This window comes from Pseudomonas fungipugnans (assembly GCF_029955235.1).
In the GTDB taxonomy this organism is placed as follows: domain Bacteria; phylum Pseudomonadota; class Gammaproteobacteria; order Pseudomonadales; family Pseudomonadaceae; genus Aquipseudomonas; species Aquipseudomonas fungipugnans.
Genome location: NZ_JARBWL010000002.1, coordinates 1775608 through 1996248 on the forward strand (window position 1 = coordinate 1775608; position 220641 = coordinate 1996248).

The following is a 220641-nucleotide window of genomic DNA, read 5'->3' on the forward strand; positions in this document are numbered from 1 at the left end:
TTGCCGGTGGCTTTCAACGCCTTGATCAGTTCGCGCTGACTGGCGGGGATGTTCAGGTCGGTGCGGCTCGACGATTCGTGGGACATGCCACGGGATTCGCCTACCGCTGCGACTACCACGTCAGCCTGCTTCGCCGCTTTCACGGCTTCGTCGATCATCTCCTGGGCTGAACGGGCATCGTCCACCACTTCCGGGGCATCGAAGTTGAGGAAGTTGAGGTAGTCCACGACCTTCTTGTCGCTGGTGATGTTGGCACCACGGGCGTAGATCAGCGTCGATTTGTCGCCGAGTGCGCGGCTCATGCCGTCGAACAGCGTCACCGACTGCGCCGGTTTGCCGGCTGCCGCCCAACTGCCCATCATGTCGATTGGCGCCTTGGCCAGCGGGCCGACCAGGGCGATCTTCGCGGTTTTGTTCAGCGGCAGGGTTTCGTTCTGGTTTTTCAGCAGCACCAGGCTGCGGCGCGCGACGTCGCGGGCTTCGGTGCGGTGCAGACGGCTTTCGGCATAAGTGTCGGCCGGATCATCCTCGGCCTTGCCGATGCGCAGGTACGGGTCCTTGAACAGGCCCATGTCGTACTTGGCGGCCAGCACTTCACGCACGGCGTTGTCGATGTCTTTCTGCTCGATCTCGCCGGCCTTCAACAGCCCTGGCAGCTCTTTGCCGTACAGGGTGTCGTTCATGCTCATGTCGATGCCGGCCTTGATCGCCAGCTTCGCGGCTTGGCGACCGTCAGCGGCAACGCCGTGCTTGATCAGCTCGACAATTGCCCCGTGGTCGCTGACCGCCAGGCCCTTGAAGCCCCAGTCCTTGCGCAGCAGGTCGTTCATCAGCCAGGTGTTGGCGGTGGCCGGCACCCCGTTGATCGAGTTCAGGGCAACCATCACCCCGCCGGCGCCGGCATCAATGGCGGCGCGGTACGGTGGCAGGTAGTCCTGGTACATCTTGACCGGGCTCATGTCGACGACGTTGTAGTCGCGACCGCCTTCGACTGCGCCGTACAAGGCGAAATGCTTGACGCTGGCCATGATGCTGTCAGCGGCGTTGGCACCCGAACCCTGAAAGGCCCGGACCATCACCCCAGCGATGCGCGACACAAGGTAGGTGTCTTCGCCAAAGCCTTCGGAGGTGCGGCCCCAGCGCGGGTCGCGGGAAATGTCGACCATCGGCGCGAAGGTGAGGTCGAGGCTGTCGGAAGCGGCTTCCCGGGCAGCGATGCGCCCGGACAGGCCGATAGCGTCCATGTCCCAGCTCGACGCCAGGGCCAGCGGGATCGGGAATATGGTGCGGTGGCCGTGGATCACGTCATAGGCGAAGAACATCGGGATCTTCAACCGGCTGCGCATGGCCGCATCCTGCATCGGACGGTTTTCCGGACGCGTGATGGAGTTGAACGTGCCACCGATGTTGCCGGCGGCGATTTCCTTGCGGATCATCTCGCGGGGCATTTCCGGGCCGATGCTGATCAGGCGCAGCTGGCCGATCTTTTCATCGAGGGTCATTTGCTTCATCAGGTTGCTGATGAAGGCGTCCTTGTTTTCCAGAGGTGCGGGGGTCGTGGCGGCCAATACGGTTTGACTGGCCAGGCTGACGAACAGACCCAGCAAACACAGCTTCTTCATGAATGGTTTTCTCTAAAGCCTAAACGGCCGTGAATACGCGCCGGTCAGCCAAAATGTAGGGAGCGACTATTGTTGTTCGGGTGTTGTACTACTTATTGCAGCACCTTCTTGTGGGCTACGGTGTCACAACCGAATATTGCTGGGCATCTTTTAGCCCATTGGCACGCTGCAATCCAGTGGCGGCGGCAGATTTTGCCTCGTAAGCCCGGTTCACGGGGACTCGGCAGTTTTTCAACGTAATGGGCAAAGGGAGCGTCAACCAGATGAATGTACGACACCACTATCGGTCAGGCCTGCGGGTTGCAGTCCTGATGTTGCTGACCACGCTGATGGCCGGCTGCGGCATCAACACAATTCCGACCCTCGACGAACAAGCCAAGGCCGCGTGGGCCCAGGTGCAGAACCAGTACCAGCGCCGCGCCGACCTCATCCCCAACCTGGTGGAAACCGTCAAGGGCTATGCCAAGCATGAAGAGGACACCCTGACGGCGGTGGTCGAGGCGCGTGCCAAGGCCACGTCCATCCAGGTCGATGCCAGCACGCTGGATAACCCGGAAAAACTCAAACAGTTCCAGCAGGCCCAGGATCAACTGACCGGTGCCCTGAGTCGCCTGATGGTGGTCTCCGAGCGTTACCCGGACCTCAAGGCCAACCAGAATTTCCTGGCGTTGCAATCGCAACTGGAAGGCACCGAGAACCGTATTGCCGTGGCGCGCCGGGATTTCATCCTCGCCGTGCAGAAGTACAACACCGAAATCCGCACGTTTCCGGGGCGTCTGTGGCACAGCGTGATGTACAGCAATCTGCCGATTCGTGAAACCTTCGAGGCGACCACGCCCGATGCCGAAAAAGCACCGCAAGTGAAGTTCTGAACGCCTGCGAGCGTCACCACGGATGAGGTTGCCAATGCGTGTGTTGAAGATGGGCCTGGTGTGTCTGCTCTGGGTGTTTGCCGTCACGGCCCAGGCCGAGTTGAAGTTCCCGGCGCTGACCGGGCGGGTGGTGGACAACGCCCAGATGATCGAGCCGGCGGTGCGCGAGCAGCTGTCGCAACAGCTCCAGGCCCATGAAGCCGCTACCGGCGAGCAACTGGTGGTGGTGACAGTGCCCGACCTGCAAGGCGCCGACATCGCCGACTTCGGTTATCAGCTCGGTCGCGCCTGGGGCATCGGCCAGAAGGACAAGAACAACGGCGCGCTGCTGATCGTCGCCCGTGACGAGCGCAAGCTGCGGATCGAAGTCGGTTATGGTTTGGAGGACCGCCTGACCGATGCCCAGAGTTCGGTGATCATCAATCAGGTGATCACGCCGGCGTTCAAGACTGGCAATTTCAGCAAGGGCATCAGCGACGGGGTCGCGGCGATGCTGGTGGTGCTGGGCGGCAATGCGCTGGACGAGCCGTCAACGGTTTATGAGTCGCGGGGCGATCCGCAGGACGACTTCGTCTCGCGTCACCCTGGCGTCTTCATCTTTTTGGTGATGCTGTTCATCCTGATCGTGTTCATCTGCCAGATGCTCGGTATCCTGCCCACCGGCCGGGGCGGCTCCGGGGGCGGTGGTTTCGGCGGGGGCGGTTTTGGTGGCGGCGGTGGCGGCGGGGGCTTCAGCGGCGGCGGGGGCGGTTTCGGCGGCGGCGGGTCGTCGGGCGGCTGGTAATCGCGCGGTGGCTCATAACAATAAACAGCAGGCATTCATAACCATGGCATTACTCACTGAACACGAACAACGCAAAGTCGCCGAGGCGATTGCCCGGGTCGAGCGCGACACCGACGCCGAACTGGTCACCGTACTCGCGGCCCGTGCCGACGACTATGCCTACATCCCGCTGCTGTGGGCCAGTCTGCTGGCGCTGGTGGTGCCGGGTGTCGTGCATTACCTCACCGGTATCTTGACCATGCACAGCCTGCTGCTGGTGCAGTGGGCCAGCTTCATCGTGTTGTGCCTGGTGTTCCGTATTCCGCAAGTCACTACCCATCTGATCCCGCGTTCGGTGCGCCACTGGCGGGCGTCAAACCTGGCGCGGCGGCAGTTTCTGGAGCAGAACCTGCACCACACCGTCGGCGGCACCGGCCTGCTGATTTTTGTTTGCGAGGCCGAGCGTTATGTGGAGATTCTGGTGGATGAGGGGATATCCAGGCACGTGGACGGACAGTGTTGGGATCCGATTGTCGCGACGTTCACCCGCCAGGTGAAGCAGGGGCAGACGTTGCAGGGTTTTGTAACGTGCATCGAGGCCTGCGGCGAGTTGCTCAAGGTGCATGTGCCGGTGACGCAGGTGCGTAACGAGTTGCCGAATCGGTTGGTGGTGCTGGGCTAGCGCTGATTATGTAAGGCGCCTGTTTACAACCCCCGCGCGTTGTCTGGCCCAAGGCTTGTCTTCAAGATCTTTCTCTATTAGCGAGCGCCCTGTGACGGGCGTTTTGACATAGAGGGAGTGCTTGTCATGTCAATGCATCAACCGCTCGGCCCGTTGGTTTGTGCGTCGGCCAGTGAGGAGGGGAATATCCCACCGGCCCAGCTGACCAATAAGGAAATACAAACCCTGATGTGGTTTTTTCAGGGAAAAACATCCTGGGAAATCGCCAGGATCCAGAATTGCTCCGAAGCCACGATCAATTTTCACTTCGCCAATATTCGCCGCAAATTCGCTGTCAGTTCCCGCAGCGCCGCATTGCTCAAGGCGATTGAGTTGGGCGTCATTCCCGTCGGAAAAAACGATCAGCGAGGCGCCCATGAGCCTGACTGATTCAGCCTACAACAGTATCGGTGCGATGTTGTTGGGAGTAGGCGTCGCAACTCTGCCCGTGATCGACGGGGAGGTGCTGTTCGGTGCGGCGCTCGGGGCATGGCTTGTCACCACCACGCGTAGCAACTTCAAGGCCTGGCAACGTATCGGCTCCTGGTTGCTGTCGGCGGGTGTCGGCTATCTTTTTACCCCCGTGGCGTTGCCGCTGGTGCCGTTTCTGACCGGGGGCGTGACCGCATTTTTCTGTGCGCTGGTGGTTATTCCCGTCAGCATCAAGCTCATGCAATGGATCGACGGTGCCGGGATCGGCGAAATCATTCGGCACCTCAGGGGGCGTGGGTGATGGGCGATACGATGGTTGTACTGGTGCTTGTGACGGGGGTGGCTCATTTGCTGAGCGCCTTCAGGCTGGCCTGTTACCAGCGTGACGAAGCGCGTCATCGTTGGCGCGAGGCACTGGTGATCAGTTTGTGCGGAGGGATGTTTTGTCTCGCCGGTATCGATGTACTTCTGGACTTCGCGTCAGTGAGCCCATGGCATGCCATTGTGAGTGTTTTGTCGTGCGCACTGATTCTTCGCTGCGGTGGCAACATCGCTCTGTTGTGGCGGGTCTTGAAGTACCGGAATGTCGAATAATTCAGGGGTTACGAATCGATGGAGTGTTGAAGTGCGGTCAGGATAGCGGTCATTTCTGAAAGTTTGAGTTCCATGTCGCGCAGACGTTTCTTTTCCTCCATTGCACTTTGTATGGCGCAACGCTCATCTTCATCGAGCATCCGCCATAGGCCAAGAATATTGTCCTCACGCTTTGTATTTTCTTGACCGGTTTGGGCGGGAGCGGCGGGTGCATGCCGCAACATCGGCCCCTCACCCAGTAACAACCAGTCAAGAGAGATGCCTCGCGTTTGTGCTATTTCTACGCATAATGAGTACGGCGTGCTATCGCGGCCTTTCCAGCTGCTAAGCGTTTGAGGACTGATCTGCAGCGCAGAAGACAGAGAAACGTCAGTTTTTGTGCCGGTAACGTGCTTCAGTCGCGCCAGGACAGCTTGAGATTTTTTGCTACGCAATTTGAGCCTCTTCCTTTTGACATATGCTTTTTGAGTGCATAAATTATGCGCAATGAGTATTTTTGCATGAGTAAGCAAGCAATCGTCAACTATGAATCAGAAGAATGCGATGTCGAAACTTCCTAATGGTATCAGAGCAAATTTCCTACAAACCGGTCTGTGCGAATTACTTGGCTGCCCGTTGCACTTCCTTGTGTCTGACAGATGTTATTCGCGAGTCCGGGCTGGAGCGATCAATGCTTCAAGCAGTATTGCTTTTGATCAAGTCGATTACCACCAAATGACTGTCGGGAATCAAGTATGAGTACCTACAAAATGGTGTGTCCGCACTGCCTGAGCCGGATGCGCATTCGCACCAGCGAAGGCCGTCATATTTTCCTGCGGGTGGCGTATCTGCAATGTACATCGGAAGCTTGCGGCTGGTCGGTGCGGGCCGAGTTCGAAATGACTCATGAGCTGTCGCCCAGTGGCATGCCCAACCCGGATGTGCATTTGCCTTGCGCCGGGCCGGACCTGCGTCGTGCCGCGCGGCCTGTTGCACCGCCCCCCCCGCCGATGGAAGCGATACTGGAGGCTTGAGCATGAAAGAGGTCGATGAGAGTCCGCAACTGAATGAGGAGTTACTGGCGATCGCCCAGGCATTTCTTGCCCGTCATGAAGGCGATGTATTGATCGATGATCAGGTGCTGTTCTGTCGTGCCGTGAAGCACTTGCAGAGTGTTGATGTGCCGATGCACATGGCGGAAAGACTGGTCAGTCATGCCTATGGAATTCTCAAATCCAGCAACGATCGTCGGCGACTGGATATTGCCGCCAGCTCCGAGACGGTGGCCGTGGTCACGGACCCCGCCAACGGTCTGACCTGGGCGGTGCCGGTGGGGCTGATTGTCAAATACGTCATCAACGCGCCGACCAATCGCAAGCTTCGGCTGGTGGAGCCCTGAGGTTTCAGTGAGTGTTATTCAGGTCTTGGTCGGCGTGACCGGGACCTGGAGCAAAATAACCCCGTGCCCTGAAGCGTCATCCCCCCTAAAATACCGGTCACTCCCCGATTCGCACCGCCGAGGCGATTTTTACATGTCCGTTACCGCTACTCCCACCAGCCTCGCGCCGGATCACCATGCGCAGTTCGTCGACCTGCTGCAGACCAGTCTTGACCACAACGCCTTCATCAAACTGGTGCTGGCCAAGTATGTCGGCACTGAGGCGGACTTGCAGCGACTGATCATCAAGCAACTGACGGTCAAGGATCAGCCTTGTCTGTCCTTTGTCTATCGCTACAAGACCCGCGACATCACCAAGAATTTTCCGCTGGCCGAAGGCGTGGCGACCATTGCCGCTTTGCTGCCGGTGTCGTTTAAAAATGCGCATTTGCTGACGCTCACTGACGAAGCCCAGCTCGAATACAGCAAAAAGGGCAAGAGTTCGCTGTTCAAGAGCAAACCCCAGCAATTGCGTGAAGTGCCGTCCGCCGAACACAACCGCGAGAAAAACCGCTTCCTCGACCTGAGCCGGCCGTTCCTCAAGGACCTGGGCGTGACCAACGGGCAGCACGAACTGATTCCGGCCATGTCGCGCAAATGGAAGCAGATCAACAAGTTCATTGAAGTATTCAGCCATGCGCTGACGTCTTCGCCTCTGGCGCTGGACAAGCCGGTTCGGGTGGCGGACTTCGGTTCAGGCAAGGGCTATCTGACCTTCGCTATTCACGACTATCTGCGCAACACCCTGAACGCCGAAGGCGAAGTCACCGGTGTCGAGTTGCGCGAAGAGATGGTCAACCTGTGCAATACCGCTGCCGCAAAGCTGGAGCATCCGGGGCTGGTGTTCAAGTGCGGCGATGTCCGCAGCGTGGCGCCCAGCGAGCTGGACGTGATGATCGCCCTGCATGCCTGCGACATTGCCACCGATTACGCGATTCACACCGGCATTCGTTCCGGCGCCTCGATCATCATGTGCTCACCGTGCTGCCACAAGCAGATCCGCCTGCAAATCCAGAGCCCGGCGTTGCTCAAGCCGATGCTGCAATACGGGCTGCATCTGGGTCAGCAGGCGGAAATGGTCACCGACAGCCTGCGTGCGTTGTTCCTCGAAGCCTGCGGTTACGAGACCAAGGTGTTCGAGTTCATCTCACTGGACCACACCAACAAGAACAAGATGATTCTGGCGGTCAAACGCGCCGAGCCGGTGGATCCGGCCCAGTTGCTGGTGAAGATTCAGGCGCTGAAGGATTTCTATCACATCAGCGAGCATTGCCTGGAGACGCTGCTGCGGGCCGACGGCTACCTCTAACCCTGTGGGAGCGGGCAAGCCCGCTCCCACAGGTCATGCGTTTGCCACGCGTGCAGGACTTATCGTGGTCTTGCGCCCCAGCATCACCGTCACGATCACTCCGGCCGCAAACAGCCAAGTGATCGGCTCGACGTGTTCACCAAAGAACAGCGTCGAAAACGCAATCGTGAAGAATATTTGCAACAGCTGAATCTGACTGACCCGCGCAATACCGCCCATCGCCAGCCCCGCGTACCAGGCGAAAAAGCCGATGAACTGCGAGAACAACGACACGTAGCCAAAGGCCCACCAGGTTCTGGCCGAAATCGCGCCCTGATGTTGCAGCGCCAGGTACAGCACCGGTCCGATCAGAAGAGGTGTGGACAACACCAGCGCCCAGCAGATCACCTGCCAGCCGCCCATCTCTTTGGCCAGTCGGCCACCCTCGGCATAGCCCAGGCCGCCCACCGCAATCGCACCCAGCATCAACAAATCCCCGGCCTGGATACTGCCGGCACCGCTGATCAGCGCATAACCGAGTACCAGTGCGCTGCCCAAGGCGGCACAGGCCCAAAAGGCTTTTGATGGGCGTTCGTGAGACAGCCAGGCGGCATACAGTGCGACGCACAACGGTTGCAGGCCGTTGACCAGTGCACCGTGGGACGCCGGCAAGGTTTGCATGGCCCACGCCGACAGCACCGGAAAGCCAAGAATGACCCCGGCGATCACCAGCGTCAGGCCTTTGACCTGCGCCCAGGTCGGCCATTTCTCCCGCCGCCACAGCAACAGCAACGCTGCCGGCACCGCCGCAAACAACGCCCGGCCCAGGCCGTTGAGCAGTGGATGAATTTCCTGCACGACGATGCGTGTAAAGGGCAGGGTGAGGCTGAAAATCACAACGCCGAGCAGGCCCAGGGCCATGCCGGTGTTTTCGCGTGAGGACATGATGGCAACCAGAATCGAGAGTGGCGGGAAGGTCTTCATCTAGCCACAAAGTCGTTGGGTTTCGCGCTTACAGCTGTGCACGGAAATATCCGTACAGTTGCCGCGATACCTGTGGTCAGAGCGCCTGCTCCCTCGCCACAAAGGCTGAATCCGGAACGGGTGGCCCGTAGTAGCTGGGTATTACCCGACCTGACGGATAAGGGCTACCTTGAATACTCCTGCAAGCCCACGCTTTTCCCCGAGGAGTTCATCCCATGGCTGCGAAAAAAATACTGATGCTGGTCGGCGACTACGTCGAAGACTATGAAGTGATGGTGCCGTTTCAGGCGCTGCTGATGATTGGCCACACCGTGCACGCCGTGTGCCCGGAAAAAACCGCCGGCCAGACCGTGCGCACAGCGATTCACGACTTCGAAGGTGATCAGACCTACAGCGAAAAACCCGGTCACCTGTTTGCCCTGAACTTCGATTTCGCCAAGGTCGATGCCGCCGATTACGACGCGCTGCTGGTGCCCGGCGGTCGTGCGCCGGAGTACTTGCGCCTGAATGAGAAAGTCCTGGACCTGGTGCGCGCGTTCGACCAGGCCGGCAAGCCGATTGCTGCTGTTTGCCACGGCGCGCAGTTGCTGGCGGCGGCGGGGATTCTTGAAGGCCGTGAGTGCAGTGCCTACCCGGCTTGCGCCCCTGAAGTACGCCTGGCCGGTGGTACGTTTATCGACATTGCCGTGACCGAAGGCCACGTTCAAGGCAATCTGGCCACTGCTCCGGCCTGGCCGGCACACCCGAACTGGCTTGCCGGTTTCCTCGGTTTGCTGGGCACCAAAATCACGCTGTAACGAGGGCCCCACGCATGTGCGAGCTGTATGTCAAAGCCGACCCGATTCTCTACGAATCGCGCTCCCGCTCGTTACGCATCTGCGGGGTGGTGACCACGCTGCGCCTGGAGAATCAGTTCTGGGACATCCTCAGCGAGATTGCCGAAGCGGATGGCATGACCACCAATCAACTGATCGCCAAGCTGTATGAAGAGGTGATGGATTATCGCGGCGAGGTAGTGAATTTCGCTTCGTTCCTGCGGGTGAGTTGCATGCGCTATTTGAGTCAGCGACGGGTGGTTGGGGCGGGGTTGGCGGTGGTTCGTACGGCAGTGAAGTAGCCGAGCCTGTGACAATGATTGCCTGATATGGGCGGTGGCTAAACTGGGTAGACGGTCTTTAATGGAAGGCGACTTTCACGGGATCAATCGACAGGAGCAGCACCATGTCCGGATGGTACGAAGTGAGTAAGACCAGCAGCGGTCAGTTTCGGTTTGTGCTGAAAGCGGCCAACGCCGAAACCATTCTCGTCGGCGAGCAATACACCAGCCGCGGCGGTGCCGACAACGGCATTGCCGCCGTGCAGAACAACAGCCCGCTGGACGAACGCTACGAAAAAAAGACCACCAAGGACGGTCATCCGTATTTCAACCTCAAGGCCGCCAATCACGAAATCATTGGCAGCAGCGAAGCCTATTCATCGGAAGCAGCGCGGGAAAAAGGCATCGCCAGCGTCAAGGCCAACGGGCCGACGAAAGTGATCAAGGACAAGACGTTGCCAGTACTTTGATCACAATCTTCAGACCCGGCGCACCCCCCCTGTGAGAGAAAGCCCGCTTCCACAGGGGGAGTTTTGTGTGTGCTGAACGATCAGCGCAATGCGGTCAACAAGCCTTGCAGTTGACTGTGTCCCGCGTCACCCAGCGGGAAAACCGGCAGCCGCGGATTGCCGGCTTCGAGGCCGGTCATGCTCAGGCCGGCCTTGATGGTGGCCGGCAAGCCGCCCTTGAGGATGAAGTCCAGCAGCGGCAGCTGACGATAGAACAGCGCTCGCGCCGTGTTCAGGTCGTTGGCCAAGACCGCCTCATACAACGCCAGATTGAGCTGCGGGATCAGGTTTGGTGCTGCCGTGCACCAGCCTTTGGCCCCGGCCGCAAACGCTTCCAGTGCCAGCGGGTTGCAACCGTTGTAGAACGGCACCTGACCGTCGCCCAGCAGCTGCAGTTTGTGCATGCGCTGAATGTCGCCGGTGCTTTCCTTGACCATGGTCACGCTGTCCACGGTATTGAAAATCCGCAGGATCAACTCCACCGACATGTCAGTGCCGCTGGTGGCCGGGTTGTTGTAGAGCATGATTGGCACACCGACGCTGTCACCGATGGCGCGGTAGTGGGCGAGGATTTCCGCCTCGGTCAGTTTCCAGTACGAAGCTGGCAGCACCATGACCACGTCGGCCCCGTGAGCCTCGGCGAAACGAGCGCGGCGTACGGCTTTGGCAGTGGTCAGGTCGGATACGCTGACGATGGTCGGTACCCGTTTGGCCACGTGCTTGATGCTGAATTCACTGACCTGATCCCACTCCGCATCGCTCAGGTAAGCACCTTCGCCGGTGCTGCCCAGCGGCGCGATGGCGTGGACGCCGCTGTCGATCAGACGGTCGATGGAGCGCCCGAGGGCGGCCAGGTCGACCTGCTCGCCGTTGGCGCTGAACGGGGTGATGGTGTAGCCGATGATGCCGTGAATGTTGGGGGTCGACATGGTGTCGCTCCTTCAAAAATGAGTGGGTTCAGTTCAGGCAATCGGCGTGTTGACGCAGGTTCTGCCGGGCGTAGTAGTTGAACGCGGCGCCGTGGCGTTTCGGTCTGGAAATCCAGTCATGGGCCTCGCGACCCAGCGCTGGCAAGATCGGTCTGATCTCGCCGGCCGCCATGGCCAACAGCTGCAACTTTGCGGCGCGCTCGATCAATTGCGCGATGACACAGGCTTCTTCGATGCTGGTGCCGGTGGACAATTGGCCATGATGGGAAAGCAGAATCGCCCGCTTGTCGCCCAAGGCACCGGCAATCAGTTCGCCTTCTTCATTGCCCACCGGCACACCCGGCCAGCCTTCCAGAAACGCGCAATCGTCGTAGAGCGGGCAGAGGTCCATGTGGGAAATCTGCAGCGGTACTTCAAGCATCGACAGCGCGGCAATGTGGGTCGGATGAGTGTGGATAATGCAGTTCACATCCGGCCGGGCACGATAAACCCAGCTGTGAAAACGGTTCGCCGGGTTGGGCATGCCATGGCCTTCGAGTACCTCCAGGTCTTCGTTGACCAGCAGCAGATTGCTTGCGGTGATTTCGTCGAAACCCAGACCCAATTGTTGGGTGTAATAGGTGCCAGGCTGCGGGCCGCGGGCAGTGATCTGCCCGGCCAGGCCGGAGTCATGCCCGTTCTCGAACAGGATGCGGCAGGTGAGGGCCAGCTTTTGTCGGTCGGTCCACGTATTATCCGCCAGGGTGTTTTGCATCTGGCTCAGTGCCTGCTTGACCAGTTGGTCTTTGGGGAGTGCTAATGTCTTGGCCATATCGTGTCCTTTGGGTGGTTCAATGGACGTCGGTTTACGGTTCACCGGTTCCTCGCAAAGTCGTCGGTGACTGCAAATGACACTAAAGAGGCTATATGACACATTGTGTCATTGGCAAGGACAAATCGTTGCCTCCTTGATGGATTAATCGCTCTACATGTCTATCCGTTTGAAATTACTGAGAAAAAAACTTGGCGTGACACTGGAGTCGCTGGCCGAAAAGTCCGGCATGACCAAGAGTTATCTGTCCAAGGTCGAGCGCGGGTTGAACACGCCGTCGATTGCCGCCGCGTTGAAGCTGGCCAAGGCGCTGAATGTGAACGTCGAGGAATTGTTCTCCGAAGACCGCGTCAGCCTCGACAGCTATAGCCTGGTGCGCAGTGATGAGCGCCAGTCATTGGCGGCCAATGACCAGAGTCCGGGTTATGCGGTGCTGGCTCATCAGGTCAGTGAGCGCAGCCTGCTGCCGTTCATCATCTATCCGCCGGCGCAGTTCACCGACAAGACCTTCAAGGAACACCTTGGGGAGGAGTTTCTGTTTGTCCACGAAGGGCAGGTGGAAGTGGACTTCGTGAGCGAGCGGGTGCTGCTCAACCGCGGGGATGCGCTGCATTTCAACGCGCAGAAGCCGCATCGGATTCGGTCGGTGGGGGAGGTTCAGGCGCAGTTGCTGGTGGTGGTTCACAGCGCGGAAGAATGAGTTGCCTGTCCTGGCGCCTTCGCGAGCAAGCCCGCTCCCACAGGGAAATGCATTCCAAATGTGGGAGCGAGCCTGCTCGCGAAAGCGGTAGATCTGTCGCCATTAAGCCTCGACCGGCACCGACAGCTTCGAACTGCCCAATCCATGCGTCTTCGAATCAAAAAACCGCAACTCAACCCCGGTCCCTTCGAACACCTTCGCGTAATGCCGCTTCTGGTGCTGGATGAACGCCTTGCTGCGCGGATTGATCGAGATCGCCACCACCTTCGGTTTGGCCTGACGCAAGGCATGCACGATGTGGCTGTCCTGCTCACCCAATGCATGCCCGAAAATGCACAACCCGTCACCGTGCCTCAGTAACTGGTCGTAGCAAAACGACAGGTAATCCGAGCTGCGAATGGTCTTGAGCTTGTCCTGCGCCGGTCCTTCGTTGACGAACAGCGGCACGTCGTCCAGCGTCTTGATCGTATTGTTGATCGCGAAACTGCCCAGCAGCGTGCCTTCGGTGGAGGTCAGCTTGCGCGCCGTGCCGTCCTGATTGCGCACCAGGTGCAGGCCACCGTGCAGGTACAGCAAACGCGGTTTGTCGGCGGCGCTGGCGCTCAGGTCGAAGCTCGCCTCGGCGCCGTGAAACAGGTCGGTGATCGCGTCTGGCTGTTGCTGAATCGCCCAGTAGTTGAGCAAGTCATAGTTGGTGGTAAACACCGTCTTGTAGCGGCTCAGCTCCTGATTGATCGTTGTCAGGGTCGAGGCTTGTACCAGCCGCCACGGGATGTGCACGGCGTGTACGGTGTTGATCAGCGCTTCCTTGATCGCGTAGTAGCGATTGCGTGGCGCGGCGGAGCTGACGGCCAGGGCCTTGTTCACCCGGCTGGTGGCTTTCAGCGCACTCAGCACCTGTTCGAAGCTGCGGGTTTGAAGCGCCTCGAACACGCTCAGTTCGGACTGGCTCAGGGGTTTTTCTTCGACGGTGCGGGCGTTCTCGAACAGCGAGTCGTAGCCGAAGTCGTCCCACACCGCACGGCTGGCGCCATTACCCACCAACAGGCCGCCAAACGAGGCGCTGGCACGCAGGGCGCTCCAGTCTTCAAGTTGGGCATCCACATCCTGGAAATCGGTCATTGCGTTCGTCGTCTCAAAGCAAAAGGTCTGATGGGCGGCGACTTTATCACGAGCCGGCGTTGAGCCAGATCAACATGCGCGGTGACTGATCGGTCGATGCTGCGGGTATCCGCCAGATCGGAGCTGTCGATCCGGCCCAACGCCAAGGAGATTTGCCCATGAGCAGCACCTTTTTTATTCCCGCCGTGAACATCATGGGCATCGGTTGCCTGGACGAGGCGATGGACGCAATCCGCAAATACGGTTTTCGCAAGGCCATGATCGTCACCGATGTCGGGCTGGCCAAGGCCGGTGTGGCAAGCATGATTGCCGAAAAACTGGCGATGCAGGACATCGATTCGGTGATTTTCGACGGCGCCAAACCGAACCCGAGTATCGCCAATGTCGAGAGCGGTCTGGGCCTGCTCAAGGAGAGCCATTGCGATTTCATCGTGTCCCTGGGCGGTGGTTCGCCCCACGATTGCGCCAAGGGCATCGCGCTGTGTGCCACCAACGGCGGGCAGATTCGCGACTACGAAGGCGTAGATCAATCCGACAAGCCGCAGTTGCCGCTGATCGCCATCAACACCACCGCCGGCACCGCCAGTGAAATGACCCGGTTCTGCATCATCACCGATGAGTCCCGGCACGTGAAAATGGCCATCGTCGACCGCAACGTCACGCCGCTGTTGTCGGTCAATGACCCGGCGCTGATGGTGGCCATGCCCAAGGGCCTGACGGCCGCCACCGGCATGGACGCGCTGACCCACGCGATTGAAGCCTATGTGTCCACCGCCGCCAACCCGATCACCGATGCCTGCGCGCTGAAGGCGATGACGCTGATCAGTAACAACCTGCGCTTGGCCGTGCGCGATGGCACTGACCTGGCTGCCCGGGAAAACATGGCGTACGCGCAGTTCCTGGCGGGCATGGCATTCAACAATGCGTCGCTGGGTTTTGTGCACGCCATGGCGCATCAGTTGGGCGGTTTCTACGACTTGCCTCACGGGGTGTGCAACGCGGTTTTGCTGCCCCATGTGCAGAGTTTCAATGCGCTGGTGTGTGCTGGTCGCCTCACCGACGTGGCGCACGCCATGGGCGCGGACATTCGCGGGTTCAGTCCGGAGGAGGGCGCACAGGCGGCCATTACGGCGATTCGCAGCCTGGCCAGAGACGTGCAGATTCCCGGCGGTTTGCGTGACCTTGGCGCCAAGCTCACCGACATCCCGATTCTGGCCACCAACGCCTTGAAAGATGCCTGTGGCCTGACCAATCCGCGAGCAGCGGATCAGCGGCAGATCGAGGAGATTTTCCGCAGCGCGTTCTAAACGGTCTTGGCGCCCGGCGCGAGCTTCACACAGAGCATCGCGCCCAGGGCCAGCAACACGCATAACAGTGATAGAGGCCATGCATGATGAGTGGCGATCAGGCTGGCGATGCCGCCGATATCGGCGGCCATCAACTGGTGGATGAAACCGCTCAAGGCCATCGCATAGGCACCGCTGGCCGGCGCCCCGTCGTTGGCCAGGGCCAGGCTGATCGGGTAATTCAATGACTGGCCGAACACGGCCACGCAGTAGGGCAGCCACAGCAATAAGGCGATGGACGTCCCGGCCATGCTGGCCAGCAACATGCTTGTGCTGCCAGCGAGCACCAACCCCACACCGAGGGTCATCAGCCACTGTTGGCCGGTGCGTAATACAAACCGATTGACCCCCAGCGCGCCAAGAAAATACGCCGCACTGATGGGCCAGCCCAATAGCCCGTATTCCACTGCCGACCAGTTGAATGGCCCTTGCAGGATCAATGGCGCAGCGGTGTTGAACGCGATGATCACCCCATAACCGAGGCCGCCGGCGAGGGTTGGCAGTACAAAGCCGCGATCACGCAAGATGCGCCAGTAGCTTGGCCACGCCGACGCCTGAGTCCTGTCTTCGGAGCGCAACGCAAACGCGACGCGAGCCAAGATCATCGCCATTGTCAGACTCACCGCACCCAGCAGGTAAAAGATCGCCGGCCAGCCGAGTGCGACCTGAATCAGCGAGCCCAGGTATTGGCCGATCCCCAATGCAATCACAAAGGAAACCGACAGCCATGACAGCGCCTTGGCCAGCAGCTCGCCGCGAAAACTGTCGCGGATCAGCACCCGCGCCATCACCGAAATGCCACTGGCGCCAATGCCCTGCAGCAGTCGCAGGGCAAGGAACGCTTCGAGCGTCGACCCAAGGGGCAGGGCCAGATTGCTCAGGCCATAAATGACCAGTGCCGCCAACAACACCGGTTTGCGCCCGATGCGTTGGGCCAGGCTGCCCCAGAACAGCATCGGCAGCGCTATGCCGATCAGGTACACAGCCAACCCCCAGGACACTTGCGAGGCATCGGCGGACAGTGACAGGGCCATGTCCGGCAAGGCTGGCAAGTAGATGCTCATGCCCAACTGCGCCACAAATACGGTGCAGCAGGTGATGTGGAGGGTGGTGCTGTTCTTCATCGCGTCTTCCCTGGGTTCACTTCAGCAGCCGACGTTCCGGTCATGGACGCGCAATAGATCGGTGACCAGGTCACAGAAGTCCCTGATCAGCGTCGGCGTCATGTCTGCTCGCAGGGTGATTCTGATGGCGGCCTTGTCTCGTGCCACCACCGGGAAAAACACCGCGCAGGTAAAAAAGCCATGATTGGCCAACGCGACAGCCACAGTGTTGGCCCGTGCGGCGTCACCGCAGCGGATCAGGCGGATGGCCATGTTGCTGCCTTGTTGTTCGGTGCGTATGAGGCTGTCGAAGTGTCGGATATTAACCTGAAGTTTTTTCTGTAACCCGGCAAATTCTGCGGTCCGGTGCAACTTGATCGAGGCCCTGCCGGCACCGATGGCGCAACTGTTCAAACTTTGCGACCAGTTGCTGGGGCCGCCGTAACGGGTGATGAGTTTTTTCTGCCGTTCGTTGCCCAGCATCACCAGGCCACCACTGGCGCCAAACGACTTGGCCAGTGAGGCTACGATCAACACGTCGTCCTCAAGTGCTTGTAGCCTCGGTCTTGCCAGACCGGCACCGAACGCTCCGACAGCGGACAACGCATGGGAGTCGTCGAGATAGAGAAACAGGCCGTAGCGATCCTTGAGGTACAGCAGACTGTCCATGTCTGCGACCCCGCCCATGCTGTAGGCACTGTCGGCGATATAGGCAACTGTGGCGTTTCTTTGGCACAGGGTTTCGAGGAAATCCATGTCGTTGTGCGGGCACGTCACGACGTTGGTTTCATCGGCACAGGCGGCTTTCAGGTGATTCATCGAGTAGTGCGCCATGCGATCGAACGCCATGACTGGCGGCCGATTTTCCGTGAATACGCCGCTGGCCAAAAGTGGCAGGACCCCGGCACTCGCGGCACTGCATGACAAGGTGCTCAGGCAGGGGGTGCCGAACAGCTCGGACAGCTCGTTTTCATACTGTTCCAGAATCGCCAGTTTGCAGCGGTTCTTCGAATTGGGAACACGCAGGGTGCCCACTTTAAGCAATGCGGAAATGGCACCGTCAATCAGTGCCGGATGACGGTCAAGGCCCAGATAAGACGTCGTGCAGAAGTGATGCAGCATTCTCCCGTGTTGATCGAGCATCTGGTTGTCTTTTTTGATCTCGACGTTGAGGCCGGAGATTTTGCCGGCTTCGGCGGTTTCCCAATCGTGATCGGCCAGCGAGATGACTTTACGGTAGTTGGTGAAGGTATTGGCGGCGTGGGTTATTTGATTCATGGGTGGGGCAGTCCTTGGGTGAAGCGATCCGTGGGTTTGTTGCAATATGTTTGTGTTTCCGGACTTTACAGAGTGTTCCCACGGACTTTGAATCGGCCGTTTCTGACGGTGTTGCGGGCTTTTAGAGAGTTGTTTGTAGGACGCTGCCTGAAAGGGTGTCAGCCAGTAAATCGGTGTTCACACATCCAGTGTGGGAGCGAGCCTGCTCGCGAAAATGGCCTCCTGTTCAGCACAGCATGTCGGCTGCGCCATCAACTCGCCGTTACCACACTCCTGGCTGGCGACCCGCTGAACTGAATCAACACCACCCCGGCCACCAGGAACAGGGCGCCCAACACCCTGGGCAAAGTCATCTGCCGTTCCATCAGGCCAAACAAGCCAAAGTGATCCAGCACCAGCGACGCCGCAACCTGACCCGCCAACGCCAACGCGATGAACCCGCTAGCGCCGAGCTTGGGCAGCAACATCAGCGCCAGCGAAATAAAGCACACGCCAAACGCACCGCCCGCCCACATCCACAGTGGCGCCTTGCGGATGAACGCCAGCGACGGCAGGGGCAGGCGCAGTGCCAGGATAATCGGCAACAATACCAATATGCTCACCAGTAACGACGCGAGCGTCGCCCACAACGGATGACCCAGACCGCGCCCGAGATTGGCGTTGATGACGCTCTGAAACGGCACAACGGCCCCGGCGATAACGGCCAGCACCAACAGGGCGGCCCAATGCAAACTGCTCATGATCACGCTCCAACAGGTTTTGCTGGACTCTAGAGTATTCATCACGCAGATTTAAATTCCGTTTTGCTATTCAGAACATGCACCAAATGAATGATCTGCGCCGAGTCGACCTCAATCTGTTGGTGATTCTTGATGCCTTGCTCAGCGAGCAACATGTGACCCGCGCCGCCGAACGACTGCACCTGAGCCAGCCAGCGGTCAGTCATGCCCTGGCGCGACTGCGGGATTTGCTCGGCGACCCTTTGCTGGTGCGCGCTGGCGCCCATCTCGTTGCCACTGCGCGAGCTTTGGAACTGATGGCGCCACTGGCTGAAGCCCTGGCCCAGGTGCAGTCGTTGCTGGTACCGGATGCATTTGACCCCGCCGCCGCCAAGCGCACGTTTCGTCTGGCAATGTCCGACTACGGTGCCGCCATCATCCTGCCCGGGCTGATCCGCAAGCTGCGCCGTGAGGCGCCGGGCATCGATCTGCAAATCAGTCACGCCAGCCGCGAGGGCATGCTCGACGGCGTACTCAATGGCGACATCGACGTGGCGGCTGGCGTGTTCCCGGAGTTGCCCAACGAGGTGCACAGCGTTCCGCTGTTCGAAGAGCACTACGTCTGCCTGGTTGATCGTCATAGTCTGCCCGGGGACGGCACGCTTGACCTTGCCACGTACCTGGCCCGCCCCCACGTGCTGCTGGAAATGCGCGGCAGCGGCACCCCGGAAATCGAACGTGCGCTGACCGGCATCCGCGAACGTCGTCATGTGGCGATCAGCCTGCCGCACTGGAGCGTCGCCCCGGGTGTTATCAGCGGCACCGATCTGATTCTTACGGTCGCCGCTCGTGGTTTGCGTAATATCGATCAGGCATCGCTGACCGTCGTCCCGCCACCGTTCGAGATTCCGTCGTTCAGTTTTGTATTGGCGTGGCACAAGCGTCGGGGTGGGGATCAGGCGTTGAAGTGGTTGATGGGGCGGATTGAGGAGGGGATAGTGCGCGCCTGAAATCGTCTGGGTTTCAAATACACAAGGAACAGGGAATGACATTGAAGTCTGGATTGATGAGTTGTGCGGCGTTGTGTGCGGTGGTGATGACGACACCAGTGTTCGCGGCGTGTGAGAAGCCGTTTCTGGCGGGGGATTTCGGTTATTCGGTCTGCAAGGACTGGCCGGCTTACCCGGGGCTTGCGATTACCGCATTGTCGCAGTTCGAGTCGGGGCCTTCGGCAAGCGATTACGGCCCTGAGGGTAAATATGATCTTGATCTCGCCGTTTTCTCGGCCGGCGAATCGAAACCGTTGGCGATGTATCACAAGGCATCCGCTTTTGAATCGGACGCCATTGAGTTTGAAGACCTGCAAATCGATACCGCCCGTTACCAGCTCACGCCGGACTTGCGCGCCTTTGGTGTGCGCGCCACGTTCAATGGCTCGTCACGGGTCAATCCGGTGAATGAAAAGCTGCTCTCGCTTTATGTGAGAGAGGGCGACACGTTACGGCCGGTCCTGGATAAGCTCATCACGTATGAGTACGGGGGTGAATGGGACGGTACTTGCGCAGGTGAGCTATACCAACACACCCGAACCCTCGAAATCGGCAAAACCAGTTCACATGGATACGCCGATTTGATCGTCAAGACGGTGACGACCAGCGAAGTCGGGAAGGGCGAAGGGGACGCGTGTGAATCCAGTTCCACCACCGCCAAACCGGTACTGACGACGCTTCGATATGACGGCAGCACCTACGTGTTGCCGCAAGGGTTCAAAGGCTACTGAGATCATGCTAACCAGCCTCAACCACCTCACCCTCGCCGTCACCGACCTGAACCGCAGCGTGGCGTTCTACCAGGCGCTGCTGCAATTGCGCCTCGACGCAAGCTGGGACGGCGGCGCCTATCTCTCGCTGCCGGGCCTCTGGTTGTGCCTCTCTCTCGATCCGTTGCGCGAGTCCGAACCTGGCGCCGACTACACCCATTACGCGTTCAGCATCAGCGCTGCCGACTTCCCGTTGTTTGTCGAACGCATGCGGGCGGCTGGGGTACGGGAGTGGCGTGATAACCGCAGCGAAGGTGCGTCGTTCTATTTTCTCGACCCCGATAGCCATAAGCTCGAAGCCCATGTCGGTGATCTGGCATCGCGATTGGCGGCGTGCCGGCAGCGGCCCTATGTGGGCATGAAGTTCTTCGATCAACCGTGATTCGACTGCTGGACTGCCGGGATAGACTGGCGACCACTGATGAAAACGCACCAACAGGAGCCCCCATGACCCCATCGCTGCTAATGGCCGTACTCGCCTCCGGCTTCATTTATGGCATCACGCCGGGGCCGGGCGTGCTGGCGGTGTTCGGGATTGGCGCGGCCCGCGGGCGGCGAGCGGGGGCGGGGTTTCTGTGCGGGCATTTGCTGGGTGACGTGATCTGGTGCAGTACGGCGTTGATCGCAATTGTCGGCGCCCGGGAAATCGGCAGCACCGCGTTTGACGTGTTGGGCGTGCTGAGCGGGCTTTACCTGTTCTGGCTGGGGCTGCGTGCGGTGCGGGCTCGTCGTGGCTGCGGTGGCGAGGCGAGCCAAGGGCCGGTTCGGCAGCCGTTCTGGCACGGCATCGTGTTTGGCCTGACCAATCCGAAGGCCTATCCGGTGGCGGTGGCGACGTTTACCGCGCTGCTGTCCAGTCGCGCCGAGTTGCTCCATTGGTCGATGCTGCCCTGGCTGATTGCCCTGAGTTTCGTCGGCGGCCTGCTGGCCTACGTCATTCTGATCGGCATCGTCGGCGCGCGTCAGGTGCGCGCCGTGTATCAGCGTCATGAACTGTTGATCACCCGCCTGTGCGGGGTAATGTTCATCGGTTTCGCCGTCAACGCGCTGCTGCATGCGCTGCCGGGACTGGTGAACGGCAAGGCTTGAACGGCTGAACCGTTCGTCGCGGCACAGGTAGTTTTTCTAAACCTTTGGGGCAAGTGGAATTCAGAACCTATGCGGGCTGTTGCTCGCCACGATCAATACCAAGAGGAAGAGAATCATGCCTACTTCAAGAAACTCGAACTCGGGAAACTTCGCCAACGATCGAACGAAGGCGTCTGAAGCCGGTCGCAAGGGTGGGAAAACCACCACCACGACTGTCGATAAAGACCCTGCGAAAACCGACATGGGCCGCAAAGGTGGTCAGAAATCTCGGTAGTTGTTGAAGGTTGTTTTGATTAAGAGACGGGGGCGAAAGCCCCCGTTTGAATTTCTTCTTGAGGAGGGCGCGACCATGAACCGGATGGCCACCCGATTACGTAACGCCAGTTTTATCACGCTGCTGGGCCTGTGTGCCGGCAGTGCCTTTGCCCAGTCCCCCGCCGAATTCATCAACGACGCCTCGGCCAAGGGCATGGCCGATATCGAGGCCAGCCGGCTGGCCCATCAGAAAACCGACTCCAAAGAGGTCAAGGATTACACCATTGTGGTGATCAATGACCGCACCACGGCCAATCAGCACCTGGCGAAAATCGCCAAGCAACTGGACTTGCCGGTCGCCCCCCGGGAAGAAGTGGTCGACAAGGCCAACACCTTGATGCCAAAAGTGAAGGAGGGCACAACCTTCGATCAGGCGTATGCCGCCAGCCAGGTGCAAACCACGCAAGAGGCCATCGCGCAGCTTGAGCAGGAAGCCCAGACCACCGACGTGCCTGAAATCAAAGCCTTCGCCGAAGAGACCCTGCCGAAGTTGCAAAAACATCTGCAAATGGCCAGGGCGTTGCAGGCCAGCCGCTAGAAATGTCGCGAGTGGCTGACGCCACTCGCGAACTGCCCTTCAGCAATGATTGAAATCAGGCTTTTGCTTGTCGCCCGCGGCCGCTTCGTCAAGATTCAGCGTTTCGTTTTCACCTATCGAGCGGTACTGCTTTCTCAGCGCCTCTAACTCTTTGAGACTCTTGCCGTCCAGGCCCAGCATGGCGTTCTGCGCGTCGGTGGTGGCCCGTAACAGCTCGTCAATTTTCAAATGCAGAATGTCGTTGTCGCGGTTTTGCGTGTTCTGAATCAGGAACACCATGAGGAAGGTAATGATCGTCGTCGACGTGTTGATGATCAGCTGCCAGGTATCGTTGTAATGAAATGCCGGCCCTGTCATCGCCCAAATGATGATCAACGCCACCGCCACCATGAACGTCTTTGGACTGCCTGCCCACATGGAGAGAGTCTGGGAGATTTTCGAGAATTTCATTACCGTTTTCCTTATAAGGGATGCGCCTGAATGTTCAGACAGCAACGGTTTGCTGAAATTTCTTTTTACAAATTTACAGGTATTTATGCTGTGCTCGGTGATCAGGCTGACGGTCCTGCCGCGCAAATGGAAGGTTTTTCCATTGTCGGCGGTCAGTGTCGGTTTGCTGCCATTGTTAACTGCTTTTTTTCAAAATGCCTGGTCTATGGCTCGACGAACGGTCGGTTTTGTTATGAGTAACGACCATTTGGCGATAAAAAACGGACCCTGATCGCGATGCAATTTGTGCCCCGAGTTCAGGTAAGCGACAGACAGAACCTGTTACAAGGTCTGTGAGCCAGGCAGGAGCATGGTGGTAACAGGGGGCATTTTTTTGCTGGTTTACTCAATTTGGCGGTCAAGCCTGAGGAGGCAGCATGTTGTTACGTTATATGGCGTTATTGGCGCTGGTGGTGGCAGCTTCGGGCTGCGTCGAGGAGCGGGTCGTTCACGATCGGCGCCCGGTGCAGCGCGAATACGTTGAAGTCATCGCGCCGCAGGCACCGCCGGAGCGGGTGATCGAGGTCGAGCCGGCAGGGCGCGCGGGTTACGTCTGGTCCCGAGGTTATTGGCGCTGGGAAGGCGGGCGTTATGTGGCCGTTCACGGTCACTGGGTGGCAGAGCGGCCCGGTTATCGGTACGTGCATCCCCATTGGGAGCAGCGTGGCGATGGCTGGCATTGGCAAGGTGGCGGTTGGGCAAACTGACGGCCGTCTCCATAAGTCGAATTGGGCTGGCACTCCGGGCGATGTATCTTGGTGCACCGGTTGTCAGCCCAAGTCCTGACGACGCTTCGACAGGAGAACGCAATGAGTTGGTCCGCCAAGCAATACGTCGCTTTTGAAGATGAACGCACTCGCCCGGCCCGTGATTTACTCGCGGCCATCCCGACCATGGATGCACGCTCGGCGGTCGACATTGGTTGTGGTCCCGGCAACTCCACCGAATTGCTGGTGGAGCGCTTCCCAAACGCCAGGGTGCAGGGGCTGGACAGTTCCACCGACATGCTCGATTCTGCCCGCAAGCGCTTGCCGCTGGTGCATTTCGACACGGTTGATATCGCCACCTGGAGCGATCAGGGCCCCTTCGACGTGATTTTCGCCAATGCCGTGTTGCAATGGCTGCCGGATCACGCCCGATTGCTGCCGTCACTGGCGGCCAGGCTTGCTCCCGGTGGCAGCCTGGCGATTCAGATGCCCGATAACCTCAACGAGCCGTCCCACCGTTTGATGCGCGAAGTGGCCGCTGATGGGCCATGGGCCGATAAATTGGCCGGCGCTGCCGGGCAACGAACCGACATGGCAGATGCCAGCACCTATTATTCGATCCTGCGCCCGCACTGCGCGCGAGTCGATGTGTGGCGCACGACCTATCATCACCCGCTCGCGGAGGGTGCCTCGGGCGTGGTGGAATGGTTCAAGGGCAGCGGTTTGCGGCCGTTTCTCGAACCGCTGGATGAGACTGAGAAGGTGCAGTTCCTCAAGCAGTATCTGGCGGCTGTCGAGCAGGCTTATCCGACGCTTGAAGATGGCTCGGTATTGCTGCCGTTTCCACGCCTGTTCATCGTAGCCACCCGATAAAGTCCTGTACCGCGAGGCTCATATATTCATGAGCCTCGCAACATTCAGCGCATCACCCCCACCAGCATCATCATGGGCCGTTCGCGCTCTTCAGCCAGTGCGGGCTGTGCTGCGACCTCCTCGTCACTCGGTCCCCATTCATTGACGTGCTGAATGCTGAATCCCGCGCCAAGCAAAGTATTGAGTAGCGTGCCGACGGTGCGGTGCTGCTTGATCACGCCTTCGGCAAGCCAGTGGGTGACTCGCTCGCCTTCGTGCTGGTAGCTGTCCAGCGGCCAGCGCTTGCGGCCTTCGCCATCGATCAGCCATCCCGGATTACGTGGGGCCATGAAGATCGGATGTTCGATGGAGAACACGAAGCGGGAACCGGGTTTGAGGGCCGCGTGGATATTGCTGAAAAGCCCCGGCAGGTCCTTGATGTAATGCAAGGCCAGCGAGCTGTAGGCCAGGTCGAAACTGGCGGCTGGCAGGTCGAGGTGTTCCAGGTCGGCGCGTTCGTAGCGGATGCTGGACGCGGATGTCGTGTTGCGGGCTTGCTCCAGCATCTTTTCCGACACATCCAGGCCCAACACGTTGTCGGCGCCTTGCTCGGCGGCCCAGCGGCTGAACCAGCCATAACCGCAGCCGAGGTCCACCACCTTGAGCCCGTTCATGGGCGGCAACATGGAACGAAGCGCGGGCCATTCAGGTGCCGCATCCAGGCCGCCAATTGAGCGGCCCATTTGGGCATAACCCTGAAAGAACTCGGGGTCGTCGTAGATATTTTGGGTCATGAGCGAGTGGCTCCAATCAATTCGTTTGCAGTTGATACGCTTTCTTTCCGTGCGGAATCAGGTCTGCTGCAACACCTTCAGCGCCGCCGAGGCCAGGAAACCGGATCGACTTTTTTCTTCTGGATGATGCAGCACATATTCGTCGATCCGAGTCAGCAGGTAACCCGGCAAGGTGATGTTCAACTTCTGCGCTTTGCCCAGGTATTTGGTCACATCAATGTCCACCAAGGCCCAGGTACAGCCCGCGTATCGCGGATTGGCCGCATGCAGGGTGACTTTACTGGCTGGCGGAATCGGTGCGCCGTCCTCGGCCAGTATCTCGAAATGACCTTCGATGGCTTCGCGCGCCATGGCCATGGCATCGTCGAGGTCGTCACCGGCAGAGAAGCAACCTGGAATGTCCGGTACTTCCACGCCCCACGCGTGTTCGTTGTCGCCTGTTGAAATCGCTATCGGGTAAAGCATGTTATTTGTCCTCCGCGGACGCCGTACAGCGGGGCTGTCAGAGCAATGCCCGCTGCAGAATACTGATGGCCGTTTTCCTGAGTAGATCCTTTTTCGGGTGGGGGACGGTCACCAGGCCTGGCTTGGTCGGATGCTTGAAGTGATGATGGCTACCCCTGATCCGCACCAGATACCAACCGTCTGCCACGATTTGGCTAATCAAGAATCGCCTATTCACATCACCTCCATGTGGTGTGCGTAGGTGGTTACTATACCTACTGAAAAAACGTAATCAACACTATAACCACCGAGTGGCTTGCCGTATCGGCGTGAACCCAGTCTAGAGGCGAGTACGGAGCGGGGTGGTCAGCGTCTCCCGATGAGCTTGTTTTCTGTATTTCGAGGTTTTTCGGGGCACAAAAAAACCGGTCATTGGACCGGTTTGATTGGCAACCCCTCAAGGTTGATTATTCCTTCGCCACTGCCGAAATAGTTGCAACTGCTGGTTCGCGCGCTGGCTCTTCAACACTGCCCGGTTCCAGCATCGCAAGCTTGCGCCGGGCAATCTCTGCACCGCGACGGCGCAAGGGCTGCTCAACGTAGCGGTAATTCAGTTCGGCGCAAACAAGCATGATCAGCGCCGACGTCAACAGCAGCTCGAGCGTGTATTCGCGGCCCAGTGTCGTTCCTTGTTCAGCGGCAACCCGCGTCCATATCTCCGTACTCAGGTGATAGGCAAACAAGTGGATGACATACAGCGCATAGGATCGTGAGCCCAACCATAACAACGGCCCTGACAGTAGCGGTGGCGAGAAAATGTAGCCTTTCTGATAGCTGGCAAGCCACACGATCAGCAGCGAGACCAGCGCGATCAGCCCGAAGGCGATGGGGGTGGCGATCATCTGCGCCGCGATGGCGCCCAGCATGTACAGCAGGAACAACGTGACGCCCAGACGCTTGAGGCCACTCGTTCCCAGAGACACCGGTTCAATCTGTTTATACACGCTGGTACGGGTAAACAGGCATAACACAATCCCCCACATCATGGCGTCAAGGCGCAATGAGTACAGCATCCCGCCGGGAGGCGGGGCAAACATGTTGCGATCAAGGCCGAACTGCACGGCAATCAATAACAGCAGCACAATCACCCGCCAGCGAGTCGAGGTGATCAGCAGCAGGAACAACGGGAAGATGAAGTAGAACTGCTCTTCCAGTGCCAGGCTCCAGTAGACCGAATTCGGCCCCAGCAGCAACCCGTACTGGTTGGCCAGGTTACCGCTGAACGTCGCGACAGCGGTGAAGCTGCGAAGGTTGTTGAACCAGGAATCAAAGGCATTGGACTGATTGAAGAAGATCGAAAACGCCAACGGGATCAAGACCCACAACCATGCCGTCGGCAACAGTCGATAAGCCCGGCGAAGCCAGAATGAAAACGCGGCAATGCCGAACTGGCCCTGGGCTTTGTACGTGTCGAAGTAGTCGAGATAAGCCTTGCTGACCACAAACCCCGAGATGCAGAAAAACAGGTCGACACCGGACAGTGGCGAGAAGATGTTGAGCACCTTGCCGAAGAGTTCATGATGAAACGGCAGCAGGACTTGAAGATGGGTGGCGAGGGTCATGACGATGGCCGCCGCGCGCAGGTATTCGATTTCCAGGTTTTTGCGATGACTCATCGGGCGCTCTTTTATTTATTGGGGGGCTGGCGCCGTCACGCGCGATCCTTGAAGCGTGGGGCACTATATCCGCGTGGTCCCGACGGTCGCAATAAAACCCGGGCACAAAAAAACCGGCCACTGAGGACCGGTTTTTTGTGTTGCTGCCTCTCTCGTCAAAAACATCCTGACGCGAGACTGAAATTGATTGGAGCGGGTGAAGGGAATCGAACCCTCGTTATCAGCTTGGGAAGCTTGGGCGGATAGTGTTTCATACAGACACGGGATGTATGCTTACGCCCCGCAGAGCCCGCAGGAACGGGGCTTTGCGTAGAGTCGGTCATTTCATGCTGTTTCATCGGCAAACCCCTTATTTCAGGCCAACGGCCCCCAGTAACGGCCCCCAAATGCTCACAGAGAAACAAATCAAGGCAATGAAGCCTGCGGAGAAGGAATACACAGTCTCGGATGGCCGTAGCGCCAGAGGCGAGGGCGTATTGATACTGAGGGTCCGTCCGAATGGCACAAAAGAGTTCTATTTCCAACGGCGGGTGAATGGATCGAAGCCAAAAAGCAAACTCGGCACCTGGCCGACACTCGGCTTATCTGCTGCTCGTGATCTGTGCCGTGTAGAGAAGGAAATTGCGGTGTCGGCCGGCACCTTCCAGAACCTGCTGGACGCTTATACAGCCAAGCTGGCAGGGGAGGGGGCAGCCTCTGCTGATGATGTGAAGTGGTCACTCAAGCATTACGTGTCTGATTCGTTCCCTGACCTGGTCAAGCGGCCAGTGTCTCTGATCGGGCCAGGCGAGATCCGCGACATCATCACCAAGATGATCGGCAACGGTGTGACCACCTACTGCAACCGGGTCCGCTCGCAGTTGCATGCTGCCTTCCAGATGGGCCTGGAGCAGGAGTTCAACCCCCGTAGTTATCAGAAAACGGATCTGAAGTTCGGGCTCAAGAGTAATCCGGTGGCCAGCGTTCCAGTGCAGGCTGATTGGGAGCAACCTGGTGATCGGGCGTTGTCGACCGAAGAGCTGGCCCGCCTGTGGCAGTTGTTGCCCGAGCAACTGAGTGTGGTCACTGCGGAGCTGATCAAGTTCCTGATTGCCTCCGGTGGCCAGCGCCCCGAGCAGCTGCTGGCGACTGAACGCCGGCAATACCTCAAAGACCACCTGATCATCCGTAATAAGAAAGGAAAAGGCGCCGAGGGCGAGCGGTCCCTGCATGTCGTGCCCTATAACAAGCTGATGCGCGCGAGCCTGAAGGCGATGGACGAAATTAGTTCGACCAGTGCCTATCCGTTTGAAGGCAAAGTCGAGGGCAGCGCACTACATGCCAACTCACTGTCACGCGCTGTCACCAAGCTCTACGGTCGGCACGCTGACAAGTTCAACGGTCCGTTTACGCTGAGAGACATCAGGCGCACCTGCAAAACATTGATGGGCGTGGCAAAAATCAGCAAAGAGTTGAAGGACCGTATCCAGGGCCATGCCTTCGGTGATGTGGCCTCGAAGCACTATGACCGCTATGACTATTTTGATGAAAAGAAAACAGGGCTTCAGCGCTGGGCGACCTGGTTACAAAAGAACGTCATAACGGCGAAGGTGGAATAAGTGAAGCCGCTTACGCGGCCTCACTGGAGATTTAGAAGGTAGGTCGGATCATACTCAGGACAGGCCTACGTAGGCTCCGATTGCCTTTGCGACGCCCGCAGCGGCTGCCTCTATTCCCACCCCCGATGCTCCTTCAAACGCTTTCATGGTTAAACGACTGATCCACGAACTTGCCTTGGTTGATTTTTCCTTGTCGTCGTTCGTTGCCTTGGCTTGGTCGAGATCATCTTGCATTGCTTCAAAATCAGCCGGCTTCAAGCCTAGCGAAGTCAATTGCGCTGTTAACGAGTCCCAATTGCCAAGTTGAGTGGACGCGTTTTGCGTAAAGTTTTCCCCTGAATTAGAAATATTGCCGACATTGCCGTTGATGGTGTTATTGAATATTTGCGTCATCTTTTCGTTACTCAAAGGGGGGTGGCTACCAATCGGGGTCTCTCCAGCGTTGGGGGCTTCTCGGTCTAGATCAATCACGTAGTCAAGGATTCGCGTTTTGACGGAGTCCAACAACCTGACTACGGCGCCGATTGGAATTTCTTTCCACGCGGCCACGCACTGCATGCCGGGTGTGAGCGTAGAAGCATATTGAATAGCCAGCTCCAACGGCCACTGCTCTGTAACTCTGCCAGTTTTATCGCCTACCAGTAATGCGGCATAGCCGCTGATGCTGGAGGTCATGTGAGCGTGTCGGAACTGCTCTTGTAGCTTTTCAGGGAGGATCCCCACCGGTATTTGCAGACGATTGGCCTGCCTGAGCCCACCGTGGAATGATCCATAGGAATCGACTCGCACCACTCGATAGTCTGGTAGTGACTTAATGTCGGGATATCCGTTGAGTTCTCTGTCCACCCATTCATTGAGTAGGGGATGGGAAATGCGAGCTGCAAGCAACTTACACATCCGCAACAGCGTTGGGACATCCGTTGTCTGGGAGATGGCTGCGGCTTGAATATCTTGAATGAGCGACATTGCTGAAACCTGCATAGACCGAGAAGGCCTACATAGTAGCTGCAGTTGATATGGCACAAATAGATGAAGCCGCTTACGCGGCTTCGGTTTTGGCACTGGTCTGCCAGTTTGCGGGATTGTTCTGCCAGGCCTCGATCGCTGATTCTCGCCAACCAACCCGGCCGGCCGAAATCACCACCGACTTGGGAAAATTCCCCCGTTTGATCTCGCGCCAGAGTGTGGTTCGGGAGAAGGAGGTAACGCCCAATACTTCCTTCTCCCGCATGAAACGATCCAGCTTACTCACGGCGGCCCCCAGCGTTTTCTAAAGCTTGTTGTGTAATGTACTTCATGATTCAGATCCCTTCATTCAGACTTGGCGGCACGCGAAGTTCGGTCGCTCCGCCGGGTGCTTAGCTAGCAGCCGAGCAACCACGGCTAGGTCAGTTGCACTCAGCTCCCCAAGGTTCTGCGCCATGGTGGTCAGGCTCTCAAGTCGTATACGGTCATCAGGCGTTTTATGTACCTGATAGCCGATCATCGCGGCGCCAATAATGGCGGTGGCCACCAGGTGTCGTGCCGGTGTGGTAGCCTTCACATCGCTGCTGCTTTGGTGCTGTGCTTGCATGGTGATGCTCCTCAGTAGTGGTTGGTGTCGGGGAGGGCCAACTCCTCGTCACCGCTCTTCAAATCCGGTTAGTCCTGGCGTGCCAGGTGAATAATCAGGTCGTCAAAATTCGGGTCATCCTCAGCGCTTGACCGCCACTCCAAAACTTTCAGAACCTGCAAGCGGCTGCAGTCGTCCACCAGGATCTCTCGCTGACCACCTGCAGCTCGAACTTCCAAAATCTGCAGTAACCCGTCTTCGCCATATGCTCCGGCTTGAATGATTAGGGTGTTTTGCCCCGTCGCGATCAGCCGGTCTTGGATCTCCTGCAGCTTGCTGGTCTGGCCGTCGCCAGCGTTGCCTATAAACACTTGAACTTGCATCTGCGCTTCCTCCCTCGGTGATATCAGGCAGCCTGGAAAATCCAGCACCGCACTGTTTTTGGTTTATTGGCAGCGTCAACGTCCCAGGACGAACACACGTTCCTGTTCGTCTCCACGAATTTCGGGCATTTGCTGGTTTTCAGGTGGCGTTTGAGTTCAGTCAGATCCGGCACTTTCTGCCGCTTCTCTGCCGCCTCTTTGGCGAAGTCATTGAGGTTTACCGCGATCAGGCCGTCATTGCGGGAGTGGTTCAGGCCACCTGCCGCGCTGTTCAGGTACTCGTACAGCTCCCAGAACTCGACAACGATCGGGTGATCAGCATTGATGGCCAGCTGGCGATCCTTGGCCATGCTTTGGATCTCGGCATGGGCTGCTTCCACCTGGTGCTTTTTCAGCGGGACGACGTGCACTAGGGCGTCGACCAGGGCATGCAACTGGGCATGATTAGTCGCAATCCGGACGGTGCGGATCTCTGGCAGGGCCAGCAGCTGCTGTTCGTATACGGGCACCTTTTCGCGCACGGTTTGCATCACCACGTTTTCTTTCATGGTGGCCTTGAGCAGGAATCCACTCACGCGGTCGACCCGCATACGCTCCAGCTTTTCCACCAACAACTTTGTCTGCGGCGTGTGGCCATCCTTCGTCATGGCGATGTGCACGATGCGCTGCAAGATTGGCTCGGAAGCATTCACCGGATGGTTCTGGCCGAAGACGAACGCAGCACGAAATGGGGGCTCCCGAGTATCGTTACCGTTGTTCTTCACACCGGTGGAGCGGACGCTACGGCCGTTGTAGGCGGTTTTGAGTTCGTCCCAGTCATACTGTTTGGTCGCTCCGCCGTCGGTCTTTTCACGCTCCGACTCGATTAGCACTACGGGTAGATTCGCCACCTGGGCAAAGTTCCGGGCACGAGCCACAGGGGTGCCCTTCGTAGGATCGAAGCCCTCATAATCGATGCGACCGTACAGCTTCCACAGGAACTCGATGAGCGTTGACTTGCCTGCGCCTGGCTCCCCGATAATCTCCATGAAGGAGTAACTCTTCTGGTGCTGGCGGATCTGCTCGGCAAAAAGTGCTCCGAACCAGAAGGCAAGGGCCACAAGGCCTTTAGCGCCGAAGCATTGCCAGATTAGATCCAGCCATTCGGTATCAAACATTTCTAGGTCGGTGTTCAGGTTCAGGGTTACGGACTGGCTGAGAGTCTTGATGCTCAGCCGATCCATATCGAAGAAGTCTTCTTCGTTCAGCTTGAACACTTTGCCGTCGCGAACCGCCACGTCGCCATAGACATAGGCGCCGTGCTCACGGGTATACCCGGTGAAGTCGATCGTCTGAACGGTCTTGAGGGCGTCGGTCTGTTCCTCAATGAAGGCGTCGAGTTGCTGGGTGGTGCCGGTGAACATTCCGCCCGGGGCGATACCGAGCAGACGCTTCTTGAACTCTGCAGATGAGGCGATTTGCGAGCTGGTGAAGGTGTTCTTGATCGGGGCCGCATCGTGGGCAAACGTAATCCGGAAGTAGTACCAGGACTCGTCGGTAAGTTTGTTTTCCTGGTAGTACAGAGCCTTCGGATTACAGGTGGCGATACGCTGTAGTGCGCCGCACTGTTGCATGGCCTTGGCCCGCATCTGCTTATTGTTCAGTTGCTGATCGTCGTGGTGTTCGCTGTCTTCCAGCTCCTGGATCGCCTTGTTGTATTTCTCCAGATCGAGCTTGAACCAGTACAGGCGGTTGCCGAACTCCAGGTGGAATTCGCTGCGGCGCTTCCAGTCGAACATCACCAGCGCCTTTTCCGTGGCGCTCTCAGCGATCAGCAGGGCACCGTGGTGGCGTGCAATGGTGAGATCTTTGTCGACTTGGCTATCTCGCTTCTCGCCTTCGTCCAGGAACTGCCAACGCTGGTGAAGATCGTTCCAATCGACTTTCTTCTTGTCGCGCTGAGGGATCTGGGCTGCTTCGCAGGTGAAACCCAGCTCACGGGCCATACGGACCCAGCGTTTGATGTAAGTGTGTGCACCTGGTTCATTGTCCAGTGCCCACACCAGCTTCGGCAAATTCCCGGGCCGTGCCGCTACAAGGGCCTGTAATGAGTCTGAAGGGAACGCATTAGAGGACATGGCAGACACGGCGGAAATGTTGTGATGTACCAGAGCGATGGCATCGAAGATCCCTTCGACAACCCAGATTTCCTTCGCATCGAGCACGTCGACGCAGGGCGGACACCACCACACGCCTTTGTATGATTCTCCGGGCTGAAAACGGGCCTTCATTTTTCCGAAGCGTGCTGGCTTATCGATCAGCCTTTCCCAGTAGCCGCCTTTCTCCAATGCGAACCGTACCGTCGCACTACCCGCTTCATGTTGTGTGGAGTAGTAGGTGTCCTGGGTAAACCACCCAGAAATGAGATCCATGCGGAAGCCGCGACTGAACTCCAAATATGCTCGAGCCGTCGCTGTGGGTGCGTTCTCCGTTGCTGGTACTCGCTTGCTCCAGTCCTCAAACAGATCGTCGTAGATCTCTTTTACATGCACCGTGTGGCCGCATTTTTCCTGACGGCCACAAATCAGCTGCCACGGGCTATCGAAACGTGTGTACAGCTCTTTCTTGTTGCACTTGGGGCAGGTGCCACCGCGCATGTATTTGGTGGGCTCGCGGTGCTTCAGGCCGAATTCAGATTCGATGCGCTGCAGTACGTCGTGACGGAGATCGTCTCTCATGGTTATTTCACTGCTTTGAGGCTGAGGGTGAGGGCGCCGATCAGATGCTTCTGAGCGGCCATCACAGGGCTGTTGGCTAGGATCGATCCATGGCGTAAGCCATCGGGAATCAGGCGGTACTGGTCTGCGTACCAAAGTTCATTGAGGCTGAGACGGTATTGCTCGCGCAGGTTCGCCAAGAGCGCTTGAGCCTCGACGGGCGTCAGTTTTGCGTTGATGTTCATGGCGGTTTTCATCTTCAAACCTCAATTTCGGGCGTAGCTCACCCAAACCCACGGCGGTGGGACAGGCGATTTATTGGGTGGTATTACGAAGCGGTGACGCGGAAGCGCCCGTTGTCCGGTGCGATGAGAATACGTTCGTAGATCAGACTGACCGGGATTGCCCAGGCGTTGCCGGTAGCTGTGTCGATGATGATGGTGTGCGTGGACGTGCTGCTGACAATGTCCAACCGCTGCCGATTGCTCACCGCTGACAGTTCGCTACTGGCCAGATGCACCAACTTTTCGGCGGTCTGAGTCAGTACGTCGTAATCGGCAACCAGGTACTGCACTGTGCGGTCGAACAATTGCTGATCGTCACCCAGGTGTTCGCACCGGTGCCGCTCAAGGAACACGAGAGCCGCGGCTTTGAGCATGTCCTGATATTCCTGTACTGCGGGCAGATTGTTCATTGGCCATTCCCCGGTTTGGCGCGGTACAGGTCGATGGCTGCCAGCACTTCGGCGTGTCGTGCGGCCATGTGGAGGTTGTGAGCGTTGAGGATGATTTCGGCTTCCTCTGAGTTGATTGAGCCATCTTCCAATGCCTGGGCAATCGCTTGGTCAACGCAACCGCGCTTCGCTGAAACCTGAACTGATCGAGCATACAGCTCGACGTTATCCAGCGTTTCGGGGTCGGCGACCGGTACAAACAATCCGCCATACATTTGCGCTACATAATTCGGAAAGTGGTTGGTGCCGCTGGATTGTTCCAGCATGTAAACCTGAGCATCACTCAGCGGACTGCAGCCCGCGCTTTCATAGGCGTGGTTGTCGAACTTTTTGACCTTCATGTCTAGCCGAGCTGCTGCACCTTTACGTCCATCGGGGTAGCTGCGAATGATCTCGCGCATCGCTTCCTTGCGCGTCTCTAGAACGGGGCTTTTCATCTTCTACTGTTCCCTGTTGGTCAGTGCCGTTACTGTTCGATAACGCCGTCTTTGATGTTGAGCAGTACGGCGGCGCGATGTGCCTCCCCACGGCGACCTTTGATCCGACCGTTCAACAGGTCGCTGACTAAATTTTTGTTCAGTCCGTGCTTTCGGCTGAACTCCGCAATACTCATACCTTTGCGATCCAACGCCTCTCGGGCTTGCTCGGGTGTAACGGTGGCGGGCATAGTGCGCACTCTGTTCGGTTGTGTTTACTTGTGTTTGTCTGTGGTGATTCTTGGTCAAAAAAATGATCAAGTCAATGTCGGTGACTAAAAAAATGCTCATAGCGGATCGAGTAGGTGAACGCCTGAGGGAAGAGCGCGAGCGCTTAGGGCTGAATCAAACAGAGTTTGGAGTGCTTCTAGGAGTCAGTCGGGGGACACAAAAGAACTATGAGCTGGGAGCGAATTCGCTCGACCTTCGTTATGTTGCCGCGCTTGAAGAACACGGCGCTGACGCGGCTTTCATACTGACTGGCCGTCGTTCCACACCACTTGGTCAGCTGTTTACAGCGGCCGAAGAGGAATTGATAAATCAGTTCAGGAGCATTTCGGGTGATGATCAAAAAGCAATTCGTCGCTTTCTCAAAGCCATGGCCGACGATGCTGCCAAAGGATCGAATTAACTTGTAACAATGCATGTTGGGCATTCGCCATCTGTCCGTTCTAAAGCCATCACCCACCCCCCAAAACGTCGATTCAGCAATGCACTTTATGGAGTAGTAAGCATGTTGGATCGCACGAACAACGAGCGCGCCTGCGTTGGATTAACCGAGTCCGAATGGCTTGGACTGACCAAATTTGAACGCCGCCTTGTCGGTCTTTACCGACGGTTGAGTGAACAGGAGCAACTTCAACTCCGACGGCTTTCCGAGGTTCTGGCCACCAATCCAGAAGAGACAGCCAGTCGCTGATTTCCCTTCGTCGTTGAGCCTCAGAAGACTCATACGATGCAACCGATCGCCGGCGTTGAGCCGGCGGTTTGCGTTTCACGCCACCGCCTGTGTCCCAAGCTGCTCAAACAGCTCTCGCTGTTTCGCCCTGGGCATCTCCTTCAATCGATCAAGCAACATCCTTTCGAACGACTGAGCCGACGGGCTCAGCGTGTGCGAAAACGTCAATTCCGCAACCCAGGTATGCCCGCACTTTGCGTCGAGGCACTGGCAGTACAACTTCACGAAATCCACGGAAAACTTTTCTCGTGAAGCGATCCGTCCTCTGTGTCCGCACTTGCATTCAACTCGCATTGTGTCCCTCCCCAGGGCATTCAATTGCCACCATGTTGCCATAATATGTAGTGGTAATCTCTTAGCTAAGAAGCTTATGCAGCGTTATCAACTGCATCTGTTTGTCTTTTCCAGTTGAATCGCCTGTCTTGTCTTAGGGTGTCGTTGAGCTGAGTAAATAGCTGACAAATCGGTCTGATCTCGTTGCTGGTGTACACCCGATCGATCTTTTCAATGTCCCCAAATCCGCCACTGTTCTCGGGAATGATCCCGGCAAGAGCTGGGTTCATGCGCCAGGCCGCAATCACGTCATTGCGGGTGATGTTCTTCACCTTCTCCAGCTCGTCTTTGGCCTGGAAGTCACCCACGGGGATGATCTGGATCGCGTTTTCCTTGCCGTTGGGGATGTTGACGAACATCGAGCGGAAGTTACCCACGCCTTTGCTGGCGCTGATCTGTGCGCGCAGGTTCTCTTCGTCTTCCTCGGTTAGGTCCGGGTCGTTGGTGTAGAAGATGTAACCCGCGTGCGCGCCGTTGCTGTAGTAGCGTCGGCGGAAGAGGGTCGCTGCTTCGTTGAGCAACAGCGCCTGCAGACCGCCCAGGTAGTCGGGCACGCCGTAGATATTCTGTTCCACGTCGTAGTCCAGAACGTGTTCGATTTCGTCCTGGTCGAAGTCCATGTACTTGCTGTCTGGCAGCAGCATCCTGAATCCGCCGTCCACCTTCACCCGCATGTTGATGGCGGGCAGGTGCTGCATCTCCAACACCTCGCCGAAGGCGTTGGTATCGCGATAGAAATAGGCTTCGCCGAACACCATGTAATCCAGGCTCGCTCGCCCCATGGTCTGCGTGCTGCAGCCCTCGGACGGGATGAATTCACGCAACAGCAGGTTGCGTTTGAACTTGGGAATGGCGCCGTGGTGCGCGTTGGCGCGTAGCAGCTTGGCCAGGCCCGCCCGCGACACTGGCGGCTTGTAAATCTCGCCGTCGTCGCTGAGAAATACCCCCAGGTACTCGCCGATGTTGCCGGACAGCACCTGTTCCGGTTCCCCGAAAGTGAACGCCCGCATGGGCTGTGGCTGCTGTACCTGCTGGCTGGCTTGGGGCTTTCTGTGTCGTGGCTTGGGCATTGGTTCCGCTCGTGACGTAGCGGCTGCGGCGCCGCTTGTTGTGGTTTAGGGGCTCATTGGCCAGGGCGTGCATAACCGCCCAGGCGATATCGGCGTGGCCGGTGGCGTCGGTGCGCGAAGCGCTGTAGGTCACCTGGCCGCTGGTGGTGGTGCCGCGCTTGATGGTCAGGAATGCCTGGGCGATGTCGGTCCAACCGGCGTCCCACTCGATGCGACTGCCCTGGATCGTGTCCTGGGCCTTGAGTACCAGCGTGTTTTTGGTTTCAAGGCTGTAATGAATCGGCGTGGCCTTCGCATAGAAGTCGCGCACCAGGTCGAACACGCCATAGCCCACACCGGTGATGTCGATGCCGATGTGTTGCACGTTGAAACGCTCGGTAAGTTTTTTGACCTGGGCGGCTTGGAAGGTGAACGAGTGCCCCCGCCAGCTGTGCTTTTCCAGGATGCGGAATTTCGCCCCAGGTTCCAGTGGCGGGGCGACCACCACGCACGTGGCGTCGTCGCGGGTACGGCTCGGATCGTAACCAAGCCACACGGGGCTGTTGCCGAAGGGCCGATCCAGCTCCGGGTTGTAGTCCTCCCACAACGACAGGTCGGAGTAGCAGCGCTCCAGATCCTTGAGCCCGAACGCGCTCTGGCTGCTGTCGATGAACTTGCAGTAGAACAGCTGTTGGAATTTGTCTTCGTCGTACTCCAGCTGCAGCTGTTCCAGATCGAACAGATCGCAGCCGCCGGCGATGGCGTCGTCCAGGGTGATGGTCTTGCGCCATTGGCCATCGGGGCACAGCGCGCCTTGTGTGTAGGACGCCTCGGTGGGCCAGGTGCCACCGATCTTCTTGCCCCGTTTGCTGTTGCGGAATTCCTCCCCCGACCAAAACGGGTACGCCTGGTGGGACACTGCGCTGGGTGTCGAGAAGTAGGTTTTTCGCCACTTCTTGTGGGTGCCCATCGCGCTGGCCACGGTGCTGAGTTTTTCGAAGTCGCGAATCCAAAAATACTCATCGACGTAGACGTGGCCATGGTAGCCCTGAGCGGTGCTGCTGTTGGTGCTGAGGAAGCGCAGCTCGGCGCCGTTGCTCAGTGTGATGGGGTTGCCCGTCAGCTCGATGTCGAACCACTGCTTGGCAAATTGAATGATGTAGCTGCGGAAAATTTCCGACTGCGAGCGACTGGCCGACAGGAACACCTGGTTGTCGCCAGTCAATACCGCATCCATGAACGCTTCGCCGGCGAAGTAGTACGTCAGGCCCACTTGGCGGCTTTTCAGGATGTTGCGGATTCGGCACGTCAGCGGGTTTTGCTTCGCCGCGAACAGCTCCTGCTGATAGCGGTACATCTTGCTGATGAACTTATCCAGGAAGTCGACTTCGGTCAGCTCGCTGATGTCGTTCTTCGCTTTCTTTTCGCGTTTCTTGCCTCCGCTATCCCCACGACCCGAACGTTCCCCACGCGTGCCCTGGCGGCGTTCTTGGGGCTCGCTGGCGGATTCTCCGATCGGCGCCGGCGCTGGTTTGACCGCTTGTTTTAACAGGCGCTCGCGCACGGTGGTTAGCCGGTCCAGCTCGTTCAGTTCGTCCTTGGTCAGACTGCTGGCTTTGTCCAGGAGCAGGGTGATTCGCCGGCCGACGGCGGTCAGCGGCTCTTCGTCCGACAGCATGTCTTCCCACCCGCCCTGGCGAATCCAGTAATAGACGATGCGGATGTTGGGCAGGTTGAGCTGCGCCTGAATTTCCTTGGCCTTACAGCGGCGCAGAAACAGGCGTTTGGCGGCTTCTTTAACTTCGGTTGAGTAGTACATGGGCCGCAGTCTATGCGGCGAAAACGTTGGAAACGCGCGGTTAAATTCCGTGTTTCACCTATATCGCGAATATAGGAGAAACGCGCATTTGAACCGTTTGTTTGAGGCTTTGCGGCTCCCTATCGTGGCGGCTCATTCAGCGATTGAGCGCAGTTAAACCCATGCCCCGTTCCCTTGTTTCGTTCTGGAAACGTGTCGCCACCAGCGGAGCCACCGTTGATGGGCGCGTGATCCTTCCCCAGGAACTGCGCGACATCGCTGAAACCTACAAGCCGTCCTTTTACACGGCTGTGATCTGGTGCGATCACGAGCGCTGGCCAGGTTCCCACGGCACCGTCTACGCCGTGCGCCTGGTGGAAGAAGCCGAAGACCTGGAACCGGGTGAAGTGGCGCTGGAGGCGCAATTGAAGCCGAACGACCGCTTGTTGTACCTGAATGACCAGGGCCAGAAGCTGTTCACCAGTATTGAGATCACCCCGGACTTCCGTGGCAAGGGCAAAGCCTACCTGACCGGCATGGGCGTTACCGACCAGCCCGCCAGCGTCGGCACTCAGGAACTCTACTTCTCCCACCAGAACACCCGCGCTTCCTACTACGCCGCTTCGGTCGAACTTGGCCGCCTGCAGGACGACAGCCCAAACACCACTGAAACCGGACTGATCAACGCCCTGACAGGCTTTTTCAAGCGTCTCGCCGCTGATGTGCTGCCTACCGAAACCACTCCACCCCAAACAGAGAGTAAACCCCCAATGGATGAAGCTACAGCAACGGCTTTGACAGCCCTGGTGGCGCAGCTGCTGGTTGTCGCTGCCGGCCTTCAAGCCGTCATTGAGCCTGCCGCCGCAGATGCCCCCGAACCGGACCAAGAACTGATTGATGATGTCAGTACGGCCGTGGACGACATCGTTACCACCGCCGAGGAAGAGCGCGAATTCCGCCGCAAGGGTGGAGCGTCGAACAAGGCCGTTTTGGCCAGCCTGAAAAAGCTGGAGCAGCAATTCAGCGCGCTGCAAAACACCTCGGCCGGTCGCCATCTGCCACGCAACAGCGGCCCAGTAGCCCCTGGCAAGAAGCGGGTGCTCTGACATGGCCCATTCACTGAGCGCCTACGGCGCCAAAATGTACGCCGAACTGCAACTGGCCATCGCCGAAAGCTATGGCGTGGAGCTGGCCAGCAAGCACTTTAGCGTCGATCCGACCATTGCCCAGGAACTGAATGACGCAATCACCGCGAAGTCCGACTTCCTGGAGCGGATCAACGTTATTCCGGTCAGCGAGATCAAGGGCCAGAAAGTCTTCATCGGCGTGTCGGGGCCAGTCACTGGCCGCACCAACACCAAGACCACCGACCGCGAAGCCAAGGACGCTTCGGCGCTGGATCAGACGACCTACGAACTGTCGTCTACCGAATCCGACGTGGGCATGCCATACGCCAAGATCGACGCCTGGGCCAAGTTCCCGGACTTCCATCAGCGCTATTCGGCTGCAGTACAGAAGCAGATCGCCCTGGATCGCATCATGGTGGGTTTCCACGGCACCCATGCTGCCACGCAGACCGACATCACCAAGTACCCAATGCTGCAGGACGTGAACAAGGGCTGGCTGCAACAGGCCCGCGAGCAGATCCCGCACCAGGTACTGAGTGAAGGCAAAACCGCCGGCAAGGTAATGCTTGGCGCCGGTGGCGACTACGCGAACCTTGATGCCCTGGTGCATGACACCAAGCAATTGGTGGACGAGCGCCTGCGTGATGGGGGCGATCTGATCGCGATCATTGGCACCGACCTCCTGGCTGCTGACAAAGCGAAGCTGTACGCCAAGCAAGGCGACGTGCCGACCGAGAAAGAGCGTATCGAAGATGCCCAAGTAATCGCGACCTACGGCGGTCTGCCGGCGTTCAGCGTGCCTTTCTTCCCGGTCAACGGCGTGGTGGTTACCAGCTTCGACAACCTGTCGATCTACTACCAGGACTCCAGCTGGCGCAAACAGACCATCGACAACCCGAAACGCTCCCGCGTCGAGGATTACAACAGCCGCAACGAAGGCTACGTGATCGAGCAGTTGGAAAAGTTCGCCATGACCGAAAACGTGGAGCTTGTAGCGTGAGCCTGGCCCTCGCGCACAAGCGCAGAACCTTGGCGCTGGGTGGTGCGGCGGTAGTGGCGGCGGCATCTGCCGCAGCGCTTCCGTACTCCCCGGCCGAGGCCCTGAGCAGCCCTGCCAATGCGCGCAAGCACTTGCTGTTGCAGGAAGCGGCGTTGGACCAGGACTTGGAGCGTATCAGCGCCATTAACGGCCTGGCTGGACGTCAGGCGCTCAAGCGGGAAGAGCTGCTGCCCAAGTACCAGGAATACGTCCAGCGCTACTGCGAATCGGGGCTGAATTTCCCCAATCGTGTTGCGGTGCAGGTGTTGATCTGGCTGTTCGATACAGCCCAGTTCGATGACGCCCTGGAACTGGCGGATTTCCTGATCGAGCAGGGCCAGGAAATGCCGGAGCGATTTAAGCGCCGGGATATCCAGACCTTTGTTGCCGACGCCGTGTGTGAATGGGCCTACGCCGAATACACCGCCAAACGCAGCCCGGAGCCTTACCTGTCTGACCTGCTGCCGCTTGTTGATGGCGAATGGAACCTGACGGAGCAGATCCCCAGCAAGTACCACAAGTTGATCGGCATGCGCGCGATGGAGGCGAAGCAATGGGAAGTCGCCCTTAAACACTTGGAGCGCTCGACCGAGCTGTACGCCCAGGCCGGTAACAACACACGCATCAAAGAGGTCCGCAGGGCCTTGGAAAAACAAGCGGCCGCTACCCCGGCCACCGAATAACCGACTACCCCCCCCCAGCGGGGACCTGTGGAAGTGAGCCGCCCATTTATGGACCGTCCCACTGAAAACAGGCTCCCCGCCCTATTTGAGTGACCAGCAATGACCTTTTCCGGGAAACCCACCACCTTTGTGGAACAGCAGATCGAGAACGACGGCTTTTGGCCGGACCTCTCCGTGAGCGAGTTCCAGAAGGGCTACCGCCTGCCGGCGGAGTACCTGGTGGAGTTGCTGGTCACTGATCTGACCACGGCGATGGTCGAGGTCAATCGCGACCTGGCCAAGTGCAAAGGCAAATGGCAGGCCGCTGGCATCACCAGCGTGAAATCTGCCGACCCTATGGTGCTGCCCGAGCGCACATTTCACACAGCGACGTACAAGCGCGCCGTGTATTGCCGGGCCAAGGCCAGCCTGTTGACTCAGTTCGCCACGATCACCCGCCGCGAACTGGCAGAAAACACCGGTAAGGAGGCGCCCGAGCGTGCGGAAACCTTTCTGGCATTCAGCCAACAGGCTGTGCGCTCGCTGCAAGGTCGTGGCCGCATCACGGCGCAGTTGCTGTGATCAAGCTGCAAGCACTGACCACCTATCTGTTGGAACGCCAACTGGTAGCCGCCGAGCAACTGGATAGCTGGACCGAACAGGTCACGCTGGAACTGGTGTGGAAGCCCGATGTGGGCGGTATGCACATGGCCAACATGCGTTACCGCGCCGCGATCATGCTGGAGCGCTTCGCCGATCATCCGGCGCGACTGATGGCGCTCGTCGGCAGTTGGCTGGAGAACCACGACCCTGACCGCGATCGGCACGAATTGCCGGCGCCACTGTTCGACGTCGAGATGTTGGACAGCGACCTGGCCGACGTGGACATCACGCTGGAATTCGTCGAGCCGCAGTACCTGGCCGAAGATCCTGCCGGCGAAATCGAGGCGTTCGGCAAGACCTGGGCGTTCGTGCCGTTCGATCTGTGGGTAGCCGAGCAGGGCGAGGTGGGCCGCGGTGGCCGCTAGTCCGCTTGCCCTCGATATCCGGGGTTTGCTCAACGTCGACGCACAGTTGGCGTTGCTTGAGCTGCGGCCCCAGTTGCGCCGGCGACTGCTGAACAACGTCACCAAGCGCGTGCGGACCATGAGCCGCAAGCGGGTACGTGAGCAAAAGAACCTGGACGGCTCGCCCTTCGCCGAACGCAAGGGTTCGGCCAAGGGCAAAAAGAAGATGGAAGCCGGCCTGGCCAAGCTGCTGCAGGTCACGCGAGTCAGTGCGGACGAAGCGGAACTGGGCTGGAAAAACGCACTGACTCGTTGGGTCGCCTCACAGCAACACAACGGCGTCAGCGAGCGCCGCACCGCCGCGCAGATGAAGCGCTGGAACAAAGTCCCGCCAGGTATCGCCTGCACCGATAAGCAAGCCAAGCGCCTGCGCCGGTTGGGATTCCGTACCCGGCAGAAGGGCAAAAAGACGCTGACCAGGCCGTCGGTGGCGTGGATTCAAGAACACGTGAACTACGCCAAGGCCGGTCTGCTGATCCGCATTTTGAACGATGAGAAAACCGAGACATCAGGCGCGCAAAGCTGGGACATCACCCTCCCAAAACGACAGTTCCTCGGCGTTGAAACCGGGAGCGAAACCCGTGAGCTGATTAACCAGGTCTTTCAACAAATCCTAAATTCACCCCGCTAACGAGGCACAGCATGGCACTTGGCAAAGTCAGCGTTAACAATCTCAATCTGGGCCAAGGCGCCGTGACTGAGATCGAACGCTATTTCCTGTTCATCGGACCTGGTCCGAAAACCAGCCCGAAAAACATCGGCAAACTGATCACGCTCAACACTGACAGCGATCTGGACGCAGCCCTGGGCGTTGGGGTCAGTGACCTGAAAACCCAGATCACTGCAGCGCGCCTGAACGGCGGTGATCGCTGGGCGTGCGTAGCGGCGCCGATCGGCGCGGAAGGCGACTGGCAGACAGCGCTGGAAAAATCCCAGCAGCAAGGCTTCTCCGTTGAAGCGGTAGTGATCACCCAGCCCGTGGTCAAAGGTGACGAGCTGTCCGCCATGCACGACGCTGCCGTGTCGTTGAGCAACGTCTACGGGCGCCGGGTGTTCGTCATGGCGGCGACAGCCAGTCCTACGCCGCTGCAGACCTGGGCGGAATACCTGCTGGACCAGAAGGCAATCACCGCCGACCTGGCAGCACCCCGCGTGCTGGCTGTTCCGCAGTTGCACGGCAATGACCTGGGCGTGTTGGCCGGTCGCCTGGCCAACGCCGCCGTGAGCATTGCCGACAGTCCGATGCGCGTGGCCACCGGTGCCGTTCTTGGCCTGGGCAGCGTGCCTGTGGACAAGGACAGTATCCCGCTGCCGTCCTCGATCCGCGCCGAGCTGGATAAGGCGCGCCTGTCCGTCTCGCAGACCTACCCCGATTACCCGGGCGTGTACTGGGGCGACGGCAACCTGCTGGACACCCCGGCCAGTGATTACCAGGTGATCGAATACCTGCGTCTTGCGGACAAGGCGGCGCGCCTGGTGCGTCCACTGCTGATCCGCCGCGTGGCCGATCGCCGCTTGAACAACACCCCCAACAGCATGGCCGTGAACATCAACGCGCTGATGGCGCCACTGCGCCGTATGGCCAAGTCGGTGAAGTTCGCCGGCGAGGTGTTCCCGGGCGAAATCGAGTCACCCAAGGACGGCGACATCGTCCTGGTCTGGAAGAGCAAAACCGCCGTCGAGGCGTACATAAAGCTCAAGCCCCACAACTGCCCGAAAGACCTCACGGCGAACATCGCCCTGGACCTTTCCAACGACGATTCGGAGTAACCCTGCATGTCACGTATTGGCGGCAAAAACTTCGACGTGAACCTGGGCGACCTGCTGATTCACGTCGAAAGCTGCACCCTGGACATCACCGACAACAGCGCCACCGCACAAACCCGGGGCGTGCCTGATGGCTACGTTGACGGCGACGTGGCGGCGGCTGGTGAACTGGAGCTGGATTCGACCAACTTCAATCTGCTGATCGAAGCGGCGCGCACAGCCGGCAGCTTTCGCAAGCTAGAACCCTTCGACTCGGTGTTTTTTGCCAAGGCCGGTGATGAAGAACTGCGCATTGAGGCCTTCGGCTGCAAGTTGAAGGTATCCAGCTTGCTCAGCATCGACCCCAAGGGCGGCGAAAAGACCAAGCACAAGGTGCCGTTCGACGTCACCAGTCCGGACTTTATCCGCATCAACGGCGTGCCGTACCTGGATGCCAGCGAAATCGAGGGCCTGAGCTGATGACGGATTGGTTTGAACAGGCCTCGGCGCTGGAACAGCGGGAGCGTGAACACGCGATCAAAGCGCAACGGGCACGACCGCGCCCGTTAGGGCCGAGTCGCATCCACTGCCTGGACTGTGAAAAGCCAATCCCTGAGCTACGCCGCGCCCAGGGCGGGATTTTGCGCTGCACACCGTGCCAATCCATTACCGAGCGGAGTAACCGCCGATGAGCGATCAACAGCCTATCGAACCGTTGACCGACGCTGCACGCCTTGGATGGCTTGAGCGAAAAGTCGCGGTGATCGAGCACCGTTTAGGTGACATCGAGGAGCGCCACGGAACTGTCCCTACACGTGTGACCAAGCTGGAACAGCAGTTCGAACACATGGCGGGCCAGCTCTCGGAACTCAACATCGGCCAACGAGCGCTGACCGTGGCGGTGAACGTGATCGGCTCCAAGGTGGGCCGGCTGCTGACCATCCTGACGTTGGTCGGCTCCGCGCTGCAAATGATCGTGCCGGCTCTGCTGCGGGTGTGGTTCCCATGAGCCTGCGAGGAAAGATCCAAGCCGGCGTCATTGCGCTGGCTAGCGCTTCGCTGGTGGCGTTCCTGGGCACCTGGGAAGGTCAGGGCCAGAACGTCGTCTATGCGGACAAGTTGGCCCGTGGGCTACCGACTGTTTGTTTGGGCATCACCCGTCACACCAGCCCGTTCCCCGTCGTGGTTGGTGACTACTGGTCCGCCGCTCGATGCGACCAGGTCGAGCAACTGGTGATTCAGAAAGGGCAATTGCAGCTCGCTGACTGCATCACCAATCAACAGGTGGGCCAGAACACGTTCGACGCCCTGAGCAGCCATTCGCACAACGTCGGTGTGCCCAGCACCTGCGCCAGTCGTGCGGTGGGCCTGATCAACGCCGGTCGCATCGCGGACGGCTGTCAGGCATTGGCCTGGGCCGCTGATGGGAAAACCCCGGTCTGGGCCTTTGTCACCAACGCCCAAGGCAAAAAGGAATTTGTCCGAGGTTTGCATGCGCGGCGTCTGGCCGAAGCGGACCTGTGCCGGGAGGGCTTGTGATGCTGCGTGACGCCTGGTTTCCGGTGGTGCTGTGCTTGGTGGCCTGGTTTGGCTTCGACCTCCTGGAAGGTCAGCGCGATACCGCCCGCCGCGAGCGCGACAGCGCCTTATCCGAAGCGACCGGCCTACGCGAAGCGGCCCGTATCAGCGGCGAGATGCTTGCAGCCCGTGACGCTATCGACCTTCAACATACCCAGGAACTGAACGATGTCCGCACTGAAAACGACGGCCTGCGCCGCGATGTTGATGCTGGCCATAAGCGGTTGCCAGTCAAGGCCACCTGCAGCGCCCCAGCACCCGGCAAGACCGGCACCAGCGGCCTGGCTGATGCAGGAACCGCCGAACTCGCAACAGACGCTCGACCGGATTATTTCACCCTCAGAAATCAACTCGCCCTCAGTCGGCAAATGATTCTGGGCCTGCAAGACCACGTGCGCCGGGTTTGCCTGCGCTGATTCAACCCACTTTTAAAACCTGAACGGAGCAACACCCATGACCGATAAACGCGATATCACCCTGGAAGTTGGCGACAAGGAATTCACCTTTGAGCTGACCCCGCAGGACGTGACCAAGTACTTCAACGCCGTCACCCAGAACAACAAGGTTTCGCCGGCCAACAACCTGTTGGTGACCACCGTGAAACAAGAACAACGCGCCGCCCTCAAGACCCAGTTGGGCAACCCGGTGTTGGTCATGCAACTGGCCGGCGCCCTGTTGGAAGAGTACGGCCCCGACGTTGAAATCACCGTAAAAAAGCCCTTGCTCACGCCGAACGACTGACCGAAAACGGCCTGGGCCAGTTGGTGGCCCTGGCCAGCCGCTGGCTACCAGGCGCCGAACCCACCACCGAGGTGATGGGCACGGCCAAATGGCTGGAAGACGAATATTGGCGGCGGTTTGAAATCTCCGTGGCCAACGGCATCGCCTACGCACTGAACGGATAAACACAGATGGCTGACCGCAGCGCCCGCCTGGCCTTTATTTTGAGCCTGACCGACAAGGTCACCGCGCCCTTGGGCAAGGTGAAAGTGGGCTTTTCCGACCTGGCTGAACAGAGCGAAAAGAACATCAAGACGATGGGTCTTGGGCTGGGCGGGATGCTGGGCGCTGGCGTGGCCATCACTAAATCACTGGAACCGGCCCTGGAGATGAACCGCGCCCTGGGCGAGGTTCGTTCGCTGGGCGTGGCCGAAGACGCACTGGATGCGCTGAATCTCAAATCCCTGGAATTCTCGGTGGCCTACGGCGAGAACGCCCGGGATTTTGTCGCCTCGGCGACCACCATCGAAGGTGCCATTAAAGGGCTGATGGGCAACCAGTTGGCCCTGTTCACCAATGCGTCGGATGTGCTGGCCAAGGCCACTCGGTCCGATGCCGAAACCATGGGGCAATACGTCGGCACCATGTACAACCTGTTCAAGGGGCAGGCCGACGCCATGGGCAAAACCGAGTGGGTGGAAAAGATGGCCGGCCAGACGGCGCTGGCGGTCCAGCTGTTTCGCACCGATGGCGCCCAGCTGAAAGATGCGTTCAAGGAAGTCGGGGCGATCGCCACCGCCGGCGGCGTGGACATCGCCGAGCAGTTCGCCGTGATCGGTTCACTCAGCAGCACCATGGAAGGCGGCGACGCCGGCGGACGCTACAAGGCGTTCTTTGAAAACCTCGGCGCAGCGTCCGAAAAAATGGGGCTCAAGTTCACCGACCAGGAGGGCAAGGTGCTGCCGATGCTGCAGATCCTGGACAAGCTGCAAGGCAAGCTGGGCGATCTGACCAGCGCGTCAGCGGGCACCAAACTGATGGAGGCTTTCGGCGGCGAAGGCGCCCAGGTGATCGGCGCACTGGCCAAGGACACCGACCGGCTGCGCAACGGCATGGAACAGCTGGGTAATGTGCGCGGGCTGGAGAATGCCGAGCGCATGGCCAAGGATATGGTGGACCCGTGGCAGCAGTTCGGCGCCGCTGTGCAGGCGTTGCGTATTGCCTTCGGCCAGTCGTTGATCCCGATCCTGGCGCCGCTGATGGATCGACTGGTCGCCATTGCCAGCACACTGACCCGCTGGAGCCAGTTGTTCCCGAACATCACCCGCGTAATCGGCATCGCCACCTTGACGGTGTTTGGCATTGTGGCCGCCCTGTCATTGCTCACGTTAACCGTGGGGGTGTCAAAAATGGTCTGGCTGGGCCTGGTCGTGGTGTGGAACGTCCTAACCTGGAGCGGCTATCGCAGTATCGCCATGTTCCTTTATCACACCGTCATGGTGGTGGCGTTCGTCGCCGGCCTGGTGCTGATGTACACATGGATGGCCTTGGCCAAGGGCGCCATGCTGCTGTGGCAAGGCGCGATCTGGTTGGTCAACGCTGCACTGTTGGCCAACCCCGTGCTGTGGGTCGTCATTGGCATTGTTGCCCTGGTCGCGGCGGTGGCGGCGGCGATCGTCTACTGGGACGAGTGGACCAGTGCACTGCTCAACAGCGAGGCGTTCCAGTGGGTCAGCGCGCAACTGACGGCGCTGTCGGACTGGTTCAACTCGATGGGCGGCTGGTCGGGCATGGCCCGTGCGGCGTGGGACGGCATCGTCAATATCTTTAAACAGGCCATCAATGGCTTGATCGAGATGCTGAACAAAATCCCCGGTGTGCAGATTGACGCCGCCTTTGGCGACATGCCGGCGGCGCCGGAGCTGCCCAACATCACTGCCCCGCAGGTCGACGGGCCATTGCTGCCGCAGCTGGTGAACCCACCCCAACCACCGGTCCAGGCGCCGCCCTTGGTGATGGCGGCCACACCGCAGGCTGCGGCGCCGGTCATGCCGATGTTGAACACCATGGCGCCCCAGACACAGCCGCTGGCGCCGATCGCACAACCCCTGACTGTTGCGCCGTCACCGCGTACAGCGCCGGCCCTGGTGGCCGCGCCGCCGTTGCAGACACCAGTGCCGATCGGGCCGCAGCTCAAGGTCCCGGAGCCACCGCGACAGCCGCCGGCCTTGGTCCTGGCTCCAGCACCGACCGAGAAGGCCGAGCAAAGCCAGCAACGCATCAACGGGGCGGTGGCCAGCCTGTCACCGACGCGGCCTAACGCCGTGCCCCGGGGCGGCTTGCTGAGCAGCATTCAGAACAACAACCAAACCCAGAACAAGGGCACCCATGTGGAGACTGTGAACATTCACACCGGCAAGCAAATGAACGCACTGGAGCTGGAAGGCATGTTGGCCATGGCGGTGGGGGGATGAGCGAGTACATCGACCTGTTGATCATCGACAACGACCTGGTGCTGGACCCCTCCCGTCAGCCGCTGCTGATCGAGGACCGGGCCAGCATCGCCCAGGACATCGCACACATGATCCGTGAAAGCGGGCTGCTGGTGACGTTGGTCGCTGAGCGCAGCACGTTGCGTCAGCGCGACTGCATTCAGCAACTGGAACTGCTGGTGGAGGCCGACGAGCGCCTGGTGCCGGGCACCGCGCTGATTAACCAGGTGCAATCGGGCCAGTACCTGGTCACCGCCAAAACCCTGAAATTCGGCGACATTGAGGTGACGCTGTGAGCGACATAGATTTTAAACAGGCGCTGGCCGACGCCGGCATTCCTATCACCGAGGACGGGTTGCGCAAGGCCTGGGAAAAGGAAGTCGCCGCCCAGGGTAGCAAGATGAGCAACACCAGCGCCTATTCACCGTTCTGGCGCGTGATCACCGCGCTGGTGACCAAGCCAGTGATGTGGCTGCTGAGCTTTCTCAGTGACACGATCCTGCCCAACTTCTTTGTGAAAACCGCTCGGGACAAGTGGCTCGATCTGCTGGCCTGGGCTGTCGACATCGAGCGTAAAGGGGCGACCAAGGCCCAGGGCATGTTGCTGTTTACCCGCGACATTGCCGGCGGCGTGCTGCAGCTGCCGGCCGGCATTCAGGTGCAGTCCGCGCCCATCAATGGCCACGTTTACCAACTGGTCACCACCCAGGCCGTGACCTTTGCCGACGGTGTGCTGCAGTTGGAAGTCCCGGCGCAGGCGCAAGACGTTGGCAGTGGCTACAACCTAGCCCCGGGTTACTACGCAATTTTGCCGGTGCCCATCCCTGGCATTGTCCAGGTGGTGAACGACGACGGTTGGTTGATCGCACCAGGTGCTGATCCTGAGCCCGACGATCAGCTGCGTTTACGGGTGCGCAACCAGTTCTCGGCGGTCAACCAGTGGCACACCGACGCGGTGTATCGCGCCATGATTTCCGCCTTCCCGGGCGTGCGGCCTGATGGCGTGTATTTCCTGCACGGCGCGCCCCGGGGCCCAGGCAGTGCCAATGCGTATGTGCTGTTCGAAGCGGACGTGCCGGCGGCGACTTACCTGGAGCAAATCAACGCGCATATCCGCGACCAGGGCAACCATGGTCACGGCGATGATTTGCTGGTGATGGTGATGCCGCACACCCAGCACGCACTACATCTGACGCTGTGGCCACGTTCGGTATTGAGTACTGAACAACGCGCCAAGCTGCAGGACGAGGTCGCGTTGTTCATCCGTGCAGCTTTCCGTGAAAGCGGCACTGGCGACTACCAGCCGACGCTGACTTATCCACAGTCGCGATTCTCGTTTAGCCGTCTGGGTGAAGAACTCCACCAGCAGTTTGCCGGCATCGACTCACTGCACTTCGACAATACCGACATCGTGTCAGAGCTGACGATTCCTCGGATCAGCAGCCTGCAGGTGGTGTTGCCATGATCAAGCTCAAGTTGCCGTTCTGGCTGGACGGTCCGCAGCTGACCAAGTTGAAAGCGGCCAGCCAGTCCTGGTGGGAGACAGTTGAAGGCTGGTTGCAATGGCCATTGCTGCAGATGGACGCCGACACCTGCCACCTGACCGTCCTCGATCTGCTGGCTTGGCAGCGGGACATCAGCCGCTTCAAGGACGAGCCAGAAAGTCTGTACCGCCTGCGGGTCAAGTTCGCCTTTATCAATGCGGTAGACGCCGGCAGCACGGCGGGCCTCAAGCGCATTTTGCAGCGCCTGGGCGTGGGCTACGTCGAGATTGACGAGCGTATGCCCGATCGGGATTGGGACGTGGTGTTGCTGCGTCTTTCCGACTCCCAGCTGTCGCAGAACCCGGAACTGATGCGCGTACTGATTCAACAGTACGGCCGCACCTGCCGGCGTTACGACTTTGTGACCATCACCCCCGTATCGCTGCGCATCGTCGCGGTGGACTTTAACGACGATCAACAAACGCTGATCGCCCGCCTGTAGGAGCCCCCATGGGAGCCAGCATTACCCTTGCAGGTGAAAGCCTGATCGCCCAGAAACTGGGTTCACAACAACGCCTCGATATCGTGCGTTTCGTTTTTGCCAATGTACCGGGCCTGGACCCGAACGCACCGGTTAACCGCGCTGCAGCGAAGCCACCAGCGGCGCAAATTGTTCACAGCTACACCATCCCCCAGCAGAACATTGGTTTTGTGAATCCCAACCAGGTGGTGTACAGCGCCATGTTGGGCAGCGATGTCGGGGACTTTGACTGGAATTGGATCGGCCTAGAAAGCGCCGAGAACGTGTTGCTGGCCGTGGCTTACATGCCGCTGCAGCAGAAGCGCAAAAACATCCCGCCGCTGCAGCTGGGCAACAACGTCACCCGCAACATCCTGGTGATGTTCGACGGCGCCCAGGCGCTGACCGGCATCACCATTGATGCCAAGACTTGGCAGCATGACTTCACCGTGCGTTTGAAAGGGATCGACGAGCGCGAGCGCTTGAGCAATCGCGACATTTTTGGTCGTGCCTGCTTTTTGGGGAACGCGTTTCAGCTTGAAAAGGTGGGAACCGCGTTCCAACTCAAACCGGGCGTGGCGTATGTCGAAGGCATCCGCATTGAGCTGGCCAGCGCCCTGGTGGTCGTCCCAACCAACATGCCCACACAAGCGTGGCTCCAGGTTGCATTGCGGCGCGAATTGAACGACGTGGTCGCCGCCTGGAAAGTGGTGTTTGAGCCCGACCTGACCGACCAGGTGGACACCAACGGCGTGTGGGCCTACCGCGTGGCCCTGGCGGACCTGACGGCGGCGAGCATCACGGACCGCCGGACTGTCGAACCTATCAATGGCCCGTTGATTCAGCACTTTGCCGCACGCAATGGCGACTATTCGTTGCTGCGCGCCAGGGCGACGACTAAGGGTGATGTGGGGCTGGGCAACTTGCCCAACGCGCTCAGTGACGACGACAGCACCGACAGCAGCGTCATTCTCGCGACGACCAAGGCCGTCGCCACAGTTCGCAAAGTCATCCAACAAGCCGTTGATAAGCTGATCAACGGCACCACCCCAGCCGGCAAGGCCAAGCAGCTGGAAACGGCCCGTCAGCTATCGGTCAGCGGCGCCGCCACCGGGGCGGTCATGTTCGACGGCACCGCGAATGCCGACATTGCACTGACCCTGGCTAACACCGGAGTTGTAGCCGGCAGCTATGCCAAAGTCGTGATCAATGCCCAAGGCTTGGTGATCGGCAGCGAGCAGCAGACACAGAATGATATTCCGAATCTGGATTGGTCAAAGATCACCAGCGGAAAGCCCAGGACCTTGGATGGCTACGGCATCACCGATGCGATCAAAGTAGGTGACTACGGGCTGGGGGCAAACACTGCACCGTACTCAAGCATCGATACGATTGGTCTTCCGGGCGGCTTTCACTACTGCGCAGAAGGTCCAACGAGTTTTGCGCCACATGTGGGGCTGATCAATGTGCCTTACGGCAACGCCGGGTATGCCGGCCAAATTGGGTTCCAACAGGGCACCCCCGAGCCCCGTTTGTTACTACGTTCTGTCAATAGCGATGGAGTCTGGACACATACCCGTGAGGCATTCCACACCGGAAACTTTGATCCTGATGAGATCGTGCCGGCGGGGGCCATCTTTGCCTTTGTCATGGCGGTCACCCCAAAGGGCTACCTAAAAGCCAACGGCGCGGCGGTATCACGAACAGTCTTTGCTCGGCTCTTTCAGCAGATCGGCACCTCCTACGGCGCCGGGGACGGCTCTACCACCTTCCATTTGCCCGACCTGCGTGGTCGGTTCATCCGTGGCTTGGATGAGGGGGCGGCCTTGGACCCTGGTCGAACACTCGGTTCACGCCAAGACAGTCAAAACGCTTGGCATGCCCATACAGCATCCTCGGCGGCTGCCGGGTCACACAACCACCCCGGCAGTGCGACCTTTCCAGGCGGGGGACATGGGCATACCGGTAGCACGACGTCCAACGGCGCTCACCAGCATGGCTTGACGATGGGCTACACCAACCTTGACGTGGGCAATTTTGGTGGGGGGAACGTGGCTTATGGCACCCAGTACACGAATCCGGCCGGCGACCATACCCACGGACTGAATATCAATGCGGCACCGGATCACTCCCACACCATCGGGGTTTCCTACGATGGTGCACACGCGCACACCATCACCGTCGATCCATCCGGTGGTACCGAGTCGCGTCCGGTGAACATCGCGCTTATCTATTGCATCAAATACTGAGCCCTCAAATGACAACTAAAACTGTGTTTCAAACCAGTCCGCTGGGGCTTTTTACGGGGACTGCGGAGGCTGAAGAGTCGCCCCTTGAACCGGGTGTTTTCCTGATCCCGGGTGGGTGCGTAGAGACTCCACCGCCGGCCATTCCGGACAACAAAGCGGCCTGTTGGAGTAACAATAAGTGGGTGCTGGTCGATTATTTCAACGGTTTGATTCTTTACAGCATGGCCACCGGCGAGCCGTTGACCATCAATGGTATTGGCCCCATTCCCAGCGGTTACACGGTGAAAAAGCCAGGGCCGGATCAGGTCTGGAAAAACGGTGAATGGGTGGACGATATCGCCGCCATTCTGGCGGCGTTGTATGAGCAAAAACTGCTGGAGGTCAACGACGCCTGCAACGGTCATATTGAAGGTGGCTTCAATTCCAGCGCCCTGGGCGAAACCCATCGCTACAGCAGCCAGATGGACGATCAAATCAACCTCACCGGCATGGTGCTGAGCGGCCTGGACGCCAGCTTTCCATGTTATGACGCCAACCAGGTGAAAGGCTTCCGTCCCCATACAGCCGCCCAGTTGCACCGGGTCAGCCAGGACCTGGTGCGTTTCAAACAGGCTGCGCTGCAGCACGCCGACAACCTCAAACAAGACTTGGCCAACGCACTCAAAGACAAAAAGCTCAAGGTGATGAAGTCCATCAAATGGACGGCGCCGGCATGACCTGGAGCCCAGTTACGATGCGCTGGCCAGAACAGGCGACCCAATGGATGGGCCAGCTGTCAGCCGCCCAACACCTGGCCGGCGGCGAGTTGGCCAGCACGGCCAAACGCCTGGCCGACCTCAACGGTAAGACCACGACCAACCCGGGGCCGGTCGGTGCCGCCGCCCAGGGCGCGATCGTTGCCGGTCGTGCAGCACTCGCCAATCAGATGGGCGAGGCGCCCGCGTGCCTGGTGGTGACGCCGTTTCAAAGCGGTGTTGGCCAAGGGCGCGGCTACCAGCGTTTTCTGTCGGCGCCGAACTTGCTGCAGCACCTGGCGGGCAAGCTGGTGGACGTGAGCGACACCGGCCGTCCCGATACCCAGCAGCACGCGCTGTGCCTGCTGTTCCTGGCCACGCGCTTTGATCAGTTGGCCGATGGCCTGGCGCGCTTTAACGCTTTGTTGCCGATGCCGGACCTGGTGCGCACCGAGCGCCGAGCGCGGCACCTGTCCAAACTGGAGACGGAAAAGTGGGAGATTCCCACCGCCGGCACATTGCCGCGATGGCAGGCGCTGCCCCTGGAGCGCTGCACGGTGGTCAAAGCGGCCAAGCAGTCCATGGCCGGCCAACTGGCGGTGCTGGAAAGCTACGCCGCTGACAGCTCGCCGTTGGGCAACCTGGCCGCACTGGCGTCCCGCAAAGCGGCCCAGCAACAGGGGCGCGACCAGCAGCTAACCGATCTGAAAGCTCTGCTGGCCGGTGGCAACCCTGACAGCAGCATGCGCGCGCGCCTGGTGGGTCCAGGCAACGCCACCGAGTTGCGGCGTGCGCTGCTGAAGGGCGATCCCCCGGGGCACGAATGGGTGTTGTGTGCCGGCGCGCTGCTGGTGGGATCTGAGCAGGGTTTGAGCTTTGTACGCGAGTTGGTCGGCCTATGACGCTGCTACTTGATGGCCACAAGGTCCAGGGCAAGAACCTGAAGGTCACCGCTAACCTGCGCATCGAAAGCGGCGACATGTCGGGGCAGACCAGCAACACCGACAAGGCCCACAAGGGTTTCAAGCCCAAGACGTTGACGGTTTCGCTGATGATCCCCTTTGTCGATCGCACCCAAATGACCGACCTGATGCGCTTGGCCGAATCCACCGCCGGCGGAGGTCAGTTGCACCTGTACCGCGTCGTCAACGACACGGCAGCCGCTTTCGGCGTGCGCCAGGTCGAGTTCTCGGAGGGGATCAGTGCCCGTGAGGACGACTCACTGCGCGCCTGGCTGGTCCAGTTCACTTTGAGCGAGCGCGAGTCGAACCCGGAGAAGGTCGAAGGCCGGCGCGCTGGCAACAAGGTCAACGCCCAGGGCGGCCCTGGCAGCGCGGTCGGCGAGGGCGGTGATGGAAGCGGAAGCGGCGGCGGATCAACTGGTGACCCGGCACTGAGCGGGTTCGAAAAGGTGCTGGGCCGTGTGGACAAGTGGCTCGGCGGGAGTGAGCAGTCGTGAAGCTGCATAAAGTGCTGGCAATCAATGGCGCGCCGATCGCTCTGGTCAAAGAGGATGTTCGGCTGGATTCGATCAGTCCTGGCCGGGCGACTTTCACCGTCCAATCCGCGGTGCCGGTGAAAGGCCTGGTCACGCTGGACATCGGTTACAACGACGGCACGCTGCAGCGCCACTTCATCGGCTACGTCGAACGTTGCACCGCTGCCAATGCCATCGAGCAGGTGCTGTTCTGCCGCGAGCTCGCCGCCGTGCTGGCCAACCCGTTGCCCTTGAACCTGCGTCATGTCGATCTGCGCGCCGTGCTGGCCGAGGTCAGCGAACAGACCGGGCTGCGTTTCCGCATTCCTGATCGGCCCTACGCCAATGTCAAAGCGCCGTTCTTTTACAGCCTGGCCGCCGGCTACCAGGCCATGGACAGCTTGGCGCGGGTCTTCAACATCCCCGACTTCACCTGGCACCAACTGGGCAACGGCGAAGTGTTTGCCGGCAGCTGGGCGGATAGTTTTTTCGGCGAACGATCGCCGCTGCAAATCCCTCCTGAGCTGTTCGACGGCTACCAGGGCAACCAAAGCGCGATGGTCGCGGCCCTTCCCGGGTTACGACCAGGTGCAACAATCAACCACGGCGAGCGCATCACCAGTGTGGCCCTTGCCAATGACCAGATGGCCATCCGATGGAAGACGCAATCCGCCGCGCTGTAGAGCGCCAATTCCCTGAACTGACCGGTGGCTACCACCTGCCGCGCTTTGCCCGGGTTATCGCCGTGGCCGATGCGCCGAGCGGGGCCGGGATCTGCGACGACTTCCGACCGCGCTACGCCGTGGACATTGAACTGTTGGGGCCGGATGGTGAAGTCGATCCGCAGTTGCCGCAGCTCGCCGGCGTTCCCCTGCCACTGCCCACCGGCGGCGAAGAGATGGGCATGTATGCCTTTCCGGAGGAGGGCACCCAAGTGGTGGTGTGCTTCGCTTACGGCCTGCCGAACAAGCCCTATATACAGACGATCCTGCCGCACGGTCTGAGCATGCCCAAAGTGCCGAAGGGTGACCAGGTGTGGCAGCACAGCGAAGCCGCCCAGCAGCGGGTCGACGCCGATGGCAACTGGTTGCGCCAGACCGATGGCAAGATCCAGGACAAGGCGATCGAGCGCGAGGTGGAAGCCATGGACAACCGCGAGCAGTTTCAGAGCCACACCCAAGCAGTCGACGATCATTCGACCGAGACGGTGGGAGGGGTGAAGACGATTGAGGCGCTGGGTGCACTCAAGCTGCTGTCGGGTGGGTCCGCCAGCCTGGCGGCGGTGGACGATCTGCACCAGGCGACTGGGCGGGATTTGAACCTGGTGGTGGGACAGAAGCACAACGCCACGGTGGGTGGCGATATGCAGGAACGGATTCAGGGGCTACGCCAGAGTGTGGCCAAAGTCAGTCAACGGCTGGAGGCGCCGAAGACCTGGATCGGATCGAGCGGAGTGAATGTGTTGCAGGTGCTATGTGATCTGATCGACCTGGTGGAGCAGATGAACAGCCAGCTGGCAGGCCACAAACATGGAGCGACACCACCGCCGGACAACGCGGGGGAGTTCACGGGCAATACCGCCAGTGCACTGTTGTTGAGCAGGAAGTTAAAGCCCATCACCGGATAGCAAAAGCCCGCCAATTGGCGGGCTAAATTCGTGATTACTTACCAGCTTCCGTAGGGGATTCCGTACTTTTCAACGTATTGCTTGGACGCATCTGTTTGGGGGTAGTAACGTCCGCCTGACTTCCCAAGGTATGGACCTAGGGGCTCTTTATCCACTTTTCCATTCGCAACCTTCACCGGACGCATACACTCATTAAGCACCCAAATTTGCACAATTCCTCCGGGTGCAAGTCCAAGTCGTACAGAGGCGATCTTTGGGAGTGCATTCGCTTCGGGGGCAGTTGGACAGTTTTTTGTCAAAGCATCCCGCATAACTTGCCTCGCGCTTTCGGGAACTTCAATCCAGCCTTGATAGGTTTGCGGCTCAACAATTGATTGCCAGCGGGCGTAGATACGGACAGGGAGCTTTGCATCTTTAACATCCTTCTCACTCCCCCCACCTCCTTTCTTCCCCCAGCCACGAGCCACGTCCGCGCCTTTCTTTTCTCCGCCGGCGGCCCCACCGCTACCAATGTGTCGATACAGAACGCCGTCAACATCAACCATTGCACTGTCTTCAACCCAGACTTCCATAAAATAAGGCTGGGTAAAACCTATTGCCCATGGTCCCGAGTCTGGGTCCGATCGGCCCCAGGAGAGCCCTGATACCTGGCAACCAATCAGCAATGAAGCCCCCCAGAGAATCCATAACGCTCGCATATTCATGACTCCTAGTCGGGTACATTGGGGTGTTGCTCGCGGAGCCCGTCCGCATTAGGTGAGTTGAAATATAGTAACCCCGCGCTGGTGCGCGGCGTTGAGCCTTGCAGAAAGGTCGGGGGATTCCAGTTGGCTGAGACGTGTATGTACTTAAGCCTCAATATTTGCTCTTCGGCTGAGGTCGTACTGTAGTCCCCGGTAACAAAGCGATCACAAAGTGTCTGAAGCTCTGACGGTATGGCATAGCGCGGATCAGTATCGTCGATATCCTTGAATCGTACCCCTTGCTGCTTTGCCCGTGCGTACATTACACGCAGGTAAACTCGCGACAATTCACCCCGTACCGTTCGCTTGAGCTGCAACGCCGCGTAGACACGCTTGTAAGGGGTAAAACGATCCTGCTCTGCAGTTGGTAAGCCCCGGGCCTGTGGTGTGACAATTTCCAGCATCTCTGCCGGCCAACCTTTGGCCTCCCACTGAGCCTTCACTTGTTGGGCATCACGATAGATTGAGGTGTATTTCACATCAGTCGTCGGTGAAACATCTAATGCTTGCATCGGGCTGATTAGCAGGCGTTCATCACCCTCGGGAAAGTAACCGCCCCCTATGTCTGAATGTGCACCAGGTAACGTGAACTCCGGGTGGTCTGCTTTAACGCGGGTCAAGGGGAAGTTGGAGCGGAACTCATCCCGGGCGGCCAACTGGACGACGTTAGGGAACAGACTGCGGGGCAAATAGAGTTTGAGTCCTGGTGCTTTTTGGCTGCGAACATAGCCTAGGTTCGCTAGGCCACCGACCGATGCAACCGTATCAAACAGTCCAATAAAGCCCATCTGAATATCGTGTTGGTACTCCCCTGTGTAAGAGGGATGGAACGCGCCACGGAACATTTTGATGGTTTGCCCCAGCATACCGTTTTTGCCCAACGCCACTTCATTGGCGAAGTGGCGCGCAGCTGCTGCGCCCCTGCTGAAACCGAAAGCGTCAAACGTTACGTTGATGATTTTCTCCGCCGAGTTCTCCTGGGAAAAATTAAAAATAATTCGACTTATTTTGCTAAATGCCTCATCGACCTTAGCGCTTACTCCGAGCGCACCACGTCCCATCCCTGCGCCCAACATTTTATCTGCCTGCCCAGATGACGTGCCTATACCCTCAACATAAAGAGCCTGGAAATAAATCTGTTGCTCTCCGGCATCTGGAATCACATCAGAGAAAACATACAAGTCGCTCAGCTTCTTGATGTTCGTCTCGTCAACGGCATAGCTGCTGTCTGGGTCGGCCATATAAGGTCTACAGGCTGCATCAAGGTCCTCGGGCTTAATGGCATGAGTAGCACCACACAACTGCCCTAACGCCGTGTTATTGGCATTGTTCAACGTGCCATCGAAGAACACACCGATGCGCAGGGTGATACCCAGGCTTTCTTGTTCGTCCAGTTCCTCTTCTTCTTCCTCTTCTTCTAAAACCGCGTCGTCAGCCGGTGCCGCAGTGGCAGGTGCTGGCGTAGATGCAGTTGCCGCACCAAGGGGAAGGGAGGGAGGCGGTGTGACCAGATGCTCGGGCATCGCGGCGACAGGAGATACGGGCGCGGGCGTAAAGCTATTGCCGATGATGATGCTCGATGACCCGCCCGTGATGGTGTCGCCATGCGCACCTTGAGAGCCAGTGACCAGCGCGGCCTGACCGTTGATCTGCACCGAGGACATAGCACCCATGGTCAAGACACTGCCGCAGGTGGTGCAGTCCGTTACACGCGCTGCGGGTAGACCATCAAAAAACACATTGGGTGAACCGGACTCGATGGCCGTTCCGCCGCAACGAGGGCAGCTAACGGTATCGGTTTTGCGAGCAGCGGGTTTGCCGGACATTGCCGACCTCCATGTCAGTGTTTATAGAGGCAGCACCATGCTGACGCTCTTTGTAAAAAACAATCAGACATTTCCCAAAGTACCAACCAGGTACAAAGCTCGTATCCAAGTGGGTGAGAACACTTGGGCCAGCAAAGTTCCTCAGTCAATAAAAAAACATCGGAAAAAAGCACTTATCCCCCTCCCGCCGACGGGCTTTGCGTGCGTTTTTTGTGCAAGTCCGTATGTAGTGCAAACGAACCTTCGGCCCAGGCGGGCCGTGGTCGCCTGCGGGTGATTGGCAATTTCACAGAGTGCAAAGTTTTGAAAGGAAATGCAGCGCGGTTGCGCAGCGGTGCAAGGGGTGGTCACTGAGGGGGTATCGCTGAGGCGCCCGGTTTCATTGAGTGTAAATCCAAAAAAACGCAAATAATGCGCATTTTGAGATTCTGAACTGCTCGTATCTCGACCGTATTCAGGCAGCTCCCAAAATACCTATCAATCCGCTGGAGGTCAGCTTCTACGGGGCCTTGGGGCGATCGCACTTATTTCAACATTTTACTAAGTGCGATCTTCGACTGACGAGCGCCAAGGTGAGATGGCCCTGTCACATGGAATAGGAAGGTTAGTTGAGCCAACTCCTAGGACTTATGCGCTGCCACCACTTGGATTTATTCTCGGGGGCAGATATGAAGCCTGATAACCATTTTTCGTAATCTTCGTCCTTCGGTAGCAATCCATCTTGACGTGCTATTTCAAAGTTGACTGTTGAAATGCGTGGCGGTTTTCCCTTCAATCGAGACTTGTAGCGCTTTTTGAGTATCTCGCCGTGATCTCGCAAGTCCTCGCACAGCTTCATCGAAAAGAAAATCACGTCATCCGTATAGAGTGAAACGGCCTCAACGGATCCCCCGTACTCTTGATTTGTGTGTCTTTCTCCATAGGGTAAGCCTAGGTACATGTGCTCGAAGGAAGCACCTTCCGGAAACTGTTTGTTCTTAAAAACATCAAGAAGCAAGTTGCGCTTGACTAAAGCTCCGTTCAGGTTGGCCACGGCACCAGCAAGCGCGGTTACAGCGGAAATTGCCCGTCCGACGGTAGATAGACGGGTCAAGACCATCTCTTGGATAGTTGTAATCGGCGGAGATATTTCCTGTAAATAGAGCAGATTGGGCCTCAGTTCCAAGGGGGTATCTGCCGCAATCTGACCTGTATGGATTTTTTCTTTATGCGTCTCAACACTCTTCTGATCTTCATCGTAGGAGTTCTTCAATGCCTTGATGTGCTGCTTTTTTAACGCAAGTGCGACACACGCCGCCGCTGTTGCAAGCGATATGGCAGCATTCGTGTGATGAAACTCTTTTACTAATTCCTCTCGGAATTTTCCTTTTTCCACAATTCGTTGCGCGGCTATCGCACCGGCAAATGCCCCTGCCAGAGAGGTGGTAAAGGAAGAGTTCGCAACACTTTTGACGCTTTCCCACAGCGGGAGCACGAGAGGGGAAATCTCTGCGTATACGGAGGCAATGTCAGACACGTAAGAAGATCTCACTCGATGTAGGTTGTCGGGACAGCAGTTCGAACGGTCCAGTGTAGGCACACTCTTCGAGCGCCACACGTTCAAGCTCCTGAAAATCATCTTTTTTTTTGAGATTGATTCTCAAGGGGAGGGTGGTCGTTCCAAAAAGAGCGATATCAGCTATACGGGGGGAATACGGGGTCTGGATGCCCCAGTTTTACTGGGCTTTGTGTATTACAAATGAAAGTAATATGAAGCGATATGCAAAGTAATATTTCCAGCAAACCCCCGGATTCATTGGGTTTTAAAGAATGGAAATATAGCTTTATAAAAAGGTAATACTATCGCCTTCCTATCGCTTGAATATCGCCTTTCTCACAAATCGCTGTAGACCTTGATCTATAAGGGCTACGGCTGATTTTCGGTAGGGATATTACTAATATTACTATTTTTTCGAACCCCCACAGATTTTAGGATTGGCACCTATACGGGGGTTGGGATGCGGCCTTGCGGTTCGTTGCGCTAACTTGCATCAAACGGCCCCCAATACGGCCCCCAGTGGGATGCGGTAAAGGATGAACCGAGCTGCAGGCCTTGAAAATAGTGGAGCGGGTGAAGGGAATCGAACCCTCGTTATCAGCTTGGGAAGCTGGAGTAATGCCATTATACGACACCCGCTCAGAGCGGCTGACTTTGTACCAGATGTGGGCGCGGATTTGAAGTTTTTCTTTATACGCGATGGGTTTAGCGCACGCGGGAGGCTAAAAGAGCACTGCCTTGTGGCCTATCGCGGGCAAGCCTTGCTCCTACGGACGGGGTGAGTCTATAGAAACAGGCTTGCTCGCGATGACTCGGTTTCAGATTGCCAGTGCATGGTGGTCCTGGACGTAGTGATAACGCGGTCGGCTTTCATGTTTTATCGGTTGCAGAAAGCTCAGCAGGGCATTGCGGCTGTCGTTGCAGGCGGCTTTGTGTTCCATGTCGAGGAAGTGACCGGTAGCCTGCAGTGTGCTGAAGGTGCTGTGCTGGACGTGGTTGGCGAACAGTTGAGCATCGACTGCGGCGGTGTATTCATCCCATTCGCCGTTCATGAACAGCACCGGCACGTTGATTTTTTTCGCCGAGTTCAGATAGCAGTGCCGGTCGCTAGTGAGCAGGTCGCTGATGTGGAAATGCATCTGCCCGTACTCATGTTCGGCCAAGGTGCTGACGTGGCGATAGTTGAAGCGCTTGAACAGTGATGGCAAATGCTTGCCGATGGTGCTGTTCACCAGATTGCCGACCCGATCGCCATCCCGGCTGCCGAGGTAGTCGACGCCGCGTTCCAGGTAATCGCGCATGTGCACGTTGATGACCGGCGAAAATGAGCTGATCACGGCTTTTTCGATGCGTCGTGGCCGTTGGGCCAGGGCAACCAGTGTCGCGGCGCCGCCCCAGGAAAACGACAGTACATGCTCGGCGGCGAAGTGTTCGATCAGCTCCAGGAGGATCTGTCCTTCGACTTCCTTTGTCAGCATTTTCTCATGCAGGTTGTGGGCTTTGGACTTGCCCGCGTAGGGCTGGTCGTAGCAAACCACGTTGAACTGCGGGTAGAGGTTTTTAACGGTCTGTGCAAACGACGCAGTCGTGGCCATCGAGCCGTTGACCAGAATAATGGTCTTTTCTGCGGCGTCTGCGCGATAGAACTCCGTGTAAACCCGATACTGACCCTGTATATCCAGCACAGCGATTTCTGGCCTCATGTCATAAGACTCCTGGCAAGCGGGTATGCGCGCAATCGAGATTGCACGAGCTTTGTGACAGGTAGGCATACGCCTGGAATTTGGAGCCCATGTCGATCCGGTAAGGCAGGTCGACGGGTATTGTTATTGGCGGGCAGTTTGCCGGGGGAAGGCGGAACCTGAGGGTTCTCTGCCGGCAAAAAGTTTCTTGGAAGTATGTTGTGACTCATCGGTCACATTTTGGCCGACGTCCTGATTCAAGCAGGCGAGACTGCATCGCGCAAGTGCCGTTGGTAAATTGTTCGACAACTTCTGCTCAGCGGTAGGCGGCTTAGATCAATTGGATCTCTGCGGCGCTCAAAGGGCGGTACTCACCGGGCTCAAGCGTGCTGTCGAGCACCAGCGGCCCCATGCGTTCGCGATGCAGGCGCAGGACTTTATTGTCGAAGTGACCGAACATGCGTTTCACCTGATGATAACGACCTTCGACAATGCTCAATCGCGCCGCTTTCGGGCCCAGCACCTGAAGCCCGGCGGGTAGGGTGGTCAGGTCTTCGAAGGCGAAGTACAGCCCCTCGGCAAACTTGAGCGCGTACTCCGGGCCGATGTCCTGCTCGGTTTCGACGTAGTAGATTTTCGGCAGTCTGGTCTTTGGTTGAGTCAGGCGTCGCGACCAACTGCCGTCATTGGTGATGATCATCAGGCCGGTGGTGTTGAAGTCCAGGCGGCCGGCAATGTGCAGGTCGTGCTTGTCCGGCTCATGGATAAGCTCAAGGACGGTCGGGTGTTGCGGATCGCGCGTGGCGCTGACGCAACCCCGGGGTTTGTGCAGCATGAAGTAGCGTGCCGGTTTGCCGGCTTGCAGCACTTCATCGTCGACCTCGACCCGGCTGAACTCCAACACGTCGGCATGCGGATCGCTGACGATTTTTCCGTCAATGCGCACGCGTTTTTCGACCAGCAACAGACGCACCTGCTTACGGTTGAAGCGCGGCAGGTTGCTGAGAAAACGGTCAACGCGCATGGCGGCAGATCAGTCGGGAAAGGGGCGCGAATGTTACTTGATCGGTCGAGCCGCTGCTTGCAACTGTGCCTCGACCTGAGCGCAACGCGGGCACAGGCAGGCGATGTCGCGCAATTCGGCTGGCAGCGCTTCAAGCACCGCCGGGTCGATGCTGACGCCATAACACCAGCAGGCGCGGTCGGCGGTTCGTGGGTCGGCCAGGCTGCAGTCGTTGGGGGCGCCACAGGCGGGGCAGCTTTCAGGCTTGGTCATGCAGGAGTATCCCGAGGGTATTGATGCAGTTGCCAGCATTCTAATTGCACGGTGAGGGAATGACGCGCGGTATCGGGGCGTGAAATAACTTTCATCCGCACGGGCCGGCACTTTCGCAGTCTAAACAGGTATCAGCCGCCCTGTGTCGGCTGGTGTCGCTGGTCTCCAGGAGGCCGTCATGCGCTATCGAGTGCTACGCCCAATACTGCTCAGTGCTTTGCTCGGTCTGGGATTGTCCGGGTGTTATTACTACGACGGCCCCGCCGACGTATATGCCGCACCTTACTACTATCCCGGCTATTACTCGCCTTACTTCTATGGCGGGGCCTACTACTACGGCGGCTACTATGGACCGCGTTATTACGGTGGCTATCGCTACACGTATTACAACGGCCATTATTACCGCGGGGGTTATCACTACGGTGGAAGAGGTGGCGCAGGTGGCGGCTACCGTGGCGGTCACCGCTAATCAATGCATGAATGAAGCGGCGCATCCAGCCAATGGGTGCGCCGCTTTTGTCTGGGGGTCATGAAAAACCTTTCACCGAGGACTTGTTTCAAGGTGTTTCGCAGGCGCACCAGATTCCGAAATCGAGGTCTGATCTTCCGACAGTCGCCAAACAATTGATTGTCGCCTGCCAGCGTCGCTGGTGTGGCTCACTCGCGGTCCAGGAGGCCGCCATGTATCGCCGAATTCTTCTGCTTGTCGTGTTGGGTTTGTCCCTTGGTGCGTGCGTACCCTATTCCTATGGAGACGGAGGATCCAGCTACTACAGTTCCCAGGTTTACACCGCGCCTGCGCCGGCTTACTACTCGGGCGGCGGCACTTACTACTCAGGTGGCACCTATTACTCGGCGCCGCGTTATTACCAACCTGCGCCTCGTTACTACCAGCCGGCACCACGCTATTATCAGCCGCAGCCACGCTACTATCAGTCCTACCAGTACAGGGGTTGGCAAGGGCATGACCGGGGTGGTTGGGACAACCGTAATCGCGGGGGCTGGAACAACAACTACCGCGGGCACGATGGTGGACGGGACCACGGCCATCGCGGCGGCGATCACGATGGCCGAGGCGGTCACCGTTAGGCAGTTGTTAAAAAGCGGCGCATCAATCGCCGCTTTTTTTTGCCCGGAGTTCAGTATTCCGAGAGATCAGCCAACGGGTGCCGCCCCTCCCAGGCCTTGTGAAAGTGTGCGTCCACCACCGCATCCGGCACGCTGTTGATATCCGGCCAGTGCCAGTGGGGCTTCTGGTCCTTGTCGATCAACCGCGCCCGCACGCCTTCGCTGAACTCCGGATGACGACAGCAATTGAGGCTCAGGGTGTATTCCATCTGGAAGACCTCAGCCAGCGACAGATGCCGGGCGCGGGCAATCTGTTCCCACACCAGGTGCGCCGTCAGCGGGCAGCCTTCTGTCATGTTTTTCGCGGCACGTCCGAGCAGTGCATCCGTGTGATCGCGCAGCAGGCTGATGGCCTTCCAGGCGCACTGCACGTCGCTGACATCCAACAGTTCGTCGATCTGCCGGCGTCGTGGCAACCACTGGGCTTCGGGCATTTGCCCCAGTGCTTCCTGCTGCAAGGCTTTTAGCAGGCTGTTGAGCTGCATAGCGGTCTGCTCCTGCCAGTTCAATTGCAGCAGGCCTTCGATCAGCGCTTCCTGTTGTTCATCGAGCAGGAAGCGGTCCGCCAAACCCAGATCGATCGCATCGCGACCGTTGATGTGGGCACCGGTCAGGCCGAGGAACAACCCGAGCTTGCCGGGCAGTCGCGACAGAAACCAACTGGCGCCGACATCCGGGTACAGGCCGATGCTGATTTCGGGCATCGCCAGGCGGCTGCTCGGTGTCACGATCCGGATGTTCGCGCCTTGCAGCAGCCCCATGCCGCCGCCGAGCACGTAGCCATGGCCCCAGCAAATCAGCGGTTTGGGGTAGGTGTGCAGGTTGAAGTCCAGGCGATATTCCGCCGCAAAGAACTGCGCGGCCAGCGGCGGCACTTCCCCCGGATGGTTGCGACAGGCCTCCACCAAACTGCGTACCTCGCCACCGGCGCAAAAGGCCTTGGCGCCATTGCCACGCAGGAGCACGCAGACGATTTGCGGCTCCTTGGCCCAGATGTCCAGTTGATCACGCAGGGCGTTGATCATCGGCAGGGACAGGGCGTTAAGGGTTTTTTCGGCATCCAGGCTGGCGATGCCGATGCGCGCGCCGTCGGTGCCGGTGAGTTCTTCGAAGTGCAGATTCATCGTGACCTCGCTCAGGAATTTGTGCGTTCAGTATGAGCGCAATGCAGGAAAGTGCCGGATCTGCATCAGATCAATTGACAAGGCTGACGGGGTTTCCTAGGGTTCGCCCCATTGTTTTTGCCGGATGTAACCATGACAGCTGATGACCGTATCAAACTCGAACCGAGCTGGAAGGAGGCACTGCGTGCCGAATTCGACCAGCCGTACATGGCAGAGTTGCGCACTTTTCTGCAACAGGAGCGTGCGGCAGGCAAAGAGATCTATCCGCCCGGCCCGATGATCTTCAATGCCCTCAACTCCACGCCGCTGGACAAGGTCAAGGTGGTCATCCTCGGTCAGGACCCGTATCACGGCCCCGGTCAGGCCCACGGTCTGTGTTTCTCGGTGCAACCGGGCGTGCCGGCGCCACCGTCGCTGGTGAACATCTATAAAGAGTTGAAGCGCGACCTGAACATCGATATCCCGAGCCACGGCTGCCTGCAAAGCTGGGCGGATCAGGGGGTGCTGATGATCAACACCACCATGACCGTCGAGCGGGCCAACGCCAACGCCCACGCGGGCAAGGGCTGGCAGTTCTTTACCGACCGGATCATCGAAGTGGTCAGCGAACATCAGCCGCATCTGGTGTTCCTGCTATGGGGCGCGCATGCCCAGGGCAAGCAGAAACTGATCGATGCCACCAAGCACCTGGTGCTGACCTCGGTGCACCCGTCGCCGCTGTCGGCCTACCGTGGCTTCCTTGGTTGTGGGCATTTTAGTCGGACCAACAAGTTTCTCGAGCAGAATGGCGAGACGCCGATCGAGTGGCGGCTGCCGCCACTCTAAGGGCGAGAGGTTTTTGTGGCTAGGGAGCTTGCTCCCGCCGGGCTGCGCAGCCCTGAATTCTGCCAACTGATTTCTTCTGACACATCGCGTTGCATGGGGGCGACTGCTGCGCAGCCGAGCGGGAGCAAGCTCCCTCGCCACAGGGTCAGGGCTGCTCTGGCACTCGGTTCCAATACTTGAACAACGGCTCCGCCAGAAACAACACAAACAGCAATCGCATTACCTGCATCGCCGTCACCAGCGGCACCGACAGTTGCAGCGTCTCGGCCGTCAGGCTCATTTCGGCAATCCCGCCGGGCATCATGCCCAGTGTCAGTGAGCGCAGATCCAGATGGGTCAGCGCACTCAACCCCAGTGCCGCCAGCGTGGCGATCAGCATGGTCAACACCGTGCCGATCAAGGTTCGCCCCATGAACAACGGTGCGCGCCGGAAGAACTGCCGATTGAAGTGGCAGCCCAGCCCGCTGCCGATCAGCCATTGGCCGATCTGGCTGCCGCCGTTGGGCAAACCGATGTGCAAATCCCAGCCGATACTCACCGCCGCACTCACCAGCAACGGCCCGAACAGCCACGGATTGGGCTGGCGCAAACGCTGCCAGAGCCAGGCGAGCAGGGCACCTGCCGGAAACAGAATCGCCAGCCAGCGCCAGTCCACCGCTGTTGACTGGGCAATCGGTGCGCCGTCACCCAACAAATACTTGAAGGCGGCCGGCACACACAGCACCACCACCAGCACCCGCAAGCTTTGCCCTGCCGCCACGCGACTGAGGACCGCGCCATTGCGGGCGCCGAGGTTGACCATCTCGCCGGAACCGCCGGGCATGCTGGAAAAGAACGCTGTGGCGCGGTCTTCGCCGGCGCGGCGCATCAACCAGACCCCGACCACGCTGGACAGGCTGGTGACCAGTGCACCAAAAAAAATCAGGCCGAAATGGCTCAGCACCTGCTCCATCACCACCGGCGTGAAATGCAGGCCGATACCGATGCCGACGACCCACTGGCCGCACTTGCGCCCACCCGGGATTTCCGCCAATTGCCAGGGTGTCAGGCAGCGCACCAGGATAATCGCCAGCAACGAGCCGACCATCCACGGCAGCGGCCAGCCGACCTGGCTGGCGAGATAACCGCCAAGCAGGCCGACCAGCGGTGTTCCCCACCAGGTTTTGAAGGGCCGATCAGACATCGGCAATAGCGCGCCGGGCGACCGAACGCTTGCGCCAGATCCGCAGGATCGGCATCAGCAGCATGATGGCGGTCAGCACCCAGACACCGAAGGTGATTGGGCTCGACCAGAGGATTTCCAGCGCGCCGTTGGAGATCGACAGGGCGCGACGCAGGTTCTGTTCCATCAGGCCGCCGAGGATGAAGCCCAGCAGCACCGGTGACAGCGGGAAGTCCAGCTTGCGCAGGATGTAGCCGAAAATGCCGATGCCGACCATCAGGAACAGGTCGAACGTGGTGGCGTGCACCGCATAGACGCCGATCCCGGTAATGATCGCGATCACCGGCACCAGCGCCCAGTTCGGCACGGCGAGGATGCGGGTGAAGATTCGGATCATCGGGATGTTGAGGATCACCAGCATGATGTTGGCGATGAACAACGAGGCGATCAGCCCCCAGACGATGTCCGGTTGTTGCTGGAACAGCAGCGGACCGGGGGTGATGTTGTACAGCGACAGCGCGCCGATCATCACCGCTGTCGTACCGGAACCCGGCACGCCGAGGGTCAGCATCGGCACCAGGGCGCCACAGGCGGAGGCACCAATGGCGGTTTCCGGCGCCGCGAGGCCGCGCATGTCGCCTTGGCCGAACGTGCCCTTGGCACCGGCGATGCGTTTTTCGGTCATGTAGGCCACGGCACTGGCGAGCGTCGCGCCGGCACCCGGCAACACGCCCATGATGAAGCCCAACAGACCGCAACGGATATTCACCACGAACACCGAAGACGCTTCCTTGAAGTTGAACATCATGCGCCCGGTGGCTTTCACCGCTTCCTGGCCACGGTGGGTTTTTTCCAGCAGCAACAGGATTTCACTGATGGAAAACAGCCCCAGCACCAGCACGACAAACTGAATGCCGTCGGTCAGGTGAATGTTGTCCCCGGTGAAACGGTAGACGCCGCTGTTGGCATCGATGCCGACGCTCGACAGAAACAGGCCGATCAGTGCTGCAATGAATGTCTTGAGCGGTCGATCACCGGCCATGCCGCCGAGGCAGACAATTGCAAACACCATCAGCACAAAATATTCAGCGGGACCGAAGGCAATCGCCCATTTCGCCAGCAACGGGGCGAACAGCACCATGCCGCAGGTTGCAATGAACGCCCCGATGAACGAACTCCATGCCGACAGTGACAGCGCAACACCTGCCAGGCCTTTGCGGGCCATTGGATAACCATCAAGGGTGGTCATCACGGTCGAGGCTTCGCCCGGGATATTCAGCAGGATCGAGCTGATCCGGCCACCGTATTCACAGCCCAGGTACACCGCCGCCAGCAGGATCAATGCTGATTCCGGTGGCAGCCCGAGGGCGAACGCAATCGGGATCAGCAGCGCCACGCCGTTGATCGGGCCCAGGCCCGGCAACAGGCCGACCACAGTGCCAATCAGGGTGCCGCACAGGGCGGTTACCAGGTTGTACGGGCTCAGCGCGACGCCGAAACCCTGGCCCAAATAGCCAAAAGTATCCATTTCAGTTCTCCAGAACGTCGAGCAGACCCAGGGGCAGCGGCACGTCCATCATCTTGTCGAACAGCAGGTAGAGACCAATGCTCATCAGCGTGGTGACGACGATGCTCGGCACCCAGCGACCGCCATACAGGCGCGCCATCGGAATGCCGATCAGGATGCTGCTGAGGATGAAGCCCAACGGTTCGAACAGCCCGGCGAAGATCAGCAGCAGAACGATGCAGAGGCCGATCTTGTTCAGGGTTTCGCGGTCCAGTTTCGGGTCGTCTTCGCTGTGCACGATGGGTGCAGGACGAAACACCATGTACACCAGCGCCAGGCCCATCAGACCCAGCATCAACAAAGGAAAGGCCCGGGGTCCTACAGGTTCGTAGGAAAAAGCTGCCTGATACGGCCACGCCATCAGCGCCAGGCCGACACAGGCCAGCAACAGCACCGAAGCAAAAATGCGTTGTAAGAGCATGAGGAACTCCTCGGCCATGACCCTGACAGACAGGGCCGCAGCCGCTAGAAAGAGGCGGTTACTGGATCAGGCCGAACTCTTTGGCCAGCACTTTGTAGTCCGCGACTTGCTTCTTTACATAGGTGTCCAGCTCGGGGCCGGTCATGGCGAATGGAAAGAGTTGACGCTGATCGCGCAGCTTGGCGAAGTCCTCGGAAGCCAGCAGTGTGTCGAAGGCGTTTCTCCACCAGGCGTAGTCTTCGTCGCTGACTTTTGGCCCAAGGTAGAAGCCGCGCACCACCGGCCAGACGATGTCATAGCCTTGCTCGCGGGCGGTCGGGATGTTCTTCATTTCCGGCTCGTCCAGACGCTGTTCGGCAAACACTGCGAGCAGGCGCATGTCGCCGCTCTGGATATGCGGCATGGAGTCGGAAATGTCGGTGCTGCCGACCTGGATGTGACCACCGAGCAGTGCCGTGGCGATTTCGCCGCCGCCTTCGAGGGCGACATAACGCAGGTCACGCGGGTTGATCCCGGCGGCCTTGGCGATCAGCGCGGTTTGCATCCAGTCCTGGCTGCCGACGGTGCCCCCGGAACCGATCACCACTTTGCTCGGGTCTTTCTTCAACGCTTGAACGAGATCGTCCAGTGTCTTGTAGGGCGAATCGCTTTTCACCGCGATGGCGCCGTAGCTGGTGCCGACCGCTGCCAGCCAGCGCACATTGGTTTCATCGAAACGACCGAACTTGCCTTGCGCCAGGTTCAACAGCGAGCCGCTGGACCAGGCCACCAGCGTACCGGCGTCGGCGGGGCGCTGAGCGACCACCGCGTTGTACGCCACTGCACCGACGCCGCCGGGCATGTAGGTCACACGCATCGGCTTGCTCAGCAGTTTTTCGTTCACCAGCGCGCTTTGCGCGAGTTTACAGGTCAGGTCGAAACCACCGCCGGGGGAGGCCGGGGCGATGCATTCCGGGCGTTTGGGTTCCGCCATCAGAGGGCCGGTGAACAGCAGGACGCTGGCAGCCAGAGCAATCTTACTCAGTGACAATTTCATTGGATTCTCCACGGTTTTTTTTGTTGTATGGATGTGCAGGAGCTGCCGAAGGCTGCGATCTTTTTCAGTTTCGGCATTTCAATCAATTACCAAAGGGCAACGCTATAGCTCACCAGAAGACGCACTTCATCGGCATCGCGAGCGGAGTAGTTGGAACGGTAAGTGGCATTGCGCAGGCGCACGGCGACATCCTTGAGCGCGCCGGTTTGTACTACATATTTGATCTCGGTGTTGCGTTCCCACTCTTTGCCTTCATCGCCATTCTTGAGCTTGATGTTGTCGCCGTTGAGGTAACGGCTCATGAAACTCAAGCCGGGAACGCCGACCGCGGCGAAGTCGAAGTCATAGCGGGCTTGCCAGGAGCGCTCTTGTGCACCGGCAAAGTCGTTGATCTGCACGAAGTTGACCAGGTACGGATCGGCGCCATCGACATAAGGGAAGGCACTGTCACCGGACATGTGCTGATAGCCGGCGGTGAATTTATGTCCGCTCAGGGCATAACTAACCAAACCGTTGAGTGACTTGTTGTCGATCCGGCCGCCACGGGCTTCCCCCTGGTCGTCACTGATGGCAAACCGCAGGTCGGTCGCGAAAGTGCCTGGGCCGACTTTTTGCGACGCCACCACCCCGAGAAAGTGCTGGTTGTAGACGTCAGCGAGTTGCGCGAAGTGGTAACTGCCGGTGATCTTGTCGGTGAACCTGTAGTCCACGCCGCCAAAGTCGAAATGCTTGCCGGAAACGGTCCCGGTAAAGCGACCGTTCTTGTTGTTGAGGGCAATGTCCTCGAAATCGGTGCTGTCGCGGTCCTTGGCCTTGTCCAGGCGGCCACCGGTGAAGGTCAGGTTCTTGATTTCTTTGGAGGTCAGCAGACCGCCTTCAAAGGTCTGCGGCAGGATGCGGCCGTCGTTGGGCTTGAGGATCGGCAGCTCCGGAATCAGGCTGCCGATTTTCAGTTCCGTTGCAGAGATTTTCACTTTGCCGGTCAGGCCCAGTTTCGAGTACTCGTTGGCGGCGCGGCCATCGTCGTGGGTTGGCAGCAAGCCGGTGCCGGTGCGGTCAGGGCTCGAATCGAGCTTGATCCCCAGCATGCCCAGCGCATCGACACCAAAGCCCACGGTGCCGTCGGTATAACCCGATTGCAGATTGAGCATGAAGCCCTGGGCCCATTCGTCGCGTTTCGATTGCTGGGCGCTGGTGCCGTCGCGAAAGTCGCGGTTGAAATACATGTTGCGGGTTTCGAGGGTGCCCGTACTGTCTTCGAAGAAGGCAGCCTGGCTCAACGGCGAAAAGCCGGCGAAGGCGGCGGCACTGGCTAGGGCGGTGTGACTGAGGCGGGAAAAACGAGCAGGCGGGCAAGCCTGTGGCTGCGTGGACAGCATCGTGAAGTACTCCGTTATTGTTCTTATTGGCGAAAACGCTTCAAGGCGTTTTTCGTGCAGCAAGGTGCTCAAGCAACGGCAGTCGAGACTGTCCGTGGAGGGACTCTAGCGGGCCAACCTTTCGCTAACCTTTCAGTTGCCTTTCACGGTTTTGTGGCTTCACAGCGGCGCCGGCGGCTGTAAACTCCGCGCCAAAGAATGGCGCCGACCATCCCTGAATGAGGTAAAGACCCATGCGTGTCCTGCTCGTCGAAGACCATCTGCAGCTTGCTGAAAGTGTCGCCCAGGCGCTCAAGAGCACAGGTCTGACCGTGGATGTGTTGCACGATGGCGTGGCCGCCGACCTGGCCCTGAGCAGCGAGGAGTACGCCATGGCGATTCTCGATGTCGGCCTGCCGCGCATGGATGGTTTTGAAGTGCTGGCGCGCCTGCGTGCTCGCGGGAAAAACCTGCCGGTGTTGATGCTGACGGCGCGCAGCGACGTCAAGGACCGGGTCCATGGCCTCAATCTGGGCGCCGACGATTACCTGGCCAAGCCCTTCGAACTGACCGAACTGGAAGCGCGGGTCAAAGCCCTGTTGCGGCGCAGTGTGCTGGGCGGTGAACGACAGCAACGCTGCGGTGTGCTGGCGTATGACCTGGACACGCGGCGCTTCAGCCTCGGCGAAGAATTGCTGACCCTGACCTCCCGCGAGCAGGCAGTGCTTGAGGCGCTGATCGCCCGTCCCGGCCGGGTGATGAGCAAGGAACAACTGGCCGCCCAGGTGTTCGGCCTGGACGAAGAAGCCAGCCCCGACGCTATCGAAATCTACGTCCATCGCCTGCGCAAGAAACTTGACGGCCATCCGGTGGCCATCGTGACGTTCCGCGGTCTCGGTTATTTGCTGGAAAGCCGCGATGCATAAGCCCAGCAGCCTGCGCTGGCGGTTGCTGTGGAACCTGGCGTTGTTGCTGGTGGTGTTGATGCTGGCCAGTGGCTTGAGCGCTTACTGGAACGGGCGCGAAGCGGCGGACACGGCGTATGACCGGACCCTGCTGGCCTCGGCACGCACCATCGCCGCCGGCCTGTCCCAGCGCGATGGCAGCCTCAGCGCCGATGTGCCGTACGTGGCCCTCGATACCTTTGCCTACGACAGCGCCGGGCGGATTTATTACCAGGTCAACGACATTCACCAGAAGTTGATTTCCGGTTATGAAAACCTGCCCGGCCCGCCACCGGGAACGCCGCGTACCGACGATTATCCGGCTCTCGCACGTTTCTATAACGCCACTTATCAGGGCCAGAACGTGCGGGTGGTGAGCCTGCTCAAGGCGGTGATCGAGCCGAACATGAACGGCATGGCGGAAATTCGCGTGGCCGAAACCGACGAGGCCCGAGTGCGCATGGCTCGCAGTCTGGCGGCAGACACCTTGCTGCGCCTGGGTATGTTGGCGGTCGGTGCGTTGCTGCTGGTGTGGTTTGCGGTGAGTGCCGCGTTGCGCCCTCTGGAGCGCCTGCGCACGGCGGTTGAGGAGCGTCAGTCGGACGACCTGCGGCCGCTGCCGCTGGTCGAAGTGCAGCGTGAGTTGTGGCCGTTGGTGAGAGCCCTCAACCACTTCACCGAACGCCTGCGCGGGCAGTTCGAGCGCCAGGCGCAGTTCATCGCCGATGCCGCTCATGAACTGCGCACACCGCTGGCAGCGCTCAAGGCGCGGCTGGAACTGGGCTTGCGTGCCAGCGAGCCGCCAATCTGGCGCAGTACGCTGGAAACCGCCGCGCAAAACACTGACCGGCTGACTCATCTGGCCAATCAATTGCTGTCACTGGCACGGGTCGAAAACGGCGCCAGGGCGATCGCCGAGGGCGGTGCGCAATTACTTGATCTGAGCCAATTGGCCCGTGAACTGGGCATGGCCATGGCGCCGCTGGCCCACGCCCGGGGTGTCGCGCTGGCACTGGAGGCGGACGAGCCGGTGTGGTTGCGCGGTGAGCCGACGCTGTTGAACGAATTGCTGAGCAATCTGGTGGATAACGCGCTGGCCCACACACCGCCGGGCGGCAATGTGATTTTGCGGGTGAGCGCGCCAGCGGTGCTGGAAGTCGAGGACGACGGACCGGGAATTCCGCTGGACGAGCGGGATCGGGTGTTTGAGCGATTTTATCGACGCAATCAACAGGTGGCCGGATCAGGGCTGGGCTTGGCGATTGTCGGCGAGATCTGCCGCGCACACTTGGCGCAGATCAGTTTGCATGATGGTGAAAGGGCGGGCTTGATGGTTCGGGTGAGCTTTATTGCTGGGGAGTGATGATTATCGCTTTTGTGGCGAGGGAGCTTGCTCCCGCTGGGCGGCGAAGCGGCCCAAAACCATACGCGCACATTCAGTTAACACGCGTTTTTCCGATTTACGACGGCTGCGCAGCCGAGCGGGAGCAAGCTCCCTCGCTACAGTTGATCAAGTTCTTGGTCAGTAAAACATCGACCGCGACTCTTCCAGGTCCCGACACATCGAGTCGTTCTCCGGGTCGATCCCCAGTTTCTTGAACGCCGGCACATTGAACGCGTCAATGCCGGCAAATTATTGCTGGGGAGTGATGATTATCGCTTTTGTGGCGAGGGAGCTTGCTCCCGCTGGGCGGCGAAGCGGCCCCAAACCATACGTGCATATTCAGTTAACACGCGTTTTTCCGATTTACGACTGCTGCGCAGCCGAGCGGGAGCAAGCTCCCTCGCCACAGTTGCTCAAGTTCTTGGTCAGTAAAACATCGACCGCGACTCTTCCAGGTCCCGGCACATCGACTGGTTCTCCGGGTCGATCCCCAGTTTCTTGAACGCCGGCACATTGAACGCGTCAATGCGGGCAAATTATTGCTGGGGAGTGATGATTATCGCTTTTGTGGCGAGGGAGCTTGCTCCCCCTGGGCGGCGAAGCGGCCCCAAACCATACGCGCACATTCAGTTAACACGCGTTGTTCCGATTTACGACTGCTGCGCAGCCGAGCGGGAGCACGCTCCCTCGCCACAGTTGCTCAAGTTCTTGGTCAGTAAAACATCGACCGCGACTCTTCCAGGTCCCGGCACATCGACTCGTTCTCCGGGTCGATCCCCAGTTTCTTGAACGCCGGCACATTGAACGCGTCAATGCGGGCAAATTATTGCTGGGGAGTGATGATTATCGCTTTTGTGGCGAGGGAGCTTGCTCCCGCTGGGCGGCGAAGCGGCCCCAAACCATACGCGCATATTCAGTTAACACGCGTTTTTCCGATTTACGACTGCTGCGCAGCCGAGCGGGAGCAAGCTTCTTCGCCACAGTTGCTCAAGTTCTTGGTCAGTAAAACATCGACCGCGACTCTTCCAGGTCCCGACACATCGACTGGTTCTCCGGGTCGATCCCCAGTTTCTTGAACGCCGGCACATTGAACGCGTCAATGCGGGCAAATTATTGCTGGGGAGTGATGATTATCGCTTTTGTGGCGAGGAAGGTTGCTCCCGCTGGGCGGCGAAGCGGCCCCAAACCATACGCGCACATTCAGTTAACACGCGTTTTTCCGATTTACGACTGCTGCGCAGCCGAGCGGGAGCAAGCTCCCTCGCCACAGTTGCTCAAGTTCTTGGTCAGTAAAACATCGACCGCGACTCTTCCAGGTCCCGGCACATCGACTCGTTCTCCGGGTCGATCCCCAGTTTCTTGAACGCCGGCACATTGAACGCGTCAATGCGGGCAAATTATTGCTGGGGAGTGATGATTATCGCTTTTGTGGCGAGGGAGCTTGCTCCCGCTGGGCGGCGAAGCGGCCCCAAACCATACGCGCACATTCAGTTAACACGCGTTGTTCCGATTTACGACTGCTGCGCAGCCGAGCGGGAGCACGCTCCCTCGCCACAGTTGCTCAAGTTCTTGGTCAGTAAAACATCGACCGCGACTCTTCCAGGTCCCGGCACATCGACTCGTTCTCCGGGTCGATCCCCAGTTTCTTGAACGCCGGCACATTGAACGCGTCAATGCGGGCAAATTATTGCTGGGGAGTGATGATTATCGCTTTTGTGGCGAGGGAGCTTGCTCCCGCTGGGCGGCGAAGCGGCCCCAAACCATACGCGCACATTCAGTTAACACGCGTTGTTCCGATTTACGACTGCTGCGCAGCCGAGCGGGAGCACGCTCCCTCGCCACAGTTGCTCAAGTTCTTGGTCAGTAAAACATCGACCGCGACTCTTCCAGGTCCCGGCACATCGACTCGTTCTCCGGGTCGATCCCCAGTTTCTTGAACGCCGGCACATTGAACGCGTCAATGCGGGCAAATGGGTGGTCGGTATCTTTGTGGCAATACAGGCTGGCCACCTGCACCAGGTCGACGTAATCGACTTTTGCGGAGTCTCGCTTGAAGTCCTGATACAGCCCCGGCAACTTCACCAGCATTTCCGGAAACTCCCAGACGGTGAGCAGCTTGTCGCCTAGCAGCGGGTGAATGTGGTCGATCACATGGTTGAGGCTGACCGGGTCCGACAGCAGTTCATAGTGATCCTCGGCATACGTCAGGATCGGCAGCACGCCAATCTGATGCACCAATCCGCCGAGCGCCGCCTGATCGGGTTTGAGCTGGGTGTAACTGCGGCACAGGGCGTAACTGATCCCGGCAATTTCCAGGCTTTTGCGCCATACGTCGCGCATCTTCTGCTCCACCACGTCGGAGCGGGCATGGAAAATCTGCTCCATCACCAGACCGATGGCCAGATTGCTGCTGTAGTTGACGCCCAGCCGGGTGATTGCGGTATGCAGGTCAGTGACTTCCTGAGCCGCCCGCAGCAACGGGCTGTTGACCACTTTGATCAGGCGCGCCGACAGCGCGGTATCGCGACCGATCACTTTGCTCAGGGTGCTGACGCTGATTTCCGGATCTTCAGCGGCTTTGCGAATCTGCATGGCCACTTCCGGTAACGTTGGCAGAACCAGGTCATCGTTATCGATGGCCTCAACCAAATCCTGTTGGACCTTTTCCGCCAGCTTGCTCATTTCGTTTCTCTAGGGTATTGCGACAGGTGCTGCAATTAACGCTGGATTTCGCGATCGCGATCCAGTGGGTAAGGCAGGTCGAGCAGGTGCAGGGCAGGCCCTTCGAGGCTGCCCAGGTGGATATCGCCAGCTTCTGCAGCTTCGGCTTGCAATACCGCCAGGAGTTCAATGTTCTGTTCGGCGTTGGCAGCAATCACCACTTCGCCGATTGAGCTGCCGTGGGTTGGCGAAAACAAAGGCGTGCCGGGTTCAGGCAATTGGCTGGCATCCAGCGTCAGGCGATAGAGGCGGCGCTTGAGTTTGCCCAGGTACTGCATGCGCGCCACGATTTCCTGGCCGGTGTAGCAACCTTTCTTGAAACTTACGCCGCCGACGGCCTGCAGGTTGAGCATCTGCGGGATGAACAGTTCGCGGGTGGCCGGCATGACCTGGCCGATCCCTGCGCGGATCTGGCCCAGCAGCCATTGGTTCAGCGTGCCTTCGGTCAGCGAGGTGGCCAGTTTGCTTTTAATGATGTCGGCCTGATCGGCAGGGGCCCACAACTCGGCGCGCTCCGGCGAAACGCGAATGGCAATCAAGTCATCATGGCGCACTACGCTGTCGGTCTCTGCCGGCAGCTCAAGGCCCAGGTTGCTCAGTGCAGCATCGCCTTGCCCGACGCCGAAGCGGACCCAGGCCGCGCTTTCATCGGTCAGTTTCGACTTGGAAAACACGGCGTATTTTTTCAGGTCCGCCAGTTGCGGCTCCAGCAATTCGCTGGCCATGGCCATGAGCACGCCGTCACCTTGCAGCAGAATGCGGAAGCTCGACTGCATCCGGCCTTTCTGCGTGCAGCGGGCGCCCAGGCTGGCCTGAGTATCGCTCAGGTAATTGAGGTTGCAGGTCAATTGGCCTTGCAGGAATTTGCCGGCATCCGCGCCGCGTACCGCGAGAACGCCTTCGTGAGACAGGGTGCAGAAAAAAGCAGAATCGGCCATGGGTCTTCGCAGGGTAAAAAGTCTGGGGGACATCATAAGGCGACGCCCCTGAAATGGGTAGTTCACAAAGGATGGGTGGTGACCGACCAAAGCCGAGTGTTCGACCAGTCCGGGGCCTGTATACTTGCCGCCTATTTGAGGAGCGCTCCATGGTCGAAGATGTTGAACTGAATCGCCTCTACTGGCACAGCCGCCGCGGCATGCTTGAGCTTGACGTGTTGCTGGTGCCGTTCGTGAGAGAGGTCTACCCGCACCTCAACCAGGTTGATCGCGATTGCTATGTCAGGTTGCTCGAGTGCGAGGATCAGGACATGTTCGGCTGGTTCATGGAGCGCGCCGAATCCGAAGATCCGGAGCTGCAGCGCATGGTTCGCATGATCCTGGATCGTGTCCAGCCCAAGTAACGCGTTCGAATGCCGCTGGCACGCCTCACGGCAGTTGCTGGCGGCCTATGTATTTGCCCAGCTGTTCGCGCTGGGTTCGTTGTTTCTTCTATCTATACCGGTCTGGGCCAGCTTGCTCGGCGCCTTGTTGTGCCTGGCGCACGGACTTTGGGCATTGCCGCGTCAGATACGGCTGACACACCCGCAGGCGTTGCGCGGTTTACGCCGGGACGCCGATGGCTGGCAGTTGTGGAGTCAGGCGCGGGGCTGGCAGGCCGTGCAACTGCGACCGGACAGCCTGGCGCTGCCGCTGATCGTGGTGCTGCGGTTTCGTTTGCAGGGCGAGCGACGCGTCAGAACGATTTGTGTCCCGCGGGACTCGCAGGCGGCGGACTTGCACCGACGCCTGCGAGTTCGTCTGACCTTCAGTCGACGTAGGTGGGCGGCACCAGAATAGTGTCCAGTGCAACGGGCAGCATATTCGGGTAGTCGAGGGTGTAATGCAGGCCGCGACTTTCCTTGCGCTCCATGGCTGAGCGGATCATCAGTTCAGCCACCTGGGCCAGGTTGCGCAGCTCGATCAAATCCCGGCTGACTTTATAGTTGCTGTAGAACTCGTCGATTTCATCAAGCAACAAACGCACACGGTGCTGTGCCCGTTGCAGGCGCTTGTTGGTGCGCACGATGCCGACGTAGTCCCACATGAACCGGCGCAACTCATCCCAGTTGTGCGCAATGATCACGTCTTCGTCGGAGTCGGTCACCTGGCTCGCATCCCAGGCGGGCAGGGCGATGGGGATCGAGATCTGCGGCAACTGCTCAAGAATGTCCGCCGCCGCCGAGCGTGCATAAACGAAGCACTCCAGCAACGAGTTGCTGGCCATGCGGTTGGCGCCGTGCAGGCCGGTGAAACTGGTTTCGCCGATGGCATACAGGCCCGGGACATCGGTGCGGCCCTGCTGATCGACCATCACGCCACCGCAGGTGTAGTGCGCCGCCGGCACTACCGGGATCGGTTGTTGGGTGATGTCGATGGAGAATTCGAGGCAGCGCTCATACACCGTCGGGAAGTGCGTCTTGATGAACGCTTCCGGCTTGTGGCTGATGTCCAGATAGACGCAATCGATGCCCAGTCGCTTCATTTCATGGTCGATGGCCCGGGCGACGATGTCCCGTGGCGCCAATTCGGCGCGTGGGTCGAAGCGGTGCATGAACCGCTCGCCATTGGGCAGTTTCAAGTGTGCGCCTTCACCGCGCAGGGCTTCGGTGATCAGGAAACTCTTGGCCTGTGGGTGATACAGGCAAGTGGGGTGGAACTGGTTGAACTCCAGATTCGCCACCCGGCAGCCCGAACGCCAGGCCATGGCAATGCCATCACCGCATGCGCCGTCGGGGTTGCTGGTATAGAGGTAGACCTTGGCCGCGCCGCCGGAGGCGAGGATCACGAAGCGCGCGCCATAGGTATCGACTTCGCCAGTGCCGCGGTTGAGTACGTAGGCGCCCAGGCAGCGATCACCCTCAAGCCCCAGGCGTTTCTCGGTGATCAGGTCAACGGCGACCCGCTGCTCCAGCAGTTCGATGTTGGGGCGTTTTTTTGCCTGGTCGAGCAGGGTTCTGAAAATGGCGGCGCCAGTGGCATCGGCGGCATGGATGATCCGCCGATGACTGTGCCCACCTTCACGCGTCAGGTGGAACTCGAAACCACCGTCCTCGGTGCCAGACTGTTCGTCGCGGGTGAATGGCACGCCCTGGTCGATCAGCCACTGGATGGCTTCTTTACTGTGTTCGACGGTAAACCGTACGGCGTCTTCATGGCACAGGCCGCCGCCAGCGTTGAGGGTGTCGTCGACATGGGATTCAACCGTATCGGTGTCATCCAGCACGGCAGCGACGCCACCCTGGGCCCAGAATGTCGAGCCGTTGGCCAGATTGCCCTTGCTCAGCACGGCGATGCGCAGGTGACCCGGCAGGGTCAATGCAAGACTCAAACCGGCAGCACCGCTGCCAATGACCAGAACATCGTGTTGAAACTGTTGGCTCATTTCAGGATTCCGCTCAAAGCGACCCGGGAGGGGGTTGGCGCAAGACACCTGGATCGGCGAGTCCGGCAGCCACACAGCCCACTAGTATATAGAGGGGGGGATCGGCACAATAGCCGGGCCCACATGGCATTGTGAAACTACTGTGACGGCAATGAGTGGACGCTTCGTCGGACGGTTTTTTCGCCGAATCGGCGACAAGTCGACTGTATCGAAGATTTAACAGTCTTTTTCTCGTCACGGTTGCACAATGTCGGGTTCAGCCAGCTATAAATATTTGGAACTTTTGCCAAGCGCCCAAGATCAATAGACGGTTGCCTGAATCAAGGGACAGTGTCGGCTTCAGAGCGGGACCTGTGGTTGGGGTCACGCTGGCGAATCCGGTGACAAGATTATTCGCGCAGCCGGGCCATCCCGAGCTGCGCTTTTCGTGCGTGCCAAATCAGAGCCCGCAGGAAACTTGCTTGAAGGGGGAGAACTTTTGCGAAAAGCCCGAGTCTATGTTTGCAAGTCTGGTCGTTTAGTTATGCAAGCCTCCTTCGAGCTTATCGAGGAGTGTTCATGCTAACCCAGGAAGAGGATCAGCAGCTGGTTGAGCGCGTTCAACGCGGTGACAAGCGTGCATTCGATCTGCTAGTGCTGAAATACCAGCACAAAATTCTCGGGTTGATCGTGCGTTTTGTGCACGACACCCATGAAGCCCAGGATGTTGCACAGGAAGCCTTTATCAAGGCCTACCGTGCACTTGGCAACTTCCGCGGAGACAGCGCGTTTTATACGTGGCTTTACCGCATCGCCATTAATACGGCGAAGAACTACCTGGTTTCTCGCGGCCGCCGGCCGCCTGATAGCGATGTCAGTTCCGAAGATGCAGAGTTCTACGATGGCGATCATGGCCTCAAGGATCTCGAGTCTCCAGAACGTGCATTGCTGCGCGATGAGATCGAAGGCACCGTCCATCGAACCATCCAGCAACTGCCAGAAGATTTGCGTACAGCGTTAACTTTACGTGAATTCGATGGTCTGAGTTACGAGGACATTGCAGCCGTCATGCAGTGTCCGGTGGGTACCGTACGCTCCCGGATTTTCCGGGCCCGGGAAGCCATCGATAAAGCCCTGCAGCCGTTGTTGCAGGAAAACTGAGACAGCGGCGACAGCCAAGAGAGGAACGCCATGAGTCGTGAAGCCCTGCAGGAATCGCTGTCCGCAGTGATGGACAACGAAGCGGACGAGCTTGAATTACGTCGGGTATTGAATGCCTTTGACGATGTAGAAACCCGTGAAACCTGGGCTCGTTACCAGATCGCTCGGGCCGTCATGCACAAGGACTTGCTGCTTCCTCGTCTGGACATCGCTGCGGCAGTTTCTGCTGCGCTGCAAGATGAAGCCGTCCCGGCCAAAGCCGCTCGCGGTCCATGGCGCAGCCTGGGTCGCCTGGCTGTTGCCGCTTCGGTGACTGTTGCCGTGCTGGCAGGTGTTCGTCTTTACAATCAGGACGAAATCGCCGGTGTCGAACTGGCCCAGCAGTCCAATCAGCCCGCCCTGGCCGTTCCTCAGGTCAAAGGCCCGGCAGTATTGGCTGGCTACAAAGAAAGTTCGGAAGCCACTGGCCCTATGGCCAACGGCGTGCTGCAAGGTCAGCCAGGCTGGCATGATCAGCGTCTGCCGGGCTACTTGCGCCAGCACGCTCAAGAGGCTGCACTTAAAGGCACCGAAAGCGCCCTGCCTTACGCTCGTGCAGCAAGCCTGGAAAACCGTTAAGGAGGATCATGCGCGCCATACCTCTACTTACGCTGCTGCTCGCGGGCTGGTTTGTTGTTCCAGCCCATGCCGATGAAGCCCAGGACTGGTTGATCCGTCTGGGCCAGGCCGAGCAACAGCAAAGCTTCCAAGGTACATTTGTCTACGAACGCAACGGTAGTTTTTCTACCCACAACATCTGGCATCGCGTCCAGGATGGCAAAGTCCGCGAGCGTTTGCTGCAGCTCGACGGTTCGGCCCAGGAAGTCGTCCGCATTGACGGTAACACGCAATGCGTCAGCGGCACTCTGGTTGCGGGGCTTGGTGGTTCACCCAGCTCTGGCGCTCATGCACTCGACCCCCAAAAGCTCAAGAATTGGTACGACCTTGCCGTCATCGGCAAGTCGCGCGTGGCTGGCCGTGCGGCAGTGATCGTTTCGCTGACGCCTCGTGACCAGCACCGTTACGGTTTCGAGTTGCACCTGGACAAGGAGACCGGCCTGCCCCTCAAGTCGTTGCTGCTCAATGACAAGGGGCAACTGCTCGAACGATTCCAGTTCACTCGACTGGATACCGCCAATACGCCTTCCGACAGCGATTTGAAACCGGGTGCCGACTGCAAAGCCGTTGCATACAGCACTGATACCGCGTCGGCGATCAAGACTGCCCAGGTCTGGCATTCGGACTGGTTACCCCCTGGATTCGAGCTGACCAGCAGTTCTTCGCACAAGGACCCCGAGACCAAAACCCAGGTCAGCAGTCTGATGTATGACGATGGTCTGGCGCGTTTCTCGGTATTCCTGGAGCCGCTGAACGGCGCTACCGTGACCGATACCCGCACCCAGCTGGGGCCGACAGTCGCCGTTTCACGGCGCTTGACCACCCCTGAAGGTGAGATGATGGTGACCGTGGTCGGTGAGATCCCGATCGGCACAGCCGAACGTATTGCTCTGTCGATGCGTAACGGCAACACTGCGGCCAAGCAGTGAGCTGACCCCCGTGATGCTCATCCACCGGCGGTTTGATTGTGTGAGAGGTCAGTGATGCCCATTCCACTGTTGAGATGCCGAAATGTTTGGTGAGCATTTCAATTTGCAAATACCTCAAAACTTTTCTATAGGTCAGAGCCCCTCGGCTCTGGCCTTGTTTGTTGTTCCCGGAACAAAAATACCGGCGTATCGTTCCCGGTGTTCCTTGATCCATATCGCTTAACCATGCTCGTCGTAACGGGAGCCGTATGTCGATACCACGCTTGAAGTCTTATCTTTCCATTTTTGCCACCGTGCTGGTGCTCGGTCAGGCGGTCTCTGCTCAAGCGGCGGAGTTGCCTGATTTCACGCAACTGGTCGAACAGGCTTCGCCTGCGGTGGTAAACATCAGTACCACCCAGAAGCTGCCGGACCGCAAAGTCTCTAACCAGCAGATGCCGGACCTTGAAGGCTTGCCGCCGATGCTGCGCGAGTTCTTCGAACGCGGCATGCCGCAGCCACGCTCGCCTCGCGGTGATCGCCAGCGCGAAGCCCAGTCCCTGGGCTCGGGTTTCATCATCTCGCCTGACGGCTACATCCTCACCAACAACCATGTGATTGCCGACGCCGACGAGATTCTCGTGCGCCTGGCTGATCGCAGTGAGTTGAAAGCCAAGCTGATCGGCACCGATCCACGCTCTGACGTGGCCCTGCTGAAAATCGATGGCAAGGATCTGCCGGTGCTCAAGCTCGGCAAGTCCCAGGATCTGAAGGCCGGCCAGTGGGTAGTTGCCATCGGTTCGCCGTTCGGCTTTGACCACACCGTGACCCAAGGCATCGTCAGTGCCATCGGTCGCAGCCTGCCAAACGAAAACTATGTACCGTTCATCCAGACCGACGTGCCCATCAACCCGGGTAACTCCGGTGGCCCGTTGTTCAACCTGAACGGTGAAGTGGTCGGCATCAACTCGCAGATCTACACCCGTTCCGGCGGCTTCATGGGCGTGTCGTTCGCCATCCCGATCGACGTGGCAATGGATGTGTCCAATCAGCTGAAAAGCGGTGGCAAGGTCAGCCGTGGCTGGTTAGGCGTGGTCATCCAGGAAGTGAACAAGGACCTGGCTGAATCGTTCGGTCTGGAGAAACCGGCCGGTGCGCTGGTGGCTCAGATCCAGGACGACGGCCCGGCTGCCAAAGGTGGCTTGCAAGTGGGCGACGTGATTCTCAGCATGAACGGCCAGCCGATCGTCATGTCTGCTGATCTGCCGCACCTGGTGGGCGCGCTCAAGGCTGGCGCCAAGGCCAATCTTGAAGTGATCCGCGACGGCAAACGCAAGAATGTCGAACTGACTGTTGGCGCGATTCCGGAAGAAGGCAAAGAGCTTGCTGCGCTGCCTAAATCCAATGTCGAAGGCAACAGCAACCGGCTGGGCGTTTCGGTCGTCGAGTTGACCGACGAGCAGAAAAAATCCTTCGACCTGAAGGGCGGCGTGGTGATCAAGGAAGTCCAGGAGGGGCCTGCCGCCCTGATCGGCTTGCAGCCAGGCGATGTCATCACTCACCTGAACAACCAGGCGATCGACAGCACCAAGGAGTTCACCCAGATTGCCAAGGAACTGCCAAAGAACCGCTCGGTGTCGATGCGGGTCCTGCGTCAGGGTCGTGCCAGCTTCATCACCTTCAAACTGGCTGAATAAACCGGTTGTTGGCTGAATAAAAAACCGCCTCGAAAGAGGCGGTTTTTTTGTGCCTGATTTTTAAAAAGATCAGCCCATCATGTCCTTGATCATCCGTTCCTGCTCCATCAGCTCGCGCTGGCGTGCGTCGATGCGCGATGACAGCGGGAAATTGCCGCTGGCCTTGCGCTTGGCAAAGTCCAGTTGCTGGATGGCCTGCCGATAGTCGCCCACCAGGGCGAAGTACTCGGCGCGGGCCTGATGCAGGCCAATGATGTTGCCAGAAAGACCGCGGGTTTCGGCCACCATGTACCAGACGTCAGGATCATCGGGGCGAGACTTGAGCAGGCTTTCCAGGGCTTTTTCCGCATCGGCTGCCCGGTTCTGCTTCAACAGCAGGTCGACCCGTACCTGATTCAGCGGATAGTTGCCCGGGTACTGCGTCAACATTCGCTCGACCCGGGACTGCGCGTCTGGCAGGCGACTGTTGGCGATGTCCAGATCGACCTGGGCCAGGTTGTAGATGATTTCATTCGGCGACGAGGCCAGCAGCAGCTTGAGATTTTCCCGTGCATCGTTGAACTGGCTGCCTTTGATCTGGGCAATGGCCAGACCGTAGCGAGCGACGTCGTTTTTCGGGTTTTCATCAAGCTGGGCGCGGAAGCGTTTGGCACCCAGGCCGGGCGTCTCTTCGTACATCAATTGCACCCGCGCACGAATCAGCTGATAACGCATGCTGTCTTCGATGCCGCCGGGCTTGGACTGTTCGGCGCGGTTGCGGGTGTCGGCGATGCGCGATTCGGTGACCGGGTGAGTCAGCAGGAATTCCGGCGGCTTGGCGTCGAAACGGTACTGGCGCATCAAGCGCTCGAACATGTTCGGCATCGAGCGCGGGTCATAGCCGGCCTTTTCCAGATTGAGAATGCCGATACGGTCGGCTTCCTGTTCGTTCTGGCGCGAGAAGCGGCGCTGTTCCTGAATCGCCGCCGCCTGCGTACCTGCAATGGTCGCGATCCCCGCGTCGCCGGCACCGGCAGCGGCAATCACGATCCCGGCCAGCAGCGCGGCCATCATCGGCACCTGCATGCGCTGCGAGGCTTCAACGCCGCGGGCGAAGTGCCGTTGCGACAAGTGAGCCAGTTCGTGCGCCAGGACCGAGGCGTATTCGCCCTCGGTCTGGGCATTGAGGAACAAGCCGCCGTTGACCCCGATAATGCCGCCAGGTGCGGCAAATGCGTTGAGCTGCGGGCTGTTGATCAGGATGAATTCCAGGCGCCGGTCAGTGACCTGGCTGGTCTCCACCAGCTTATAGACGCTGGTTTCGACGTAGTCCTTGAGCTGCGGATCGTTGAGCTGTGAAACCTGGCTGCGCAACATCGCCAGCCACGCGCGGCCCAACTGGTATTCCTGTTGCGGCGAGACAATGGCAGAACTGGCGTCACCGAGTGACGGCAGGTCGTCGGCGAAGCCCGGTGAGGCAAGCAGGCAGGCGAGCGTCAGCAGGGTAGGGCGCAAAAAAGTCATGCACAAAGCCTTAGTCGACAAAGACCTTACTGTAGCCGGACACCGGGCTTCGGACCAGATATTCTAAGCGGCTAGACGACCCGCCCCGGAGTAACCCGATGACCGACGCTGTAGCCCACGATATTGAGCTGGACGCCAGCGGCCTGAATTGCCCGTTGCCGCTGCTCAAGGCCAAACTTGAGCTCAACCGGATGCCCAGCGGCGCGGTACTCAAGGTGATCGCCACCGATGCGGGCTCCCAGCGCGACTTTCGCACCTTTGCCCGATTGGCCGGTCATACGCTGCTGCTCGAAGAAGACGAGGCGGGGGTGTACCGCTACTGGTTGAAAAAAGCCTGAAACCTGTTGGGTTCGTTGTTAAGGATTATTGATGTTCAAAGTGTTACGCGACTGGATTCAGCGCTACTTCTCCGATGAAGAAGCCGTGGTGCTGGCGGTGCTGCTGTTTCTGGCATTTACCGCCGTGCTCACGCTGGGCGGTATGCTCGCGCCGGTGCTGGCGGGGATGGTATTGGCGTATCTGATGCAGGGGCTGGTGGTCACCCTGGAACGCCTGCGCTTGCCCGGTGCGGCGGCGGTGGGGCTGGTGTTTGCGCTGTTCATGGGCCTGTTGCTGGTGTTTATCGTGATCGTGGTGCCGCTGCTCTGGCATCAGTTGATCACGCTGTTCAACGAGTTGCCCGGCATGCTCGCCAAGTGGCAATCGCTGCTGTTGCTGTTGCCCGAGCGCTACCCGCATCTGGTCTCTGACGAGCAAGTCCTGCTGGCCATCGACGCGGCGCGAGGCGAAATCGGCAAATTCGGTCAGTGGGCGCTGACGTTTTCGCTGTCGAGCCTGCCGCTGGTGGTCAACATCATGATCTACCTGGTCCTGGTGCCGATCCTGGTGTTCTTCTTTCTCAAGGACCGGGAAATGATCGGTCGCTGGGTGAGTGGTTATCTGCCGCGAGAACGCGCATTGATCACCCGTGTGGCGGAAGAAATGAACCGGCAGATCGCTAACTACATTCGCGGCAAAGTCATCGAAATCATTATTTGCGGCGGCGTGACCTACATCGCTTTCGTCGCCCTCGGGCTCAACTACGCGGCGTTGTTGGCGCTGCTGGTGGGAATTTCGGTGGTGGTGCCGTACGTCGGCGCCGTGGTGGTGACGGTGCCGGTGCTGCTGATAGCGCTGTTCCAGTGGGGCTGGAGCGATCAGTTCATCTATTTGATGGCGGTCTACGGGGTTATTCAGACGCTGGATGGCAACGTGCTGGTGCCGCTGCTGTTTTCGGAGGCGGTCAACCTGCACCCGGTGGCGATCATCTGCGCGGTGCTGCTGTTTGGCGGGCTGTGGGGGTTCTGGGGCGTTTTCTTTGCGATTCCGTTGGCGACCCTGTTCAAGGCGGTGCTGGATGCGTGGCCGCGCAAGGAGCCGGTGGTGGCGCCGCTGCTTTAACGGTCCGATCTGTTTTCATTGAATTCAAGGGCCTCTTCGCGAGCAAGCCCGCTCCCGCATTGAACCGCGTCCATCCAGACAACTCGGTCAACTGTGGGAGCGGGCTTGCCCGCGAAGGCGTCAGGACAGACGCCGCAACAATCAGGCCTTGTTCAGTGCCTGAGCCGCCGCCAAAACGGCATCCACATGCCCCGGCACCTTCACGCCGCGCCATTCCTGACGCAGCACACCGTCCTTGTCGATCAGGAAGGTACTGCGATCGACGCCCATGTATTCCTTGCCATACAGCTTTTTCAGCTTGATCACATCAAACAGCTGGCAGAGCGCTTCTTCCTTGTCGCTGATCAGCTCGAAGGTGAATGCCTGCTTGGCTTTGAAATTCTCGTGGGATTTCAGGCTGTCGCGGGATACGCCGAACACTTCGGTGTTGGCCGCTTTAAAGGCCTCCAACTGATCGCGAAAGCCCTGGCCCTGAGTCGTGCAGCCTGGCGTGCTGTCCTTCGGGTAGAAGTAGATCACCACCTGCTTGCCCTTGAGGCTCGCGAGGCTGACGGTCTGCCCGCTGGTGGCGGGAGCTTCGAAGTCGGTAACCGGTTGGTCGATAGCAACGGCCATGAAAGCTTCCTTACATTGGGTTTTGTGGGCGCCACGGTTCGATCAGGGCATCCAGGTTCAGCGCGTCGGCAAAATCCAGGAACTGATCGCGCAGCCAACTGATCTGCACACCGGCCGGCAGCGTCACGGTAAACGTGGCGTTGAGCATGGTGCCGCCGGTTTGCGGCGCCTGATACGTGTCGCAGGTCAGGTTTTCCAGCTCGACGTTGTGGTCCATGAAGAACTGGCACAACTCGTTGACGATGTCCGAGCGATAAGCCGAGCTGACATAGGCGACGTACGGCAGGGCCTGTGGACGGTTCTCCAGCGCCGCGCTGCGCACCACGTTGACCGTGAACGCGTGTTTCTTGGCGAGGGTCGGCAGGCTGCCTTCCAGGCGCGCCAGGGCGTCCCAGCTGCCAGAGACCTCAAGGATCAAGGCACTGCACTCGCCATGACGGGTCAGGCGGGAAGTGACCACGGCGCAGCGATTTTCATGGCTGGCGCGGCACAGGACGTTAGTCAGCTCCATGGGGTTGGCGCCAAGGGCACTGATAACAAGGAATTGTTCGCGAACTGTGGGGGTGGACATGCAGCATTCCTAAAGCGATGAGCGGTCGGTACTTTCTACGGGCTTTTATTACCGGGGGCGAGCCTGCGGATACGAATTCAGAAAACCCGGCCGAAGGTTGCAACGTGCTCCAGAGTGGCGGGAGCGAGGGCTGGCAACGCTGGATCGGGGCTTGTGATGCCGAAAATGGAGGCTGGAACCCGGCGTACGAGCTTGTCAGTACCGATCAAAGTCTGAAGGGTAGCGAAAAGCAGCGCCAAGGGGAATGGCAGCAGCGCAGTACTTCGCTTGTACAAGCATCTTGGCGCCAGTACCATTACCGCTCTCTTTTTCCGGCAGGAGCGGTTGCATGATTGCGGGCAGTATGGTGGCACTGGTCACACCCATGGATGCACAGGGTCGTCTCGACTGGGACAGCCTGAGCAAACTGGTGGACTTTCACCTGCAAAACGGCACCCACGCCATCGTGGCGGTCGGCACTACAGGTGAATCGGCCACCCTAGACGTGAACGAGCACATCGAAGTGATTCGTTACGTGGTGAAGCAGGTGGCCGGGCGCATCCCGGTGATCGCCGGTACGGGCGCCAACTCGACGCGCGAAGCCATCGAGCTGACCACCAACGCGAAGATCGCCGGCGCCGATGCCTGCCTGTTGGTTACGCCGTACTACAACAAGCCGACCCAGGAAGGGCTGTACCAGCACTTCAAGGCCATTGCCGAAGCCGTCGACATCCCACAGATCCTTTACAACGTGCCGGGCCGCACCGCTTGCGACATGCTGGCTGACACCGTGATCCGCCTGTCGACCGTGAAAAACATCATCGGTATCAAGGAAGCCACCGGCGACCTGAGCCGCGCCAAGGCCATCATCGATGGCGTGAGCGAAGATTTCCTGGTGATCTCCGGTGATGATGCCACCGCAGTCGAGCTGATCCTGCTCGGCGGCAAAGGCAATATCTCGGTAACCGCCAACGTTGCCCCACGTGACATGGCTGACCTGTGCAATGCCGCTCTGAAAGGTGACGCCGCGACTGCCCGCGCGATCCATGAAAAGCTGATGCCGCTCAATAAAACCCTGTTTATCGAATCCAACCCTATCCCCGTGAAGTTCGCACTGCATGAAATGGGCTTGATGCCGGACGGTATCCGTCTGCCGCTCACCTGGCTCAGCACTGCCTGTCACGAACCGCTGCGGCAGGCCATGCGCCAGTCCGGCGTCCTGGTTTAATTGAGGAAGCATTACGCATGAAGCGATTGGCCGGACTTTCCGCACTTGCCTTGATTATCTCCAGCACCAGTGGCTGTGGATGGATCTGGGGCCCGGAAGGTTACTTCCGCGACCGTGGTAGCGATTACCTGGAAGCGCAACAGACAGCACCGATGCAACTGCCACCGGATGTCCACACCTCCAAACGTCTGGATCCGCTGTTGCCGATCCCGCGTAACGTGGCTGACGACACCACCAAGGGTGAATACATCGTTCCGCGCCCACAGCCGCTGTCGGCCATTGCCGATGCCAGCGACTACACCCTGCAAAAGAGCGGCGACTCGCGCTGGGTCATGGGTCAGCACCAGCCGGCCGAAGTCTGGCCTGTGGCTGTGCAGTTCTTCCAGGACAACGGTTTCCATCTGGATGAACAACGCCCGCAAACCGGCGAGTTCACCACCACCTGGCAGCATTCCGACGAACTGTCCGCCGCCATGGCCAAGCGCCTGAGCGCTGCCGGTATCGGCGCCGACAGCGAAACCCGCGTGCGGGTCCGCATCGAGCCAGGCGTGCAGCGCAATACCAGTGAAATCTACGTGGTCAGTGCCCAGCGTCCTGCCGGCAGCACCGCCAACGTTGATTTCACCAACCGTTCGGTCAATACGGGCCTGGACGCTGCGCTGGTCGACGACATGCTCGCGAGCATGAGCCGTATCTCCGAGAAGGGCGGTTCGGTCTCGATGCTGGCGTCCCAGGATGGCGACAAGCCTAACCGCGTCAGCCTGAGCGAAGACGGCAGCGGCAACCCGGTCCTGAACGTCGGTCCTGACCTGGACCGTGCCTGGTCGAGCGTCGGTCGTGCACTGGATCAAGGCGAATGGCGTGTTGAAGACATCAACCGCAGCCTGGGCCTCTACTACATCAACCTGGCCGAAAAAGCCGAGAAGAAAGACGAGAAGCCTGGTTTCTTCAGCAGCCTGTTCGGCAGCGCGCCGACCAAGGAAGAAGTTGAAGCTCGCGCCGACCGTTATCAGGTTCGCCTGAGCAAGGTGGGTGAGAACGTCCAGGTCACCGTCGAGAAAAACATCAATACCGTGGCGCCGGCTGACGTGGCGCGCAAAGTGTTGAGCGTGATTCAGGACAACCTGGGCTGATCACATGCGTTTTGCCGTTCTCGGCAGCGGTAGCCAAGGGAACGGCACGCTGATCGCCAGCGATGACACGTATGTGCTGGTTGATTGTGGTTTCTCCCTGCGGGAAACCGAAAAACGCCTGCTGCGCCTGGGTGTGAACCCGGCGCAGTTGAGCGCGATACTCGTGACCCACGAACATGCCGACCACGTGCATGGCGTGGGTTTGCTGTCTCGGCGCTACAATCTGCCTGTCTACCTGAGTCGCGGCACCCTGCGCGGGATGCGCAAACCGATTGAACCGGCGGGCCTGCTGGCCGGCGGCGAGCAATTGCAAATCGGCGCCCTGAACATCGAAGTCATTGCCGTGGCCCACGATGCACAGGAGCCGACGCAGTACGTCTTCAGCGACGGTGAGCGGCGTTTTGGCCTGCTGACCGACCTGGGCTCGTATTGCAACAAGGTACTGGACGGCTATCGGGACCTCGATGCGTTGATGATCGAGTCCAACCATTGCCGTGACATGCTGGCTCGCGGTCACTATCCATACTTTCTCAAGCAGCGGGTAGGCGGTGAGCTGGGGCATTTGAACAACCATCAGGCGGCATTCCTGGTGGCCGAGTTGGGCTGGCAAGGCCTGCAACACCTGGTCCTGGCCCATCTGAGCAGCAAGAACAACCTGCCGCAGCTGGCCCGGCAATGTTTTGTCGACACCCTCGGGTGCGACCCGGACTGGCTGCAACTGGCCGATCAAGATTCAGGGCTCGACTGGCGACACATCGCCTAGCCCATCTACTTAGCAAGCGGAGCCCATCATGGAAAAACGTGAAGAACTCTACCGCGGCAAAGCCAAGTCGGTTTACAAGACCGACGACGCTAACCGTTTGATCCTGCTGTTTCGCAACGACACCTCGGCGTTCGACGGCAAGCGCATCGAACAGCTCGACCGCAAAGGCATGGTGAACAACAAGTTCAACGCCTTCATCATGCAGAAACTCGAAGCAGCCGGCGTGCCGACTCAATTCGACAAACTGCTGGGCGACAACGAGTGCCTGGTGAAGAAGCTCGACATGATTCCGGTCGAGTGCGTCGTGCGTAACTACGCCGCCGGCAGCCTGGTCAAGCGTCTGGGCGTCGAGGAGGGCATGAAGCTCAATCCTTACACTTTCGAACTGTTCCTGAAGGACGACGCCAAGGGCGACCCGTTCATCAACGAATCCCACGTCGTGGCATTCGGTTGGGGCACCGCCGAGCAACTGGTTCGCATGAAAGAGCTGTCGCTCAAGGTCAACGAAGTGCTGACCAAGCTGTTCGACGACGCCGGCCTGCTGCTGGTGGACTTCAAGCTCGAATTCGGCGTGTTCCACGACGGCTCCATCGTCCTGGGCGACGAATTCAGCCCGGACGGCTGCCGCCTGTGGGACAAGGCCACCGGCAAGAAAATGGACAAGGACCGCTTCCGCCAGGGCCTCGGTGACGTCATCGAAGCCTATGAAGAAGTCGCCAATCGCCTCGGCGTACCGCTTTAATCGACGCAAGCATCTGATAGCACGGAAAAAAATCGAAAAAGGGGTTCGCATCCCGCGATAGTGCTGTTATGATGCGCGCCGTTGGAGAGATGCCAGAGTGGCCGAATGGGACGGATTCGAAATCCGTTGTACCTTCACCGGTACCTAGGGTTCGAATCCCTATCTCTCCGCCATTACATAGAAAAAGCCCCGTAGCTGAAAAGTTACGGGGCTTTTTCGTTTCTGCTGGTTCAGAATCATGCTACTTCAATCAGGCACTTACGGTTGTGAGTGGCCCAGATTTCTTTTGATCAGGTCTTACACGTCCTTGTGGGAAGCGGGCAGCATCACACCTTGGCTTGCGAAATAGGCCCAGACGATCACAGCCCGGACAGTCCCTGCACAAGCGGTTCGATTAACCGCATCAGCCCTTCGGCCAACGGGATAATCAAACCGCCGACGTGAGTCGTTTTCGTATCAACACATACACAGACGACGGGTCAGATCATTCAAAAGCCATCGGCCTGCTTTCCCTAAAGAGCGATTTTGCATGTGCGCTGCGTAGATCGTAAGTGTGTCGGGTGTGCGCTGAAGTTCGGCAGTTAACTCAAGCGGTAGGAGGCGTCCTGAAGCCAGATGATCCGCAATCAGGTGCTCTGGCATTCGGCACCAACCGAACCCGGCGAGCAAGAAATCCAGCCGCCGTGCCAAATCTACAAACCGCCACTGGTGACTGCTTGTCACCCCATAGCTGGGGCCGTCGGGAGAAACCGGATCGGAAAGTATCAGTTGCACATAAGGCTTGAGGTCAGCACTGGTTGCCCGACGGCCTAACATGGCCAAGGGATGCCCGCTGGCGACGACTGGCTTCAAGTCGACGCTGAGCAGCGGCAGTGCAGTGACATCGTCGGGCACTGTCGGAATCAATGTGCAAAGCGCCAGTGCTGCATCGCCGTTGCGCAATCGACGCTCTGCGCCGCCCAAGCCTTCTGTAGAGAAACTCACGGCCAGATGCGGAAAAGCCTCACGGAGCGCGCGCAGGCTTTCGATGAGCGGTGCGCTAGGAACTAAAGGGTCGATGGCGAGCGCCAACTCCGGCTCAACCCCTGCTGCCGTACTTGCGGCCATGGCTTCAAACTGGGCAGCGCTTGCCAGCACTGCGCGCGCTTGAACCACGAGGACTCGACCTACCTCAGTGAGCGTTGGACGATGGCCGCTGCGATCAAACAGCCTCACACCTTGAACTGACTCAAGTGTGGCAATCGACTGGCTAATGGCAGATTGAGCACGCCGCAGGTGACGTCCCGTTGCCGAGAAACTGCCTGTATCAGCAATGGTTACAAGGATCCGCAACTGATCCAGGCTGAGATTTCCGATCATGCCCCATCACTTAAACAGATGGACTCAATCATATTTACATCACTCCTGCGTAGAGATCGCATTGGGTAGAGTGTGTAGCACATCGTCTAAAGCGACAACGCAAAACATACCGCGCGTCACCGCGCAGGAGTTACTTTCATGTCCAGGCTTCTCACCATTGAAACCAGCCCACGGGGGGATGCGTCAATCTCCCGGCAGCTCACTCGCCGATTTATGGCCGAGTGGGAAGTTGCACACCCTGGGGGCGTCATCAAAATACGGGATCTAACGGACACTGCGCTTACCTTCGTGACGGCCCCATGGTTGCAGGCTTACTTCACCCCGCAAATCCAACATTCGCCAGAAATGAAAGCCGTGTTGCGGCTATCCGATGAGCTTGTGGCCGAGTTGCTGGAAACCGATCACGTGGTTATTTCAACGCCGGTCTACAACTATAACGTCCCTGCGGCGCTCAAGGCCTGGGTGGATCACGTGGTACGTAAAGGCTTGACCTTGGGCTTTGATGGTAAAGGGCTGGTGACGGGTAAAAAGGCAACGGTGCTGCTCGCCTCGGGAGGTGTATACACCAGCGACTCCCCGATTAGAGACCGTGACATTGCGACCCAATATTTGAAACTGATCCTGAACGTCCTGGGTATCACAGATGTCACCTTTATTGCGGCCGGCGGCGCTAAAGCTGTAGATCTCGGAGAAATCAGCATGCACGACTTTCTAGCTACATTTGATCATCACATTCAAAAGTCGCTGGTTTAGACAGCATTTCTCCTGCTCCATACCATTGTGCTTTATCGACTTCGCGTGGTTAAGCGGGCATCCAGTTATGAATAACAAAGGGGGCAGATTTATTTCGGCGCCTTCATAGTGCTTGCGTTTCGGGCTGCAGAGCATTTAGCAGAGTGTCCATATCTCTGCGCTATTACACAGAAAAAGCCCCATAACTGAAAAGTTACGGGGCTTTTTCGTTTCTGCTCTTTCAGAGCCGTACCACTTCAACCAGGCACTTACGGTTGCGAGTGGCCCAGTTTTCTTTTGATCAGGTCGTACACGTCCTTGTGGGTGGCGTTGTGCAGGGATTTATCCTTGCAGGCCGAGGCGAGGAACGTTTTGACCTCTTCCTTTGCATGAGGGTAGAGGCCCGCGACGTAGTCGGCTTCGTGAGTCTGAGTGCAGTTGAAGTGTTTGTCGTCTTTCGCTTTATCTCTAGCCATTGCGAAGCTCCTTTTGAGTGCGATTGATTTTCGGTGGCCAAGGCTTTTTTGCCCCAAGCGTTGCTGAGCTTAAGGGCAAAATTACTTCCTGCCAGGCGAGCCAGAAAATCAGGAGCGGGATGTCAGACGATGCCAGTGTTCGTCTTTTCGTTAAACGTAAAGTGTTGTTCGATACTCGCAGGCACTGTTATTGCCAAGAGAGCCCTTTGAGGTCGGCCAAAACTGTTCAGCGCATTTGAACAAGCCTGGAGGCAGTCGGTTTTTTTAGCCATCGAGCATGTGTTGCGAATGATTTGAGGGCATTTCCTACACCTACTTACGTCTGAAAAAATGGCCAAAACCGCCGCCTTTTCGCCCTTGCATCACCTCTCTTGCTCCTGCTTAATACGACTCGGCTCATGGCGCTGAGAAACGCTTCGGCGACTGAAGATTGTTGCAAAATCACTATAAGAAAGAGCAATCAATTGACTCATCAGCACGGAACGCAACTGGCCGGGCATGTGGCGCTTTCGCTCGTGGTCCCGGTGTTCAATGAAGCGGCGACCATTGATTTGTTCATCGCGCGGATTACTGACGTTTTCAGGGACGAGGCCTTGGTGGGGCTGGAGATGGTGTTCGTCAATGACGGCAGCACCGACGCCACGCTGGACCTGCTTCTGGAGCGCCAAAAGGCCGATCCGCGGGTGCGTATCGTCGATCTGAGCCGCAATTTCGGCAAGGAAGCGGCGTTGACCGCTGGCTTGCAGACGGCCACCGGCCAGGTGGTGGTGCCGATCGATGTCGATTTGCAGGACCCGCCGGAAGTCATTCTTCAGATGATCGCGCGCTGGCGTGAGGGCTATGAGGTGGTGCTGGGTCATCGTGTGAGTCGGCGCAGCGATTCCTGGGCCAAGCAAACGTCGGCCAACTGGTTTTATCGCCTGCACAACAAAATCTCTGATCAACCGTTGCCCAAGGATGTCGGGGATTTCCGCCTGATGGATCGCTGCGTGGTGGATGCCTTGCAGTCCTTGCCCGAGTCTCGGCGTTTCATGAAAGGCCTGTTCGCCTGGGTCGGGTTTCGCACCACCCATGTCGATTACGAACGTCCGGAGCGGGTAGCGGGGGAGAGCAAATTCAATGGCTGGCGCTTGTGGAATTTCGCGCTGGAAGGCATCACCAGTTTCAGCACCGACCCACTGAAGGTCTGGACTTATCTGGGGCTGTTCGTTTCTCTGGTTTCTTTTGCATTCGCCATTTTCATCGTGGTGCGCACGCTGTTCACCGGAATTGATGTGCCGGGCTACGCCTCGCTGATGGTCGCCGTGACGTTTCTCGGTGGTTTGCAGCTGATCGGCATCGGTGTACTGGGTGAATACCTGGGCCGAACCTATATCGAATCGAAACGCCGACCGGTTTATCTGGTGCGTCGTGTCTATGACCCCAAGGGCTGAACCATGGATCTCAAGGAAACCGACATCCTCGGTTCAAGCATTGACCAGCATTGGTATTACGCCTCAAAAGCGGCAGCTACCCGGCGTTTGCTCGGCGATACGCCAATCAGCAAAATGCTCGACGTCGGGGCGGGCTCGGGTTTTTTTACCCATCATTTGCTGAAACATTCTGCCGCCACCGAAGCCTGGTGCGTGGACATCAGTTACGAGGCCGACTCCGACGCCACGACCGCGGGCAAACCGGTGCATTACCGTCGCGACATCGAGGCGGTGGACGCTGATCTGGTGCTGCTGATGGACGTGCTGGAGCATGTCGATGACGACGTCGGATTACTCAAGATGTACGTCGACAAAGTCCCCTCCGGCAGCCGTTTTCTGATGACGGTGCCGGCGTTTCAGTTTCTCTGGAGCGGGCACGATGACTTTCTCGAACACAAACGCCGCTACACCCTGGCGCAATTCGAAGCCGTGGCTCGGGATGCCGGTTTGACGGTGAAGCAGGGCGTCTATTACTTCGGTGCGATTTTCCCGATTGCCGCGAGCTTGCGGCTGTTGCCCAAAGGCGCACAACCGTCGCCGCCGCGTTCGCAGCTCAAGCAGCATCACCCGTTGGTCAACTCGGTGTTGAAGGCCCTGTGCACGGTCGAGCTGCCGTTCATGGGCGTGAACCGGTGGGCGGGGTTGACCGTATTCGTATTGGCGCAGAAGCCGTGACCTCAGCCGAAAAGTCAGCGCTGATCAAGCGTGGCCTGCGTTTTGCCGTGACGGGGGTGTTCGTCACGGGCCTGCATGCATTGGTGGCGATACTGTTTTTCAACTTCGTGTCGCCTCAACCTCCACTGGCCAACGGCGTGGCGTTTGCCGTGGCGACGGTGGTGTCTTATCTGATCAACACCACCTGGAGTTTCTCTGCCCAACTGCATGGCCGCACGCTGCTGCGTTTCATGACGGTCTCGGGTGTGGGCTTCTTGCTGGCAATGTTGGTGGCCTGGGTCGCACAGATGGCCGGGCTCAACTATTTGCTGGGGATCGGCGCGGTGGCGGTGACCATCCCGGTCTTCACCTTTGTGATGCATAACTTCTGGACGTATCGATGAAGGCTTTGGGCAAGCATTGGGCGGTTTCGTTGCTGCCGTTGTTGATGGGGATTGTGGCGTTTTTCATGGTGATCGGGCCGCGTGCGCTGGACCCGCAAAACATTGCCTGGCTCGACAGCGGCGATCCGGCGACCCATTACCTGGGCTGGGTATTTTTCCGACATTCGCCATGGACATTTCCCATTGGTCTCAATCCGTCTTACGGGCTGGAATTGGGCAATGCGATCATCTTTTCCGACTCCAATCCACTATTGGCGTTGCTGTTCAAACCCTTCAACTCAATCCTTCCGGAGACGTTTCAGTATTTCGGTTTCTGGCTGCTGGCCTGTTTTGTCCTGCAAGCCTGGTTTGCCTGGAAGATAGTCGGCCTGGCGACGCCCAATGCGGTACTCAGATTGCTGGGTGCAGGGCTGTTTGTGTTTTCGCCGCCGATGTTCTTGCGCATGGGCGGGCATTTGTCGCTGGCGGGGCATTTTCTGATTCTGGCGGCGCTGTACCTGGCGCTGCATCCCGGCGTGCAAAAGCGTCGGTTGGCCTGGGGCACGCTGCTGGCGGTAACGGCGCTGGTTCATGCTTATCTGTTGGCGATGGTGGCGCTGATCTGGATCGCCGACCTGGCCGGCAAAACCCTTAGACAGCAACTGACGCGCCGCACGGCCATCATCGAGTTGATCGCGCTGTTTTTGCTGGTGAGTCTGTGCTGTTGGCAGGCGGGTTATTTCAGTGTCGGCGACGGCACGGTGTCCGGTGGTTTTGGCCTGTACCGCATGAATCTGCTGGCACCGATTGACTCGAACGGTTGGTCGCTGATATTGCCGGACCTGCCCGAGGGCAGTGGTGACTATGAAGGCTTCAACTACCTGGGATCAGGCACGTTGCTGTTGGCGATCTGCGCTGGCGTCGTGCTGCTGAGGCGTAAAGTCGATATGCGCAGGGTTGTGGGGCGTCTGCCGATATTGCTATTGGCGTTGATCGGCTTGCTGCTGTTTGCGCTGTCGAACGAGATCGGCATCGGTCTGTTCAATCTGCATTACCCGTTGCCGCAAAAAATAATCAAGTGGGCGAACACTTTTCGGGCGTCGGGGCGGATGTTCTGGCCGGTGTTCTACGTCATTGTGTTTGTTGTCATTTACCTGGTGGTGCGCGGCAACCGTCCGCGTACGGCCGGATGTTTGCTGGCGGTGGCACTGTGTGTTCAGGTGGTGGACACCCACAGCGGCTGGGTCGGGGTGCGAGAAGCCCGCATGATGACGCCCGCTGCCCAGTGGCCCACCACGTTGCATGACCCGTTCTGGGCCAGCGCCGCTACGCACTACAGGAATATTCGTTCATTGGCGCCGCAGAACCAGTCGGACACCTGGCAGCCCCTGGCCAGTTATGCGTCCACTCACGGGCTGAACACCGATGCGGTTTATCTCGGGCGCATGGGCAGCCAGGCGCTTGAACGCGCTCAACAAAAAGCGCAACAGATGCTGGCGACCGGGCAGTACGACGCGGACTCGCTGTATATCCTCGACGAGAAATCCATGCTGGAGGCGGTAAAGACCGTCAACAGCGATAGCGACCTGCTGGCCCGCGTGGATGGGCTGGTGGTGTTGGCGCCGGGCTGGAAACATTGCGCCCAATGCCTGTCGATGGAAGACGAAGGCCGGTCCATGCAGGTAGTCCCCATGATCAAGCTGGGGCAACAGCAAGTGTTCAATCACAAGACGTATCACCTGGCCCAAGGCTGGTCACCCCCTGAAGCCTGGGGCACCTGGTCGCAAGGAAAGAATGCCGAGATTCTGTTGCGAGTGCCGCCTCAAGCTCAGCGCCTTGTGATCGAGGCGCTGGCCTTCGTACAACCGACACACCTTGAACAGAACGTGGTGTTTAGCATCAACGGCATTCACGCCTTGTCTACCCGTCTGACACAGCTTCAAGGCAATCGCATTGAAATTGCGCTGACCCCGGCCATTCAGCAAGCCGTCGCCAGCGACACCATGATGCGCATTGAGGTGCAGTTACCCGACGCCATCAGCCCGAAACAACTGGGGCTCGGCGGCGACGAGCGGGTGATGGGCCTTGGCATGAAGTCGCTGACAGTGCAGTGAAAACGCTGATGGACGCCATCCCCCGGCCTTTCTACACTGGCCCGGAGTCTTGGGGACGGGGGTAATGGATGAATCGTAACGAATTGCGCAAGGCCGACATCAATCTGATGGTGGTGTTCGAGACCTTGATGCTCGAACGCAACGTCACCCGGGTGGCCGAAAAACTGTTTCTCGGCCAGCCCACCATCAGTGCCGCACTCAATCGCTTGCGGGCGATGTTCAACGATCCACTGTTCATCCGCGTCGGCCACCGCATGGAGCCGACCGCTCGGGCCGAAGAGTTGATTCAATACTTGTCGCCCGCTCTGGATTCGCTGTCGGTGGCCCTGAGCCTGACCCACCATTTCGACCCGGCTACCAGCACCATGACCTTCCGCATCGGCCTGTCGGACGATGTCGAGTTCGGCCTGCTGCCACCCTTGCTGCGGGCCTTGCGTCAGGAAGCGCCGAAAGTGGTGTTTGTGGTGCAGCATGTTGATTACTGGCGCATTCCCGACCTGCTGGCCTCCGGTGACATCACCGTCGGCATCAGCCAGACCCGCGGCCTGCCGGCCAATGCCAAGCGCAAGTTGTTGCGGCACATCCAGCCCAGTGTGTTACGGGCGGACAAATCCGACACGCCGCTGACCCTGGACGAATATTGTGCCCGGCCCCATGTGCTGGTGTCTCACACCGCCAACGTCGCCGGGTTCGCCGATGAATGGCTGTCGGAAATGGGGCGTTCACGTCACGTCGTGTTGTCCGTGCCGCAATACAGTGCCTTGCCGGCGCTGCTGGCCGGGACCGATCTGATCGCCAGCCTGCCCGACTACACGGCCGCGGCGATGGCTGCGTCCGGACAATTGTTCAAGGAGCCGTTTCCGTTCAAGACACCGACCCTGGACCTGTCCATGGTCTGGCTCAGCCATGTCGACGCCGACCCCGCCGAACGCTGGTTACGCTCGCGCCTGGAGGCGTTCATGAGCGAACACGGCCTGAGCGACGCGCCCGATCCTTAATTCCAACAAGCCGGAGGCCTCCCCATGACCCCATCCCGTTCGTTGTTGCGTGGGCGCGGCAGCCAAGACAGCGGCAAGGTCGGCATGGTCGAGTTGTTTTTCGACCTGGTGTTCGTGTTCGCCGTGACCCAACTCTCGCATTCCTTGCTTGCGCATTTGTCCATGACCGGCGCGGTGCAGGTGGCGTTGTTGATGGTCGCGGTGTGGTGGGTGTGGATTTTCACCTCATGGATCACCAATTGGCTCGACCCGGAAAAACTGCCGGTGCGCCTCGGCCTGTTCGGCTTGATGATTGCCGGTCTGTTGCTGTCTTCATCGATTCCCAAGGCATTTACTGATCACGGGCTGTTGTTCGCCGGCGCGTTTGTGTTCATGCAGGTGGGACGCACGTTGTTCGCGATCTGGGCGGTGCGCGGCGAAGCGTTGAACATGACCCGCAATTTCCAGCGGATCCTCGCCTGGCTGGTGCTGTCCGGGGTGTTCTGGATCGCTGGCGCGTCGGTCGAGGGTGAGCAACGTCTGGCGTTGTGGGCGGTGGCGCTGCTGATCGAACTGATCTCGCCGTCGCTGTATTTCTGGGTGCCGGGGCTGGGCCGTTCGACGCTCACCGACTGGAACGTCGAAGGCAATCACATGGCCGAGCGCTGCGGTCTGTTCGTGATCATTGCGCTCGGTGAATCGCTGCTGGTAACCGGCGCGACCTTTGCCGAACTGGCGTTGAGCCTGCAAGGCGTGGCGGCTTTTCTGGTGGCCGTACTCGGCAGCATCGCAATGTGGTGGGTGTATTTCGACAGCGGCGCCGAACGCGCTCATCACCGCATCGTTCATTCGGCAGACCCCGGCCGGCAGGCGCGAATCGCCTACACCTACTTGCATGTACTGATCGTCGCCGGGGTGATCGTCAGCGCCGTGGCTGATGAACTGGTGCTGGTGCACCCGGATCACGCCAGTGATGCGGGCATCATCGCGATCATTGCCGGGCCGTGGCTGTTCTTGTTGGGTAATGCGTTGTTCAAGTGGGTGATGGCGGATCGGCTGCTACCGCCGTTGTCCCATCTGGTCGGCCTGGGGCTGCTGATCGTGTTGTTGCCGCTGGCGTTGAACCAGTTGTTTTCGGTATGGGTACTCGGGGCGCTGACCACGGCCGTGGTGATGTTGGTGGCCGCTTGGGAAACCCTGGCGCTGCGTCAGTCGCTGCCAGCATCCGGCCACTGAACGGTGGCCCTGATACCGGGCAGCGCTGTGGTATATACGTACGATCTTTCTGCCAATCCGCTGGAGCACCTTCATGCCTCACCTGCACATGGAATATACCGCCAACCTGCCGGAGCTGAACGCTGATGTGGCGTTGATCCGGCTCAACAATACATTGGTGGCTTCCGGTCAGTTTGCCGCGGAGTTCGACATCAAGAGCCGTGCGGTCAAGGTCCAGACCTTCAAGGTCGGTACGGCGTTGGGTGAACGGGGTTTCGTGCATGTGAAACTGGCGCTGCTCAGCGGCCGCTCAGCGCAGATCAAGAAGCAGTTGTCCGACAGCTTGCTGGCGGTGGTGCACGATCTGTGTGAGTGGCCAGCAGGTGTTGAAGTCCAGTTGTGTGTGGAAATCCTCGATATTGATCGTGATTCCTACAGCAAGACCGCCATTGGCCACTGAGTTTCAGGCCGCTTGCTGCTCGGCGCAGGCCTTGATCACTTGTTCACGCAGCCAGACGTTGGCACTGTCCTGATCCAGGCTTTGGCACCATTGCATGTCCAGCGTAAAACCCGGCAAACCATTGGGCGCTTCGCAGTGTTTGAATACGGCCTCGCTGGCCAGTAAACGCTGGATGCGCCGGGGCAAGGTGACGATGAAATCGGTGCCGGTGATCAGCTTCAGTGCCGCGCTGTAACTGTTCGAGCGTGCCACGATCTGCCGTTTCTGTGCCTGGCGCGCCAGCCAGCCATCGACCATGTTGGTGGTGGAGGTCCAGGGCGTGGGGAAGACATGCCGGCGTTCGGTGAATGCCTTGAGGCTCAGGCGCGACTCCATCGGTGTGGCGCGTTTGTCGAAGACGCAGACAAGGTCGTCTTCAAGCAGCATGCGCGATTTGAAATCGGTGTGATTACGATGAAAGTTCGGGCCGAAACAGACCACCAGGTCGAGGCTGCCGTCGCGCAGCTCCTCGGCCGGCACGTCGGTTTCGAACTTGTGCATGTTGACCATCACTGGCAGGTCGGCGAAATCAAAAGTCTTGAGCAGGCGTGGCAGAATCAACTGCTCGAAGTATTCCGGTGCGCAGATATTGAAGGTGACGGGCTGGCGGGTCGGGTCGAACGCCTGGGCGCCTGCGTGACACAGGTTGATGCTTTCGAGGATTTTCAACACATGGCCATACATGGTGCTGGCCTTGTAGGTGGGGCGCATGCCGGTGCGAGTATTGATGAACAACTCGTCTTCGAAACTGGTGCGCAGTTTTTTCAGGCAGTAACTGACGGTGGACTGGCTGACGAAGAGGGCCTCAGACACACCGGTGACGCTGCTTTGCTCATACACGGCGACAAACACCATGAGATCTTGCATATCGAGCTTTCTAAGCAAGTTACTGTTCAGCATCCGTTCTGTCTCGCTCTGCTCCTTGCGCTGACTGTGCGCAAACGTGTGCGAATGATCCTAACGGAACGATGGTGCCAGGAGAATGCCCTGTAAGACCTTTCACGTTCAGTTGTGGGACAGAAAATGTTATGAACACGACCTGTTAATTTTCACCCATGCAAATATGGCCAGAGGCCTCTAGCCTCTGCACCAAGTCGGGGCGACTGATTCGTGGTTAACGCATGTGTTTGGCGTAGTGCCGAGGGTCGAAGCGCAGCACCATTGCAATCATCACCACCATCACAGCGGTCAGCGACCACCAGGCCCATTCGAAGCTGCCGAGCTGGTCGCGGATCATCCCGGCAATCAGCGGTGATAGGCCGGCGATCAGGTAGCCGATGCCTTGTACGAAAGCCGTCAGGCCGCCGGCCCTTTGCGGGTTGTCCAGGTGGTCCAGCGACACGATCAGGCTCATCGGGAACAAGCCGCCAATACCCAGTCCCAGCAGGCACGGCCACAACAGGCTCAGGTGCTGCGGGATGAGAATCAGGCCGACGAAGCCAGCGATGATCAGCCCCAGCAGCGCCACCAGCACCAGGCGCCGATCACGGCTACGGTTGGCGATGGCCGGGGTCAGCAGACCGGACACCACTTCCATCGCGGTCAAAAAGCCCAGCAGCAAACCGGCGTCCTGTTCGCTCCAGCCTTTTTCCACGTAGTACGGCGCCAGCCAGGCCAGCACGCAAGTGTAGGACGCCGTGCCCAAGCCGAAGAAAATCGCCAGCAGCCAGGCGCGGGAGTTGGCGAAGAATGAGGCCTGGCGTTGAGTCGGCGCGGCCAGTGCCGGAGCGTGACTGCGCTGACCCAGCCAGAACAGCAACGCCACAAACGCCAGCACCGCCCAGATCGCCAGGCCCATGCGCCAGCTATCGGTCCGTACCATCACCAACGGCGCGAACGAGGCGGCAATCGCCGCGCCACCCATGATCGAGGTGACGTAGAGCCCCATGCACAGCGCGACATTGTCGCTGAAGCGGGATTTGATCAGCGCCGGCATCAACGCCTGGATCAGCGCAATACCGACTCCGGCGACGATGGCACTCAGGATCAGCTCGGCCGCCGAATCGAGGAACAGCCGCGACACCGTGGCAACCCCGATAATCAATAACGACAGCACCACTGTGCGCTGTTCCCCCAGACGCCGGCCAAGCGCGATACCGAAGAACATCGCCAGCCCCATGGCCATCACCGGCAACATGGTCAACAACGATGCCAGGCTGAAACTCAGCGGGATGTCACCGCGAATCGCCGACAGCAATGGCCCGACAGCTGCCATGGACGGACGCAAATTGAGCGCAACCAGAATAATGCTGACCATCAGCCAGACGGCGGGGCGGGACGCGGCGCGAATGTTTTCCATGAACAGACCTTCAAGAGCGAGGGCCTGATTAGGCGGGAGAGGGCGGACAGCGGCAAATCAGAAAGTCTGGAGTGGTATTTAGAAATTAAATACTTCAGGCGCCGCGCCGATCTCCCACAATGTTTAGCCAGCCCACAACCAATGTTCTTCAAATCCACATTTAACGACTTATGCCACCGTGTGACGCTGCCGCTCTCTGTTTTATCTGCGGTTCTCCCCATGGACGATTGGCCAGTCGCAATCCACACCCAGGCAACGGGCGCATATACGTCCAGTCTCGGTCGTCGATTCACGCCTGCCACGGCTCCCAATCTCTGCGCACTTCCATCCGAACTGGCCTTCTGGGCGCTGTGGCATTGTCGCCATGCGCGACCACCGGATTCCTACATCTGCCGTTGACTGTTCATACCTCGCTCGCGCCATGCCCGCGATTAAAGTGGTGGCGCCTGCACGCCTGTCCGATACGGAAAAAAGAGAATCCCCATGAGTTGCGCCACGACCGATTCTGCAAACAAACAGCAAGCCCTGGACTTTCTGCAACAGAACCCGGATATCGAGATGTTCGAGTTATTCATCCTCGACAACAACGGTGTGCCCCGCGGCAAGTTGTTGCACCGCGACGAATTGCTGGCGGTGTATGAAAGCGGTCGTCCACTGCCCAGCACCATTCTCGGCCTGACCATCAATGGCGATGACGTGGAAAACTCCGGTCTGGTGTGGGACGTCGGCGATATCGATTGCCGTGCCTACCCGGTCAGCGGCAGTTTGCAGCGCATGCCGTGGCGCCTGATTCCTACGGCGGCGGTGCAGGTCAGCATGCACCCCGAGGAAGGCATGCCCGCCACCATCGCCGACCCCCGGCATCTGTTGGCGAAAGTCATCGACGGTTTGCAGGCCGATGGCTATTACCCGGTGATGGCGGCGGAACTGGAGTTCTACCTGCTGGATCAGCAGCGTGACAGCCAGGGGCGACCACAACCGGCGCGTGATACCGATGGCGCACGACCGCGAACCACTCAGGTCTATGGGCTGCGCGAGCTGGAGCAGATCGAACCGTTTCTGGCCGATCTCTACAGTGCCTGCAAACTGCAGGGCATCCCGGCACGTACGGCAATTTCCGAATACGCGCCGGGGCAAGTGGAAATCACTCTCGAACATCGCAGCGATGCCTTGCAGGCCATGGACGAAGCGGTGCGCTACAAGCGCCTGGTCAAGGGCGTGGCACACAAGCACGGGATGGCCGCCTGTTTCATGGCCAAGCCTTTTGACGACCTGGCCGGCACCGGCCTGCACATGCACGTCAGCCTGGCGGACAAGGACGGCAACAATCTGTTCGCCTGCGAAGCCCCTGATGGCACACCGCTACTCAGGCATGCGGTGGGCGGCATGCTAGGCACCTTGCTTGATTCGCTGTTGCTTTTTTGCCCGAACGCCAACTCCTATCGGCGTTTCCAGACCAATAGCTATGCGCCGCTGGCTGCCACCTGGGGCGTGGACAATCGCACCGTCAGCCTGCGCGTGCCCGGCGGCCCGGCGTTTTCGCGACATATCGAACACCGTATCTGCGGGGCCGACGCCAACCCGTACCTGGCGGCTGCGGCGATTCTGGCCGGGATCCATCGCGGCATTCGTGAACAACTGGACCCCGGCGCGCCAGTAGAAGGCAACGGTTACGCCCAGGCCACCGAGTTACTGCCCACCGACTGGCTGACGACATTGCGCGCCCTGGAAGACTCGCAGTGGGCGCGAGACGCCTTCGGCACGCCCTTCCTCGGCGTGTACCTGGCGGTGAAGCGTGCGGAGTATCGCCAATTCATGGGGGAGGTGGGTGAGCAGGACTGGCGCTGGTATTTGCACCAGGCTTGAGTGTCGTTCTCACATGGATTTCGCTTGACCGACCCTCATCGCGACAGGCTTCGACCTTTTTTTCACGCACGCTTCGTTAATCTGTGGCCAAGAGGATTACCCACCAGAGCCAGTGCACATGTCCGCGCAATCGTCATCCGCTATCGAGCTTGAGTTCGCCCGACGTCACGATCAGGAGCACGCCCGCGTCTGCCAGCAGCCGCAGCGTCGTGGCTTGATGGGGCGTCTGGCGTTCCGGCGCGAGGAGCAACTGGTGCGCAACGCGCTCAAGGTCGCTGGCGAGCCGGGCCTGATTGTCGATGTGGCCTGTGGTGCCGGGCGCTTCTGGCCGGTGCTGGCCGAGCATGGCAACCGGGTGATCCTGGCGTGCGCCCTGTCCCAGGAGATGCTTGATCACGCCCGCACGCATCACCCGAAAAGCCTGCTCGAACGGGTCAAGACGTTCCAGAGTTCGGCGTTCACCATCGGTTTGCCGGCGAATGCGGTGGATTGTATTTTTTGCATGGAACTGTTTCGGCATATTCCCCGTGCCGAAGACCGTCTGGCGGCACTTGCAGAGTTCCATCGCGTCAGCCGTGACACGGTGATTGTCGCCGTCGAACTTGAAAGCCGTTTTGCCCGCCAGTCAGTCGCCGCTCAGGGTTTTGCCCCCCAGCCGTTGGCGCTCAGGGCTGACGTAGAGGCCGGGTTCAGGCAGGCGGGGTTCAGCCTGATCAGCCATCAGGACTTCTTTCCCGGTTGCGCATCGATGCGTGTCTATGTGTTGCGCAAGGCCGGCTAGTCTCCTCCTGTAAGATCATTCTTTTCATTCAGCAGGCTTTTTCGCACAAGTGGCGGGTCAGCGGATGCGCGGAAATCGCCGGGGGCGATATATACTGCGCGCCATTCTTCAAGGGAGAGCCGTGTGGCCATCGATATTCACTGGATTCGCGACAACGATAGCCTCGGTCAGTTTTGCGCCGAGTGGCAGCAGCTGCCATTCGTTGCCCTCGACACCGAATTCATGCGGGTCGACACTTTTTATCCGATTGCCGGCCTGTTGCAGATTGGCGATGGTGTACGCGCTTACCTGATTGACCCGCTGACCATCGACAACTGGCAGCCGCTGGCCGCGTTGCTGGAAAACCCGGCTGTGGTCAAAGTGGTGCATGCCTGCAGCGAAGACCTCGAAGTCCTGTTGCGCCTGACGGGCAGCCTGCCGGCCCCGCTGTTCGACACGCAACTGGCGGCCGCCTACCTGAACCTGGGTTTCTCGATGGGGTACTCGCGACTGGTGCAGGAAGTGCTCGGCATCGACCTGCCCAAGGGCGAGACCCGTTCCGACTGGCTGCAACGTCCGTTGTCCGAGACCCAGATCAGCTACGCTGCCGAAGATGCCTTGCACCTGGCGGAAGTTTTCGTACGCCTGCGTCCGAAACTGTCTGACGACAAATACGCCTGGGTGCTGGACGACGGTGCCGAACTGGTGGCCAACCTGCGCCGCGAGGTCGACCCGTACGAGGTCTATCGCGACGCCAAGCTCGCCTGGAAACTGTCCCGTGCCCAACTCGCCGTACTGCGCGAACTCTGTGCATGGCGTGAACACGAAGCCCGCGCCCGGGATTTGCCGCGCAACCGCATCGTGCGTGAGCATTCGCTATGGCCGCTGGCACGCACGCAACCGGACAACCTCGGCGCGCTGTCAAAAATCGAAGACATGCACCCGCGTACCGTGCGTCAGGACGGCGAGTTTTTGCTTGATCTGATCAAGCGCTCTGGCAGTGTGTCCCCGGATCAATGGCCTCCCGCCGTGCCGGAGCCGTTGCCGGTGGATGCCGCTGTGCTGGTAAAACAACTGCGTGCCATCGGCCAGGCCGAAGCTGAACGCTTGAACATCGCGCCGGAACTGATGCTGCGCAAGAAAACCCTGGAAGCGCTGCTCAAGAGCGGCTACCCCAATGGTCCCTACCAATTGCCTGATTCGCTGCGTGGCTGGCGCCGCGAATTGATGGGCCAGGCGCTGCTCGACAGCCTGGCCGCCGCCGGAGAACAGCCTTGAAACGTATTTGCTCCATTTATCGCAGCTCGAAGAAAAGCGAGATGTACCTCTATGTGCTCAAAAGTGATGCACTGGAGCGCGTGCCCGATCCGCTGATGGCCGCTTTCGGCAAAGCCATCCACGCCTTCGACCTGGTGCTGAGCCCGGAGCGCAAGCTCTCGCGCGAGGACATCGAAGTGGTGCTGGAAAACCTCGACAAGCAGGGCTATCACCTGCAAATGCCACCGGCCGAGGACGAGTACATCGAACATTTGCCCGAAGAGCTGCTGCGACGCAACGATCCGATGTGATCGGCAGACAGGCTCTATTCAGGGCCTATATGAAAGACTGGACGATTTTGGCGATGGCCGCGAGCAGGGAAATGCTCCCTCGGCGGCCTTGTGCACTGTTTTTGAAAGGTTTGAACCATGCGCGTTCTGATTGCTGAACACGACCACCCTGTGTACGCCCAACTGTTGCGCCAAGCGGCCCCCGAACTTGACGTGCTGACCAGCGGCGACTCTGCCGAACTGGCCCGCCACGCCGCCGATTGCCCGATCTGGCTCGGCCAGCCGGACCTGCTGGCGACCCTGCTGCGTCAGGGCCACCAACCGCAATGGCTGCAATCGACCTGGGCCGGCATCACGCCACTGCTGGCCGACGGCTTGCGTCGCGACTATCGCCTGACCCGTGCGGTGGGGATTTTTGGCCAGGTCATGGCCGAATACGTGCTGACCTACATGCTCGGCCATGAGCGCGAAGTATTGGCGCGGCTGGTCAGCCAGGTCGAGCGCAAATGGGACAATCGCCTGGGCCAGAGCCTGGCAGGGCGCAAGGTCTTGATCGTCGGCACTGGCGACATCGGCCAGACCGTGGCGCAGTTTCTGCTGCCATTCGGTGTGGAGCTGTATGGCATCGCCAGCACGGCCCGGGAGCAGGCGCCATTTGTCGAAGTCGCTGCGCTCGCGGACCTGCCACGATTGGTCGGCGAAGTGGATTACGTGATCAATCTGCTGCCCAATACCCCCGATACCCACGACTTGTACGACGCGGCGCTGTTCAAGCAATTCAAGTCGACCGGGTTGTTCATCAACGTCGGGCGTGGCGTGGCAGTGGTCGATGCGGATCTGGTGGAGGCCTTGAAAGAAGGCCATCTGGCGGGTGCGGTCATCGACGTCTGCCGCCAGGAGCCGCTGCCGCAGCGGCATCCGTTCTGGACGGCCTGGGGCTTGTTGCTGACCGGCCACAGTTCGGCGCCGACTTCGCCATCGATGATGGTGAATCTGTTTGTCGAAAACCTGCGGGCTTATCAGGCGGGTGAAGCGTTGCGCGGGGAAGTGGATTTCAATCGCGGGTATTGAAATCACGACGACTTCAATAGTGTGCAAAACCTGTGGGAGCGAGCCTGCTCGCGAAAGCGGTCTGCCAGTCAACAACGATGTTGAGTCTGACGGCCCCTTCGCGAGCAGGCTCGCTCCCACAGTTGGTTTTGCAGTGTGGCTTAGAGGGTGAAGTCGCCTTCAGCCGCCAACTCGCTCAACGGACGACGCGGGCTTGGCGCTTCACGGGCTTGCAGGTACTCGGCCAGGGTCGTTTTGTCGCCCAATTTGCCGACTGCCACTGCGGCGTGCAGCGCATAGCCTTCGGGGATGTTCAGCTCTTTGCGGGTCAGTTCCTGATCGAAACCGGCCATGCCGTGGGTGTGCCAGCCGCTGATGCTGGCTTGCAACGCCAGGTGTCCCCAGGCCGAACCCGTGTCGAAGGTGTGCCACAGGGCCGGGGTTTCTTCGGTCGCGCCAGGCACCGCGAACGTGGTTTTTGAAATCACGATCACCAGCGCCGACGCGTGTTGCGCCCAGCCACGGTTGAATTCATTGAGCAGGCCCAGGAAACGCTCCCAGTTTGGCGTGTCACGACGTGCGTAGAGAAAACGCCACGGCTGCGAGTTGTAGGCCGAGGGCGCCCAGCGGGCTGCTTCGAAAAAGCTCAGCAGGGTCTCTTCCGGGATGGCTTCGCCGGTAAAGGCGCGAGGCGACCAGCGATCAGTGAACTGCGGGTGAATGGCGTAATCGGTAACGCGTGGGTTAGCGCTCATCTGAAAATTCCTGGCCAGCTGGATGTGAGGGACGACGCAAAACCCTACTGGGCCGCGCGATAACTGACAAGTGAAGTTCTACCGACAGTCGCCAATGCTTGGCCCACGGGGCTGCGCGCACTAGACTGGCGGCCTTTTCACCACCTGATGTTGATGCTTGAGCCATGGTCGCCAAAGTCGAACCGTTCTGGATACGCAAAACCCTCGATCAACTCGATCAAGAGGAATGGGAGTCGCTGTGCGATGGCTGCGGCCTGTGCTGCCTGCAAAAGCTCGAAGATGAAGACGACAACAGCGTCTATTACACGCGCATCGCCTGCAAACTGCTGGACCTGAAAACCTGTCAGTGCACCAATTACCCCAACCGCCGCGACTTCGTCCCCGATTGCATCCAGCTCACGCCGGGCAAGGCCGACGAGTTCAAATGGCTGCCGCCGACGTGCGGTTACCGGCTGGTCAGCGAAGGCAAGGACCTGCCGTCGTGGCATCACCTGGTGTGCGGTGATCGCGACGCGGTGCACCACGAACGCATTTCCCAGTCCGGGCGCATGCTGGCCGAGGGCAGCGTGTCTGAGGATGAGTGGGAAGATCACCTGATTTTTCGCGCCGGTTAATTTTCAGTGTACATGCAGTTTTGATGCAAACGAGACCCCTGTGGCGAGCGAGCTTGCTCGCGCTGGGCTGCGTAGCAGGCCCAAAAAAAGTCACCAGTACCCATGTTGTGAGTGCTGTGCACTCAAGCGCGAGCAAGCTCGCTCGCCACAGTTAATGAGTCACAAAGGAGTGTGTATGACGGTGGGATTGCGGCTGGCGTTGGCTGTCGGGCTGTTGGCTCTGGGGTTGCCCGTGTGGGCGGCGAAGAAGGTCGATCTGGATTATCACGTGCGCCTGTTGCCGCAAAGCGATCAGGCCGAAGTGCGCCTGACGCTGGCTCAGGGCTCGGCGGTGCGCAGTCTGGATTTCGACCTTGGCGACGGCAGCCGCTACAGCGACTTCAAGGCCGACGGCCAATGGCAACTCACGCCGGGCGTCGGCGCTCGTGGCATCTGGCGCCCAGCTGCCGACAAGGCCAGCCTCACTTACCGCGTGCGCATCAGCCAGGCACGCAATAACGGCAGTTTCGACACACGCATGACGCCAGACTGGGCCTTGCTGCGCGGCGACGATCTGGTGCCGACGGCCAAGCTCGATCAGCAGGACGGCGTCGAGCTGGTAGCTCGCCTTGAATTCGAATTGCCCACGGGCTGGAAAAGCGTCGAAACCGCCTGGCCGCGCATCGGCAGAAACAAGTTTCGCATCGATAACGTATCGCGGCTGTTCGACCGGCCAACCGGCTGGATGCTCGCCGGCCAGCTCGGCAGCCGTCGTACGCGACTCGGCGAAACCGAAGTCACCGTGGCGTCGCCCCGTGGTCAGGGCATGCACCGCATGGACGTGCTGACGCTGCTGACGTTCATCTGGCCGCAGGTGCAGGCGGTCTACCCGCGTCATCCGGGCAAATTGCTGATCGTCGGCGCCAACGACCTCATGTGGCGCGGCAGCCTGGCGGCGCGGGAGTCGATCTACCTCAGCAGTCGTATGCCGCTGGTCAGCGAGAACGGCACCAGTGCGCTGATACGTGAGTTGGCCCAAGTGCTGGGGCGGATCAACGACAGCCAGCGCAGCGACTGGATCAGCGAAGGCTTTGCCGAGTATTACGCCATTGAGCTGGTACGCCGCGCCGGTGGCATCAGCGATGAGCGGTATGAAAGTTTGCAGAAAAAGCTGGCCAGGGCTAGCCAGAAGGTCAGCACCTTGAGGGGCGAGCGGATCAATGCGGCGCAGATTGCGAAAGCGGTGGTGTTGCTGGGGGAGCTGGATCGAGAGATTCGTTTGAAGACCCGCAACAAGCGCTCGCTGGACGACGTGCTGCGTGGGGCGATGCATCTGGGCAGTGTTGATACCAAGGCGTTTGTACAACTCGCCGAGAGCGTTATAGGGGAATCATCGAAAGTCCTCGACACCGAGTTGCTTCAGTAAGACCGCCTTCGCGAGCAGGCTCGCTCCCACATGGCTTTGTGAACGCCACAGATCCAATGTGGGCGCGAGCCTGCTCGCGAAGAGGCCATCAGCCTCACCCCGAAATCCGGATCAAACCCCCGCTTTCGGCGATTTCAACGAATCATTGCCCGTCACCGTGGCCGTGTTGGTCGCCGCCTCGGCATTGGCCTTCAACTGGCTCAACTCTTCCCCGGCCCGCTGAATCTTCGCCCGCACGTTGTTCATGTCCTGACGGCTTTTTTCCAGCAGGCTCTTGGCCGAGCTGTGCCCGGTGATGCCACGGGCCAGTGCCACGCCGCCGATGGCGACTTGAATCAGGCCGAACACGCCGCCGCGACGCAGGCCCTTGCCCACCATCACCACGCCACCGGCCAGGGAACCGATGCGCTCCCAGCCCTGGACGTTCTGTTCAGCGGGCGTCTGGAACGGGGTGGATTCGATACGTTCTACGCGTTTGAGTTCGCTCATGATCGGTCTCCAGGCTTCAAGAATAGATACTCAAGCTGACTGCCAAGGCGGCCCGCTTGTTCCATCGAATGTGCGGCGGCTCAGCGGAATTTAGGCCCTGAGCGGGTGTTCAGGCCCTTGGCCATGCGGTCGTACAGCACCACGTTGACGGTGGCTGCCAGGTTCATGCAACCGGTGGTCGGGATATAGACCACGTCTTCGCACCAGTCGCGAATCTCTTTATCCAGCGAGCCGTCTTCCGGGCCGAAGATGTAGAGGGCGCGGTCCGGGTGGGTGTATTCCGGCAACGAGCGGGCGCCTTCGACCAGTTCCACCGCCACCGGCACACAGCCCAGCGGCAGGATTTTTTTCAGGTCGTCGATGCCGATCAAGGGAATGTCGTAGTGAACACGCTTGGTGTCGGTGACGAAGTCGGCGGCGCGGTCATAGCGCTTGCCGGTGTAGAACACCGACGCCACACCGTAACAGCCGGCGGCGCGCATCACCGAACCGACGTTCTCCGGTGATTTGGGGTTATACAAACCAATGCAGCTGTACCGTTTATCTGCCACGAGCGGGGTGCCTTCGGGAAAAAGAGGGCGATTATACGGGGATTGGCCAGGGGTGGTCAGTTTCAAGATTGGCGGTGGCCGGCCGACCGCCATCGCGAGCAAGCTCGCTCCCACGGGGGATTTGTGTCGTGCCCAAATAATGCGTCCGGCGACGAACCGATGTGGGAGCGAGCTTGCTCGCGAAGAGGCCGTGTCAGTTGCCATTTATGTTGAATGACACACTGCCATCGCGAGCCAGCTCGCTCCCACAGGGAATTTGTGTCGTGCCCAAATAATGCGTCCGGCGACGAACCAGTGCGGGAGCGAGCTTGCTCGCGATTGGGCCAGTGCAGGCAGCATCAATATCGGTCAGCTACCACCATTCCACCCCCCACCCAACGCCACCACCAATCCCACACTCGCCTGCAACTGCCGCGTCTGCAACGTCTGCAACCGCAGCTGAGCCTGCAATGCCGAGGTTTGTGCCGTCACCACATCCAGATAATTCACTGCCCCGGCTTCATAGCTGTTCATGGCCAGCGTCTGGGTATGCTGGGCAGCATCGACCGCTGCCTGCTCGTCCCCGGCCTCGCGTTTCAGGTCGCGCAGTTGCGCCAGGTTGTCTTCGACTTCGCGCACTGCACGCAGCACCTGGCTGCGGTAGTGCGCGGCGGCTTCTTCGAATTCGGCTTTGGCCTGGCGTTCGTTGGCGTCGAGGCGACCGCCGTCGAAGATCGGCAGATTGACCAGCGGCCCCAGTGCCCAATAACGATTGCCGGCGGCCAGCAGGCTACCGCTGCCAGCGGTCTGCCCGCCGAGCAAGCCGGTCAGGCTGAAGTCCGGATACCAGGCGGCACGGGCAACGCCGATGTTGGCGTTGGCGGCAAACACCCGGCGCTCGGCTGCCGAGATGTCCGGGCGGCGTTGCAGCAAGGTGCTGGGCAGGGCGCCGGGGATCGACGGCAACCCCAGCGGCTGATTGCTCGCCTTGAGCTGAAACACACTGGCAGGTTCGCCCACCAGTTCGCCGATCGCATGCTCGGTCAGGTTGCGTTGCGCCCGCACATCGTCCAGCTGCGCCTGGGCTTCGGCCAGTTGGCTTTGGGCGCGGGTCAGGTCCAGCTCCGAGGCAATGGCGCCTTCATATCGGTCGCGGGTCAGTTGCAGCGCCTGTCCATAATCGTCCAGCGAGCTGGCGAGAATGGTGCTTTGCGCATCGAGACCATTGAGCTGGATATACAGGGTCGCCAGTTGCTGTTGCAGGCTCAACCGCGCCGATGCCAGATCATCCCCGGAGGCCTGGGCCTGTGCATCACCAGCCGCCACCTGATTGCGAATCCGGCCCCACAGGTCGAGGTCGAAATTCAGCGCAAACCCGGCCGTGTTGCTGTTGTACACCGACGGCTGATTGCTGCCGCGCAACGGCTTGTCCTCCGACTGGCGCTGGCGCAGCGGTTGGGCACTAGCAGTAATTTGCGGGAACAGCCCGGCGTGCAACTGGCCGGCATAGGCCTGTGCCGCATCAAAGTGCGCGAGGGCCGCCGCCAGGTCCGGGTTGGCCTTGAGCAGTTGCTGTTGCAGGTCGTTCAGACGTGGGTCCTGATACAGCTGCCACCATTGCGTCGAAATTTGTTGAGCGGGGTTGGCCAGGTGCCACGGACCGTCGCTGGTCTGTTCGCGGTATTGCGCGGGCAGGTCGAGCGTCGGCGCCTTGTAGGTCGGTGCCAGTGAACAGCCCTGCAAGGCCAGCGCCATGGCCACTGTTGCGGCCAGCGTTTCAAGCCTTGGGCGCATGGGCACCTCCGGCGTCGGCCAGTTGCACGACATCGCCTTCACGCAGCGCGTCTGGCGGATTGTCGACGACTCGATCCGCAGGCTTCAGGCCCTGATCGATCACCAGTCGCTCGCCCAGATCCAGGCCGATATGGATGTCACGCAAATGCACATGATTGTCCGGGTCGAGCACCGCGACTTGCGTGCCCTGGGCACGGAAGATCAGCGAACTGGCCGGGATGCTGACGCCATGGGTGTCAGCCGGAATCTGCAAGGTGGCCTCGGCATAGTCACCGGGCAGCAAGGCGCCGTCCGGGTTGTCGGCGACAAATTGCGCCAGCAGCGTGCCGGAGCGACGGTCCACCGCCGTGGAATCGCCGATCAGCCGAGCCGTGAAATGCTGGCCAGGATGCTCCGGCACGATCAATTCGGCCTGCATGCCGGGGCGGATCACGCTGGCATAGTTCTGCGGCACCGGCACATAGAGGCGCAGTTGATGGGTGTCGGCGATGTCGAACAGCTCCGGGTCGCTGTCGCTGTCGGCCTTGATCAACTGACCGATATCGGTATTGCGCGCGGTGATGGTCCCGGCGAAGGGCGCACGAATGGTCTTGTAGTCTTCAAGGGCCGAGAGCCGCGCATAGTCGGCGGCGGCAGCCTGGGCATTGGCCTTGGCGGCAGCGGCGTTGGAGCTTTTTTCATCGGCTTCCTGACGCGACACCGAATGCGTCGCCAGCAGGTTCTGCCAGCGGCTTGCGGTGGTTTCGGCCAGGCGTGCGTTGGCCTGTTCCTGAATCAGCCGCGCATGGGCTTGCGCCACTTGCTGATCGAGGTCCGGGCTGTCGATTTCGCCGAGAATCTGCCCGGCTTTCACCTGGGCACCGATGTCGGTTTTCCAGTCCTTGAGGTAGCCGCTGACGCGAGCGTGGATCGGCGCCTTGCTCCACGCCTCCAGATGCGCCGGCAGACGCAGGCTGTCGCCGTGCACGTTCTGTTGCGGCTGGAACACGCTGACCAGCGGCATGGCGGCGGTTTCGGTCCAGGCGGCCACGGCTTTTTCGTGGCGAGTGCGAGCGGCCAGTCCATTGGCTACCAGCAGCGCGGCCAGGGTCAGACCGCCAATCCCCGCCAGCATCAGGCGTTTGCGCGAAGGTTTTTGATCAGACGACATGGGTGTTTTCTCCAGCAAGATTTTCTTCAGCTTCAGCGCGAGATGATTGACGTCCATGGACCAGACTGAAAACCACGGGAACGAATAGCAGGGTGGCGGTAGTGGCGAGGATCAGGCCGCCGATCACGGCGCGGCCCAGTGGCGCGTTCTGTTCTTCGGACAGGGCCAGCGGCAGCATGCCGATGATCATCGCCAGGGCGGTCATGCACACGGGGCGGAAACGCGTGTAGCCACCCTCCAGCGCGGCCTTGAGAGCATCGCCGTGTTCGGCCAGGCGTTCACGACAGAAACTCACCACCAGAATCGAGTTGGCGGTCGCCACTCCCATACACAGGATGGCCCCGGTCAGGGCCGGCACCGACAGCGAGGTGCCGCTCAGGAACAGCATCCAGACAATCCCGGCGAGGGCGGCGGGCAGGGCGGTGATGATCACGAACGGATCGACCCAGGACTGGAAGTTGACCACGATCAGCAGGTAGATCAGCACCACTGCGCCGAGCAGGCCGAAGCTCAGACCGCTGAACGCTTCGTGCAGGGCATCGATCTGCCCGTGCAGGCTGATCACCGAGCCCTTGGGCCGCATCGAGGCGGTGTCATCCAGCACTTTCTGGATGTCCTTGGCGACGCCGCCGAGGTCGCGGCCCTGCACGTTGGCGTACAGGTCGAGGGTCGGCATGATGTTGTAGTGGCTGACCACCGCCGGGCTCTGTACCCGGGAAATGTTCGCCAGGCCGCCGAGAATCTGCGACCGGCCGTCACTGCCGGTCACCGGCAGCGCTTCCAGCGAAGGCAGGCTGTCCAGGCGATATTGCGGCGTGGCCGCGACCACCCCGTAAGACACGCCGTTGGCCGGGTTGAGCCAGAAGGTCGGTGCGGTCTGCGAGCTGCCGGCCAGGGAGGCGACCATGCTGTTGGTCACGTCACGCTCGGTGATGCCCAGGCCATTGGCCCGCAGCCGGTCAACGTTGACCTGCAATGACGGATAACCGGTGGACTGCTGGATCCGCAGGTCGGCAATCCCGGCGACATGTTGCAGGCGTCGCTCGAGTTCCACGGCGTAGGCACGGTTCTCATCGCCATTGGGCCCGGAAATTTTCACGTCCAGCGGTGCCGGTGCGCCGAAGTTGAGGATCTGGCTGCTGATGTCTGCCGGCAGAAACGCAAAGTGACTGCCGGGAAAACTGTTCGGCAAGGCTTCGCGCAGGCGTTTCACGTAATCGGCGGTGGGGCTGTGGTCGGCCTTGAGACTGACCTGGATGTCGCCATCCTGCGGGCCGATGGTGCCGCTGTTGCTGTAGGCCATGTCGATGCCGCTCAGCGGGATGCCGATGTTGTCGACAATGGTGTCCAGTTGATTGGCCGGAATGATCTCGCGGATGCGCGCTTCGATGCGGTCGAACGCCGCCGCGCTTTCTTCGATCCGCGTGCCCAGCGGCAAGCGCACATGCAGCGACAGCGCGCCGGCGTCGGTGGCCGGGAAGAAGTCCTGGCCCAGGCTCGGCAGCAGCGCAAACGAGGCCAGCACACAGGCGAGAAACCCCAGCAGGAAACGCTTGCGGTATTGCAGCGCCAGCTCCAGCAAACCGAAATACGTGTCCCGCAGGTTGGAGAAATGCCGCTCGAAACCCTGCTGGAAATTCAGCACCCGTTGCAGCAAAGGGTGGTGCTGTTTGCGGTGTTGTTCGCCCTCGTGATGGTTGATGAACTCATCTTCCGGGTGATGCCCCGGGCCTTGCTCCGGCACATGCGGCTTGAGCAGGAACATTGCCAGCGTCGGCACCAGCGTACGCGACAGGATGAACGAACTGGCCATGGCGAAAATCACCGCCAGCGCCATCGGCCGGAACAGGTAACCGGCGATACCCTGCAGCATGAACATCGGCACGAACACGATGCAGATGCACAGCAAGGACACGAAGGCCGGGCCGACAATCTGCTTCGCACCGTCAAGGATCGCGGTCTTCACCGCCTTGCCTTGTTCCAGGTGCCAGTTGATGTTCTCGATGGTCACCGTGGCATCGTCCACCAGAATCCCCACCGCCAACGCCAGCCCTCCGAGCGTCATGACGTTCAGGGTCTGGCCGCTGACGGCCAGCAGGGCGATGGCCGACAACACGGCCAGCGGAATCGAGGCGGCGATGATCAGGGTCGAGCGCCAGCTGCCGAGGAACAGCAGGATCATTGCGCTGGTCAGCAACGCGGCGATGATGCCTTCTTTGGCGACGCTGCCCACCGATTGTTTGACGAACACCGAAGCGTCTCCCAACAGCGAGGTTTTCAGCGACGGCGGCAGGGTTTCGTTGATGCGCGGCAGCATCTGGCGAATGCCGTCGATGATCGACAGCGTGGAAATGTTGCCGTTCTTCAGCGCCGGCATCAGCACCGCACGACGCCCGTCCACGCGCACGATGTTGGTCTGCGGCGGTGAGCCGTCGCGCACGTGGGCCACCTGGCCGATGGTGATCAACGCGCCGTCGACGGTCTTGATCGGCAGGTCGTTGAGTTCATCGATGGCTTTCGGGCTGTTATTGAGCAGCACCGTGTATTCGTTGGGGCCGAGCTTGGCGGTGCCCACCGGGATGATCTGGTTCTGCGCCGCCAACGCGTTGCCCACGTCCTGGGCCGAGAGACCCTTGGCGGCCAGCGCTTGCGGGTCAAGATCGAGGGTGATCTGCCGTTGTTTGCCGCCCATGGGCGTGGGGATCGCCAGCCCCGGCACCGACGTCAGCGGCAGGCGGATGTTGTTCTGCACCAGGTCGCGGATCTTCGCCTCCGACAACGTCGGGCTTGAGAACGCCATCTGCAAGATCGGCACGGTCGAGGCGCTGTAGTTGAGGATCAGCGGCGGGGTGATGCCCGGTGGCATCTGTTTCAGCACGGTCTGCGATACCGCCGTGACCTGAGCATTGGCGGTGCGGATATCCACACCCGGTTGGAAGAAGATCTTGACGATGCCCATGCCCGGCAGCGATTGCGACTCGATGTGTTCGATGTCGTTGACCGTGGTGCTCAGCGAACGCTCATAGGTATAGATCACCCGTCCGGCCATGTCCTGCGGCGCCAGGCCGTTGTACTGCCAGACCACCGCGATGACCGGAATACCAATGTCGGGAAACACGTCCGTGGGCGTACGCAGGGCCGCCATCGGCCCGATGATGCAGATGAAAATTGCCAGCACGATAAACGTGTAGGGCTTGAGCAGTGCGGTCTTTACCAGCCCGAGCATGCCGTAACCTCCGAGTCTTGAATTGCAATTCTCGGCAGTCTTGCGCTTGTTACTTAACGATTTGCCTTCACGGGCATGAAGATATTTTTAACGATTGGCTGAAAATCCTTTCATGGGGATTCATTTGTCCCGGACCGTCTATCTCGCCACTCTGAACTCCAGATCGATGGGCGCTTTCGAAAGTACAGGCGCCATCGACGCCCATATCGAGAGGTGATTTTCCATGAAGCTAAAACCGCTATTACTGGTTCCGGGACTGAGTCTGGTGTGTCTGTTGTCGGCATGCGCCGGACCCGTGCCCAAAGCTGATCCGAGTGAAGCCTGGATTGGTCTGAAACAACCGAACAGCGCTGACTTGGTGGCGGAGCGGATCGATGGCAAAGAAGTCAACGACGGCCGCTATTTCGAAGTCGAACCGGGTGCGCATCACCTGGACATGAAGTTGTTCAGCGGCGCCGATGGCGGCTCGACCGATCTCAACTGTGCCGGTCGACTGGACTACAGCCAGTTCAAGGCCGGTGAGCACTACCACCTGGAAGCGTCGAGTGAGGGCGAGAAAGCCCGGGTCAACCTGCTGGACTCCCACGGCAACCAGGTTGCGCAGAGCCGCAATTTCAGCTGCACATAAGCCAGCGCAAAAAAACCTGTGGGAGCGAGCCTGCTCGCGAAGAGGGCGTGTCAGACACATCAATGTTGACTGTGCCGCCGCTTTCGCGAGCAGGCTCGCTCCCACAGGGGAGGTGTGGTGTTTTTCAGATCGGTTTTTATAGGAAAGTCTTTCAATGTCATTTAAACATCTGCTGCTTATTCCGGGCCTGAGCGTCGTCTGCCTGTTGTCCGCCTGTGCCGGTCCCATGCCGCAACCCGATCCGGGCATGGCCTGGATCGGGCTTCAGGAGGAGGCCCCCAATGACATGCTGGCCGAACGGGTGGACGGTAAACGTATCGACGATGGCCGTTTCTTCGAGGTGGCCCCAGGCTCGCACAATCTGGAGGTGACGCTGTTCGAGATCCCGGGTGGCGATTCGAACCAGCAGGATTGTGAAGGCAAGGTCAGCTACAACCAGTTCCATGCCGGCGAACACTACAAACTGGTGGAAACCAGCCTGGGCCGGGAAGTGAGTGCAAAGCTTGAAGACTCGCACGGCAAGGAACTGGCCCAGACCGGCGACTTCCAGTGCATGCCGGGTTAACTGACTCAGCACCTATCACGGTGGGAACGGCGGTGCGACGTTCGGCTTGCTCGCGCAGGCGGCGTGTCAGTCGATATACAGGTTGCCTGACCCACCGCCTTCGTCGGAACGCCGCCCGGAGCAAGCCCGCTTGTGTCTAGATCAGGGCCGTCCGGCAATCCAGGATCATCCGCGTACCGCCCCGCACCCCACTGCCCACTTCGAGCTTGAAGCCATGCAAATTGATGATGGCCGCAACAATCGACAACCCCAGTCCGAAGCCGCTCTGATGCTGAGTGTCATCACAGCGATAGAAACGCTGGAAGATCGCCTCTCGCTCAACGGCAGGAATACCGGGGCCGGTGTCCAGTATTTCGATCCGTGTGCTGCCGGTTTCGTTGCTCGCTCTGAGCGTCACCTCGCCACCCTGCGGGGTGAACTTGATCGAGTTGCTCAACAGGTTCGCCAGGGTTTCAAACAGCAAGGCCCGGTCGCCATGCAGCGGCGGCAATGATTCGGGGCGTTGCAGGCGCAAGGTCAGTCCGGCCTCCTCGGCGAGCGGCAGGTAAAAGTCATACACCTCGTCGAGCAACGGGCTCGGATCGAGCTGGACGAAGTCGGCGCGGCGTTGATGATCTTCCAGTTCAGAGATACGCAACAGGCTGCGAAAACGCGCCATCAGGTTGTCGGCCTCGTTGATGACTTTATTCATCTGCGCGGCCTGGGGCGAGCCTTCCACCGCCTCTTGCTGGATGCGGTAAAGCTGCGTGCGGAGGCGGGTCAGCGGTGTGCGCAAATCATGGGCGATGTTGTCACACACGCCTTTGACTTCGTTCATCAGCCGCTCGATGCGCTCCAGCATGGCATTGACGATGGCGGCCAGCATGTCCAGTTCATCGCGCCGGTCCGACAACGGCAGGCGCTGGGTCAAATTGCCGGCGACGATGGCTTCGGCACTGGCCTGGATCGCCCGGATACGCCGCAACGGGCGGCGGCGCAGCAGCTGCCAGCCAGCAAGGCCGGGAATGATGGTCAGGGAAATGCCCCAGAACAGCGCATGCCAGATGATCTGGGTGACCGCCAGCAGCGAACCGTTGTCGCGCACCAGCACCAGCCAGCGACCGTTGCCAATCGCGGTGGCCACCGCGTCGCAACTGGATTGCGGCAGGGCAGGATCGTCGGAGTCCACGCAGTTGCTCAGCTCATGAATCTGCCCGTCCAGTGGCAGTCGCGCGGGGATAGAGTGGATCGCGCCGTTCAAGGGGTTTTTCTGACTGTCGAAGAGGCCAAAGGCGTCCACGCTGGGCATGTCGAGCTTCATGCTGCTGTTCAGCGCTTCAATCAACTGGTCGCCGTGCAGGCGCGCGAACAGATGCTGACGCTGCATCAGCGAGTGCCGGGCAAGGTTGCTCAGGTAGCCGGACACTTCGTAGTACAAGCCGCCCATGAGTACACAGCTCCAGATCACGAACAGCGCGCTGTACAGCGCCAGCATGCGGCTGGTCGATGAACTCCAGCCTTTAGACAGGTTCGGCAATGACATACCCCGAGCCTCGCATGGTCCGAATCAATGGCATCAGGCCGGGCGGGTCTATCTTCTTGCGCAGACGGCCGATGTGCACGTCGATCAGGTTGGTGCCCGGGTCGAAGTGGTAGCCCCAGACTTCTTCGAAAATCATCATGCGCGACAGGATCTGCCCGGTATTGCGCATCATGAATTCGAGCAGTTTGTATTCGGTGGGCAACAGGTTCAGCGGTTGTTCGGCGCGATGCGCCTCGTGGCTGATCAGGTTGAGTTCCAGGTCGGCGACCCGCAGTGTGGTTTCGAATGCCGCCACCGGGCTTTTGCGCCGCAACAGCACTTCGACCCGTGCCGCCATTTCGTCGGTGGCGAACGGCTTGGACAGATAGTCGTCGCCACCGGCGCGCAGCCCGCGCACACGCTCGTCGACATCGGACAGGGCGCTGATCATAAGAATCGGCGTTGCCACGCCAATGGCGCGCAACGTGGTGACAATGGCCAGGCCATCGAGCTCGGGCAGCATGCGGTCGAGGGTGATCAGGTCGTAGTTGCCGCTGACGGCTTTCACCAGTCCTTCGCGGCCATTGTCGATCCAGTCCACTTCGAAACCGTGGCTTTGCAGTTCGGTCACGATCTCCCTGGCCGTCACGGCATCATCTTCAATGGTCAAAATACGGGTCATGTCGGTTTCCTGACAGAAGTTGCGGATGTCAGGATTTTGCCAACAAACGTCGTACGACTTGCTTACGAAAGTTTCATACTCGGTACAAAGGAATTGGGCTAAGGGCGGGGATTGGAACTTGTGCAGGTGTTCAGTCGGGTGAAGTCCCTGTGGGAGCGGGCTTGCTCGCGAAAGCGATGTGTCAGTAAACATTGATGTCGACTGACACGCCCTCTTCGCGAGCAGGTTTTTTTGTTGTCTGGTGGTGTTACGTGGCGGGCAACATCGCCTTGATCCTTTCCATCAGCGTATTGCTGGCGTTGGTGATCTTGCTGCTTTGTGGGTTCAGGCTTGTCGAGCCATTGGTGTTTGCACCCGACAGGATCTCCGCCAGGTTGTTGAAGTGGCCCTTTTTCTTGTCATCAGCGCCTGGGTTGACCTTGCCGTACTGATTCAAGGCGTCCTGCAGCGTCTGGTGCTGGGACAGCCATTGCGGGGTGGTCTTTTCTTCAGGGCTCAAGCGGTCGAGGAAATTCAGCGCTGCCTTGGCGCGACCGATCGGGTCGTTGGCAAACGGGTCTTTCCAGTTCTTTTTCTGATCCTCGGGGCCGCTGTACTGACCAGACGCCAGGCGGGCCTGCTGCTGCATCAACGCTTTGGCGGCGTCTTGCTCATCCTTGGAGAACTTGCCGCCCTGGTTGGTGGCGACGGCATTCAACGAGCGCCGATCGAGGTCGCCCATCAATGCATTCTTGTCTTCAACGCTGGCGCTGTAAGGCTTTTCGCCGGCTTTCATCTGCGCGTATTTGTCATCCATGCGTTTACGTGCATCGATGGCCACGTCCGGGAAAGACTTGTCCCTGGAGCTGGATACCGCACCGGGCTGGGTGACACCCAGTACCAGGGCGTCAGCGTTCATGCCCTTGCGTACCGGAAAAAACGGCGTGTTGTTGGAAATCGAACCGCTGTAGTCGGTGGATTTTTTAGAGAGGCTGATCGCGTCATCGGTCTTGGTTTTTTTGTCTGCCTGCCCGGTGTCACCGGCACTGGCTTTAGCTTTGGCCTGGGCCGCTGCGTAATGAGCGACGATGGTGGAGCTATCGAAGGTTGAGGTGACGTTCATCGGATGTGTCTGCCCGCGAGTATGTATTAAGGCTGATACATCGCAAGAACAGTGCCATCAGGGGGTAATGGCACGGTTGGGGCAGATTTGTAACGGTTTCGATATGTTTGCCGGGCTGCAAATGACTGCCGGTAGCGGCAGGTTGTCGCCGCCGGACCGGCAAAACTTGTCAATTGTGGGAGCGAGCCTGCTCGCGAAGGCGGTGTGTCAGGCAACGTTGATACTGGCTGATAGCGCTTTCGCGAGCAGGCTCGCTCCTATAGGAGGAGGCCAGCCTCAGTCTTCTTTTTTCATCAGCCCGGCCAGTGCCGCAAACGGGTTATGCGTGGCCTTGGCGATTTTCGGCGTGCTCAGCGAGCCTTCGCCGAAGTATTGCTGGTCGGTATAACGGGAGTGTTCGTTGTCGTGGCAGTACAGGCACAACAGTTCCCAGTTCGAACCGTCCTGAGGGTTGTTGTCGTGGTTGTGGTCGCGGTGGTGCACGGTCAGTTCGCTCAGGCGTTTGCCGGCAAATTCACGGGCGCAACGGCCGCACACATGCGGGTACATTTTCAGCGCCTTGTCGCGGTAACCCATTTCCTTGTCGCGCTGGTTGTCGGCGAGGATGCGGTCCAGCTTCGAGGTGTTGGTCGGGGGCGTTGACGAACTCATGGGTTCACCTTTGTAGAAAGACTAATGACGGTATGTAGAAGAGTTTAGCTCAGCCCTTGAGCTTCTCGGCAATCCAGATGGTGTGGCGCGTGCCCTTGTTGCCGTGGGCGAAGACCTGCACTTCCTCGGCCTTGAAACCGGCTTTTTTCAACTTGTCGGAAAACTGCCGGTCGGCGCTGGCCGACCACACGGCCAGCACGCCTTTGGGCCGCAAGGCTTTGGCGCAGGCGCTCAGGCCGCCGGCGGAGTACAGCCAGCTGTTGGCTTTCTGGGTCAGGCCTTCGGGGCCGTTGTCGACGTCGAGCATGATCGCATCGAAGCCCTGCGGTTCGGCTTGCAGGACCTTGGCCACGTCTTCCATGCGGATCACCGTGCGCGGGTCGAGGAGCGGTTTGCCGGCTTTTTCGCCCAGCGGGCCACGGTTCCATTCAACGACCCCCGGCACCAGCTCGGCGACCACCACTTCGGCGGTCTTGCCCAGATGCTTGAGCGCAGAGGCAAGGGTAAAACCCATGCCCAGGCCACCGATCAATACGCGTGAGTCCGGTCGACCGGCCACCTTGCGGCACGGGATCTCGGCCAGGGCGTCTTCGGAACCGTGCATGCGGGTGTTCATCAGTTGTCCGCCGTCGCCGCCCTGGATCTTGATGACGAAGTCCTCGCCGTATTCGAACAGGCACAGGGCACCGCCGTTTTCAGGAATAGGAGCGGTGTCGAGCAGAACGAAACGTTTCATGAGAGGCTCTTGAGCAGAAAATGGCATAAGGCAAATCGACGCCGTTGGGAGTAGCCTGCTGGCAGACAACAAGGCCAACGGAGCCATTGATGAAGCGCACCATTCTAACGGTCATTGCCATGGCCGCGCTCTCGATAACTGCAGTGCAGGCCCAGGAGCAACAAACCATCCCCGTCAGCCCCGCGCCGATGCCCGGTTCGCCCGGCACCGCGACACCGACGCCGTACCCGCAGATCACGCCCACTGCTGTGCCACGAGCCGGGACCGGCAGTGGCGGCACGCCGTTGCTGCCGCCCATCGAAATGCCCAGCCCGCCCAAGGACCAGACGTTGCCGGGGCTTGAGCAGAGCGCGACGAAGATCAAGTCGCCAGGCGGCTAGACCTGCTGCGACAGCAGTTGCCCGTCAGCCATGCGCAGACGTTTCGAGAGGGAGACGGCGAGGGCGCGGATGATCTTGGCGGCAATTTTTGGCGCGTCGTTGAGCATCTTTTCCAGCGAGTCCTTGCCCAGGTTGAGCAACTGACAGTTGCTCGCCGCCACGCAACTGGCCGAGCGCCGCTCACCATCGAGTACGGCCATTTCACCGAAGGCCCGACCGCTGCGCAGGGTGGCCATGGTCACCCGTTGCCCGTCGCTGTTGGTCTTCTGCACCGCCACTTGGCCGGTGTGGATGATGCACATGAAACTGCCGGCATCGCCTTCGTGGAAGATCTCTTCACCTTCGGCCACGGTGCTGATGCTGAAATAGCCCGAGGCGGTGGCAAAATCAGCCGGCAGCAATTGATCGAACAGGCCGCAGTCCATCAGCCAGTCGCGGATTTCGTTGTTCAGCAAGGTCGGTTCTGACATGGTCTTTTTCTTGTGTCTGTTGCGGTTCCGGGCTTATGAATCGACACATCCCCCCCTGTGGGAGCGGGCTTGCTCCCACAGGGGGATAGTGTTGTATCGGGCCCGGTGTCAGGGTTTAAGACCTGATCACCGGGCCAAGTTCCTCAGGCAATGCCCAAAATCTTGAAAACAAATGCGTATTCGAGCGCTACGTCACGTAACCCCTGATATCGGCCGCTCATCCCGCCATGCCCGGCGCCCAGTTCGGTCTTGAGCAGCAGCGGGTTGTTGTCGGTTTTGCTGGCCCGTAGTTTCGCCACCCACTTGGCCGCTTCCCAATACTGCACGCGACTGTCGTTGTAGCCGGCAACCACCAGCATCGCCGGATAGGCTTGCGCGCAGACGTTTTCGTACGGGGCATAGGCCTTGATCCGATCATGAACGTCCGGCTCTTCGGGATTGCCCCACTCGTCATATTCGGTGACGGTCAGCGGCAAATCCGGATCGAGCATGGTGTTGAGGACGTCGACGAACGGCACTTCGGCAATCGCGGCGGCAAACAGCTCCGGGCGCTGGTTGAGCACGGCACCGATCAACAGGCCACCGGCACTGCCGCCGCTGATTGCCAGTTGCTGCGCGGTGGTGAAGCCGTTGTCGATCAGGTGTTCGGCGCAGGCGATAAAGTCGCTGAAGGTGTTGTGCTTGTGCTCCTGCTTGCCGGCGCGATACCAGGCTTCGCCCAGTTCACCGCCGCCACGCACATGAGCGATGGCGAAGGCCATGCCGCGATCCAGCAAGCTCAGACGGGCGTGGGAGAACCACGGATCGAGACTTTCGCCATAGGCGCCGTAGCCGTAGAGATACAACGGCGCTGGCTTGCCGAGTGCTTCGCGCTTGACTACCAGGCTGATCGGCACCTGCGTGCCGTCCGGCGCGGTCGCCCACAGGCGCTGGCTGACATAGGCGTCGGCATCGAACGGGCCGAGTACCGGGGTTTGCTTCAACACCTGTTGTTCGCCACTGGCCAGCTCCAGCTGACGCACCTGCGCCGGGCGATTCAGAGCCTCGTAGCGCAGGCGAATCCGGTCACTGACAAACTCCAGGCTGTTTTGCACATGCAGGCTGTAGGCCGCGTCCGGCAGTTGCACGCGATACGGCGACAGGCCTTGTGGGTGAACTTCGATGATTGGCAGGCCACCTTCACGCAAGCTCAGCGTCAACGCGTCGATATTCAGGCTCACGCCCTCGATCATCACGGTGTCGCTGTGGGGGATCAGGTTCTGCCAGTCGGCCTCGCTCGGCGTCGCGCCGGTATCGACGGCGTGGTACAGGGCGAAGTTGATGCCGTCGCGGTTGGTGCGAATGAACCAGGTCCATTGACCATCGAAGGTGCCGTGATCGACGTCGTATTCGTGGTCTTCGACCCGTGGCGCCAGGCAGGTAAAGGCCTGCTGCGGCTGGAAGGCGTCCAGGGCCCAGACTTCGCTGGTGGTCTTGCTGCCCAGCGTCAGCAGCAACTGTTGCTCGGAACTGGAACGGTAGCAATGCAGGAAGAACCGCCCGTCCGGCTCATGGAACACTTCTTCGGCGGCCGTGCCGTCCAGCCGATAGCGCAGCAGCTTGTGCGGGCGATGGGTGTCGTCCAGTTCGCCGAAGAACAGCGTCAGGCTGTCGTTGGCCCAGGTCATGCTGCCGTCGCAGTCTTCGAATTCCAGTTCGCTGACCTTGCCGTTGGACAATTCCTTCACGAACAGGGTGTAAATCTCATCGCCGCTGGCATCGACGCTGTAGGCCAGCCGCTGATGGTCCGGGCTGATGCTGAAGGCGCCCAATGAGAAGAAGCCGCCGTTGGCCAGAGCGTTCGGGTCCAGCAGCAATTGTTCCTGGCTTTCGTCGATATACAGGCTGTCATCGGCCGGGCGCGGGCAGCGGTAGTGTCGGGCGTACTCGTCACCGGCCGTGGTGCGGGTGTAATACAGGTACGGACCCCATGGGGAGGGCAGGGACAGGTCGGTTTCCAGAATCCTGCCCTTGATTTCCTCGAACAGGGTTTCGCGCAATCCGGCCTGATCGGCGGTTTGTGCTTCCTGGTAGCTGTTTTCAGCCTTCAGGTAGTCGAGCACCGCGTCGGTGTCGCGCTCCTGAAGCCAGGCATACGGGTCAGAGCCTGCGGCCTTGTGGGCAATCGGAGCGCTGGTGACGTTGGCGGATAAGGGCATGAAGGGCTCTCGGACGATGTACGGAATTAGGGTTTCGCCACCGTGGGTGCTGGCGTGTCGATCGGGTGCAACACTGAACCTGTGGCGAGGGAGCTTGCTCGCGCTGGACTGCCTAGCAGTCCCCTTTCTTTAGACAAAGAGAGGGGCCGCTTCGCGCCCCAGCGCGAGCAAGCTCCCTCGCCACGGGAAAATGTCCATCCTTGCCCAACTGGTATTGGGACAAGCCGGACGTGCGAAAAGTCGTTACTATAAGCGTCTCTTTGCCTGCCTTGCCATGGACACCATGACCGAGAACGACTATCTGATCGCTTGGGGCCTCTACGCCTTTGCCGCTTTAGGCTGCCTGTTGGTGTGGATGCGCCTGACCCGCTGGATGTGGCGCTACCTGCGCGAGCCGCTGCGCCTGCTGGTGGCGGTGCTGCTGTTCAGCCCGACCATCATCGATCCGGTGAAGGAAAAAGTCGCGCCGGCTATCGCCATTACGGCCCTGGACCTGGCCTTCAAGGTGGGTAACAACGCCTGGCGCGCCATCTCCGATCTGTTCATGTACGGCATGATCGCCTTTGGCCTGTACCTGATCTTCGTGCTGATCCGCTGGCCCATCGAGCGCGCCTCCAATGCACGCAAGGAACAGGCGGCGGCAGCCAAGGCGGCGGCGAAAGCTGCCGAACGTGATGACGATCAACCCTTCGGCGTGGCCGGCGATGATCGCTACGGTCGCCCACCGGTGCCGAACAATCCCCAGCGTTCGCGAATCGAACCGCGTTTGTAATCGGCTCCAGACTTGAAGCGAGCGTCCTTGGATGTGTGAATTATTGGGCATGAGCGCCAATGTGCCGACCGATATCGTGTTCAGCTTCACCGGGCTGATGCAGCGCGGTGGCCGCACCGGTCCGCACCGTGACGGCTGGGGCATTGCCTTCTATGAAGGCCGCGGCCTGCGACTGTTTCAGGACCCGGCGGCGAGCAGCGAGTCGGAAGTGGCGAATCTGGTGCAGCGTTATCCGATCAAGAGCGAAGTGGTGATTGGCCATATTCGCCAGGCCAACGTCGGCAAGGTCTGCCTGTCCAACACTCACCCGTTCGTCCGGGAGCTGTGGGGGCGTAACTGGTGTTTTGCGCACAACGGCCAACTCGCGGATTTCAGCCCGAGCAACAGCTTTTACCGTCCGGTCGGCGATACCGACAGCGAGGCGGCGTTCTGCGATTTGCTCAACCGGGTGCGTGCCGCTTTCCCAGAGCCGGTCGAAATCGAAGCACTGCTGCCGGATCTGGTCGCTGCCTGTGCCGAATACCGCAGCAAAGGCGTATTCAATTGCCTGCTCAGTGATGGCGATTGGCTGTTCTGCTATTGCTCGACCAAACTGGCTCAAATTACCCGGCGTGCCCCGTTCGGTCCGGCGCGCCTGAAGGACGTCGATGTGATCGTCGATTTCCAGGCCGAAACCACGCCCAACGACGTGGTCACGGTGATTGCCACTGAACCGCTGACTGAAAACGAAACCTGGACCCGCTACGAACCGGGCCAATGGAGCCTCTGGCGACGCGGCGAATGCGTCAGCCAGGGCAAGACCGAATAAGGACGCACCCCATGTTGCTCAGTTATCTACGGCTGGTGTTGTTTGCGGCGGGCCTGTTGATCGGTGTCCAGGTGCCGGGTTTCATCAACGATTACGCCAAACGGGTCGAGGCCCACCTGATCGAAGCGCAGACCGGTCTGCGTGGCTTTCAAGACACCGCCAACCAATTCTTCAAAGGCGATACTCAGGCGCTGGTGGCCCATTACCGCGAAAGCGACGACCCGGTATTTCGTAGTGACGCCGACAGCCTGAGCACCTTGCTCACCCGGCAACTGGCGCTGGATAAACAATTCCAGGCCATGCAGGGGCCGTGGTACATCCGTGTCCTGCAAGTGGCGCTGGCCGCCGACCCGGACATCCGCAAGGAAACCTGGAACGGCTACAGCTACCAGATCCTGCTGACCCCCGAAGCGATGATCTGGGGCATGAGCGGCGCGTTGTTGCTGTCGTTCGGCATCGAATGCCTGTTCCGCCTGATCGACTGGGTGGTGTTGGGCGGCAAGCGCCTGCGCCAGAGCCGGCCAATCGAAGACCGGGATGTGCGGGGGTTGTAAAAGCAGATCAAAAGATCGCAACCTGCGCAGCTCCTACAGGGTACATATTCCAAGGAACTGCCAAAGGCTGCGATCTTTGATTTTCATCTTTTGATTTGATCTTCAACGATTCAAAACGACATACGCCTCACCCACCTTGCGCCCATATCCCTCCAGCACCTGCTGACACAACGCCACAATCTCCTCGACCCACTCCACGCCCACCCGCCACGACACCACCACCTGAAGATTCGGCGGTCGTTGATCGATGCCCAGCAAGGTCAGTTCGCCTCGCGCCAGTTCCTCGGCGACCAGCACTGGTGGCAACGCGCCAATACCAAATCCGTCTCGCAGCAGCCGGGTTATCGCCGACACCGAGTTCACGCAGTTCAGTCGTGGCGTCAGCACGCCGTTGGCCTGCATCAGGCTCAGAATGTTCTGATGCGGATGGGAGTTTTTCGAGTACGTGATGATGCGCTCGCGCGCCAGGTCGGCGATGCCTGAGTACTCGCGGTTGTAGAGGGAGTTGCTGGCCACGATCCAGCCCATGGGGTGACTCGCCAGTTCCAGGCTGCGCACGCTTTCCTGGCGCAACAGGTCGGTTTGCAGGATCAGGTCGAGGAAGCCTTTTTGCAGCTGATCGCAGAGGTTGAGCGAGGTATCGGCCACCAGCTCGATTTCCACCAGCGGATAGTGATCCGTCATCTGCGCTACCAACGGGCTGAGCCAGGTGTGGATCACGGTGTCCATCACGCCGATGCGGATCCGTCCGACCTTGCTCGAACGCGTCTCGATCGACTGTTTGAGTGCCTGCATGGTGTCCATCATCTGCTCGGCATATTCGAGCACTTTCAGGCCTTCGGGCGTCAGGCTCACACCGCGAGAATCACGCAAAAACAGCTTCACGCCCAACTCACCTTCGAGCACGGCGATGCGGCTGGAAATCGATGCCTGGGTGGTGAAGAGCTTGTCTGCCGTCAGGCGAAAACTCTTGAGTCGGGCGACCCAGACAAAGGTTTCGAGAAACTTCAAATTCATGGGATCAGCTCGTGGGATAAAGTTTTCTTATGTCTGGAGCGGGGTTTTATTAGTTGGACGCAACAGGGCCGGGCGCCCAAGAATCGGCGCATCCGGTTCCCACGATAGGCGTCGTCGGGGCTTCGAACAATACCAATAAAAAACTGTACGGAGAGTTGCCATGAGTGCCCCCGACACCCTCGACACCCCCACGGCTACGGCTCGTCCGGGACCGTTCGACTGGTATCGCAATATCAATCAGCAGGAACGCCGCACCTTCTGGAGCTGCAAGATCGGCTATGGCCTGGACGGCATGGATACGCAGATGCTCAGCTTCGTGGTGCCGACCCTGATTGCCATGTGGGGCATTACCACTGGCGAAGCCGGGCTGATTCATACCAGTACGCTGATTGCCTCGGCCATCGGTGGTTGGGTGGCAGGGATTCTGTCCGATCGCATCGGCCGGGTACGCACCTTGCAATTGACGGTGCTGTGGTTCGCCTTCTTCACGTTCCTCTGCGGCTTTGCGCAAAACTATGAACAACTGCTGATCAGCCGCACCCTGATGGGCTTCGGTTTCGGTGGTGAATGGACGGCCGGCGCGGTGCTGATGGGCGAAGTGATTCGCGCCAAGGACCGTGGCAAAGCCGTGGGCATGGTGCAATCAGGCTGGGCGCTGGGTTGGGGGCTGACGGCGATTCTGTATGCGCTGCTGTTCTCGGTATTGCCGCCCGAAGACGCCTGGCGCGCGCTGTTCATTCTCGGCATCGTGCCGGCGATTTTCGTGATCTTCGTCCGTCGCCTGGTCAAGGATCCTGAGATTTACCGCGAAGCCAAGGCCAGGCAGGCACCGAGCAATCCGGCGAAGTTTTACGAGATATTCGCTCCTGGCATGCTCTTCACCACCTTTCGCGCTTCGGTGCTGACCACCGGTGCACTGGGTGGCTACTACGCGATCACCTCGTGGTTGCCGACTTTTCTGAAAAACGAACGGGGCTTGAGCGTACTCGGCACGGGCGGTTATCTGGCGATGGTGATCGTCGGTTCCTACGTCGGTTACGTCATCAGCGCGTATTTGACTGACATCCTCGGTCGCAAGAAGAACTTCATTCTGTTCGCGGTCGGCTCGTTCACCATCGTCCTGCTGTACACGCAACTGCCCGTCAGTAACGGCGTGATGCTCTGGCTGGGTTTTCCGCTGGGCTTTTTCGCCTCGGGTATTTTCAGCGGCATGGGGGCGTTTCTGACCGAGCTGTTTCCGACGCGGATTCGCGGTTCGGGCCAGGGCTTTTGCTACAACATCGGGCGCGCGTTGGCGGCATTGTTTCCGCTGCTGATCGGCCTGTTGAGTCAGACCGTGCCATTGAGTGTCGGCATCGGGGCTTTCGCGGCGGTGTCCTACGGGGTGGTGATCCTGGCGGCCCTGAGCCTGCCGGAAACCCGTGGCAAGCAACTCGAAGCCGAGTAACTGATAATCTGCGGGTAAATGCCTACAGGTATAAAAGAATAAAACTACAGGAGTGTTCACCGTGAGCCGCCTGCTATTGAACTGTGACATCGGCGAAAGCTTCGGCAGCTGGACCATGGGTCTGGACGCCGAGGTGATGCCCTTGATCGATTGCGCCAACATCGCCTGCGGTTTCCATGCCGGCGACCCGGGCATCATGCGCAAGACCGTCAGCCTGGCCCTGAGCCACGGCGTGCAAATCGGCGCGCATCCGGCCTATCAGGACCTGGTCGGTTTCGGCCGCCGTTCCATGGCTTACACTGCCCAGGAACTGCAAGACATCCTGCTTTACCAGATCGGCGCCCTCGACGGCATTTGTCGGGCTCAAGGCGGGCGCGTGAGTTACGTCAAACCCCACGGCGCGATGTACAACGACATGATGGCCAATCCGGCGCAGTTGCGTGCGGTGCTGCAGGCCGTGGCGGCCTACGACCGAAGCTTGCCGCTGATGCTGATGGCCACCCGCGACAACAGCGCCGCCCAGCAATTGGGCGATGAGTACGGCGTGACTTTGTGGTTCGAGGCCTTCGCCGATCGCGCCTACGACAGCGTCGGAAAACTGGTCTCGCGACAACTGCCGGGCGCCGTGCATCACGATCCCGAGAAAATCATCGACCAGGCCCTGACCATTGCTCGCGGCGGCAACCTCACCGCCAGCGACGGCAGCGCTTTGCACCTGCAAGCCAACACCTTGTGCGTGCACGGCGACAACGCCGCTTCGGTGGCCGCCGTGCGGCGGATTCGCGAGGCGTTGCAACAGCAGAGTGCGTCATGAAATTACGGGTCGAAGTGGTGGCGCTCGATTGCCTGATGGTGCGTCTGTTTGACGAGATCAGCGAGACCAACATGCCTTGGATGCTGGCAGCCAGTGACAATCTGCACACTGCGTTCGCCGGGCATCTCATCGATCTGGTGCCGTCTTATACGACGCTGATGGTGCATTACGATTTGACCGCGTTGAGCCCGTCTCAGGCTCGGGAATTGATCGCGCAAGCGTTGATCGACCTGTCGCCCAACGCCCGCAGCAGCGGTCAACGGCATGTGCTGCCAGTCTGGTATGACCTGAGCGTCGGTCCCGAGTTGAGCCTGTTGTCGCAACGCAGCGGGTTGGCAATTGATGAGGTGATCCGTCGTCATGGCGGACGTGAGTATCAGGTGTTTGCTTTGGGCTTCGCGCCGGGTTTTGCCTTTATGGGACTGGTTGAGGAAGTGCTCGCTGCGCCACGCCTGAACACCCCGCGCAAGAAAGTCGCCGCCGGCAGCGTCGGTATTGCCGAACGGCAAACGGCCGCCTACCCGGTGGTTTCTCCCGGAGGCTGGAACCTGATCGGCCGCACCCCGGCCAGACTGTTCGACCGCGAGCGCGACGGCTATAGCCTCATGCAACCGGGCGACACCGTACGCTTCGAAGCCGTCAGCCATGCCGAGTTCATCAACCTGGGCGGCGACGACACGCCGCTGGAGGCTCTGGCATGAGCCGACTGTTGATTGAGGCGAGTACGCCGTTGTGCCTGTTGCAGGACGCTGGTCGTTTTGGCGTGCGGCATTTGGGCGTGACCCAGGGTGGCGCGCTGGATTGGCGCTCGATGTCATGGGCCAATTGGCTATTGGGTAACGGGCTGGATGCCCCGGTAATTGAAATCACCCTCGGTGGCTTCAGCGTGGTGGCCGAGGACGATTGTCTGCTGGCGCTGGCCGGCGCGGATCTCGGGGCGCAGGTTGACGGACAGGCGTTGCTGCCGTGGCGCAGTTTCAAGCTGCACAAAGGCCAGCGTTTGCAATTCACTCAGCCGCTACTGGGCGCCCGGGCTTATCTCGCTGCACCGGGCGGCTTTGATGCGCCGAAAGTGTTGGGCAGCCGGGCCACGGTGGTACGTGAGGAGCTGGGTGGTCTGGATGGCCTGGGCAGGGCGTTGGCCAAAGGTGCTGCATTAGGTTACAGCACCGAGGCGCCGCTGCTGGTGCGTGAGTTGCCGGGAGAAAAGGTGCCGGATTTCAAGCTCGATGCTCCGCTGGACCTGGTGCTCGGTGCGCAGGTTGGCGAGTTCAGCGGGCAGAGCCTGTTTGATGTGTTCAACAGTGCCTGGACGCTGGACAGTCGGGGTGACCGGATGGGCATTCGGCTGTTGGGTACGGCGTTGCAGTATCAGGGCAAACCGATGATTTCCGAGGGCATCCCGTTGGGCGCGGTGCAGGTGCCGCCGGACGGGCAGCCGATTGTGCTGCTCAATGACCGGCAGACCATTGGCGGTTATCCGCGATTGGGGGCGTTGACGCCGTTGGCGTTGGCGCGATTGGCGCAGTGTCTGCCGGGAGAGCGGGTGCGGTTGCGGCCGGTGGTGCAGGAGGTGGCGTACCGCGAGCACATCGAGTATTTGCGGCGTTTTGTGAACCACTAAAAAGCATCGCGGGCAAGCCTGGCTCCCACAGGGTATGAGGTGGCTCACATACGTTGTGAACGACGCCAATCCCTATGGGAGCCGGGCTTGCCCGCGATGAGGACTTTAAGGGCTGCGAAAATTACTTGGACAAAAACCGCATCCCTTCCTCAAGCCCGCGCAGTGTCAGCGGGTACATCTGGTCTTCGATCAAATCACGCACGATATTGGTCGACGAGGTATAGCCCCAAGTGTCTTTCGGGTACGGGTTGATCCAGATGAGCTTCTTGTATTTCTCCATGAAGCGCTGCATCCACAGATAACCCGGCTCCTCGTTCCAGTGCTCGACACTGCCGCCCGCCTGGGTGATTTCATAAGGCGCCATCGCGGCATCGCCGATGAAGATCACTTTGTAGTCGGCGCCATACTTGTGCAGCAGGTCCTGGGTGGAGAAGCGCTCGGAAGTGCGGCGCATGTTGTTCTTCCACACCGATTCATAAATGAAGTTGTGGAAGTAGAAGTACTCCAGATGCTTGAACTCGGTCTTGCAGGCCGAGAACAGTTCCTCGCAGATCTTCACGTGGGCGTCCATCGAACCGCCGATGTCGAACAACAGCAACAGCTTGACGGTGTTGCGCCGCTCCGGGCGCATCTGGATGTTCAGCAATCCGGCATCGCGTGCGGTGTGGTCGATGGTGCCGTCGATGTCCAGCTCTTCCGCCGCCCCCTGGCGGGCGAATTTACGCAGGCGGCGCAGGGCGACCTTGATGTTGCGCGTGCCCAGTTCCACCGAATCGTCGAGGTTCTTGTACTCGCGTTGATCCCAGACCTTGACCGCTTTGCCCTGACGCTTGCCGGCATCGCCGACCCGAATGCCTTCCGGGTTGAAACCGCCTGAGCCAAACGGGCTGGTGCCACCGGTACCGATCCACTTGTTGCCGCCGGCATGGCGTTCTTTCTGTTCTTCGAGGCGTTTCTTGAATTCTTCGATCAGCTTGTCCAGACCGCCAAGGGACTGGATCTGCGCCCGCTCTTCATCGGTCAGCGAGCGCTCGAATTCCTTGCGCAACCAGTCTTCGGGAATCAAGGCCTGAAGGTGATCGTCGAGTTTTTCCAGGCCATTGAAGTAGGCGCCGAAGGCCCGGTCGAACTTGTCGAAATGCTTTTCGTCCTTTACCAGGATCGTCCGGGACAAGTAATAAAACTCGTCCATGTCGGCGAACACAACGCGCTGTTTCAGCGCGTTGATCAGGTCCAGCAGCTCACGCACCGAGACCGGCACCTTGGCGGCGCGCATTTCATTGAACAGATTGAGCAGCATGGCAATCGCCCCCGCTTTTGTTGAAAAAAGCGCTGCTTAGCGAGTGCCGCGACGGCTCATGAACGCCAGGCGCTCAAGCAATTGCACGTCCTGTTCGTTCTTCACCAGGGCGCCGGCCAGCGGCGGGATGGCCTTGGTCGGATCGCGCTCGCGCAGTACCGCTTCGCCGATATTGTCGGCCATCAGCAGCTTCAGCCAGTCCACCAGTTCGGAGGTCGATGGCTTTTTCTTCAGGCCCGGCACCTTGCGCACGTCGAAGAACACGTCCAGCGCTTCGCTGACCAGGTCTTTCTTGATGTCGGGGTAGTGCACGTCGACGATTCGCTGCATCGTGACGCGATCCGGGAAGGCGATGTAGTGGAAGAAGCAGCGACGCAGGAAGGCGTCCGGCAGCTCTTTCTCGTTGTTGGAGGTAATGATGATGATCGGGCGTTTCCTGGCCTTGATCGTCTCGTCGATCTCGTAGACGTAGAACTCCATCTTGTCGAGTTCTTGCAGCAGGTCGTTCGGGAACTCGATGTCGGCCTTGTCGATCTCGTCGATCAGCAGGATCACCCGCTCTTCGGCCTCGAACGCTTCCCAGAGCTTGCCCTTTTTCAGGTAGTTGCGAACGTCGTGGACTTTCTCGGTGCCCAGTTGCGAGTCGCGCAGGCGGCTGACCGCATCGTATTCGTACAGGCCCTGATGCGCCTTGGTGGTGGACTTGATGTGCCAGGTGATCAGCCTGGCGCCGAAGGACTCGGCCAGTTGCTCGGCGAGCATGGTCTTGCCCGTGCCCGGCTCGCCCTTGACCAGCAGTGGACGCTCCAGGGTGATGGCGGCGTTGACCGCCAGCTTCAGGTCATCGGTGGCAACGTAGGCCTGGGTGCCTTCGAACTTCATCTGCTAATCCTCGAACGGTAACGCCGACCTGAACGGGCAGGGCGGGGCGCAATAAATGTAATGCCTGACTATAACGCGCAGGCCGGTCGACTGTGAACGCAGACGGTGTATTCAGTCTCTGAATGGGGCGTCACATGGTGACTCAGTTCTCTGTCGGCTTGGGCTGCTCGTACCGGGCGTTGAATGCCTGAATGAAGCCATTGCGCAAAATCTGCAAAAACGCCTGGAACGCGCTGATATCCTGCTGATGCACGTTGCCGCTCAGTTCCACTCGGGTGGCGAACTGGTTTTTACGCTGGTTCTTCAGCACGGTTTCAGTGCCACCGACAATGGCTTCCCAGACGGAGCGCAAGATGCTTTTGTTCTTGTTCTCCACGTCTTGCTGCCAATTGAATATTTCGACGTCGCGCAGCAAGGGCTTGATGTAACCGGTGAGCTGGCCTTTCTTCGCCTGGGCTTCGATCACCACGTCGCCGTGGCCGGCGTTGAAGTCGAACTTGCCGTAGGCCGAGGCAAAGTCGTTCAGGCTTTTGAGTTCGATGTCCTTGGCTCGCAGGCGGAACTCGAAGTCTTCGAAATTGCTCAGCGGGTCGAAGGTGGCACTGGTTTCCAGCGGTGCATGCCCAAGCAACAGGGCCTTGCCGTCGAAGCGGGCGTCGCGTTTGCCTTTTGTGTCGACGACATTGGTCAGGTTGTACAGGTTGGCATTGACCTGAGTGGCGTTCATGTTGACCGGTGGCTGCGAGTTGAAGTTACGGAAACTGATCTTGCCATCGTTGATCCGCACTTCATTGAGGGTGATCGGCAGCAGTTTGCCCAACTGCGCGCGCCAGTCGGTACCGCGACCGGTCTGGGAGTTCTGCTTGTTGGCGCCGCCGTCGACGAAGTTCAGTTCGGGGCGATCGAACTGCACCTGGGCCACCACGGCGTGGTCGTACCACAGGGAATGCCAACTCACCGAGAGGTCGATCAGCGGTGCATTGACGAAGGGTACTGGCACCTTGCCGTCGACTTTGACGATCTTCAGCCCGTTGATCTTGTAGGCGCCGCGCCACAGGGCCAGGTCCACATCGGTGATCTGGCCACGGTAGTCGCCCATGTCAGCCAGTTTGTCGTTGAGATAGTTGCGCACGACGTAGGGCAGGGCGATGTGTACGGCAATCAGCAGCACAACGAGGCCGGCAAGGGTCCACAGGGGCCAACTGTATCGACGCTTCATGATGGCAATTCTCTGGCAGTGTAAAACCATTGACTGCTGTCACATCCGGTCGTTCGCCTGAACTGGACGACCATCGGCAACAGGCATACCTTGGAAAACTTATTCAACGCTGCATAAGGACCCAGCCATGAGCCGCATTTACGCTGACAACGCCCATTCCATCGGCAACACACCGCTGGTGCAGATCAACCGCATCGCCCCCCGGGGCGTGACTATCCTGGCCAAGATCGAGGGGCGCAACCCCGGTTACTCGGTCAAGTGCCGGATCGGTGCGAACATGATCTGGGACGCCGAAAGCACTGGAAAACTCAAGCCGGGCATGACCATTGTCGAGCCAACTTCGGGCAATACCGGCATCGGCCTGGCCTTTGTGGCGGCGGCGCGTGGTTACAAGCTGATGCTGACCATGCCGGCATCCATGAGCATGGAACGGCGCAAGGTACTCAAGGCGTTGGGTGCCGAGCTGGTACTGACCGAGCCGGCCAAAGGCATGAAAGGCGCAATCGAGAAAGCCGCCGAAATCCTCGCCAGCGACCCGGCCAAGTACTTCATGCCGGCGCAGTTCGAAAACCCGGCCAACCCGGCTATTCATGAAAAGACCACTGGCCCGGAAATCTGGAACGACACCGACGGCGCGGTCGATGTGCTGGTGGCGGGCGTCGGCACCGGCGGCACCATTACCGGCATTTCGCGCTATATCAAGAATACCCAGGGCAAACCGATTATCTCGGTGGCTGTAGAGCCCGTGGTATCGCCGGTGATCACCCAGGCCATGGCGGGTGAAGAGATCAAGCCAAGCCCGCACAAGATCCAGGGCATTGGCGCCGGGTTTGTGCCGAAGAACCTTGATCTGTCGATGGTGGACCGCGTCGAGCTGGTCAGCGATGACGAATCCAAGGCCATGGCCCTGCGCTTGATGCAGGAAGAAGGGATTTTGTGCGGCATTTCCTGCGGCGCGGCGATGGCGGTGGCAGTGCGACTGGCCGAGACTCCGGAAATGCAGGGAAAGACCATCGTGGTGATTTTGCCGGACTCCGGTGAGCGCTACCTGTCGAGCATGCTGTTCAGTGATCTGTTTACCGAAAAGGAAAACCAGCAGTAACAAGCTGACCCTGTGTGTTGTGTTGGGGCGAGCTTGCTCGCCACAGAGGCTGACTGGCCATTGGCGGTTGCCTTGATTCAGATCAGCCTCCATTCAGACGCCTTATGTTAATAAGTGCTTTATTGCGCAATCCTTAACGCTGAATGTTCAGTCATGCGGGTTTTTCCCAACGTCGGTAGTGGTTATCATGGCCGGCTACCACGCTGGGTTAAACGCGTTGCGCAGCGTTGCCTATTTTCAAGGAGTCGTTGATGACCTTTTCGTTTGCCGCCAAGGCGCTGGTGCTATTGCTCTTTGTGGGCAGCACCCTCTATGTGCATTTGCGCGGCAAGGCGCGTTTGCCGGTGCTGCGTCAGTTCGTCAACCACTCGGCGTTGTTCGCGCCTTATAACGCGTTGATGTACGTGTTCTCCGGCGTGCCGTCCAAACCTTATCTGGATCGCAGCAAGTTCCCTGAACTGGATGTCCTCAGGGACAACTGGGAAGTGATCCGCGACGAAGCCATGCACCTGTTCGACGAGGGTTATATACGCGCTGCCGAAAAGAACAACGACGCCGGCTTCGGTTCGTTTTTCAAGAAGGGCTGGAAGCGTTTCTACCTCAAGTGGTACGACAAGCCCTTGCCATCGGCTGAAGCCCTGTGCCCGAAAACCGTGGCCCTGGTCAGCAGCATCCCCAACGTCAAAGGCGCGATGTTTGCACTGTTGCCAGGCGGTAGCCACCTCAACCCGCACCGCGATCCGTTTGCCGGTTCGCTGCGTTATCACCTGGGGCTGTCCACGCCGAACTCCGACGATTGCCGCATCTTTGTCGACGGTCAGGTTTACGCCTGGCGCGATGGCGAAGACGTGATGTTCGACGAGACCTATGTGCACTGGGTCAAGAACGAAACCGAAAAGACCCGGGTCATTCTGTTCTGTGACATCGAGCGTCCGCTGAGCAACCGCATCATGACCCGCATCAACCGCTGGGTCAGTGGCTTGCTGGGCCGCGCTACCGCACCGCAGAATCTGGACGACGAACGCGTCGGCGGAATCAACCAGGCGTATGCCTGGAGCAAGAACTTCAGTGACAAGTTCAGCGGCGTGGTCAAACAGTGGAAACGTCGTCACCCCAAGGCTTATCGCGTGATGCGCCCGGTACTCGCCGTGGTGGTGCTGACGTTGTTGGGGTACTGGTTGTTCGGATAAGCCGTCAGCAATAAAAAACCGCTCCTGGTGAGCGGTTTTTTTTGCCTGCGTTTTAGGGGCGCCCGGCGAGCAAGTCAGGCTCTTCGCCTTCAACGCCTGTAATGAGTACCTGTAGAAAGCGACGCTGATTCGAGGACAGTTCCTTGGTAACAGGCTTCTTCTGTGCTTCGTTTGATCTTTTCTTCGTGGAGGACGGTCTCATCACTTTGCGCATATTTCCCCCGGTGTTGATCATTATTTGAACACTTTTCACGATACTAGACTCTCCACCACAATGACAAGTCGGCCTTTGGAGTCGAACTCAAAGCCGAGCTGTTGATAAATAGAAATGGCGCCCTCCAACGGCTCCTGAACTTCGATGTATTGACTGCCGATGATCTGGGCGTACTGGTCAATGGCAATCATCGCCAGTGTTGCGATACGACTTTTCAACGGATGGGCCTCACCTGGACGTCCTTCCAGCCGTACGATGCGCAGTCGTTGTCGGCTGTTGTTCGGGTTGGCAAAGCACAGTCCACATAGCGCTTCGTCGAACCAGATGGCAATGTCCAGAGCCAGGGGTTCCTTCGCTTTCCATTCAACGACCTCATTCCATGAAAAGTGGGCATCTTCCCATTGCTCATAAGCGTCCAGTGCCTGTGCGTCGATCGCTTCGAAACGAACCCGTGACAGATCAAGGCCCACTGGCCCGGTCTGTTCCTGTTCATCAGGCAGACGGGCAAGGGTTGTACTGGCAAGTTTTCTGGCCATTGAGCGATATAACTGATACCGAAGATAAGTCCGTTCCCTGGGCATTTGATCTCGTGCATTCCATGTCCCCGACAGTGGGCATTTGCATTTCGACCCACGTTAAATGACGGTGCACGGGCTGTCGTTACTGGCCTTTTGTCCAAGTCGTTGCAATCAGTGTCGAGTGCTGGTTGTGGTCGGCGCAGGTGTGTTCCACACCTTCAAGAAGATCAGCCAATGCCTGCTCCCTCTCAACGCGCTAGTCGTCTCAGCGGTCAACGCTGGCAGGGTGCCGTGCGGCGATCAGCCGCCTGTGCAGATCGGTCATTACCCCCTCTCTTGTTCGTAGCACGCCGGTGTACGCGGTTTTCATCCATCAACGAAAGCCGCTTTTTTTTGGCTCGCATGCAACATGTTTGCGCAGAGACCTCAAGTTATCGTCCAGACTTGTCGACATCGTCCTTACATACCTGAGGAGCGCTCAACATGTTCGGTAAGCATCTGTCGGTCGGGATCAGTCTGTTCTTCGCAGTGAGCGGTGCTTGCCTGGCGGCCACGCCAGCGGGTCAGGGTGTCATTCGATTTCAGGGCAGCATCGTCGAGCCCGGTTGTACATCGCATGTGGGGGCGAATTCGACCGTTGAACTCAACGGCTGCCCGACCTCGGCGCGGGGCAGCGCCAGCAATGCCGTCGGCGTCGAGCCGGTGCGCTCGGTCACGGCACTCGATCATTCACGGGTGGACGTGAAACTGGTGAGCGAAAGCAGCAAGGATGGGCGGTATTACGATCGGCAATACGCGTTGGTTGACGGTGCTGGCAAGCCGTTGAAATCCGGGAGTTACCTGATTACGCTGACGGCGCCCTGATTCGGTGAGCCAAGATGCAAAACCTGTGGGAGCAGTGTTCCTTCGTCTTACTGCTCCGCCATTTTCAGCGGCTTCACCACGGCCGGCTTCAACACCAGCCACAACGCCGCGCCAATCAGCACCCCGCCATAAATGTGCGCCATCGACAGCGGCTCATCGAGAAACAGTGCGCCCCACAACACGCCAAACGGCGGGATCATGAAGGTCACGGTCATCGATTTCACCGGGCCAATCGAGCTGAGCAAGCGGAAGTACAGAATGTACGCAAACGCCGTGCACGCCAGGCCCAAGCCCAACAGCGACAACCACACACTCCAGCCGCCCCAGCTCGCCGGTGGCTGGCTGATCACGCTGTAACCGAACAGCGGCAGCAGGAACAGGGTTGCGCCGAGCATGCTGCCCAGTGCCGACAAGCGGCTGTCGAGGCCGCCTGCCTGATCCAGCCAGCGGCGGGCCAGGAAACCGGCAAAGCCGTAACAGGTGGTCGCGAGCAGGCAAGCCACGGCGCCCATCAGCAATTGCATGTCGAACGCCACCGGGCCGGCACGGGTCAGGATGCCGACGCCGAACAGGCCGAGAAACACGCCGCCGAGTTTGGCGGTGGTCAGTTTTTCGTGGAAGAACAGCCCGCCGATCAGCACGCCCATCAAGGGCGTCGTCGCGTTGAAAATCGCCGAATAACCGGCTGGCAGCACTTGCGCGGCAACCGAATAGAGGGTCGCCGGAATTCCGGAGTTGATCACCCCGAGCAGCATCACGGTCTTGAGTTTGCCTTTGAAATCCCAGCTGATACGCATCAGCCCCAGGATCACCAGCAAACCGGTCGCCGCAATCGATACCCGGAAAAACGCCGTGGGAAGGGTGCCGATCACCGGCGCAATGATGCGCATGAACAGGAAGCTCGCCCCCCAGATCGCCGCCAGCGACAGTAAACGGAAAATATCGACAGGGCTCACGGTGCACTCCTTCCTTTTTGGGGACGAGAGTGTTGCCGAGAGCCTCGGCGATGGCAACCGCAATTCACACGAAGGCGGTGGGTGTTCACTGAGGGCTGAAAATTACGCTTCTCCTGCACCCGCTTCACTGGCTAAGCTCAGGCTTCCGAATTCCCGCAGAGGTCTCACCATGCCGCAGCATTGGCCCGCCGCCGACATCGCCCGAATGATCCTTGACGGCTTTGACGACTACCGTGAGCATTTCCGGCAGATCACCGACGGCGCACGGGCGCGGTTCGAGCAGGCTCGGTGGCAGGAGGCGCAAGTGGCCTCGGCGGCGCGGATCAACCTGTACGAAGAAAAAGTCGGCGAAACCGTGGAGCGACTACGGGCCTCTTTCGACCAGGACGCGTTGATGGACGCCGGTTGCTGGCCGCTGGTCAAGAGCGCTTACATCACCCTGATTGACCTGCGCTTCGACGATGAACTGTCCGAGACCTGGTACAACTCGATCTTCTGCGGGCTGTTCAGCCACGACCTGATCAGCGACGGCTGCATGTTCATCCATACCACCCGGCCAAGTCTGCGCCGGGCTCGCGCCGCACAAACCCGCCTCTATAAGCCTCAGGGGCACTTGTCCGAGATGTTGGCGAGTGTTTTTGCCGATTACCGTTTCAGCGAGGACTACGCCGATCTGGCCGGCGATCTGCGCCGCCTCGAAGCGCAATTGCGCGAGAACCTCCCGGACTGGGTCTGCAAGGACCCGCAACTGAGCGTCGAACTGTTTTCCTCGGTGCTGTACCGCAACAAGGGCGCGTACCTTGTTGGGCGCATCTACACCCAGGACGAGCAATGGCCGCTGGTGATTCCGCTGCTGCATCGGGAGGGACGCGGCATCCAGATTGATGCGCTGATCACCGACGAAGCCGACGTGTCGATCATCTTCTCTTTCACCCGTTCGTACTTCATGGTGGACGTGCCGGTGCCGGCGGAGTTTGTCGGCTTTCTCAAGCGCATCCTGCCGGGCAAACACATTGCCGAGCTGTACACCTCGATCGGCTTCTACAAACACGGGAAATCCGAGTTCTACCGGGCGCTGATCAATCACCTGGCCAATACCGACGACCAGTTCATCATGGCGCCGGGCGTGCGTGGCATGGTCATGAGCGTGTTCACCCTGCCGGGTTTCAACACCGTGTTCAAGATCATCAAGGACCGCTTCTCGCCGTCTAAAAACGTTGACCGGGCGACGGTGATCGAAAAATACCGGCTGGTGAAAAGCGTCGACCGGGTCGGGCGCATGGCCGATACCCAGGAGTTCGCCGACTTCCGTTTCCCCTTGAGCAAGTTCGCCCCGGCGTGTCTGGAAGAGTTGCTGGAAGTGGCACCGTCCACGGTCTCGGTTGAAGGCGACACGGTGCTGATTCGCCACTGCTGGACCGAGCGGCGCATGACCCCGCTCAACCTCTACCTGGAAAACGCCAACGATGCCCAGGTTCGCGAGGCGCTGGAAGACTATGGCCTGGCGATCAAGCAACTGGCGGCGGCGAATATTTTTCCCGGCGACATGCTGTTGAAAAACTTCGGCGTTACCCGGCATGGGCGTGTGGTGTTTTACGACTACGACGAAATCTGTTTCCTGACCGAGGCCAACTTCCGCCACATCCCGCAGCCACGCACGCCGGAGGACGAAATGGCGTCCGAGCCGTGGTACTCGATCGGGCCGCACGATGTGTTCCCCGAGGAGTTTCCGCCGTTTCTGTTTGCCGATGCGGGGCAGCGGCGGCTGTTCGATCAGTTGCACGGCGAGTTGTACAACGCCGATTACTGGAAGGGCTTGCAGGAAGCGATTCTGGCGGGGAAGGTGATCGATGTGTTTCCGTACCGGCGCAAGGGCCTGGATAACGAATAGCCTTCAGCGATTGCTGCGCAATCATTCGCGAGCAAGCTCGCTCCCACATTTGATCGTGAACCCCTTGTGGCGAGGGAGCTTGCCCCCGTTGGGTCGCGAAGCGGCCCCCAAAACCATCCACCACGGTGTTCCAGATAGGCCGCGATGACTGGATTGCGACTGCTGCGCAGCCGAATGGGGATGAATCCCCTTGCCATAAAAGCAGGTTGCATTCGTCGCCATACACCCAAATCTGCGACAATCCGCCCCCTGCGCCACTAGACGACTTATTGCGTACCTGATGACTGACGAATCGCCTTCCATCGACAAACTGCTGAAAAACCTCGATCACGCCATGCTCGCCGACCGCCACCGGCTGCGGCGCCAGTTGCTTGAGCTGCGCAAGAAACCCGACGAAGCCAAGCTGGCCCAGTGGGTGGCGCGCATGCAGGCGTCCTGTGATCAGGTGCTGGCGCGGCGCGCCAGCCTGCCGGTGATTCGTTACGACGACAGCTTGCCCATCGCCGCCAAGCGTGACGAAATCAAAGCGGCGCTGCTCAAGCATCAGGTGCTGATCATTGCTGGCGAAACCGGTTCGGGTAAAACCACCCAGTTGCCGAAGATCTGCCTGGAAATCGGTCGCGGCCAACACGGCCTGATTGGCCACACCCAGCCCCGTCGAATCGCCGCGCGCAGCGTTGCCAGCCGGGTCGCCGAAGAGCTGGCCACGCCGTTGGGCGCACTGGTCGGTTATCAGGTGCGGTTCGAGGATCAGAGCGATTCCAACACCCTGATCAAGCTGATGACCGACGGCATCCTGCTGGCGGAAACCCAGAACGACCGCTACCTCGAACGCTACGACACGATCATCGTCGACGAAGCCCACGAACGCAGCCTGAACATCGACTTCCTGCTCGGTTACCTGAAAACCCTGCTGCCGCGCCGCCCGGACCTGAAAGTCATCATCACCTCGGCGACCATCGACCTGGAGCGCTTCTCCAAACACTTCGATGACGCACCGATTGTCGAAGTCTCGGGCCGCACGTTCCCGGTGGAGACCTGGTATCGCCCGCTGACGCTTGAGCAGGACGAAGAGGGCAACCGCGTCGAGGACGACCTGACCGTGGATCAGGCGATCCTCGCCACCCTCGACGAAATCGCCGCGTTTGAACGCAGCGAACGCAAGAGCCCCGGCGACGTGCTGGTGTTCCTGCCCGGTGAGCGCGAGATCCGCGACGCCGCCGACATGCTGCGCAAGGCCCAGCTCAAACACACCGAAATCCTGCCGCTGTACGCCCGGTTGTCGCCAGCGGAACAGCAGCGGATTTTCCAGTCGCACCCAGGCCGTCGCGTGGTGTTGGCAACCAACGTTGCCGAAACTTCGCTGACCGTGCCGGGCATCCGTTACGTGATCGACAGCGGCACCGCGCGCATCAGCCGTTACAGCTACCGCGCCAAGGTCCAGCGCCTGCCCATCGAAGCGATTTCCCAGGCCAGCGCCAACCAGCGTAAAGGCCGTTGTGGACGGGTCGAGCCGGGTATTTGCATCCGCCTGTACAGCGAAGAGGACTTCATCGGTCGTCCGGAATTTACCGATCCGGAAATCCTGCGCACCAACCTCGCGGCGGTGATCTTGCAGATGCTGCATCTGCGGCTCGGCGAGATCACTGATTTCCCGTTTATCGAACCGCCAGACGGCAAGGCCATCAGCGACGGTTTCAACCTGCTGCAAGAGCTGTCGGCAGTCGACCGCAACAGCCAGTTGACCCCGCTCGGCCGCCAGCTGGCGCGCCTGCCGGTGGACCCGCGCATGGGCCGCATGCTGCTGGAAGCGGCCAAGCTGGGCAGCTTGCAAGAAGTACTGATCGTCGCCAGCGCGATGTCGATTCAGGACCCGCGCGAGCGCCCACCGGAGCGTCAGCAAGCCGCCGATCAAGCTCACGCACAATGGAAAGACGTCGACTCGGACTTCGCCGGGCTGGTCAATCTGTGGCGTGGTTTTGAAGAGCAGCGCCAGGCGTTGACCGCCAGCCCGCTGCGTAACTGGTGCCGCAGGAACTTCCTCAATTACCTGCGTTTGCGCGAATGGCGCGACTCTCACCGCCAGTTGAGCCTGATCTGCCGCGACATGCAGTTGAGCCTCAACAAAGAGCCGGCGGACTATCCGAAACTGCACAAAGCGGTGCTGTCGGGTTTGCTCAGCCAGATCGGCCAGAAAACCGAAGACGGCGACTACCTCGGCGCGCGTCAGCGACGTTTCTGGATTCACCCTTCGTCGGGGCTGGGCAAGAAGCGTCCGCAGTGGCTGATGGCGGCTGAATTGGTGGAAACCACCAAGCTCTATGCGCGCATGGTGGCCAAGATCGACGCCGACTGGATCGAGCCGCTGGCGGGGCACCTGATCAAGAAAAACCACTTCGAACCGCATTGGGAGAAGAAGCGCGGGCAGGTGGTGGCGTTCGAGCAGATCACCTTGTTCGGCCTGATCGTGGTCGGCCGTCGACCGGTGCATTACGGCCCGATCGACCCGCTGGTGTCTCGTGAGTTGTTCATTCGCGAAGGCCTGGTGCGCGGTGAAATCCAGTCGAAAGCAAAGTGCCTGACGGCTAATCAGCAACTGCTGGAACAGCTCGACGAACTGGAAGCCAAGGCCCGACGTCGCGACATTCTGGCGGACGAAGAAACCCTGTTCGCCTTCTACGATGCGCGGCTGCCAGCGGAGATTCACCAGACTGCGACTTTCGACAGCTGGTATCGGGTCCACAGCCAGAAAGATCCGCAACTGCTGATCATGCGCGAAGAAGACGTGTTGGCCCGCGAGGCCAGTGAAGTCACCGCCCTGCATTACCCGGACACCCTGCACATCGGCGATCTGGAGCTGGCGCTCAGTTATCACTTCGAGCCCAACCACCCACGAGACGGCGTGACCTTGCGCGTGCCGGCGCCGCTGTTGCCGATGCTGCCCCCGGAGCGCCTGGAATGGCTGGTGCCGGGTGTCATCGAGGCCAAGTGCATCGCGCTGGTGCGCAACCTGCCCAAGGCCCTGCGCAAAAACTTCGTGCCGGTGCCGGATTTTGTCAAAGCTGCCTTGCAGCGCACGACTTTTGCCGAGGGCTCGTTGCCTCAGGCGCTGGGTCGCGAGTTGCTGCGCATGACCGGTGCGCGGGTCAGCGATGAAGCCTGGGCGGAAGCGGCGCAGCAGGTCGATAGCCATTTGCGCATGAACCTGGAAATCGTCGACGGTCAGGGCAAATTCCTGGGTGAAGGGCGTGATCTGGCCGAGTTGACGGCGCGTTTTGCCGAAGCCAGTCAAGCCGCTTTGGCCGTGCCGCAAACCGCGAAAAACCAGCAACCGGTAGAGCCGAAAGTCTTTGCTGCCGTGGCCGAGAAGACTCAGCAGAAGATCGCCGGGCTGTCGATGACGGTGTACCCGGCGCTGGTGGAAGACGCCGGTACGGTCAAGGAAGGGCGGTTCTCCACCCCAGCCGAAGCCGAGTTCCAGCATCGCCGCGCCTTGCAGCGTCTGTTGATGCAGCAACTGGCGGAGCCGGCAAAATTCCTGCGCGGCAAATTGCCGGGGCTGACCGAACTGGGCTTGATGTACCGCGAACTGGGGCGCATCGATGCGCTGGTGGAAGACATTCTGCTGGCCAGCCTCGACGCCTGCATTCTCGACGGCGAAGACCCATTACCCCGCGACGGTGCCGGGTTGGCATCGCTGGCCGAACGCAAGCGCGGCGGCTGGACCGAGCATGCCGAGCGCCTGGCGAAACTGACGCTGGAGATTCTCAAGCTCTGGCACGGTCTGCAAAAACGCTTCAAGGGCAAGATCGATCTGGCGCAAGCGGTCGCGCTGAACGACATCAAGCAGCAGCTCAGTCACCTGGTGTATCCGGGGTTTGTGCGGGAAACACCGATGCAGTGGCTCAAGGAGTTGCCGCGTTACCTGAAAGCAGTCGAACAGCGCTTCGAGAAAATCGGCGCCCAGGTGCAGAGGGACCGGGTCTGGAGCGGCGAGTTATCCGGTCTCTGGACGCAATACCAGACCCGCGCCAGCAAACACGCCCAGGAAGGCAAGCGCGACCCGCAGTTGGAGCTGTACCGCTGGTGGCTTGAGGAATACCGCGTATCGCTGTTCGCCCAGCAACTGGGGACCAAGGTGCCAATCTCCGACAAACGCCTGAACAAGCAATGGACGCAAGTCGAGCCTTGACCCTTGCGGGAGCGAGATTTTGTGGCGAGGGGGGTTGCCCTCTCGCCACACCAGTCCCCACAGGTATGCCGTTGCTCTTGCAAAAGGGGCCAAACGCCAGCGTTTATGGCAAACTTCGCGCCTATAAACGCCGGCCCCGGTTTTTGAGCCTTCACAGCCCCGGGCGGATCGGAATAAAGCGATGCCCGGTTGGCTTCCCCTGACGGGAAACGAGCCTTTGTGTGTTGGTACGTCGGTGCCAACGCTTTCTGCCTGAACAGATCAGAGAAACGACCATGCATAATGTCGTCATCAGCGGCACCGGCCTGTACACCCCGGCCAACAGCATTTCCAACGAAGAGCTGGTGCAGTCTTTCAATACCTATGTCGCGCAATTCAACGCCGACAATGCCGATGCTATCGCGCGCGGTGAAGTCGAGGCGTTGACCGAGTCCAACGCGGCGTTTATCGAAAAAGCCTCTGGCATCAAGAGCCGCTTTGTCATGGACAAGGACGGCATTCTCGATCCGGCGCGAATGGCGCCACGCCTGCCCGAGCGCTCGAACGACGAATGGTCGGTACTCTGCCAGATGGCCATTGGCGCCGCCGAGCAAGCCTTGCAGCGCGCCGGCAAGACCGCCGCGGATATCGATGGCGTGATCGTCGCCTGCTCCAATCTGCAACGTGCCTACCCGGCCATCGCCATCGAAGTCCAGGAAGCCCTGGGCATTCAGGGTTTCGGTTTTGACATGAACGTCGCCTGTTCGTCGGCGACCTTCGGCATCCAGGCTGCCAGCAACAGCGTGCAACTGGGCCAGGCCCGGGCGATCCTGATGGTCAACCCGGAAGTCTGCACCGGTCACCTGAACTTCCGTGACCGCGACAGCCATTTCATCTTCGGCGACGCGGCCACTGCCGTGATCATCGAACGTGCCGATCTGGCAACGTCCAAACACCAGTTCGACATTGTCAGTACCAAACTGCTGACCAAGTTCTCCAACAACATCCGCAACAACTTCGGCTTCCTCAACCGAGCGGCGGAAGAGGGCATCGGCTCCAAAGACAAACTGTTCGTGCAGGAAGGCCGCAAGGTGTTTCGTGACGTGTGCCCGATGGTGGCAGAGTTGATCAGCGTGCATCTGGAAGAGAACCAGCTGAACATCAGCGACGTGAAGCGCTTCTGGCTGCACCAGGCCAACCTCAGCATGAACCACCTGATCGTCAAGAAACTGCTGGGCCGCGAAGCCACCGAAGTGGAAGCCCCGGTGATTCTCGACACCTACGCCAACACCAGTTCCGCAGGTTCGGTGATTGCGTTTCACACGTATCAGGATGATCTTGAGTCGGGCTCGCTGGCTGTACTCAGCTCGTTCGGTGCCGGGTATTCGATTGGTAGTGTGATTCTGCGCAAGCGTTGAGTCGTATGGGTGTTCAGGGCATAGGGGGTGAGAGGGTAAGTCTTCTCACCGCCATGGTGAGCCGGGCGATTCACGGCGAGTGTGGAAAGCATGGCGATCAGCGATACTCGCCGAGCTGTTGCGCATAAAAGTCGGGAGTCATCGATGCCGTTGCAACGTCTGCACAGTCTGTCCGAAATCGCCGCGCCCGCGTGGGACGCATTGGTGCCTGACAGTCAGCCATTTCTGCGCCATGCCTTCCTCCGCACGCTGGAGGACAGCGGCAGCCTCGGGCCTCATTCCGGCTGGCAACCCGAGCATTTGTTGCACATCGAAGGTGATCAACTGCTGGCGGCGCTGCCGAGTTATCGCAAATGGCATTCCTATGGCGAGTACGTGTTCGATCACGCCTGGGCCGACGCCTGTGAGCGCGCCGGCATCGATTACTACCCCAAACTGCTGACTGCCGTGCCGTTCAGTCCGGTCAGCGGGCCGCGCTTGTTGGCGGCCCGTGTCGAGGACGGTTTTGAGTTGCTGAAAAGCCTGCCGGGCTATCTGGAGATCGAAGCACTCTCCAGTGCCCACATCAACTTCACCGATCCCTTTACCGATGCCGCGCTGGCCGAGCAACCGGGCTGGTTGCAGCGCATTGGCTGTCAGTACCACTGGCAGAACCGTGGTTATCGCGACTTTCAGGATTTCCTCGACGTTCTCAGTTCGCGCAAGCGCAAGCAGATGCGCAAGGAGCGCGAGCAAGTGGCGGGGCAGGGGATCGAGTTCGAGTGGCTTGAAGGTGCACAACTGACCCAGGCGCAGTGGGATTTTGTCTACGCCTGTTATGCCAACACCTATGCGATACGTCGGCAGACGCCGTACCTGACACGAGAATTCTTCAGCCTGCTGGCCGAGCGCATGCCCGAGTCGATTCGCGTGGTACTGGCCAAGCAGGGCTCCCGGCCGGTGGCCATGGCGTTCAGCCTGGTCGGTGGCGACAGTTTTTACGGTCGTTACTGGGGCTGCCTGGCGGAGTTCGACCGGCTGCATTTCGAGACCTGTTTCTATCAGGGCATGGATTACGCCATCACTAACGGCTTGCAGCGTTTCGACGCGGGTGCGCAGGGTGAACACAAGCTGATTCGCGGCTTTGAGCCGGTGATTACCCATTCGTGGCACTACCTTCGCCATCCCGGTTTGAAAGCCGCCGTGAAGGACTTCCTGAAACAGGAACGCGTCGGGGTGTTGGCGTATGCGCAGGAAGCGAAGCAGGCGTTACCTTATCGGCAGGATTGATGGGACTTTCCAGGCTGTATTGGCTTGTTTTCGGAGCGGCCCCAAGTGTGAAATAAAAAACCGGCTCCTATAGGTGTAGGAACCGGTGTTTTAGAAGGCTTATACATGAGTAAATGTATTGAAGTTGTCCTGAGGGGTTTTATATTTGCCACTGTTTTTCAAGGCTGACTTCTGGCGTGCAGGGTGCAATGTGTTAGTTGATGCATGTACGTTGAGTGGGGCTCCAGGTAGTGCTGGGAGGGCATTTTGGTATTGTGGGTATATATATCGCCATATGCTGCAGCGGGCCGGTCTGGAAGGCAGGGACGATGTCCTCGGCAAATACCGCTCCCTGAAAGAATCCAATATTTATCAATAGGCTGATAGCCAGGATTTTCCTGAACATGATTATTCTCCGTGATGGATGCGTTGTATTGAACGTCCTGTTCAATAGTCGCTATGTTAGCAACAGCTTTTAATCTGGGCTATTTGATGTTTGCGACTGTTTGTGTGGGTTTGTTTTGAAGTGTGTTTTTTCGCAAGTTGATTATTTGGCAATAAGAAGGTCTGTCTGATTAAACGACAGCAGTCTATGAGCGCAGTTGGATTGGGCATGAAAAAACCGCCAGTGCCCGTGGCTAAGGGGCGGTGGCGGTTTTTTGCAAGCAGATGATCCCACAGGGGGAATGGGTTGATCTGGCAATCTAGTCGATGCCGACAAACCCACCCGTCTGATGCTGCCACAACCGCGCATACAAGCCGCCGTGGGCCAATAGCTCGGCATGGGTGCCGGTTTCGGCGATCTTGCCGTTTTCCAGCACCACCAGCCGGTCCATGCGTGCAATGGTCGAGAGCCGGTGGGCGATGGCGATTACGGTCTTGCCTTGCATCAGGGTTTCAAGACTCTCCTGGATCGCCGCTTCCACTTCCGAATCCAGCGCCGACGTCGCCTCGTCCATGATCAGGATTGGCGCGTCCTTGAGCAGCACCCGTGCAATCGCGATGCGTTGGCGCTGACCACCGGAAAGTTTCACCCCGCGCTCGCCCACATGGGCATCGAAACCGGTACGGCCTTCGGCGTCCGAGAGCAACGGGATGAACTCGTCGGCCCGGGCTTTGTGCACCGCTTCCCAGAGTTCGGCGTCAGTGGCGTCCGGCTTGCCGTACAGCAGGTTGTCGCGGATCGAACGGTGCAGCAGCGACGTGTCCTGGGTGATCATGCCGATACGTTCGCGCAGGCTTTCCTGGCCGACCTCGGCGATGTTCTGGCCGTCGATGACAATCCGTCCGCCTTCCACGTCATAGAGGCGCAGCAGCAGGTTGACCAGGGTCGATTTGCCGGCGCCGGACGGCCCGATCAAACCGATTTTTTCGCCGGGTTTGATGGTCAGGTTGAGGTCGCCGATGATGCCTTTCTTCTTGCCGTAGTGGAAATCCACGTGCTCGAAACGCACTTCGCCACGGGCCACGGCCAGCGGTTTGGCCTGCTCACGGTCGGTGACGCTGACCGGTTGGGCGATGGTCTTCAGACCGTCTTGCACCATGCCGATATTTTCGAAAATGCCGGTGACCACCCACATGATCCAGCCGGACATGTTGACGATGCGGATCACCAGGCCGGTGGCCAGGGCAATCGCGCCCACCGAGATCAGCGACTGTGTCCACAACCACAGGGCCAGGCCGGTGGTGCCGACGATCAGCAAGCCGTTCATGCTGGTGATGGCCACGTCCATGCTGGTGACCACGCGCCCGGCCAGTTGGGCTTTTTTCGTTTGTTCTTCGATGGCTTCGCGGGCGTACTGCTGTTCGAAGTTGGTGTGGGCGAACAGCTTCAGCGTGGTGATGTTGGTGTAGCCATCGACGATCCGTCCCATGAGTTTGGAGCGCGCGTCGGAAGACGCCACCGAGCGATCCTTGACCCTTGGCACGAAGTAATACAGCGCGCCGATGAAGGCCGCGATCCAGGTCAGCAACGGGATCATCAGGCGCCAGTCGGCTTCGGCGAACAGCACCAGCGAACTGATGGCGTAGATCAGCACATGCCACAGCGCATCCACCGCTTGCACGGCGGAGTCGCGCAGGGAGTTGCCGGTCTGGATGATGCGCTGGGCGATACGCCCGGCGAAGTCATTCTGGAAAAAACTCAGGCTCTGTTTGAGCACGCGGCGGTGGTTTTGCCAGAGGATCATGCTGGTCATGCCGGGACTGAGCGTCTGGTGCACCAGCAGGTCGTGCAGGCCGAGGAAGATCGGGCGCAGCGCCAGCGCCACCACGGCCATCCAGGTCAGCTCGAGGGCGTGTTCCTGAAAGAAATTGACGTTCGGCGTGCCTTGCGCCAGATCGATGATGCGGCTCAGGTAACTGAACAGCGCCACTTCGATCAGCGCACCGATCAGGCCGACCACCAGCAGGGCGGCGAAACTCGGCCAGACCTGCTTCAGATAATAGGTATAGAAGGGCAGAACCCGATCCGGAGGAGCCGCCGTCGGTGCGTCGCGGAAAATGTCGATCAGTTGTTCAAAACGGCGATAAAGCATCTGTTCTCCGCCCCGGTTCGGGACTCTCCTTTAAACAGTGTGAGCGGCGCCGGATTGCGACGACCGCTCAAAACGACCCGATTGACTTAGTCGATGCGCTTGGCCGACTTGATGAATACAGGGTCGGCAGGTACGTCACCCATGCCACCACGGGTTGTGGTTTTCGAGTTGACGATGATGTCCACAACGTCCATGCCTTTCACGACTTTACCGAATACGGCATAGCCGTCACCGCTGTCGAGGAAGTCGTTGTCCTTGACGTTGACGAAGAACTGGCTGGTGGCCGAATCCGGGTCCGAAGTACGGGCCATGGACAGGGTGCCACGGACGTTATGCAGGCCGTTTTTGGACTCGTTCTTGATTGGTGCCTCGGTCGGCTTTTGCTGCATCGATTGGGTGAAACCGCCGCCCTGGATCATGAAACCCGGAATCACGCGGTGGAAAATCGTGTTGTTGTAGAAGCCGCTGTCCACGTACTTGAGGAAGTTCGCGGTGCTTTTTGGCGCCTTGACCGGGTCCAGTTCGATTTCGATCACGCCGTTGGTGGTGACCAGTTCTACGTGCGGTGCCTTCGCCGGAGCGGCAGGCGTGGCAGCCATCAGGTTGGCGGCAAACAGCACGGAGCCGGCGACGAGGGCGATTTTTTTCAGCATGGGTCAGTGATCCTGAGTAGTGGTGTCGACTGCGGTGAGAAACTCGAGCAGCGTTTGGTTGAAGCGTTCCGGTTGGTCCAGCGGCGTGGCGTGGCGCGAGTCGGCGATCACCACCAGCCGCGCATCGGGCAACAGTTTTACATAGGTTTCTTTCAGCGTGACCGGTGTGTAGTCATGATCGGCGCTGACGATCAGGGTTGGACAGGACACTCTGGAAAGTCGTTCCTGAACCCCCCAGCCAACAATGGCATCGAAGCTGGCGAGATAAGCATGTTTGTCGTTTTTTGCCCAGCGTTCGGCGATCTTTTGTCGCAGATCAGCTTGCTCCGGTTTGGGGAACAGGTTACGCCCAAGTGCCTTGCCGATGGTGGCCAGGCTGAGAACACGCATCAGGCTCCAGCGCTTGAACCACTGCCAGTAGTCGTCCGGCTTGCGCAGTTTGACCTCCGGCGCGCTGTTGACGATGCACAGGCTTTTGAGCAGTTGCGGCTGATCGGTTGCCAGCTGGAAACCGATCATGCCACCCATGGACAGCCCCACGTAGTGCGTCGGGCCGAGTTTCAGGTGTTCGATCAGGGCGACCAGATCGGCACTGAACCCGGCGATGCTGTAACGCTCGCGGGGTTTGTCCGAGCGACCGTGGCCGCGCACGTCCGGTACGATCACCCGGTAACGGGCTGACAGTGCCGGGATCTGTTTCTCCCAGTCCAGGGTGCTCGAGCCGAGGCCGTGAATCAGCAATAGCGGTGTGCCATGGCCGTATTCCTCATAGTGCAGGTTGCAACTTTCATGTTCGAAATACGCCATGCATACACTCCGTGTCAGGCTTGTTCAGGGGCGGCGAACGGCGCATCCAGCGGCGCGGTGTCGAAGGTGCGGAGCAGTTCGATGAGGATTTGCGTTGCCGGGCCCAGGGGTTTGTCCTTGTTTGAATACAGATAGAAACTCGGGTTGCGGCTGCCACCCTGGTCCAACGGTAGCAGCTTGAGCGTGCCTTCCCTGAGTTCCCGTTCGATCATGTGCCGAGGCAGCCAGGCAAACCCCAGGCCACTGCCGACAAAGGTCGCGGCGGTGGCCAGGCTGCCGACGGTCCAGCGCTGTTCGGCGCCGAGCCAGCCGACGTCCCGTGGCTGCTGACGGCCGGAGTCGCGGATCACCACTTGCATCTGGCTCTCCAGGTCCTGGAAGTTGATTTCGCGGTTGAGGCGATGCAGGGCATGTTCGGGGTGGGCGACCGCGACGAACTCGACGTCACTCAGTTCCGCGCCCAGGTATCCGGGGATGCTCAAACCGGTGATCGCCAGGTCGGCCACGCCTTCAAGCAGGACTTCCTCGACCCCCGACAGCACTTCCTCGCGCAGACGCACCCGGCACCCACGGCTTTGCGGCATGAACGCGGTGAGGGCGCGCACGAGGCGGGCGCTCGGGTAGGCCGCATCGACCACCAGCCGCACTTCCGCTTCCCAGCCTTGCTCCATATGGTGGGCCAGGTCTTCCAGTTGGCTGGCCTGTTTCACCAGTTGCCGCGAGCGACGCAGCAGCACGCCACCGGCCTCGGTCAGCACCGCCTTGCGGCCATCGATGCGCAACAGCGGCACGCCGAGCTGGTCCTGCATGCGCGCCACGGTGTAACTCACCGACGATTGCGAGCGGTGCAACGCTTCGGCGGCCTGGGCGAAACCACCGTGATCGACCACGGCCTGTAATGTTCGCCATTGATCAAGGGTCACGCGGGGCGCTTTCATGAACAGCTCCTCTTGTCCTAAGCTGACAGTCCTTAATGGAGACTGCCGAATGAAAAAGTTTTGTTGTGTAGTGCTGGCGATGCTGCCGTTGACTGCGTTTGCGTATCCGATCGATGTTCAGAAGACACTCAATGGCTTGAGCATCGACTACAACACCGACGACACCGATAGCGACATCGCCTCCATTCAGGTCAACAACTTCGGCACGACCGATGCGATCTGCAAGGTGGTGTTCAACAATGGCCCGGAAGCGCCGCGCACCCGTAGGGTCGAGGTGCCGGCCGGCAAACACAGCTATGCCACCGCCAAGTTCACCCGAACGATTATCAAGATGCGTATCGACCTGACCTGCGAACCAAAATGACCTTCAGCGGAGCAAACCTTCAGGGCGTGCTCCGCTTATAAACAAATTTATCGATCTTTTATAGCAGTTATTTGCGCTTTTTCATCGATATAACTCTGTTTAACCTTCACTCCATCGACCTACAGCATTCTCAGATGGAGGCTACATCCCATGTCACGCGTTCTGATCATCGAAAGCAGTGCCCGTCAGCAAGACTCGGTTTCCCGCCAACTGACCCAGACCTTCATCAGCCAGTGGAAAACTGCCCACCCAGCTGATCAGATTACCGTTCGTGACCTGGCTCTCAACCCGGTGCCGCACCTGGACATCAATCTGCTGGGCGGCTGGATGAAGCCCGTCGAACAACGCAATGACATCGAACAGGCCTCGCTGGATCGCTCCAACCAGTTGACCGACGAGTTGCTGGCCGCCGACGTGCTGGTGATGGCGGCGCCCATGTACAACTTCGCCATCCCGAGCACCCTCAAAGCCTGGCTCGACCATGTGCTACGTGCCGGTGTGACCTTCAAGTACACCGACACCGGCCCCCAAGGCCTGCTCAATGACAAGCGCGCCTATGTACTGACCGCTCGCGGCGGGATCTACGCCGGTGGCCCGGCGGACCATCAGGAACCGTACCTGCGTCAGGTCATGGGCTTTATCGGCATCCACGACGTGACGTTCATCCATGCCGAGGGCATGAACCTGGGCGGCGATTTCCAGGAGAAAGGCCTGAACCAGGCGAACGCCAAGCTCTCGCAGGTGGCTTGAGGCTTTAATCGCCAGATAATCCCTTGATGTTCAAGTGACCTGGCGCAACCCCTTCAAGGCTCTACGCGCATCGAACCTCCCTTTGCACTTGTTGCTCCTGAGTGCTGTAGCCCGATTGAACGCTTTAGCGAGATCGGGCTTTTTTTTGCCCGCGATTTGGTAGGCGACGCAAGAAACCCTGTGGGAGCGAGCCTGCTCGCTCCCACAATGGATTTGTGGTGTATGACTGTTCGCGGTATCAGGCAAAACCCGCTATCGTCGCCGCCATTCGAAACGAGGCGAGCATGGGCTATCTACTTTTTGTCACGCTGATTCAGGCGTTTTCCTTCAGTTTGATCGGCGAGTACCTGGCCGGGCATGTCGACAGTTACTTCGCGGTGCTGGTGCGGGTGCTGCTGGCGGGGCTGGTGTTTATTCCGTTGACGCGCTGGCGTTCGGTGGAGCCGGCATTCATGCGCGGCATGCTGCTGATCGGCGCGTTGCAGTTCGGCGTCACCTACGTGTGTCTGTACCTGAGCTTCCGGGTGCTGACGGTGCCGGAAGTGCTGCTGTTCACCATCCTCACCCCCTTGCACGTGACCCTGATCGAAGACGCACTGAACCGGCGCTTCAATCCCTGGGCATTGGTTGCGGCGCTGGTGGCGGTGGCTGGCGCGGCAGTGATTCGCTATGACCGGATCAACCCGGACTTCTTCATGGGTTTCCTGCTGCTGCAACTGGCCAACTTCACCTACGCCGCCGGGCAGGTGCTCTATAAGCATCTGGTGGCCCGCCATCCGAGCAATCTGCCGCACTACCGGCGCTTCGGTTATTTCTACCTGGGCGCATTGGCGGTGGCGTTGCCGGCCTTCCTGTTGTTCGGCAAACAGAACTTCCTGCCCGAAGCACCGCTGCAATGGGGCGTGCTGCTGTTCCTCGGACTGGTTTCGACCGCGCTGGGTCTGTACTGGTGGAACAAGGGTGCGTGCATGGTCAATGGCGGCACGCTGGCAGTGATGAACAACCTGCATGTGCCTGTCGGGTTGCTGATCAATCTGCTGATCTGGAATCAGCATGAAGAACTGGGGCGGTTGTTCCTGGGCGGGTCAGTGATTTTGCTGGCGGTGTGGATCAGTCGGTTGGGTGTACGCCGAGCTACCGCTGCCCATTAATTCCTGTGGGAGGGCTGTGTTACTTGGGCGCCAACTGCGTCACCAGAAAATCGATGAACGTGCGGGTCTTCTGCGGCACCCGGCGTGATGACGGATAAACCGCATTGATGCTGATCGCCGGCGCCTGCCATTCGCACAGCAGCGGCAGCAGCCGGCCCGCCGCCAGCGCGTCATCGACAATGAAGTCCGGCAGCAGCGCGATGCCCATGCCGGCCTCGGCCGCCTGCGCCAGCAAGTCGCCGTTGTTGGCGTGCAACGGCCCGGTGACGTTGACCCGTTGCGTCTCCTTGCCATTGCACAACTGCAGGCTGACGCCGCTCTGCAGATACCCGTAATTGAGGCACTGGTGCTGACGCAAATCCTGCGGCGTCTGCGGCGTGCCCGCGCGCGCCAGGTAAGCGGGGGAGGCCACCATGATGCGCGGCGCCGGTGCCAGTTGCCGGGCAATCATCGTTGAGTCCGGCAGGCTGGCGATGCGGATGGTCACGTCGAAACCGCCGCGTACCGGGTCCACTTGCTGGTCGCTGAGCACCAGTTGCAACTCGATGTTCGGGTGCTGTTCATGGAACAGCGGAATCAGCGGCCCCAGCCGGCGCAGCCCAAACGACATCGGCGCGTTCACCCGCAAAACTCCCCGCAACTCCCCGATGCCGTTACGGGCACGCTGCTCCGCCTCGTCCAGCGACGCCAGCACTTCGCGCGCCGCGTCGAAATACTCGGCGCCAGCCTCGGTCAGGTGCAGGCTGCGGGTGGTGCGCTGCAGCAACTGCACGCCGATGGCTTCTTCCAGCGCCTGAATCTGTTTGCTGACTTTCGAGCGCGGCACATCCATGGCCCGGGCTGCCGCGGCAAAGCCGTTCTCGCCGACCGTGACGACAAACGCACGCATGCATTCGATGCGATCCATGATTGTCCCTGTTTTAGAATCAATGATTCTCGATTTTAGGTAATTGTCCCTTTTTATTCCAGCCCTTAAAGTTACTTCCAAGCCGCCAGCAACGCCTCAGAAGGCAACCGGTGACTCACCCATTACTCATTGAATACCTCGACATCAAAAGGAACTCGCCATGTCTATCCGTGAACTGCTCAACCCTACCAACTCCACCCTGATCCTGATCGACCACCAGCCGCAAATGTCGTTCGGCGTGCAATCGATCGACCGCCAGACCCTGAAGAACAACACCGTGGCCCTGGCCAAGACGGCGAAGATCTTCAACGTGCCGACCATCCTCACGTCGGTGGAAACCGAAAGTTTCAGCGGTTACATCTGGCCGGAATTGTTGGGTGTGTTCCCGGACCATCAGCCGATCGAACGCACCTCGATGAACTCCTGGGAAGACAAGGCGCTGGTCGCCGCCGTGAAAGCCACAGGCCGCAAGAAACTGATCATGGCCGCGCTGTGGACTGAGGTCTGCCTGAACTTCCCGGCACTCGAAGCGTTGGCCGAAGGCTATGAGGTGTACATCGTCACCGACGCTTCCGGTGGCACCACCAAAGAAGCCCACGACATGTCGATCCAACGGATGATTCAGGCGGGCGCCGTGCCGGTGACCTGGCAGCAAGTGTTGCTCGAATACCAGCGCGACTGGGCTCACAAGGAAACCTATGACGCCGTGATGGAGCTGGTGCGCGAACACAGCGGCGCGTACGGCATGGGCGTGGATTACGCCTACACCATGGTGCACAAGGCACCGCAACGGCAGGTCAAGTAACCCGGAGTCTGAAGTCGATCAAACCTGTGGGAGCGAGCCTGCTCGCGAAGGCGGTCTGTCAGTTGATATCAATACTGACTGATACGGCCCCTTCGCGAGCAGGCTCGCTCCCACAAGTGTTTATCGGTGCTACATGATGTGTTTCTGGGGTTCGGGAATATGGCTCGCCCCCAGCATCGCCGGCAGCAAACCGGCCCGCAAATCCCCGCCACTCGGTTGCTGATACAGGCTCAAGCCAAACTCCGGCAACACCGCCAGCAGGTAATCGAAAATATCCCCCTGAATCCGCTCGTAATCGACCCAGGCCGTGGTCCGGGTGAAGCAATAGATTTCCAGTGGGATACCTTGGGCAGTGGTCTGCATCTGGCGGACCATGCAGGTCATGTTCGGCTGTATTTCCGGATGACTTTTCAGATACGCCAAGGCATAAGCGCGAAAAGTGCCGAGGTTGGTCATGCGCCGACGATTGGCCGACATCACCGCAACATTGCCCTGGGCTTCGTTCCAGGCCTTGAGTTCGGCTTGTTTACGGTTCATGTAGTCGGTCAGCAGGTGCACCTGCGACAGCTTCAGCTCTTCGTCATCACGCAGGAAACGCACCCCGCTGGCATCAATGAACAGGCTGCGCTTGATCCGTCGGCCACCGGACTGCTGCATGCCGCGCCAGTTCTTGAACGACTCGGACATCAGGCGCCAGGTCGGGATCGAAACAATCGTCTTGTCGAAATTTTGCACCTTGACCGTGTGCAGCGTGATGTCCACCACGTCACCGTCGGCGCCCACTTGCGGCATTTCGATCCAGTCGCCGACCCGCAACATGTCGTTGCTGGTCAGTTGCACGCTGGCGACGAACGACAGCAGGGTGTCCTTGTAGACCAAGATAATCACCGCCGACATTGCCCCCAGACCTGATAGCAGCAACAACGGCGAACGGTCGATCAACGTGGCAACGATGATGATCGCGCCGAGCACGTACAAGACCATTTTCGTCAGTTGCACGTAGCCCTTGATCGAGCGGGTGCGGGCGTGTTCGGTTCGGGCATAGATGTCCAGCAGGGCGTTGAGCAGGGCACCAGCCGCCAGCAGCAGGAACAGGATGGTGAACGCCAGCGCCACGTTGCCGAGGAAGATCAGGCTGGTCTTGCTCAGGTCCGGCACCAGGTACAGGCCGAACTGGATCACCAGCGACGGCGTCATCTGTGCCAGGCGGTGAAACACCTTGTTGTGGCGCAGGTCGTTGACCCAATGCAGTGCCGGTTGGCGGCCGAGCATTTTGGTGCCGTGAATAATCAGGTAACGCGCCACTCGTCCGAGCGCCAGCGCAATGACCAGTAACAGGATCAGCGCCAGGCTCGAATGCAGCAGAGGGTGCTGGTCGAGAGCGCCCCAGAGGTCTTGAATGTTGAGCCAGAGCTTTTTCATATCCATGGGTAAAACGATTCTTCTTTGGAATGCGACAGGGCGATTAGAGCATTTAAGACGCTTCGTATTACCCCTGGAGACAAATCAGGCAACAAAAAAGCCACTGTTTACTGTCGTTTGCATAAAGAAACTCGGCCTTCGCGCTCGAAACCGTTACCCTATGCAGCTGTTTTTTTGTATTTCTTCGAGGTAGCACCCGTGTTTTCCCAATTCGCCCTGCACGAACGCCTGCTCAAAGCCGTGGCCGAGCTTAAATTTGTCGAGCCAACGCCTGTGCAAGCAGCGGCCATTCCGCTGGCGCTCCAGGGGCGTGACCTGCGGGTGACAGCGCAAACCGGCAGCGGCAAAACCGCCGCCTTCGTTTTGCCGATCCTCAACCGTCTGATCGGCCCGGCCAAAGTCCGCGTCAGCATCAAGACCCTGATCCTGCTGCCGACCCGCGAGCTGGCCCAGCAGACCATCAAGGAAGTCGAGCGCTTCGCCCAGTTCACGTTCATCAAGTCCGGCCTGATCACCGGCGGTGAAGACTTCAAGGTCCAGGCCGCCATGCTGCGCAAGGTGCCGGACATCCTGATCGGTACGCCGGGACGAATGATCGAGCAACTGAACGCCGGCAACCTGGACTTGAAAGAAGTCGAAGTGCTGGTCCTCGACGAAGCCGACCGCATGCTCGACATGGGCTTTGCCGATGACGTGCAGCGTCTGGTGGCCGAGTGCACCAACCGTCAGCAGACCATGCTGTTCTCCGCCACTACCGGCGGTTCGGGGCTGCGCGACATGGTGGCCAAGGTGCTGAACAACCCTGAGCACCTGCAGGTCAACAACGTCAGCGACCTCAACGCGACGACCCGTCAGCAGATCATCACCGCTGACCACAACCAGCACAAAGAACAGATCGTCAACTGGCTGCTGGCCAACGAGACATACCAGAAGGCCATCGTGTTCACCAACACCCGGGCCATGGCCGACCGTATCTACGGCCGTCTGGTTGCGCAGGAATACAAGGCGTTCGTGCTGCACGGCGAGAAAGACCAGAAGGACCGCAAACTGGCCATCGACCGCCTGAAGCAGGGCGGAGTGAAAATCCTGGTTGCCACCGACGTTGCCGCTCGCGGCCTGGACGTGGAAGGCCTGGACCTGGTGATCAACTTCGACATGCCACGCAGCGGCGACGAATACGTTCACCGTATCGGTCGTACCGGGCGTGCCGGCAACGAAGGCCTGGCGATCTCGCTGATCTGCCACGGCGACTGGAACCTGATGTCGAGCATCGAGCGCTACCTCAAGCAGAGCTTCGAGCGCCGCACCATCAAGGAAGTCAAAGGCGTCTACGGCGGACCGAAAAAGGTCAAGGCCTCGGGTAAAGCCGTCGGCGTGAAGAAGAAAAAAGTCGACGCCAAAGGCGAGAAGAAAAAGACCGGCGCCAAGGCACCGACCAAACGCAAGATCGCCAACCGGCCGAAGACCGACGCGCTGTCGCTGGTCAGCAAGGACGGCATGGCGCCGCTCAAGCGCCGCAAGCCAGAAGCGCCTGCTGCTGAATAAGCAGTAACAGCGAGCCAATAAAAAAACCCGGACACTGTCCGGGTTTTTTTTTTTCAGCAGCGGTCAGCTCCCCAACAGCCCGGTGGTGTCCGCATCAAAGCGCTGTTTGGCCTGATGAGCTTTCGGGCCCAGCAGCGCCAGCACAGCCGCTTCGCTGTACAAGCGGGTGACCGCCAGATCCTTGGGGGTCGGCTCGATCGGGATCAGCACGTCGCTATTGCCGTCATGCAGCCAGATCGCCACAAAGTGCAGTGCTGAAACATACAGCACCCGCAGCTCAACGGTTTTACCTTGCAGCGATGGCGACTGCTCCGCCAGTTTCAACGCGCCCACCGTAGCGGCCGCCATGGCCCCGTGGTTCAGCGAGGAAAACTCGACATGGCCACGCACTTCGGCCAACTGCGCGTCGGCAATCGTGACGCCATCGGAAAACACCAGGTAATGCCAGTCGCCGGTCGTGGCGTCTTTCAAGGTTTTGCCCTGGCTCAAGTCTTCCAGCGTGAGCGAGTAGCCGCGATATGCCCCACTGAGGCTGATCTTGCTGGCCTTGGCGTTGGCAAACTGCCGGTTGATGCCGAAGCCTTGGGTCTGCAGCGCGGCTTGCAGCACCGGACGCAGGGTTTGCACGCCGTTGGAAGGCGCCTTTGGATAAGTCAGTTGCATGATTGTGCCCTCCTAGTTTTTACGGGTGAAGTAAGTGTTGGTCCAGTTGCCGCCGCCGTTGTACGAACCGGGGAACGAATTCAAGGCGCGAGTCGAGTAGCCGTAAATCGAATCCGCGATCTGCAAGTAGTTGCCATTGGTGCCATAGATCGTCAGGAAGTGTGCACCGCCGCCGTACCAGGCACAGCGCAGGCCGACGGGACGGCCCATGTTGATCTGGTTTTCGATGGCCGACAGCTGCAACGACCCCTGATTCATACCGTTGAAACTGCGGGTGGTTTGCAGGGCCGAATCCAGATAGCCATACACGTTGCACGGCCCCGGTTGATTGCAACACGAGTTGCGGCCCAGTTCGGCGTTGGCCACACCGCACTGAGTCCAGGACCCGGTGCCGTAATAGTTGCCGACCGACGAGGAAACGGCCGCCCAGCACCAGTTGCTCTGGGTTTGTGGCTGCATGTTGAAGTTGAGGCTGGCGGAAGCGCGCAGGGCGTGTTCGGCATCTACTTCCACGTCCGCCAGATGCGGGTCGAGCAGGTGATCGGCCATGCACAGGGGCATTCCTTCACCGGTGAATCGGGTTGCTTCAGTGGTTAACATTTTTCAATCCTCCATGAGTGAAAACAAGCGTCCAGCTTGTGTGTTTTGTTGCGGTATTACCGAGCTTTCGGGGTCTGTGGTTTGCCATCTCGATGGCGCGTTCCGATCCGCTCTCGAGGTAACCTTAGAAGTGGATATGCGCTTATGCAAATAAATAAATGCATTTGTGCATTATCTGGATCAAAAGATCGCAGCTTGCTGCAGCGCCTATGCCTGTTTGTGTAGGAGCTGCTGCAGGCTGCGATTTTTTGATCTTGCCGTTAAGCGCTCAACCCTCGACTTTCTTGTCCGCCGTATCCAGCTCCTTGAGCCGTTGATCAATCAACTGGCACTTGTCTGGCAGATCCGCGCTGGCCGTGCCCAGGTCCATCTTCTGCAACTCTTCGTTTATTTCCTTGGCTTTCTGCGGATTTTGTTCTGTGAGTCGGGACACTTCCTGAGCCAGTTGCTCACGCTTGGCAGTGGCTTCTTCAGGGGTGCAGGCCCAGACGGGGAGGGTGCAGGCGAGGGTGGCGATGACGGACAACTTCAACAGGATTTTCATGGGGGGCCTCGGGATCCGTGTTGGGCAGTTAACCGGTTGAGGCTGCTGGGGGTTGAAAGTTCAAGTCGTCATTTTGTACACAGTTTTTAATTATGTTTGTCACATTTACAAAACATTCCTGTCCCAAACTCGCCTTCGCTTTCATTCCAAAAACACTAAGGCGAACCCGTGACTCCTTCCTTCAAACTGTCCCTGGCTTCTGTGCTCTGCCTGCAAACCGCTACCGCATTGGCCGCCAGCACACCGCTGAACACCCCTGTCCTGAGCGGTATCGACAACTTCCGTGACGTCGCCGGCACTACCACCGCGTATTCCACCCGCCACGGCGGGACGATGCGTGGCGGGGTGTTTTACCGCTCCAACGCATTGACGCCAGCCGGGTCGGATCTGGCGGTGTTGAACTCGCTGAACATCAGCAACGTCTTCGATCTGCGCACCCCGGCCGAGATCGCCGGTACACCGGATACGCTGCCGGCGGGCGCTCGTTACACCAACATCAACATCATCGGCACGGCGTCCAGTGACAGCTTCATGCCGACCTCGGCGGCGGCTGCGCGGAGCATGTTGCAGAACATGAACCGCACGTTTGTCACCGACAGCGGTGTGCGTTCGCGGTTTGCGCAGTTGTTCCGGGATCTGGCCAGCAGTGAGGACGCCGCATTGTTCCACTGCACCGCCGGCAAGGATCGCACGGGGTGGACGGCGGCGGTCTTGCAGACCCTGGCCGGTGTGGATTCGGCCACGGTGATGAGTGACTACCTGGCGACCAACACCTACACCGCCGCACGGGTGTCGGCGACCCTGGCGCAGATGAACAAGTTGTCGCCGGCAGCGGCGGCGATTTATGCACCGCTGCTGGGCGTGGAAGCCAGTTACTTGCAGGCCGGGCTGGACCAGGTGACCGCCAGTTACGGCACCATGGACAACTATCTGAAAGAAGGTCTCGGGCTGGATCAGGCGACCATTTACGTGTTGCGCGGCAAGTTGGTGAAGTACGCGCTGTTGCCCGGTGAGCCGGACCTGAGCGGCAATGCCGCTGCCGGCGCCGGCTTGCTCAATGCCTTGCAGGACTCGCCGCTGTCCGGTCGTTACACCGCTTACAACTATTACCTGCAATCGGCGATAGACGCCGGTACGTTGGGCGGTGTCGAGTCCCGAGTCGGTGGCCAGGTCCATGCGGATGCGGCCAGTTACCTGTTGCGCCAGCCGGCCCTGATCGATGACACGATCCGCCCGTATATCGCCGGCAACACCTTGCAGGCTGGGCAGTCGTCGCTGTGGATGAGCGCGCTGGCGGGCTACCTCGGCACCGACGGTTCAAACCGGGTCGCCAGCAGCGGCGAGCACTCTGCTGGCACGCTGGTGGGGGGCGTGCATCGCTTCGACGCGCAGACCAGCGCCCATGGCGAATTCGGCTACAACCAAGGGTCGATAAGTGCAGCAGGCGGCACCGTCAAGACTGACAGCACATTCGTCAGTATCGGTGGGCGATACGGCTTTGCGGACCTGGAATCGGGCCTTTATGCCGCCATTTTGGCCAGTGCCGGCTATATCGATTACGACAGCAAGCGCGATCTCGGCGGCGGTCTGGGCTCGGCCAAGGGCGATACCGACGGTTCGTTTTACAGCGCCAAGGCCAGTCTCGGTTACCTGACGATACAGGGGCCGCTGCACCTTGAGCCTGAAATCGGCGTGCGGGTGGCTCATTTGAATCTCGATGGCTTTCAGGAAAAGGGCAGTGAGCTGGCGCTGGATGTGGACAGCGTCGGCCAGACCGTGACCAGCCTGGTGACCGATCTGAAGGTGGGTTTCGATCCTCGACCGATGGCCGACTGGCGGCTGACGCCAGCATTGAGCCTGGGCTACGAGCGGGCGTTGAGCGATCCGCGCGTGACTGGCAAAGGCACTGTCTACGCGATTGGCATCGAGCAGGAGTCGGCGTTTGCTTCGCGCAATCTGTACAAGGCGGGGCTGAACCTGACGGCGACGCGTGGGGTGGTCAGTCTGGGGGCGGATTTGAAGGTGATGGGTGGTGGAGACAGTAGCGGCGTCGGGGGCAATCTGAGCGCCAGTATTGCTTTCTAGGCGTTGATCGCTTTGGGGATTGGCTTGCTTGCGAAAGCGGTGTTTCAGTCAATATCAATGTTGGCTGTTTGGCCGCTTTCGCGAGCAGGCTTGCTCCCACATTTGCTTGATGTCGAGGCTATTTTTCGTGGCAGCAACTGGCTTTGGCTGCTCCGTCATACCGGTCGTGATGCCGTACCCAGTCCATGATTTCGTCCTCGTTGCGGCCCTTGGGCGTGAGGTCGAGGTAGTTGTAGGCACCGACCAGCAGGTCCAGGCCGCGGGCGTAGGTGGAATAGGTGTGGAAAATTTCACCTGCATCGTTGCGATAAAACACGCTGAGCCCGGGGAGTTCTTCCTCGGCGCCGTCGGATTTTTCATAGTTGTAGGTGGCCGTTTTCGTCGCGACTTCTTCTGCATGGGCGCAAACGCCGAAGTCGTAGTTGAAGTCGCTTCCCTCTGACGAGACCCAGTCGAATTTCCAGCCCATGCGTTTCCTGAAGTCCTGGAATTCGGCGAGCGGGGCGTGAGAAACCGCGACCACCGCGATGTCGTGGTGGGCCAGGTGCTGGTTGGCACCATCGATATGGTCGGACAGAAACGAACAGCCGGGGCAGCCTTCGTCCCATCCGCTGGCGAACATGAAGTGGTAGACGATCAACTGGCTGTGGTCGCCAAACAGCTCGGCCAGGGTCTGTTCGCCGTTCGGGCCCTGGAAGCGATAGTCTTTGTCGATTTTTACCCACGGCAGCGCGCGGCGCTCGGTGCTGAGTTTGTCGCGCTCTCGGGTGAAGGCCTTTTCGTGGGTCAGATGCTGCTTGCGGGCGGCGAGCCATTCGTCTCGCGACACGACGGGATGATTCTGCATGTTCATGACGATTTCTCCTGCGGGCGGCTGGGAGGTGACTGACAAAGACTAGTCGTTTGGTCCACTCTTCAATCGACATCCCGCCCGTCGGTAGGCCCTGAAATCCCGGCTGAACGGCTACGTGCCGCGCCGGTCACAACTATGAAGGCCATCTCACTTTCTGGCTTGGAGGTTGAATCAGGATGACGACTTATAACTGGGATTTGATTGAGCGCTTGCTGCACGAAGTGCAGAACAGCGCCGGTCACAGCTTTACGCCAAGGCCCTACGCCGAGCAGCATGCGGCGGAAAAAGCTGAGGAAGGCGAGCCTATTGGTAACCTCGATCACCTTAAAGTGGTCGCAACCGAGTACGAAAAGTTACTGCTGGACCGAGGCTTTATCGAGTCGCGGCCAGAGGATGAGGGCGGTAACGGCGAGAACTTTATTTTGACGGCGCGTGGCTCGAGCTTGTTGAGCCTGATCGACAGCAGCATTCCGGGCAATGATCATCCGCGCCAAGTGCTGGATGAGCAGGCGGACGCGCTGGATGAGGCGACGTTTGATGAGGTGGCGTCGAAGGCACAGATTGCTTGATGCCGATTATCTAATGTGGGAGCGAGCAGGCTCGCTCCCACAAGGGGATGTGTGTTTTTTTTCAACTTCGCTTCGTGGCTTTCAGACACTTCAAATCATTGAAGTCCTTGCGCACCCCGTCAATCTTCTTCAACAACCGCTGCCGTTGCGCCGGCGTGCTGGTGGCCATCAAATCAACGATCAACCCTCGCGCCTGCGCCTCGGTGTTGGCGTAGGCCTGACGGTAAGCCGGTGTCCATAAACTTTCCCGGTTCACCAGAAGCGTCTCGATCTTTTGCGGGAAATCGGCGCTCTGGCGCTGCGCCACCGCCGCGCTGAACTGTTGCTGCCAGTGAACACGATTAGCCAGCCACTGCTGATTCTGATCGCCCAAGGCGTTAGACCACGTCACTACTCGCTGTTCCTGGCTCGGGCTCAGGGAGCCGAGCCAGTCGTTGAGGCGTTTGTCCATGCGCTGGCTGCGATCCTTGATTTGCTCGGCCAGCGACGGTTTCAGGTATTCGTCCTGGCGCTTACGCTGGTCCTTGGCGAAGGCGTCGTTCATGTCCGCCACTTGCTTGTCGTCCAGGCCCTGTAACAACTCGATGGCGGACGGAGTGATTTCGCGGGCGGTCTGGGCGATGGCCGCTTTGGCTTCCTGGGTGCGCGCTTGCAGTGCCTCGTCGGTCACTTGATTGGTCTCGACCATCGCCTGCAAGCGATCCAGCCAGTCGAGGTAGCCCGGCAATTGTGTGGTGCAGTGCCAGCTCAGGTGTTCCTTGAGGCGTTCGTTGAACCAGCCTTTTTGCTCGCCGTTCATGTCGAGGTAGTCGCTGAGCGTCCACGGGATGATCACGTCGAGGTTGCGATAGGCCAGCCCGACACGGCTGCATGCGGTGATAGTGAGGCTGAGGGTGATGAGCATCAAGAGGTGCTTTAACCGGCGCGTCATGAGCGAGTCCTTGCGAAGGCGTAGGTTCTCTTTATGTGAACGCAGGATGAGCCCGGCAGTTCAGCCGATCAATAGAAGGCCCGTTCGGCCTTGAGGGTCAACAAGCCGTCGCACTGGCTGTTGTGCCCGGAGTAGGCGGTGCAATCGTTGCCGCTGAGGCTGGAGTCGCTGTAGATCAGGTCCAGGTCAACGCCCATGAAGGCGCGTGACAGTTGCAGCGACCAGTCGTTGAAACTGCCCACCGTGCCGCCGTCCACAGAGGCCGGCGTGTTGAGCTGGTGGGTGGTGTATTTCATGCTGATCCCGACGCCGAATGGCTGATTACCGCCCAAGTCAGCGAACAGGGTGCTGTTCTGTTTGTCCGGGTCGTTGCTGAAGGCCGCACCGAAGCGGCTGCCCAGTACGGTCAAGCCGCCAAAGAATTCCTGGCTGTCGAGCGTGTCCACTTTCGGATAGCTGTAGTGGATCATGCCGATTTCGTAGCCGAGGGTTTTGTCGAAGGGCTGTTTAAACCCCATGTAGGAGTCGACTTCGAGATTGCTGCCGGGGCTCAAACCCATGCTCGGCGACCACTGGCCGACGTACCAGCCGCTGTCATGACCCAGGTCGAGACCGCCATGGAACGAGCCGGTGCTGGCCGGTTTTACCAGCCCTTGGGCCATGCTGCGGGCGGGCGTAGTGCCGAGTTTGAGGTCGAAGTCACCCCATTCACGCTGGAAGATTTGCGCGTGGGCGAGCGAACACGACAGCAAGGTGCCGAGCAACAAGAAAGAGGGTTTGAGCATGCGTCACTCCATGAACAGCGAGAGAGCAGGAATCAGAAACCTGTCGAAACGCTTGATCCAGACGTGTGCAAGCATACCGGCGAATGATCGGCATCGAGGGCCGTTCGTCGATTTATGAAATATTGATGGGTTCAGCGAGGGTGTTGCGAGGTGGGTTCCAGTCCAGACGCTTCGAAGCTCAAAGCGCCTATGGACCAGTTAACGCAGGTCTTACTTTTTGCCCAGCGTGATCTGCTTGGACGGGCCGAATGTCTGGCCGCTGACGCCTTTGGCGATTTGCTGGATTTCGCCGCCGGACTTGAGGAACGCAGCAATCTGGCTGTTGATCGATTCGCTGGTTTCAACGGCTGGAGCTGGCTTTGCTTTGCTGTTGGATGCTTTTACACGCATGGCGGCCATTAACCTGTAGAAAATTAACTTGGCCAGGCATAGTACAGGAAATACTTGACAATTGCTTGGTAAATATCCCCCTGAAATAACCGATGCGGTGACTCGATTATTCACCAGTCATTGTTTGAAATATCCGCCTAAGCCGCTGTTTTCAAATAAGAACGCAGGCTATGAAGAAGCGTGTTTTTTGCCGTGCAGGCGGGTCGGGAGGGCAGGATCGGCCTGACGAGCGGCCTTCGTACCTCTAAAAAAACCGTGAAAATCAAAGCCCGCCAAGGATTTTCTTGCGCCACCGGGCCGGGTGCCGACCGCCGCCCGTAAAAGCGGGTAGAATGCCGCCACGCAATGAGGGTATTGAAATGGCTTTAATCGGGCGCTACAACAGTTTGCAAGTGGTTAAACACACTAACTTCGGTTTATATCTGGACGGTGGCGCGGATGGCGAAATCCTTCTGCCTAATCGTTATATCCCCAAAGATATTCCCAGCGAAGATGAAGATTGGCTGAACGTTTTTATTTATCTGGACAGCGATGACAAACTTATCGCCACCACTGAAAAACCCAAAGTTCAGGTCGGTGAATTTGCCAGTTTGAAAGTCGTTGAAGTCAACAGCATCGGCGTGTTCCTGGATTGGGGCTTGCCGAAGGATCTGTTGCTGCCGTATTCCGAAGAAAAACGCCAGATGACCGCCGGTGAATATGTGGTGGTGCACGTCTACCTCGACAAGCACACCCGTCGCATCACCGCCACGGCGCGCCTGGACCGTTATCTGGACAAGACGCCGGCCAGCTACACCCCGGGCCAGGAAGTTGACCTGCTGGTTGCCGAAGCCACCGACATGGGCTTCAAGGCGATCATCAACAACAAGCACTGGGGCCTGATTCACAAGAACGAAATCTTCAAGTTCATGCGCGCCGGCAAGGAAGAGAAGGGGTTTATCAAGGAAGTGCGCAGCGATGGCAAAATCAGCCTGAGCCTGCAACCGGTGGGCGAAGAAGCGGCCACCAGCCTGAACTCGAAGATCCTCGCCAAACTGCGTGACAACAATGGCACCCTGCCGATCAGCGACAAGAGCGATCCGACGCTGATCAGCAGCATGTTCGGCGTCAGCAAAGGCAACTTCAAGAAGGCCATCGGCGCGTTGTACAAGAACGGCCAGATCGTCATTCATGCTGATCGCATTGAACTAAGCTGACCTCGCGCCGGCCCCATGTAGGGATATTACATGGGGTTGGACTGCGATGAAAAAAGCCTTGTTCGCCTACGCTGGCACCTTGCTGGCGTTTCTTGTGCTCGACGGGCTCTGGCTCGGCGTGCTGATGGCGCCGACCTACCGCGCGCTGCTCGGTTCGTTGATGCTCGACCAACCGCTGCTGGCTCCGGCAGCGTTGTTCTATCTCCTATATGTCGTCGGTTGCGTGGTGTTCGTGGTGTTGCCGGCGATTACCTGGCGGCGCGCTGCTTGCCTGGGCGCATTGCTCGGGCTGGTGGCGTACGGCACCTATGACCTGAGCAACTGGGCGACATTGCGAGGCTGGTCGGCGCAGTTGGTGGTGATCGACATGTTTTGGGGTGCGTTCGCCACCAGTGTTGCCAGTTCCGTCGGCTACTGGCTGGCACGCAAGGCTGGGGCATGACGCAACCCGCCATTTAAAGGTCTCTGACAGGCGGCATTTTTTGCCCGCCTGGTTGATAATCGACGGCATGACCTCTCGCCCCGGCGCTGCTTGTTCAACAAGCAGGTCGGGGCTTTGTATTTTACTGTCGAGTGCCTGCCATGGATTGTGTTGTCGAGGTGTTTCGGTGAGCGCCACACGGCGTAACGCCGACGGGTTTGCCCTGCAGGTGATGATCGGCTTGTGCCTGGTCTGGGGTGTGCAGCAGGTGATGATCAAATGGGCCGCGCCGGATATCGCACCGGTCATGCAGGCGGTCGGGCGCTCGGGCATTTCCGCGTTGCTGGTCGGTCTGCTGATCTGCTGGAAGGGCGGCTGGGATCAAGTGGGCAGCACCTGGCGCGGTGGCCTGTTGGCGGGCGCGTTGTTCGGCCTGGAGTTCTTCTTCATTTCCGAAGGCTTGCAACTGACCACGGCGGCGCACATGTCGGTGTTCCTTTACACCGCACCGATATTCACCGCGCTGGGCGTGCACTGGCTGCTGCCCAGTGAGCGTTTGCGACCGCTGCAATGGCTGGGAATTGTCCTGGCGTTTATCGGCATCGCCATCGCGTTTGCCGGGGGCGTTTCCTGGGACAACCTTGACCACCGCATGCTGATGGGCGACGCACTGGGCGTGCTGGCCGGCGCGGCGTGGGGCGCAACCACGGTGGTGGTGCGGGCTTCGCGGCTGTCGGAAGCGCCAGTGACCCTGACCTTGTTCTACCAACTGATTGTCGGTTTTGTCGGCCTGCTGCTGATTGCGGTGCTCAGCGGTCAGGTCACCCATGTCAGCCTGACCCCCGTGGCGGTAGCCAGCGTGCTGTTTCAGGGGCTGGTGGTTTCGTTTTGCAGTTACCTGATCTGGTTCTGGCTGCTGCGCCGGTATATGGCGGCGAACCTGGCAGTGTTTTCGTTCATGACGCCGCTGTTCGGCGTCACTTTCGGTGTGGTGCTGCTGGGCGAGGAGCTGAGCCTGAACTTCATCATCGGTGCCGTGCTGGTGCTGCTCGGCATCACGTTTGTCAGCGCTGAGCAGTGGATGCGCCGTCGGCTGCGCAAAGCCCTCGGCCAACAGTGACCGGGCTGAGCAACAAGCCGCCGGCGATGAGCAAACCGCTGCCGGCGACGATCAGTGCCGGTTGCAAACCGCCGCTGAAATGACTGCTCAGCGCCGCCAACAACGGCCCGCACAGTTGACCCACGGCAAAGCAGGCGGTCAGCAGCCCGGCATTGCGCTGGGTGGCGTGGGGCGCCAGCTCCCGGGAGCGTTGCATCACCAGCTGCATGCAGGCCAGGAACGGCGTCCCGCAGAGGATCACCCCCAGCGCCAGCCCCGGACCACTGCCCAGCAGGCAGGCAAATACCCCGGCGGCTTGTAGCCACAAAGTCGCCATCAGCCAGTGTCGGGTGGCGTTCGGATTGTGCCGACGCAGACTCACCAGCACCACGCCGAGTGCCGCCGCCAGGCCGAAGCAGGGCCAGAACAGATCCGCCTGCCATTGCCCATGGAACTGTGCGCTGGCCATTTGCGAGAGGAAAGTGGCCGGGATGATGTAGCCCAACCCGTACAGACCATAGATCAGCGGCAAACGTCCGACACCGGGATTGCCCGAGGACGCGCTGGCCGGTGCGTTCGCCTGGACGCCTGGCTGCGGCAGGAACGGCAGAATACCCAGCAGCATCACCAGCCCGACAGCGGCATACACCAGCCACAAGGTCGCGGAGGTTTGCTGCAAAAGGTTCGAGCCCAGCGCCAACAGCCCTGTCAGAAAAATCCCCAGGCCCGGTCCGGCAAAGACCAGTGCCCCGAGTCGCGGGCGACCTGCCGCCGCCGCCAATGGCTGGCTCAGGGCGGTGATCATCACCAACACCCAGGCGCTGGCCACCCCGGTGCCGAAACGCAGCAGCAGATGGGTCCAGAACCCGTTGGCCCAGAACGAAGCCAGGGTCAGCAGCACGCACAGCCACAAGCCGCCGAGCAGACGCCGGCGCACTTGTTCAGGGCGGTGCGAGAACATCGCATCCACCGCACCGACGAAATAGCCGAGGTAGTTGGCGGCGGCAATCAGACCGGCGGCGGTCAGGTCGATCTGGCCTTCGCTGATCAGGTGCGGCAGTTGCGGCGTCAGGGCGAAACGCCCAATGCCCATGGCCATCATCAAGGCGATAAAACTGGCGGTTAAGCGAATCAGCGGGGACATGGTCCAGGCTCCTGTTCGAGGATCAATGACCGTCAGGCTAGGACTGATTGACTTTCTTTAAAAATGAATAATAGTGAGTAACTTGTTCTGATTTGGAGAATAGTGTGGAATTCAGCCAATTGCGGATTTTCCAGGCGGTAGCGCAAGAGGGCTCGATCACTCGCGCCGCCGAACGCCTGCACCGGGTGCCGTCGAACCTGTCGACGCGCCTTAAACAGCTGGAAGAACAGCTGGGTGTAGAGCTTTTCGTTCGTGAGCGTCAGCGTTTGCAGTTGTCACCTGCGGGAAAAGTCCTCTTGGACTACACCGCCAGGCTGTTTGCCTTACACGACGAAGCGCACGCGGCGGTGCAGGGCGGACAGCCGGCCGGGGACTTTGTGTTGGGCACCATGTACAGCACCGCGGCGATTCACTTGCCGGGTCTGTTGGCCCGTTATCACCGCATCTACCCGGCGGTGAACCTGCAAGTACAGTCCGGGCCCAGCGGCGAATTGCTCGAAGGGCTGCTCACCGGGCGTCTCGATGCGGCGCTGGTGGACGGGCCACTGGAGCTGGCCGGGCTCGACGGCGTGCCGTTGTGCGACGAACGGCTGGTGCTGATCAGTGAAGCCGATCACCCGCCGATCCACAGCGCATTGGATGTCGAGGGGCGCTCGGTATTTACCTTTCGTCAGGGCTGCTCTTACCGCATGCGCCTGGAAGCCTGGTTCGCCCACGACCACGCGGCCATGGGCCGGGCGATGGAGATCGAGTCGTATCCGGGGATGTTGGCGTGTGTGATTGCCGGCTCGGGCGTGGCGCTGATGTCGGAGTCGATGCTGGCCAGCCTGCCGGGCCGCGAAAGCGTGGCGGTGCACCCGTTGGCCGAGCCGTTTGCCCGCGCCACCACCTGGCTGATGTGGCGCAAAGGCATGGTGGGCGCCAACCTGAACGCGTGGATCGAGCAGCAACAGGCGGTTTATCCGGCAGCGTCGATGCAGGCCCGGGACAGCGCTTGAACTAATGCCCAAGGATTTGGATCAATTCAGTAACAGATCATTGCGATCTTCGGCGAGCATTGCGTAGGACTTCGGACTATTATCAGTGCGAAGTGGCTACAGAATTACGCCACCCGGCACTACCCTGAAGGGGGCACCATGAAAGAGAAAATCCAAAACTGGCTGCACGACCTCGGTGTCGCACTCGGTTTGATCGAACCGCCTCTGCAACCTGTGCCTATTCGTACGGACGACGAACAGCGCCGCCGCCAGCCGCGTCGGCGGTAAGGCTTGAAGATCGCAGCCTTCGGCAACGCTTGTGCCGAGGTTGCGATTGGGTGTGTTTGTGCAGGGGTTGGCGCAGGCTGCGCTCTTTTCAGCGGTGCACCCGCAACCACTCATCAATCATCCCCCGCAAACGCTCCCCCGAAAAACTCCCGAAATGCCCGCCATGCACCGTGCGGATCGGCAGCGTCTGCAAGCGTCGCAAGCTGCGCGCGTAGTCGTCGAGATTGGAGTGATAGGCGTCTTCGATCAACGGCCCGTCGTAGATGATGTCGCCGCTGAACAGCGTCTCGCTGGCCGCCTCGTACAAGCTGATCCCGCCCGGTGAATGCCCCGGCGTGTGCAACACTTCCAGCACCCGATCCCCCAGATCCAGCACATCACCTTCCTCGATCAGCCCGGTGGCCGGCGCTGCCTTGACGCGGTATTGGGCGTAGCACAGCGGGCAATCCGGGTGCGCCTCGAACATCTCGTCACCGACAAATGCCGTGGCTAACGTGTTGTCGCCGTCCGGTGAGGCGAGGATTTGCGCCTCAGCCGGATGCACCAGCCGTTCGGCAAACTCATGATGCCCGGCAATGTGGTCAAAATGGCAATGGCTGGCCACCGCGACCAACGGCCGCTCGGTGATCCACGGCAATTGCTCGCGCAGGCTCACCAGTCCGGAACCGCTGTCCAGTAGCAAGTCCTTGTCGCGGCCCTGAATGTGCCACAGGTTGCAGCGATAGAAGGGCCGGATGTACGGCTCGTGAATCAGGCGGATGCCGTCGCTGAGCTGTTTGACCTCGAACCACTGATCGCGGCTGACGATCTTCATAAGCAGATTCCTTCAGACGAAAAAAAACGAGTGTGACAAGTGGGAGGACCCGCCCGTGTCACACTCGTCGAAGAAAGCATCAAGTCGTTGTGTTCAGCTTAGATCGCACTGGCCACCGGGGCAGGGCGACGGGACAGCAAGCTCACCAGCACAAAACTCACCAGGCCCACACCCAGGCTGTAGTAGATCGGGGTGTTGGCGTCCAGACCGTCCTTGACCATGAACACCAGCGCCGTGGCAAAGCCCAGGCCCATGCTGGCGATGGCGCCGGAGGTGGTCGCACGCTTCCAGAAAATCGCACCCATCAGCGGGATCAGCATGCCGCCCACCAACAGGTTATAGGCCAGGGTCAGGGCGCTAATCACGTCATTCACGATCAGTGCGATACCCAGCACGGCGATACCGGTCAGCAGGGTGAACAGACGGTTGATGGACAGGCTCGACGGTTTGCCGCCGCGCAGTTTCGGCAGCAGGTCTTCGGTCAGGGTGGTAGAAGCAGCCAACAGGCCAGCGCTGGCGGTGGACATCATGGCGGCCAGGGCGGCAGCGATCACCAGACCACGGATGCCATCCGGCAGCGACAGTTTGACGATGGCGGCAAAGGCGTTGTTGACGTTGTCCAGGTTGGGGATCAGCACGTGTGCAGCCATGCCGATCAGTGCGCAGGCCAGGCCGTAGAGAATGCAGTAGAGCCCGGCGAAGGTGCCGGCGTATTGCGCGACTTTGGCGGTCTTGACGGTGAAGACACGTTGCCAGATGTCCTGACCGATCAGGATGCCGAAGAAGTAGATCATGAAGTAGGTGATGATGGTGTCCCAACCGATGGCGGTGAAGCTGAAGTTGGACGCCGGCAGTTTCAGCACCAGTTCATCCCAGCCGCCGACGCGGTACAGGCAGATCGGCAGCAGGATGAACATCAGGCCCACGGTCTTGATCACGAACTGGACGATGTCGGTCAGGGTCAGCGACCACATGCCGCCGATGGTCGAATACACCACCACCACGCCGCCACCGAGCAGTACCGACATCCAGAACGGCAGGCCGAACAGCACTTGCAGCACGGTGCCGATGGCCAGGATCGACGTCACGCCGATCATCAGCGCGTAGGCCAGCATGATCGCCGCGCTCGCCGAGCGGGCCATCGGGTTGTAGCGCTTTTCCAGCACTTGGGTCACGGTGTAGATCTTCAGTTTCAGCAGCGGTTTGGCGAGGAACAGATTCAGCGCCACGATCCCGCAGCCCAATGCCGCGCACAACCAGAAACCGGAAATGCCATGGACGTAGCCCAGGCGCACGGTGCCGACGGTGGACGCGCCGCCCAGTACCGTGGCGGCCATGGTGCCCATGTACAGGGTCGGGCCGAGGTTACGACCGGCGACCAGGTAGTCTTCGTTGGTTTTGGCCTTGCGCATGCCGTAATAGCCGAGCACGAGCATCGCGGCGGCGTAGATGAGGACGACGAATAAATCCAGTGCCATGGTGGCGTGTCTCCGATTGTATTTTTTATGGTGAAACAAAGGTCGTGCTTCGCGGCGCCCGCTGTGGGAGCGAGCCTGCTCGCGAAAGCGTTCTGTCGGTCACATCCATGTTGGATGTACCGCCGTCTTCGCGAGCAGGCTCGCTCCCACAGGTTGATCAGTGTCAGGCGGGCTGGCGTAGTTCAGGCTTTGCCGTGGTGTTGTTGCCCTGGCTACGAACATCCTGCGGCCCGAACACCGCTGCCGGCTCCGGGAACAGACTCAGCAGCGCCAGGTACACCAGCGAAGCGAGGCCCAGCGTCACCGGCAGGCTGATGTCGATACCGCCCGCCAGATTGCCCAGCACCCCGACAAACTGCCCCGGCAAGTTCACAAAACACAGGCCGACCGCCGCGCTCGGAATCCAGGCACCGAGACCACGCCAGTTCCAGCCGTGAGTGAACCAGTAGCGGCCACCTTTTTCGCCACGGGTGAACACTTGCAAGTCATCCGGGCAGTAGAAACCGCGACGCACCAGCAGGCCGATGATCATGATCACCATCCAGGGCGTGGTGCAGGTGATGATCAGCACGGCGAAGGTCGACACGCTCTGCACCAGGTTCGCCGCAAAGCGCCCGATGAAGATGAAGGCAATCGACATCACCCCGATCAGCAACGTCGCCTTGACCCGCGACAACACCCGTGGAAACACGCTGGACATGTCCAGCCCGGTGCCATACAGCGAGGTGGTGCCGGTGGACATGCCGCCGATCACCGCAATAAGGCACACCGGCAGGAAGAACCAGTTCGGCGACACCGCGAGCAAACCACCGACATAGTTGTTGGCCGCGATGTAGTCCGGCGCCTTGATCGCCACGATGGTGGCGGTCGCGAGACCGAACAGGAACGGGATGAACGTGGCGATCTGCGACAGCACCACCGCCGCCATGATCCTGCCCTTGGAGGTGTCGCGAGGGATGTAGCGCGACCAGTCACCAAGGAACGCACCAAAGGAAATCGGGTTGCTCATCGCCACCAGTGCCGCGCCGATGAAGGCTGCCCAGAAACCCGGCTGGCCCATGCTCACGGTGCCGGCGTAGTTCACATCGAAGGGACCGGCGAAGGCGAAGACGCCCAGCATGAACAACAGGCTGGCGCTCCACACCGCGATCTTGTTGACCCACAGCAGGAAGCGGAAACCGTAGATACACACGGTCAATACCAGGATCGCGAACAGGCCGTAGGCCAGGCCCAGGGTCAGGTCGGTTTCCGGCAGGCCGATCAGGCGTTTGGCGCCACCGATCAACGCGTCACCCGAACTCCACACCGAGAGCGAGAAGAACGCGATAGCGGTCAGCAGCGACAGAAATGAACCGACAATCCGCCCGTGGACACCGAAGTGCGCACCGGAAGACACGGCGTTGTTGGTGCCATTGAGCGGGCCGAACAGGCCCATCGGCGCAAGGATCAACGAACCGAGTAAAACGCCCAGCACGATTGCCCAGACGCCGGCCTGAAAAGACAGACCGAACAGCACCGGGAAACTGCCGAGTACGGCGGTGGCGAAGGTGTTCGAACCACCGAAGATCATCCGGAACAAGTCCGTCGGGCCTGCGGTGCGTTCGTTGTCCGGGATCTGCTCGACCCCATGGGTTTCTATTTGCGTAAGGCTTTGGTCATTGTTGTTGTTATTCATGATCAGCTCCGATCATAAAGGCGCGCTCATCGTGTGTGAGCGTCACCTGTTTGGCTAAGGGGATGGCAGCCCTTCCGGCATTGCGGACAAATGTTCATGACAGGCCAGCCATAGGCCTTGTTGTTGTTTGCGAAAGACGATGGTCTCGCGCTCCTGGCTAAGGTGAAGCTCCCCTTGCATGCGCAGCTCGGTGGCCACGTCATGGATGAAAATCGCCACGTCCCCTTGCAAGCTGACGAAGGCGTTGCTCGAGGTGCAAGACAGCACCTGGAAGCCATCCTCGGATCGCCAGTGGTCCCACAACGCCTGATAGGCATCGCGTGACAGCAGCGGCTGTTCGAGGGTGTAGAACACAAAGCTGGCATCAACGCTGAAGGCGCCGAAATAAGCGTCGCGGTCATTGCGGGCAAAGGCCGACACCAGTTCGGCGGCGGCATTGAGTACCTGATCACGTTCGTTCATGACCGATCCTCAGCGATGGGCTACGCCAGGCAGTACGCAGAGCATTTCGTACAACAGGTTGGCGCCCAGCAGCGAGGTGTTGCCGGTGGTGTCGTACGGCGGCGAGACTTCTACCAGATCGCAACCGATCAGGTCGAGACCCTGGCAGCCACGCACGATCTCAATCGCCTGAATGGTCGTCAGGCCGCCGATTTCCGGGGTGCCGGTGCCTGGCGCCCAAGCCGGATCGATGCCGTCGATGTCGAAACTCAGGTACACCGGACCGCCGCCGACTTTCTCGCGAACTTCGGCCATCAATGGCGCCAGGGATTTGTGCCAGCACTCTTCGGCCTGCACCACGCGAAACCCCTGTTTACGGCTCCAGTTGAAGTCTTCAGCGGTGTAGCCCTGTGCCCGCAGGCCAATTTGCACCACGCGGTCGCAGTCCAGAAGCCCTTCTTCAACGGCGCGACGAAAGGTGGTGCCGTGGGCGATTTTCTCGCCAAACATGTGATCGTTGACATCGGCGTGGGCGTCGATGTGCACCAGGCCAACCTTGCCGTACTTTTTATGGATGGCACGCAGGATCGGCAGGGTGATGGTGTGGTCGCCGCCCAGGGTCAGCGGGATCACGTTGTGTTCAAGGATTTCGTCGTAGGACTCTTCGATGATCCGCACGGCGTCCAGCAGGTTGAAGGTGTTGATCGCCACGTCGCCGATGTCGGCAACCGACAGCGAGTCGAACGGGGCGGCGCCGGTGGCCATGTTGTACGGGCGGATCATCACCGATTCGGCGCGAATCTCACGGGGCCCGAAGCGCGTGCCGGGGCGCAGCGAAGTACCAATGTCCAGCGGCACGCCAACGAAGGCAGCGTCCAGGCCGGCAGCGGTTGGCAAATGGGGGAGTCGCATCATGGTGGCGATGCCGCCGAAGCGCGGCATTTCGTTGCCGCCCAGTGGTTGGTGAAGAATCTTGTCCACGGGTAAGGCCTCATCGTCGTTGTTTTATTTATGTCGGTCACGCCAAACCAAAAAGGTTCGGGCACCGCTGGGGGCCGATTCTGCGAAATGCAGTGGGCGAGAAGAATCGCTGCGGGCAAATACTTAGTTCAGATTTTTCTAAACTAATGGCGGGGGTGGCGATAGACTTCTGCCCACACGCAGAACCCTGTGGCGAGGGAGCTTGCTCGCGCTTGGGCGCGAAGTGGCCCCGAAACCATTCAGCTCAATGTGTCAGGCACTCCACGTCGGCAGATTTGCGACTGCTGCGCAGCCGAGCGGGAGCAAGCTCCCTCGCCACAAAATCAACAGGCATGACCTTGCGATCGGAGTACCCCATGGCCAACGCTTTACCCGACCTGAAACTATTGCGCATCTTCGTCAGCGTGGTCCGGCATCAGGGGTTCGCCAACGCTCAGCACGAGCTCAACCTCTCTACCTCGGCCATCAGCACCTACATGAGCCAGCTTGAATCGGCGCTCGGCCTGGTGCTGTGCCATCGCGGTCGCGGTGGTTTCAGCCTGACCAGCAAGGGCGAACTGTTCCATCAGGAAACCCTGCGCCTGCTCGGTGAACTTGAAGGCTTCGAACAATACGCCGCCGCGCTCAAGGGCGAATTGCGCGGTACGTTGAACCTCGGCGTCATCGACTCTACCGTCAGCGACAAGGCCTTGCCGTTCGCCGAAGCCATCGGCGCCTACAGCCAGGAACACCCGGCGGTGCATCTGCACCTGTCAGTCATGAGCCCTTATGAGCTGCAACTCGGCGTGCAGGACAACCGTCTCGACCTGGCCATCGGCGCGTTTTCCACGCGCATGAGCGGGCTGGTGTACATGCCGCTGTACCGCGAACAGCACTGGCTGTATTGCAGCAGCCGCCACCCGCTGTTCACCGAAAGGCGTATTCCCGAGCAGGTCATCACCCAGCAGCGCATGGTCGGTCGCGGCTACTGGAGCCAGGCCGAGCTGGCGCGTCACGGTTTCAAACACAGCGCCGCTACGGTGGAAAGTATGGAAGCGCAGTTGATTCTGGTGCTGTCCGGTGCCTACATCGGCTACCTGCCCGAGCACTACGCTCAGGCGTGGGCCGACAAAGGTGATTTGCGCGTGCTGCTGCCGGCGACCTTCGGTTATCAGGCGCCGTTTTCGATGATCGTGCGTCGGGGCCGCAGCCGTGAACCGTTGATCCAGACTTTCCGTGATTTGCTCAAAGCACAGCTCAATCAGGCTTGAAAAACATGTCCAGAATCCAGTGCCAGCGTTGCATGCGTCCGCAAACTCATTGCCTGTGTCCGCTGATCCCGAGCCTCGACAGCCGCACCCGGGTGTTGCTGTTACAGCACCCGAGCGAGGTGAACCACGCGCTGAACACCGCACGCTTGGCGGCGTTAGGGCTCAACAATGCCGAGTTGATCGTGGGTGAGGTGTTCGACGATTTACCGGCACTGTTGAACCGCCCAGGTTATCAGGCACGCCTGTTATTTCCTGGTGACGACGCGCAACCGATGCAGGCCTATTGTGAAATCGATGAGCCGCTGTTGCTGGTCGTCCCGGACGGCACCTGGCGCAAGGCACGCAAGATGCTGCACCTCAACCCGTTGCTGGCCGCGTTGCCGAGGGTGACGCTGGCGGGGGGCGGCGTGTCCCGCTATCGATTGCGCAAGGCGCCGGGGCCGGGTGCGTTGTCGACGGTGGAGGCGATCGTGCAGGCATTGCAGACCCTGGAAACGCCGACCTCGTTCGAGCCGCTACTGAGACCGTTCGAGGCGTTGATCGAGGGGCAGATTGCGGCGATGGGGGAGGAGGTTTTTTTGCGTAATCACGGGCCGAAATAATGGATGCCCGTGAGGGCCCTTTCGCGAGCAGGCAGAACGATCACCGTAAATCCAGGCAAGAATTAGCTTTTCCGCATCGCCTCAGTCAGCGCCAGTACCGTCCTAACGGAAACTCCTGGCGATTCAAGACCTGCGCAAAGTCTTCTGCCGAAAAATATAAACCGTCACCAACACCGCACTGGTCAACATGAATCCCCGCGCCCAGGGCAACGGCACCAGATAGCAGGAAAATCCGATGCTCGCCCACATCAAACCGATGGCGTAGACCTTGGCCTTGAGAGGGATGCCATTGCCGTCCAGATAGTCGCGAATCCACGGCCCAAGCCGCGGGTGCGTCACCAGCCATTGGTAGAAGCGCGGCGAACTGCGGGCAAAGCAGGCGGCCGCCAGCAGCAGGAAGGGAGTGGTGGGCAGTACTGGCAGGAAAATCCCGATCACCCCCAACGCCACGCTCAGCCAGCCGATGGCCAGCAGCACGTAGCGCAGGAGCAGGGGGCGGTTGCCTATGGAGTGGTCCATAGGCAAGACCTTAGTGGTGACGTGGTTTGAGGATCGCCGGCTTTTCGTCTGGTGCGTTGCACAGCAGGTACAAGGCAGTCAGGGCTTCCGGGATCTGCACGATCATGTCGTCCATCAGGTTGGCGTCGGCCGCGATGTCCGAGAACTCAGGCTGTTCGTCGAACAGACCGGAACCGACCATGATCGGCAGCAGCATTTCGCTGACTTCGTCTTCGGCGGTTTCGAACCATGCTTCTTCGCGCAGGAACACGCCTTCCATGAAACCGATGCACCAGCCGCGCAGGTCGGAGTCGTCCGGTTCTTCGCCCAGGTCCAGGTCGCAAGGAAGCTCGAACTCTTCATCGGAGGCCAGTTGGCGCGCGATGTGAGCCTTGAGGGCCAGCAGGGTGGATTCGATCGCTTCACGCTCGGTGTCGTCGGCGTAATGCGGCTCTTCGGCGAAGAGCGCGTCGATCCATTCGCGATCAGGAACGGTTTCGGAGCAGATCGACAACGCGGTGAGGTAGCCGTGGGCGGCCACGTAGTCCAGCGCCTCGTCATGCAGCTCGTCGGCGTCGAGGAAGACTTGCAGGCGGGTTAGTTGCTCAGCGAAGGACATTAAAGGGCTACCTTGGGAAAATAAACAGATGCGCGAATTCTAGGCCTTCTTGAGCGCTCAGGCCAGCCGCGCGGCATATTTGCGCCATTGTAGCCTTGTGCAACAGCACAATCGCTCCCACAGGTTCTGTATTGCATTGGCCCTCGTATGTCTTATCAGCGGCACCCCTTGCCGGGGAGGGGTCGGGTATACTCCCGCGTTTTGTGATGCCCTGCTGGCGTCATGGCTGAGATGTGACGCGTCATGCAATGTGCACTTACGATTTGTCAGTGCAGCGTGCATGGTTCTGAACCAGCCTTGCAGGGATGTTTCGGTGATTTTTGGAGTTTTTATGCTCGAACAGGCTCAACGCGTCCTCAAGGACATCTTCGGCTACGACAGTTTTCGTGGCCGTCAGGGTGCAATCATTGAGCGCGTGGCCAATGGCGGCGACGCCCTGGTACTGATGCCGACCGGTGGCGGCAAGTCCCTGTGCTTCCAGGTTCCGGCGCTGCTGCGTGAAGGCCTGGCGGTGGTGGTATCACCGTTGATCGCCTTGATGGACGACCAGGTTGCGACCCTTGAAGAACTGGGCGTCGCCGCCGCAGCGCTGAACTCGACATTGAGCGCCGAACAGCAACGCGACCTCGCCGCCCGGATCAAGCGCGGCGAAGTGAAAATGCTCTACCTGGCGCCCGAGCGCCTGGTGCAGCCGCGCATGCTGGCCTTCCTGCAGAGCCTGGACATTGCCCTGTTCGCCATCGATGAAGCCCACTGCGTGTCGCAATGGGGCCACGATTTTCGCCGTGAATACCTGCAACTCGGGCAGTTGGCGGAGTTGTTCCCCAACGTCCCGCGCATCGCCCTGACCGCCACGGCCGACAAGCGTACCCGCGAAGAAATCGTCGACCGCCTGCATTTGCAGAACGCCGAGCGCTTCCTGTCAAGCTTCGACCGTCCGAACATTTTCTACCGCATCGTGCCCAAGGAGCAGCCGCGCAAGCAGTTGCTGGCGTTCCTGGCCGAGCGACGCAGCGATGCCGGCATCGTCTATTGCCTGTCGCGCAAAAAAGTCGATGAAGTGGCGGTGTTTCTCAGCGAGCAGGGTTTCCCGGCGTTGCCGTACCACGCCGGCCTGCCCAACGAGACCCGGGCTCACCACCAGAAGCGCTTCCTCAATGAGGAAGGCCTGATCATGGTCGCTACCGTGGCGTTCGGCATGGGCATCGACAAGCCCAACGTGCGCTTCGTCGCGCACCTGGATTTGCCGAAATCCCTTGAGGCGTACTACCAGGAAACCGGTCGTGGTGGCCGTGACGGCTTGCCGGCGGACGCCTGGATGGCCTACGGCCTGCAAGACGTGGTGATGCTCAAGCAGATGCTGCAAAACTCTGAAGGTGACGAGCGGCACAAGCGTCTGGAGCAGCACAAGCTCGACGCCATGCTCTCGCTCTGCGAAGAAACCCGCTGCCGTCGCCAGACGTTGCTGGCGTACTTCGACGAAGACATGCCCCAGCCATGCGGCCATTGCGACAACTGCGTCGATGGCGTGCAGACCTGGGACGCCACCGAGCCGGCCCGGCAGGCGCTGTCGGCAATCTACCGCACTGGCCAGCGCTACGGGGTCGGCCATCTGGTGGACGTGTTGCTGGGCAAGGACAACGAAAAAATCCGCAGCTTCGGCCACCAGCACCTGTCGGTGTATGGCGTCGGCAAGGCGCTGGGGGAGAGTGAGTGGCGCTCGTTGTTCCGTCAATTGGTTGCGCGCGGTCTGGCGGACATCGACCTCGAAGGTTATGGCGGTCTGCGTCTGAGTGACACCTGCCGGCCGCTGCTCAAGGGTGAAGTGACCCTGGAACTGCGTCGCGATCTCAAGCCGCAAACCACTGCGAAAAGCAGCAAGAGCCAAGCCAGCCAGCTGGTGCGTGGCGAAGAGCGCGAACAGTGGGAAGCCCTGCGCGCCCTGCGGCGCAAGCTTGCCGAAGAGCATGGCGTGCCACCGTACGTCATCTTTCCCGACTCCACGCTCCTGGAAATGCTTCGCAGCCAGCCAACGTCGCTGGCCGAAATGGCCACGGTCAGCGGTGTCGGCGCGCGCAAGCTGGAGCGTTATGGCGAGGCCTTCCTCGAAGTACTCGGCGGTCAGGTCGAGGCGCCGAAAGTGGTGGCCGACGTGCGCCACGAACTCATCACCCTGGCCCGCGCCGGCATGACCCCATTGCAGATTGCCGGTCAACTGCAATGCTCGGAAAAGAACGTCTACACCATGCTCGCCGAGGCGATCGGCAAGCAGCAGTTGTCACTGGAACAAGCACTGGACCTGCCGGAAGACCTGATGGGCGAAGTGCAGGACGCGTTCCTCGATGGCGAAGGCGAGCTGCCAGCCGTGGCCGAGATTGCCGCCCTGTTTGCCGGTCGGGTGCCAGAAGGGGTTCTGTACTGCGTGCGCGCGGCGCTGCAATCGGAATTCGAGATGTGAGTGACGTGGCGCAAGGATGTAACGATTCAGTGCCGGGCCACGCTTGCCTACAGCCGAAGCTCATGCTTAGCTGACTAATAATTAGTTTTATCTATTTCAGCCTAACCATGAGTGTTTTATGCCGTTAACCGATCAACACCGCTTTGGCATGCAACTGGCCCAGATGTCTCGCGGCTGGCGTGCCGAGCTGGACCGCCGTCTGGCCGGCCTCGGCCTGTCCCAGGCGCGCTGGCTGGTGCTGCTGCACCTGGCCCGTTTCGAAGACGCACCAACCCAGCGTGAGCTGGCGCAAAGCGTCGGCGTCGAAGGCCCGACGCTGGCCCGTCTGCTCGACAGTCTGGAAGGCCAGGGCCTGGTGTTGCGCCAGGCCGTGGTGGAAGACCGCCGAGCCAAGAAAATCGTCCTCTGCGCCCCGGCGCTTCCGTTGATCGAACAAATTGAAACCATTGCCACCCAGCTGCGTCATGAGTTGTTCCAGGGCGTTGATGAGGCGGATTTGAAGGTGTGCATGCGTGTTCATGGGCACATTCTGGGCAATCTGGAAAAATCTTGAGGCACAACCACGGCGCAGTCTTTTGAGATAACGCCCTGGGCAGACTATAAGAACTAGTACGCAATAACGTGTTCGTACCGGATGTGCGAACACGAACAGGTTGGTTCTGGTTATCTAAGGGATGCTCATGCTCGAGAGTTGGCAGGTGGTTTTACGGTGTTGCACCCGGTGGCTGCTGGTCGGTGGTGCCTTCACCTACTCGGCATTGGCGCCTGCCCTGGGCCTGGGTGATATCACCCCGCACTCGGCGTTGAACCAGCCGTTCAGCGCCGATATTGCGCTGGTGGATGCCGCGGGTCTGGGGGAGGGCGACCTGTCGGTCAGCCTGGCGTCGGCCGATGAGTTCAGTCGTGCAGGTGTCGAGCGGCTGTTCTTTCTCAATAATCTCAAGTTCACCCCGATCCTGCGCGGCAACCGCCAGATGATCCGGGTGACCTCCAGTAAACCGGTCACTGAACCCTTTCTGAATTTCCTGGTGCAGCTCAATCAGCCGAACGGGCGTTTGTTGCGCGAGTACACGGTGCTGATCGACCCGCCCGGCTCGCCGGGGATTGTGCCTGCCACCGACGAACCGACAGCGCGTTCCGATCTATCGCCGTTCCCGGCTGTTGAGCCCGCGACAGCGTCATCACCCAATCCTCAAGGCAAGCGCGACGCTTCCGCGCCCGCGGCGAATGCCGCACCGTCGGCTACCGCTGCGGTCAATGACGAGGTGGCTGAGCAACTGGCTGCCAGCGTTCTGCAAAACCAGCAATTGCAAAAAACTATCGATGATTTGAATGCCCGGCTGTTGGCCCGGGACGCACAGATTGCCGACGGCAAAAAGCAGGTTGGCGAACTGCAAACCCGTCTTGCCGAACTCCAGCAGCCACCTGCCGCACCGGTTGTCGTAGCGCCGGCTCCGATCGTGGTCGAGCCGCAGGAGAGCAGCAACTGGCTGTTGATCACGGGCCTGTTGGCGCTGGCGTTACTGGCCCTGGGGTGGCTGTTCGTGCGCTGGCGTCAGCAGGGGCTGGCTCCATCCGAAGCGCCGCCGGTGTCGGCGTCGCGACATGAGCCGGTGCTTGATCAACCTCCCGCACCGCCCGGCGTGGTGCGATCCATCCCGCTGCAGCGTGATGATTCACCTGCCGGTGATGTGCTGGAAGGCGTGGGCATTTATCTGGCTTACGGCCGGTTTTCCGAAGCGGCCGGTCTGCTGCGCGAGGCGTTGACCAAGGAGCCACAACGCACCGATCTGGCCCTTCAACTGTTGGACGTGCTGGGCAAGCAGGGCGATGTGTCGGCGTATGAGGCGCAGGAAAACAGTCTGCGGGTGGCCGGGTTCGATCCGCAGCAGCTTCATGACATTCGAAATCGTTACCCGAAGATGGAAAGTGCGGCGCCGCCGGTGGCAGCCGTTCCTCCCGTAATCGTTGCGTCTGCCGAGACGCCGACATCAGGGGCCGATGAGTTCCAGTTGAATCTGGACGAATTGTCCATGGATTCCAGCTGGGACTTGGTCAGCCCCACCCAGGAAACGGCCTCGACCCCGAAGCCGGTATTCACCTCGAGTTTGCATGTGTTACCCGAGGCGTCCGACGAGCCCGATCTGGAGTGGCTTGATGACCCTCAGGCCCCAATGCTGGATGACGCTTTTCTCGATGAGTTCAGCGAGCCGAATCAGCCTCTGGCGCCGGAGCCTCATAAGCCAGACAACGCCGGCAAACTGGAACAGGCCCAGACCTGCATCGATGATGGTGATCTGGACAGCGCCATCGAACTGCTCAACCAGTTGCTCAAGGAAGGCGACGAACCGCTCAAGCAAACGGCCCGCAATTTACTGGCCGGAATCCGATAGTCCGATCACGACAATCCTCTGCGGGAGCGGGCTTGCTCCGGGCGGCGTTCCGACGAAAGCGGTGTGTCATTCAGCAGTGATGTCAACTGACACAGCGCCTTTGCGACCGCAGCTCCCACGGGCAATTGGTGCTTCTACTAGAACGTCTGCCCCAGATTCAGATAAACCGCCTGCTCGTCCGCATCGTTAAAGCCATAGCTGAAGTTCAGCGGCCCCAGCGGCGTGTTGAAGCCGATGAACACGCTGGCGGCATTGATGTAGCCGCTGTCGAATTCATTGTCGTTGTTCCACGCCCGGCCTCGCTCAAGAGAGCCGCCGATGTACAGCGGGAAGTCCAGTGGCAGGTAGGAGCGCGGCGTCAGGCGGCGGTAGTAGACGCCGCGCATGAGGCTGATGTTCTGTCCGGAAATTGCATCCTCGCGAAAGCCCGACAACTGCCGCGCACCGCCCAACAGGAAGCTGGAGGTCACCACATTGGCATTGTCCAGGGTGCGGCCGTAGCGTCCGCCGAGGATGAACGTGTTCGGGCCGCTGCTCAGCGCCTTGTCCAGTTTGAACTCCCACTGTCGGTAACGAGTGTCCGAGCCCAGCCCTGGTTCGAACTCGCGCAAGGCCAGACCGATGTCTTCGCCGGTATGCGGGAAATACACGTTATCCAGTGAGTCGAACGAATATTTGAGCTGATAGAAGCCCTCGTTGAAGCTCTCGCTGGGCAGGTTCTGATCGCCGATGCGCACGTCGGCCTTGCCCCAGGCTTCGCCGACGCCAAAGCGGATCTCGCCGCTGTTACCGATCTGCCGGCCCACGTTGAGTCCGAACCCGTAACGTTCGACGCGGTACTGGGCGATGGGGTCGTTGTCCAGAATCGACTCGACGTTTTGTGCTTCAAACGAGGCATAAGGCGCGATGAAATAGCGTGATCCAACGTCAAGCGGCTGATAAAACTCGCTATACAGCTCTTGCTTGTCGCCGATTTGCGCCCGAGTCAGCCATTCGGCGCCAAGGTGGTTGATGCCGTTCACCCGGTAACTGGCGCCGAGGTTGAAGGCGCTGTCGCCACGCATGTCGTCCGAGAGATTCAGCCCCACCCGCAAGTAGTCGGTGCCGCTGCGCTTGCCACGAGCGGTGATGACCAGTGTGTGATTCTCGCCTTTGTGTACGACGCGATATTGCACCTGCTCAAAGTAATCCAGGCCGTACAAGGTGCCCATGTCGGTTTGCAGGCGACCGAGGTCCAGCGGTTCGCCGACGTTTTGCCGGATGTAGTAGCGGATCACGTCGTCGCCGACTTTCGAATTGTTCTCCACCTTGATTGCGGTAATGATCGGTGTGCGCTGACTCGGCGCCCGTGCGGCCGTCAGTTCTTCGTCTTGCGCACGCGTGGGCTTGAGGCGTGCCAGACGTGCCTCGAGAATCTTTGTGGCACGGTAGCCGGCATCGATCATTTCCTGCGCCCGCCCGAAGTCGGTCGCGCCGAAGCTTGCCAGCGATGGCTGGATCAGCACATCGTCCTTGTGCAGTGCTGCCAGTTGTTCTTCGGAATTGCGCCGGGTCATCAGGGTGATGGACTGGTTCAACACATCAATCACGGTAGTCAGCTGTTTGCGGCTGCGCAGCGGGGTGCCGATATCGACCACGATGGCGACATCGACGCCCATCTCCCGTGCCACGTCCAGCGGGATGTTGTCGGTCATGCCGCCGTCCACCAGCAGGCGGCCGTCCAGTTCGACTGGAGCGAACACCGCCGGGATCGACATGCTGGCGCGGATCACCTGAGGCAGATGGCCTTTGCGAAACACCACTTTTTCGCCACTGGCGATGTCGGTGGCCACGGCGCGGAACGGTATCGGCAGTTTGTCGAAATCGCGGGTGTCACTGGCGTGGGCGAGCAGGCTTTCCAGCAGCAGCGCCAGGTTCTGCCCTTGAATCACCCCCAGCGGCAGGCCCAGGCTGCCGTCATCGCGGAAGCTGAGTTTCTGTTTCACCAGGAAATCCCGGTCATCCTGCTTGCGCCGGAACGGCACGTCTTCGCGGGGCGGAGCATCGGACAACGCCTGCTGCCAGTCGATGTTGAGTGCGAGTTTTTCCAGCTCATCGATCTTGTAGCCAGAGGCGTACAGGCCGCCAACCACCGCGCCCATGCTGGTACCGGCAATCGCATCGATCTTGATGCCTTGTTCTTCGAGGGCCTTGAGTACGCCGATGTGTGCCAGGCCGCGGGCGGCGCCACCGGACAGCACCAGGCCGATTTTCGGCCGGGGCGCATCGGTGGCGTATACGATCAAGGGAAAGAGGCAAAGCAGCAGACAGGACAACAAACGGCGCATCTTGGATCTCGGGGCGAACGATAAAGGCAGCTATTATAGCGGCGCTGTCTAGCTCAGGAGTTCCAGCAATCATGTCCATGCATAAACCGGAAATCGTCATCACCTATTGCACGCAATGCCAGTGGCTGTTGCGCGCCGCCTGGCTGGCTCAGGAGCTGCTCAGCACCTTTGGCGATGATTTGGGCAAAGTCTCGCTGGTGCCCGGCACCGGTGGAGTCTTCCATATTTTTTGTGACGAGGTGCAAATCTGGGAGCGAAAGGCCGATGGCGGTTTCCCCGAGGCCAAGGTATTGAAGCAGCGGGTCCGGGATCAGATCGACCCGGACCGCGACTTGGGGCACAACGACCGCACTCAGTGAGACGCGGCCTCGGCGGCTACGGTCTTCTTGCTGACGCCGCCCGATAGCCAACTGGAAACGACGATGGCGACGATGATCAACACGCCGCCGATCAACATGCGCGGCGTCGGATTTTCATTGAACAGCAACCAGGCAACGGTGATGCCGTAAACCGGTTCCAGGGCAAACACCACGGCGGCCGTCCTGGCCTTGATCACCGCCAGGCTGGCGACGAAGAGGCTATGAGCCAGGCCGGTGCAGAACACGCCGAGCAGGCCGATCCACAGCCAGTCGAGGGCGCGTACTTCACTTAGCTGTGGCGCCGCCACCGGCAGCAGGCACAGCGCCACCACCACGTTCTGACACAACGCGGCCTGCACCGGCGCGATGCGTGCGGAACTGGCGCGGTTCGTCAGCGATAACAGCGCAAACAGCAACCCGGAGCCCACGGCCCACAGCAGGCCAATGGTTGCACCACTGGCCAGATCGAACGCCGGGGTGACCAGCACCAGACCGATGCTGACCAGCACCACCAGCAGGATTTCATTGGCGCGAATACGTTCGCGGAAGATCAGCCCTTCGAGGATCACGGTAAATGCCGGGAAACTGGCGAACCCCAGGGTCGCAATCGCCACACCCGCAACCTTGACCGCAATGAAGAAACTCACCCAGTGCCCGGCCAGCAGCAAGCCGCTGAGCAGCAGGCGGCGCCAGTCCACGGCCTCAAGTTTTTGCCAGCGGGTGTTGCTGGCGAAGCGGGTGAAAAACGCCAGGGCCAGCACCGCGAATGCAGCCCGGCCGAAAACGATAACGGCGGGCGAGGCGGCGGCGAGTTTGCCGAACACGCCGGTCAGGCCAAACATCAGTGCGCCGATATGCAGGGCGCCAAGGGCGGTACGGGGAGTCATTGCAGTCCTTGATAACAAACGAACATTGGGTCGTGCATTGAATCGCGCTACGGCATGCCGTGTCTGTCGGCAGACTATCGACTTTTGTCGTAAGACTCGCACCTGATGCCACACCGCAATCCCACAGGTTTTGTATTCAGGCTTTAACTTGCGCGCCGCAATTCGCCAGGCGTCGAACCAAACTCGCGCAAGACCGCCGCCGCAAACGCACTCTGCGAGCCATAACCGACCCGACTGGCGATCTCGCCGATGGGAAGTGCCGATTCACGCAACAGATTCACCGCGATGTGCAATCGGCGGCTGCGAATATAGTCCATCGGCGTCTGCCCGCACTCGGCCACAAACCGTGCGTGCAAGCGGGCGCTGGACAGGCCGGCGAGGCGCGCCAGATCCGCCACTTGCAGCGGGTAGGCGGCGTATTGATCGATGTGCGCATTCAGTGCCGCGTACGGCAGGCGCCGTCCACCGATGAGGTCAGGCTTGATGTTGTTGAGGCTGGCCAACAACAACACCGCACCTTGCCGGGCGATCAGTGGGTCATCGACCTGACTGCCCGCCAGCCAACTGACCAGCTGACTCTGCCCGGCGTCCAGCGGCAACCGGCCAGCCGTATCGAGCAAGCGCCGACTGGCATCGGCGTGTTCGCCAAGCGACTCGCTCACCCACTGGTCACTCGGCACGTCCAGCACCAGGCAGCGACTGCCGTTGGCGCTGCCACAAGCATGGTGAAAACCCGAGGGCACCACGACAAAACTCTGCTGCACCACCTGACTGCCACGACCGTCGACCTCGAAATCCAGCGCGCCCGAGAGCCCGAACACCAGTTGGGCGTGGTCATGGCTGTGGACGATCAGGTCGTTGCTGTATTGGCGCAGCGTGAGGATCGGTCTCATCGCGGTCTCCCGGGCAAGGCTCATGGGGCGCGAGCAAGCCCGCTCCCCCAGGTAACTGGGTTGCCAGTCTACACCGGGTCGGCGATGGCTCGCGCTGTCACGGGATTGACTCGCCACTGTCATGGGCAATTAACCGGCCCGGCGCAAGCTTGTAAAAACATCGCAGAGGGTCGCCCATGACCAGCGCCGAGCTCGCCAAACCCAGTCGTAAGCAACGTGTGCGGACCTTGTGGATTTCTGATGTGCATCTGGGCACGCGGGATTGTCAGGCCGAACACCTGTCGCAGTTTCTCAAGGGGTATCACGCTGACAAGATCTACCTGGTGGGCGACATCATCGACGGCTGGAAACTGCGCGGCGGCATGTACTGGCCCCAGGCGCACACCAACGTGATCCGCCGTTTGCTGACCATGAGCAAACGCGGCACCGAGGTGATTTATGTCACCGGCAACCACGACGAATTCCTGCGCCGCTATTCGAAACTGATTCTGGGCAATATCCAGTTGGTGGACGAAGCCGTGCACGTAACCGCCGATGGACGACACCTGCTGGTGATCCACGGCGACCAGTTCGACGTGATCACCCGGTACCACCGCTGGCTGGCGTTTCTCGGTGACTCGGCCTACGAATTCACCCTGACCCTCAACCGCTGGCTCAACCACTGGCGCGCTCGTTATGGCTACGGCTACTGGTCGCTGTCGGCCTACCTCAAGCACAAGGTGAAAACTGCCGTCAGCTTCATCAGCGATTTCGAAGAAGCCATTGCCCATGAGTGCGTCAAACGCGGGTTGCACGGCGTGGTGTGCGGGCACATTCACCATGCCGAGATTCGCAAGGTGGGCGAGGTGGACTACCTCAACTGTGGCGATTGGGTGGAGTCATGCACGGCGCTGATCGAGCATTGGGACGGGTCGATCGAGTTGTATCGACTGGCCGATGCTCAGGCGCGGGAGGCTGAGTTGAAGGCGGTGAAGGTCGTTGAGCCTGCATAAACTTTCAGAGGTGTTCTGACTGGACTGGCCTCTTCGCGAGCAGGCTCGCTCCCACAGTGGATTGGTGGTGACCGCCGATCTTGTGTCCGGCTCAAAACCTTGTGGGAGCGGGCCCCGGCGACCATCAGGCTGGCGCGTGTTGTTCCATTGCCGCCTTGTAGATCGAGTTCTTCGGCCGGGCAAACAGCCGTTCCATCATCGGCTCGAAGAAACTCAGCGGCAGATGCTCATAAGCCGGATCAAACGCCGCCGCATCATATTTCGCACAAAACTCGATGGTCGCCTGGTACTGCGGATGCCCGCTGAATTGCTCGCGCAAGTGCCGGTCCATGCCCAGGTGATGAAAGAAGTAATACCCCTGAAAGACCCCGTGTTTTTCCACCATCCACAGATTCTCGGCGCTGACGAAGGGCTTGAGAATCGCCGCAGCAATATCCGGATGGTTATAGGAGCCCAGGGTGTCGCCGATGTCATGGAGCAGGGCGCAGACCACGTATTCCTCGTCGCGGCCATCGTGAAAGGCACGAGTGGCGGTTTGCAGGGAATGGGTCAGACGGTCTACCGGGAAGCCGCCAAAATCTCCCTCCAGCAGTTTCAGGTGCGCCGCGATCCGTGTCGGCAATTGTCTGGCGTAAGCACTGAAGTCGGCGGCGATGATCGCCCAGTCTTCCTGCGTGCCGTCCTGCATGTGGGTGAAACGGGCGTTGGCGTTCATCGGCTATCCTTTTTTGCTAACGGCGCCTAGAACGGCACGCGGCCCAGAATCATGTCGCGGTACATGACGAAATCGCCGAGCAGGCTATAAAGTGGATGCTGAAAAGTGGCTGGGCGATTCTTCTCGAAGAAGAAATGCCCGACCCAGGCGAAGCTGTAACCGGCCAGCGGCAGGGCCACCAGAAGCAGCCATGCGCCTCTGCCAACGGTCATTGCCAAAATAAAGATCACGAGTGTGGTGCCAATAAAATGCAGGCGACGGCAGGTGCTGTTGCTGTGTTCACTGAGGTAATACGGGTAGAACTCGGCGAAGCTGTTGAAACGCTTGATGTTTTCCACGACTGCGATCTCTGTGGTTATTGTTCTGATGGCAAGTTGTTCTGCGCGTAGGTTATTTAAGTCTAGAGTGGATATTGGCGTCAGCCAGTGACAATAGGCGCCACTTTAGTATCCTTCGGTAATGGGTCGTGGTCTGCGGCCATCATGTCAGTAAACGCCATGAGCGAACGAACGACTTCTGCAAGCTGGGCGATGGGGATTGTCAAAGCACTGGAAATGGACGGCCTGGATTGCCGGGTTCTGTTCAAGCAACTGGGGCTCGACTACGCGGCGCTGGATGATCCGGATGCGCGTTTCCCGCAAGACTCAATGACGCGACTGTGGCAGCGTGCGGTCGAGCTGTCCGGCAACCCGGCCATCGGTCTGAACATGGGCAAGGTGGTTCGACCGGCGTCGTTCCATGTGGCGGGTTATGCCTTGATGTCCAGCCAGACCCTGGCCGAGGGTTTTCAGCGACTGGTGCGCTATCAGCGGATCATCGCTGAAAGTGCCGACCTGAGTTTTCGCCTGCTGGACGAAGGCTATGCACTGATTCTGACCGTGCATGGCGATCACCTTCCGCCGACCCGGCAAAGTGCCGAGGCGTCACTCGCTTGTGCCCTGGCCCTGTGCGGCTGGTTGACCGGACGGACGCTGCAACCGCGCAAGGTGCTGTTTCAGGGTGATGAACCGGCGGATTTGCAACCTTATAAACTGGCCTTCCATGCGCCGCTGGTGTTCAACGCACCCTATGACGCGCTGATGTTCGAACGCGCCGATATGGAGGCGCCACTGCCCACCGCCAATGAGGCCATGGCGTTGCTGCATGACCGGTTTGCCGGGGAATACCTGGCGCGATTCTCGGAAAGCCGGGTCACCCACAAGGCCCGGCAGGTGCTCTGCCGTTTGCTGCCCCAGGGCGAGCCCAAGCGCGATACCGTGGCGCAGACCCTGCACCTGTCGCAACGCACCCTGCAACGGCGGTTGCAGGAAGAGGGCACCAGTTTTCAAACGTTGCTTGATGACACTCGCCGGGAGCTGGCCGAGCAGTACCTGGCACAGCCGAACATGACTTTGCTGGAAATCGCCTACCTGTTGGGATTTGCTGACCCGAGTAACTTCTTCCGCGCTTTCCGCCGCTGGTTCGACACCACTCCCGGCGAATACCGGGTGCGACTTCTACAGGCGCCAGCGCTGATCAATGGCGCCAGAACGCCGGAATACACAGAACAAACACGGTAATGATTTCCAGTCGGCCCAGCAGCATGCCGAACGAGAGAATCCACTTGGCCGCGTCCGGCAGCGTCGAGAAGTTGCCCGCCGGGCCGATGGTTTCACCCAGGCCCGGACCAACGCCGGACACGGTACTGGCTGCGCCGGTCAGCGCCGTCATCCAGTCCAGCCCCAGTAGCGACAGCATCAGCGCAATCACACAGATGGTGATGGCGAAGAAAAACGAAAACGTCAGGATCGAACGCACGATCTCTTCGTCGAGGCGGTGGCCGTTGTACTTCTGCTTGATCACTGCACGGGGGTGGATCAACTGGTTAAGGTTGGCCTTGAGCAGGATGTAGGCGACCTGGAAGCGGAAAATCTTGATGCCGCCAGCGGTCGAGCCGGAACATCCCCCCACAAAGCCCAGATAAAAGAACAGCATCAGCGAGAAGTTGCCCCAGATGCTGTAGTCCCCTAGTGCAAACCCGGTGGTGGTCACCACCGAAGTCACGTTCACCGCCACATGCCGCAATGCCTCGAACCAGTGCAGGTCGGTGGTCCACCAATACCAGGTGCCCAGCACCAGCCACGTCACCAGCAACATGCCGAGCAGGCCCTGAACCTGCTGATCCTTGATCAGCGCACGACGGTTGCCGCGCAGGGTAGCCACGTACAGGGTGAACGGCAGGCTGCCGAGGATCATTACCACCACGGCGACCCAGTGCACCGCCGGTTGTTTCCAGTGGGCCAGGGATTCGTCGGAGGTCGAAAAACCGCCGGTGGAGATCGCCGACATCGCATGGTTGATCGCATCGAACAGGTTCATCCCGGCCCACCAGAACGCCAGGCTGCCGAGAATGGTGATGCCGACATAGGCGGCCACGATCAAGCGCGCCACCATGTGGGAGCGGGGCATGACTTTTTCCGAGCGGTCCGAGGACTCGGTCTGGAACAGGCGCATGCCGCCGATGCGCAGCAAGGGCAAAATCGCCACCGCCATGCCGATAAAGCCGATGCCGCCCAACCAGTGCAGCAGTGAGCGCCATATCAGGATGCCCGGGGACATGGTGTCCAGGCCGCTGAGTACGGTGGAGCCGGTGGCGGTGATGCCGGACATGCTTTCGAAAAACGAGTCGGTGTAACTGATGTGCTGGGTCAGCAGGAACGGCAGCGCGGCGAAGATGCACACCACCAGCCAGCTGCTGACCGTCAGCAGGTACATGTCTCGCGGGCGCAGGTGAATGTGCTCGGGCCGACCGGGAATCACTAGCGCGAGCCCGGCGACAAAGGTAATCATGCTGGCCCAGAGGAACGACGGCAGGTCGCTGGTGCGCTCGAAAACCACCAGCGTGGCCATGGGCACGACCATGGCGATGGCCAGGGTAATCAGGAAGATGCCGATGATGAAACCAATGATCCGTAAGGTCGGCAACGCCATGAAGTCCGCTCGGGCTGTGGTGGGCAAGGGCGCCATTCTACCTGCGAGGTCTGCCATGTAAACCGGCACTCCCGAGGGGATCCCGCTAGAATAGCCAAACATTTTTTACAGGAGGTGACTGATGCAGGCTCTCGACGTTTTGCTCAACCGTGTTTCCGTTCCGCGGCTGCTGGACCCGGCGCCGACTGCCGAGCAACGGCAAGCCCTGTTTGCCGCCGCGATGCGCGCACCGGATCATGGCCATTTGCAGCCGTGGCGTTTCCTGACCGTTGAAGGCGCGGCGCGCGAGCAAATGGGCGAGCTGCTGGCCGAAGCGGCAAAGCTGCAAGACAGCGACGTGGCCGAGGCGGCGCTGGGCAAGGCGCGGAACGGCCCGTTGCGAGCGCCGCTGGTGGTCGTGGTAATCGCCAGGTTGCAGGATCACGTCAAGTATCCGAAGTCCGAGCAGTTGCTGGCAGCGGGTTGCGCGGCTCACGGGATTTTGCTGGCGGCTTATGCACAGGGTATTGGCGCGGTGTGGCGTACGGGTGAGCTGGCTTATTCGGCGCATGTGGCCAAAGGTTTGGGGCTTGCGGAAGGGGAAGAGGTGATTGCGTTCCTTTATCTCGGCACGCCGCTGAAAGAGCCACGGATTGCAGAGAAAGTCGACCTCGCCGAGTTCGTCAGCGCCTGGCCCGGTAAAGCCTGACACCACAAATCCCTTATGGGAGCGAGCCTACTCGCTCCCACATTGGATTGTGGTGGTGACAGCGTTTCAGGGTTGAACAACAGCCCCCGGCACCAGCGGCAACTCCAGACTCGCAATAAACCCGCCCTGCGGATGATTGGCCAGTACCAGACTGCCGCCATGGCGCTCTGCTGCGCGGCGCGCAATCGCCAGGCCCAGACCATGCCCGGCCGCCGTCTGGCCCGGTGCCCGGTAGAACGGCTCGCCCAACTGACTCAAAGACCCGGCTTCGACCCCCGGTCCATGGTCGCGCACACTGACCACGATCCGCTCGCCTTGCAGCGCCGCTTGCATCTCGATCGGCTGGCCTACCGGGTTGAACCGCTGCGCATTGCGCAACAGATTGTCCACGGCGCGTTCGATCATGGTCGGCCAGCCTTTGAGGTTCAGCGGTTGCTCGGCCTCCAGACGCACGGTTTGATCCGGGGAACCAAGCTGTGCATCTTTTTGCAAGGTTGAGAGCAAGGCATTGAGGTCCACTTCTTCGGCACTGGCGTTGTCGGCGTCGACCCGCGCCAACACCAGAATTTCGCTGATCAGCGCTTCCAGACGATCACACTCGCGGGTCAGGCGCGGCCAGAGTTTTTGTCGTTCCTCAGGGTTGGCTCGCTCGGCCAGCGCCAGGGCGATACGTAGCCGGGCGAGGGGCGAGCGCAGCTCATGGGAAACGTCCCGCAACAATTGCCGCTGGCTGCCGATCAAGCTTTGCAGGCGAGCGCCCATGCGGTTGAAATCGTTGGCCAGCACACCGAATTCATCGCGGCGGTTCGCCAGTTTCACCAGGCTGTTTTGCTGATAGGTGGTTTGCCCAAGATCATGCACGGCACCACGCAAACGGCTGAGGGGGCGAGTGATCGAGAGTGTCACCAGCAGGCTGAACAAGGTCAGCACCACCAGCGCAATCCCAAGGGCACTGAGCGGCCAGAGCAGGCTGTCGCGATGCCATGAGTCCAGTTCCGGGTGCGGTATGCGGTAGATCAGCAGGTAAGTGTTGCCGGTTTTCTCGCTGGTGTACTCGGCGGTCAGGCGACGCCAGGGTAAACGATGATCATCGTCATTCTGTCGCGCTTCGAAGGCGGCCGCACGGCGCGGGAATGTGCCACGCACTACCGGGTCGCCACTTTCGTTGAGCACCTGAACGTCGATGTGATATTGGCGTTTGCGCTGTTCAAGGATGTTCTGGGCGGCCTCTTCGCCCTGGGCCTCGTAGGTTTGCGTCCACTCTTCAGCCAGGGTGTTGAGCCCCGGATGATGGCTGAGAATCCAGGCGTCCTGGTTGAGCATATGCCCGAGCAAAATGGACAGCCCTGCAACCAGAGCGATAGCCAACCAGAAGCTGGCCAGAATACGCCAGAACAATGAGCGCACAGAAAATCCTCAAACAAAGAAAGCCCAACGGCGATTAACCGTTGGGCTGGAACGTAACGCTAGAACATTATTGCGCTTTTTGCGGTTGTTGCGCTTTCCAGGCCTTGAATTCGGCCCATTCGGCACGACGCTCAGCCTGTTTTTTCTGGATCGCGTCGAACGTTTTTTGCTGATCCGGCTTGAGCACTGCACGAATGTCAGCCTGGGTTTTCTGGCGACCGGCAGCCATTTGATCTTTCAGCGCTTGCTGATCGGCTGGCGACAGTTTCTGCAAGTATTGCTGCACCAGCTCTTTGCGGGCGTGCATCTGGCCGCCAATCAGTTTGCGGATCTGCTCGCGCTGTTCGCGGCTCAGGTCCAGCTTGCTGTAAGGGCCTTTGCCGTGCATTTGATGGCCGCCCCAATGTTGGCCGCCTTCAGGGCCACCCATCGGGCCACCACCTTCAGGCATGGCCATGGCGACGGTGGGCAGGGCGGCGGCGAACATCAGAGCGATAAGGGTCTTGCGCATGGTGAATCTCCTTGTCTCGTTCCCGGTACGTTCCGGATGAGTACAGATTACGGAGATCAAGGTCAGCGGCGGTCAGCGGAGCGTAAAGCTTGGGTAAAGACGGTTTTGAGCGATCCTGACAAATCACGCTATCGACGACAACACACGGCCCCCTTTAGGAGATGCCGTGTGTAGTCAGAGGCTGTAATAGTACCCGCGACTGCGTAGCGCAATGATGCGTGGCCGGCCATCGGGGTGTGGACCGATTTTCTTGCGCAGATTGCTGACGTGCATGTCCAGGCTGCGGTCGTACAGGGTCAGTTTGCGGCCGAGGGCGATCTGGGCCAGTTCCTGTTTGTCCAGCGGCTCGCCCGGTTGCTTGAGCAAGGCCTCGAGCAGGCGGCTTTCGGAAACGGTGAGGGTGTATTCCTGTTCGTCGATGCTGACCACGCCACGCACCGGGCTGAAACACAGGTCGCCCAGTTCCAGCTGGCTGGAGGCGGCTGCCGGATGGCTGCGGCGCAATACGGCACGCAGGCGGGCGGTCAGTTCCCGTGGATCGCAGGGTTTGGCCAGGTAATCGTCGGCACCGAGTTCCAGGCCCAGGATACGGTCCAGCGGCTCGCCACGTGCCGAGAGCATCAGCACCGGCAGGTCCGGGTGGTCGGCGCGCAGTTGCTTGAGCAGTTCCAGGCCGCTGCCATCGGGCAGCATCACGTCCAGCACCACGGCGGCCGGCGATGTCTCGGCCAGCGCCCGGCGGGCACTCTGGCCGTCATGGCAGGCATGCACCACAAAGCCTTCCTGGCTCAACCAACTGCTCAGGAGCTCGCACAGCTCCTGGTCATCATCAATTAGTAACAGCTCGCTCATGACTCACTCAATTTAGCCATTGTCGACGTTTTCGACTTGCACCACTGGCAAAGATACCGCAGAGCAGAGCCAATAGCGCTACCCCCCCGCCGGTGACGAACCATTGCTGTTGGTCGGTCAGCAGACGCGGCAACGGACTTGCCAGGGCTTCCTTGAGTTGCAGCTTCAAACGCTGGTTCTCCTGGCGAAGGCGGCTCAACTGGACGCTTTCACGCTCACTGTCGGCATTTTGCAGTTGTTTGTTCAATTCTTCTCGTTGCTGCTCGCTTGCTTTCAAGCGTTGCTGCAACTCGGTGATCTGACTGCCGGCGCTCAGGGACAGCGGCGTGGAGCTGCCACCCGTGGCGCTTTCTTCACCATGGGCGGGGGCCCCGATCGACAACGTCACCAACATCAGACACAACGGACCCTTGCGCATCGCCACTCCTGATTCCAATACGAGTATTGGGCAAGTTGTCGGCAGGCAAACGAGAATAATGAGCGATTGAGAGCGCGACGAACCCATAAGGTTCATCGCGAGGGGAAGTTTTAAGGCAGGACTTGCTTGAACGGCTTTACCGAAACGTTGGCGTAGACGCCTGCAGCGATATAAGGATCGGCGTCGGCCCAGGCCTGTGCGGCGCTCAGGGAATCGAATTCGGCGACGATCAGGCTGCCGGTGAAACCCGCGGCGCCCGGATCATTGCTGTCGACCGCCGGGTGCGGTCCGGCCAGGACAATGCGGCCTTCACCCTTGAGCACTTGCAGGCGCTCAAGGTGCGCGGGCCGTGCGGCCAGTCGGGCTTGCAGGGAATCGGCGACGTCGGTGGCAATGATTGCGTAGAGCATGTCAGTCCTCGGTTTTTGGCGTTGTAGTGTCGGCATCGTGCAGGTGGCGGGACAGGTAGATGCCCTGGCCGACCAGGAACAGCAGGGTCATGCCCAGGCTGCCGAAGACCTTGAAGTCCACCCAGTAGCTCTGGAACGTGAACGCCACAAACAGGTTGGCGGCGCCGCAAAACAGGAAAAACGCGATCCAGGCGATGTTCAGGCGCGTCCAGACCGGGTCCGGCAAGGTCAGCGCGTGGCCCATGATGCGTTTGATCAGCAGACGGTCGCCGATGAAGTGGCTGCCGATGAACGCCAGCGCGAACAGCCAGTTGACCACCGGGGCTTTCCATTTCAGGAATGTCTCGCTGTGGAACGCCAGCGTCAGGCTGCCGAACACCAGGCAGGCGACAAGGGTCAGCCATTGGCTCTTTTCCAGCTTGCGCTGCTTGATGAAAAGCGCGCCGTAGACCACCAGCGAGCTGATGATCAGCATCGCGGTAGCGCTGTAGATGCCGCCGACAGTCACCTCGTGACCGGCGATGTCGACGACCCGTGGATCAAGTTTGTAGACGATGAAAAACAGCAGGAGCGGGATGAAATCGATGAATTGTTTCACAGTGGCAGCCAGAAGCAGGATGTGGCGGCATAATAACAAACATATGGGCGCGCGATAGCGCCAGCTGATTTGAGGTTACAAAGCCCCGTGAATGTAGATTTGCACTGCCATAGCACGGCCTCCGATGGCGCCCTGGCGCCCGCGGTACTGGTTGCGCGTGCGTTCGAGAAAGGCGTGCGAGTCCTGGCCTTGACCGATCACGACACCCTTGAAGGCCTGGAAGAGGCCCGCAGCGCTGCCACGGCGCTGGGGATGCAACTGGTCAATGGCGTCGAATTGTCCTGCACCTGGGGCGGGGCAACCATTCATGTGCTGGGCTATGGCTTCGACGTCAACGCTGCGCCGTTGGTCGAGGCGATTGCCAGGTTGCACGATGGCCGCTGGCTGCGGTCCGAAGAAATAAGCCGCAAGCTGGCGCTCAAGGGCATGCCTGGGGCGCTGGAAGGCGCACGCAAGATGCAGCAGGAGCTGGGCGACAGCGGCAACGCGCCGGCGCGTCCGCATTTCGCCGACTGGATGGTGCGTGAAGGGCTGGTCAAGGATCGCGCCGAGGCCTTTCGCAAGTGGCTGGGCGCCGGCAAGCTGGGTGACGTCAAGCAGCACTGGCCGACCCTGGAAGATACGGTCCAGACCCTGCGCGCCGCCAAGGCCTGGGTCAGCCTCGCGCATCCGTGGCATTACGATTTCACGCGCAGCAAACGTCGTCGGCTGATTTCTGACTATATTCAAGCGGGGGGCCACGCAATCGAAGTGGTCAATGGCCATCAGCCTGCCGAGCAAGTGGGCAGCCTGGCGATTCTGGCCCGCGAGTTTGGTCTGCTGGTCAGCGCCGGCAGTGATTTTCATGGTCCTGGAGGCTGGTCCGAGATCGGTGAATACCGCCCGCTCCCGGAGGATCTGCCGCCACTTTGGTGTCGATTCAAACATGACCCAATCAACGCCGCCGTCTGAACAGGTAGAAAATGTGAGTCAATTTTTCCAGATTCATCCGGAAAACCCGCAAGCGCGCCTGATCAAACAGGCTGTCGAGATCATCCGCCGTGGCGGGGTGGTGATTTATCCCACTGACTCGTCCTACGCCATTGGTTGCCAGATCGGCGACAAAAACGCCGTGGAGCGCGTGCGCCGTTTGCGCCAGCTGGACGACAAGCACAACTTCGCGCTGATTTGCAGCGACCTGTCGCAACTGGGGCTGTTCGCCAAGATCGACACCGGCACTTTCCGTATCCTCAAGGCCCACTTGCCCGGTCCTTACACGTTCATCCTCAATGCCACCCGCGAAGTGCCGCGCCTGTTGCTGCACCCCAAGAAGCGCACCATCGGCCTGCGTGTACCGAGCCACCCGATTGCCCTGGCATTGCTGGCCGAGCTGGGGGAGCCGCTGATGAGTGTGACCCTGATCATGCCCGGTGAGACCGACCCGCTGAGTGATCCGCATGAAATGCGCCAGTTGCTCGAACATCAGGTCGACCTGATCATCGACGGCGGTTTCGGCGGGATCAAGGCATCCACCGTGATCAACCTCGCCGACGGCGAGCCGGAAGTCATTCGCGTGGGTTGCGGCGACCCGGCGCCGTTCATGGCCGAGGCCTAGATGTCGGCAGTAGAACCGGTAGTCGACAGTCAGGCCGGCGCCCAGCAAGAACTGCCGTTCGCCATGGTCTATGGCCAGGCCGTCCTGGAAATGCCGCTTGACCTGTATATCCCGCCGGACGCGCTGGAGGTCTTCCTTGAAGCCTTCGAAGGCCCGTTGGACCTGCTGCTGTACCTGATCCGCAAACAGAACATCAACATCCTCGACATTCCGGTGGCGGAAATCACCCGCCAGTACATGGGCTATGTCGAGTTGATGCAGTCTGTGCGCCTGGAGCTGGCCGCCGAGTACCTGGTGATGGCGGCGATGCTGGCCGAGATCAAGTCGCGGATGCTGCTGCCGCGCGCCGAAACCATCGAAGATGAAGAGGAAGACCCGCGAGCCGAACTGATCCGCCGCTTGCAGGAGTACGAGCGTTTCAAGGCCGCTGCCGAAGGCATCGATGGTCTGAGTCGCGTCGGTCGTGACGTGGTTGTGCCCAAGCTGGACGCGCCCGAGGCGCGGGCGCGCAAGCTGCTGCCGGACGTGCGGCTGAGCGAGATTCTGTTGTCCATGGCTGAAGTGTTGCGCCGTGGCGACATGTTCGAAAGCCACCAGGTCAGCCGCGAGGCGCTGTCTACCCGCGAACGCATGAGCGATGTGCTGGATCGGCTCAAGGGCGGCGGTTTCGTGCCCTTTGTCGAGCTGTTCACCGCAGAAGAAGGGCGTCTGGGCGTTGTGGTGACCTTTATGGCGATCCTTGAACTGGTCAAGGAATCCTTGGTCGAGCTGGTGCAGAATGAGCCGTTCGCAGCGATCCACGTGCGGGCCCGAGCCGAATAACGAGTTGAATCATGAACCTGACTGAACCCCGCGAGCTGGCGCCACTGCTTGAAGCTTTTCTGTTGGCTTCGGGAAAGCCGCAATCCCTTGAGCGTCTGTTCGAACTCTTCGAAGAGGGCGAACGGCCGGAGCCGCCGGTTTTCAAAAAGGCCCTGACCTTGCTGGCCAAGTCCTGCGACGGCCGGGCTTTCGAGTTGAAGGAAGTGGCTTCCGGCTACCGCCTGCAGATTCGCGAAAAGTTTTCGCCGTGGGTCGGTCGTTTGTGGGAAGAGCGCCCACAGCGTTACTCGCGTGCCATGCTCGAAACCATCGCGCTGATTGCCTATCGCCAGCCGATCACCCGTGGCGAGATCGAAGACGTGCGGGGCGTGGCGGTCAACAGCCACATCGTCAAAACCCTGCTGGAACGCGAGTGGATCCGCATCGTCGGCTACCGCGACGTACCCGGTAAACCGGCGATGTTTGCCACTACCAAGGCGTTTCTCGACCACTTCAACCTGCAAAACCTCGACGACTTGCCGCCGCTGGCCGAACTGCGCGAGCTGGAACCTGATCCGATCCTCGATTTCGACGACGCTCCGGTGCCTGCCGGCTTGCAGGAACTGGCTGATGCCAGCGCCGAGCCGGAAGAGCCCAAGGAGGAGACCAGTTTCCACACCCTGTTGCTGGAGCTGGACACGATGGAGGAGGGGATCAAGACCGATTTCGATGATCTGTTGCGTGATGGAGTGGGGGCAGAGATCGATACCGGGGAGGTCGCTGACCAGCCTGGGCCTGCAATCGAAACTGAACTTCAGGTAGAGCCCGAGGCCACAGTCGAAGAGGAGCCGGAAGAAGAACAGGAGGACGACATTCTGGGTGTCGCCGAGGCTCGCGAGAAGCTCCTCGCGGCGGTCGCCGCGCTCGAACAGCACAAGCCCGAACCTGAGCCTGAACTCAGCGACGAAGAAGCCGAAGCCCGGGCGCTGGCCGAAGCGATAGAGGCCGAACGGCGTGAGTTCGAGGATTGACCCAGATCCTGTGTTCAATAAATATCCCGCAGGGGTATGTGTGGACTTGGAGTTTTCGATGAGCTCAACCAAAGACCCCTGCATCAGCCTCTGCAAATTCACTGACGACATCTGCCTCGGTTGTGGCCGCAGCAAGCGTGAGATCAAGGCCTGGAAGAAGCTCGACAAGGCGGACAAGCGCACCGTACTGGCCGAAGCGTCGCTGCGCCTGGTCAAGCTCGGCGCCACCGGTCGGCGGAAAAACAAATAAGCAGGCGCCCATCGACTAGTCTCTGATGCGCGAATGTCCTCATGAGCGTATGATTCGCGACCCTTCGGCGATCCCTTCGCCCGAGACCCAGCTTTCAACGCTTCAGGCCCCTCACTTCAGAGCTGCCTGAACAGACCACACCGGGAGGTGCCCAGATGAGTATCAACGACCAGAAAGACGACCAGGAAATCGGCCCAGCAGGCGAAAAACTGCAGAAAGTCCTCGCCCGTATCGGCGTCGGCTCGCGCCGTGACGTGGAAGCCTGGATCAGCCACGGCCGCATCAAGGTCAATGGCAAAGACGCCACCCTCGGCCTGCGCGTCGACCTGCATGACGCCATCACCATCGATGGCAAAGTGATCAAGCGCGAAGAAGCCGCCGAGTCGGTACGCCGCGTGATCATGTACAACAAGCCCGACGGCGAGATCTGCACCCGTGACGACCCGGAAGGCCGTCCGACCGTGTTCGACAAGATGCCGCGTCCCAAAGAAGGTCGCTGGATCAACATCGGTCGTCTGGACATCAACACCACCGGCCTGCTGATGTTCACCACCGACGGTGAGTTGGCCAACCGCCTCATGCACCCGTCCTACGAGATGGACCGTGAATACGCGGTACGTGTGCGTGGCGAAGTCGATGACGAGATGATCGAGCGTCTGAAAGCAGGCGTCGTCCTCGAAGACGGCCCGGCCAAGTTCACCGACATCAAACAGGCGCCGGGCGGCGAAGGCTTCAACCACTGGTATCACTGCGTGGTGATGGAAGGTCGCAACCGCGAAGTTCGTCGCTTGTGGGAATCCCAGGGCCTGGTGGTCAGCCGTCTGAAGCGCGTGCGTTTCGGTCCGGTGTTCCTCAACTCCGACCTGCCGATGGGCCGCTGGCGCGAAATGAGCCAGTACGAAGTCGACATCCTGAGTGCTGAAGTTGGCCTGACGCCAGTGGCCATGCCGCAGATGAACGCCAAGAGCAAAGACAAGCTTGAGCGTATGCAGCGTAAATCGTCGCGTCCGGTCGGCAAGACCGAGCGCGTGCGTACCCTGCGTCCTGCCGCTGGTGCGCCGGCTGCCGGTCCACGTTCGCCGCGTGAGCCGCAGATCGAAGGCGAGCGTCCAGCCCGCAAGCCGGCAGCGCCTCGTGCTGATGGCGAGCGCGGTCCACGTACTCCGCGTCCGGCCAACGGTCGTACCGAGCGTGGCGAAGGCCGTGGCGCTCCGAGCGGTGGTCGCAGCGATCGTGGTGCTCCAGCAGGTCGCGGTACACCCGTGGCAGAGCGTCCAGCTGACACCAAGCGCCCGGCCAAGCCAGCGCCGAAGAAGCGCCCGGGCATCGTCCTGGTCGACAAGGACGCGCCATCGGGCAAGCGCCGTGGCGCCCCGGCCGGTTCCGGCCAGCGTCCAGGCTTTGGCCGTCGCAAGCCTGAGTAAGCGGTAAGCGCTTGATGAAAAAACGCCAGCCTTCGGGTTGGCGTTTTTTTTTGCCTGGCTTTAGGGGTGTGGGCTTGCTCGCGAAGGCGTCAGTTGCAGCGCTGCCAGTCTGGATCTGCCATGGCAAAAAATCGTTACGCCATGTAAACAAATCATGACGAAATATGCCGTTTAAGCCTGTGGACTGAGCCCCGTCACCAAAACGTAATGAAAACCTGCCGTAATCAACCTCGCTTCCCGTCTCCCAAGCCTCTACCCCGCTTGTTTCAGCCTCGCTGGAAGGGTGAGATGCGCCATGCCTGTCGTGCAGGTGCATAACAAGAAGGAGGCGCAATGAACGCCGTGATCCATCTCCATCTCTCCCCGTGGGGCGTTTTTTTAACCGTCCCCGCCGAAGACCTGCAAAGGTCTGACTCATTTTTTGCAGCCGCCCGAGGCCCTCGGGGTGGACACGTGCAATCCCGGCAACCGACACGCTGACTCAAGCGGTGTCTGGCAGCAGGGGGTTAGCGGTGTACAATGCGCCGCGTTTTACTGTGACCTCCTGCGCACCCGCGCAACTTTCAAGGCTATCCGCCTTGTTCACTCCGCCGCGCCACAAGCGTGTCGGGTTCGATTTCGTCACAGATAAAAACAAACAGGTGACGCATGACCGTTGTAAATACGCTGAACTCCTGGTGCTTGCGCTGGGGTTTGATCGGCGCTGTTTGAAATTGCTTTCGAGCAGCAACGTCTACTGAACATCATCAAACCTTGCGTGAGACCCTTTTCATGAGTGGACAGAACTCGCAGTCAGGCGAGCTTAAACGCGGCCTGAAAAATCGCCACATTCAACTGATCGCCCTTGGTGGCGCGATTGGTACGGGCTTGTTCCTCGGCTCGGCCGGGGTGCTGAAGTCTGCCGGCCCGTCGATGATCCTCGGCTACGCCATCTGTGGCTTCATCGCCTTCATGATCATGCGCCAACTGGGCGAAATGATCGTCGAAGAGCCGGTGGCCGGTTCTTTCAGCCACTTCGCCCACAAATACTGGGGCGGCTTTGCCGGTTTCCTGTCGGGCTGGAACTGCTGGATCCTGTACATCCTGGTGGGCATGTCGGAACTGACCGCGGTCGGCAAGTACATCCACTACTGGGCGCCGGACGTCCCGACCTGGGTCTCGGCGGCCGGCTTCTTCGTGCTGATCAACCTGATCAACCTGGCCAACGTCAAAGTCTTTGGTGAGGCCGAATTCTGGTTCGCGATCATCAAGGTCGTGGCCATCGTCGGCATGATCGCCCTGGGCAGCTACTTGCTGGTCAGCGGTAATGGCGGCCCGCAGGCGTCGGTGAGCAACCTGTGGTCCCACGGTGGTTTCTTCCCCAATGGCGTCAGCGGTCTGGTGATGGCCATGGCGATCATCATGTTCAGCTTCGGCGGCCTGGAAATGCTCGGTTTTACCGCTGCTGAAGCCGACAAGCCGAAAACCGTGATCCCCAAAGCCATCAACCAGGTGATCTACCGGATCCTGATTTTCTACATCGGCGCACTGGTGATCCTGCTGTCGCTGACGCCGTGGGACAGCCTGCTGGCGACCCTGAATGCGTCCGGCGATTCCTACAGCGGCAGCCCGTTCGTGCAGGTGTTCTCGATGCTGGGCAGCAACACCGCTGCGCACATCCTCAACTTTGTGGTGCTGACGGCTGCGCTGTCGGTGTACAACAGCGGCACCTACTGCAATAGCCGCATGCTGCTGGGCATGGCCGAGCAGGGTGATGCGCCGAAGGCACTGGCGAAGATCGACAAGCGCGGCGTGCCGGTGCGTTCGATCCTGGCTTCCGCCGCTGTGACGCTGATCGCGGTGTTGTTGAACTACCTGATGCCGCAACAGGCGCTGGAACTGTTGATGTCGCTGGTGGTTGCAACGCTGGTGATCAACTGGGCGATGATCAGCTTCTCGCACTTCAAGTTCCGCCAGCACATGAACAAGACCCACCAGACGCCGCTGTTCAAGGCCCTGTGGTACCCGTACGGGAACTACGTGTGCCTGGCGTTCGTGGCGTTCATCCTGTGCGTGATGCTGCTGATTCCGGGTATCCAGATCTCGGTGTATGCGATTCCGGTGTGGGTCGCGTTCATGTGGCTCTGCTATGGCATCAAGAACAAACGCAGTGCTCAGCATGCGTTGCAGGCAGCGGCTAAATAACGGCGCTCGCCAGAACGAGAAACCCGGCCATGCGCCGGGTTTTTTGTTTCCAGGGTTCACACAAATCCCTTGTGGTGATCTTTGGCGTGCCGAAAATCGCATTCGCGGTATCCTGCGCCTTCTGAATACGGACGCTTTTCCATGCTGGTGATTTCCAACAACGTGCATCTGCCGGATGCCGAGATCGAGTTGACGGCCATTCGCGCCCAGGGCGCCGGTGGGCAGAACGTCAACAAGGTGTCGAGCGCCGTGCACCTGCGCTTCGACATACCGGCCTCGTCCTTGCCCGAGTTCTACAAGGAACGGCTGCTGGCGCTGCGCGACAGTCGCATCACCAGCGAAGGGGTGTTGATCATCAAGGCCCAGCAGTACCGCACGCAGGAGGCCAATCGTGCCGATGCGCTGGAGCGGCTGACCGAGTTGATTCTCAGCGCCACCAAGGTCGAGAAGAAGCGCCGCCCGACCAAGCCGACCCTCGGTTCGAAGAAGCGTCGGCTAGAGTCCAAGACCAAGCGCGGCAGCATCAAGGCCGGGCGCGGCAAGATCGACTTCTAGCGGGGCTCTCTTTCTTCGCGATACTTCGGCGCCTGCCGATACAGGTAAACGCTCAGTCCAAGACCGCTCAGGGCGGCGAGGGCGGCGAACAGGAAGATCGAAGCAAAACCAAACCCGGCTGCAATCGCCCCGGCCAGCGGCCCGGTAATCCCCAGCGACAAATCGATGAACAGCGAATAAGCCCCCACTGCCGCCCCACGACTTGAGGCTGGCACCAGATTGACCGCCTCCACGCCCAGTGCCGGGAACACCAGCGAAAAGCCGAACCCGCTCAACGCCGCACCGGCCAGTGCCCAGTGGGCGTCCGGTGCCAGCCACAGCAGCAACAGGCCCAGGGTTTCCACCGACAGGCAGGCAATCGCTACACGAAAGCCGCCCAGGCGGTTGATCAGGTTGCCGAACAGCAGCCGCGCACCGATGAAGCTGGCGCCGAACAGGCTCAGGCACAGTACCGCGTTGTCCCAGTGCTGCGTGGCGTAATACAAGGTGATGAAGGTAGCGATGGTGCCAAAACCAATCGAACCCAGCGCCAGGCCGCAGCCGTGAGGCAGTACGCGTCCCAGTACATGCATGAATGGCAGGCGTTCGCCGGCGACAATCGGTGCAGCGGTCTTCGGCCAGGCCAGCGCCAGGCCGAGGACGGCCAGCAGCACAATGCTGACGCCCATGCTCCACAAGCCCAGATGATTGACCAGCAGCACCCCCAGCGGCGCGCCGATGGCGATGGCGCCGTAGCTGGCGATGCCGTTCCACGAGATGACTTTGGCAGTGTTCGCCGCGCCCACGCGGCCGATGCCCCAGCCAATCGAGCCCGAGCCCACCAGGCTTTCAGCGCTGCCGAGTATCAGACGTCCGATCAGCAGGCTGATCAGGCTCAGGGTCGGCAGGCTTTGGGTCCAGGCCGACATCAGCATGAACACACCGCTCAGCCCACAGCCGGCCAGGCCATACATCACCGCCAGTTTGCTGCCCTTGTTGTCGATGATTTTCCCTGCATACGGGCGGCTGAGCAGGGTGGCCAGGTATTGCACGCTGATCACCAGCCCGGCGATCACGGCGCCGAAACCCAGGTCGCTGTGGACGTAGCCCGGCAACACGGCCAGGGGAATGCCGATATTCAGGTAGCCGATGAAGGTGAACAGGACGATGGAAACGACTTGCAGCGTGACCGCCAGGGGGCGCTGGTTTTCAGACATGGGTAAATCCAGGGGGCAGCAGGATAGATAGGCTGCTCATGATAGCGGCGCGAGCGGCTGCGGGGCATGTAAAAGTAAAACTATTTGCCGGGCGGCGAGGTTCAGGGCTTGGCGGGGGCGACCAGTTGCGTGGTGACGAGTGCGGCGAGAGCGTTCTCTTCGCTGCCGAAGCGGGCGAGCAGGGCGGCCTGTTTTTCAGGGGAAAGGCGATGCCAGATATCGATCATTTTTTCGGCGGTGCCGATCAGTACGCTGGCCTGGGTGTCGCTGAAGTCATCGGTCATGGTGTTCACGTTTCAGGCGGTGTGGAAAGCGCATGTTAGCGCTTTCCACACGGTCTGGCATTGCAGGTGTTTCAGTCTTCGCTGTCAGCCTTGCGGCTGTCAGTGGCTTCTTTCGGCTGGGGCTGTTGGGCGCCGGCTTGTTGCGTGGTTGTCTGCTCAGTTTCGTGCAGGCTTGGGAAGGGGAGATTAGGGATCTCGTGCATGGTTCGCGCTCCTCGCTAAGTCTGTTGATAGATCTGGTAGATCCGCGCTTTTACAAAGCCTGGGCAGGATACAGCAGGAAAAATGACAAACAGACTTTTATCTCGGATTTGTGCGACAGATGGCCGCACCCGGAGATTTCGAGATCACCAAAAGCCAATGTGGGAGCGAGCCTGCTCGCGATGACGGCGGCACATTCAACATCAACGTGACTGAAAAACCGCTATCGCGAGCAAGCTCGCTCCCACAGGGGGGGAGAGTATTGGGGGTTACTTGCAGACTTCGGCAATCGCCTCGGCCAGCAGATCCAGGCGCGTCGCATCAATCCCCGCCACGTTTGCCCGGCCAGAGCTGACCATGTAAACGCTGTGGTGATCGCGCAATTGCTTGACCTGTTCCGGCGACAGGCCGGTGTAGGAGAACATCCCGCGCTGCACGCCAATGTGCGCAAAACGCTCGCGCAAGCCATGCGGCTCCAGTGCTTCCACCAGACCGCTGCGCAGTTGCGCGATGCGCAAGCGCATGGCTTCCACTTCGTCGGCCCAGAGGCTTTTCAGTTCCGGGTCACCGAGGATGGTCGCCACCACGGCAGCGCCGTGATCCGGTGGTGTCGACCACAGGTTGCGGGCGATGTTGGCCAGCTGGCTGCGGATATCCATCAGTTTGTCGGCGGTTTTCGCGCAGACAATCAGCGCACCGGTACGGTCGCGGTACAGGCCGAAGTTCTTCGAGCAGGAACTGGTGATCAGCACTTCCGGCAACTCGGCGGCGAACAGCCGAGTGGACCAGGCGTCCTGTTCCAGACCATCGCCGAAGCCCTGGTAGGCAAAGTCGATCAGTGGCAGCAATTCGCGACGGCGAACCACGTCCAGCACCCGGTGCCAGTCGTCATGACTCAGGTCGAAACCGGTCGGGTTGTGGCAGCAGGCGTGCAGCAGCACCACATCGCCCTTGGGCGCTTCGTTGAGTACCGCGAGCATCGCTTCGACGTCGAGGCGGTTGTCGCTGCCTACGTACGGGTAGTGACTGACCTTGACCCCGGCCGCGGCGAAAATCGTTTCGTGAATCGGCCAGGTCGGGTTGCTCAACCACACGCCACGGCCTGGCAGGCATTGGGCGATGAAATCAGCGCTCAAACGCAACGCCCCGGTGCCGCCCGGCGTCTGGGTGGCGCCGGCCCGCTGTTCGGCAATCAGCGCCGAATCGGCGCCCAGTACCAGTTCATTGATGACTTTGCCGAACGCCGGTTCGCCATGGCCGCCGATATAGGTCTTGGTGTTCTGACGATCCACCAGTCGCGCTTCGGCGAGTTTCACCGCTTGCGGGATCGGCGTCAGGCCCTGGGCGTCTTTGTAGACACCCACGCCCAGGTCGAACTTGCGCGGGTTGGGGTCCTGCGCATAGGCCTCCATCAGACCGAGAATCGGGTCGCCGGGGACCCGGCCGATGGCGTCGAAGTGCATTACTTGCGTCCTTCTGCGGTCTTGGCCACGTCGTCGGTGCGGGCAGCCATGATGAAGTCATTGCGATGCAGGCCCTTGATGGAGTGGCTCCACCAGGTCACGGTGACTTTGCCCCATTCGGTCAGCAGGCCTGGGTGATGGCCTTCGGCTTCGGAGATTTCACCGACGGCGTTGGTGAAGGCCAGGGCGTGCTTGAAGTTCTTGAACAGGAAAACTTTTTCCAGTTGCATGATGCTGTCGCGAACTTCGATGTTCCAGTCAGGGATCTGCTTGATAAGGATCGGCAGCTCTTCGTCGCTGACCTGAGGGGCGCCGGCCTGGCAGGCTTCGCAGTGGGCTTGATTCAAAGTGGACATGGTCTGTTTCCCGATTCGATTCTTGTTAGACGTTACTATTTTTTGCAGCGCGCCGCGACTATTGGCGCGCTCAGGCCGCCTTGGGTTTTGGCGGAAATTTGGGGGCGTGCAAGCCCAGCGCCATGCCTTTCTTGACCATGCCCATGATGTCTTCGTGGGCCAGGTCGAACAGGCGCTTGAGGTTGGGCAGGACAAAATACAGCGGTTGCAGGATGTCGATACGGTAAGGCGTGCGCATGCACTCCAGCGGATCGAAGGCTTGATGTTCGGGCTCGTCCGACAGCGAGTAAACGGTTTCTTTTGGCGAGGACAGAATGCCGCCGCCGTAGATGCGCTGGCCTTCAGGGGTGTTGACCAGGCCGAACTCGATGGTCATCCAGTACAGACGCGCCAGATAAACGCGTTCTTCCTTGGAAGCCTGCAGGCCCAGTTTGCCGTAGGTGTGGGTGAATTCAGCGAACCAGGGGTTGGTCAGCAGCGGGCAGTGACCAAAGATCTCGTGGAAAATGTCCGGCTCTTGCAGATAGTCCAACTCTTCGCGGGTACGGATAAACGTCGCCACCGGAAACTGTTTGTTGGCCAGCAATTCGAAGAAGGTCTGGAAGGGGATCAACGCCGGCACGCGGGCGACCTGCCAACCGGTGGTCTCACCGAGGACCTTGTTGATTTCGCTCAACTGCGGAATACGGTCGTGAGGCAGGCCAAGCTTCTCGATACCGTCCAGGTATTCCTGGCACGCCCGGCCCTCGATCACTTTCAGCTGACGAGTGATCAGCGTGTTCCACACCGCGTGTTCTTCAGCGGGGTAGTCGATAAAACCTTGCGCATCGGGCTCGCGGGCCACGTATTGCGTCTGCTTCATGCTGCTCTCCTGCAAGGGGGAATTCGTTCTTGTTATGTCCAGCGATGGCTCTAGAGATACTCCAAAGATGCGCGGTGATGCAGCAGGTGGTCGCAGCGATGCGTAGGAAAATTCGCCGAGATTCGTAAATAATTCGTTACGTATTGGCGGGTGTGGCGCAGGTATTGAGATTTTACGGTTTGAAAAGCCTTATTACTGTCACATAATCTTGACGACTAACTTTGTGCCTCTGCAAAAAAATGCTGCGGCTGGTCAAGGATTGGGCGTTGTACTACCCCTCTGTGGGAGCAGCCTGCTCGCGAAACCGTCCGTCCAGTTAACAGAAATATTGACTGATACACCGCTTTCGCGAGCAGCCTCGCTTCCACAGGTTGCATTTCAGGCATTCCACTCCACTTCACTGCTTTCGGGCCTTTCAAATGCGTATCAAAGTCCATTGCCAGAACCGCATCGGCATCCTGCGCGACATTCTCAACCTGCTGGTGGAGTACGGGATCAACGTCGCCCGTGGCGAAGTAGGCGGGGAGCATGGCAATGCGATCTATCTGCATTGCCCGAACCTGATCAATATCCAGTTCCAGGCATTGCGTGCGAAATTCGAGGGCATTGCCGGGGTGTTTGGCGTCAAGCGTGTAGGGCTGATGCCCAGCGAGCGTCGGCACATGGAGCTCAACGCCTTGCTCGGTGCGCTGGAATTTCCGGTGCTGTCGATTGATATGGGCGGCTCGATCGTGGCGGCTAACCGCGCGGCGGCGCAGCTGCTCGGGGTGCGGGTCGATGAGGTGCCTGGGATTCCGCTGTCGCGCTACGCCGAGGATTTCGACTTGCCGGAAATGGTGCGCGCCAACAAATCGCGGATCAACGGTTTGCGGGTGAAGGTGAAGGGGGATGTGTTTCTCGCCGACATCGCGCCGCTGCAATCAGAGCATGACGACAGCGAGGCCATGGCCGGTGCGGTATTGACCCTGCACCGCGCCGACCGCGTTGGTGAGCGTATCTACAACGTGCGCAAGCAAGAGTTGCGTGGTTTTGACAGCATCTTCCAGAGCTCGAAAGTGATGGCAGCGGTAGTGCGCGAAGCCCGGCGCATGGCGCCGCTGGATGCGCCTTTATTGATAGAAGGTGAAACCGGCACGGGCAAAGAGTTGCTGGCGCGGGCCTGTCACCTGGCCAGCCCGCGTGGGCAGTCGCCGCTGATGGCGCTTAACTGCGCAGGGTTGCCGGAGTCGATGGCCGAGACCGAATTGTTCGGTTACGGCCCCGGTGCTTTCGAAGGTGCGCGGGCCGAGGGCAAGCTCGGGCTGCTGGAGCTGACGGCGGGCGGTACGCTGTTTCTCGATGGTGTCGGTGAGATGAGCCCGCGCTTGCAGGTGAAACTGCTGCGCTTTTTACAGGACGGCTGCTTCCGCCGTGTCGGCAGTGATGAAGAGGTGTATCTGGATGTCCGGGTCATCTGCGCGACTCAGGTGGACCTGTCGGAACTGTGCGCCCGTGGCGAGTTTCGCCAGGATCTGTATCACCGCCTGAACGTGCTGTCGCTGCACATTCCACCGCTACGCGAATGCCTCGACGGTTTGACGCCGTTGGTGGAGCACTTTCTCGATCAGGCCAGCCGCCAGATCGGCTGCCCGCTGCCGACACTGGCGCCGGCGGCGATGGAACGGCTCAGCCATTACCATTGGCCGGGCAATGTGCGGCAACTGGAGAACGTGTTGTTCCAGGCGGTTTCCCTGTGCGACGGCGGCATGGTCAAGGTCGAGCACATACGTTTGCCGGATTATGGCGTGCGTCAGCCGCTTGGCGATTTCTCACTTGAAGGCGGGCTGGATGCGATTGTCGGGCGCTTTGAGAAAGCGGTGCTGGAGCGACTGTATTCCGAGCATCCGAGCAGTCGGCAGTTGGGCAAGCGCCTGGGAGTTTCGCATACGACCATTGCCAATAAATTGCGTGAGTATGAGGTGGGCAAAGACAACACCTGACCTGTGTGGTGAGCTTTTGTGGCGAGGGGGCTTGCCCCCGTTGGGTTGCGAAGCAGCCCCCTGTAATCTTTCATATCCACGAGTTTTCTGGTTTTGCGACTGCTGCGCAGCCGAACGGGGGCAAGCCCCCTCGCCACACATTGTGATTCACCTTCAATAAATGTGTACTGGCCGCACAGGCCGGGTGTTGCCACATACCGGCATAACGCCGCCGGTTTTTCGACTTTGACACAATCCCCCCATCCCCTCTGAATCCCCCAAGTCCTTTGTTTGCCGGGTCTCGCGCTGTCAGAAAAAAGTTGGTCTGCAAATTGCTTATCGCTCAGCAGTACAGCGGTGGGCGGCAAACGCCCGGCATGCAGAGGAAAGACTGTGGACAAGTACCTTTATGTGGCAATGACCGGCGCCAGCCAGAATGCACTGGCGCAGAAGGCTCATGCCAACAACCTGGCGAACATCTCCACCAACGGTTTTCAGAAGGATCTGGAACAGGCCCGTTCGATGCCGGTGTTTGGTGACAGCTTTCCGGCGCGTGCCTACGCCATGACCGAGCGTCCAGCCACCGACTTTTCGTCTGGCTCGATGGTTGAGACCGGTCGCGACCTCGACGTGGCAGTAACCGGTAACGGTTTCATTGCCGTGCAAAGCCCTGATGGCAGCGAAAGCTATGTGCGCACCGGCAGCCTGAACGTTGACGCCCTGGGCGTGCTGCGGGCCGGCAACGGTATGCCGGTCATGGGCAATGGCGGGCCGATTGCCGTGCCGCCTGAGCAGAAGATCGAAATCGGTGAAGACGGCACGATCAGCATTCGTTCGATGGGTGAAGGCCCGCGCGTGATCGCTGAAATCGACCGCATCAAGCTGGTCAATCCTGACATCAAGAACATGACCAAAGGCCTGGACGGTGCGATCC

General features: G+C 59.7%; 235 protein-coding genes, 2 tRNA genes and 5 pseudogenes (2 of these 242 cut by a window edge). 131 read left to right on the forward strand and 111 right to left on the reverse strand.

From position 1 onward, the window contains the following. A protein-coding gene (bglX, locus tag POF45_RS23015) for a beta-glucosidase BglX (RefSeq protein ID WP_282316839.1) crosses the window boundary here: on the reverse strand, positions 1 to 1622 show its 5' portion. Its footprint begins 670 nt before the window's first position; 1622 of the gene's 2292 nt are visible here — the first part of the coding sequence; it begins with the start codon at positions 1620 to 1622; the stop codon falls past the left edge of the window. Between the two features lie 263 nt (positions 1623 to 1885). On the opposite strand from bglX, the gene POF45_RS23020 reads away from it, so the two are divergent. From POF45_RS23020 to POF45_RS23045, 6 genes are all read left to right on the forward strand, one after another. Next, entirely contained in the window at positions 1886 to 2494 is a 609-nt protein-coding gene (locus POF45_RS23020) for a LemA family protein (RefSeq protein ID WP_282316840.1), read from the forward strand. 34 nt (positions 2495 to 2528) lie between these two features. Then, on the forward strand, positions 2529 to 3278 hold the full coding sequence (locus POF45_RS23025; RefSeq protein WP_282316841.1) for a TPM domain-containing protein: 750 nt from the start codon (positions 2529 to 2531) through the stop codon (positions 3276 to 3278). Between the two features lie 43 nt (positions 3279 to 3321). Beyond that, positions 3322 to 3939 (forward strand): TPM domain-containing protein, encoded by a 618-nt coding sequence (locus POF45_RS23030; RefSeq protein ID WP_259500250.1) that lies wholly within the window; start codon positions 3322 to 3324, stop codon positions 3937 to 3939. Positions 3940 to 4065: 126 nt separating this feature from the next. Then, positions 4066 to 4368 (forward strand): helix-turn-helix transcriptional regulator, encoded by a 303-nt coding sequence (locus POF45_RS23035; RefSeq protein WP_431978615.1) that lies wholly within the window; start codon positions 4066 to 4068, stop codon positions 4366 to 4368. After that, the gene (locus POF45_RS23040) at positions 4355 to 4711 is read left to right on the forward strand and encodes a putative holin (RefSeq protein ID WP_259500254.1); all 357 of its coding nucleotides are present in this window, start codon (positions 4355 to 4357) and stop codon (positions 4709 to 4711) included. The genes POF45_RS23035 and POF45_RS23040 overlap by 14 nt, the downstream gene beginning before the upstream one ends. Then, positions 4711 to 5004, forward strand: a complete 294-nt coding sequence (locus POF45_RS23045; RefSeq protein WP_282316842.1) for a phage holin family protein — start codon at positions 4711 to 4713, stop codon at positions 5002 to 5004. Before POF45_RS23040 ends, POF45_RS23045 begins: the two co-directional genes overlap by 1 nt. Before the next feature lie 8 nt (positions 5005 to 5012). Here the strand turns inward: POF45_RS23045 and POF45_RS23050 are convergent, their stop codons facing one another. Next, positions 5013 to 5438 carry a helix-turn-helix domain containing protein gene (locus POF45_RS23050; RefSeq protein ID WP_259500259.1) on the reverse strand — a complete coding sequence of 142 codons (426 nt, stop codon included), beginning with the start codon at positions 5436 to 5438 and terminating at the stop codon, positions 5013 to 5015. A gap of 300 nt (positions 5439 to 5738) precedes the next feature. Here POF45_RS23050 and POF45_RS23055 point away from each other — a divergent pair, with 300 nt between their 5' ends. From POF45_RS23055 to POF45_RS23065, 3 genes are all read left to right on the forward strand, one after another. Next, positions 5739 to 6017, forward strand: a complete 279-nt coding sequence (locus POF45_RS23055) for an Ogr/Delta-like zinc finger protein (protein ID WP_259500261.1) — start codon at positions 5739 to 5741, stop codon at positions 6015 to 6017. A 2-nt stretch (positions 6018 to 6019) separates the two neighbouring features. After that, a complete protein-coding gene (locus tag POF45_RS23060) occupies positions 6020 to 6382 on the forward strand; it encodes a hypothetical protein (RefSeq protein ID WP_259500263.1) in 363 nt (120 codons plus the stop codon). 133 nt (positions 6383 to 6515) lie between these two features. Further along, positions 6516 to 7730, forward strand: a complete 1215-nt coding sequence (locus POF45_RS23065; protein WP_282316843.1) for a class I SAM-dependent methyltransferase — start codon at positions 6516 to 6518, stop codon at positions 7728 to 7730. A gap of 33 nt (positions 7731 to 7763) precedes the next feature. Here the strand turns inward: POF45_RS23065 and POF45_RS23070 are convergent, their stop codons facing one another. Beyond that, complete coding sequence (locus POF45_RS23070; protein WP_259500268.1) at positions 7764 to 8654, reverse strand: DMT family transporter; 891 nt, start codon at positions 8652 to 8654, stop codon at positions 7764 to 7766. Between the two features lie 254 nt (positions 8655 to 8908). Between POF45_RS23070 and POF45_RS23075 the strand changes: the two genes are divergently transcribed. The 3 genes from POF45_RS23075 to POF45_RS23085 all read left to right on the forward strand — a co-directional run bounded on the left by POF45_RS23075 (position 8909) and on the right by POF45_RS23085 (position 10259). Beyond that, a complete protein-coding gene (locus POF45_RS23075) occupies positions 8909 to 9490 on the forward strand; it encodes a DJ-1/PfpI family protein (RefSeq protein WP_282316844.1) in 582 nt (193 codons plus the stop codon). Positions 9491 to 9504: 14 nt separating this feature from the next. Then, on the forward strand, positions 9505 to 9810 hold the full coding sequence (locus POF45_RS23080) for a ribbon-helix-helix domain-containing protein (protein WP_259500272.1): 306 nt from the start codon (positions 9505 to 9507) through the stop codon (positions 9808 to 9810). Between the two features lie 104 nt (positions 9811 to 9914). Next, a complete protein-coding gene (locus POF45_RS23085) occupies positions 9915 to 10259 on the forward strand; it encodes a YegP family protein (RefSeq protein ID WP_259500273.1) in 345 nt (114 codons plus the stop codon). 80 nt (positions 10260 to 10339) lie between these two features. Here POF45_RS23085 and POF45_RS23090 read toward each other — a convergent pair whose 3' ends face one another. Both POF45_RS23090 and POF45_RS23095 read right to left on the reverse strand, forming a co-directional pair. Beyond that, entirely contained in the window at positions 10340 to 11227 is an 888-nt protein-coding gene (locus POF45_RS23090; RefSeq protein ID WP_282316845.1) for a dihydrodipicolinate synthase family protein, read from the reverse strand. 28 nt (positions 11228 to 11255) lie between these two features. Then, positions 11256 to 12038 (reverse strand): aldolase, encoded by a 783-nt coding sequence (locus tag POF45_RS23095; RefSeq protein ID WP_259500277.1) that lies wholly within the window; start codon positions 12036 to 12038, stop codon positions 11256 to 11258. Positions 12039 to 12195: 157 nt separating this feature from the next. Here POF45_RS23095 and POF45_RS23100 point away from each other — a divergent pair, with 157 nt between their 5' ends. Then, entirely contained in the window at positions 12196 to 12738 is a 543-nt protein-coding gene (locus POF45_RS23100) for a helix-turn-helix domain-containing protein (protein ID WP_259500279.1), read from the forward strand. Positions 12739 to 12840: 102 nt separating this feature from the next. Here the strand turns inward: POF45_RS23100 and POF45_RS23105 are convergent, their stop codons facing one another. Beyond that, entirely contained in the window at positions 12841 to 13860 is a 1020-nt protein-coding gene (locus tag POF45_RS23105) for a DUF4917 family protein (protein ID WP_282316846.1), read from the reverse strand. Between the two features lie 158 nt (positions 13861 to 14018). Between POF45_RS23105 and yiaY the strand changes: the two genes are divergently transcribed. Then, entirely contained in the window at positions 14019 to 15167 is a 1149-nt protein-coding gene (gene yiaY / locus POF45_RS23110) for an L-threonine dehydrogenase (protein WP_259500283.1), read from the forward strand. Here yiaY and POF45_RS23115 read toward each other — a convergent pair. From POF45_RS23115 to POF45_RS23125, 3 genes are all read right to left on the reverse strand, one after another. Then, entirely contained in the window at positions 15164 to 16330 is a 1167-nt protein-coding gene (locus POF45_RS23115; RefSeq protein ID WP_282316847.1) for an MFS transporter, read from the reverse strand. The two genes, yiaY and POF45_RS23115, sit on opposite strands and share 4 nt — an antisense overlap. Before the next feature lie 21 nt (positions 16331 to 16351). Continuing rightward, positions 16352 to 17587, reverse strand: a complete 1236-nt coding sequence (locus POF45_RS23120) for an aminotransferase class I/II-fold pyridoxal phosphate-dependent enzyme (RefSeq protein ID WP_282316848.1) — start codon at positions 17585 to 17587, stop codon at positions 16352 to 16354. A 251-nt stretch (positions 17588 to 17838) separates the two neighbouring features. Continuing rightward, on the reverse strand, positions 17839 to 18327 hold the full coding sequence (locus POF45_RS23125) for a DMT family transporter (RefSeq protein WP_282316849.1): 489 nt from the start codon (positions 18325 to 18327) through the stop codon (positions 17839 to 17841). 77 nt (positions 18328 to 18404) lie between these two features. On the opposite strand from POF45_RS23125, the gene POF45_RS23130 reads away from it, so the two are divergent. The 6 genes from POF45_RS23130 (at position 18405) to POF45_RS23155 (ending at position 22067) form a co-directional block, all read left to right on the forward strand. Next, complete coding sequence (locus POF45_RS23130) at positions 18405 to 19316, forward strand: LysR family transcriptional regulator (protein ID WP_282316850.1); 912 nt, start codon at positions 18405 to 18407, stop codon at positions 19314 to 19316. Positions 19317 to 19351: 35 nt separating this feature from the next. Next, positions 19352 to 20086, forward strand: a complete 735-nt coding sequence (locus POF45_RS23135; RefSeq protein ID WP_282316851.1) for a PA3715 family protein — start codon at positions 19352 to 19354, stop codon at positions 20084 to 20086. 4 nt (positions 20087 to 20090) lie between these two features. Further along, positions 20091 to 20507, forward strand: coding sequence for a fosfomycin resistance glutathione transferase (fos, locus tag POF45_RS23140; protein WP_259500294.1), 417 nt, complete (start codon positions 20091 to 20093; stop codon positions 20505 to 20507). Positions 20508 to 20572: 65 nt separating this feature from the next. After that, on the forward strand, positions 20573 to 21214 hold the full coding sequence (locus tag POF45_RS23145; RefSeq protein ID WP_259500296.1) for a LysE family translocator: 642 nt from the start codon (positions 20573 to 20575) through the stop codon (positions 21212 to 21214). Positions 21215 to 21329: 115 nt separating this feature from the next. Further along, positions 21330 to 21488: a KGG domain-containing protein gene (locus tag POF45_RS23150; RefSeq protein WP_259500299.1), complete on the forward strand. Its 159-nt coding sequence runs from the start codon at positions 21330 to 21332 to the stop codon at positions 21486 to 21488. A 75-nt stretch (positions 21489 to 21563) separates the two neighbouring features. Further along, a complete protein-coding gene (locus POF45_RS23155) occupies positions 21564 to 22067 on the forward strand; it encodes a DUF4142 domain-containing protein (RefSeq protein WP_259500301.1) in 504 nt (167 codons plus the stop codon). Between the two features lie 39 nt (positions 22068 to 22106). Here POF45_RS23155 and POF45_RS23160 read toward each other — a convergent pair whose 3' ends face one another. After that, entirely contained in the window at positions 22107 to 22517 is a 411-nt protein-coding gene (locus POF45_RS23160; RefSeq protein WP_282316852.1) for a low affinity iron permease family protein, read from the reverse strand. Between the two features lie 30 nt (positions 22518 to 22547). On the opposite strand from POF45_RS23160, the gene POF45_RS23165 reads away from it, so the two are divergent. From POF45_RS23165 to tam, 3 genes are all read left to right on the forward strand, one after another. Next, on the forward strand, positions 22548 to 22757 hold the full coding sequence (locus POF45_RS23165) for a hypothetical protein (protein ID WP_282316853.1): 210 nt from the start codon (positions 22548 to 22550) through the stop codon (positions 22755 to 22757). Between the two features lie 176 nt (positions 22758 to 22933). After that, positions 22934 to 23263 (forward strand): YXWGXW repeat-containing protein, encoded by a 330-nt coding sequence (locus tag POF45_RS23170; RefSeq protein ID WP_259500312.1) that lies wholly within the window; start codon positions 22934 to 22936, stop codon positions 23261 to 23263. Between the two features lie 102 nt (positions 23264 to 23365). After that, positions 23366 to 24136 carry a trans-aconitate 2-methyltransferase gene (tam, locus tag POF45_RS23175; protein ID WP_282316854.1) on the forward strand — a complete coding sequence of 257 codons (771 nt, stop codon included), beginning with the start codon at positions 23366 to 23368 and terminating at the stop codon, positions 24134 to 24136. A gap of 44 nt (positions 24137 to 24180) precedes the next feature. Here tam and POF45_RS23180 read toward each other — a convergent pair whose 3' ends face one another. From POF45_RS23180 to POF45_RS23195, 4 genes are all read right to left on the reverse strand, one after another. Continuing rightward, the gene (locus POF45_RS23180) at positions 24181 to 24909 is read right to left on the reverse strand and encodes a class I SAM-dependent methyltransferase (protein WP_282316855.1); all 729 of its coding nucleotides are present in this window, start codon (positions 24907 to 24909) and stop codon (positions 24181 to 24183) included. Positions 24910 to 24966: 57 nt separating this feature from the next. Further along, positions 24967 to 25374, reverse strand: coding sequence for a type II toxin-antitoxin system HicB family antitoxin (locus POF45_RS23185; RefSeq protein ID WP_259500318.1), 408 nt, complete (start codon positions 25372 to 25374; stop codon positions 24967 to 24969). Positions 25375 to 25411: 37 nt separating this feature from the next. Then, entirely contained in the window at positions 25412 to 25591 is a 180-nt protein-coding gene (locus POF45_RS23190; protein WP_282316856.1) for a type II toxin-antitoxin system HicA family toxin, read from the reverse strand. Between the two features lie 229 nt (positions 25592 to 25820). Beyond that, entirely contained in the window at positions 25821 to 27029 is a 1209-nt protein-coding gene (locus POF45_RS23195; RefSeq protein ID WP_259500320.1) for an acyltransferase family protein, read from the reverse strand. A gap of 386 nt (positions 27030 to 27415) precedes the next feature. Here POF45_RS23195 and POF45_RS23200 point away from each other — a divergent pair, with 386 nt between their 5' ends. Further along, positions 27416 to 28627: a tyrosine-type recombinase/integrase gene (locus tag POF45_RS23200; protein ID WP_282316857.1), complete on the forward strand. Its 1212-nt coding sequence runs from the start codon at positions 27416 to 27418 to the stop codon at positions 28625 to 28627. A 54-nt stretch (positions 28628 to 28681) separates the two neighbouring features. On the opposite strand, the gene POF45_RS23205 is transcribed toward POF45_RS23200, so the two are convergent. The 9 genes from POF45_RS23205 to POF45_RS23245 form a co-directional block, all read right to left on the reverse strand. Then, complete coding sequence (locus tag POF45_RS23205; RefSeq protein ID WP_282316858.1) at positions 28682 to 29593, reverse strand: AbiTii domain-containing protein; 912 nt, start codon at positions 29591 to 29593, stop codon at positions 28682 to 28684. A gap of 73 nt (positions 29594 to 29666) precedes the next feature. After that, positions 29667 to 29879, reverse strand: a complete 213-nt coding sequence (locus POF45_RS23210) for a helix-turn-helix transcriptional regulator (protein ID WP_282316859.1) — start codon at positions 29877 to 29879, stop codon at positions 29667 to 29669. A 63-nt stretch (positions 29880 to 29942) separates the two neighbouring features. Beyond that, positions 29943 to 30200: a hypothetical protein gene (locus POF45_RS23215; RefSeq protein ID WP_282316860.1), complete on the reverse strand. Its 258-nt coding sequence runs from the start codon at positions 30198 to 30200 to the stop codon at positions 29943 to 29945. Positions 30201 to 30268: 68 nt separating this feature from the next. Then, positions 30269 to 30562: a hypothetical protein gene (locus tag POF45_RS23220; RefSeq protein ID WP_282316861.1), complete on the reverse strand. Its 294-nt coding sequence runs from the start codon at positions 30560 to 30562 to the stop codon at positions 30269 to 30271. Positions 30563 to 30585: 23 nt separating this feature from the next. Continuing rightward, entirely contained in the window at positions 30586 to 33279 is a 2694-nt protein-coding gene (locus POF45_RS23225) for a toprim domain-containing protein (RefSeq protein WP_282316862.1), read from the reverse strand. Between the two features lie 2 nt (positions 33280 to 33281). Next, positions 33282 to 33515 carry a hypothetical protein gene (locus tag POF45_RS23230; RefSeq protein ID WP_282316863.1) on the reverse strand — a complete coding sequence of 78 codons (234 nt, stop codon included), beginning with the start codon at positions 33513 to 33515 and terminating at the stop codon, positions 33282 to 33284. Positions 33516 to 33586: 71 nt separating this feature from the next. Next, on the reverse strand, positions 33587 to 33952 hold the full coding sequence (locus POF45_RS23235) for a hypothetical protein (protein ID WP_282316864.1): 366 nt from the start codon (positions 33950 to 33952) through the stop codon (positions 33587 to 33589). Next, on the reverse strand, positions 33949 to 34428 hold the full coding sequence (locus tag POF45_RS23240; protein WP_282316865.1) for a YmfL family putative regulatory protein: 480 nt from the start codon (positions 34426 to 34428) through the stop codon (positions 33949 to 33951). Before POF45_RS23240 ends, POF45_RS23235 begins: the two co-directional genes overlap by 4 nt. A gap of 29 nt (positions 34429 to 34457) precedes the next feature. Further along, positions 34458 to 34658, reverse strand: coding sequence for a DNA-binding protein (locus POF45_RS23245; RefSeq protein ID WP_054593146.1), 201 nt, complete (start codon positions 34656 to 34658; stop codon positions 34458 to 34460). Between the two features lie 92 nt (positions 34659 to 34750). On the opposite strand from POF45_RS23245, the gene POF45_RS23250 reads away from it, so the two are divergent. Continuing rightward, positions 34751 to 35098 (forward strand): helix-turn-helix domain-containing protein, encoded by a 348-nt coding sequence (locus tag POF45_RS23250; RefSeq protein WP_282317458.1) that lies wholly within the window; start codon positions 34751 to 34753, stop codon positions 35096 to 35098. A 102-nt stretch (positions 35099 to 35200) separates the two neighbouring features. Next, positions 35201 to 35386, forward strand: coding sequence for a hypothetical protein (locus POF45_RS23255; RefSeq protein ID WP_282316866.1), 186 nt, complete (start codon positions 35201 to 35203; stop codon positions 35384 to 35386). A gap of 75 nt (positions 35387 to 35461) precedes the next feature. Here the strand turns inward: POF45_RS23255 and POF45_RS23260 are convergent, their stop codons facing one another. From POF45_RS23260 to POF45_RS23270, 3 genes are all read right to left on the reverse strand, one after another. Continuing rightward, positions 35462 to 35719, reverse strand: a complete 258-nt coding sequence (locus POF45_RS23260) for an ogr/Delta-like zinc finger family protein (RefSeq protein WP_282316867.1) — start codon at positions 35717 to 35719, stop codon at positions 35462 to 35464. A 74-nt stretch (positions 35720 to 35793) separates the two neighbouring features. Beyond that, complete coding sequence (locus POF45_RS23265) at positions 35794 to 36663, reverse strand: phage portal protein (RefSeq protein WP_282317459.1); 870 nt, start codon at positions 36661 to 36663, stop codon at positions 35794 to 35796. Next, positions 36575 to 38626 (reverse strand): terminase large subunit domain-containing protein, encoded by a 2052-nt coding sequence (locus POF45_RS23270; RefSeq protein WP_282316868.1) that lies wholly within the window; start codon positions 38624 to 38626, stop codon positions 36575 to 36577. Before POF45_RS23270 ends, POF45_RS23265 begins: the two co-directional genes overlap by 89 nt. Before the next feature lie 161 nt (positions 38627 to 38787). Here POF45_RS23270 and POF45_RS23275 point away from each other — a divergent pair, with 161 nt between their 5' ends. From POF45_RS23275 to POF45_RS23390, 23 genes are all read left to right on the forward strand, one after another. Then, positions 38788 to 39711 carry a GPO family capsid scaffolding protein gene (locus POF45_RS23275; protein WP_282316869.1) on the forward strand — a complete coding sequence of 308 codons (924 nt, stop codon included), beginning with the start codon at positions 38788 to 38790 and terminating at the stop codon, positions 39709 to 39711. 1 nt (position 39712) lies between these two features. Then, on the forward strand, positions 39713 to 40732 hold the full coding sequence (locus POF45_RS23280) for a phage major capsid protein, P2 family (RefSeq protein ID WP_282316870.1): 1020 nt from the start codon (positions 39713 to 39715) through the stop codon (positions 40730 to 40732). Beyond that, positions 40729 to 41454 carry a phage terminase small subunit gene (gene gpM / locus POF45_RS23285; RefSeq protein ID WP_282316871.1) on the forward strand — a complete coding sequence of 242 codons (726 nt, stop codon included), beginning with the start codon at positions 40729 to 40731 and terminating at the stop codon, positions 41452 to 41454. The genes POF45_RS23280 and gpM overlap by 4 nt, the downstream gene beginning before the upstream one ends. A gap of 99 nt (positions 41455 to 41553) precedes the next feature. Further along, entirely contained in the window at positions 41554 to 42015 is a 462-nt protein-coding gene (locus POF45_RS23290; protein ID WP_282316872.1) for a head completion/stabilization protein, read from the forward strand. Then, positions 42012 to 42461 (forward strand): phage tail protein, encoded by a 450-nt coding sequence (locus POF45_RS23295; RefSeq protein WP_282316873.1) that lies wholly within the window; start codon positions 42012 to 42014, stop codon positions 42459 to 42461. Before POF45_RS23290 ends, POF45_RS23295 begins: the two co-directional genes overlap by 4 nt. After that, a complete protein-coding gene (locus tag POF45_RS23300) occupies positions 42451 to 43131 on the forward strand; it encodes a virion morphogenesis protein (protein WP_282316874.1) in 681 nt (226 codons plus the stop codon). Before POF45_RS23295 ends, POF45_RS23300 begins: the two co-directional genes overlap by 11 nt. Positions 43132 to 43142: 11 nt before the next feature. Beyond that, positions 43143 to 44270, forward strand: a complete 1128-nt coding sequence (locus tag POF45_RS23305; RefSeq protein WP_282316875.1) for a DUF2586 domain-containing protein — start codon at positions 43143 to 43145, stop codon at positions 44268 to 44270. 6 nt (positions 44271 to 44276) lie between these two features. After that, positions 44277 to 44726 (forward strand): DUF2597 family protein, encoded by a 450-nt coding sequence (locus POF45_RS23310; protein WP_282316876.1) that lies wholly within the window; start codon positions 44277 to 44279, stop codon positions 44724 to 44726. A gap of 208 nt (positions 44727 to 44934) precedes the next feature. Beyond that, positions 44935 to 45255: a hypothetical protein gene (locus POF45_RS23320; RefSeq protein WP_282316878.1), complete on the forward strand. Its 321-nt coding sequence runs from the start codon at positions 44935 to 44937 to the stop codon at positions 45253 to 45255. Further along, positions 45252 to 45785, forward strand: coding sequence for a lysozyme (locus tag POF45_RS23325; RefSeq protein WP_282316879.1), 534 nt, complete (start codon positions 45252 to 45254; stop codon positions 45783 to 45785). Before POF45_RS23320 ends, POF45_RS23325 begins: the two co-directional genes overlap by 4 nt. After that, entirely contained in the window at positions 45785 to 46240 is a 456-nt protein-coding gene (locus tag POF45_RS23330) for a lysis protein (RefSeq protein ID WP_282316880.1), read from the forward strand. The genes POF45_RS23325 and POF45_RS23330 overlap by 1 nt, the downstream gene beginning before the upstream one ends. A 37-nt stretch (positions 46241 to 46277) precedes the next feature. After that, complete coding sequence (locus tag POF45_RS23335) at positions 46278 to 46565, forward strand: putative phage tail assembly chaperone (protein ID WP_282316881.1); 288 nt, start codon at positions 46278 to 46280, stop codon at positions 46563 to 46565. Positions 46566 to 46585: 20 nt separating this feature from the next. Then, positions 46586 to 46729 carry a DUF6890 family protein gene (locus POF45_RS23340; protein WP_431978616.1) on the forward strand — a complete coding sequence of 48 codons (144 nt, stop codon included), beginning with the start codon at positions 46586 to 46588 and terminating at the stop codon, positions 46727 to 46729. A 6-nt stretch (positions 46730 to 46735) separates the two neighbouring features. Continuing rightward, a complete protein-coding gene (locus tag POF45_RS23345; protein WP_282316882.1) occupies positions 46736 to 49018 on the forward strand; it encodes a phage tail tape measure protein in 2283 nt (760 codons plus the stop codon). Beyond that, a complete protein-coding gene (locus tag POF45_RS23350; protein WP_282316883.1) occupies positions 49015 to 49332 on the forward strand; it encodes a DUF2590 family protein in 318 nt (105 codons plus the stop codon). Before POF45_RS23345 ends, POF45_RS23350 begins: the two co-directional genes overlap by 4 nt. Then, a complete protein-coding gene (locus tag POF45_RS23355) occupies positions 49329 to 50501 on the forward strand; it encodes a baseplate J/gp47 family protein (RefSeq protein WP_282316884.1) in 1173 nt (390 codons plus the stop codon). The genes POF45_RS23350 and POF45_RS23355 overlap by 4 nt, the downstream gene beginning before the upstream one ends. Next, positions 50498 to 51022, forward strand: a complete 525-nt coding sequence (locus POF45_RS23360; protein ID WP_282316885.1) for a phage tail protein — start codon at positions 50498 to 50500, stop codon at positions 51020 to 51022. Before POF45_RS23355 ends, POF45_RS23360 begins: the two co-directional genes overlap by 4 nt. An 8-nt stretch (positions 51023 to 51030) precedes the next feature. After that, a complete protein-coding gene (locus POF45_RS23365) occupies positions 51031 to 53289 on the forward strand; it encodes a phage tail-collar fiber domain-containing protein (protein ID WP_282316886.1) in 2259 nt (752 codons plus the stop codon). Between the two features lie 8 nt (positions 53290 to 53297). Then, the gene (locus tag POF45_RS23370; protein WP_282316887.1) at positions 53298 to 54005 is read left to right on the forward strand and encodes a DUF4376 domain-containing protein; all 708 of its coding nucleotides are present in this window, start codon (positions 53298 to 53300) and stop codon (positions 54003 to 54005) included. Then, entirely contained in the window at positions 54002 to 54925 is a 924-nt protein-coding gene (locus tag POF45_RS23375) for a hypothetical protein (RefSeq protein WP_282316888.1), read from the forward strand. The genes POF45_RS23370 and POF45_RS23375 overlap by 4 nt, the downstream gene beginning before the upstream one ends. After that, the gene (locus POF45_RS23380; RefSeq protein ID WP_282316889.1) at positions 54922 to 55482 is read left to right on the forward strand and encodes a baseplate complex protein; all 561 of its coding nucleotides are present in this window, start codon (positions 54922 to 54924) and stop codon (positions 55480 to 55482) included. Before POF45_RS23375 ends, POF45_RS23380 begins: the two co-directional genes overlap by 4 nt. Beyond that, positions 55479 to 56183 carry a hypothetical protein gene (locus tag POF45_RS23385; RefSeq protein WP_282316890.1) on the forward strand — a complete coding sequence of 235 codons (705 nt, stop codon included), beginning with the start codon at positions 55479 to 55481 and terminating at the stop codon, positions 56181 to 56183. The genes POF45_RS23380 and POF45_RS23385 overlap by 4 nt, the downstream gene beginning before the upstream one ends. Beyond that, a complete protein-coding gene (locus POF45_RS23390) occupies positions 56156 to 57127 on the forward strand; it encodes a phage baseplate assembly protein V (protein ID WP_282316891.1) in 972 nt (323 codons plus the stop codon). Before POF45_RS23385 ends, POF45_RS23390 begins: the two co-directional genes overlap by 28 nt. A gap of 38 nt (positions 57128 to 57165) precedes the next feature. Here POF45_RS23390 and POF45_RS23395 read toward each other — a convergent pair whose 3' ends face one another. The 7 genes from POF45_RS23395 to POF45_RS23425 all read right to left on the reverse strand — a co-directional run bounded on the left by POF45_RS23395 (position 57166) and on the right by POF45_RS23425 (position 64191). Next, the gene (locus POF45_RS23395; protein ID WP_282316892.1) at positions 57166 to 57825 is read right to left on the reverse strand and encodes a DUF2931 family protein; all 660 of its coding nucleotides are present in this window, start codon (positions 57823 to 57825) and stop codon (positions 57166 to 57168) included. Between the two features lie 11 nt (positions 57826 to 57836). Continuing rightward, positions 57837 to 59696, reverse strand: coding sequence for a PAAR domain-containing protein (locus tag POF45_RS23400; protein WP_282316893.1), 1860 nt, complete (start codon positions 59694 to 59696; stop codon positions 57837 to 57839). Between the two features lie 604 nt (positions 59697 to 60300). Further along, the gene (locus tag POF45_RS23405) at positions 60301 to 61212 is read right to left on the reverse strand and encodes a hypothetical protein (RefSeq protein ID WP_282316894.1); all 912 of its coding nucleotides are present in this window, start codon (positions 61210 to 61212) and stop codon (positions 60301 to 60303) included. Between the two features lie 586 nt (positions 61213 to 61798). Next, positions 61799 to 61872 (reverse strand) — tRNA-Gly (locus tag POF45_RS23410). Positions 61873 to 62051: 179 nt separating this feature from the next. Next, complete coding sequence (locus tag POF45_RS23415; protein ID WP_259500322.1) at positions 62052 to 62936, reverse strand: alpha/beta fold hydrolase; 885 nt, start codon at positions 62934 to 62936, stop codon at positions 62052 to 62054. A gap of 310 nt (positions 62937 to 63246) precedes the next feature. Then, complete coding sequence (locus tag POF45_RS23420; protein ID WP_282316895.1) at positions 63247 to 63939, reverse strand: pseudouridine synthase; 693 nt, start codon at positions 63937 to 63939, stop codon at positions 63247 to 63249. A gap of 33 nt (positions 63940 to 63972) precedes the next feature. After that, positions 63973 to 64191: a cysteine-rich CWC family protein gene (locus tag POF45_RS23425; RefSeq protein ID WP_259500326.1), complete on the reverse strand. Its 219-nt coding sequence runs from the start codon at positions 64189 to 64191 to the stop codon at positions 63973 to 63975. A gap of 178 nt (positions 64192 to 64369) precedes the next feature. Between POF45_RS23425 and POF45_RS23430 the strand changes: the two genes are divergently transcribed. Together POF45_RS23430 and POF45_RS23435 are read left to right on the forward strand one after the other, a co-directional pair. Further along, the gene (locus POF45_RS23430) at positions 64370 to 64660 is read left to right on the forward strand and encodes a hypothetical protein (protein ID WP_259500328.1); all 291 of its coding nucleotides are present in this window, start codon (positions 64370 to 64372) and stop codon (positions 64658 to 64660) included. A 212-nt stretch (positions 64661 to 64872) separates the two neighbouring features. Then, positions 64873 to 65280 (forward strand): hypothetical protein, encoded by a 408-nt coding sequence (locus POF45_RS23435; RefSeq protein WP_259500331.1) that lies wholly within the window; start codon positions 64873 to 64875, stop codon positions 65278 to 65280. Between the two features lie 50 nt (positions 65281 to 65330). On the opposite strand, the gene POF45_RS23440 is transcribed toward POF45_RS23435, so the two are convergent. After that, positions 65331 to 66443, reverse strand: a complete 1113-nt coding sequence (locus POF45_RS23440) for an enoyl-CoA hydratase/isomerase DspII (RefSeq protein WP_282316896.1) — start codon at positions 66441 to 66443, stop codon at positions 65331 to 65333. Positions 66444 to 66575: 132 nt separating this feature from the next. Here POF45_RS23440 and ung point away from each other — a divergent pair, with 132 nt between their 5' ends. Continuing rightward, on the forward strand, positions 66576 to 67268 hold the full coding sequence (ung, locus tag POF45_RS23445) for a uracil-DNA glycosylase (protein WP_282316897.1): 693 nt from the start codon (positions 66576 to 66578) through the stop codon (positions 67266 to 67268). A gap of 145 nt (positions 67269 to 67413) precedes the next feature. Here the strand turns inward: ung and POF45_RS23450 are convergent, their stop codons facing one another. From POF45_RS23450 to POF45_RS23470, 5 genes are all read right to left on the reverse strand, one after another. Then, positions 67414 to 68451 carry an AbrB family transcriptional regulator gene (locus POF45_RS23450; protein WP_259500337.1) on the reverse strand — a complete coding sequence of 346 codons (1038 nt, stop codon included), beginning with the start codon at positions 68449 to 68451 and terminating at the stop codon, positions 67414 to 67416. Further along, positions 68444 to 69958 (reverse strand): tripartite tricarboxylate transporter permease, encoded by a 1515-nt coding sequence (locus POF45_RS23455; RefSeq protein ID WP_259500339.1) that lies wholly within the window; start codon positions 69956 to 69958, stop codon positions 68444 to 68446. Before POF45_RS23455 ends, POF45_RS23450 begins: the two co-directional genes overlap by 8 nt. Position 69959: 1 nt before the next feature. After that, positions 69960 to 70418, reverse strand: a complete 459-nt coding sequence (locus tag POF45_RS23460; RefSeq protein WP_259500341.1) for a tripartite tricarboxylate transporter TctB family protein — start codon at positions 70416 to 70418, stop codon at positions 69960 to 69962. A gap of 58 nt (positions 70419 to 70476) precedes the next feature. Next, positions 70477 to 71454 carry a Bug family tripartite tricarboxylate transporter substrate binding protein gene (locus POF45_RS23465; protein WP_282316898.1) on the reverse strand — a complete coding sequence of 326 codons (978 nt, stop codon included), beginning with the start codon at positions 71452 to 71454 and terminating at the stop codon, positions 70477 to 70479. An 86-nt stretch (positions 71455 to 71540) separates the two neighbouring features. Further along, the gene (locus POF45_RS23470; RefSeq protein WP_259500346.1) at positions 71541 to 72833 is read right to left on the reverse strand and encodes an OprD family porin; all 1293 of its coding nucleotides are present in this window, start codon (positions 72831 to 72833) and stop codon (positions 71541 to 71543) included. A gap of 233 nt (positions 72834 to 73066) precedes the next feature. Between POF45_RS23470 and POF45_RS23475 the strand changes: the two genes are divergently transcribed. Further along, entirely contained in the window at positions 73067 to 73738 is a 672-nt protein-coding gene (locus tag POF45_RS23475; RefSeq protein WP_259500348.1) for a response regulator, read from the forward strand. Then, positions 73731 to 75119, forward strand: a complete 1389-nt coding sequence (locus tag POF45_RS23480) for a sensor histidine kinase (protein WP_259500351.1) — start codon at positions 73731 to 73733, stop codon at positions 75117 to 75119. The genes POF45_RS23475 and POF45_RS23480 overlap by 8 nt, the downstream gene beginning before the upstream one ends. Positions 75120 to 75565: 446 nt before the next feature. Here the strand turns inward: POF45_RS23480 and POF45_RS23490 are convergent. The 7 genes and pseudogenes from POF45_RS23490 to ygfZ all read right to left on the reverse strand — a co-directional run. Then, positions 75566 to 75673: pseudogene (locus POF45_RS23490) on the reverse strand (HDOD domain-containing protein); the annotation flags it as partial. A 179-nt stretch (positions 75674 to 75852) separates the two neighbouring features. Further along, a pseudogene (locus tag POF45_RS23495) lies at positions 75853 to 75960 on the reverse strand (HDOD domain-containing protein); the annotation flags it as partial. Between the two features lie 179 nt (positions 75961 to 76139). Then, a pseudogene (locus POF45_RS23500) lies at positions 76140 to 76247 on the reverse strand (HDOD domain-containing protein); the annotation flags it as partial. A 179-nt stretch (positions 76248 to 76426) separates the two neighbouring features. Beyond that, a pseudogene (locus tag POF45_RS23505) lies at positions 76427 to 76534 on the reverse strand (HDOD domain-containing protein); the annotation flags it as partial. Between the two features lie 179 nt (positions 76535 to 76713). Further along, positions 76714 to 76821 (reverse strand): annotated as a pseudogene (locus tag POF45_RS23510) (HDOD domain-containing protein); the annotation flags it as partial. Positions 76822 to 77000: 179 nt separating this feature from the next. Then, entirely contained in the window at positions 77001 to 77822 is an 822-nt protein-coding gene (locus POF45_RS23515; RefSeq protein WP_282316899.1) for an HDOD domain-containing protein, read from the reverse strand. A 35-nt stretch (positions 77823 to 77857) separates the two neighbouring features. Then, positions 77858 to 78799, reverse strand: coding sequence for a CAF17-like 4Fe-4S cluster assembly/insertion protein YgfZ (ygfZ, locus tag POF45_RS23520; protein WP_259500354.1), 942 nt, complete (start codon positions 78797 to 78799; stop codon positions 77858 to 77860). A gap of 149 nt (positions 78800 to 78948) precedes the next feature. Between ygfZ and POF45_RS23525 the strand changes: the two genes are divergently transcribed. Both POF45_RS23525 and POF45_RS23530 read left to right on the forward strand, forming a co-directional pair. Continuing rightward, positions 78949 to 79203 carry an FAD assembly factor SdhE gene (locus POF45_RS23525; RefSeq protein WP_259500356.1) on the forward strand — a complete coding sequence of 85 codons (255 nt, stop codon included), beginning with the start codon at positions 78949 to 78951 and terminating at the stop codon, positions 79201 to 79203. Continuing rightward, a complete protein-coding gene (locus tag POF45_RS23530; RefSeq protein WP_282316900.1) occupies positions 79187 to 79639 on the forward strand; it encodes a protein YgfX in 453 nt (150 codons plus the stop codon). Before POF45_RS23525 ends, POF45_RS23530 begins: the two co-directional genes overlap by 17 nt. Here the strand turns inward: POF45_RS23530 and nadB are convergent. Continuing rightward, the gene (nadB, locus tag POF45_RS23535; RefSeq protein ID WP_259500361.1) at positions 79608 to 81224 is read right to left on the reverse strand and encodes an L-aspartate oxidase; all 1617 of its coding nucleotides are present in this window, start codon (positions 81222 to 81224) and stop codon (positions 79608 to 79610) included. The genes POF45_RS23530 and nadB overlap by 32 nt on opposite strands. A gap of 558 nt (positions 81225 to 81782) precedes the next feature. Between nadB and rpoE the strand changes: the two genes are divergently transcribed. The 4 genes from rpoE (at position 81783) to POF45_RS23555 (ending at position 85626) form a co-directional block, all read left to right on the forward strand. Next, entirely contained in the window at positions 81783 to 82364 is a 582-nt protein-coding gene (gene rpoE, locus POF45_RS23540) for an RNA polymerase sigma factor RpoE/AlgU (protein ID WP_007944079.1), read from the forward strand. A 30-nt stretch (positions 82365 to 82394) separates the two neighbouring features. Beyond that, positions 82395 to 82982 carry a sigma-E factor negative regulatory protein gene (locus POF45_RS23545; protein ID WP_259500365.1) on the forward strand — a complete coding sequence of 196 codons (588 nt, stop codon included), beginning with the start codon at positions 82395 to 82397 and terminating at the stop codon, positions 82980 to 82982. Between the two features lie 8 nt (positions 82983 to 82990). Next, positions 82991 to 83950 (forward strand): MucB/RseB C-terminal domain-containing protein, encoded by a 960-nt coding sequence (locus tag POF45_RS23550; protein ID WP_259500368.1) that lies wholly within the window; start codon positions 82991 to 82993, stop codon positions 83948 to 83950. A 248-nt stretch (positions 83951 to 84198) separates the two neighbouring features. Beyond that, complete coding sequence (locus POF45_RS23555) at positions 84199 to 85626, forward strand: DegQ family serine endoprotease (RefSeq protein ID WP_259500370.1); 1428 nt, start codon at positions 84199 to 84201, stop codon at positions 85624 to 85626. A 69-nt stretch (positions 85627 to 85695) separates the two neighbouring features. Here POF45_RS23555 and POF45_RS23560 read toward each other — a convergent pair whose 3' ends face one another. Continuing rightward, entirely contained in the window at positions 85696 to 87129 is a 1434-nt protein-coding gene (locus POF45_RS23560; RefSeq protein WP_259500372.1) for a M48 family metalloprotease, read from the reverse strand. 98 nt (positions 87130 to 87227) lie between these two features. On the opposite strand from POF45_RS23560, the gene POF45_RS23565 reads away from it, so the two are divergent. Both POF45_RS23565 and POF45_RS23570 read left to right on the forward strand, forming a co-directional pair. Next, positions 87228 to 87467: a sulfurtransferase TusA family protein gene (locus POF45_RS23565; RefSeq protein ID WP_259500373.1), complete on the forward strand. Its 240-nt coding sequence runs from the start codon at positions 87228 to 87230 to the stop codon at positions 87465 to 87467. A gap of 31 nt (positions 87468 to 87498) precedes the next feature. After that, positions 87499 to 88569, forward strand: coding sequence for an AI-2E family transporter (locus tag POF45_RS23570; protein ID WP_259500376.1), 1071 nt, complete (start codon positions 87499 to 87501; stop codon positions 88567 to 88569). A 141-nt stretch (positions 88570 to 88710) separates the two neighbouring features. Here POF45_RS23570 and POF45_RS23575 read toward each other — a convergent pair whose 3' ends face one another. Both POF45_RS23575 and POF45_RS23580 read right to left on the reverse strand, forming a co-directional pair. After that, positions 88711 to 89184, reverse strand: coding sequence for a peroxiredoxin (locus POF45_RS23575; RefSeq protein WP_163908935.1), 474 nt, complete (start codon positions 89182 to 89184; stop codon positions 88711 to 88713). 10 nt (positions 89185 to 89194) lie between these two features. Next, complete coding sequence (locus POF45_RS23580) at positions 89195 to 89755, reverse strand: glycine cleavage system transcriptional repressor (RefSeq protein WP_259500380.1); 561 nt, start codon at positions 89753 to 89755, stop codon at positions 89195 to 89197. Positions 89756 to 90083: 328 nt separating this feature from the next. Here POF45_RS23580 and dapA point away from each other — a divergent pair, with 328 nt between their 5' ends. The 5 genes from dapA (at position 90084) to POF45_RS23605 (ending at position 93773) form a co-directional block, all read left to right on the forward strand. Beyond that, positions 90084 to 90962, forward strand: a complete 879-nt coding sequence (gene dapA / locus POF45_RS23585; RefSeq protein ID WP_259500382.1) for a 4-hydroxy-tetrahydrodipicolinate synthase — start codon at positions 90084 to 90086, stop codon at positions 90960 to 90962. Between the two features lie 17 nt (positions 90963 to 90979). Beyond that, on the forward strand, positions 90980 to 92095 hold the full coding sequence (gene bamC / locus POF45_RS23590; protein WP_259500384.1) for an NlpB/DapX family lipoprotein: 1116 nt from the start codon (positions 90980 to 90982) through the stop codon (positions 92093 to 92095). A gap of 4 nt (positions 92096 to 92099) precedes the next feature. Continuing rightward, positions 92100 to 92858 carry an MBL fold metallo-hydrolase gene (locus POF45_RS23595; protein WP_259500387.1) on the forward strand — a complete coding sequence of 253 codons (759 nt, stop codon included), beginning with the start codon at positions 92100 to 92102 and terminating at the stop codon, positions 92856 to 92858. Positions 92859 to 92886: 28 nt separating this feature from the next. Continuing rightward, positions 92887 to 93600: a phosphoribosylaminoimidazolesuccinocarboxamide synthase gene (gene purC / locus POF45_RS23600; protein ID WP_259500389.1), complete on the forward strand. Its 714-nt coding sequence runs from the start codon at positions 92887 to 92889 to the stop codon at positions 93598 to 93600. 83 nt (positions 93601 to 93683) lie between these two features. Next, positions 93684 to 93773: transfer RNA gene (locus tag POF45_RS23605), tRNA-Ser, on the forward strand. Positions 93774 to 94056: 283 nt separating this feature from the next. On the opposite strand, the gene POF45_RS23610 is transcribed toward POF45_RS23605, so the two are convergent. Next, positions 94057 to 94959: a LysR family transcriptional regulator gene (locus tag POF45_RS23610; protein ID WP_259500406.1), complete on the reverse strand. Its 903-nt coding sequence runs from the start codon at positions 94957 to 94959 to the stop codon at positions 94057 to 94059. A gap of 138 nt (positions 94960 to 95097) precedes the next feature. Here POF45_RS23610 and POF45_RS23615 point away from each other — a divergent pair, with 138 nt between their 5' ends. Beyond that, complete coding sequence (locus POF45_RS23615; protein ID WP_282316901.1) at positions 95098 to 95712, forward strand: FMN-dependent NADH-azoreductase; 615 nt, start codon at positions 95098 to 95100, stop codon at positions 95710 to 95712. 248 nt (positions 95713 to 95960) lie between these two features. On the opposite strand, the gene POF45_RS23620 is transcribed toward POF45_RS23615, so the two are convergent. After that, positions 95961 to 96167 (reverse strand): hypothetical protein, encoded by a 207-nt coding sequence (locus POF45_RS23620; RefSeq protein ID WP_259500411.1) that lies wholly within the window; start codon positions 96165 to 96167, stop codon positions 95961 to 95963. Positions 96168 to 96631: 464 nt separating this feature from the next. On the opposite strand from POF45_RS23620, the gene POF45_RS23625 reads away from it, so the two are divergent. The 7 genes from POF45_RS23625 (at position 96632) to POF45_RS23655 (ending at position 103442) form a co-directional block, all read left to right on the forward strand. Beyond that, positions 96632 to 97600, forward strand: a complete 969-nt coding sequence (locus POF45_RS23625; protein ID WP_259500414.1) for a glycosyltransferase family 2 protein — start codon at positions 96632 to 96634, stop codon at positions 97598 to 97600. 3 nt (positions 97601 to 97603) lie between these two features. Beyond that, a complete protein-coding gene (locus POF45_RS23630; protein ID WP_259500416.1) occupies positions 97604 to 98314 on the forward strand; it encodes a class I SAM-dependent methyltransferase in 711 nt (236 codons plus the stop codon). Next, entirely contained in the window at positions 98311 to 98697 is a 387-nt protein-coding gene (locus POF45_RS23635) for a GtrA family protein (protein ID WP_259500419.1), read from the forward strand. Before POF45_RS23630 ends, POF45_RS23635 begins: the two co-directional genes overlap by 4 nt. Next, on the forward strand, positions 98694 to 100790 hold the full coding sequence (locus tag POF45_RS23640; RefSeq protein ID WP_282316902.1) for a DUF6311 domain-containing protein: 2097 nt from the start codon (positions 98694 to 98696) through the stop codon (positions 100788 to 100790). The genes POF45_RS23635 and POF45_RS23640 overlap by 4 nt, the downstream gene beginning before the upstream one ends. 68 nt (positions 100791 to 100858) lie before the next feature. Continuing rightward, the gene (locus POF45_RS23645) at positions 100859 to 101788 is read left to right on the forward strand and encodes a LysR substrate-binding domain-containing protein (protein WP_259500424.1); all 930 of its coding nucleotides are present in this window, start codon (positions 100859 to 100861) and stop codon (positions 101786 to 101788) included. Between the two features lie 24 nt (positions 101789 to 101812). Continuing rightward, a complete protein-coding gene (locus POF45_RS23650) occupies positions 101813 to 103003 on the forward strand; it encodes a low temperature requirement protein A (RefSeq protein WP_282316903.1) in 1191 nt (396 codons plus the stop codon). 73 nt (positions 103004 to 103076) lie between these two features. After that, entirely contained in the window at positions 103077 to 103442 is a 366-nt protein-coding gene (locus POF45_RS23655; RefSeq protein ID WP_259500428.1) for a 5-carboxymethyl-2-hydroxymuconate Delta-isomerase, read from the forward strand. 3 nt (positions 103443 to 103445) lie between these two features. On the opposite strand, the gene POF45_RS23660 is transcribed toward POF45_RS23655, so the two are convergent. Together POF45_RS23660 and POF45_RS23665 are read right to left on the reverse strand one after the other, a co-directional pair. Next, positions 103446 to 104381: a LysR family transcriptional regulator gene (locus POF45_RS23660; protein WP_259500431.1), complete on the reverse strand. Its 936-nt coding sequence runs from the start codon at positions 104379 to 104381 to the stop codon at positions 103446 to 103448. A 214-nt stretch (positions 104382 to 104595) separates the two neighbouring features. After that, positions 104596 to 105780: a cyanate transporter gene (locus tag POF45_RS23665; RefSeq protein WP_282316904.1), complete on the reverse strand. Its 1185-nt coding sequence runs from the start codon at positions 105778 to 105780 to the stop codon at positions 104596 to 104598. A 558-nt stretch (positions 105781 to 106338) separates the two neighbouring features. Here POF45_RS23665 and POF45_RS23670 point away from each other — a divergent pair. The 5 genes from POF45_RS23670 to POF45_RS23690 all read left to right on the forward strand — a co-directional run bounded on the left by POF45_RS23670 (position 106339) and on the right by POF45_RS23690 (position 111024). After that, positions 106339 to 107646, forward strand: coding sequence for a glutamine synthetase family protein (locus POF45_RS23670; RefSeq protein WP_431978632.1), 1308 nt, complete (start codon positions 106339 to 106341; stop codon positions 107644 to 107646). Positions 107647 to 107764: 118 nt separating this feature from the next. Further along, complete coding sequence (locus tag POF45_RS23675) at positions 107765 to 108427, forward strand: class I SAM-dependent methyltransferase (protein ID WP_282316906.1); 663 nt, start codon at positions 107765 to 107767, stop codon at positions 108425 to 108427. A gap of 123 nt (positions 108428 to 108550) precedes the next feature. Beyond that, the gene (rnd, locus tag POF45_RS23680; RefSeq protein WP_259500439.1) at positions 108551 to 109684 is read left to right on the forward strand and encodes a ribonuclease D; all 1134 of its coding nucleotides are present in this window, start codon (positions 108551 to 108553) and stop codon (positions 109682 to 109684) included. Beyond that, on the forward strand, positions 109681 to 109974 hold the full coding sequence (locus POF45_RS23685; RefSeq protein ID WP_259500442.1) for a YcgL domain-containing protein: 294 nt from the start codon (positions 109681 to 109683) through the stop codon (positions 109972 to 109974). The genes rnd and POF45_RS23685 overlap by 4 nt, the downstream gene beginning before the upstream one ends. 117 nt (positions 109975 to 110091) lie before the next feature. Beyond that, on the forward strand, positions 110092 to 111024 hold the full coding sequence (locus POF45_RS23690) for a D-2-hydroxyacid dehydrogenase (protein WP_259500444.1): 933 nt from the start codon (positions 110092 to 110094) through the stop codon (positions 111022 to 111024). A 140-nt stretch (positions 111025 to 111164) separates the two neighbouring features. Here POF45_RS23690 and POF45_RS23695 read toward each other — a convergent pair whose 3' ends face one another. Then, complete coding sequence (locus tag POF45_RS23695; RefSeq protein ID WP_282316907.1) at positions 111165 to 111758, reverse strand: nitroreductase family protein; 594 nt, start codon at positions 111756 to 111758, stop codon at positions 111165 to 111167. A gap of 164 nt (positions 111759 to 111922) precedes the next feature. On the opposite strand from POF45_RS23695, the gene POF45_RS23700 reads away from it, so the two are divergent. Together POF45_RS23700 and POF45_RS23705 are read left to right on the forward strand one after the other, a co-directional pair. After that, entirely contained in the window at positions 111923 to 112372 is a 450-nt protein-coding gene (locus tag POF45_RS23700; RefSeq protein WP_282316908.1) for a YcgN family cysteine cluster protein, read from the forward strand. Between the two features lie 175 nt (positions 112373 to 112547). Next, positions 112548 to 113777 carry a hypothetical protein gene (locus POF45_RS23705; protein ID WP_259500449.1) on the forward strand — a complete coding sequence of 410 codons (1230 nt, stop codon included), beginning with the start codon at positions 112548 to 112550 and terminating at the stop codon, positions 113775 to 113777. A gap of 111 nt (positions 113778 to 113888) precedes the next feature. Here POF45_RS23705 and POF45_RS23710 read toward each other — a convergent pair whose 3' ends face one another. The 5 genes from POF45_RS23710 to POF45_RS23730 all read right to left on the reverse strand — a co-directional run bounded on the left by POF45_RS23710 (position 113889) and on the right by POF45_RS23730 (position 120966). Further along, the gene (locus tag POF45_RS23710) at positions 113889 to 114266 is read right to left on the reverse strand and encodes a YgaP family membrane protein (RefSeq protein ID WP_259500451.1); all 378 of its coding nucleotides are present in this window, start codon (positions 114264 to 114266) and stop codon (positions 113889 to 113891) included. An 80-nt stretch (positions 114267 to 114346) separates the two neighbouring features. Further along, a complete protein-coding gene (locus POF45_RS23715) occupies positions 114347 to 114817 on the reverse strand; it encodes an RNA methyltransferase (RefSeq protein WP_054055178.1) in 471 nt (156 codons plus the stop codon). Positions 114818 to 115165: 348 nt separating this feature from the next. Continuing rightward, entirely contained in the window at positions 115166 to 116590 is a 1425-nt protein-coding gene (locus tag POF45_RS23720) for an efflux transporter outer membrane subunit (RefSeq protein ID WP_282316909.1), read from the reverse strand. Then, complete coding sequence (locus tag POF45_RS23725; protein ID WP_259500455.1) at positions 116574 to 117740, reverse strand: efflux RND transporter periplasmic adaptor subunit; 1167 nt, start codon at positions 117738 to 117740, stop codon at positions 116574 to 116576. The genes POF45_RS23720 and POF45_RS23725 overlap by 17 nt, the downstream gene beginning before the upstream one ends. Next, complete coding sequence (locus POF45_RS23730) at positions 117730 to 120966, reverse strand: efflux RND transporter permease subunit (protein ID WP_259500457.1); 3237 nt, start codon at positions 120964 to 120966, stop codon at positions 117730 to 117732. Before POF45_RS23730 ends, POF45_RS23725 begins: the two co-directional genes overlap by 11 nt. Positions 120967 to 121189: 223 nt before the next feature. Here POF45_RS23730 and POF45_RS23735 point away from each other — a divergent pair, with 223 nt between their 5' ends. Then, the gene (locus tag POF45_RS23735; RefSeq protein WP_259500459.1) at positions 121190 to 121594 is read left to right on the forward strand and encodes a PA0061/PA0062 family lipoprotein; all 405 of its coding nucleotides are present in this window, start codon (positions 121190 to 121192) and stop codon (positions 121592 to 121594) included. Positions 121595 to 121748: 154 nt separating this feature from the next. Further along, positions 121749 to 122159 (forward strand): PA0061/PA0062 family lipoprotein, encoded by a 411-nt coding sequence (locus POF45_RS23740; RefSeq protein ID WP_282316910.1) that lies wholly within the window; start codon positions 121749 to 121751, stop codon positions 122157 to 122159. A gap of 136 nt (positions 122160 to 122295) precedes the next feature. Here POF45_RS23740 and POF45_RS23745 read toward each other — a convergent pair whose 3' ends face one another. The 5 genes from POF45_RS23745 to POF45_RS23765 form a co-directional block, all read right to left on the reverse strand. Further along, entirely contained in the window at positions 122296 to 123681 is a 1386-nt protein-coding gene (locus POF45_RS23745; RefSeq protein WP_282316911.1) for a sensor histidine kinase, read from the reverse strand. Continuing rightward, positions 123659 to 124342, reverse strand: a complete 684-nt coding sequence (locus POF45_RS23750; RefSeq protein ID WP_259500464.1) for a response regulator transcription factor — start codon at positions 124340 to 124342, stop codon at positions 123659 to 123661. The genes POF45_RS23745 and POF45_RS23750 overlap by 23 nt, the downstream gene beginning before the upstream one ends. 247 nt (positions 124343 to 124589) lie before the next feature. After that, positions 124590 to 125444, reverse strand: a complete 855-nt coding sequence (locus POF45_RS23755; RefSeq protein ID WP_282316912.1) for a hypothetical protein — start codon at positions 125442 to 125444, stop codon at positions 124590 to 124592. A gap of 276 nt (positions 125445 to 125720) precedes the next feature. Continuing rightward, positions 125721 to 126095 carry a YajD family HNH nuclease gene (locus tag POF45_RS23760; protein WP_259500468.1) on the reverse strand — a complete coding sequence of 125 codons (375 nt, stop codon included), beginning with the start codon at positions 126093 to 126095 and terminating at the stop codon, positions 125721 to 125723. A gap of 49 nt (positions 126096 to 126144) precedes the next feature. After that, positions 126145 to 126831, reverse strand: a complete 687-nt coding sequence (locus tag POF45_RS23765) for a spermidine synthase (RefSeq protein WP_259500470.1) — start codon at positions 126829 to 126831, stop codon at positions 126145 to 126147. Between the two features lie 89 nt (positions 126832 to 126920). On the opposite strand from POF45_RS23765, the gene POF45_RS23770 reads away from it, so the two are divergent. Continuing rightward, a complete protein-coding gene (locus tag POF45_RS23770) occupies positions 126921 to 127211 on the forward strand; it encodes a hypothetical protein (RefSeq protein ID WP_259500472.1) in 291 nt (96 codons plus the stop codon). On the opposite strand, the gene POF45_RS23775 is transcribed toward POF45_RS23770, so the two are convergent. Next, the gene (locus POF45_RS23775) at positions 127208 to 127681 is read right to left on the reverse strand and encodes a cyclic nucleotide-binding domain-containing protein (protein ID WP_259500474.1); all 474 of its coding nucleotides are present in this window, start codon (positions 127679 to 127681) and stop codon (positions 127208 to 127210) included. The two genes, POF45_RS23770 and POF45_RS23775, sit on opposite strands and share 4 nt — an antisense overlap. A 143-nt stretch (positions 127682 to 127824) precedes the next feature. Further along, positions 127825 to 129879 (reverse strand): S9 family peptidase, encoded by a 2055-nt coding sequence (locus POF45_RS23780; protein ID WP_282316913.1) that lies wholly within the window; start codon positions 129877 to 129879, stop codon positions 127825 to 127827. A gap of 274 nt (positions 129880 to 130153) precedes the next feature. Between POF45_RS23780 and POF45_RS23785 the strand changes: the two genes are divergently transcribed. From POF45_RS23785 to POF45_RS23795, 3 genes are read left to right on the forward strand one after another with little or no spacing between them, the layout of a single operon-like run. Further along, complete coding sequence (locus tag POF45_RS23785) at positions 130154 to 130651, forward strand: MFS transporter (protein ID WP_259503111.1); 498 nt, start codon at positions 130154 to 130156, stop codon at positions 130649 to 130651. A gap of 31 nt (positions 130652 to 130682) precedes the next feature. Next, positions 130683 to 131459: a class II glutamine amidotransferase gene (locus POF45_RS23790; protein WP_282316914.1), complete on the forward strand. Its 777-nt coding sequence runs from the start codon at positions 130683 to 130685 to the stop codon at positions 131457 to 131459. Positions 131460 to 131470: 11 nt separating this feature from the next. Then, the gene (locus POF45_RS23795) at positions 131471 to 132013 is read left to right on the forward strand and encodes a DUF2937 family protein (protein WP_259500480.1); all 543 of its coding nucleotides are present in this window, start codon (positions 131471 to 131473) and stop codon (positions 132011 to 132013) included. A gap of 102 nt (positions 132014 to 132115) precedes the next feature. On the opposite strand, the gene POF45_RS23800 is transcribed toward POF45_RS23795, so the two are convergent. Next, a complete protein-coding gene (locus POF45_RS23800) occupies positions 132116 to 133030 on the reverse strand; it encodes a LysR family transcriptional regulator (RefSeq protein ID WP_282316915.1) in 915 nt (304 codons plus the stop codon). 160 nt (positions 133031 to 133190) lie between these two features. On the opposite strand from POF45_RS23800, the gene POF45_RS23805 reads away from it, so the two are divergent. From POF45_RS23805 to POF45_RS23820, 4 genes are all read left to right on the forward strand, one after another. Then, a complete protein-coding gene (locus tag POF45_RS23805) occupies positions 133191 to 134477 on the forward strand; it encodes an MFS transporter (protein WP_259500492.1) in 1287 nt (428 codons plus the stop codon). Positions 134478 to 134538: 61 nt separating this feature from the next. Next, complete coding sequence (locus POF45_RS23810) at positions 134539 to 135291, forward strand: 5-oxoprolinase subunit PxpA (protein WP_259500494.1); 753 nt, start codon at positions 134539 to 134541, stop codon at positions 135289 to 135291. Further along, positions 135288 to 135992, forward strand: a complete 705-nt coding sequence (locus POF45_RS23815; protein ID WP_259500497.1) for a 5-oxoprolinase subunit B family protein — start codon at positions 135288 to 135290, stop codon at positions 135990 to 135992. The genes POF45_RS23810 and POF45_RS23815 overlap by 4 nt, the downstream gene beginning before the upstream one ends. After that, positions 135989 to 136915, forward strand: coding sequence for a 5-oxoprolinase subunit C family protein (locus POF45_RS23820; protein ID WP_259500499.1), 927 nt, complete (start codon positions 135989 to 135991; stop codon positions 136913 to 136915). Before POF45_RS23815 ends, POF45_RS23820 begins: the two co-directional genes overlap by 4 nt. A 121-nt stretch (positions 136916 to 137036) precedes the next feature. Here the strand turns inward: POF45_RS23820 and POF45_RS23825 are convergent, their stop codons facing one another. The 3 genes from POF45_RS23825 to POF45_RS23835 form a co-directional block, all read right to left on the reverse strand. Further along, positions 137037 to 138215: a vWA domain-containing protein gene (locus POF45_RS23825; protein WP_259500501.1), complete on the reverse strand. Its 1179-nt coding sequence runs from the start codon at positions 138213 to 138215 to the stop codon at positions 137037 to 137039. Positions 138216 to 138251: 36 nt separating this feature from the next. Beyond that, positions 138252 to 139097, reverse strand: a complete 846-nt coding sequence (locus POF45_RS23830; protein WP_259500504.1) for an AAA family ATPase — start codon at positions 139095 to 139097, stop codon at positions 138252 to 138254. 142 nt (positions 139098 to 139239) lie between these two features. After that, positions 139240 to 140316: a DUF748 domain-containing protein gene (locus POF45_RS23835; protein WP_259500506.1), complete on the reverse strand. Its 1077-nt coding sequence runs from the start codon at positions 140314 to 140316 to the stop codon at positions 139240 to 139242. A 127-nt stretch (positions 140317 to 140443) separates the two neighbouring features. Here POF45_RS23835 and cysK point away from each other — a divergent pair, with 127 nt between their 5' ends. Together cysK and POF45_RS23845 are read left to right on the forward strand one after the other, a co-directional pair. Continuing rightward, positions 140444 to 141418, forward strand: coding sequence for a cysteine synthase A (cysK, locus tag POF45_RS23840; RefSeq protein ID WP_259500509.1), 975 nt, complete (start codon positions 140444 to 140446; stop codon positions 141416 to 141418). Between the two features lie 251 nt (positions 141419 to 141669). Further along, positions 141670 to 142608 carry an aspartyl/asparaginyl beta-hydroxylase domain-containing protein gene (locus tag POF45_RS23845; RefSeq protein WP_282316916.1) on the forward strand — a complete coding sequence of 313 codons (939 nt, stop codon included), beginning with the start codon at positions 141670 to 141672 and terminating at the stop codon, positions 142606 to 142608. Between the two features lie 249 nt (positions 142609 to 142857). Here POF45_RS23845 and POF45_RS23850 read toward each other — a convergent pair whose 3' ends face one another. Continuing rightward, on the reverse strand, positions 142858 to 143403 hold the full coding sequence (locus POF45_RS23850) for a hypothetical protein (protein WP_282316917.1): 546 nt from the start codon (positions 143401 to 143403) through the stop codon (positions 142858 to 142860). A gap of 420 nt (positions 143404 to 143823) precedes the next feature. Here POF45_RS23850 and POF45_RS23855 point away from each other — a divergent pair, with 420 nt between their 5' ends. After that, complete coding sequence (locus POF45_RS23855; RefSeq protein ID WP_259500515.1) at positions 143824 to 144204, forward strand: type 1 fimbrial protein; 381 nt, start codon at positions 143824 to 143826, stop codon at positions 144202 to 144204. A 47-nt stretch (positions 144205 to 144251) separates the two neighbouring features. Here POF45_RS23855 and POF45_RS23860 read toward each other — a convergent pair whose 3' ends face one another. Beyond that, positions 144252 to 145160 carry a DMT family transporter gene (locus POF45_RS23860; protein ID WP_259500517.1) on the reverse strand — a complete coding sequence of 303 codons (909 nt, stop codon included), beginning with the start codon at positions 145158 to 145160 and terminating at the stop codon, positions 144252 to 144254. A 169-nt stretch (positions 145161 to 145329) separates the two neighbouring features. Here POF45_RS23860 and aceK point away from each other — a divergent pair, with 169 nt between their 5' ends. The 4 genes from aceK (at position 145330) to POF45_RS23880 (ending at position 153909) form a co-directional block, all read left to right on the forward strand. After that, on the forward strand, positions 145330 to 147051 hold the full coding sequence (gene aceK / locus POF45_RS23865; RefSeq protein WP_259500519.1) for a bifunctional isocitrate dehydrogenase kinase/phosphatase: 1722 nt from the start codon (positions 145330 to 145332) through the stop codon (positions 147049 to 147051). A 280-nt stretch (positions 147052 to 147331) separates the two neighbouring features. Continuing rightward, positions 147332 to 151243, forward strand: a complete 3912-nt coding sequence (gene hrpA / locus POF45_RS23870; RefSeq protein ID WP_282316918.1) for an ATP-dependent RNA helicase HrpA — start codon at positions 147332 to 147334, stop codon at positions 151241 to 151243. 275 nt (positions 151244 to 151518) lie between these two features. Next, positions 151519 to 152640, forward strand: coding sequence for a beta-ketoacyl-ACP synthase III (locus POF45_RS23875; protein WP_282316919.1), 1122 nt, complete (start codon positions 151519 to 151521; stop codon positions 152638 to 152640). A 144-nt stretch (positions 152641 to 152784) separates the two neighbouring features. Next, positions 152785 to 153909 (forward strand): GNAT family N-acetyltransferase, encoded by a 1125-nt coding sequence (locus POF45_RS23880; RefSeq protein WP_259500526.1) that lies wholly within the window; start codon positions 152785 to 152787, stop codon positions 153907 to 153909. 683 nt (positions 153910 to 154592) lie between these two features. Here POF45_RS23880 and POF45_RS23885 read toward each other — a convergent pair. The 4 genes from POF45_RS23885 to POF45_RS23900 form a co-directional block, all read right to left on the reverse strand. Beyond that, on the reverse strand, positions 154593 to 156425 hold the full coding sequence (locus POF45_RS23885) for an ABC transporter ATP-binding protein (RefSeq protein ID WP_259500528.1): 1833 nt from the start codon (positions 156423 to 156425) through the stop codon (positions 154593 to 154595). An 86-nt stretch (positions 156426 to 156511) separates the two neighbouring features. Continuing rightward, a complete protein-coding gene (locus POF45_RS23890; RefSeq protein WP_282316920.1) occupies positions 156512 to 157078 on the reverse strand; it encodes a peptidylprolyl isomerase in 567 nt (188 codons plus the stop codon). A 3-nt stretch (positions 157079 to 157081) separates the two neighbouring features. Beyond that, positions 157082 to 157885: an alpha/beta fold hydrolase gene (locus POF45_RS23895; protein ID WP_282316921.1), complete on the reverse strand. Its 804-nt coding sequence runs from the start codon at positions 157883 to 157885 to the stop codon at positions 157082 to 157084. 14 nt (positions 157886 to 157899) lie between these two features. Further along, the gene (locus POF45_RS23900; protein ID WP_259500535.1) at positions 157900 to 158823 is read right to left on the reverse strand and encodes a PA3225 family LysR-type transcriptional regulator; all 924 of its coding nucleotides are present in this window, start codon (positions 158821 to 158823) and stop codon (positions 157900 to 157902) included. 49 nt (positions 158824 to 158872) lie between these two features. Here POF45_RS23900 and POF45_RS23905 point away from each other — a divergent pair, with 49 nt between their 5' ends. The 3 genes from POF45_RS23905 (at position 158873) to POF45_RS23915 (ending at position 161088) form a co-directional block, all read left to right on the forward strand. Beyond that, a complete protein-coding gene (locus POF45_RS23905) occupies positions 158873 to 159187 on the forward strand; it encodes a 3-phosphoglycerate kinase (protein ID WP_259500537.1) in 315 nt (104 codons plus the stop codon). A gap of 150 nt (positions 159188 to 159337) precedes the next feature. Further along, positions 159338 to 159937, forward strand: a complete 600-nt coding sequence (locus POF45_RS23910) for an FMN-dependent NADH-azoreductase (RefSeq protein WP_259500539.1) — start codon at positions 159338 to 159340, stop codon at positions 159935 to 159937. A 284-nt stretch (positions 159938 to 160221) separates the two neighbouring features. After that, entirely contained in the window at positions 160222 to 161088 is an 867-nt protein-coding gene (locus POF45_RS23915) for a carboxylate/amino acid/amine transporter (protein WP_282316922.1), read from the forward strand. 19 nt (positions 161089 to 161107) lie between these two features. On the opposite strand, the gene POF45_RS23920 is transcribed toward POF45_RS23915, so the two are convergent. Then, the gene (locus POF45_RS23920; protein ID WP_259500542.1) at positions 161108 to 161995 is read right to left on the reverse strand and encodes a LysR family transcriptional regulator; all 888 of its coding nucleotides are present in this window, start codon (positions 161993 to 161995) and stop codon (positions 161108 to 161110) included. 160 nt (positions 161996 to 162155) lie between these two features. Here POF45_RS23920 and POF45_RS23925 point away from each other — a divergent pair, with 160 nt between their 5' ends. Next, positions 162156 to 162800, forward strand: a complete 645-nt coding sequence (locus tag POF45_RS23925; protein WP_259500545.1) for a hydrolase — start codon at positions 162156 to 162158, stop codon at positions 162798 to 162800. A gap of 129 nt (positions 162801 to 162929) precedes the next feature. Here the strand turns inward: POF45_RS23925 and POF45_RS23930 are convergent, their stop codons facing one another. Next, a complete protein-coding gene (locus POF45_RS23930; RefSeq protein WP_259500547.1) occupies positions 162930 to 164228 on the reverse strand; it encodes a mechanosensitive ion channel family protein in 1299 nt (432 codons plus the stop codon). A gap of 192 nt (positions 164229 to 164420) precedes the next feature. Here POF45_RS23930 and POF45_RS23935 point away from each other — a divergent pair, with 192 nt between their 5' ends. Further along, on the forward strand, positions 164421 to 165767 hold the full coding sequence (locus POF45_RS23935) for a DEAD/DEAH box helicase (protein ID WP_259500549.1): 1347 nt from the start codon (positions 164421 to 164423) through the stop codon (positions 165765 to 165767). A gap of 63 nt (positions 165768 to 165830) precedes the next feature. Here POF45_RS23935 and POF45_RS23940 read toward each other — a convergent pair whose 3' ends face one another. From POF45_RS23940 to POF45_RS23950, 3 genes are all read right to left on the reverse strand, one after another. Further along, positions 165831 to 166430 carry a hypothetical protein gene (locus POF45_RS23940; RefSeq protein WP_259500551.1) on the reverse strand — a complete coding sequence of 200 codons (600 nt, stop codon included), beginning with the start codon at positions 166428 to 166430 and terminating at the stop codon, positions 165831 to 165833. Positions 166431 to 166442: 12 nt separating this feature from the next. Further along, positions 166443 to 167030, reverse strand: a complete 588-nt coding sequence (locus POF45_RS23945; RefSeq protein WP_259500553.1) for a papain-like cysteine protease family protein — start codon at positions 167028 to 167030, stop codon at positions 166443 to 166445. 268 nt (positions 167031 to 167298) lie between these two features. After that, complete coding sequence (locus POF45_RS23950) at positions 167299 to 167574, reverse strand: hypothetical protein (RefSeq protein ID WP_282316923.1); 276 nt, start codon at positions 167572 to 167574, stop codon at positions 167299 to 167301. Between the two features lie 168 nt (positions 167575 to 167742). Here POF45_RS23950 and POF45_RS23955 point away from each other — a divergent pair, with 168 nt between their 5' ends. Further along, positions 167743 to 169659 (forward strand): tyrosine-protein phosphatase, encoded by a 1917-nt coding sequence (locus tag POF45_RS23955; protein ID WP_431978617.1) that lies wholly within the window; start codon positions 167743 to 167745, stop codon positions 169657 to 169659. Between the two features lie 118 nt (positions 169660 to 169777). On the opposite strand, the gene POF45_RS23960 is transcribed toward POF45_RS23955, so the two are convergent. Further along, the gene (locus POF45_RS23960) at positions 169778 to 170512 is read right to left on the reverse strand and encodes a DUF899 domain-containing protein (protein WP_282316924.1); all 735 of its coding nucleotides are present in this window, start codon (positions 170510 to 170512) and stop codon (positions 169778 to 169780) included. Positions 170513 to 170688: 176 nt separating this feature from the next. Here POF45_RS23960 and POF45_RS23965 point away from each other — a divergent pair, with 176 nt between their 5' ends. Beyond that, complete coding sequence (locus POF45_RS23965) at positions 170689 to 171081, forward strand: transcriptional regulator (RefSeq protein WP_259500559.1); 393 nt, start codon at positions 170689 to 170691, stop codon at positions 171079 to 171081. Between the two features lie 61 nt (positions 171082 to 171142). Here the strand turns inward: POF45_RS23965 and POF45_RS23970 are convergent, their stop codons facing one another. The 3 genes from POF45_RS23970 to POF45_RS23980 all read right to left on the reverse strand — a co-directional run bounded on the left by POF45_RS23970 (position 171143) and on the right by POF45_RS23980 (position 173196). Then, positions 171143 to 172012, reverse strand: a complete 870-nt coding sequence (locus tag POF45_RS23970) for a DUF6279 family lipoprotein (protein ID WP_259500561.1) — start codon at positions 172010 to 172012, stop codon at positions 171143 to 171145. A 68-nt stretch (positions 172013 to 172080) separates the two neighbouring features. After that, positions 172081 to 172797, reverse strand: coding sequence for a TorF family putative porin (locus tag POF45_RS23975; RefSeq protein ID WP_259500564.1), 717 nt, complete (start codon positions 172795 to 172797; stop codon positions 172081 to 172083). A 210-nt stretch (positions 172798 to 173007) separates the two neighbouring features. Next, positions 173008 to 173196 (reverse strand): PFL_1563 family small protein, encoded by a 189-nt coding sequence (locus tag POF45_RS23980; protein WP_172668627.1) that lies wholly within the window; start codon positions 173194 to 173196, stop codon positions 173008 to 173010. Positions 173197 to 173546: 350 nt separating this feature from the next. On the opposite strand from POF45_RS23980, the gene POF45_RS23985 reads away from it, so the two are divergent. From POF45_RS23985 to POF45_RS23995, 3 genes are all read left to right on the forward strand, one after another. Then, positions 173547 to 174383 carry a CvfB family protein gene (locus POF45_RS23985; RefSeq protein ID WP_259500566.1) on the forward strand — a complete coding sequence of 279 codons (837 nt, stop codon included), beginning with the start codon at positions 173547 to 173549 and terminating at the stop codon, positions 174381 to 174383. Positions 174384 to 174429: 46 nt separating this feature from the next. After that, positions 174430 to 174825 carry a DUF2177 family protein gene (locus POF45_RS23990; protein WP_282316925.1) on the forward strand — a complete coding sequence of 132 codons (396 nt, stop codon included), beginning with the start codon at positions 174430 to 174432 and terminating at the stop codon, positions 174823 to 174825. 166 nt (positions 174826 to 174991) lie between these two features. Next, entirely contained in the window at positions 174992 to 175924 is a 933-nt protein-coding gene (locus POF45_RS23995; protein WP_282316926.1) for a DMT family transporter, read from the forward strand. Here the strand turns inward: POF45_RS23995 and POF45_RS24000 are convergent. After that, entirely contained in the window at positions 175869 to 177047 is a 1179-nt protein-coding gene (locus tag POF45_RS24000) for an MFS transporter (protein ID WP_259500572.1), read from the reverse strand. The two genes, POF45_RS23995 and POF45_RS24000, sit on opposite strands and share 56 nt — an antisense overlap. 104 nt (positions 177048 to 177151) lie before the next feature. On the opposite strand from POF45_RS24000, the gene ptrR reads away from it, so the two are divergent. Together ptrR and POF45_RS24010 are read left to right on the forward strand one after the other, a co-directional pair. Further along, complete coding sequence (gene ptrR / locus POF45_RS24005) at positions 177152 to 178045, forward strand: putrescine utilization regulator PtrR (RefSeq protein ID WP_259500574.1); 894 nt, start codon at positions 177152 to 177154, stop codon at positions 178043 to 178045. A gap of 138 nt (positions 178046 to 178183) precedes the next feature. Next, positions 178184 to 178312, forward strand: a complete 129-nt coding sequence (locus POF45_RS24010) for a PA1414 family protein (RefSeq protein WP_003184145.1) — start codon at positions 178184 to 178186, stop codon at positions 178310 to 178312. Positions 178313 to 178400: 88 nt separating this feature from the next. Here the strand turns inward: POF45_RS24010 and POF45_RS24015 are convergent, their stop codons facing one another. The 5 genes from POF45_RS24015 to speB form a co-directional block, all read right to left on the reverse strand. Further along, on the reverse strand, positions 178401 to 179126 hold the full coding sequence (locus POF45_RS24015) for an MBL fold metallo-hydrolase (protein WP_282316927.1): 726 nt from the start codon (positions 179124 to 179126) through the stop codon (positions 178401 to 178403). Between the two features lie 98 nt (positions 179127 to 179224). After that, a complete protein-coding gene (locus tag POF45_RS24020) occupies positions 179225 to 180604 on the reverse strand; it encodes a sodium:solute symporter family protein (protein WP_259500584.1) in 1380 nt (459 codons plus the stop codon). A 163-nt stretch (positions 180605 to 180767) separates the two neighbouring features. Further along, positions 180768 to 182279: a purine-cytosine permease family protein gene (locus tag POF45_RS24025; RefSeq protein ID WP_282316928.1), complete on the reverse strand. Its 1512-nt coding sequence runs from the start codon at positions 182277 to 182279 to the stop codon at positions 180768 to 180770. 54 nt (positions 182280 to 182333) lie between these two features. Beyond that, entirely contained in the window at positions 182334 to 182741 is a 408-nt protein-coding gene (locus POF45_RS24030; protein WP_259500588.1) for a YybH family protein, read from the reverse strand. 9 nt (positions 182742 to 182750) lie between these two features. Next, complete coding sequence (gene speB, locus POF45_RS24035; RefSeq protein ID WP_259500590.1) at positions 182751 to 183701, reverse strand: agmatinase; 951 nt, start codon at positions 183699 to 183701, stop codon at positions 182751 to 182753. A gap of 356 nt (positions 183702 to 184057) precedes the next feature. On the opposite strand from speB, the gene POF45_RS24040 reads away from it, so the two are divergent. Next, on the forward strand, positions 184058 to 184951 hold the full coding sequence (locus POF45_RS24040) for a LysR family transcriptional regulator (protein WP_259500592.1): 894 nt from the start codon (positions 184058 to 184060) through the stop codon (positions 184949 to 184951). A 5-nt stretch (positions 184952 to 184956) separates the two neighbouring features. Then, on the forward strand, positions 184957 to 185553 hold the full coding sequence (locus tag POF45_RS24045; RefSeq protein ID WP_282316929.1) for a tRNA-uridine aminocarboxypropyltransferase: 597 nt from the start codon (positions 184957 to 184959) through the stop codon (positions 185551 to 185553). A 123-nt stretch (positions 185554 to 185676) separates the two neighbouring features. Here POF45_RS24045 and POF45_RS24050 read toward each other — a convergent pair whose 3' ends face one another. Both POF45_RS24050 and POF45_RS24055 read right to left on the reverse strand, forming a co-directional pair. Continuing rightward, positions 185677 to 186072 carry a YbaN family protein gene (locus POF45_RS24050; RefSeq protein ID WP_259500595.1) on the reverse strand — a complete coding sequence of 132 codons (396 nt, stop codon included), beginning with the start codon at positions 186070 to 186072 and terminating at the stop codon, positions 185677 to 185679. A gap of 10 nt (positions 186073 to 186082) precedes the next feature. Next, complete coding sequence (locus POF45_RS24055; protein ID WP_259500597.1) at positions 186083 to 186670, reverse strand: UPF0149 family protein; 588 nt, start codon at positions 186668 to 186670, stop codon at positions 186083 to 186085. 331 nt (positions 186671 to 187001) lie between these two features. Here POF45_RS24055 and recQ point away from each other — a divergent pair, with 331 nt between their 5' ends. The 3 genes from recQ (at position 187002) to POF45_RS24070 (ending at position 191521) form a co-directional block, all read left to right on the forward strand. After that, entirely contained in the window at positions 187002 to 189128 is a 2127-nt protein-coding gene (recQ, locus tag POF45_RS24060; RefSeq protein ID WP_259500599.1) for a DNA helicase RecQ, read from the forward strand. A gap of 118 nt (positions 189129 to 189246) precedes the next feature. Continuing rightward, positions 189247 to 189681 carry a MarR family transcriptional regulator gene (locus POF45_RS24065; protein WP_259500601.1) on the forward strand — a complete coding sequence of 145 codons (435 nt, stop codon included), beginning with the start codon at positions 189247 to 189249 and terminating at the stop codon, positions 189679 to 189681. Between the two features lie 127 nt (positions 189682 to 189808). After that, on the forward strand, positions 189809 to 191521 hold the full coding sequence (locus POF45_RS24070) for a motility hub landmark protein FimV (RefSeq protein WP_282316930.1): 1713 nt from the start codon (positions 189809 to 189811) through the stop codon (positions 191519 to 191521). Between the two features lie 137 nt (positions 191522 to 191658). Here the strand turns inward: POF45_RS24070 and POF45_RS24075 are convergent, their stop codons facing one another. Continuing rightward, complete coding sequence (locus POF45_RS24075; protein WP_282316931.1) at positions 191659 to 193848, reverse strand: patatin-like phospholipase family protein; 2190 nt, start codon at positions 193846 to 193848, stop codon at positions 191659 to 191661. Positions 193849 to 193919: 71 nt separating this feature from the next. On the opposite strand from POF45_RS24075, the gene POF45_RS24080 reads away from it, so the two are divergent. Next, positions 193920 to 194207, forward strand: coding sequence for an Rdx family protein (locus POF45_RS24080; RefSeq protein ID WP_259500605.1), 288 nt, complete (start codon positions 193920 to 193922; stop codon positions 194205 to 194207). Here POF45_RS24080 and POF45_RS24085 read toward each other — a convergent pair. Both POF45_RS24085 and POF45_RS24090 read right to left on the reverse strand, forming a co-directional pair. Then, entirely contained in the window at positions 194201 to 195094 is an 894-nt protein-coding gene (locus POF45_RS24085; RefSeq protein ID WP_259500606.1) for a DMT family transporter, read from the reverse strand. The genes POF45_RS24080 and POF45_RS24085 overlap by 7 nt on opposite strands. A gap of 143 nt (positions 195095 to 195237) precedes the next feature. Continuing rightward, positions 195238 to 195987 carry a helix-turn-helix transcriptional regulator gene (locus tag POF45_RS24090; RefSeq protein ID WP_282316932.1) on the reverse strand — a complete coding sequence of 250 codons (750 nt, stop codon included), beginning with the start codon at positions 195985 to 195987 and terminating at the stop codon, positions 195238 to 195240. A gap of 176 nt (positions 195988 to 196163) precedes the next feature. Between POF45_RS24090 and POF45_RS24095 the strand changes: the two genes are divergently transcribed. Then, positions 196164 to 196979 (forward strand): UDP-2,3-diacylglucosamine diphosphatase, encoded by an 816-nt coding sequence (locus tag POF45_RS24095; RefSeq protein ID WP_259500610.1) that lies wholly within the window; start codon positions 196164 to 196166, stop codon positions 196977 to 196979. Positions 196980 to 197103: 124 nt separating this feature from the next. Here the strand turns inward: POF45_RS24095 and POF45_RS24100 are convergent, their stop codons facing one another. Together POF45_RS24100 and POF45_RS24105 are read right to left on the reverse strand one after the other, a co-directional pair. Then, on the reverse strand, positions 197104 to 197694 hold the full coding sequence (locus tag POF45_RS24100) for an HD domain-containing protein (RefSeq protein ID WP_259500612.1): 591 nt from the start codon (positions 197692 to 197694) through the stop codon (positions 197104 to 197106). Positions 197695 to 197720: 26 nt separating this feature from the next. Next, positions 197721 to 198032 carry an Mpo1-like protein gene (locus POF45_RS24105; RefSeq protein WP_259500614.1) on the reverse strand — a complete coding sequence of 104 codons (312 nt, stop codon included), beginning with the start codon at positions 198030 to 198032 and terminating at the stop codon, positions 197721 to 197723. 159 nt (positions 198033 to 198191) lie between these two features. Between POF45_RS24105 and POF45_RS24110 the strand changes: the two genes are divergently transcribed. After that, a complete protein-coding gene (locus tag POF45_RS24110; protein ID WP_259500616.1) occupies positions 198192 to 199253 on the forward strand; it encodes an AraC family transcriptional regulator in 1062 nt (353 codons plus the stop codon). On the opposite strand, the gene POF45_RS24115 is transcribed toward POF45_RS24110, so the two are convergent. Continuing rightward, positions 199210 to 200664, reverse strand: coding sequence for a TrkH family potassium uptake protein (locus tag POF45_RS24115; protein WP_259503115.1), 1455 nt, complete (start codon positions 200662 to 200664; stop codon positions 199210 to 199212). The genes POF45_RS24110 and POF45_RS24115 overlap by 44 nt on opposite strands. Positions 200665 to 200785: 121 nt before the next feature. Here POF45_RS24115 and POF45_RS24120 point away from each other — a divergent pair, with 121 nt between their 5' ends. After that, positions 200786 to 201352, forward strand: a complete 567-nt coding sequence (locus POF45_RS24120; protein WP_282316933.1) for an NAD(P)H nitroreductase — start codon at positions 200786 to 200788, stop codon at positions 201350 to 201352. A 66-nt stretch (positions 201353 to 201418) separates the two neighbouring features. Here POF45_RS24120 and POF45_RS24125 read toward each other — a convergent pair whose 3' ends face one another. From POF45_RS24125 to POF45_RS24150, 6 genes are all read right to left on the reverse strand, one after another. Next, complete coding sequence (locus POF45_RS24125) at positions 201419 to 202759, reverse strand: sensor histidine kinase (RefSeq protein WP_259500620.1); 1341 nt, start codon at positions 202757 to 202759, stop codon at positions 201419 to 201421. A 67-nt stretch (positions 202760 to 202826) separates the two neighbouring features. Continuing rightward, the gene (locus POF45_RS24130; protein ID WP_259500622.1) at positions 202827 to 203270 is read right to left on the reverse strand and encodes an LTXXQ domain protein; all 444 of its coding nucleotides are present in this window, start codon (positions 203268 to 203270) and stop codon (positions 202827 to 202829) included. Positions 203271 to 203444: 174 nt separating this feature from the next. After that, positions 203445 to 204122 (reverse strand): response regulator transcription factor, encoded by a 678-nt coding sequence (locus POF45_RS24135; protein WP_259500624.1) that lies wholly within the window; start codon positions 204120 to 204122, stop codon positions 203445 to 203447. 7 nt (positions 204123 to 204129) lie between these two features. Continuing rightward, the gene (locus POF45_RS24140) at positions 204130 to 204540 is read right to left on the reverse strand and encodes an SH3 domain-containing protein (RefSeq protein ID WP_259500626.1); all 411 of its coding nucleotides are present in this window, start codon (positions 204538 to 204540) and stop codon (positions 204130 to 204132) included. A 110-nt stretch (positions 204541 to 204650) separates the two neighbouring features. After that, complete coding sequence (locus POF45_RS24145) at positions 204651 to 204950, reverse strand: YciI family protein (protein ID WP_090181447.1); 300 nt, start codon at positions 204948 to 204950, stop codon at positions 204651 to 204653. A gap of 1 nt (position 204951) precedes the next feature. After that, a complete protein-coding gene (locus tag POF45_RS24150; protein ID WP_259500630.1) occupies positions 204952 to 205548 on the reverse strand; it encodes a septation protein A in 597 nt (198 codons plus the stop codon). An 87-nt stretch (positions 205549 to 205635) separates the two neighbouring features. Here POF45_RS24150 and POF45_RS24155 point away from each other — a divergent pair, with 87 nt between their 5' ends. The 8 genes from POF45_RS24155 (at position 205636) to arfB (ending at position 213387) form a co-directional block, all read left to right on the forward strand. Then, positions 205636 to 206499, forward strand: coding sequence for a PHP domain-containing protein (locus POF45_RS24155; RefSeq protein ID WP_259500632.1), 864 nt, complete (start codon positions 205636 to 205638; stop codon positions 206497 to 206499). Positions 206500 to 206512: 13 nt separating this feature from the next. Beyond that, positions 206513 to 207142, forward strand: a complete 630-nt coding sequence (locus POF45_RS24160; protein WP_259500633.1) for an L-threonylcarbamoyladenylate synthase — start codon at positions 206513 to 206515, stop codon at positions 207140 to 207142. Next, a complete protein-coding gene (locus POF45_RS24165) occupies positions 207143 to 207964 on the forward strand; it encodes a segregation and condensation protein A (RefSeq protein WP_489739886.1) in 822 nt (273 codons plus the stop codon). Positions 207965 to 207975: 11 nt separating this feature from the next. After that, positions 207976 to 208974 carry an SMC-Scp complex subunit ScpB gene (gene scpB / locus POF45_RS24170; protein ID WP_282316934.1) on the forward strand — a complete coding sequence of 333 codons (999 nt, stop codon included), beginning with the start codon at positions 207976 to 207978 and terminating at the stop codon, positions 208972 to 208974. 58 nt (positions 208975 to 209032) lie between these two features. Next, the gene (locus POF45_RS24175) at positions 209033 to 209224 is read left to right on the forward strand and encodes a DUF1289 domain-containing protein (protein WP_282316935.1); all 192 of its coding nucleotides are present in this window, start codon (positions 209033 to 209035) and stop codon (positions 209222 to 209224) included. A gap of 155 nt (positions 209225 to 209379) precedes the next feature. Next, positions 209380 to 210648 (forward strand): 23S rRNA pseudouridine(2605) synthase RluB, encoded by a 1269-nt coding sequence (rluB, locus tag POF45_RS24180; protein WP_259500639.1) that lies wholly within the window; start codon positions 209380 to 209382, stop codon positions 210646 to 210648. Between the two features lie 771 nt (positions 210649 to 211419). Then, complete coding sequence (locus POF45_RS24185; RefSeq protein WP_259500641.1) at positions 211420 to 212832, forward strand: amino acid permease; 1413 nt, start codon at positions 211420 to 211422, stop codon at positions 212830 to 212832. 141 nt (positions 212833 to 212973) lie between these two features. Then, positions 212974 to 213387 (forward strand): alternative ribosome rescue aminoacyl-tRNA hydrolase ArfB, encoded by a 414-nt coding sequence (arfB, locus tag POF45_RS24190; RefSeq protein WP_123364512.1) that lies wholly within the window; start codon positions 212974 to 212976, stop codon positions 213385 to 213387. Here the strand turns inward: arfB and POF45_RS24195 are convergent. Both POF45_RS24195 and POF45_RS24200 read right to left on the reverse strand, forming a co-directional pair. Continuing rightward, on the reverse strand, positions 213384 to 214583 hold the full coding sequence (locus POF45_RS24195; RefSeq protein WP_259500644.1) for an MFS transporter: 1200 nt from the start codon (positions 214581 to 214583) through the stop codon (positions 213384 to 213386). The genes arfB and POF45_RS24195 overlap by 4 nt on opposite strands. 101 nt (positions 214584 to 214684) lie before the next feature. Further along, entirely contained in the window at positions 214685 to 214867 is a 183-nt protein-coding gene (locus tag POF45_RS24200; RefSeq protein WP_259500646.1) for a hypothetical protein, read from the reverse strand. Positions 214868 to 214899: 32 nt separating this feature from the next. Between POF45_RS24200 and POF45_RS24205 the strand changes: the two genes are divergently transcribed. After that, complete coding sequence (locus POF45_RS24205) at positions 214900 to 215280, forward strand: hypothetical protein (protein ID WP_259503312.1); 381 nt, start codon at positions 214900 to 214902, stop codon at positions 215278 to 215280. A 57-nt stretch (positions 215281 to 215337) separates the two neighbouring features. On the opposite strand, the gene POF45_RS24210 is transcribed toward POF45_RS24205, so the two are convergent. The 3 genes from POF45_RS24210 to phhA form a co-directional block, all read right to left on the reverse strand. Continuing rightward, entirely contained in the window at positions 215338 to 216531 is a 1194-nt protein-coding gene (locus POF45_RS24210; RefSeq protein WP_282316936.1) for an amino acid aminotransferase, read from the reverse strand. Further along, entirely contained in the window at positions 216531 to 216887 is a 357-nt protein-coding gene (locus POF45_RS24215) for a 4a-hydroxytetrahydrobiopterin dehydratase (protein ID WP_259500651.1), read from the reverse strand. Before POF45_RS24215 ends, POF45_RS24210 begins: the two co-directional genes overlap by 1 nt. Before the next feature lie 70 nt (positions 216888 to 216957). After that, positions 216958 to 217749: a phenylalanine 4-monooxygenase gene (phhA, locus tag POF45_RS24220; protein ID WP_259500653.1), complete on the reverse strand. Its 792-nt coding sequence runs from the start codon at positions 217747 to 217749 to the stop codon at positions 216958 to 216960. Positions 217750 to 218168: 419 nt separating this feature from the next. Between phhA and POF45_RS24225 the strand changes: the two genes are divergently transcribed. Both POF45_RS24225 and POF45_RS24230 read left to right on the forward strand, forming a co-directional pair. Further along, the gene (locus POF45_RS24225; protein ID WP_282316937.1) at positions 218169 to 219728 is read left to right on the forward strand and encodes a sigma-54-dependent transcriptional regulator; all 1560 of its coding nucleotides are present in this window, start codon (positions 218169 to 218171) and stop codon (positions 219726 to 219728) included. 372 nt (positions 219729 to 220100) lie between these two features. Next, positions 220101 to 220641 carry the 5' portion of a flagellar basal body rod protein FlgF gene (locus POF45_RS24230; RefSeq protein ID WP_259500657.1) on the forward strand. Its footprint extends 200 nt past the window's final position, so the window shows 541 of its 741 coding nt (coding positions 1-541); it begins with the start codon at positions 220101 to 220103; its stop codon lies beyond the right edge, outside the window.

What these genes read in the sequence shown, in the direction of transcription:
- POF45_RS23020 (WP_282316840.1), top strand. Translation starts at nt 1,886, where the DNA reads ATGAATGTACGACACCACTATCGGTCAGGCCTGCGGGTTGCAGTCCTG.
- POF45_RS23025 (WP_282316841.1), top strand. Translation starts at nt 2,529, where the DNA reads ATGCGTGTGTTGAAGATGGGCCTGGTGTGTCTGCTCTGGGTGTTTGCC.
- POF45_RS23030 (WP_259500250.1), top strand. Translation starts at nt 3,322, where the DNA reads ATGGCATTACTCACTGAACACGAACAACGCAAAGTCGCCGAGGCGATT.
- POF45_RS23035 (WP_431978615.1), top strand. Translation starts at nt 4,066, where the DNA reads ATGTCAATGCATCAACCGCTCGGCCCGTTGGTTTGTGCGTCGGCCAGT.
- POF45_RS23040 (WP_259500254.1), top strand. Translation starts at nt 4,355, where the DNA reads ATGAGCCTGACTGATTCAGCCTACAACAGTATCGGTGCGATGTTGTTG.
- POF45_RS23045 (WP_282316842.1), top strand. Translation starts at nt 4,711, where the DNA reads ATGGGCGATACGATGGTTGTACTGGTGCTTGTGACGGGGGTGGCTCAT.
- POF45_RS23055 (WP_259500261.1), top strand. Translation starts at nt 5,739, where the DNA reads ATGAGTACCTACAAAATGGTGTGTCCGCACTGCCTGAGCCGGATGCGC.
- POF45_RS23060 (WP_259500263.1), top strand. Translation starts at nt 6,020, where the DNA reads ATGAAAGAGGTCGATGAGAGTCCGCAACTGAATGAGGAGTTACTGGCG.
- POF45_RS23065 (WP_282316843.1), top strand. Translation starts at nt 6,516, where the DNA reads ATGTCCGTTACCGCTACTCCCACCAGCCTCGCGCCGGATCACCATGCG.
- POF45_RS23070 (WP_259500268.1), bottom strand. Translation starts at nt 8,654, where the DNA reads ATGTCCTCACGCGAAAACACCGGCATGGCCCTGGGCCTGCTCGGCGTT.
- POF45_RS23075 (WP_282316844.1), top strand. Translation starts at nt 8,909, where the DNA reads ATGGCTGCGAAAAAAATACTGATGCTGGTCGGCGACTACGTCGAAGAC.
- POF45_RS23080 (WP_259500272.1), top strand. Translation starts at nt 9,505, where the DNA reads ATGTGCGAGCTGTATGTCAAAGCCGACCCGATTCTCTACGAATCGCGC.
- POF45_RS23085 (WP_259500273.1), top strand. Translation starts at nt 9,915, where the DNA reads ATGTCCGGATGGTACGAAGTGAGTAAGACCAGCAGCGGTCAGTTTCGG.
- POF45_RS23090 (WP_282316845.1), bottom strand. Translation starts at nt 11,227, where the DNA reads ATGTCGACCCCCAACATTCACGGCATCATCGGCTACACCATCACCCCG.
- POF45_RS23095 (WP_259500277.1), bottom strand. Translation starts at nt 12,038, where the DNA reads ATGGCCAAGACATTAGCACTCCCCAAAGACCAACTGGTCAAGCAGGCA.
- POF45_RS23100 (WP_259500279.1), top strand. Translation starts at nt 12,196, where the DNA reads ATGTCTATCCGTTTGAAATTACTGAGAAAAAAACTTGGCGTGACACTG.
- POF45_RS23105 (WP_282316846.1), bottom strand. Translation starts at nt 13,860, where the DNA reads ATGACCGATTTCCAGGATGTGGATGCCCAACTTGAAGACTGGAGCGCC.
- yiaY (WP_259500283.1), top strand. Translation starts at nt 14,019, where the DNA reads ATGAGCAGCACCTTTTTTATTCCCGCCGTGAACATCATGGGCATCGGT.
- POF45_RS23115 (WP_282316847.1), bottom strand. Translation starts at nt 16,330, where the DNA reads ATGAAGAACAGCACCACCCTCCACATCACCTGCTGCACCGTATTTGTG.
- POF45_RS23120 (WP_282316848.1), bottom strand. Translation starts at nt 17,587, where the DNA reads ATGAATCAAATAACCCACGCCGCCAATACCTTCACCAACTACCGTAAA.
- POF45_RS23125 (WP_282316849.1), bottom strand. Translation starts at nt 18,327, where the DNA reads ATGAGCAGTTTGCATTGGGCCGCCCTGTTGGTGCTGGCCGTTATCGCC.
- POF45_RS23130 (WP_282316850.1), top strand. Translation starts at nt 18,405, where the DNA reads ATGCACCAAATGAATGATCTGCGCCGAGTCGACCTCAATCTGTTGGTG.
- POF45_RS23135 (WP_282316851.1), top strand. Translation starts at nt 19,352, where the DNA reads ATGACATTGAAGTCTGGATTGATGAGTTGTGCGGCGTTGTGTGCGGTG.
- fos (WP_259500294.1), top strand. Translation starts at nt 20,091, where the DNA reads ATGCTAACCAGCCTCAACCACCTCACCCTCGCCGTCACCGACCTGAAC.
- POF45_RS23145 (WP_259500296.1), top strand. Translation starts at nt 20,573, where the DNA reads ATGACCCCATCGCTGCTAATGGCCGTACTCGCCTCCGGCTTCATTTAT.
- POF45_RS23150 (WP_259500299.1), top strand. Translation starts at nt 21,330, where the DNA reads ATGCCTACTTCAAGAAACTCGAACTCGGGAAACTTCGCCAACGATCGA.
- POF45_RS23155 (WP_259500301.1), top strand. Translation starts at nt 21,564, where the DNA reads ATGAACCGGATGGCCACCCGATTACGTAACGCCAGTTTTATCACGCTG.
- POF45_RS23160 (WP_282316852.1), bottom strand. Translation starts at nt 22,517, where the DNA reads ATGAAATTCTCGAAAATCTCCCAGACTCTCTCCATGTGGGCAGGCAGT.
- POF45_RS23165 (WP_282316853.1), top strand. Translation starts at nt 22,548, where the DNA reads ATGTTCAGACAGCAACGGTTTGCTGAAATTTCTTTTTACAAATTTACA.
- POF45_RS23170 (WP_259500312.1), top strand. Translation starts at nt 22,934, where the DNA reads ATGTTGTTACGTTATATGGCGTTATTGGCGCTGGTGGTGGCAGCTTCG.
- tam (WP_282316854.1), top strand. Translation starts at nt 23,366, where the DNA reads ATGAGTTGGTCCGCCAAGCAATACGTCGCTTTTGAAGATGAACGCACT.
- POF45_RS23180 (WP_282316855.1), bottom strand. Translation starts at nt 24,909, where the DNA reads ATGACCCAAAATATCTACGACGACCCCGAGTTCTTTCAGGGTTATGCC.
- POF45_RS23185 (WP_259500318.1), bottom strand. Translation starts at nt 25,374, where the DNA reads ATGCTTTACCCGATAGCGATTTCAACAGGCGACAACGAACACGCGTGG.
- POF45_RS23195 (WP_259500320.1), bottom strand. Translation starts at nt 27,029, where the DNA reads ATGAGTCATCGCAAAAACCTGGAAATCGAATACCTGCGCGCGGCGGCC.
- POF45_RS23200 (WP_282316857.1), top strand. Translation starts at nt 27,416, where the DNA reads ATGCTCACAGAGAAACAAATCAAGGCAATGAAGCCTGCGGAGAAGGAA.
- POF45_RS23205 (WP_282316858.1), bottom strand. Translation starts at nt 29,593, where the DNA reads ATGTCGCTCATTCAAGATATTCAAGCCGCAGCCATCTCCCAGACAACG.
- POF45_RS23215 (WP_282316860.1), bottom strand. Translation starts at nt 30,200, where the DNA reads ATGCAAGCACAGCACCAAAGCAGCAGCGATGTGAAGGCTACCACACCG.
- POF45_RS23220 (WP_282316861.1), bottom strand. Translation starts at nt 30,562, where the DNA reads ATGCAAGTTCAAGTGTTTATAGGCAACGCTGGCGACGGCCAGACCAGC.
- POF45_RS23225 (WP_282316862.1), bottom strand. Translation starts at nt 33,279, where the DNA reads ATGAGAGACGATCTCCGTCACGACGTACTGCAGCGCATCGAATCTGAA.
- POF45_RS23230 (WP_282316863.1), bottom strand. Translation starts at nt 33,515, where the DNA reads ATGAAAACCGCCATGAACATCAACGCAAAACTGACGCCCGTCGAGGCT.
- POF45_RS23235 (WP_282316864.1), bottom strand. Translation starts at nt 33,952, where the DNA reads ATGAACAATCTGCCCGCAGTACAGGAATATCAGGACATGCTCAAAGCC.
- POF45_RS23240 (WP_282316865.1), bottom strand. Translation starts at nt 34,428, where the DNA reads ATGAAAAGCCCCGTTCTAGAGACGCGCAAGGAAGCGATGCGCGAGATC.
- POF45_RS23245 (WP_054593146.1), bottom strand. Translation starts at nt 34,658, where the DNA reads ATGCCCGCCACCGTTACACCCGAGCAAGCCCGAGAGGCGTTGGATCGC.
- POF45_RS23250 (WP_282317458.1), top strand. Translation starts at nt 34,751, where the DNA reads ATGCTCATAGCGGATCGAGTAGGTGAACGCCTGAGGGAAGAGCGCGAG.
- POF45_RS23255 (WP_282316866.1), top strand. Translation starts at nt 35,201, where the DNA reads ATGTTGGATCGCACGAACAACGAGCGCGCCTGCGTTGGATTAACCGAG.
- POF45_RS23260 (WP_282316867.1), bottom strand. Translation starts at nt 35,719, where the DNA reads ATGCGAGTTGAATGCAAGTGCGGACACAGAGGACGGATCGCTTCACGA.
- POF45_RS23270 (WP_282316868.1), bottom strand. Translation starts at nt 38,626, where the DNA reads ATGTACTACTCAACCGAAGTTAAAGAAGCCGCCAAACGCCTGTTTCTG.
- POF45_RS23275 (WP_282316869.1), top strand. Translation starts at nt 38,788, where the DNA reads ATGCCCCGTTCCCTTGTTTCGTTCTGGAAACGTGTCGCCACCAGCGGA.
- POF45_RS23280 (WP_282316870.1), top strand. Translation starts at nt 39,713, where the DNA reads ATGGCCCATTCACTGAGCGCCTACGGCGCCAAAATGTACGCCGAACTG.
- POF45_RS23290 (WP_282316872.1), top strand. Translation starts at nt 41,554, where the DNA reads ATGACCTTTTCCGGGAAACCCACCACCTTTGTGGAACAGCAGATCGAG.
- POF45_RS23305 (WP_282316875.1), top strand. Translation starts at nt 43,143, where the DNA reads ATGGCACTTGGCAAAGTCAGCGTTAACAATCTCAATCTGGGCCAAGGC.
- POF45_RS23310 (WP_282316876.1), top strand. Translation starts at nt 44,277, where the DNA reads ATGTCACGTATTGGCGGCAAAAACTTCGACGTGAACCTGGGCGACCTG.
- POF45_RS23320 (WP_282316878.1), top strand. Translation starts at nt 44,935, where the DNA reads ATGAGCGATCAACAGCCTATCGAACCGTTGACCGACGCTGCACGCCTT.
- POF45_RS23325 (WP_282316879.1), top strand. Translation starts at nt 45,252, where the DNA reads ATGAGCCTGCGAGGAAAGATCCAAGCCGGCGTCATTGCGCTGGCTAGC.
- POF45_RS23330 (WP_282316880.1), top strand. Translation starts at nt 45,785, where the DNA reads ATGCTGCGTGACGCCTGGTTTCCGGTGGTGCTGTGCTTGGTGGCCTGG.
- POF45_RS23335 (WP_282316881.1), top strand. Translation starts at nt 46,278, where the DNA reads ATGACCGATAAACGCGATATCACCCTGGAAGTTGGCGACAAGGAATTC.
- POF45_RS23345 (WP_282316882.1), top strand. Translation starts at nt 46,736, where the DNA reads ATGGCTGACCGCAGCGCCCGCCTGGCCTTTATTTTGAGCCTGACCGAC.
- POF45_RS23350 (WP_282316883.1), top strand. Translation starts at nt 49,015, where the DNA reads ATGAGCGAGTACATCGACCTGTTGATCATCGACAACGACCTGGTGCTG.
- POF45_RS23360 (WP_282316885.1), top strand. Translation starts at nt 50,498, where the DNA reads ATGATCAAGCTCAAGTTGCCGTTCTGGCTGGACGGTCCGCAGCTGACC.
- POF45_RS23365 (WP_282316886.1), top strand. Translation starts at nt 51,031, where the DNA reads ATGGGAGCCAGCATTACCCTTGCAGGTGAAAGCCTGATCGCCCAGAAA.
- POF45_RS23370 (WP_282316887.1), top strand. Translation starts at nt 53,298, where the DNA reads ATGACAACTAAAACTGTGTTTCAAACCAGTCCGCTGGGGCTTTTTACG.
- POF45_RS23375 (WP_282316888.1), top strand. Translation starts at nt 54,002, where the DNA reads ATGACCTGGAGCCCAGTTACGATGCGCTGGCCAGAACAGGCGACCCAA.
- POF45_RS23380 (WP_282316889.1), top strand. Translation starts at nt 54,922, where the DNA reads ATGACGCTGCTACTTGATGGCCACAAGGTCCAGGGCAAGAACCTGAAG.
- POF45_RS23390 (WP_282316891.1), top strand. Translation starts at nt 56,156, where the DNA reads ATGGAAGACGCAATCCGCCGCGCTGTAGAGCGCCAATTCCCTGAACTG.
- POF45_RS23395 (WP_282316892.1), bottom strand. Translation starts at nt 57,825, where the DNA reads ATGCGAGCGTTATGGATTCTCTGGGGGGCTTCATTGCTGATTGGTTGC.
- POF45_RS23400 (WP_282316893.1), bottom strand. Translation starts at nt 59,696, where the DNA reads ATGTCCGGCAAACCCGCTGCTCGCAAAACCGATACCGTTAGCTGCCCT.
- POF45_RS23415 (WP_259500322.1), bottom strand. Translation starts at nt 62,936, where the DNA reads ATGAGGCCAGAAATCGCTGTGCTGGATATACAGGGTCAGTATCGGGTT.
- POF45_RS23420 (WP_282316895.1), bottom strand. Translation starts at nt 63,939, where the DNA reads ATGCGCGTTGACCGTTTTCTCAGCAACCTGCCGCGCTTCAACCGTAAG.
- POF45_RS23425 (WP_259500326.1), bottom strand. Translation starts at nt 64,191, where the DNA reads ATGACCAAGCCTGAAAGCTGCCCCGCCTGTGGCGCCCCCAACGACTGC.
- POF45_RS23430 (WP_259500328.1), top strand. Translation starts at nt 64,370, where the DNA reads ATGCGCTATCGAGTGCTACGCCCAATACTGCTCAGTGCTTTGCTCGGT.
- POF45_RS23435 (WP_259500331.1), top strand. Translation starts at nt 64,873, where the DNA reads ATGTATCGCCGAATTCTTCTGCTTGTCGTGTTGGGTTTGTCCCTTGGT.
- POF45_RS23440 (WP_282316896.1), bottom strand. Translation starts at nt 66,443, where the DNA reads ATGAATCTGCACTTCGAAGAACTCACCGGCACCGACGGCGCGCGCATC.
- ung (WP_282316897.1), top strand. Translation starts at nt 66,576, where the DNA reads ATGACAGCTGATGACCGTATCAAACTCGAACCGAGCTGGAAGGAGGCA.
- POF45_RS23450 (WP_259500337.1), bottom strand. Translation starts at nt 68,451, where the DNA reads ATGTCTGATCGGCCCTTCAAAACCTGGTGGGGAACACCGCTGGTCGGC.
- POF45_RS23455 (WP_259500339.1), bottom strand. Translation starts at nt 69,958, where the DNA reads ATGGATACTTTTGGCTATTTGGGCCAGGGTTTCGGCGTCGCGCTGAGC.
- POF45_RS23460 (WP_259500341.1), bottom strand. Translation starts at nt 70,418, where the DNA reads ATGCTCTTACAACGCATTTTTGCTTCGGTGCTGTTGCTGGCCTGTGTC.
- POF45_RS23465 (WP_282316898.1), bottom strand. Translation starts at nt 71,454, where the DNA reads ATGAAATTGTCACTGAGTAAGATTGCTCTGGCTGCCAGCGTCCTGCTG.
- POF45_RS23470 (WP_259500346.1), bottom strand. Translation starts at nt 72,833, where the DNA reads ATGCTGTCCACGCAGCCACAGGCTTGCCCGCCTGCTCGTTTTTCCCGC.
- POF45_RS23475 (WP_259500348.1), top strand. Translation starts at nt 73,067, where the DNA reads ATGCGTGTCCTGCTCGTCGAAGACCATCTGCAGCTTGCTGAAAGTGTC.
- POF45_RS23480 (WP_259500351.1), top strand. Translation starts at nt 73,731, where the DNA reads ATGCATAAGCCCAGCAGCCTGCGCTGGCGGTTGCTGTGGAACCTGGCG.
- POF45_RS23515 (WP_282316899.1), bottom strand. Translation starts at nt 77,822, where the DNA reads ATGAGCAAGCTGGCGGAAAAGGTCCAACAGGATTTGGTTGAGGCCATC.
- ygfZ (WP_259500354.1), bottom strand. Translation starts at nt 78,799, where the DNA reads ATGGCCGATTCTGCTTTTTTCTGCACCCTGTCTCACGAAGGCGTTCTC.
- POF45_RS23525 (WP_259500356.1), top strand. Translation starts at nt 78,949, where the DNA reads ATGGTCGAAGATGTTGAACTGAATCGCCTCTACTGGCACAGCCGCCGC.
- nadB (WP_259500361.1), bottom strand. Translation starts at nt 81,224, where the DNA reads ATGAGCCAACAGTTTCAACACGATGTTCTGGTCATTGGCAGCGGTGCT.
- rpoE (WP_007944079.1), top strand. Translation starts at nt 81,783, where the DNA reads ATGCTAACCCAGGAAGAGGATCAGCAGCTGGTTGAGCGCGTTCAACGC.
- POF45_RS23545 (WP_259500365.1), top strand. Translation starts at nt 82,395, where the DNA reads ATGAGTCGTGAAGCCCTGCAGGAATCGCTGTCCGCAGTGATGGACAAC.
- POF45_RS23550 (WP_259500368.1), top strand. Translation starts at nt 82,991, where the DNA reads ATGCGCGCCATACCTCTACTTACGCTGCTGCTCGCGGGCTGGTTTGTT.
- POF45_RS23555 (WP_259500370.1), top strand. Translation starts at nt 84,199, where the DNA reads ATGTCGATACCACGCTTGAAGTCTTATCTTTCCATTTTTGCCACCGTG.
- POF45_RS23560 (WP_259500372.1), bottom strand. Translation starts at nt 87,129, where the DNA reads ATGACTTTTTTGCGCCCTACCCTGCTGACGCTCGCCTGCCTGCTTGCC.
- POF45_RS23565 (WP_259500373.1), top strand. Translation starts at nt 87,228, where the DNA reads ATGACCGACGCTGTAGCCCACGATATTGAGCTGGACGCCAGCGGCCTG.
- POF45_RS23570 (WP_259500376.1), top strand. Translation starts at nt 87,499, where the DNA reads ATGTTCAAAGTGTTACGCGACTGGATTCAGCGCTACTTCTCCGATGAA.
- POF45_RS23575 (WP_163908935.1), bottom strand. Translation starts at nt 89,184, where the DNA reads ATGGCCGTTGCTATCGACCAACCGGTTACCGACTTCGAAGCTCCCGCC.
- POF45_RS23580 (WP_259500380.1), bottom strand. Translation starts at nt 89,755, where the DNA reads ATGTCCACCCCCACAGTTCGCGAACAATTCCTTGTTATCAGTGCCCTT.
- dapA (WP_259500382.1), top strand. Translation starts at nt 90,084, where the DNA reads ATGATTGCGGGCAGTATGGTGGCACTGGTCACACCCATGGATGCACAG.
- bamC (WP_259500384.1), top strand. Translation starts at nt 90,980, where the DNA reads ATGAAGCGATTGGCCGGACTTTCCGCACTTGCCTTGATTATCTCCAGC.
- POF45_RS23595 (WP_259500387.1), top strand. Translation starts at nt 92,100, where the DNA reads ATGCGTTTTGCCGTTCTCGGCAGCGGTAGCCAAGGGAACGGCACGCTG.
- purC (WP_259500389.1), top strand. Translation starts at nt 92,887, where the DNA reads ATGGAAAAACGTGAAGAACTCTACCGCGGCAAAGCCAAGTCGGTTTAC.
- POF45_RS23610 (WP_259500406.1), bottom strand. Translation starts at nt 94,959, where the DNA reads ATGATCGGAAATCTCAGCCTGGATCAGTTGCGGATCCTTGTAACCATT.
- POF45_RS23615 (WP_282316901.1), top strand. Translation starts at nt 95,098, where the DNA reads ATGTCCAGGCTTCTCACCATTGAAACCAGCCCACGGGGGGATGCGTCA.
- POF45_RS23620 (WP_259500411.1), bottom strand. Translation starts at nt 96,167, where the DNA reads ATGGCTAGAGATAAAGCGAAAGACGACAAACACTTCAACTGCACTCAG.
- POF45_RS23630 (WP_259500416.1), top strand. Translation starts at nt 97,604, where the DNA reads ATGGATCTCAAGGAAACCGACATCCTCGGTTCAAGCATTGACCAGCAT.
- POF45_RS23640 (WP_282316902.1), top strand. Translation starts at nt 98,694, where the DNA reads ATGAAGGCTTTGGGCAAGCATTGGGCGGTTTCGTTGCTGCCGTTGTTG.
- POF45_RS23645 (WP_259500424.1), top strand. Translation starts at nt 100,859, where the DNA reads ATGAATCGTAACGAATTGCGCAAGGCCGACATCAATCTGATGGTGGTG.
- POF45_RS23650 (WP_282316903.1), top strand. Translation starts at nt 101,813, where the DNA reads ATGACCCCATCCCGTTCGTTGTTGCGTGGGCGCGGCAGCCAAGACAGC.
- POF45_RS23655 (WP_259500428.1), top strand. Translation starts at nt 103,077, where the DNA reads ATGCCTCACCTGCACATGGAATATACCGCCAACCTGCCGGAGCTGAAC.
- POF45_RS23660 (WP_259500431.1), bottom strand. Translation starts at nt 104,381, where the DNA reads ATGCTGAACAGTAACTTGCTTAGAAAGCTCGATATGCAAGATCTCATG.
- POF45_RS23665 (WP_282316904.1), bottom strand. Translation starts at nt 105,780, where the DNA reads ATGGAAAACATTCGCGCCGCGTCCCGCCCCGCCGTCTGGCTGATGGTC.
- POF45_RS23670 (WP_431978632.1), top strand. Translation starts at nt 106,339, where the DNA reads ATGTTCGAGTTATTCATCCTCGACAACAACGGTGTGCCCCGCGGCAAG.
- POF45_RS23675 (WP_282316906.1), top strand. Translation starts at nt 107,765, where the DNA reads ATGTCCGCGCAATCGTCATCCGCTATCGAGCTTGAGTTCGCCCGACGT.
- POF45_RS23690 (WP_259500444.1), top strand. Translation starts at nt 110,092, where the DNA reads ATGCGCGTTCTGATTGCTGAACACGACCACCCTGTGTACGCCCAACTG.
- POF45_RS23695 (WP_282316907.1), bottom strand. Translation starts at nt 111,758, where the DNA reads ATGAGCGCTAACCCACGCGTTACCGATTACGCCATTCACCCGCAGTTC.
- POF45_RS23700 (WP_282316908.1), top strand. Translation starts at nt 111,923, where the DNA reads ATGGTCGCCAAAGTCGAACCGTTCTGGATACGCAAAACCCTCGATCAA.
- POF45_RS23705 (WP_259500449.1), top strand. Translation starts at nt 112,548, where the DNA reads ATGACGGTGGGATTGCGGCTGGCGTTGGCTGTCGGGCTGTTGGCTCTG.
- POF45_RS23710 (WP_259500451.1), bottom strand. Translation starts at nt 114,266, where the DNA reads ATGAGCGAACTCAAACGCGTAGAACGTATCGAATCCACCCCGTTCCAG.
- POF45_RS23720 (WP_282316909.1), bottom strand. Translation starts at nt 116,590, where the DNA reads ATGCGCCCAAGGCTTGAAACGCTGGCCGCAACAGTGGCCATGGCGCTG.
- POF45_RS23725 (WP_259500455.1), bottom strand. Translation starts at nt 117,740, where the DNA reads ATGTCGTCTGATCAAAAACCTTCGCGCAAACGCCTGATGCTGGCGGGG.
- POF45_RS23730 (WP_259500457.1), bottom strand. Translation starts at nt 120,966, where the DNA reads ATGCTCGGGCTGGTAAAGACCGCACTGCTCAAGCCCTACACGTTTATC.
- POF45_RS23735 (WP_259500459.1), top strand. Translation starts at nt 121,190, where the DNA reads ATGAAGCTAAAACCGCTATTACTGGTTCCGGGACTGAGTCTGGTGTGT.
- POF45_RS23740 (WP_282316910.1), top strand. Translation starts at nt 121,749, where the DNA reads ATGTCATTTAAACATCTGCTGCTTATTCCGGGCCTGAGCGTCGTCTGC.
- POF45_RS23745 (WP_282316911.1), bottom strand. Translation starts at nt 123,681, where the DNA reads ATGTCATTGCCGAACCTGTCTAAAGGCTGGAGTTCATCGACCAGCCGC.
- POF45_RS23750 (WP_259500464.1), bottom strand. Translation starts at nt 124,342, where the DNA reads ATGACCCGTATTTTGACCATTGAAGATGATGCCGTGACGGCCAGGGAG.
- POF45_RS23755 (WP_282316912.1), bottom strand. Translation starts at nt 125,444, where the DNA reads ATGAACGTCACCTCAACCTTCGATAGCTCCACCATCGTCGCTCATTAC.
- POF45_RS23760 (WP_259500468.1), bottom strand. Translation starts at nt 126,095, where the DNA reads ATGAGTTCGTCAACGCCCCCGACCAACACCTCGAAGCTGGACCGCATC.
- POF45_RS23765 (WP_259500470.1), bottom strand. Translation starts at nt 126,831, where the DNA reads ATGAAACGTTTCGTTCTGCTCGACACCGCTCCTATTCCTGAAAACGGC.
- POF45_RS23770 (WP_259500472.1), top strand. Translation starts at nt 126,921, where the DNA reads ATGAAGCGCACCATTCTAACGGTCATTGCCATGGCCGCGCTCTCGATA.
- POF45_RS23775 (WP_259500474.1), bottom strand. Translation starts at nt 127,681, where the DNA reads ATGTCAGAACCGACCTTGCTGAACAACGAAATCCGCGACTGGCTGATG.
- POF45_RS23780 (WP_282316913.1), bottom strand. Translation starts at nt 129,879, where the DNA reads ATGCCCTTATCCGCCAACGTCACCAGCGCTCCGATTGCCCACAAGGCC.
- POF45_RS23785 (WP_259503111.1), top strand. Translation starts at nt 130,154, where the DNA reads ATGGACACCATGACCGAGAACGACTATCTGATCGCTTGGGGCCTCTAC.
- POF45_RS23790 (WP_282316914.1), top strand. Translation starts at nt 130,683, where the DNA reads ATGTGTGAATTATTGGGCATGAGCGCCAATGTGCCGACCGATATCGTG.
- POF45_RS23795 (WP_259500480.1), top strand. Translation starts at nt 131,471, where the DNA reads ATGTTGCTCAGTTATCTACGGCTGGTGTTGTTTGCGGCGGGCCTGTTG.
- POF45_RS23800 (WP_282316915.1), bottom strand. Translation starts at nt 133,030, where the DNA reads ATGAATTTGAAGTTTCTCGAAACCTTTGTCTGGGTCGCCCGACTCAAG.
- POF45_RS23805 (WP_259500492.1), top strand. Translation starts at nt 133,191, where the DNA reads ATGAGTGCCCCCGACACCCTCGACACCCCCACGGCTACGGCTCGTCCG.
- POF45_RS23815 (WP_259500497.1), top strand. Translation starts at nt 135,288, where the DNA reads ATGAAATTACGGGTCGAAGTGGTGGCGCTCGATTGCCTGATGGTGCGT.
- POF45_RS23820 (WP_259500499.1), top strand. Translation starts at nt 135,989, where the DNA reads ATGAGCCGACTGTTGATTGAGGCGAGTACGCCGTTGTGCCTGTTGCAG.
- POF45_RS23825 (WP_259500501.1), bottom strand. Translation starts at nt 138,215, where the DNA reads ATGCTGCTCAATCTGTTCAATGAAATGCGCGCCGCCAAGGTGCCGGTC.
- POF45_RS23830 (WP_259500504.1), bottom strand. Translation starts at nt 139,097, where the DNA reads ATGAAGTTCGAAGGCACCCAGGCCTACGTTGCCACCGATGACCTGAAG.
- POF45_RS23835 (WP_259500506.1), bottom strand. Translation starts at nt 140,316, where the DNA reads ATGAAGCGTCGATACAGTTGGCCCCTGTGGACCCTTGCCGGCCTCGTT.
- cysK (WP_259500509.1), top strand. Translation starts at nt 140,444, where the DNA reads ATGAGCCGCATTTACGCTGACAACGCCCATTCCATCGGCAACACACCG.
- POF45_RS23845 (WP_282316916.1), top strand. Translation starts at nt 141,670, where the DNA reads ATGACCTTTTCGTTTGCCGCCAAGGCGCTGGTGCTATTGCTCTTTGTG.
- POF45_RS23850 (WP_282316917.1), bottom strand. Translation starts at nt 143,403, where the DNA reads ATGCCCAGGGAACGGACTTATCTTCGGTATCAGTTATATCGCTCAATG.
- POF45_RS23855 (WP_259500515.1), top strand. Translation starts at nt 143,824, where the DNA reads ATGTTCGGTAAGCATCTGTCGGTCGGGATCAGTCTGTTCTTCGCAGTG.
- aceK (WP_259500519.1), top strand. Translation starts at nt 145,330, where the DNA reads ATGCCGCAGCATTGGCCCGCCGCCGACATCGCCCGAATGATCCTTGAC.
- hrpA (WP_282316918.1), top strand. Translation starts at nt 147,332, where the DNA reads ATGACTGACGAATCGCCTTCCATCGACAAACTGCTGAAAAACCTCGAT.
- POF45_RS23875 (WP_282316919.1), top strand. Translation starts at nt 151,519, where the DNA reads ATGCATAATGTCGTCATCAGCGGCACCGGCCTGTACACCCCGGCCAAC.
- POF45_RS23880 (WP_259500526.1), top strand. Translation starts at nt 152,785, where the DNA reads ATGCCGTTGCAACGTCTGCACAGTCTGTCCGAAATCGCCGCGCCCGCG.
- POF45_RS23885 (WP_259500528.1), bottom strand. Translation starts at nt 156,425, where the DNA reads ATGCTTTATCGCCGTTTTGAACAACTGATCGACATTTTCCGCGACGCA.
- POF45_RS23890 (WP_282316920.1), bottom strand. Translation starts at nt 157,078, where the DNA reads ATGCTGAAAAAAATCGCCCTCGTCGCCGGCTCCGTGCTGTTTGCCGCC.
- POF45_RS23895 (WP_282316921.1), bottom strand. Translation starts at nt 157,885, where the DNA reads ATGGCGTATTTCGAACATGAAAGTTGCAACCTGCACTATGAGGAATAC.
- POF45_RS23900 (WP_259500535.1), bottom strand. Translation starts at nt 158,823, where the DNA reads ATGAAAGCGCCCCGCGTGACCCTTGATCAATGGCGAACATTACAGGCC.
- POF45_RS23905 (WP_259500537.1), top strand. Translation starts at nt 158,873, where the DNA reads ATGAAAAAGTTTTGTTGTGTAGTGCTGGCGATGCTGCCGTTGACTGCG.
- POF45_RS23910 (WP_259500539.1), top strand. Translation starts at nt 159,338, where the DNA reads ATGTCACGCGTTCTGATCATCGAAAGCAGTGCCCGTCAGCAAGACTCG.
- POF45_RS23915 (WP_282316922.1), top strand. Translation starts at nt 160,222, where the DNA reads ATGGGCTATCTACTTTTTGTCACGCTGATTCAGGCGTTTTCCTTCAGT.
- POF45_RS23920 (WP_259500542.1), bottom strand. Translation starts at nt 161,995, where the DNA reads ATGGATCGCATCGAATGCATGCGTGCGTTTGTCGTCACGGTCGGCGAG.
- POF45_RS23925 (WP_259500545.1), top strand. Translation starts at nt 162,156, where the DNA reads ATGTCTATCCGTGAACTGCTCAACCCTACCAACTCCACCCTGATCCTG.
- POF45_RS23930 (WP_259500547.1), bottom strand. Translation starts at nt 164,228, where the DNA reads ATGGATATGAAAAAGCTCTGGCTCAACATTCAAGACCTCTGGGGCGCT.
- POF45_RS23940 (WP_259500551.1), bottom strand. Translation starts at nt 166,430, where the DNA reads ATGCAACTGACTTATCCAAAGGCGCCTTCCAACGGCGTGCAAACCCTG.
- POF45_RS23945 (WP_259500553.1), bottom strand. Translation starts at nt 167,030, where the DNA reads ATGTTAACCACTGAAGCAACCCGATTCACCGGTGAAGGAATGCCCCTG.
- POF45_RS23950 (WP_282316923.1), bottom strand. Translation starts at nt 167,574, where the DNA reads ATGAAAATCCTGTTGAAGTTGTCCGTCATCGCCACCCTCGCCTGCACC.
- POF45_RS23960 (WP_282316924.1), bottom strand. Translation starts at nt 170,512, where the DNA reads ATGAACATGCAGAATCATCCCGTCGTGTCGCGAGACGAATGGCTCGCC.
- POF45_RS23965 (WP_259500559.1), top strand. Translation starts at nt 170,689, where the DNA reads ATGACGACTTATAACTGGGATTTGATTGAGCGCTTGCTGCACGAAGTG.
- POF45_RS23970 (WP_259500561.1), bottom strand. Translation starts at nt 172,012, where the DNA reads ATGACGCGCCGGTTAAAGCACCTCTTGATGCTCATCACCCTCAGCCTC.
- POF45_RS23975 (WP_259500564.1), bottom strand. Translation starts at nt 172,797, where the DNA reads ATGCTCAAACCCTCTTTCTTGTTGCTCGGCACCTTGCTGTCGTGTTCG.
- POF45_RS23980 (WP_172668627.1), bottom strand. Translation starts at nt 173,196, where the DNA reads ATGGCCGCCATGCGTGTAAAAGCATCCAACAGCAAAGCAAAGCCAGCT.
- POF45_RS23985 (WP_259500566.1), top strand. Translation starts at nt 173,547, where the DNA reads ATGGCTTTAATCGGGCGCTACAACAGTTTGCAAGTGGTTAAACACACT.
- POF45_RS23990 (WP_282316925.1), top strand. Translation starts at nt 174,430, where the DNA reads ATGAAAAAAGCCTTGTTCGCCTACGCTGGCACCTTGCTGGCGTTTCTT.
- POF45_RS24000 (WP_259500572.1), bottom strand. Translation starts at nt 177,047, where the DNA reads ATGTCCCCGCTGATTCGCTTAACCGCCAGTTTTATCGCCTTGATGATG.
- POF45_RS24010 (WP_003184145.1), top strand. Translation starts at nt 178,184, where the DNA reads ATGAAAGAGAAAATCCAAAACTGGCTGCACGACCTCGGTGTCGCACTC.
- POF45_RS24015 (WP_282316927.1), bottom strand. Translation starts at nt 179,126, where the DNA reads ATGAAGATCGTCAGCCGCGATCAGTGGTTCGAGGTCAAACAGCTCAGC.
- POF45_RS24020 (WP_259500584.1), bottom strand. Translation starts at nt 180,604, where the DNA reads ATGGCACTGGATTTATTCGTCGTCCTCATCTACGCCGCCGCGATGCTC.
- POF45_RS24025 (WP_282316928.1), bottom strand. Translation starts at nt 182,279, where the DNA reads ATGAATAACAACAACAATGACCAAAGCCTTACGCAAATAGAAACCCAT.
- POF45_RS24030 (WP_259500588.1), bottom strand. Translation starts at nt 182,741, where the DNA reads ATGAACGAACGTGATCAGGTACTCAATGCCGCCGCCGAACTGGTGTCG.
- POF45_RS24040 (WP_259500592.1), top strand. Translation starts at nt 184,058, where the DNA reads ATGGCCAACGCTTTACCCGACCTGAAACTATTGCGCATCTTCGTCAGC.
- POF45_RS24045 (WP_282316929.1), top strand. Translation starts at nt 184,957, where the DNA reads ATGTCCAGAATCCAGTGCCAGCGTTGCATGCGTCCGCAAACTCATTGC.
- POF45_RS24050 (WP_259500595.1), bottom strand. Translation starts at nt 186,072, where the DNA reads ATGGACCACTCCATAGGCAACCGCCCCCTGCTCCTGCGCTACGTGCTG.
- POF45_RS24055 (WP_259500597.1), bottom strand. Translation starts at nt 186,670, where the DNA reads ATGTCCTTCGCTGAGCAACTAACCCGCCTGCAAGTCTTCCTCGACGCC.
- recQ (WP_259500599.1), top strand. Translation starts at nt 187,002, where the DNA reads ATGCTCGAACAGGCTCAACGCGTCCTCAAGGACATCTTCGGCTACGAC.
- POF45_RS24065 (WP_259500601.1), top strand. Translation starts at nt 189,247, where the DNA reads ATGCCGTTAACCGATCAACACCGCTTTGGCATGCAACTGGCCCAGATG.
- POF45_RS24070 (WP_282316930.1), top strand. Translation starts at nt 189,809, where the DNA reads ATGCTCGAGAGTTGGCAGGTGGTTTTACGGTGTTGCACCCGGTGGCTG.
- POF45_RS24075 (WP_282316931.1), bottom strand. Translation starts at nt 193,848, where the DNA reads ATGCGCCGTTTGTTGTCCTGTCTGCTGCTTTGCCTCTTTCCCTTGATC.
- POF45_RS24080 (WP_259500605.1), top strand. Translation starts at nt 193,920, where the DNA reads ATGTCCATGCATAAACCGGAAATCGTCATCACCTATTGCACGCAATGC.
- POF45_RS24085 (WP_259500606.1), bottom strand. Translation starts at nt 195,094, where the DNA reads ATGACTCCCCGTACCGCCCTTGGCGCCCTGCATATCGGCGCACTGATG.
- POF45_RS24090 (WP_282316932.1), bottom strand. Translation starts at nt 195,987, where the DNA reads ATGAGACCGATCCTCACGCTGCGCCAATACAGCAACGACCTGATCGTC.
- POF45_RS24095 (WP_259500610.1), top strand. Translation starts at nt 196,164, where the DNA reads ATGACCAGCGCCGAGCTCGCCAAACCCAGTCGTAAGCAACGTGTGCGG.
- POF45_RS24100 (WP_259500612.1), bottom strand. Translation starts at nt 197,694, where the DNA reads ATGAACGCCAACGCCCGTTTCACCCACATGCAGGACGGCACGCAGGAA.
- POF45_RS24110 (WP_259500616.1), top strand. Translation starts at nt 198,192, where the DNA reads ATGAGCGAACGAACGACTTCTGCAAGCTGGGCGATGGGGATTGTCAAA.
- POF45_RS24115 (WP_259503115.1), bottom strand. Translation starts at nt 200,664, where the DNA reads ATGGCGTTGCCGACCTTACGGATCATTGGTTTCATCATCGGCATCTTC.
- POF45_RS24120 (WP_282316933.1), top strand. Translation starts at nt 200,786, where the DNA reads ATGCAGGCTCTCGACGTTTTGCTCAACCGTGTTTCCGTTCCGCGGCTG.
- POF45_RS24130 (WP_259500622.1), bottom strand. Translation starts at nt 203,270, where the DNA reads ATGCGCAAGACCCTTATCGCTCTGATGTTCGCCGCCGCCCTGCCCACC.
- POF45_RS24135 (WP_259500624.1), bottom strand. Translation starts at nt 204,122, where the DNA reads ATGAGCGAGCTGTTACTAATTGATGATGACCAGGAGCTGTGCGAGCTC.
- POF45_RS24140 (WP_259500626.1), bottom strand. Translation starts at nt 204,540, where the DNA reads ATGCGCAAGGGTCCGTTGTGTCTGATGTTGGTGACGTTGTCGATCGGG.
- POF45_RS24145 (WP_090181447.1), bottom strand. Translation starts at nt 204,950, where the DNA reads ATGCTCTACGCAATCATTGCCACCGACGTCGCCGATTCCCTGCAAGCC.
- POF45_RS24165 (WP_489739886.1), top strand. Translation starts at nt 207,143, where the DNA reads ATGTCGGCAGTAGAACCGGTAGTCGACAGTCAGGCCGGCGCCCAGCAA.
- scpB (WP_282316934.1), top strand. Translation starts at nt 207,976, where the DNA reads ATGAACCTGACTGAACCCCGCGAGCTGGCGCCACTGCTTGAAGCTTTT.
- POF45_RS24175 (WP_282316935.1), top strand. Translation starts at nt 209,033, where the DNA reads ATGAGCTCAACCAAAGACCCCTGCATCAGCCTCTGCAAATTCACTGAC.
- rluB (WP_259500639.1), top strand. Translation starts at nt 209,380, where the DNA reads ATGAGTATCAACGACCAGAAAGACGACCAGGAAATCGGCCCAGCAGGC.
- POF45_RS24185 (WP_259500641.1), top strand. Translation starts at nt 211,420, where the DNA reads ATGAGTGGACAGAACTCGCAGTCAGGCGAGCTTAAACGCGGCCTGAAA.
- arfB (WP_123364512.1), top strand. Translation starts at nt 212,974, where the DNA reads ATGCTGGTGATTTCCAACAACGTGCATCTGCCGGATGCCGAGATCGAG.
- POF45_RS24195 (WP_259500644.1), bottom strand. Translation starts at nt 214,583, where the DNA reads ATGTCTGAAAACCAGCGCCCCCTGGCGGTCACGCTGCAAGTCGTTTCC.
- POF45_RS24200 (WP_259500646.1), bottom strand. Translation starts at nt 214,867, where the DNA reads ATGACCGATGACTTCAGCGACACCCAGGCCAGCGTACTGATCGGCACC.
- POF45_RS24205 (WP_259503312.1), top strand. Translation starts at nt 214,900, where the DNA reads ATGTTAGCGCTTTCCACACGGTCTGGCATTGCAGGTGTTTCAGTCTTC.
- POF45_RS24210 (WP_282316936.1), bottom strand. Translation starts at nt 216,531, where the DNA reads ATGCACTTCGACGCCATCGGCCGGGTCCCCGGCGACCCGATTCTCGGT.
- POF45_RS24215 (WP_259500651.1), bottom strand. Translation starts at nt 216,887, where the DNA reads ATGTCCACTTTGAATCAAGCCCACTGCGAAGCCTGCCAGGCCGGCGCC.
- phhA (WP_259500653.1), bottom strand. Translation starts at nt 217,749, where the DNA reads ATGAAGCAGACGCAATACGTGGCCCGCGAGCCCGATGCGCAAGGTTTT.
- POF45_RS24225 (WP_282316937.1), top strand. Translation starts at nt 218,169, where the DNA reads ATGCGTATCAAAGTCCATTGCCAGAACCGCATCGGCATCCTGCGCGAC.